The organism is Bradyrhizobium sp. CCGB01, from assembly GCF_024199795.1.
Classification (GTDB): Bacteria; Pseudomonadota; Alphaproteobacteria; order Rhizobiales; family Xanthobacteraceae; genus Bradyrhizobium.
The window spans coordinates 6,339,449-6,569,165 of the sequence record NZ_JANADK010000001.1 but is presented as its reverse complement, the minus strand read 5'-3'; the positions used below and the strand labels follow the sequence as shown (position 1 = coordinate 6,569,165).

205 protein-coding genes and 3 pseudogenes (2 of these 208 cut by a window edge) are annotated in these 229,717 nt (G+C 64.5%); 119 read left to right on the top strand and 89 right to left on the bottom strand.

What is annotated here, in order from left to right; genetic code table 11:
• The 6 genes from NLM25_RS30720 to NLM25_RS30695 all read left to right on the top strand — a co-directional run.
• Positions 1-613 carry the 3' portion of a glycosyltransferase gene (locus NLM25_RS30720; RefSeq protein WP_254139486.1) on the top strand. Its footprint begins 476 nt before the window's first position, so 613 of the gene's 1,089 nt are visible here — the last part of the coding sequence; the start codon falls outside the window, past its left edge; its stop codon occupies positions 611-613.
• 299 nt (positions 614-912) lie between these two features.
• Entirely contained in the window at positions 913-1,413 is a 501-nt protein-coding gene (locus tag NLM25_RS30715) for a DapH/DapD/GlmU-related protein (protein ID WP_254139485.1), read from the top strand.
• On the top strand, positions 1,403-2,254 hold the full coding sequence (locus tag NLM25_RS30710) for a class I SAM-dependent methyltransferase (protein WP_254139484.1): 852 nt from the start codon (positions 1,403-1,405) through the stop codon (positions 2,252-2,254). The genes NLM25_RS30715 and NLM25_RS30710 overlap by 11 nt, the downstream gene beginning before the upstream one ends.
• Positions 2,255-2,256: 2 nt before the next feature.
• Positions 2,257-3,183: an NAD(P)-dependent oxidoreductase gene (locus NLM25_RS30705; protein ID WP_254139483.1), complete on the top strand. Its 927-nt coding sequence runs from the start codon at positions 2,257-2,259 to the stop codon at positions 3,181-3,183.
• On the top strand, positions 3,180-4,376 hold the full coding sequence (locus tag NLM25_RS30700; RefSeq protein WP_254139482.1) for a glycosyltransferase family 1 protein: 1,197 nt from the start codon (positions 3,180-3,182) through the stop codon (positions 4,374-4,376). Before NLM25_RS30705 ends, NLM25_RS30700 begins: the two co-directional genes overlap by 4 nt.
• Positions 4,373-5,305, top strand: a complete 933-nt coding sequence (locus NLM25_RS30695) for an NAD-dependent epimerase/dehydratase family protein (RefSeq protein ID WP_254139481.1) — start codon at positions 4,373-4,375, stop codon at positions 5,303-5,305. Before NLM25_RS30700 ends, NLM25_RS30695 begins: the two co-directional genes overlap by 4 nt.
• 67 nt (positions 5,306-5,372) lie before the next feature.
• Here the strand turns inward: NLM25_RS30695 and NLM25_RS30690 are convergent, their stop codons facing one another.
• Both NLM25_RS30690 and NLM25_RS30685 read right to left on the bottom strand, forming a co-directional pair.
• The gene (locus NLM25_RS30690) at positions 5,373-6,590 is read right to left on the bottom strand and encodes a glycosyltransferase family 4 protein (protein ID WP_254139480.1); all 1,218 of its coding nucleotides are present in this window, start codon (positions 6,588-6,590) and stop codon (positions 5,373-5,375) included.
• A gap of 2 nt (positions 6,591-6,592) precedes the next feature.
• Positions 6,593-8,506 (bottom strand): nucleoside-diphosphate sugar epimerase/dehydratase, encoded by a 1,914-nt coding sequence (locus NLM25_RS30685; RefSeq protein ID WP_254139479.1) that lies wholly within the window; start codon positions 8,504-8,506, stop codon positions 6,593-6,595.
• Positions 8,507-9,054: 548 nt separating this feature from the next.
• Here NLM25_RS30685 and gmd point away from each other — a divergent pair.
• The 3 genes from gmd to NLM25_RS30670 all read left to right on the top strand — a co-directional run bounded on the left by gmd (position 9,055) and on the right by NLM25_RS30670 (position 12,241).
• Entirely contained in the window at positions 9,055-10,125 is a 1,071-nt protein-coding gene (gmd, locus tag NLM25_RS30680; protein ID WP_254139478.1) for a GDP-mannose 4,6-dehydratase, read from the top strand.
• On the top strand, positions 10,106-11,086 hold the full coding sequence (locus NLM25_RS30675; protein ID WP_309143621.1) for a GDP-L-fucose synthase: 981 nt from the start codon (positions 10,106-10,108) through the stop codon (positions 11,084-11,086). The genes gmd and NLM25_RS30675 overlap by 20 nt, the downstream gene beginning before the upstream one ends.
• Before the next feature lie 651 nt (positions 11,087-11,737).
• Positions 11,738-12,241, top strand: coding sequence for an HAD-IIIA family hydrolase (locus tag NLM25_RS30670; RefSeq protein ID WP_254139477.1), 504 nt, complete (start codon positions 11,738-11,740; stop codon positions 12,239-12,241).
• Positions 12,242-12,583: 342 nt separating this feature from the next.
• Here NLM25_RS30670 and NLM25_RS30665 read toward each other — a convergent pair whose 3' ends face one another.
• From NLM25_RS30665 to NLM25_RS30630, 8 genes are all read right to left on the bottom strand, one after another.
• Positions 12,584-12,862: a hypothetical protein gene (locus NLM25_RS30665; protein ID WP_254139476.1), complete on the bottom strand. Its 279-nt coding sequence runs from the start codon at positions 12,860-12,862 to the stop codon at positions 12,584-12,586.
• A gap of 442 nt (positions 12,863-13,304) precedes the next feature.
• On the bottom strand, positions 13,305-13,499 hold the full coding sequence (locus NLM25_RS30660) for a hypothetical protein (RefSeq protein WP_254139475.1): 195 nt from the start codon (positions 13,497-13,499) through the stop codon (positions 13,305-13,307).
• 257 nt (positions 13,500-13,756) lie between these two features.
• Positions 13,757-14,107 carry a hypothetical protein gene (locus NLM25_RS30655; RefSeq protein WP_254139474.1) on the bottom strand — a complete coding sequence of 117 codons (351 nt, stop codon included), beginning with the start codon at positions 14,105-14,107 and terminating at the stop codon, positions 13,757-13,759.
• A 1,013-nt stretch (positions 14,108-15,120) separates the two neighbouring features.
• On the bottom strand, positions 15,121-15,810 hold the full coding sequence (locus NLM25_RS30650; RefSeq protein ID WP_254139473.1) for a methyltransferase domain-containing protein: 690 nt from the start codon (positions 15,808-15,810) through the stop codon (positions 15,121-15,123).
• 760 nt (positions 15,811-16,570) lie between these two features.
• Positions 16,571-17,770, bottom strand: coding sequence for an acyltransferase (locus tag NLM25_RS30645; protein ID WP_254139472.1), 1,200 nt, complete (start codon positions 17,768-17,770; stop codon positions 16,571-16,573).
• 437 nt (positions 17,771-18,207) lie between these two features.
• Positions 18,208-18,786 (bottom strand): hypothetical protein, encoded by a 579-nt coding sequence (locus NLM25_RS30640; RefSeq protein WP_254139471.1) that lies wholly within the window; start codon positions 18,784-18,786, stop codon positions 18,208-18,210.
• A complete protein-coding gene (locus NLM25_RS30635) occupies positions 18,783-19,955 on the bottom strand; it encodes an ERF family protein (protein WP_254139470.1) in 1,173 nt (390 codons plus the stop codon). The genes NLM25_RS30640 and NLM25_RS30635 overlap by 4 nt, the downstream gene beginning before the upstream one ends.
• Complete coding sequence (locus NLM25_RS30630; protein WP_254139469.1) at positions 19,939-20,799, bottom strand: YqaJ viral recombinase family protein; 861 nt, start codon at positions 20,797-20,799, stop codon at positions 19,939-19,941. The genes NLM25_RS30635 and NLM25_RS30630 overlap by 17 nt, the downstream gene beginning before the upstream one ends.
• 243 nt (positions 20,800-21,042) lie before the next feature.
• Between NLM25_RS30630 and NLM25_RS30625 the strand changes: the two genes are divergently transcribed.
• On the top strand, positions 21,043-21,438 hold the full coding sequence (locus NLM25_RS30625) for a hypothetical protein (RefSeq protein WP_254139468.1): 396 nt from the start codon (positions 21,043-21,045) through the stop codon (positions 21,436-21,438).
• An 86-nt stretch (positions 21,439-21,524) separates the two neighbouring features.
• On the opposite strand, the gene NLM25_RS30620 is transcribed toward NLM25_RS30625, so the two are convergent.
• Positions 21,525-21,830 carry a helix-turn-helix transcriptional regulator gene (locus tag NLM25_RS30620; protein ID WP_309143620.1) on the bottom strand — a complete coding sequence of 102 codons (306 nt, stop codon included), beginning with the start codon at positions 21,828-21,830 and terminating at the stop codon, positions 21,525-21,527.
• Positions 21,831-21,912: 82 nt separating this feature from the next.
• Between NLM25_RS30620 and NLM25_RS30615 the strand changes: the two genes are divergently transcribed.
• The gene (locus NLM25_RS30615) at positions 21,913-22,305 is read left to right on the top strand and encodes a hypothetical protein (RefSeq protein ID WP_254139467.1); all 393 of its coding nucleotides are present in this window, start codon (positions 21,913-21,915) and stop codon (positions 22,303-22,305) included.
• Between the two features lie 149 nt (positions 22,306-22,454).
• Complete coding sequence (locus NLM25_RS30610; RefSeq protein ID WP_254139466.1) at positions 22,455-22,841, top strand: restriction endonuclease; 387 nt, start codon at positions 22,455-22,457, stop codon at positions 22,839-22,841.
• Positions 22,842-22,850: 9 nt separating this feature from the next.
• Here NLM25_RS30610 and terL read toward each other — a convergent pair whose 3' ends face one another.
• Genes terL through NLM25_RS30595 form a run of 3 tightly spaced genes read right to left on the bottom strand, consistent with a single transcriptional unit; the run spans position 22,851 to position 25,974 of the window.
• Positions 22,851-24,215 (bottom strand): phage terminase large subunit, encoded by a 1,365-nt coding sequence (terL, locus tag NLM25_RS30605; protein WP_309143619.1) that lies wholly within the window; start codon positions 24,213-24,215, stop codon positions 22,851-22,853.
• A 32-nt stretch (positions 24,216-24,247) separates the two neighbouring features.
• Positions 24,248-24,682 (bottom strand): DUF5681 domain-containing protein, encoded by a 435-nt coding sequence (locus NLM25_RS30600; protein WP_254139464.1) that lies wholly within the window; start codon positions 24,680-24,682, stop codon positions 24,248-24,250.
• The gene (locus NLM25_RS30595) at positions 24,679-25,974 is read right to left on the bottom strand and encodes a DNA methyltransferase (RefSeq protein WP_254139463.1); all 1,296 of its coding nucleotides are present in this window, start codon (positions 25,972-25,974) and stop codon (positions 24,679-24,681) included. The genes NLM25_RS30600 and NLM25_RS30595 overlap by 4 nt, the downstream gene beginning before the upstream one ends.
• 151 nt (positions 25,975-26,125) lie before the next feature.
• Here NLM25_RS30595 and NLM25_RS30590 point away from each other — a divergent pair, with 151 nt between their 5' ends.
• Entirely contained in the window at positions 26,126-26,299 is a 174-nt protein-coding gene (locus NLM25_RS30590) for a hypothetical protein (protein WP_254139462.1), read from the top strand.
• Here the strand turns inward: NLM25_RS30590 and NLM25_RS30585 are convergent.
• Together NLM25_RS30585 and NLM25_RS30580 are read right to left on the bottom strand one after the other, a co-directional pair.
• Positions 26,273-26,908 (bottom strand): hypothetical protein, encoded by a 636-nt coding sequence (locus tag NLM25_RS30585; RefSeq protein ID WP_254139461.1) that lies wholly within the window; start codon positions 26,906-26,908, stop codon positions 26,273-26,275. The genes NLM25_RS30590 and NLM25_RS30585 overlap by 27 nt on opposite strands.
• 456 nt (positions 26,909-27,364) lie before the next feature.
• Positions 27,365-28,588, bottom strand: a complete 1,224-nt coding sequence (locus NLM25_RS30580) for a phenylacetate--CoA ligase family protein (protein ID WP_254139460.1) — start codon at positions 28,586-28,588, stop codon at positions 27,365-27,367.
• 86 nt (positions 28,589-28,674) lie between these two features.
• Between NLM25_RS30580 and NLM25_RS30575 the strand changes: the two genes are divergently transcribed.
• A complete protein-coding gene (locus NLM25_RS30575) occupies positions 28,675-29,817 on the top strand; it encodes an AGE family epimerase/isomerase (protein WP_254139459.1) in 1,143 nt (380 codons plus the stop codon).
• Here NLM25_RS30575 and NLM25_RS30570 read toward each other — a convergent pair.
• The 6 genes from NLM25_RS30570 to NLM25_RS30545 form a co-directional block, all read right to left on the bottom strand.
• Positions 29,814-30,653 (bottom strand): ABC transporter ATP-binding protein, encoded by an 840-nt coding sequence (locus tag NLM25_RS30570; RefSeq protein WP_254121410.1) that lies wholly within the window; start codon positions 30,651-30,653, stop codon positions 29,814-29,816. The two genes, NLM25_RS30575 and NLM25_RS30570, sit on opposite strands and share 4 nt — an antisense overlap.
• Positions 30,654-30,784: 131 nt before the next feature.
• On the bottom strand, positions 30,785-32,068 hold the full coding sequence (locus tag NLM25_RS30565; RefSeq protein WP_254121409.1) for an ABC transporter substrate-binding protein: 1,284 nt from the start codon (positions 32,066-32,068) through the stop codon (positions 30,785-30,787).
• A 46-nt stretch (positions 32,069-32,114) separates the two neighbouring features.
• Positions 32,115-33,188 (bottom strand): branched-chain amino acid ABC transporter permease, encoded by a 1,074-nt coding sequence (locus NLM25_RS30560; RefSeq protein ID WP_254139458.1) that lies wholly within the window; start codon positions 33,186-33,188, stop codon positions 32,115-32,117.
• Between the two features lie 3 nt (positions 33,189-33,191).
• Positions 33,192-34,085: a branched-chain amino acid ABC transporter permease gene (locus tag NLM25_RS30555; RefSeq protein WP_014493866.1), complete on the bottom strand. Its 894-nt coding sequence runs from the start codon at positions 34,083-34,085 to the stop codon at positions 33,192-33,194.
• Positions 34,086-34,182: 97 nt separating this feature from the next.
• Positions 34,183-36,114, bottom strand: coding sequence for a long-chain fatty acid--CoA ligase (locus NLM25_RS30550; protein WP_254139457.1), 1,932 nt, complete (start codon positions 36,112-36,114; stop codon positions 34,183-34,185).
• Positions 36,111-36,932 carry an ABC transporter ATP-binding protein gene (locus NLM25_RS30545; RefSeq protein WP_254121405.1) on the bottom strand — a complete coding sequence of 274 codons (822 nt, stop codon included), beginning with the start codon at positions 36,930-36,932 and terminating at the stop codon, positions 36,111-36,113. Before NLM25_RS30545 ends, NLM25_RS30550 begins: the two co-directional genes overlap by 4 nt.
• Positions 36,933-37,269: 337 nt before the next feature.
• Here NLM25_RS30545 and NLM25_RS30540 point away from each other — a divergent pair, with 337 nt between their 5' ends.
• The gene (locus tag NLM25_RS30540; RefSeq protein ID WP_254121404.1) at positions 37,270-37,944 is read left to right on the top strand and encodes a Crp/Fnr family transcriptional regulator; all 675 of its coding nucleotides are present in this window, start codon (positions 37,270-37,272) and stop codon (positions 37,942-37,944) included.
• A 4-nt stretch (positions 37,945-37,948) separates the two neighbouring features.
• Here NLM25_RS30540 and NLM25_RS30535 read toward each other — a convergent pair whose 3' ends face one another.
• On the bottom strand, positions 37,949-39,211 hold the full coding sequence (locus tag NLM25_RS30535; RefSeq protein WP_254139456.1) for an MFS transporter: 1,263 nt from the start codon (positions 39,209-39,211) through the stop codon (positions 37,949-37,951).
• Between the two features lie 302 nt (positions 39,212-39,513).
• On the opposite strand from NLM25_RS30535, the gene NLM25_RS30530 reads away from it, so the two are divergent.
• The 3 genes from NLM25_RS30530 to NLM25_RS30520 all read left to right on the top strand — a co-directional run bounded on the left by NLM25_RS30530 (position 39,514) and on the right by NLM25_RS30520 (position 45,153).
• Entirely contained in the window at positions 39,514-42,837 is a 3,324-nt protein-coding gene (locus NLM25_RS30530) for an adenylate/guanylate cyclase domain-containing protein (protein ID WP_254139455.1), read from the top strand.
• A 21-nt stretch (positions 42,838-42,858) separates the two neighbouring features.
• A complete protein-coding gene (locus tag NLM25_RS30525; RefSeq protein WP_254139454.1) occupies positions 42,859-43,539 on the top strand; it encodes a redoxin domain-containing protein in 681 nt (226 codons plus the stop codon).
• Between the two features lie 168 nt (positions 43,540-43,707).
• Positions 43,708-45,153: an adenylate/guanylate cyclase domain-containing protein gene (locus NLM25_RS30520; RefSeq protein WP_254139453.1), complete on the top strand. Its 1,446-nt coding sequence runs from the start codon at positions 43,708-43,710 to the stop codon at positions 45,151-45,153.
• 33 nt (positions 45,154-45,186) lie between these two features.
• Here NLM25_RS30520 and NLM25_RS30515 read toward each other — a convergent pair whose 3' ends face one another.
• Entirely contained in the window at positions 45,187-46,029 is an 843-nt protein-coding gene (locus tag NLM25_RS30515; protein WP_254121399.1) for a uroporphyrinogen-III synthase, read from the bottom strand.
• Positions 46,030-46,171: 142 nt separating this feature from the next.
• Between NLM25_RS30515 and purU the strand changes: the two genes are divergently transcribed.
• The gene (gene purU, locus NLM25_RS30510; RefSeq protein WP_254139452.1) at positions 46,172-47,035 is read left to right on the top strand and encodes a formyltetrahydrofolate deformylase; all 864 of its coding nucleotides are present in this window, start codon (positions 46,172-46,174) and stop codon (positions 47,033-47,035) included.
• 96 nt (positions 47,036-47,131) lie between these two features.
• Here the strand turns inward: purU and NLM25_RS30505 are convergent, their stop codons facing one another.
• A complete protein-coding gene (locus NLM25_RS30505; RefSeq protein WP_254121397.1) occupies positions 47,132-47,407 on the bottom strand; it encodes a hypothetical protein in 276 nt (91 codons plus the stop codon).
• Between the two features lie 523 nt (positions 47,408-47,930).
• Here NLM25_RS30505 and NLM25_RS30500 point away from each other — a divergent pair.
• The 6 genes from NLM25_RS30500 to NLM25_RS30475 all read left to right on the top strand — a co-directional run bounded on the left by NLM25_RS30500 (position 47,931) and on the right by NLM25_RS30475 (position 53,761).
• Complete coding sequence (locus tag NLM25_RS30500; protein ID WP_254121396.1) at positions 47,931-49,121, top strand: ABC transporter substrate-binding protein; 1,191 nt, start codon at positions 47,931-47,933, stop codon at positions 49,119-49,121.
• A 134-nt stretch (positions 49,122-49,255) separates the two neighbouring features.
• Entirely contained in the window at positions 49,256-50,125 is an 870-nt protein-coding gene (locus NLM25_RS30495) for a branched-chain amino acid ABC transporter permease (protein ID WP_254139451.1), read from the top strand.
• A gap of 8 nt (positions 50,126-50,133) precedes the next feature.
• Positions 50,134-51,162, top strand: a complete 1,029-nt coding sequence (locus NLM25_RS30490) for a branched-chain amino acid ABC transporter permease (RefSeq protein ID WP_254139450.1) — start codon at positions 50,134-50,136, stop codon at positions 51,160-51,162.
• Positions 51,159-51,914: an ABC transporter ATP-binding protein gene (locus NLM25_RS30485; protein WP_254121394.1), complete on the top strand. Its 756-nt coding sequence runs from the start codon at positions 51,159-51,161 to the stop codon at positions 51,912-51,914. Before NLM25_RS30490 ends, NLM25_RS30485 begins: the two co-directional genes overlap by 4 nt.
• Positions 51,907-52,623, top strand: a complete 717-nt coding sequence (locus NLM25_RS30480; protein WP_254139449.1) for an ABC transporter ATP-binding protein — start codon at positions 51,907-51,909, stop codon at positions 52,621-52,623. The genes NLM25_RS30485 and NLM25_RS30480 overlap by 8 nt, the downstream gene beginning before the upstream one ends.
• Positions 52,624-52,642: 19 nt before the next feature.
• Positions 52,643-53,761 carry a cobalamin-independent methionine synthase II family protein gene (locus NLM25_RS30475; protein ID WP_254139448.1) on the top strand — a complete coding sequence of 373 codons (1,119 nt, stop codon included), beginning with the start codon at positions 52,643-52,645 and terminating at the stop codon, positions 53,759-53,761.
• A gap of 266 nt (positions 53,762-54,027) precedes the next feature.
• Here NLM25_RS30475 and NLM25_RS30470 read toward each other — a convergent pair whose 3' ends face one another.
• Positions 54,028-55,734, bottom strand: coding sequence for a caspase family protein (locus NLM25_RS30470; protein ID WP_254139447.1), 1,707 nt, complete (start codon positions 55,732-55,734; stop codon positions 54,028-54,030).
• A gap of 159 nt (positions 55,735-55,893) precedes the next feature.
• Between NLM25_RS30470 and NLM25_RS30465 the strand changes: the two genes are divergently transcribed.
• The 5 genes from NLM25_RS30465 (at position 55,894) to NLM25_RS30445 (ending at position 62,157) form a co-directional block, all read left to right on the top strand.
• Positions 55,894-57,249, top strand: coding sequence for a hypothetical protein (locus NLM25_RS30465; RefSeq protein WP_254141292.1), 1,356 nt, complete (start codon positions 55,894-55,896; stop codon positions 57,247-57,249).
• Between the two features lie 62 nt (positions 57,250-57,311).
• Complete coding sequence (gene metK / locus NLM25_RS30460; RefSeq protein ID WP_014493886.1) at positions 57,312-58,508, top strand: methionine adenosyltransferase; 1,197 nt, start codon at positions 57,312-57,314, stop codon at positions 58,506-58,508.
• 126 nt (positions 58,509-58,634) lie between these two features.
• A complete protein-coding gene (gene ahcY, locus NLM25_RS30455) occupies positions 58,635-60,056 on the top strand; it encodes an adenosylhomocysteinase (protein ID WP_254121390.1) in 1,422 nt (473 codons plus the stop codon).
• 164 nt (positions 60,057-60,220) lie between these two features.
• On the top strand, positions 60,221-60,640 hold the full coding sequence (locus tag NLM25_RS30450) for a nuclear transport factor 2 family protein (RefSeq protein ID WP_254121389.1): 420 nt from the start codon (positions 60,221-60,223) through the stop codon (positions 60,638-60,640).
• A gap of 50 nt (positions 60,641-60,690) precedes the next feature.
• The gene (locus NLM25_RS30445) at positions 60,691-62,157 is read left to right on the top strand and encodes an NAD(P)/FAD-dependent oxidoreductase (protein WP_254139446.1); all 1,467 of its coding nucleotides are present in this window, start codon (positions 60,691-60,693) and stop codon (positions 62,155-62,157) included.
• Between the two features lie 21 nt (positions 62,158-62,178).
• Here the strand turns inward: NLM25_RS30445 and NLM25_RS30440 are convergent, their stop codons facing one another.
• From NLM25_RS30440 to NLM25_RS30430, 3 genes are read right to left on the bottom strand one after another with little or no spacing between them, the layout of a single operon-like run.
• Positions 62,179-63,408, bottom strand: a complete 1,230-nt coding sequence (locus NLM25_RS30440; RefSeq protein ID WP_254139445.1) for a YbfB/YjiJ family MFS transporter — start codon at positions 63,406-63,408, stop codon at positions 62,179-62,181.
• Positions 63,409-63,430: 22 nt separating this feature from the next.
• On the bottom strand, positions 63,431-63,667 hold the full coding sequence (locus tag NLM25_RS30435; protein ID WP_254139444.1) for a 4-oxalocrotonate tautomerase family protein: 237 nt from the start codon (positions 63,665-63,667) through the stop codon (positions 63,431-63,433).
• Between the two features lie 15 nt (positions 63,668-63,682).
• On the bottom strand, positions 63,683-64,393 hold the full coding sequence (locus NLM25_RS30430; protein WP_254139443.1) for an SDR family NAD(P)-dependent oxidoreductase: 711 nt from the start codon (positions 64,391-64,393) through the stop codon (positions 63,683-63,685).
• Positions 64,394-64,599: 206 nt separating this feature from the next.
• Between NLM25_RS30430 and NLM25_RS30425 the strand changes: the two genes are divergently transcribed.
• The 3 genes from NLM25_RS30425 (at position 64,600) to NLM25_RS30415 (ending at position 66,902) form a co-directional block, all read left to right on the top strand.
• On the top strand, positions 64,600-65,523 hold the full coding sequence (locus tag NLM25_RS30425) for a LysR family transcriptional regulator (protein WP_254139442.1): 924 nt from the start codon (positions 64,600-64,602) through the stop codon (positions 65,521-65,523).
• Positions 65,524-65,676: 153 nt separating this feature from the next.
• Positions 65,677-65,832 carry a hypothetical protein gene (locus NLM25_RS30420; RefSeq protein WP_198034869.1) on the top strand — a complete coding sequence of 52 codons (156 nt, stop codon included), beginning with the start codon at positions 65,677-65,679 and terminating at the stop codon, positions 65,830-65,832.
• A 140-nt stretch (positions 65,833-65,972) separates the two neighbouring features.
• Positions 65,973-66,902 carry an aspartyl/asparaginyl beta-hydroxylase domain-containing protein gene (locus NLM25_RS30415; RefSeq protein ID WP_254139441.1) on the top strand — a complete coding sequence of 310 codons (930 nt, stop codon included), beginning with the start codon at positions 65,973-65,975 and terminating at the stop codon, positions 66,900-66,902.
• A 47-nt stretch (positions 66,903-66,949) separates the two neighbouring features.
• Here NLM25_RS30415 and NLM25_RS30410 read toward each other — a convergent pair whose 3' ends face one another.
• A complete protein-coding gene (locus NLM25_RS30410) occupies positions 66,950-67,675 on the bottom strand; it encodes a sulfite exporter TauE/SafE family protein (RefSeq protein ID WP_254139440.1) in 726 nt (241 codons plus the stop codon).
• A gap of 3 nt (positions 67,676-67,678) precedes the next feature.
• A complete protein-coding gene (locus NLM25_RS30405) occupies positions 67,679-68,221 on the bottom strand; it encodes a Spy/CpxP family protein refolding chaperone (RefSeq protein WP_254121381.1) in 543 nt (180 codons plus the stop codon).
• Positions 68,222-68,351: 130 nt separating this feature from the next.
• Here NLM25_RS30405 and NLM25_RS30400 point away from each other — a divergent pair, with 130 nt between their 5' ends.
• Positions 68,352-68,810 carry a nuclear transport factor 2 family protein gene (locus NLM25_RS30400; RefSeq protein ID WP_254141291.1) on the top strand — a complete coding sequence of 153 codons (459 nt, stop codon included), beginning with the start codon at positions 68,352-68,354 and terminating at the stop codon, positions 68,808-68,810.
• Positions 68,811-68,895: 85 nt separating this feature from the next.
• On the opposite strand, the gene NLM25_RS30395 is transcribed toward NLM25_RS30400, so the two are convergent.
• The 3 genes from NLM25_RS30395 to galE all read right to left on the bottom strand — a co-directional run bounded on the left by NLM25_RS30395 (position 68,896) and on the right by galE (position 72,567).
• Entirely contained in the window at positions 68,896-69,597 is a 702-nt protein-coding gene (locus NLM25_RS30395; RefSeq protein WP_254139439.1) for a fumarylacetoacetate hydrolase family protein, read from the bottom strand.
• 35 nt (positions 69,598-69,632) lie between these two features.
• Positions 69,633-71,435 (bottom strand): ABC transporter ATP-binding protein, encoded by a 1,803-nt coding sequence (locus NLM25_RS30390; protein WP_254139438.1) that lies wholly within the window; start codon positions 71,433-71,435, stop codon positions 69,633-69,635.
• Positions 71,436-71,553: 118 nt separating this feature from the next.
• Positions 71,554-72,567 carry a UDP-glucose 4-epimerase GalE gene (gene galE, locus NLM25_RS30385; protein ID WP_254121377.1) on the bottom strand — a complete coding sequence of 338 codons (1,014 nt, stop codon included), beginning with the start codon at positions 72,565-72,567 and terminating at the stop codon, positions 71,554-71,556.
• A gap of 126 nt (positions 72,568-72,693) precedes the next feature.
• On the opposite strand from galE, the gene NLM25_RS30380 reads away from it, so the two are divergent.
• Positions 72,694-73,731 (top strand): glycosyltransferase family 4 protein, encoded by a 1,038-nt coding sequence (locus NLM25_RS30380; RefSeq protein ID WP_254139437.1) that lies wholly within the window; start codon positions 72,694-72,696, stop codon positions 73,729-73,731.
• 191 nt (positions 73,732-73,922) lie between these two features.
• On the opposite strand, the gene NLM25_RS30375 is transcribed toward NLM25_RS30380, so the two are convergent.
• The 3 genes from NLM25_RS30375 to waaF all read right to left on the bottom strand — a co-directional run bounded on the left by NLM25_RS30375 (position 73,923) and on the right by waaF (position 76,375).
• Complete coding sequence (locus tag NLM25_RS30375) at positions 73,923-74,321, bottom strand: hypothetical protein (RefSeq protein ID WP_254121375.1); 399 nt, start codon at positions 74,319-74,321, stop codon at positions 73,923-73,925.
• A 388-nt stretch (positions 74,322-74,709) separates the two neighbouring features.
• Positions 74,710-75,009, bottom strand: coding sequence for a hypothetical protein (locus NLM25_RS30370; protein ID WP_254139436.1), 300 nt, complete (start codon positions 75,007-75,009; stop codon positions 74,710-74,712).
• A gap of 298 nt (positions 75,010-75,307) precedes the next feature.
• Complete coding sequence (gene waaF / locus NLM25_RS30365) at positions 75,308-76,375, bottom strand: lipopolysaccharide heptosyltransferase II (protein ID WP_254139435.1); 1,068 nt, start codon at positions 76,373-76,375, stop codon at positions 75,308-75,310.
• A gap of 159 nt (positions 76,376-76,534) precedes the next feature.
• Between waaF and rfaD the strand changes: the two genes are divergently transcribed.
• The 6 genes and pseudogenes from rfaD (at position 76,535) to NLM25_RS30330 (ending at position 84,456) form a co-directional block, all read left to right on the top strand.
• Entirely contained in the window at positions 76,535-77,515 is a 981-nt protein-coding gene (gene rfaD, locus NLM25_RS30360; RefSeq protein ID WP_254139434.1) for an ADP-glyceromanno-heptose 6-epimerase, read from the top strand.
• A 12-nt stretch (positions 77,516-77,527) separates the two neighbouring features.
• The gene (gene rfaE1, locus NLM25_RS30355) at positions 77,528-79,012 is read left to right on the top strand and encodes a D-glycero-beta-D-manno-heptose-7-phosphate kinase (protein ID WP_254139433.1); all 1,485 of its coding nucleotides are present in this window, start codon (positions 77,528-77,530) and stop codon (positions 79,010-79,012) included.
• The gene (locus tag NLM25_RS30350; protein ID WP_254139432.1) at positions 79,009-80,292 is read left to right on the top strand and encodes an O-antigen ligase; all 1,284 of its coding nucleotides are present in this window, start codon (positions 79,009-79,011) and stop codon (positions 80,290-80,292) included. Before rfaE1 ends, NLM25_RS30350 begins: the two co-directional genes overlap by 4 nt.
• Positions 80,293-80,376: 84 nt before the next feature.
• Entirely contained in the window at positions 80,377-82,290 is a 1,914-nt protein-coding gene (locus NLM25_RS30345) for a nucleoside-diphosphate sugar epimerase/dehydratase (protein ID WP_254139431.1), read from the top strand.
• 2 nt (positions 82,291-82,292) lie between these two features.
• A complete protein-coding gene (locus tag NLM25_RS30340; RefSeq protein ID WP_254139430.1) occupies positions 82,293-83,513 on the top strand; it encodes a glycosyltransferase family 4 protein in 1,221 nt (406 codons plus the stop codon).
• A pseudogene (locus NLM25_RS30330) lies at positions 83,510-84,456 on the top strand (NAD-dependent epimerase/dehydratase family protein). The gene NLM25_RS30340 and the pseudogene NLM25_RS30330 overlap by 4 nt, the downstream one beginning before the upstream one ends.
• Here NLM25_RS30330 and NLM25_RS30325 read toward each other — a convergent pair.
• Complete coding sequence (locus tag NLM25_RS30325; RefSeq protein ID WP_254139428.1) at positions 84,444-85,463, bottom strand: glycosyltransferase family 4 protein; 1,020 nt, start codon at positions 85,461-85,463, stop codon at positions 84,444-84,446. The pseudogene NLM25_RS30330 and the gene NLM25_RS30325 overlap by 13 nt on opposite strands.
• Positions 85,460-86,419, bottom strand: coding sequence for a lysylphosphatidylglycerol synthase transmembrane domain-containing protein (locus NLM25_RS30320; RefSeq protein ID WP_254121366.1), 960 nt, complete (start codon positions 86,417-86,419; stop codon positions 85,460-85,462). Before NLM25_RS30320 ends, NLM25_RS30325 begins: the two co-directional genes overlap by 4 nt.
• A 178-nt stretch (positions 86,420-86,597) precedes the next feature.
• Between NLM25_RS30320 and NLM25_RS30315 the strand changes: the two genes are divergently transcribed.
• From NLM25_RS30315 to NLM25_RS30270, 10 genes are all read left to right on the top strand, one after another.
• Positions 86,598-87,587: an SDR family NAD(P)-dependent oxidoreductase gene (locus NLM25_RS30315; protein WP_254139427.1), complete on the top strand. Its 990-nt coding sequence runs from the start codon at positions 86,598-86,600 to the stop codon at positions 87,585-87,587.
• A gap of 7 nt (positions 87,588-87,594) precedes the next feature.
• A complete protein-coding gene (locus tag NLM25_RS30310; protein WP_254139426.1) occupies positions 87,595-89,007 on the top strand; it encodes a mannose-1-phosphate guanylyltransferase/mannose-6-phosphate isomerase in 1,413 nt (470 codons plus the stop codon).
• A gap of 182 nt (positions 89,008-89,189) precedes the next feature.
• Complete coding sequence (locus tag NLM25_RS30305; protein ID WP_254139425.1) at positions 89,190-90,194, top strand: Gfo/Idh/MocA family protein; 1,005 nt, start codon at positions 89,190-89,192, stop codon at positions 90,192-90,194.
• A gap of 51 nt (positions 90,195-90,245) precedes the next feature.
• Entirely contained in the window at positions 90,246-91,397 is a 1,152-nt protein-coding gene (locus tag NLM25_RS30300; protein WP_254139424.1) for a DegT/DnrJ/EryC1/StrS aminotransferase family protein, read from the top strand.
• Between the two features lie 152 nt (positions 91,398-91,549).
• Positions 91,550-93,076, top strand: a complete 1,527-nt coding sequence (gene murJ / locus NLM25_RS30295; protein ID WP_254139423.1) for a murein biosynthesis integral membrane protein MurJ — start codon at positions 91,550-91,552, stop codon at positions 93,074-93,076.
• Between the two features lie 266 nt (positions 93,077-93,342).
• Positions 93,343-93,618, top strand: coding sequence for a DUF1127 domain-containing protein (locus NLM25_RS30290; RefSeq protein ID WP_254139422.1), 276 nt, complete (start codon positions 93,343-93,345; stop codon positions 93,616-93,618).
• A 58-nt stretch (positions 93,619-93,676) separates the two neighbouring features.
• Entirely contained in the window at positions 93,677-94,201 is a 525-nt protein-coding gene (locus NLM25_RS30285) for a GNAT family N-acetyltransferase (protein ID WP_254139421.1), read from the top strand.
• A gap of 239 nt (positions 94,202-94,440) precedes the next feature.
• Complete coding sequence (locus tag NLM25_RS30280) at positions 94,441-96,750, top strand: xanthine dehydrogenase family protein molybdopterin-binding subunit (protein WP_254139420.1); 2,310 nt, start codon at positions 94,441-94,443, stop codon at positions 96,748-96,750.
• A 182-nt stretch (positions 96,751-96,932) separates the two neighbouring features.
• Positions 96,933-97,379, top strand: coding sequence for a cytochrome c (locus NLM25_RS30275; RefSeq protein ID WP_254121357.1), 447 nt, complete (start codon positions 96,933-96,935; stop codon positions 97,377-97,379).
• Positions 97,380-97,775: 396 nt separating this feature from the next.
• On the top strand, positions 97,776-99,059 hold the full coding sequence (locus NLM25_RS30270; protein WP_254121356.1) for a cystathionine gamma-synthase family protein: 1,284 nt from the start codon (positions 97,776-97,778) through the stop codon (positions 99,057-99,059).
• Positions 99,060-99,147: 88 nt separating this feature from the next.
• Here the strand turns inward: NLM25_RS30270 and NLM25_RS30265 are convergent, their stop codons facing one another.
• Positions 99,148-99,459 (bottom strand): DUF1127 domain-containing protein, encoded by a 312-nt coding sequence (locus NLM25_RS30265; protein WP_254139419.1) that lies wholly within the window; start codon positions 99,457-99,459, stop codon positions 99,148-99,150.
• Between the two features lie 166 nt (positions 99,460-99,625).
• Between NLM25_RS30265 and NLM25_RS30260 the strand changes: the two genes are divergently transcribed.
• Positions 99,626-101,194: a winged helix-turn-helix domain-containing protein gene (locus tag NLM25_RS30260; RefSeq protein ID WP_254139418.1), complete on the top strand. Its 1,569-nt coding sequence runs from the start codon at positions 99,626-99,628 to the stop codon at positions 101,192-101,194.
• A gap of 91 nt (positions 101,195-101,285) precedes the next feature.
• On the opposite strand, the gene NLM25_RS30255 is transcribed toward NLM25_RS30260, so the two are convergent.
• Positions 101,286-101,702 carry a CHRD domain-containing protein gene (locus tag NLM25_RS30255; protein ID WP_254139417.1) on the bottom strand — a complete coding sequence of 139 codons (417 nt, stop codon included), beginning with the start codon at positions 101,700-101,702 and terminating at the stop codon, positions 101,286-101,288.
• Between the two features lie 153 nt (positions 101,703-101,855).
• Here NLM25_RS30255 and NLM25_RS30250 point away from each other — a divergent pair, with 153 nt between their 5' ends.
• On the top strand, positions 101,856-102,785 hold the full coding sequence (locus NLM25_RS30250) for a cytochrome c (RefSeq protein ID WP_254139416.1): 930 nt from the start codon (positions 101,856-101,858) through the stop codon (positions 102,783-102,785).
• 47 nt (positions 102,786-102,832) lie between these two features.
• On the opposite strand, the gene NLM25_RS30245 is transcribed toward NLM25_RS30250, so the two are convergent.
• A complete protein-coding gene (locus tag NLM25_RS30245; RefSeq protein WP_014493934.1) occupies positions 102,833-103,078 on the bottom strand; it encodes an Lrp/AsnC family transcriptional regulator in 246 nt (81 codons plus the stop codon).
• 129 nt (positions 103,079-103,207) lie between these two features.
• Between NLM25_RS30245 and thiD the strand changes: the two genes are divergently transcribed.
• From thiD to NLM25_RS30225, 4 genes are all read left to right on the top strand, one after another.
• The gene (thiD, locus tag NLM25_RS30240) at positions 103,208-104,008 is read left to right on the top strand and encodes a bifunctional hydroxymethylpyrimidine kinase/phosphomethylpyrimidine kinase (protein WP_254139415.1); all 801 of its coding nucleotides are present in this window, start codon (positions 103,208-103,210) and stop codon (positions 104,006-104,008) included.
• Positions 104,009-104,237: 229 nt separating this feature from the next.
• Positions 104,238-105,050 carry a UDP-2,3-diacylglucosamine diphosphatase gene (locus NLM25_RS30235; RefSeq protein ID WP_254121349.1) on the top strand — a complete coding sequence of 271 codons (813 nt, stop codon included), beginning with the start codon at positions 104,238-104,240 and terminating at the stop codon, positions 105,048-105,050.
• Between the two features lie 13 nt (positions 105,051-105,063).
• On the top strand, positions 105,064-106,107 hold the full coding sequence (locus NLM25_RS30230) for a glycosyltransferase family 1 protein (RefSeq protein ID WP_254121348.1): 1,044 nt from the start codon (positions 105,064-105,066) through the stop codon (positions 106,105-106,107).
• Positions 106,108-106,169: 62 nt separating this feature from the next.
• Positions 106,170-107,153, top strand: a complete 984-nt coding sequence (locus tag NLM25_RS30225) for a threonine/serine dehydratase (RefSeq protein WP_254121347.1) — start codon at positions 106,170-106,172, stop codon at positions 107,151-107,153.
• 73 nt (positions 107,154-107,226) lie between these two features.
• On the opposite strand, the gene NLM25_RS30220 is transcribed toward NLM25_RS30225, so the two are convergent.
• A complete protein-coding gene (locus NLM25_RS30220) occupies positions 107,227-109,044 on the bottom strand; it encodes a caspase family protein (protein ID WP_254139414.1) in 1,818 nt (605 codons plus the stop codon).
• A gap of 203 nt (positions 109,045-109,247) precedes the next feature.
• On the opposite strand from NLM25_RS30220, the pseudogene NLM25_RS30215 reads away from it, so the two are divergent.
• Positions 109,248-109,687, top strand: a pseudogene (locus NLM25_RS30215) (RbsD/FucU family protein).
• 60 nt (positions 109,688-109,747) lie between these two features.
• Here NLM25_RS30215 and NLM25_RS30210 read toward each other — a convergent pair.
• On the bottom strand, positions 109,748-111,436 hold the full coding sequence (locus NLM25_RS30210) for a Na/Pi cotransporter family protein (RefSeq protein ID WP_254139412.1): 1,689 nt from the start codon (positions 111,434-111,436) through the stop codon (positions 109,748-109,750).
• Positions 111,437-111,557: 121 nt separating this feature from the next.
• Complete coding sequence (locus NLM25_RS30205; protein ID WP_254139411.1) at positions 111,558-111,941, bottom strand: VOC family protein; 384 nt, start codon at positions 111,939-111,941, stop codon at positions 111,558-111,560.
• A 232-nt stretch (positions 111,942-112,173) separates the two neighbouring features.
• On the opposite strand from NLM25_RS30205, the gene NLM25_RS30200 reads away from it, so the two are divergent.
• Both NLM25_RS30200 and NLM25_RS30195 read left to right on the top strand, forming a co-directional pair.
• Positions 112,174-112,437 carry a PepSY domain-containing protein gene (locus NLM25_RS30200; protein WP_254139410.1) on the top strand — a complete coding sequence of 88 codons (264 nt, stop codon included), beginning with the start codon at positions 112,174-112,176 and terminating at the stop codon, positions 112,435-112,437.
• Positions 112,438-112,659: 222 nt separating this feature from the next.
• On the top strand, positions 112,660-113,019 hold the full coding sequence (locus NLM25_RS30195) for a hypothetical protein (RefSeq protein WP_254121341.1): 360 nt from the start codon (positions 112,660-112,662) through the stop codon (positions 113,017-113,019).
• A gap of 179 nt (positions 113,020-113,198) precedes the next feature.
• Here NLM25_RS30195 and NLM25_RS30190 read toward each other — a convergent pair whose 3' ends face one another.
• Positions 113,199-114,584, bottom strand: a complete 1,386-nt coding sequence (locus NLM25_RS30190) for a hypothetical protein (protein ID WP_254139409.1) — start codon at positions 114,582-114,584, stop codon at positions 113,199-113,201.
• Positions 114,585-114,659: 75 nt separating this feature from the next.
• Here NLM25_RS30190 and NLM25_RS30185 point away from each other — a divergent pair.
• Positions 114,660-115,854 (top strand): annotated as a pseudogene (locus NLM25_RS30185) (MFS transporter).
• Here the strand turns inward: NLM25_RS30185 and dgcA are convergent.
• Positions 115,824-116,819: an N-acetyl-D-Glu racemase DgcA gene (gene dgcA, locus NLM25_RS30180; RefSeq protein WP_254139408.1), complete on the bottom strand. Its 996-nt coding sequence runs from the start codon at positions 116,817-116,819 to the stop codon at positions 115,824-115,826. The pseudogene NLM25_RS30185 and the gene dgcA sit on opposite strands and share 31 nt — an antisense overlap.
• A 134-nt stretch (positions 116,820-116,953) precedes the next feature.
• Between dgcA and NLM25_RS30175 the strand changes: the two genes are divergently transcribed.
• The 7 genes from NLM25_RS30175 (at position 116,954) to NLM25_RS30145 (ending at position 126,015) form a co-directional block, all read left to right on the top strand.
• A complete protein-coding gene (locus tag NLM25_RS30175) occupies positions 116,954-118,087 on the top strand; it encodes an ABC transporter permease (protein ID WP_254139407.1) in 1,134 nt (377 codons plus the stop codon).
• Between the two features lie 2 nt (positions 118,088-118,089).
• Positions 118,090-118,860, top strand: a complete 771-nt coding sequence (locus tag NLM25_RS30170) for an ABC transporter ATP-binding protein (protein WP_254121336.1) — start codon at positions 118,090-118,092, stop codon at positions 118,858-118,860.
• Between the two features lie 16 nt (positions 118,861-118,876).
• Complete coding sequence (locus NLM25_RS30165) at positions 118,877-119,755, top strand: MlaD family protein (RefSeq protein WP_254139406.1); 879 nt, start codon at positions 118,877-118,879, stop codon at positions 119,753-119,755.
• Between the two features lie 296 nt (positions 119,756-120,051).
• Positions 120,052-120,189, top strand: a complete 138-nt coding sequence (locus tag NLM25_RS30160; RefSeq protein WP_254124483.1) for a DUF3311 domain-containing protein — start codon at positions 120,052-120,054, stop codon at positions 120,187-120,189.
• A complete protein-coding gene (mctP, locus tag NLM25_RS30155) occupies positions 120,179-121,669 on the top strand; it encodes a monocarboxylate uptake permease MctP (RefSeq protein WP_254139405.1) in 1,491 nt (496 codons plus the stop codon). The genes NLM25_RS30160 and mctP overlap by 11 nt, the downstream gene beginning before the upstream one ends.
• Before the next feature lie 147 nt (positions 121,670-121,816).
• Positions 121,817-125,365: a PAS domain-containing hybrid sensor histidine kinase/response regulator gene (locus NLM25_RS30150; protein ID WP_254139404.1), complete on the top strand. Its 3,549-nt coding sequence runs from the start codon at positions 121,817-121,819 to the stop codon at positions 125,363-125,365.
• Positions 125,362-126,015 carry a response regulator transcription factor gene (locus tag NLM25_RS30145; RefSeq protein WP_254141290.1) on the top strand — a complete coding sequence of 218 codons (654 nt, stop codon included), beginning with the start codon at positions 125,362-125,364 and terminating at the stop codon, positions 126,013-126,015. Before NLM25_RS30150 ends, NLM25_RS30145 begins: the two co-directional genes overlap by 4 nt.
• Before the next feature lie 72 nt (positions 126,016-126,087).
• Here NLM25_RS30145 and NLM25_RS30140 read toward each other — a convergent pair whose 3' ends face one another.
• Positions 126,088-131,796 carry a negative regulator of septation ring formation gene (locus tag NLM25_RS30140; protein WP_254139403.1) on the bottom strand — a complete coding sequence of 1,903 codons (5,709 nt, stop codon included), beginning with the start codon at positions 131,794-131,796 and terminating at the stop codon, positions 126,088-126,090.
• A gap of 397 nt (positions 131,797-132,193) precedes the next feature.
• Between NLM25_RS30140 and NLM25_RS30135 the strand changes: the two genes are divergently transcribed.
• Positions 132,194-132,568 carry an Hpt domain-containing protein gene (locus tag NLM25_RS30135; RefSeq protein ID WP_254139402.1) on the top strand — a complete coding sequence of 125 codons (375 nt, stop codon included), beginning with the start codon at positions 132,194-132,196 and terminating at the stop codon, positions 132,566-132,568.
• A gap of 165 nt (positions 132,569-132,733) precedes the next feature.
• Positions 132,734-133,054, top strand: coding sequence for a 2Fe-2S iron-sulfur cluster-binding protein (locus NLM25_RS30130; protein WP_254121330.1), 321 nt, complete (start codon positions 132,734-132,736; stop codon positions 133,052-133,054).
• A gap of 15 nt (positions 133,055-133,069) precedes the next feature.
• Here NLM25_RS30130 and NLM25_RS30125 read toward each other — a convergent pair whose 3' ends face one another.
• Positions 133,070-133,537 carry a thioesterase family protein gene (locus NLM25_RS30125; RefSeq protein ID WP_254139401.1) on the bottom strand — a complete coding sequence of 156 codons (468 nt, stop codon included), beginning with the start codon at positions 133,535-133,537 and terminating at the stop codon, positions 133,070-133,072.
• A gap of 181 nt (positions 133,538-133,718) precedes the next feature.
• On the opposite strand from NLM25_RS30125, the gene NLM25_RS30120 reads away from it, so the two are divergent.
• Together NLM25_RS30120 and NLM25_RS30115 are read left to right on the top strand one after the other, a co-directional pair.
• Positions 133,719-134,747 (top strand): NAD(P)/FAD-dependent oxidoreductase, encoded by a 1,029-nt coding sequence (locus tag NLM25_RS30120; protein ID WP_254139400.1) that lies wholly within the window; start codon positions 133,719-133,721, stop codon positions 134,745-134,747.
• Between the two features lie 108 nt (positions 134,748-134,855).
• Positions 134,856-135,461, top strand: coding sequence for a DUF2147 domain-containing protein (locus NLM25_RS30115; RefSeq protein WP_254139399.1), 606 nt, complete (start codon positions 134,856-134,858; stop codon positions 135,459-135,461).
• 92 nt (positions 135,462-135,553) lie between these two features.
• On the opposite strand, the gene NLM25_RS30110 is transcribed toward NLM25_RS30115, so the two are convergent.
• Complete coding sequence (locus tag NLM25_RS30110) at positions 135,554-136,648, bottom strand: hypothetical protein (protein WP_254139398.1); 1,095 nt, start codon at positions 136,646-136,648, stop codon at positions 135,554-135,556.
• 394 nt (positions 136,649-137,042) lie between these two features.
• On the opposite strand from NLM25_RS30110, the gene NLM25_RS30105 reads away from it, so the two are divergent.
• Positions 137,043-137,399 carry a hypothetical protein gene (locus tag NLM25_RS30105; protein WP_254139397.1) on the top strand — a complete coding sequence of 119 codons (357 nt, stop codon included), beginning with the start codon at positions 137,043-137,045 and terminating at the stop codon, positions 137,397-137,399.
• Between the two features lie 8 nt (positions 137,400-137,407).
• Here the strand turns inward: NLM25_RS30105 and NLM25_RS30100 are convergent, their stop codons facing one another.
• From NLM25_RS30100 to NLM25_RS30085, 4 genes are all read right to left on the bottom strand, one after another.
• Positions 137,408-137,569 carry a TonB-dependent receptor gene (locus NLM25_RS30100; protein ID WP_254139396.1) on the bottom strand — a complete coding sequence of 54 codons (162 nt, stop codon included), beginning with the start codon at positions 137,567-137,569 and terminating at the stop codon, positions 137,408-137,410.
• A gap of 156 nt (positions 137,570-137,725) precedes the next feature.
• Complete coding sequence (locus NLM25_RS30095; RefSeq protein ID WP_254121323.1) at positions 137,726-137,995, bottom strand: hypothetical protein; 270 nt, start codon at positions 137,993-137,995, stop codon at positions 137,726-137,728.
• 192 nt (positions 137,996-138,187) lie between these two features.
• The gene (locus NLM25_RS30090) at positions 138,188-139,552 is read right to left on the bottom strand and encodes a cell wall metabolism sensor histidine kinase WalK (protein ID WP_254139395.1); all 1,365 of its coding nucleotides are present in this window, start codon (positions 139,550-139,552) and stop codon (positions 138,188-138,190) included.
• Positions 139,549-140,229: a response regulator transcription factor gene (locus NLM25_RS30085; protein WP_254139394.1), complete on the bottom strand. Its 681-nt coding sequence runs from the start codon at positions 140,227-140,229 to the stop codon at positions 139,549-139,551. Before NLM25_RS30085 ends, NLM25_RS30090 begins: the two co-directional genes overlap by 4 nt.
• Positions 140,230-140,567: 338 nt before the next feature.
• On the opposite strand from NLM25_RS30085, the gene NLM25_RS30080 reads away from it, so the two are divergent.
• Entirely contained in the window at positions 140,568-141,461 is an 894-nt protein-coding gene (locus NLM25_RS30080; protein WP_254139393.1) for a MipA/OmpV family protein, read from the top strand.
• 4 nt (positions 141,462-141,465) lie between these two features.
• A complete protein-coding gene (locus NLM25_RS30075; protein ID WP_254139392.1) occupies positions 141,466-142,206 on the top strand; it encodes a hypothetical protein in 741 nt (246 codons plus the stop codon).
• Positions 142,207-142,224: 18 nt separating this feature from the next.
• On the opposite strand, the gene garD is transcribed toward NLM25_RS30075, so the two are convergent.
• The 8 genes from garD to NLM25_RS30035 form a co-directional block, all read right to left on the bottom strand.
• Positions 142,225-143,766, bottom strand: coding sequence for a galactarate dehydratase (garD, locus tag NLM25_RS30070; protein ID WP_254139391.1), 1,542 nt, complete (start codon positions 143,764-143,766; stop codon positions 142,225-142,227).
• 129 nt (positions 143,767-143,895) lie between these two features.
• The gene (locus NLM25_RS30065; RefSeq protein WP_254121317.1) at positions 143,896-145,344 is read right to left on the bottom strand and encodes an aldehyde dehydrogenase family protein; all 1,449 of its coding nucleotides are present in this window, start codon (positions 145,342-145,344) and stop codon (positions 143,896-143,898) included.
• A gap of 25 nt (positions 145,345-145,369) precedes the next feature.
• Entirely contained in the window at positions 145,370-146,722 is a 1,353-nt protein-coding gene (gene gudD / locus NLM25_RS30060) for a glucarate dehydratase (RefSeq protein WP_254139390.1), read from the bottom strand.
• 24 nt (positions 146,723-146,746) lie between these two features.
• On the bottom strand, positions 146,747-147,691 hold the full coding sequence (kdgD, locus tag NLM25_RS30055) for a 5-dehydro-4-deoxyglucarate dehydratase (RefSeq protein WP_254121315.1): 945 nt from the start codon (positions 147,689-147,691) through the stop codon (positions 146,747-146,749).
• 130 nt (positions 147,692-147,821) lie between these two features.
• On the bottom strand, positions 147,822-148,727 hold the full coding sequence (locus NLM25_RS30050; protein WP_254139389.1) for a LysR substrate-binding domain-containing protein: 906 nt from the start codon (positions 148,725-148,727) through the stop codon (positions 147,822-147,824).
• A gap of 126 nt (positions 148,728-148,853) precedes the next feature.
• Positions 148,854-150,194: an MFS transporter gene (locus NLM25_RS30045; protein ID WP_254121313.1), complete on the bottom strand. Its 1,341-nt coding sequence runs from the start codon at positions 150,192-150,194 to the stop codon at positions 148,854-148,856.
• A gap of 318 nt (positions 150,195-150,512) precedes the next feature.
• Entirely contained in the window at positions 150,513-152,468 is a 1,956-nt protein-coding gene (locus NLM25_RS30040; RefSeq protein WP_254139388.1) for a hypothetical protein, read from the bottom strand.
• Between the two features lie 80 nt (positions 152,469-152,548).
• Positions 152,549-153,631, bottom strand: a complete 1,083-nt coding sequence (locus tag NLM25_RS30035; RefSeq protein WP_254121311.1) for a YbhN family protein — start codon at positions 153,629-153,631, stop codon at positions 152,549-152,551.
• Between the two features lie 425 nt (positions 153,632-154,056).
• Here NLM25_RS30035 and NLM25_RS30030 point away from each other — a divergent pair, with 425 nt between their 5' ends.
• From NLM25_RS30030 to NLM25_RS30020, 3 genes are all read left to right on the top strand, one after another.
• Positions 154,057-154,563, top strand: coding sequence for a ferritin-like domain-containing protein (locus tag NLM25_RS30030; RefSeq protein ID WP_254139387.1), 507 nt, complete (start codon positions 154,057-154,059; stop codon positions 154,561-154,563).
• A 183-nt stretch (positions 154,564-154,746) separates the two neighbouring features.
• Positions 154,747-156,159, top strand: coding sequence for an MFS transporter (locus tag NLM25_RS30025; RefSeq protein WP_254139386.1), 1,413 nt, complete (start codon positions 154,747-154,749; stop codon positions 156,157-156,159).
• A gap of 119 nt (positions 156,160-156,278) precedes the next feature.
• Positions 156,279-158,678, top strand: a complete 2,400-nt coding sequence (locus NLM25_RS30020) for an EAL domain-containing protein (protein ID WP_254139385.1) — start codon at positions 156,279-156,281, stop codon at positions 158,676-158,678.
• 3 nt (positions 158,679-158,681) lie between these two features.
• Here NLM25_RS30020 and NLM25_RS30015 read toward each other — a convergent pair whose 3' ends face one another.
• Complete coding sequence (locus NLM25_RS30015; RefSeq protein ID WP_254121307.1) at positions 158,682-159,116, bottom strand: hypothetical protein; 435 nt, start codon at positions 159,114-159,116, stop codon at positions 158,682-158,684.
• 80 nt (positions 159,117-159,196) lie between these two features.
• On the opposite strand from NLM25_RS30015, the gene NLM25_RS30010 reads away from it, so the two are divergent.
• Both NLM25_RS30010 and NLM25_RS30005 read left to right on the top strand, forming a co-directional pair.
• A complete protein-coding gene (locus NLM25_RS30010; RefSeq protein WP_254139384.1) occupies positions 159,197-159,784 on the top strand; it encodes a hypothetical protein in 588 nt (195 codons plus the stop codon).
• Positions 159,785-159,846: 62 nt separating this feature from the next.
• Complete coding sequence (locus NLM25_RS30005) at positions 159,847-160,446, top strand: YdcF family protein (protein ID WP_254139383.1); 600 nt, start codon at positions 159,847-159,849, stop codon at positions 160,444-160,446.
• 13 nt (positions 160,447-160,459) lie between these two features.
• Here NLM25_RS30005 and NLM25_RS30000 read toward each other — a convergent pair whose 3' ends face one another.
• A complete protein-coding gene (locus tag NLM25_RS30000) occupies positions 160,460-161,803 on the bottom strand; it encodes a PLP-dependent aminotransferase family protein (protein WP_254121304.1) in 1,344 nt (447 codons plus the stop codon).
• Between the two features lie 186 nt (positions 161,804-161,989).
• Between NLM25_RS30000 and NLM25_RS29995 the strand changes: the two genes are divergently transcribed.
• On the top strand, positions 161,990-162,226 hold the full coding sequence (locus NLM25_RS29995; protein WP_254121303.1) for a DUF1127 domain-containing protein: 237 nt from the start codon (positions 161,990-161,992) through the stop codon (positions 162,224-162,226).
• 204 nt (positions 162,227-162,430) lie between these two features.
• On the opposite strand, the gene NLM25_RS29990 is transcribed toward NLM25_RS29995, so the two are convergent.
• The 3 genes from NLM25_RS29990 to NLM25_RS29980 form a co-directional block, all read right to left on the bottom strand.
• Positions 162,431-162,892, bottom strand: coding sequence for a hypothetical protein (locus tag NLM25_RS29990; RefSeq protein ID WP_254139382.1), 462 nt, complete (start codon positions 162,890-162,892; stop codon positions 162,431-162,433).
• A 141-nt stretch (positions 162,893-163,033) separates the two neighbouring features.
• Positions 163,034-163,459, bottom strand: coding sequence for a universal stress protein (locus tag NLM25_RS29985; protein ID WP_254121301.1), 426 nt, complete (start codon positions 163,457-163,459; stop codon positions 163,034-163,036).
• Between the two features lie 75 nt (positions 163,460-163,534).
• Positions 163,535-164,071, bottom strand: a complete 537-nt coding sequence (locus NLM25_RS29980) for a histidine phosphatase family protein (RefSeq protein WP_254121300.1) — start codon at positions 164,069-164,071, stop codon at positions 163,535-163,537.
• 195 nt (positions 164,072-164,266) lie between these two features.
• Here NLM25_RS29980 and NLM25_RS29975 point away from each other — a divergent pair, with 195 nt between their 5' ends.
• The 9 genes from NLM25_RS29975 (at position 164,267) to NLM25_RS29935 (ending at position 177,826) form a co-directional block, all read left to right on the top strand.
• Positions 164,267-165,724 carry an FAD-binding oxidoreductase gene (locus tag NLM25_RS29975; protein ID WP_254139381.1) on the top strand — a complete coding sequence of 486 codons (1,458 nt, stop codon included), beginning with the start codon at positions 164,267-164,269 and terminating at the stop codon, positions 165,722-165,724.
• An 87-nt stretch (positions 165,725-165,811) separates the two neighbouring features.
• Positions 165,812-166,324 carry a peptide-methionine (R)-S-oxide reductase MsrB gene (gene msrB / locus NLM25_RS29970; protein WP_254121298.1) on the top strand — a complete coding sequence of 171 codons (513 nt, stop codon included), beginning with the start codon at positions 165,812-165,814 and terminating at the stop codon, positions 166,322-166,324.
• A 177-nt stretch (positions 166,325-166,501) separates the two neighbouring features.
• Entirely contained in the window at positions 166,502-168,778 is a 2,277-nt protein-coding gene (locus NLM25_RS29965; RefSeq protein ID WP_254139380.1) for a flagellar hook-basal body complex protein, read from the top strand.
• Between the two features lie 36 nt (positions 168,779-168,814).
• Positions 168,815-170,698, top strand: a complete 1,884-nt coding sequence (gene flgK, locus NLM25_RS29960) for a flagellar hook-associated protein FlgK (protein ID WP_254139379.1) — start codon at positions 168,815-168,817, stop codon at positions 170,696-170,698.
• A gap of 20 nt (positions 170,699-170,718) precedes the next feature.
• Positions 170,719-172,602, top strand: a complete 1,884-nt coding sequence (locus NLM25_RS29955; protein WP_254139378.1) for a flagellar protein — start codon at positions 170,719-170,721, stop codon at positions 172,600-172,602.
• Positions 172,603-172,677: 75 nt separating this feature from the next.
• Positions 172,678-173,460 carry a hypothetical protein gene (locus NLM25_RS29950; RefSeq protein WP_254139377.1) on the top strand — a complete coding sequence of 261 codons (783 nt, stop codon included), beginning with the start codon at positions 172,678-172,680 and terminating at the stop codon, positions 173,458-173,460.
• Complete coding sequence (locus NLM25_RS29945) at positions 173,450-175,093, top strand: hypothetical protein (RefSeq protein WP_254139376.1); 1,644 nt, start codon at positions 173,450-173,452, stop codon at positions 175,091-175,093. Before NLM25_RS29950 ends, NLM25_RS29945 begins: the two co-directional genes overlap by 11 nt.
• 1 nt (position 175,094) lies before the next feature.
• Complete coding sequence (locus NLM25_RS29940) at positions 175,095-176,330, top strand: RimK family alpha-L-glutamate ligase (protein WP_254139375.1); 1,236 nt, start codon at positions 175,095-175,097, stop codon at positions 176,328-176,330.
• Positions 176,327-177,826 carry an aspartate aminotransferase family protein gene (locus NLM25_RS29935; RefSeq protein WP_254139374.1) on the top strand — a complete coding sequence of 500 codons (1,500 nt, stop codon included), beginning with the start codon at positions 176,327-176,329 and terminating at the stop codon, positions 177,824-177,826. The genes NLM25_RS29940 and NLM25_RS29935 overlap by 4 nt, the downstream gene beginning before the upstream one ends.
• A 70-nt stretch (positions 177,827-177,896) precedes the next feature.
• On the opposite strand, the gene flbT is transcribed toward NLM25_RS29935, so the two are convergent.
• A complete protein-coding gene (flbT, locus tag NLM25_RS29930; RefSeq protein WP_254121290.1) occupies positions 177,897-178,334 on the bottom strand; it encodes a flagellar biosynthesis repressor FlbT in 438 nt (145 codons plus the stop codon).
• A 316-nt stretch (positions 178,335-178,650) separates the two neighbouring features.
• On the opposite strand from flbT, the gene NLM25_RS29925 reads away from it, so the two are divergent.
• The 5 genes from NLM25_RS29925 (at position 178,651) to flaF (ending at position 189,345) form a co-directional block, all read left to right on the top strand.
• Positions 178,651-180,930, top strand: coding sequence for a DUF1522 domain-containing protein (locus NLM25_RS29925; protein WP_254139373.1), 2,280 nt, complete (start codon positions 178,651-178,653; stop codon positions 180,928-180,930).
• Positions 180,931-181,290: 360 nt separating this feature from the next.
• Positions 181,291-183,570 carry a DUF1522 domain-containing protein gene (locus tag NLM25_RS29920; RefSeq protein ID WP_254139372.1) on the top strand — a complete coding sequence of 760 codons (2,280 nt, stop codon included), beginning with the start codon at positions 181,291-181,293 and terminating at the stop codon, positions 183,568-183,570.
• Between the two features lie 323 nt (positions 183,571-183,893).
• On the top strand, positions 183,894-186,173 hold the full coding sequence (locus NLM25_RS29915) for a DUF1522 domain-containing protein (RefSeq protein WP_254139371.1): 2,280 nt from the start codon (positions 183,894-183,896) through the stop codon (positions 186,171-186,173).
• Between the two features lie 231 nt (positions 186,174-186,404).
• Positions 186,405-188,687 carry a DUF1522 domain-containing protein gene (locus tag NLM25_RS29910; protein WP_254121286.1) on the top strand — a complete coding sequence of 761 codons (2,283 nt, stop codon included), beginning with the start codon at positions 186,405-186,407 and terminating at the stop codon, positions 188,685-188,687.
• Between the two features lie 289 nt (positions 188,688-188,976).
• The gene (gene flaF, locus NLM25_RS29905; protein WP_254121285.1) at positions 188,977-189,345 is read left to right on the top strand and encodes a flagellar biosynthesis regulator FlaF; all 369 of its coding nucleotides are present in this window, start codon (positions 188,977-188,979) and stop codon (positions 189,343-189,345) included.
• Positions 189,346-189,490: 145 nt separating this feature from the next.
• Here the strand turns inward: flaF and NLM25_RS29900 are convergent, their stop codons facing one another.
• The 4 genes from NLM25_RS29900 to NLM25_RS29885 form a co-directional block, all read right to left on the bottom strand.
• On the bottom strand, positions 189,491-189,850 hold the full coding sequence (locus NLM25_RS29900) for a hypothetical protein (protein ID WP_254121284.1): 360 nt from the start codon (positions 189,848-189,850) through the stop codon (positions 189,491-189,493).
• Between the two features lie 159 nt (positions 189,851-190,009).
• Positions 190,010-190,507 carry a hypothetical protein gene (locus NLM25_RS29895; protein ID WP_254139370.1) on the bottom strand — a complete coding sequence of 166 codons (498 nt, stop codon included), beginning with the start codon at positions 190,505-190,507 and terminating at the stop codon, positions 190,010-190,012.
• Positions 190,508-190,518: 11 nt separating this feature from the next.
• Positions 190,519-190,887: a flagellar assembly peptidoglycan hydrolase FlgJ gene (gene flgJ / locus NLM25_RS29890; RefSeq protein ID WP_254139369.1), complete on the bottom strand. Its 369-nt coding sequence runs from the start codon at positions 190,885-190,887 to the stop codon at positions 190,519-190,521.
• A complete protein-coding gene (locus NLM25_RS29885) occupies positions 190,887-192,011 on the bottom strand; it encodes a flagellar basal body P-ring protein FlgI (RefSeq protein WP_254139368.1) in 1,125 nt (374 codons plus the stop codon). The genes flgJ and NLM25_RS29885 overlap by 1 nt, the downstream gene beginning before the upstream one ends.
• A 270-nt stretch (positions 192,012-192,281) precedes the next feature.
• Here NLM25_RS29885 and NLM25_RS29880 point away from each other — a divergent pair, with 270 nt between their 5' ends.
• Positions 192,282-192,695, top strand: a complete 414-nt coding sequence (locus tag NLM25_RS29880; RefSeq protein WP_254124480.1) for a flagellar assembly protein FliX — start codon at positions 192,282-192,284, stop codon at positions 192,693-192,695.
• Between the two features lie 3 nt (positions 192,696-192,698).
• Here the strand turns inward: NLM25_RS29880 and NLM25_RS29875 are convergent, their stop codons facing one another.
• Complete coding sequence (locus tag NLM25_RS29875; RefSeq protein ID WP_254121279.1) at positions 192,699-193,070, bottom strand: helix-turn-helix domain-containing protein; 372 nt, start codon at positions 193,068-193,070, stop codon at positions 192,699-192,701.
• Between the two features lie 163 nt (positions 193,071-193,233).
• Between NLM25_RS29875 and NLM25_RS29870 the strand changes: the two genes are divergently transcribed.
• Positions 193,234-193,845, top strand: a complete 612-nt coding sequence (locus NLM25_RS29870; protein ID WP_254139367.1) for an NAD(P)-dependent oxidoreductase — start codon at positions 193,234-193,236, stop codon at positions 193,843-193,845.
• Positions 193,846-194,060: 215 nt separating this feature from the next.
• Positions 194,061-194,426 (top strand): RNA polymerase-binding protein DksA, encoded by a 366-nt coding sequence (gene dksA / locus NLM25_RS29865; protein WP_008554760.1) that lies wholly within the window; start codon positions 194,061-194,063, stop codon positions 194,424-194,426.
• 281 nt (positions 194,427-194,707) lie between these two features.
• Here the strand turns inward: dksA and NLM25_RS29860 are convergent, their stop codons facing one another.
• Positions 194,708-195,106, bottom strand: a complete 399-nt coding sequence (locus NLM25_RS29860) for a helix-turn-helix domain-containing protein (protein ID WP_254121275.1) — start codon at positions 195,104-195,106, stop codon at positions 194,708-194,710.
• Positions 195,107-195,199: 93 nt separating this feature from the next.
• On the opposite strand from NLM25_RS29860, the gene NLM25_RS29855 reads away from it, so the two are divergent.
• Together NLM25_RS29855 and NLM25_RS29850 are read left to right on the top strand one after the other, a co-directional pair.
• Complete coding sequence (locus NLM25_RS29855) at positions 195,200-196,228, top strand: aldehyde reductase (protein ID WP_254139366.1); 1,029 nt, start codon at positions 195,200-195,202, stop codon at positions 196,226-196,228.
• Between the two features lie 95 nt (positions 196,229-196,323).
• The gene (locus NLM25_RS29850) at positions 196,324-197,103 is read left to right on the top strand and encodes a 2-keto-4-pentenoate hydratase (protein ID WP_254139365.1); all 780 of its coding nucleotides are present in this window, start codon (positions 196,324-196,326) and stop codon (positions 197,101-197,103) included.
• A 161-nt stretch (positions 197,104-197,264) separates the two neighbouring features.
• On the opposite strand, the gene flgH is transcribed toward NLM25_RS29850, so the two are convergent.
• From flgH to flgF, 4 genes are read right to left on the bottom strand one after another with little or no spacing between them, the layout of a single operon-like run.
• The gene (gene flgH / locus NLM25_RS29845; protein ID WP_254139364.1) at positions 197,265-198,026 is read right to left on the bottom strand and encodes a flagellar basal body L-ring protein FlgH; all 762 of its coding nucleotides are present in this window, start codon (positions 198,024-198,026) and stop codon (positions 197,265-197,267) included.
• Between the two features lie 3 nt (positions 198,027-198,029).
• The gene (flgA, locus tag NLM25_RS29840; protein ID WP_254139363.1) at positions 198,030-199,199 is read right to left on the bottom strand and encodes a flagellar basal body P-ring formation chaperone FlgA; all 1,170 of its coding nucleotides are present in this window, start codon (positions 199,197-199,199) and stop codon (positions 198,030-198,032) included.
• A 10-nt stretch (positions 199,200-199,209) separates the two neighbouring features.
• The gene (gene flgG, locus NLM25_RS29835) at positions 199,210-199,998 is read right to left on the bottom strand and encodes a flagellar basal-body rod protein FlgG (RefSeq protein ID WP_018642817.1); all 789 of its coding nucleotides are present in this window, start codon (positions 199,996-199,998) and stop codon (positions 199,210-199,212) included.
• 16 nt (positions 199,999-200,014) lie between these two features.
• A complete protein-coding gene (gene flgF / locus NLM25_RS29830; protein WP_254139362.1) occupies positions 200,015-200,776 on the bottom strand; it encodes a flagellar basal-body rod protein FlgF in 762 nt (253 codons plus the stop codon).
• Between the two features lie 381 nt (positions 200,777-201,157).
• Here flgF and fliL point away from each other — a divergent pair, with 381 nt between their 5' ends.
• The 6 genes from fliL to NLM25_RS29800 all read left to right on the top strand — a co-directional run bounded on the left by fliL (position 201,158) and on the right by NLM25_RS29800 (position 208,224).
• On the top strand, positions 201,158-201,658 hold the full coding sequence (gene fliL / locus NLM25_RS29825; protein WP_254121258.1) for a flagellar basal body-associated protein FliL: 501 nt from the start codon (positions 201,158-201,160) through the stop codon (positions 201,656-201,658).
• 19 nt (positions 201,659-201,677) lie between these two features.
• The gene (fliM, locus tag NLM25_RS29820; RefSeq protein WP_254121257.1) at positions 201,678-202,880 is read left to right on the top strand and encodes a flagellar motor switch protein FliM; all 1,203 of its coding nucleotides are present in this window, start codon (positions 201,678-201,680) and stop codon (positions 202,878-202,880) included.
• On the top strand, positions 202,877-203,323 hold the full coding sequence (locus NLM25_RS29815) for a DUF6468 domain-containing protein (protein WP_254121256.1): 447 nt from the start codon (positions 202,877-202,879) through the stop codon (positions 203,321-203,323). Before fliM ends, NLM25_RS29815 begins: the two co-directional genes overlap by 4 nt.
• Positions 203,324-203,332: 9 nt before the next feature.
• Positions 203,333-204,094, top strand: a complete 762-nt coding sequence (locus NLM25_RS29810) for a MotE family protein (protein WP_254121254.1) — start codon at positions 203,333-203,335, stop codon at positions 204,092-204,094.
• A 102-nt stretch (positions 204,095-204,196) separates the two neighbouring features.
• Positions 204,197-207,907, top strand: a complete 3,711-nt coding sequence (locus tag NLM25_RS29805; protein ID WP_254141289.1) for a tetratricopeptide repeat protein — start codon at positions 204,197-204,199, stop codon at positions 207,905-207,907.
• A gap of 80 nt (positions 207,908-207,987) precedes the next feature.
• Entirely contained in the window at positions 207,988-208,224 is a 237-nt protein-coding gene (locus NLM25_RS29800; RefSeq protein WP_254139361.1) for a hypothetical protein, read from the top strand.
• A gap of 203 nt (positions 208,225-208,427) precedes the next feature.
• On the opposite strand, the gene fliP is transcribed toward NLM25_RS29800, so the two are convergent.
• Together fliP and NLM25_RS29790 are read right to left on the bottom strand one after the other, a co-directional pair.
• Positions 208,428-209,189, bottom strand: coding sequence for a flagellar type III secretion system pore protein FliP (fliP, locus tag NLM25_RS29795; RefSeq protein ID WP_254121248.1), 762 nt, complete (start codon positions 209,187-209,189; stop codon positions 208,428-208,430).
• Positions 209,186-210,166 carry a flagellar biosynthetic protein FliO gene (locus NLM25_RS29790; protein ID WP_254139360.1) on the bottom strand — a complete coding sequence of 327 codons (981 nt, stop codon included), beginning with the start codon at positions 210,164-210,166 and terminating at the stop codon, positions 209,186-209,188. The genes fliP and NLM25_RS29790 overlap by 4 nt, the downstream gene beginning before the upstream one ends.
• A gap of 350 nt (positions 210,167-210,516) precedes the next feature.
• On the opposite strand from NLM25_RS29790, the gene flgB reads away from it, so the two are divergent.
• The 10 genes from flgB to NLM25_RS29740 all read left to right on the top strand — a co-directional run bounded on the left by flgB (position 210,517) and on the right by NLM25_RS29740 (position 219,688).
• Positions 210,517-210,921 (top strand): flagellar basal body rod protein FlgB, encoded by a 405-nt coding sequence (flgB, locus tag NLM25_RS29785; protein ID WP_166342601.1) that lies wholly within the window; start codon positions 210,517-210,519, stop codon positions 210,919-210,921.
• An 18-nt stretch (positions 210,922-210,939) separates the two neighbouring features.
• Positions 210,940-211,365, top strand: a complete 426-nt coding sequence (flgC, locus tag NLM25_RS29780) for a flagellar basal body rod protein FlgC (protein ID WP_007602149.1) — start codon at positions 210,940-210,942, stop codon at positions 211,363-211,365.
• Positions 211,366-211,381: 16 nt separating this feature from the next.
• Positions 211,382-211,690, top strand: coding sequence for a flagellar hook-basal body complex protein FliE (fliE, locus tag NLM25_RS29775; RefSeq protein ID WP_254121244.1), 309 nt, complete (start codon positions 211,382-211,384; stop codon positions 211,688-211,690).
• A gap of 116 nt (positions 211,691-211,806) precedes the next feature.
• A complete protein-coding gene (gene fliQ, locus NLM25_RS29770; protein WP_063697870.1) occupies positions 211,807-212,070 on the top strand; it encodes a flagellar biosynthesis protein FliQ in 264 nt (87 codons plus the stop codon).
• A 17-nt stretch (positions 212,071-212,087) separates the two neighbouring features.
• The gene (gene fliR / locus NLM25_RS29765; RefSeq protein ID WP_254139359.1) at positions 212,088-212,858 is read left to right on the top strand and encodes a flagellar biosynthetic protein FliR; all 771 of its coding nucleotides are present in this window, start codon (positions 212,088-212,090) and stop codon (positions 212,856-212,858) included.
• Positions 212,859-212,865: 7 nt separating this feature from the next.
• On the top strand, positions 212,866-213,942 hold the full coding sequence (gene flhB / locus NLM25_RS29760; RefSeq protein WP_254121240.1) for a flagellar biosynthesis protein FlhB: 1,077 nt from the start codon (positions 212,866-212,868) through the stop codon (positions 213,940-213,942).
• Between the two features lie 157 nt (positions 213,943-214,099).
• Positions 214,100-216,682 (top strand): cell cycle histidine kinase CckA, encoded by a 2,583-nt coding sequence (gene cckA / locus NLM25_RS29755; protein WP_254139358.1) that lies wholly within the window; start codon positions 214,100-214,102, stop codon positions 216,680-216,682.
• Positions 216,683-216,925: 243 nt separating this feature from the next.
• Positions 216,926-217,945, top strand: a complete 1,020-nt coding sequence (locus tag NLM25_RS29750) for a Tim44 domain-containing protein (protein WP_254121231.1) — start codon at positions 216,926-216,928, stop codon at positions 217,943-217,945.
• 146 nt (positions 217,946-218,091) lie between these two features.
• The gene (locus NLM25_RS29745) at positions 218,092-218,787 is read left to right on the top strand and encodes a lectin (protein WP_254139357.1); all 696 of its coding nucleotides are present in this window, start codon (positions 218,092-218,094) and stop codon (positions 218,785-218,787) included.
• Between the two features lie 193 nt (positions 218,788-218,980).
• Positions 218,981-219,688, top strand: coding sequence for a glutathione S-transferase (locus tag NLM25_RS29740; RefSeq protein ID WP_254139356.1), 708 nt, complete (start codon positions 218,981-218,983; stop codon positions 219,686-219,688).
• Between the two features lie 361 nt (positions 219,689-220,049).
• Here the strand turns inward: NLM25_RS29740 and NLM25_RS29735 are convergent, their stop codons facing one another.
• The 3 genes from NLM25_RS29735 to NLM25_RS29725 all read right to left on the bottom strand — a co-directional run bounded on the left by NLM25_RS29735 (position 220,050) and on the right by NLM25_RS29725 (position 221,754).
• Complete coding sequence (locus NLM25_RS29735) at positions 220,050-220,724, bottom strand: isoprenylcysteine carboxylmethyltransferase family protein (protein ID WP_254139355.1); 675 nt, start codon at positions 220,722-220,724, stop codon at positions 220,050-220,052.
• A 116-nt stretch (positions 220,725-220,840) separates the two neighbouring features.
• Complete coding sequence (locus tag NLM25_RS29730; protein WP_167358184.1) at positions 220,841-221,014, bottom strand: hypothetical protein; 174 nt, start codon at positions 221,012-221,014, stop codon at positions 220,841-220,843.
• Positions 221,015-221,280: 266 nt separating this feature from the next.
• Positions 221,281-221,754, bottom strand: a complete 474-nt coding sequence (locus NLM25_RS29725) for a hypothetical protein (protein ID WP_254121223.1) — start codon at positions 221,752-221,754, stop codon at positions 221,281-221,283.
• A 211-nt stretch (positions 221,755-221,965) separates the two neighbouring features.
• Between NLM25_RS29725 and NLM25_RS29720 the strand changes: the two genes are divergently transcribed.
• Both NLM25_RS29720 and NLM25_RS29715 read left to right on the top strand, forming a co-directional pair.
• Complete coding sequence (locus tag NLM25_RS29720; RefSeq protein WP_254139354.1) at positions 221,966-223,621, top strand: fumarate hydratase; 1,656 nt, start codon at positions 221,966-221,968, stop codon at positions 223,619-223,621.
• Between the two features lie 176 nt (positions 223,622-223,797).
• Positions 223,798-224,592, top strand: a complete 795-nt coding sequence (locus NLM25_RS29715; RefSeq protein ID WP_254139353.1) for a hypothetical protein — start codon at positions 223,798-223,800, stop codon at positions 224,590-224,592.
• A 63-nt stretch (positions 224,593-224,655) separates the two neighbouring features.
• On the opposite strand, the gene NLM25_RS29710 is transcribed toward NLM25_RS29715, so the two are convergent.
• From NLM25_RS29710 to NLM25_RS29685, 6 genes are all read right to left on the bottom strand, one after another.
• The gene (locus NLM25_RS29710) at positions 224,656-225,576 is read right to left on the bottom strand and encodes an SH3 domain-containing protein (RefSeq protein ID WP_309143618.1); all 921 of its coding nucleotides are present in this window, start codon (positions 225,574-225,576) and stop codon (positions 224,656-224,658) included.
• 16 nt (positions 225,577-225,592) lie between these two features.
• On the bottom strand, positions 225,593-225,889 hold the full coding sequence (locus tag NLM25_RS29705) for a hypothetical protein (RefSeq protein ID WP_254139351.1): 297 nt from the start codon (positions 225,887-225,889) through the stop codon (positions 225,593-225,595).
• A 103-nt stretch (positions 225,890-225,992) separates the two neighbouring features.
• Positions 225,993-226,547, bottom strand: a complete 555-nt coding sequence (locus tag NLM25_RS29700) for an inner membrane-spanning protein YciB (protein ID WP_254121213.1) — start codon at positions 226,545-226,547, stop codon at positions 225,993-225,995.
• A 14-nt stretch (positions 226,548-226,561) separates the two neighbouring features.
• Positions 226,562-227,137: a hypothetical protein gene (locus NLM25_RS29695; protein WP_254139350.1), complete on the bottom strand. Its 576-nt coding sequence runs from the start codon at positions 227,135-227,137 to the stop codon at positions 226,562-226,564.
• A 77-nt stretch (positions 227,138-227,214) separates the two neighbouring features.
• A complete protein-coding gene (locus tag NLM25_RS29690) occupies positions 227,215-227,478 on the bottom strand; it encodes a hypothetical protein (RefSeq protein ID WP_254139349.1) in 264 nt (87 codons plus the stop codon).
• A gap of 93 nt (positions 227,479-227,571) precedes the next feature.
• Positions 227,572-228,969 (bottom strand): carotenoid oxygenase family protein, encoded by a 1,398-nt coding sequence (locus NLM25_RS29685; protein ID WP_254139348.1) that lies wholly within the window; start codon positions 228,967-228,969, stop codon positions 227,572-227,574.
• A 107-nt stretch (positions 228,970-229,076) separates the two neighbouring features.
• Here NLM25_RS29685 and NLM25_RS29680 point away from each other — a divergent pair, with 107 nt between their 5' ends.
• Positions 229,077-229,717, top strand: partial view of a TetR/AcrR family transcriptional regulator gene (locus NLM25_RS29680; RefSeq protein WP_254139347.1) — the 5' portion only. Its footprint extends 97 nt past the window's final position; 641 of the gene's 738 nt are visible here — the first part of the coding sequence; it begins with the start codon at positions 229,077-229,079; the stop codon falls past the right edge of the window.

Sequence of the window (229,717 nt, the reverse complement as noted above, 5' to 3'; positions counted from 1 at the left end):
TTTCTTTCCTGCGCTCGACCCACTGATGGAGAGTTATGGTCATGGCGATCGGCCGATCGACGTGCTTTTTGTCGGAGGGTATTCGCGGCATCATACCGCGCGGGCAAAGACACTCGAGCAGGTGGCAAGTTTGGCCGATAGCCGCCGGATCGTCTATTGCCTTGACTCGTCGCGGCTGACATGGCTTGCGGAAAGCGCGCTCGGCAGCTTGCTGCCGTTAAGAAAGCATCAGCGACCCCAGGCCATTGCCAGCATCGCGCAACCGCCGGTATTCGGGAAATCGTTTTACGAACTTCTCGGTTCGTCAAAGATCGTGCTGAATGGCGCCGTCGATATGGCCGGCACCGACCGCGGTAATATGCGCTGCTTTGAGGCCATGGGGTGCGGCGCGCTCCTTTTGTCCGACGCCGGCAGCTATCCGGACGGAATAGAAGCGGGGCTGACCATGGAGATTTATGCTAGTCCCGAGCAGGCGACTGAAATCGCTTCAAAGTGTCTGGAACGCTGGCCGGAATCGGCCGTGATGGCCGGCCGAGGACGAAGTCGGATCTCGGCGGCCTATGGCAAGGCTGCGCAATGGAAGCAGTTTGTCGATCTCGTCGTGAGGATCTAGTTGCCCCGAGAGTCCGCCGATCAGAGGATTTGGGCCTTGATCTTGCGCACAAATGATGAGTTCGCGGGCGGAACAACTGGAAGTTCATGACCTCGTACGCTATAAAAGCGGTGCCTTCCGACCGTGACAAGAGATTGTAAAGTATTGTGGCCACTGAGAATATTCCAACGAGCGAACTCAACGGGCTACTCAGGACAATAACGCGTCCGATTCTCAAAATGCGGAAGCGGATAAATCTCCATCTCTTTGGCCAGCGGTTAATTGGACGCGCTACTTGTCGCATTGGGCAGGGTACCGTTTTGACGAGCGTCGCAAGAATAAAAAATGCCAGCGGAGACAGTGAAAAAATAAATATAGGCGCCAATACACATGTGTTGGGTGAATTGTTTGTCTTTGCGCATGGCGGACAAATTAACATTGGCGAATGGTGTTATGTGGGCGAGGGAACGCGAATATGGTCAGCGGCATCCGTCACGGTTGGCAATCGCGTACTAATTTCGCATTCCGTCAACATTTTAGATAGCCTGACTCACCCGATGCGGGCCGTGGATCGCCATGAACAGACTAAGCAAATCTACCAGATCGGCCATCCACAAAAGCTTTCTCTCGGCGAACGTCCGGTCAGAATTTGCGATGACGCGTGGATCGGTGCCGGTGCATTTGTGTTACGCGGCGTCACTGTTGAAGAGGGGGCCATCGTCGCTGCGGGCGCCGTCGTTACCAAAGATGTCCCGCCATATACAATTGTGGGGGGCAACCCCGCTGTTATCATAAGAGAACTTTCTTTCGATGAACGCTGATTCCGAAAGGCCGACGTGGGAGGATGCGGTCGTCTGGCTACGTGATCAGCCTAACCAGCGGCAACTCGTGTTGGACGCTTACTATGACGACCCTTTAATCGCCGCGGCGGAACGTTATTTCGCCAGCGACGAGTGGCAGGCGGTTTCAAAGTTGCTGCGGGGCCGTAGCGGCCGGGCGCTTGACGTAGGCGCCGGGCGCGGCATTGCCAGCTACGCCCTCGCACGCGAGGGCTTTGCAGTCATCGCGCTCGAGCCGGACCCCAGCGCCATCGTCGGAGCGGTGGCGATCCGGACGCTGGCCGCCGAGGCCAAGCTGCCCATCGAAGTCGTCGAGGAGTTTTCCGAGCGCCTGCCATTCGACGATAGCGCGTTCGATGTCGTATTCGCCCGCGCTGTGCTGCACCACACCCGCGACCTCGACGGCGCCTGCCGTGAAATGTTTCGCGTACTTCGTCCAGGCGGAATTTTCATCGCAGCGCGCGAGCACGTGATCAGCAAGGAAGCCGATCTCGGGCAGTTCCTCGATCAGCATCCCCTGCATCACCTCTATGGGGGCGAGCATGCGTTTCTTCTCGATCGCTATACAGGTGCACTTCGCGCAGCCGGGTTTGAGCGGGTAGAGATTCTCGCGCCGTTGCAGAGCCCGATCAATCTGTTTCCCTATACGATTGACACCCTACGAGCCGCTGTTGTGGAAAAGCTGTCGCGGAAAATTCCCGCCGGTCCATTGTGGCGCGCTGTGTTGGGTTCCAAGGCCGTGTTCACGTCGCTGCTGTCGGTGGCGGGACCTTTCGATAATCGTCCGGGCCGGCTTTATTCATTTGTCTGCCACAAGGCGTAAACATGACGACGTGGATCACGGGCGCCAACGGCTTCATCGGTCGACACCTGGTGCGCGTGTTGGCTGACCAGGGCCATGCCGTACATGGCATTGGTCATGGCGCCATCAATGAACCCGAACGGCAGCTCATCGGTCTGGGGCAGTGGCTGAACGGGGAAATCGATTCGGCCAATCTCAACACGCTGGCCGGCCAATCCGGGCTGCCGTCCACGATTTTCCACCTGGCCGGCGGATCTTCGGTCGGATTGTCGATCGCGCAGCCACTTGAGGATTTTTCGCGCACCGTCGCGAGCACGGCTCGATTGCTGGAATGGCTTCGCGGCTTGGCGCCCGAGTGCCGGTTGATTGTCGCGTCCAGTGCGGCGGTCTATGGCGCCCATCATGCTGGCGCGATCTCAGAGGAGGCCGAAACGCAGCCGATGTCGCCATATGGCCATCACAAGCTAATTATGGAGCAGCTCTGCCGCAGTTACGCGATCTCGTTCGGCATTCGCGCGACCATCATCCGGTTATTCTCAGTGTACGGTCCCTCACTCCGCAAGCAGTTGCTCTGGGACCTCTGTTCGCGTCTAGCGCAAGGCCAGCGCGAGCTCGTCTTGGGTGGCACCGGCAACGAAGCGCGTGACTGGATCGATGTACGGGACGTCGTGCGACTGCTTGCGGGGCTCGCACGGACTGACGGGATGCCCCTGAAGGTGCTGAATGGCGGCAGCGGTATCCCTACCAGCGTTGCCGAGATCGCCGATATGGTGACAAAAGCCTGGGGTGGCGATATCGCAGTTCGATTTTCGGGCCTGGTCCGTGCGGGCGATCCCTTCAGCCTAGTCGCCGACGCGGGGGAGCTTTCCGCCATTCCGTTCAGTTGGCACATCCCGGTCCGGGACGGTATTACTCAGTATGTAAGCTGGTTCAAGGGGCAGGACTATTGAGCGACGCTCGCCCCATCCGGCTCGCCTTCACCTTGATTTCTCGCAAGGCTTGGGCGGGCGGCTACAACTATCAACTGAACCTGTTCCACGCGCTTGCGAAATACTGCCCGGGCGCTATCACGCCCGTGGTGTTTGCGAGCGAAGCTCACGATGCTGGCGAGCTCGCGCCTATCCGAAAGGTGCCGGGGGCCGAAACTGTTTGCTCGGTGCACTTCGATCGGCCTGCGCTGACCTCGTTGCTGCCGACCATGTTCGCTCAGGATCGCCGTGCGATTGCCAGCTTTCGCCACCACAAGATCGATGCGGTCTGGGAGAACGCCCGCTTCTTCGGATGGAAGTCTCCCTATCCGACGGTGGCTTGGATTCCTGATTTCCAACATCGGCAGCTGCCGCATCTGTTCCCTAACAATGCGAGACGACGGCGTGAATTGGGTTTTCAGCTGCAGGTCCTGTCTGGCCGCACCATCATTCTGAGTAGCCGCAGCGCCGAGCGCGATTGCTTTTCTTACTATCCCCGGACGAAGGGCCGAACCGCCGTCGTGAGGTTCGCCAGCGAGCCTTCGGCCGAATTGCTCAAGCTGGATCCGGTAGAAGTGCTCCAGAAGTACGATCTGCCGAGAACGTACTTCTATGTCCCCAACCAGTTCTGGCGCCACAAGAACCACAGGATTGTCCTAGACGCGCTTTCATTGCTTGCTCAGCGAGGCGTTCATCCGGTTGTCGCTGCATCGGGCGGCGGTGATCCGAATGATCCGGTATATCTCGATCAAATCGTGCATGAAGCGGCAGGCCGCGGCCTGGCACAGCAGTTCCGCTACCTCGGCATGATTCCGCTCGCCGAAGTCTATGCCCTTCTGCGTTCCAGTGCAGCGCTGATTAATCCATCTCGCTTCGAGGGCTGGAGCACCACGGTCGAGGAAGCAAAATCGTTCAGCGTGCCGATGATGCTATCAGATATCGACGTGCACCGTGAGCAGGCTGGAGAGCGCGCCCGCTATTTTGGCGCCGACGATGCCACAGCGCTGGCCGCCCATTTGCAGGATTTCACGCACCCTGCGTTTGTGGTGCGCGAGATGAACGATCAGTTGGGCGGGCGGGTGCGGGAGTTCGCCGAGAGCTTCTCCTCGACCATTAAACGGGTCGTTCGAGCGCATCGATATGGACTGGGTCTGCTGGAGCGCGCACCGCCATGAATCAACCGGTCGTCCTCGTCACCGGCGCAACCGGATTTGTCGGACGCAATCTCGTCCCGTTGCTTGAGAGCCGCGGCTATCGGGTACGCCGGGCGCTACGGGCCGGCCGGGCCGGAGAGAACGATGTCGTGGTCGGTTCGATAGGGGCAACTACCAGTTGGGACGCAGCTCTTGTGGGAGTGGACGCGGTAGTCCATCTGGCCGCCCGGGTACACCACCCTAATGAGGAGCACGCGGCTGAGCTGTACGACACAGTGAATACACAAGGTACGCTGCAACTGGCCCAAGCCGCCGCGCGGGCTGGGGTGTCCAGGTTCGTGTTTCTGAGCACAATCCTGGTCAACGGAAGCTCGACGGATGGGCGAGGGCCGTTCATGCCGGATGACGCAGTGGTGCCACGCGGCGTTTACGGACGGTCCAAGGCTGCGGCTGAGGCTGCCCTGCAGCGCCTGGCGTCACAATCCAAGATGCGGGTAGCTGTGGTGCGCCCGCCATTGGTGTATGGACGCGAAGCGCTCGGTAATTTCCGTCACCTCGTTAGCGCGATCAGACGGCGGATCCCGCTTCCGCTTGGCCTCGTCGATAACAAGCGGGCGTTCGTCAGCGTGCAGAATCTCGCGTCCTTTGTCGCACATCTGATGGCCCTGCCGGTGGCGCGTCCTTACCAGATTTTTCTGATCGCGGATGACGAGCAGATTTCGACGACTGCTTTCGTTCGTCGGATCGGGCAGGCGATGAACCGGACCGCTATCCTGTTGCCGGTGCCCTCGGTGGTTCTGACGCTCGCCCTCCAAGCGATAAGGCCGGAGCTGGGCCACAGCTTGGTAGGATCTATGGAGATTGACACTTCCGCCGCGCTGTCGACCGGCTGGACGCCGCCGCTCAGCATGACCCATGGATTGCGGCTGGCGGTGGGGTCCTCGTCCTAAACACCCTTGCGGTCGAGTCCGGCAACTACTCAGTCGATACCGGTATAATATCGTCGTGCGTTGCTCATCATTGCTCCGAAAGCTCGGGGTTGCGCAACAATTCGTCGACCAGGGCGGCGTAGGCATTCATCGCGGTGGCGCGATCGAACTTCGATGCTGCCTTCACCGCGCTCTCCGCCATCGCATTCTCGTCGCAACGGGATGCCGCGCGGATTGCGTCGGCGAGCTGATCGGCGCGGCCCGGCGTCACGACCCAGCCAAGCCCGTTCTCCACCACCGTCAACGCAGCCTCGGCTTCCGGCTCGGAGACCAGCGCCACGGGACGGCCGACCGCCAGCAGATTGTAGAACCGGCTTGGCACAGACACCCCCGCCACGTCCTTCCGGTACGGAATGATCCAGAGATTGGCAGCCGCCAGGAACGCCTCGAGCTCGGCATCCGCGACCCGCGCCACGAAGGACACATTGGGCAAGTTCGCGTCAGTCTGCAACTGCTTCAGCCGCTCGAAGCCGATGCCCCAGCCGGACAACAGGAAGTGGATGTCCGGCTCGTCTGTCAAAAGGCGTGCCGCCTCGAACACGATCTCCGGATCATGGGTGAAGCCGAGATTGCCCGACAGGCCGACAATGAATCGCGCGGACAGCGCTTTACGGAACGGATTGTCCGGCGCCAGGGGACGTGCCGCGGGTACGAGCGTCGCCCAGTTCGGGATGAAGCGGATCTTGTTCCGCGTCATGCCGGAATAGCTCAATAGCGGCCGCTCCGCATCGCGGCCAATGGTGATGACGGCATTGAGCGCGCGGAACATCAGGCTGTTGGCCGCGCGCATCGTCCGCGTCACGAACGAGCCGGGCTTCAGGATTTCCGCCATCACGAGAACATCGGGGAAGAGGTCGTGCATGATCAGTGCCGAGCGCGCGCCCTTGCATCTTGCCGCTGCCGCGACCGCGTAAGGCAGCATGAACGGCGCGGTCACGGTGAGCACGACGTCCCCTGACTTGAGCTCCCGGATCAGCGCGAAGAAGGTGCGCGTCGCGAACAGCAGTTCGGAGGCGCCACGCCGCACCAGCGCGGTCTTTCCCGCCATCCGGTTCTTGATGGCAATCACGCGCGGCTTGCCCGGGCCGGTTTGCGAGGCCGGCAATTCGCCGGGCGAACCCGACAGCACGATGACCTCGTGGTCGACGGCGACGCGGCAGGCGATCTCTGCCATGATCGCGGCGGTCGTGCTCGGATCAGGCGGATAGTGCTGGCTCGCGACGACGATCTTGCCTTGAGACTGCATGGTCAGGCCGCGGTCGACCCGAATTCCGGGACAGCATCCTTCAGGATCGTCTTGATCGTGGCCCGATCGTCCCGCGCGATCGCCTGCTCCAGCGCCGCGATCCATTTGCGCAGCGTCTGCATCGGCGGCTCGTTCGGCTGCGCGGCCATGATGCCGGCGACACCGATCTCGCGGGTCGGCTCCTCGGAGGCGAACAGGATTTCGTGCAGGCGCTCGCCCGACCGCATGCCCGTGAACACGATCTCGATATCGTAGCCGGGCTGGAGGCCCGAGAGGCGGATCATCCGCTCGGCGAGATCGACGATCTTCACGGGCTGGCCCATGTTGAGCACGTAGACCGAGACATCGGGACGCTGCGTTCCGAGCGCATGCGTTGCCGCCGTGATGACGAGATCGCAGGCCTCGCGGATGGTCATGAAGTAGCGGACCATGTCGGGATGGGTCACCGTCACGGGGCCGCCAGCCTCGATCTGGGCCTTGAACTTCGGCACCACCGAGCCGTTCGACGCCAGCACGTTGCCGAACCGTACGGAGATCAGCCGCATCGGCGGCCTCGCACCGCCGCTCCCCGCGACAAGATCGTGGTCGAGCGCCTGGCAGTACATCTCGGCGAAGCGCTTGGTGAGACCGAGCATCGACACCGGCTCGATCGCCTTGTCGGTCGAGATCATCACCATGGCTTCGGCGCCGGCGCTGTGCGCCGCATCGGCAACGTTGATCGAGCCGAAGATGTTGGTCTTGACGCCCTCGCTCCAGTCGCGCTCCAGGATCGGCACGTGCTTGAGCGCGGCGGCGTGGAACACGATGTGCGGCTTGAACTCCGCCATCAGGCGCATGATCCGCTCGCGGTCGCGGATGTCGGCGATCCGTCCTTCGATCTCGGCAGCCGTGCCGTGCGCAGCGAGCGTTTCCGTGACCGCGTAGAGCGCCGGCTCGGAATTTTCCACGATCAAGAGGCGCGCGGCGCCGAAGGCGACGACGCGCTCGCAGATCTCGGAGCCGATCGAGCCACCGCCGCCGGTGACGATCACCGCCTTGCCCTTGATCAGGGCTTCGAGGCGCGCATAGTCGATTGTCTCGCTCGGCCGCAGCAGGAGGTCCTCGACCGCGACCGCCGTGAGTCGCGGCGTATCGCCGCTCTCCAGCGAGGGCATGCGGTTGACGATCACACCCAGCTTGCGCGCCCGCATCAGGATCGATTCCGGATGCGCTTCGGGCTCGAATGCCGACGGCGTCATGACCACGCGCGCAATCGCCTTGTTGCGCTTGGCGAAATCGGCGAAGACGTCCTCGATGTCGTCGATACTGCCCAGCACCGGCACGTTGCGGATCAACTGGCCGCTATCTGCACTCGACGGCGACAAGACGCCGACCGGCCAGATGCGCTTGATCGCGCCGCTCTCAATGCCGCGCAGCAGCACCTCGGCATCCGCGGCGCGGCCGATCAGCAGTGTCGGCGCGGCATTCTGGCCCTTGGCACGACGCCGCACGCGCGTATAGCGGAAGTGCCGGTAAGCTATGCGCAACGCGGTGAGGAACGTTATCTCGAGGAACCAGTAGAGGACGATGGTCACCTTGCCGAGGAAGAAGGCGCCGCGGACGTTGGGGGCGACGAAGATGTAGTCGAGCGCCAGGAGGGCAACCGTCAGCACGGTCGCGACGCGGATGATGTTCAGCGCGTCAGGCAGCGAGATGAAGCGCCATTTCGTCGTGGTCAGGTTGAAGAGGAAGAACACGACCATGCTGAAGGCGAGGAAGTAGGGCAGGATCTGGAATAGCAACGGCAGGCGGTCGAAGAAGCCGTGGCCACCCTCGAAACGCAGGTAGACCGCTGCGAACAGCGCCGCCGTGGTCGCCAGCAGGTCGTGGAGCGCGATCAGGAAATTGCGCAAGGTGAGATGCGAAAGACGTGTCATTAATTCGCTCATCTCGGACTTCGTTATTTACCGGTGTTTCAGTTCCAGCACGAGAGAGAGTCAGCCCGTGTCCAATGTTCCACGGGCGAAAAGCCCGCAGGGCAAAATCACATTCAGAGATCGCTACGCGGAGAACCGTTGATTCCCAACCGCGTAGCTGCTGGCGTCCGAGAGTTTCCTTGAGACAATTTAAGCGGCACGGCAGCTTAATTTTCCTGGCACGCTTGCTAGGCGGGCGGTTGTGTAACGGCGTCTTAGCGGCCCGACTCCGGCGAGTCACGAAATACTTTTGGCGAGCTATTAGCTAGTTTGGGAACATGTTGCAATTGATTGCCTTGGATATACTTATAAGTGTATCACAATCTTAACGCACCTTTTGCGCGATGGGGCCATCAAGCGTTTCGGCCTTGTTCGTTCGCTCTTCCGGAACTCGTGTTTCTTGTCGCGGTGACCCGAGCTTGACGAGGCGGCCGCAATGTTCAAATGGTATCAGCGGCACTTTATGATTGATCGCAACGCGCTCGCTCCAATTTGGGGACAAGGATAGTATGACGAAGCGGGTGGCTTTAATCACCGGCGTGACCGGTCAGGACGGCGCCTATCTCGCCGAATATCTGCTGTCGCTCGGCTATGTCGTGCACGGCATCAAGCGGCGCTCGTCCTCGTTCAACACCGCGCGGGTCGACCATCTCTACCAGGACCCGCATGTCGGCAACGTGCCGTTCCTGATGCACTATGGCGACATGACGGACTCGACCAATTTGATCCGCCTGGTGCAGCAGATCCGGCCGACCGAGATCTACAATCTCGCAGCTCAAAGCCACGTCGCCGTCAGCTTCGAGAGCCCGGAATATACCGCCAACGCCGACGCCATCGGCGTGCTGCGCCTCTTGGAAGCGATCCGCATCCTCGGCATGGAGAAGGAGACGCGGTTCTACCAGGCCTCGACCTCCGAGCTCTACGGCCTGGTGCAGGAGATCCCGCAGAAGGAGACGACGCCGTTCTATCCGCGTTCGCCCTACGGCGTTGCCAAACTCTACGGCTACTGGATCACGGTGAACTACCGCGAAGCCTACGGCATGTTCGCGTCGAACGGCATCCTGTTCAACCATGAGAGCCCGATCCGCGGCGAGACCTTTGTGACCCGCAAGATCACCCGCGGCGTCGCGCGTATCGAGGTCGGGCTGGAACAGACGCTCTATCTCGGCAATCTCTCGGCCAAGCGCGACTGGGGCCATGCCCGGGACTATGTCGAGGGCATGCACAGGATCCTGCAGGCCGACAAGCCCGACGATTTCGTGCTCGCCACCGGCGAGATGCGCTCGGTGCGCGAGATGGTCGAGCTGTCGTTTGCCCATGTCGGCCGCCGCATCGCCTGGCGGGGCAAGGGCGTCGAGGAGACCGGCGTCGATGAGACGAGCGGCAAGATTGTGGTGAAGATCGATCCGACCTATTTCCGTCCGACCGAGGTCGATCTCCTCGTCGGCGACGCCAGCAAGGCGCGCGAGGTGCTCGGCTGGATGCCGAAGCGCAGCTTCGCCCAGCTCGTCGAGGAGATGATGGCAAGCGATCTGGCCGAGGCAAAACGGGACGCTGGCAGTGGCAAACGCACCGTTTGAGCTGAGGGGCAAGAGCGTCTATGTCGCCGGCCATCGCGGCATGGTCGGCGCCGCGCTGGTGCGCCGGCTGGCGCGGGAGGACGTTCGGCTCGTCACGGTCGACCGGCGCGAGGTCGATCTCCGCAACCAGGCCGCCGTGTTCGACTGGTTCGCGAAGACGCGGCCGCAAGTGATCTTCCTCGCCGCGGCCAAGGTCGGCGGCATCGTCGCCAACGACACGCTGCGCGCCGAGTTCATCTACGACAACATCGCGATTGCGGCGAACGTGATCCAGGCCGCGCATCAGAACGGCGCCGAGAAGCTGATGTTTCTGGGCTCGTCCTGCATCTATCCGAAGCTGGCGCCGCAGCCGCTGCGCGAGGATTCGGTGCTAACAGGCCCGCTGGAGCCGACCAACGAGCCCTATGCGATCGCCAAGATCGCCGGCATCAAGATGGCGGAGGCCTATCGCAGCCAGTATGGCAGCGACTTCATCAGCGTGATGCCGACCAATCTGTACGGCCCCGGTGACAATTATCACCCCGAGCTGAGCCACGTCGTCGCCGCTTTGATCCGCCGCTTCCATGAGGCAAAAGTCGCAGGCGCAAAGAGCGTCATCGTGTGGGGCACCGGCACGCCGCGGCGCGAGTTCCTCTATGTCGACGACATGGCGGATGCCTGCGTGCACCTGATGAAGACCTATTCGAGCGCGGAGCTGGTCAACATCGGCACCGGCGAGGATATCACCATCGCCGAGTTCGCGCGGGTCGTGGCCGCCATCGTCGGCTACGGCGGCGAGATCGGTTTCGACACTTCGCGCCCCGACGGCACGCCGCGCAAGCTACTGGACGTCAGTCGGCTCGCAAAGCTCGGCTGGTGCGCCACGACCTCGCTCGAGGATGGAGTCCGCCGCGCTTACGAGTCCTATTTGTCCAAAACGTCTTCACCGGTGCTTTCTGCGCTCAAGTACTTCGAAAGCTGAGCAGTTCGGATCAGCTGCTCTTACCTGTAGTCCGCACAAGCGATCGGGGATAATTACACTTCCGAGCTGATCGACTGACTGTCAGACTAAGAAGGCATTGAGCAGATACTCGTTTTGCAAGCAGCGCAGAATTGGGGGCTATCCTTCTTGATAATCGTAGCAATCCGAACCAGCATGCATGCGGCATCGTAGAGTCGTTTAACCTCGTAGACGAGTTGCTCGATATCCATTGAGACCCGTGGCCTCCAGCCGGGCCTGCGATGAAGCATCATAATTGGCCGTGCTTGGCTTGGCGGGATCATGAACGGGACTAACAACCGCTCCCGTAGGTCAGCAGATTGCTGAGGCTCAAGGACCGCCGGTCGATTTAACAGCGCCTTGCCCGGCTTCCCCTTGGGGCTCGGAGCCACTTGCGACCCGGCGGCGCCGGGAGGTCCGGCGATTACATCGGGGTAGGAAAATGCAAGAAGCACTTGAAAGCTCGGGTGTTGTACTCATTTCCGAAAACGGTGGAGGAGCTGGAGTTCGTTTGCGCAACCCTGGAGTCGGGCGAGCTACTAGCTATTCCAAGCGGGCTTTTCGGGACGCTTTTTCGATGCGAGCAGTTATCCAGCCGACTTCATCGCAGCATACTTTGTAAGAGTACTCAAAATGAAGCCCGCCGTGTTTTTTGACCGCGATGGCGTTCTAAATGAGGACGTAGGCTATCTCCATGACACAGCTAAATTCAGGTGGATGCGAGGCGCGCGGGAAGCTGTGAAGGCCGTTAATGACGCCGGATATTTTGCCTTCGTAGTCACGAACCAGTCAGGAGTTGCTAGGGGATTGTACAAGGAAGCCGATATCAGAGCTCTTCATATCTGGATGTCAGAGGAGCTGGCAAAAATTGGCGCTCACATAGATGCGTTCGAGTATTGTCCACATCATCCTGATGCAAGCGTTGAGCTTTATCGCACTTCGTGCACCTGCCGAAAGCCCAAGCCCGGCATGATCACGAAGATCATGAATCGCTTTCCGGTTGATTCTGCACGCAGCTTTCTCATAGGCGACAAGTTCACTGACATCGAAGCGGCGAACGGAGCGGGGATACGCGGCTACCTTTTCGAGGCCGGGAATCTTCAGCGGTTCGTCCGTCGCCATTTGCCCGCCAGATAAACAAGCCAATCAGGAGAGACGAACCAATCACGAGACGCGGCGAACGTCTTCTGACGCACAGTCGTGCAGTTGCCTCGTAAGGCCCTTATGTCGGTAGGGCCGCCACTTTGGTCATGATTGCTCGCAAGACGTCCTCAATTGTAGGGCAACGATAGACTGCAAATTGGGGCCGCGTCTTCGCCGTAAGATTAATTCGTTCCTTGGCCGTTTAGCTCAGCGGCAATAGGAAATAGTCCATCACCTCTCTGTTTATTGCTGGATCCAGCCTCAGCGCCAAAATGAACTCTCTGTCGATGTATCAGCCATGGGGCGCGTGTTGCGGCGCGATGTAGTAGCGAGCCATTAGGCGTCACCGTCCCAAACGGCCGCAGCGCCAAATACTCGAATGCGCGGGGCAAGCTTCGATGCCTCCTGCCGCAGTTCAGCATCAGATTGTCGGCGCGGGTCAAGATAATCGAAATCGCGATCTGAGTTCACATAGCCGCCCCGGGCGGAAGGCTTCCCGCCGGCTGCCGAACGATATGCATAAAGAGGCGGGCTCGGCACGCCGTCCGTCGTCGCCATTATCGAGATGCTCAACTTGCAATTTGCTGCGAGCTCGTCTCGCAGCTTTTTCAACAATTGCTCATCCGAAGCCTGACATACTGCTCTTTCAGAAGCTCTTGAGCCTTGAGAAAAATACTTTTGTCAACGATTGCCCGTAGAGACCAGTTGCTCTGATCCATAATTCGGGTGGGTTCTTTTTCATCACCTGCCTGCGCCGTAACGACTTGCAGCTATCTAGCTCACCGCAACTGAGCAGATGACCGGTGCCAACCCGGCCCAACGCCAGGATCGCCCCGCGCTGCACTGACAGATCTCAGATATAGAAATGCGCCGAGGATGATGCCGTAATTGCGTCTGAAGTCGCCATCGGACCGGCGCTGTAAGCCTTGAGCCGCTTTTCAGGCTAGGCCAGCACAACGTCCGCTTTGGACGGGGCTGGCGGCAAGCTTCCAATCACTCAGCTCAGGTCAACTAGTCGCCTCGCTGCGCGCCCCGCGATTGTCAGCGATCACAGCGGTCACGCCATCAATGAAAGCTTGACACTCAGCGTGGGTCTTGAACGTGCCCTGTACTTCCCGAATAGGAAGACGGTTCGGCCGTAACCCTTTCCGAAGAAGTATTGACCGACGTGTCTGCCGCCTTCGTCTTTGAGCTCAAAGCTACCAAGGCTTTGCACTGACTTGAGGTCTGTCTCGGGCAGCTTGATCTGCACATCAGTCTCCGCGATTGAGGCCGGCTCCGAAATCCCTATCATGAACTGCGTGGACGCCACAACTTAGCGGCACAACGGTGGTCGCCTCTTACGAGGGAATTAGAGGGCCGGTTTGAACGTCTGCGAACCGGCCGTCGTTACCTTCGAGAACTTAGCACTTCCTGACGAACGATTGCGTAGGTCTGTTTGCGGCCACAGCATAAACCCGAGGGTCTAACCAGATCAGGGCTTCGCCGCGTTACCAGCCAATTCGATTGCTAGATCCAGAGCTGCAACTCCAGTTTGATCTGAAGAATTAGGTTTTCCACCTCTGCTGGCGGCGTCACGACCATGTACTCGCAGGTCGGCAGTACGAGTGCGACCCGGACGACGGCCCTATCCCCGGCAGCGGCGGCACCGCGTCGCGCATGCAAACCAATCAAGGGGAGCAATTCACTGCGGCTGCGCTTCGCCGCGCTGGTGAGGATGCAAACCGGGCCACTCCGGAGGTCATGGATCAGGCATTCAACCGGATCGGGGGCAACTTCGATCGGCTGGCAGCGAACAACACGCTGCACATGGATAATTAGATCGTCACGGATCTTGTGGATACGGCGCGCGATTATCACGCAATGGTGCCGCCGGCCATGCGGTCCCCGATCATCGAGGATGTGGTCAGGGATATTGGCAGGACGCAGGCGAGCAATAACGGCCAGATCTCCGGGAAGCCTACCAGGCGCTTACGTCAAGGCTCGAACGGGCGGCACGGGGTACGGCTGATCCGCAGTTGAAGGAAGCGCTGCGGGGCGTCCGCGGCTCTCTCGACGACGCCATGGAGCGGTCGATCGCGGCTCATAATCCGGCCGATGCCGGCGCTTGGCGCGAGGCAAGGAGCGAATACCGCAATTTGCTCGTCTTGGAGGAGGCAGCCACAGCGGCCGGCTCCAATGCTGCGGAGGGTATCATCTCTCCCTCCAGCCTTCGCAATGCGACGATCAAAACCCGGGGGCGCCGAAACTACGCTCGAGGCAATGGTGATTTCGCCGAGCTCGCACGGGCTGGCGAGGCCACGATGAAGCCGCTCCCGAATTCCGGGACGGCGCCCCGGCAATACATGCAGCACCTGATAACGGCTCTGGGAAGTGGTGTCGGCGGGACCATCGCGAGCATCCCCGGAATGGTGCAGGAGCTGCTGCGCTGTTACTATCCGCCGCGTCTTAATGAACGCCTTCGTGCAGCGCTATCTTTCAAATCAGGCCGTCTTGCCCACGCAGGGAGCGGGGGCGGGACGGCAGGCCCTCGCCAGAGCTTTGCTAGGCGCCGACCCTAATCTACAACGCCATGCACGCAACGGGAGCGCCGTACTGACTACCTCTTCATTGTGATTGGGTATTGCTTTCGCTCCTCCGCTGAAGCGGCTCGAAATTCCCAAGTGTTGTGTTCCGCGTTCCAACGCCTCATCACAACGCCTTGGATAACGCCCCCGTCGATCGATCGAACAGGGGCTAGCATTTGGATGGCCGTCCAGTCATCTGGCGACGGTGTGTCCCTGAATATAAAGAACGTAGTTACGAGCACAACGATGGCAGCGATTGCGTAAGCTTTCATGGCGTCGTCGTACCACTACGCCCCCCAATCCGATTCAGCGGAGACAGCGGCCCTTAAACACGGCAAAGGCGAATTCATTGCATTGTTTTGGGGCCAGAAGTGATAACAGTCGTGAAAACGGCTCTATGGTATGTGCGATGGCTCTCAACGCCCAGCCGCTCGACTTGGCCAAGCGTTGAATCGGAATGCGCATCTCGTAGAAAAACCTAGTGTCTGGATGGGTTGGTGTAGAAAAACTGGCAATGGTCTTTATGATCTCTCGTTCTGTCCATCGATAGATGTAATTCGGCGTTCCCGTGTCAGCGACGCCGCCTCTGCCATTCTCGATGGAATCAAATTCATAATCTTGGGTAAAGCCAAGCCTTACAGCTATTCGCATCAAAAGGCTGTCTCTGGCCTCAAACGCTAGGGCGCATTTTCGCGCAACTCGATACATTTCGAGCAACGCGCGATGCGGTGAGTAACAGTGATGAAGGCCCGCGTGAACAACTACAACGTCAAACTGGCCATTCTCATAGGTGAGGTTCTCCACATCTTGGCGATGGTTGGCCATGCCGTCGTCAAGATTAGTCACCGTTACATCAGTGAAGCCCACAGCGGATAGAACCTTGGCGTCTAATGGGCCGCCGCAAACAACAAGAATGCTATCCGAAACGGAAATGTCGCCAGACGCGATCAGGCGCTCGAGCACATTAATATAGAAGCCAGTAACTACGTCGCGCATTCCAAAACTCCAAATTGAAGCGCGCATAGGACAATACAACCCCTAGCAGAGTCAACCCACGGTAGATCTGCTCCACAGCCGCCTCCGGGCGGATTTTTCTATGGAAAAACAATGGTAGACCTCAACGCCTTGACTGCGGCGAAGCGAAGCGCTGGGCGCAGGCCAAGCTGACCCGCGAAGCCGAATTCACCCGTCCCGCAAAGGTGGCCGTCGCCAACAAGGGCCGCTATCTCGCGATTGCGAAGGCGGCGGGAATGCCTGACATCGCGTGGGTCTTTATCGCGGTCAGCCATTATAGCGAGTCGTTCCAAGACTTTAGTCGCAGTCTCGCGCAAGGTGATCTGTGGAACAAGGTTTCCAGCATGTGCCAGGGGGCAGGGGGGCAGGGGACCGTTCCAGTCGTTCGAGGATGCCGCAGTCGATGCGCTGGTGAAGTGCTCGCCCTATGCAGCGAAGCTGAAGGATTGGTCGATCGGCGGAATGCTGACGAACCTGGAGAGGTTCAGTGGCATTGGCTACGCGGCGCGCGGGGTGCCGTCTGCCTACGTCTGGAGCGGCACCGATCAGTACGTTTCAGGCAAATATGTGCGAGACGGCGTTTATGATCCGGACAAGGTAACCACCGGCACGAGATATCGAATCGTTCTCACCAGGCAAGGCAGCGCTGTTCTCGGTTACGTGAACGGGAAGGACGAATACTCAGCGACCATTTCAGGGACCCAAACCCTTCAGGAATTTGCGGTCGGTAACACCAAGGGCGTTACTGATGCGGCGAGTCAACCGTTTGGGACAATTCGAAAGGCCGTTCTTGTTTCTGCCAAGCTCTATGACACGGACTTTTCGTCGTAGAGTACGAGAAGCTCTTTCCCAGCTTTTGCGCTGGACGCTCAACGATCCAGTACAAGGCCGCGCAAAAAGCGAAGGTCGAGAGCAGCGCCAAAAACAGGAGCAACCCGTCCGTCCAGGAGCGGAATGACTCAGGGTGCCCGGCTGCAATGAAGAAGATGCCTTTAAACGGCGTGTGGAATAGATAAAGCGAGTATGAAATCGCGCCGACACCGATCATTGCCGGAGATCGAAGCCACGAAGTGGCAACGGTCCCGGAGCGAGTTAGAATGTTGAGAAGCGTGAGACTGTATAGGACAGTCAAATAGCTATGGCCGAAATGATAGAGTACCTGATGCGCGATTTCAGAATGAAGGAACCAAGTATAAAATGGAGCAATGCCTAGCAATACAATCATTGCTATTAGTAGCAGTGACTTGCGAGATTCAATGGTAGGCCACTTTGGACTACGGTACGCGATGGCGATTAGTCCTCCGGCGCTAAGTCCGTCGAGCCGTAGCGGCGTCAGGACGTAAGGCGCGTAGACATTTTCTGGGTAAAGGGCAAAGCAAATAGAGCGGGCGGCTATAGACATCAGTCCGACCGCGATTAAGGCTGGCCAAAGAAAACGCCTGGGCAGGAAGAAAATTATAGCTGGCGCGACTAAGTAGAACTGCTCCTCAATGGTTAGTGACCATGTTGCGCTGATGCTGGCCGGGCCGAAATCGCGTATGTATGACATTACCCAGTTTTGGGAGAAGGTCAGCAGAGACCAAAGCGGCAGGTCTCCTCCTAGATAGTACGTCCGGCCAAAGATAGCGCTGGCGATTGCGAATGAAAACACAAGTAGCAGGTATGGGGGGAGAATGCGCAGGGCGCGCCTGGCATAAAACGTTCTGAATAGAGTCGGACTGGTACGATTATCGACGACAATTCCCACTATCAGAAAGCCGGACAGGACAAAGAACAGATCGACGCCGCTCTGTCCGAAGATGCCAAATCGCCAAATGATCTCTTGGACCGCGCCGTCTGAAGGGTTCATCAACATGCCGGTGAAATGCCAACCCAAGACGAGCAGGATGGCAATCCCACGCAGCCCATCTAGTTCAGGAATTCGAGCGTCTGCTTTCCCCATATCGGGGGCATACCACCGCAACTGCTAATCGGGCAACCCGGTCTGTCGGGGAGCGCGCTGGTGTGGCTTCTTCGCGTTCGGGTTAAACACCCTGAACAGCCGCCCATTCGTATTCGGGTCGGTGTTGTCACTGGTCGAAAAGATGATCGGAGCTGCAGTTCGGGGGAGGGACTCGGGCCGATCCTTTCGCGCAATGTTGGATCGCTTGCGGGCCGGCAATCGGCGAAAGCGAGAGGGCTCTAGCCGGGGTTTTGGTGCAGCGCCCGGCGACGGTCCCGGTCAGATAGAGCACGTAGTAGCGGCGTGACGGTGCAGACGGCGATAGCGAGCTGATTGACGCCGTCGGCTACGCCCCCGATAGCGTGGTTCTGCCACACGCACCGCAGGGGCAAAGCGGACGTAGCCCTCGTCGCATCGGCTGTTTTAAGGGTACACCCTCAGACGCGCGGTCGGCGCATCAGTCCACTTGCGAGGCGCTGATTCCTTATCTCGCGAAGGAGTAACATCCGTTTGGTCTGTGCGGCGTTCAGAAGACCCTCGAACAGGACCAAGATGTCGCGTGCCTGAACGTAGACTTCCGTGTTGATGGTGTGCGCATCGCAGCCATAGGACGCCAGCCGCGCGTTGATTTCGGTCGCAGCGACGTGATCAATCCGCCAGCTCAGGGCATTTTGCCGCGTGTAGTACTCGGCTTGCTCTTCGAAGTCGGGATCGACTCCAACCATGTCAATGCGCCGGAGCGCCGCCTCAATCGCCTTTTGGCGATAGGTCTCAAGAAGCTTGTGCCGCAACATGCGGTAACGTTGGACGTCCCAGGACAGCTCGGCGACATCGATCGCGAGCAGCCACTCGATGGCGGACCGTGGCGCGAGGTCCGCAAAGATAGCCTGCCGGAGCCCCTGGTAATCGGAGAGGTGTTCGCCGGGAAGCAGCAGGGGCGGCGGGGCCAAGGCCTCAAACTCGTCCGGCAGCGTCGTGACGGTCACTTCGCGCGTGGTTTGGAACAGACCGGTCATCGGGCGGCCTCCGAGCGCAGGTTGGCGGCAAGCGGCGCGGTCTTGACGGCCCCCTCGGCCGCAGCCTGGACCGGGCTCGTCGCCCACAGGTCCTGCGCCACCGGCAATGGCGCGATCTGCAGGTTCGCCCACCAGGCCCGCTCGTTGCCATGCCGATGCAGTTCTTGGTGATGGGCGCGGCACAGGGGGACGGTGAACTCGTCGCTGACCTTGCGGCCGAGCGCTCGGGATTGAGCGAATTTGAGATGATGGGCATCGCACGGGGTTTGCTGACACACCAGGCAGGGGTGCTCCCGAACAAATAGCAGGTGCGCCTTGCTGCGCTTTCGGGGCGGCTCCTTGGGATGAGCGAGCCCAGCTTCGGCAGCAGGCAGCGATGGCCGCAGGGCGGCTTCGGTGTCGACGACGGAGTGCGGCGCCGCTGGCAGTCTTGGCTCGCAATCGCGGACGGCCGATTGGTCGGCGGCTGCGGGACGCGCGGCGTCCTCAAGCTTGGCCTGATAGGCGGTCTCGACGACCCGAGCGTCGGCTTCTAGCAGGGTGTTTTTGCGCGGCAGGCAGGCCTTCGCCCAGGCGAGCAGGTCCTCGCTCTCGATCAGAGATGCGAGCTGGCTCAAGAGCTGCTCGCGGAGCTCAGCGGACTGCGGCAACCCCAGCACTGGCGCGCGGTTGAGAATGCCTTTCACGGGCTTCGCTGTCGCGCCTGAAGGCGCTTGCCGTCCTGCGGCCGCCGGACTGGCCACCGCATCTGGGGCGTCCAGATCATCCTCGCCGGCCATCCCGACCAGCGCGAACAGGGCATAGCGTCGTGCGTAGGTGAGGGCCGCGCCCATCCGATGCGGCGCCTCGACGTCCCTCGTGGCGCAGACCGGCCAGTCCGAGGAAATCCACTCGCCGGAGGAGTGGGCGAGCAGGGTGGTGAGATGGATGTGGCCGGTGGTTGCCTCGACACGGGTGGTCTGGATGGTGGCGATCTCCTGCTGGCTGAGGGTCTTGCGCACGATGTCGAGGCCGCTCGCCAACGAGGCGTAGCGGAAGGTCCGGTCGTCATCGCGCAGAAACGGCGAGCGGATCATCGCGGTCAGGGTCTTTTCCGGGTTGGTCAGCTCGGCCTGCGCGCGGGCCAAGGCGGCTGCGATCGCCCCGATATGCTCACTGGCCTGGTGCATGAGCGCTCTCCATCTCAACCGGATCAAAACTGATCGCGCCGGCTTTGGAGCGCTTGGCGCGAACGCCGTGGCCGATCGCTTCCTTGGCGTCCTCGGGCATGAGCTTCTTGAGCTCGGCCTTGACCAATTCGTGCTCGCCATGCGCCGCGCGGGTGCGCAGGTAGGTCACCGCGCACTCCGCCCACAGATTGGACGAGGTCATGTCGACGATTTTGACGGCGGCGAGCCGCGGGCGTGGGGTCTCGATGCCGAACAGGAGCGGCGGCTCGCCGTTCTGCACGCAGCGCCAGAACTTCTTCTCCGCGGTCAGCAGCAGGTGCTGGTAAAGCGGATCGGCGTGAATGGTGATCTCGATCCATTTGCCGCCGCCAGTGATGATCGAGAGAACGGCCGCGCGTGCCGCGACCACCCACATGTTGTGCTGCAGCTGCGCCATGTGCTTGTCGGCTGCCAGCTCTTCGGTAAAGGCCCATGGCAGCATGAACTTGGCCTCGAATACCGCCCCGGTCGGTTCGACGATGCCATCGAGGGTGGCCGCCATCCAGCTGTGGACCGGATGCCGCACCCGCTTCTGAATGTCGGTGATGGCCTGTCCGGTGCAGCGCTCATACCATATGCGATTGAGGTCTTCGGTGGCAGTGCCGAGCTGGACGATCAGGTTGTGCGCAAAATCCTCCGGCGCGACCTCGCCGCGCTTTTCGCGCCAGAGGCGCGTGAGCGCGTCCTGGTCATCGCCCATGATGATGCGCGCGTCCGAGCCGCCGATGAAGGCACGTCGGTCGTGGCGGTCGAACACAATGACGGAGTGGGGCGCCTCAGCGCCGTCGGCTGAAATCGTGGTCACCGGTATCTCCTTGGTTCGGCAAACGCGGCTTGCCGCCGCACCACCAAAAGCCCCGCGCCTGCGAGGAGAGATACCGGGGCCAACCGCCAAGGCCCGGTGGATGCAGTAACGCTCCTTTTGCCTGGGAATGCCAGTCCTTTCTGCGGCAGATTGCTGTTTTTTGTTCCGAAAAACCCTTGATATGTCAGGATGTTGGAGCGAGCTTTCCAGCTCGGACAGGAGCCCTAGCCGGGGAGCTCGGACATGGCGTCAATTCGACAAATCGAAGCCAATCGCAGCAATGCCCGGCGCAGCACCGGCCCGAAAACAGCAGGTGGAAAGGCGAGATCCAGCCAAAATGCGCTGCGCCATGGGCTGGCGCGGAGCGCTATCACTGATGCCGCCGAGGCCGAGAATTTTGCCGTCGCTATTGCCTCGGGACTTGGGCATCAGGTCACACCGGCTTCGGCGATGGCGCTCGCACGGTCCAAGCTCGCGCTGCTGCGGCTCCGCAGTTTGCGGCAGGCGATGTTGTCCGCGCTTTTGGCCGACCCAACTCCGACAGATCTAAAGCGCTTTCAACGGCTCGAACGCTACGAACGGGCCGCTTTGGTGCAACAGAGGCGGACGCTTCGTTTGCTAGCTCCCGACGACGGTTGACGCCCGCTCACTTGGCTTCGTTCTGGAAATTGGCCGTGCCACAGCGCTGAGCAAAGCTCCTCAAGCTGACCGACGACCAACTGGGCTTAGCGCGGGGACTGCTTGGGCACTGAACGGCGAACTTTCGCTGACAGAAACTCCCGGAACAGCTTCACGGGATCAACGCCCAGCGCCTCGGCAATCGCGACAAATTCCACGATGTCAATCCGCCGTTCGCCGCCCTCATATTTGGCGATGAACGATTGCGGCCGTCCGAGCCTCTCGGCCAAAGCATGCTGTCGGATGCCGGCCTTCTGCCGCTCTGCGACAAGAAGTTCGATCAGGCGGGCATGTTCCGCGGATCTTAGGGATTTCTGCATTGACCGCCGGGCCAGGGAATCGGCGGCGCGCAATCTGATCCTGAAAATGGATTATCCCAAAACTGGATAATTTGGACCGCTCGAGCTAAAAGTGGCGGCGGCCACGGGGCAGCTTATGAAGGTTTCAGCGAAGACGGTCCGGTATATCAAGCTCGGCGCTGGCGGCCGATGGGAGAACAGCCTGGACCGTGACGAGCTGCACTTTGGGTATGGTTCGGTGAGCCATGAACTTGCCCTTGAAGGCAATCGGGAGAGGATCATCGCGCACCTGGTTGCGCTCGGCCGATCGCCGCAGGCCGCGTCGCGCGACGCGCAAGAGGTTGCCGACTTCTACGCCCTGGACGAAACCTGCCTTTGGATCACGATCGCGCGGGATCATTTGTGGTGGACGTTTGCGGAGCCAGAGGTCACCTGGGTCAAAACTGATCCGGGGCGTGCAGGTGAGCGCTTCAGGAAGCGATCGGCAGGTGGCGCAACACCGACATCAACGGGACGCCGCTCAAAGTAAGTTCGCTCAGCACCAAGCTGACCAAGGTCGCAAGTTATCGGCGAACCATCTGTGCCGTCAAAGCGCAGGACTATCTGTTACGGCGCATCAATGGCATCGAGGAGCCAATTGTCGCCAAGGCCAGCCAAATCCGGACCGCGCTGCTCGAGGTGACGATCGAGGCCCTGCAGTTGCTGCACTGGGCCGATTTCGAAACCCTCGTTGACATCATCTTTGCCCGCAGTGGCTGGAATCGCGTCTCCGTGCTCGGGGGCACCAAAAAGCTGGTCGATCTAGAGTTGGAGCATCCTGTGACCAACGAGCGGGCCGCAGTCCAGGTCAAGTCTGCCGCCAGCCAAAAGACGCTCAACGCCTATATCCGCCGGATGGACGCCACTGAACAGTTCGACCGCTTCTTTTTCATTTGCCATTCGCCGAAGGGTGCGCTGAGCGCCCCCGACGACCGCGCGGATATTCACGTCTGGACCGGTCGCGAGCTCGGTTCGACCATCATGGGGCTCGGGCTGCACGATTGGGTGATGGAGAGGCTCGCCTAGCGGCCACTGTCAGAGCCAACTCAGCGTGTAATCGTAGCCATTGTCCTCATAGCCAAGCGCCTGGCTGATGCTGTCGACCTGATCGTCGTGACGGCCTTGCGGGAAGGTCAATAGCTCCATCTCGAGCTCGGCCAGGAACGGCGCGTTCCTCGGAAACCACACTCGTCCAGCGCAAAATTTGCCCTCTTGGACGTAGAGACGACCTATCTTATCGTGGTCGATCTTGATGGGATTGACAAAGCAATTGGCTTCATCGCGGAGCTCCTGGGCCAACGCAATTCCGGTGGAGGCGTCTTCGATCAGGATCTCGTGCGGCTTGAAGCGCCTGGCGAGCTCGAGCGCGGTATCGCGGAGGATGGGATATTCGAACCGACCGCGAACAAGATCCAGCAGGTAATAATTCCCGTCAGCGACCAACCACGTCGTACACACCGACCAGTCATTCTGTGCGCCATTCTTGGCCGCGGTATCCCAGCTCTGGATGATCCTGCTGCCAGCCTCAAGCGGCGGCGCTATGTCGTAATACCGTAGCCAATCGCGCTTGATCATGGCGCCGCCGGCCGGAACAGGAGCCTGCTGATATTGCGCGGCGAACACGTCGGACCCAAGCGTCTGCTGCAGCTTGCGCAACGTCTCAATCGATTCATGGGTCGAATGCAGCGCGTCACCTGCCTTCCGGAAATGGAATTGATTGCGACCGATCGGAACCGCGGCGTCGGTCTCGGCGATCGCGGGCAGGCTAAGCACCTCCCACTCATCGGAGGAGCTGGCCAGAAAGCCGGATAGATCGTCTAGATGAACGCGCTGCATCACCAGGATCACCGCGCTGGTCTGCTTGTTGTCGAGCCGCGACATCAACGTATTCGTCACCCATTGGTTGATGCTGGTCCTGCGCGCCTCCGATTGCGCATCAATCGGCTTTTGCGGATCATCAATCAGGATCAGATCGCCGCCGAGCCCTGTCAGCGTGCCGGAAACCGATGTCGTCTTGCGCGAGCCGCGTCGGGTCGTGATCAGCTCGGATTCGGTGCTGCGCGCGATGCGCATGTCCGGAAACGCGCGGCGGTACCACTCGGCATGCACGATGGATCGAAAGTCGCTGGCATGTTTGGCCGAGAGCTCATCGCCGTAGCTGATGGAAATGATGCGGCGGCCCGGCGCGAGCCCAAGCAGGAAGGCGGAAAATGCCACCGAAACCGTGATCGATTTGAGGTAGCGCGGTGGCATGTTGATAATCAAACGCGTCAGCTCGCCGCGGCGCACGCGCTCGAGCTGATAGGCAATTGCCTGAATGTGCCAATTGGGGAGGAATTTAGCACCGGGGTTGAGGTGGAGAAAGCAGCGATAGACAAAGCTCAGGAAGTCGGTGCGCAAGATGGCGCTGAACAACGCAAAATCGCGGGTGGTCATTCGGATTCTCCGTCCTTCTTGAATTGCGCGGAAAGCTGTGCGGCGTAAAATTCCAAAATCTTGCGATCGTCCTCCTCGAGCAGCGGCGTTGCAGGCTGTTCGCTGGGCTCGACCAATTGCTTGCGATTGAGAAGGAAAGCGGCCGATTTGTCCTTGCCCTTTAGCGCGTCGTTCGCAAATCGGGTCAGGATGCCTTCGAGCACGGTGATCCTGCGCAGTCGTCCGTTTTCACGCATGTCGATTTTGCGGTTGAGAAGCTCGTTGATGATTGTGGCCTCGTTTTTGGATCCCTTTGGTCGGCCGCTCTTGTTCCCGGATTGCCCCGGCTTGAACTGGTGCCCGCGGGGTGGACGGCCGTAACCAACACGGTCATCATGATTTTGCTCTGCCCTGCGAGTGCGGCGCGGGCCTGATTGCTTGCGCCGGCTCATCTGCCGCTCTCCGGTGTTGTGCCGGAACGCTCAGCGGCGACCTCGTCGAATGTCTGTCCGGTGGCGACGAGAACTGCATCGCGCCTGGTGACGTCCTGCCACCGGCGGATTGCGGCATCGACATATAATGGATCGATTTCCAGCCCATAGGCTTTGCGACCGACGCGCTCCGCCGCCAGCAGCGTGGTGCCCGACCCGAGGAAGGGGTCAACGACTAGATCGCCCCGCCGCGTGCAATCCTTGATCGCATCCGCGATCAAGGCGACCGGTTTGACCGTGGGATGCACTGTGAGATCGTCGAGACGATCCGTGCGGAAGGTATTGACGCCGGCATACGTCCAGACGTTGGAGCGGTTGCGGCCATGGCGGCCCAGATCAACATTGTTGAGATGCGGCGCATCGCCGTTCTTGTAGACGAATATCAGTTCGTGTTGGGAGCGGTAGAAGCTGCCTTGGCCGCCGTTGGTTTTGTTCCAGACCACCAGATTCTGCAGCTGGCCGAACACAGTGTGCCCGGCCCCGTGCATCTCGCCCAGGTGTCGCCAATCCATGAAGATGTAATGCAATGACCCGTCGCACGAGAATTGGACGGCCAGGCGCATCGCGCTCGTAAGAAAATCGGTGAACTCGGCCGGCGACTTTTCCCCGGAGGCAACTTGAAATTCCCGGTGCTTGATCTTGCCACGGCCGAGCGTCGTGCCGATGCGGAGGTTGTAGGGGGGATCTGCGATTACCATGGCCGCGAGATCCTGCCCCACGAGCACCGCCCAATCCGCTTGATCGCAGGCATCGCCACACAGCACGCGATGACCGCCGGCCTGCCACAACTCGCCCCGGCGGCTGGTGGGTTGCTCCGCAAGTCTGCAGGCGGGATCGCCGACATCGTGGTCACCAAAATCGACCATCAGCCCGTCGATTTCGGCCGGCTCAAACCCGGTGATGTCGAGGCTAAGATTACATTCGGGAAGTAAAGAGGCGAGCTCACCAAGTTCTTCTGCGAGCAGCTTGCGATCCCAGCCTGCGTTTGCCGGAATCTTGTTGTCGGCGAGCGCCAGTGCGCGCTTTGCAGCGTCGCTCAGGTCCCGCATCACCAGGACGGGAACCTGCTTCAATCCAAGCTGCTGGGCCGCCTCCCTGCGGGCGTGCCCGGCGATGACCTGCAGATCCTCGTCCGCCAAAATGGGATAGGTCCAACCGAACTGCAGGATCGAGTTTGCGATTTGCTTAATTTGCTTCTTGGAGTGGATCCGCGCGTTCTTCTTCGCCGCCTTAAGAGATTGCGGCGGCAGCATTCGTACGTTCGGTTGACCAACATGTGGCAAACGAGAGCTTGTCTTCGCAACCTGCAGACGGGTTTTGCCCGCGCGTTGGACTTGCTCAGTTGGCGTTAAGCAATGGGGAACGGCAGTGTGTTTGTCGGATGCTTTGGGGGCGGCCCTTGTCATGTTGAAGCTCCTCGTGGTTGAAGGAGCTAACTATCTTCATCATTTTTCGGACGCCTGCATCAAGCGTGATGCAAGTCGAATTGTGGCAACAAAACGCATCAAATGGCAGCGGCCGATCCGGGGCGTCGCGTTCGACGCGGTCTGGCTACAGCATGCCGAACTTGCGCAGTGAGTCGGCCACCTTTTGCCTGGACAAGCTTTTAAGCGCAGGCTCTTGCTTCGCAATGTACCGCAATATCTCCTTTCGCGGCGGAACCTTCCCCTTGAGGCCGGGCAGTTTGCTGCAATCGAGTGCTTGGCTGGGTTGACCAAATGGGGCCGGGTAAGTGTAGCACTCTTGCTCAGCTTTCATCAGGGCGATGGTGCCATGCAGAATGCTCCATTCGAGCTCGGTCACCGTAGTGGGCAGCGGAGCGGGGATGACGTCGGCCGCCCGAAGCCTCGTGCCATCCACAAGCTCGACATTGCCGAAGCCATCGACGGTCGCTCCGTCGAGTCGAAAGATGTCGAATATCTCGATTTCCTGCCTGTCGTGACGTCGAGCTCGAAATTGCTTGGCGCTAGGCAGCGTGACGATGAAAGTTGTCTCCGCCACATCGTTCTCGGCAAAGACGGCGACCAGGCCGACAACGTCTTGTGAGGGGAGCTTTAAGCCGCCGACCCGGATTTTCCCAGTCCACGCGCCTTGGGGATGCAGAAGGTCGATGGCGTCCGCAATCGAGCGTCGGTTCTTGCGGTCGTGGGGTTTCAACCATTCGTAAGCGGGCATGTTGTCGCTCAAGATGCTAATGCGGCCCCCAGGATGCTAATTTTGAGGCACAAGCGCTTAACGTTTCAACCCGTAACTCTACGGTCGTGCCGAAACCGGTATAGTCACGGCGGAAGGGTCGTCCCGATTTTTTGTGAGCCAACAGGAAGGACAGCGATCCGTAGGCCCATTGGCGAGACGGACTCAAGACCCTAATCGCCGATGCCGAAACCGGAGCCGCCGGACTTCGAGTACGTCCCTGAGTTTGAGCTCGCAACGCTTACCCGGCAAACGGAGGTTTTCCCTGATCGGGGCGCGCCCCCTCCCTGATCCTATCCGAAAATTTCCCTGTTCTAGTTTTTGTCGCTGCAGTCCCAAAATGGCTTATTTTCATGGCACTTCTTGGCGGTGTTTCACGCTGATCGCCGGCTGGAGCGATGTGTTTTCCCTGTAGAATTCCCTGTTACCAGGGAGTTGGGGTTTGAGCGCTTACCGCTCGTCCGCGATCACCTTGCCGTCGTTCGGAAGCGCACCCGGGCTGACCAGCTCGACATTGCCGCCGAGCTTCGTCACCGCACGCAAGGTGCCCGCAATTTCCTCGCGCAGGGCGTCGTTCGCGTCCGCAGTTTCGGCTCGCAGCGTCATCGCATCGGCCTCGCCCTGGCGCATGACGACGAGGCGCAATCGTCCCAGTGCGGCATGGCGCTTGCCGATCTCGGCGACCTGCTCGGGTCGGACGAACATGCCCTTGACCTTGGTGGTCTGGTCGGCGCGGCCCATCCAGCCCTTGATGCGCATGTTGGTGCGCCCGCATTTGCTTGGGCCCGGCAGCGCCGCGGTGAGGTCGCCGAGCGCAAGCCGAATCCAGGGATGGTGCGGATCGAGCGAGGTCACCACGATCTCGCCGACGTCGCCCGGCGCGACGGGATCGCCGGTGCCGGGCTTGACGATCTCCATGATCAAATCCTCGTTCACGACCATGCCGTCGCGCGCCTCGGTCTCGAAGGCGATGAGGCCGAGGTCGGCGGTGCCGAAGGCCTGGTAGGCATCGATGCCGCGCGCCTTGATCTCGGCCTGGAGCGAGGGCGGGAACGCGGCACCCGAGACCAGCGCCCGCTTGATCGATGAGACGTCGCGGCCGGCGGTTGCTGCGGCATCGAGCAATATCTTCAGAAAGTCCGGCGTGCCGCTGTAGCCGACCGGACGGTAGGCCTCGATGAGCTCGAACTGCTGCTCGGTGTTGCCCGGCCCGGCCGGGATCACCGCGCAGCCGAGGGCGCGCGCCGAGGCGTCGAAGATGAAGCCGCCGGGGGTGAGGTGGTAGCTGAAGGTGTTGAGCACGATGTCATCGGGACGGAACCCGGCCGCGAACAGCGCCCGCGCCCCGCGCCAGGGATCGGCCTGCCGCCCCTCCGGCTCGAAGATCGGCCCGGGGGAGGTGAAGAGGCGGGCGAACGATCCCGGGGCTGCCGCCACGAAGCCTCCGAAGGGCGTAGAGGCCTTGTGCAGGGCCGGCAGCTCCGACTTGCGCAGCACCGGCAGGTCCGCCAGCGCCGCCCGGGAGGTCACCGCGGCCGGGTCAACGCCCTTCAGCCGCTCGGCATAGGCGGGCGCGGCCATCGCGCCGCGCAGCACGTCCGGCAGGCGGGAGAACAGCTCCGCCTCGCGCACGGCCTGTTCGCGCGTCTCGCGGGCGTCGTAATGGGCGGTCATGGCTGGTCTTTCCGGGTTGGCATCCGTTGCACGCCGCCGCCGGCATGGGTATCAGACGGCCCTGGGCGAGGTTTGAAGAGGACGCGATGGCGGACGAAGGAATGATTGCGGCGGATGTCGTCGCGCGCCTGAAGCGCCGTATGATCGACGAGGCGCTGCCGCTGTGGTCGACCGTCGGCTGGGACCAGACCGCGGGCGGCTTCATCGACCGGCTGCATCGGGATGGCACGGCTGATACGGCCGCGCCGCGGCGTGTGTTCGTGCAGGCCCGGCAGATCTGGTGCTACGCCAAGGCGGCGCAGATGGGCTGGTACCCCGAGGGGCGCGCCATCGCGCTGAAGGGGCTGGAGCATCTGCTGGCACGCGCGAAGGCGTCGGACGGCCGGCCGGGCTATGTGCACCGGCTGACGCCGGAGGGCGCCGTGCTGGACGGCCGGCGCGATGCCTACGACCACGCCTTCATCCTGTTTGCGCTCGCCGCCGTCTACGCGCTCGACCGGGACGCGCAAATTCGCGCCGAGATCGACGCTCTGCTCGCCTTCCTCGACGGCCATCTGCGCTCGCCGCATGGCGGCGTGCACGAGAGCCTGCCGGTCTCGCTGCCGCGGCGGCAGAACCCCCACATGCATCTGTTCGAGGCGATGATCGCGTGCTTCGACGTGACCCACGATCTGTCGTTTCAGAACCGTGCCGGCGAATTCTTCGCGCTGTTCCTCGCCAATCTCTACGACAAGCAGAAGCGGATCCTGACGGAGTATTTCGAGGAGGACTGGTCGAAGATCGAACCGGTCAGCGTCGAGCCCGGCCACCAGGCGGAGTGGGTCTGGCTGCTGAAGGGGTTTGAACGCATCACGGGTTGCCCGACCGGGCAGCGGCGCGCGGAGCTGCTGGCGACTGCGCTGCGCTATCGTGACGACGCCACCGGCTGTCTCCCCGACGAGGGCGATGCCAGCGGCAACGTCCGCCGCGGCACGCGGCGGCTGTGGCCGCAGACCGAGATGGCGAAGGCGTGGATCGCGCAGGCCGAGTCCGGCGAGGCCGGCGCGGCGGATGAGGCGCGCGCGGCGCTGGTGCGGCTCGAACGGCATTATCTCAGCCATCCCGTGAAGGGCGGCTGGTACGACCAGTTCGATCGCGACGGCAAATCGCTGGTCGACACCATTCCTGCGTCGTCGTTCTATCATGTTCTCTGCGCAGTCACGGAAGCGGAGCAGGTGCTGGAAGGTTAGAGCCACCGTTTGCGCCGCTTGAAGCTCTTGAGGTTCTTGAAACTCTTGCGCTGGTCGCCGGCGCCGCCGAGGTAGAACTCCTTGACGTCCTCGTTGTCGCGCAGCTCGTCCGCAGTGCCGTCGAGCACGACCTTGCCCTGCTCCATGATGTAGCCGTGGCTCGCCACCGAAAGCGCGGCGCGGGCGTTCTGCTCGACCAGCAGGATGGTGACGCCGAGGTCACGGTTGATCTTCTGGATGATGGAGAACACCTCTTTCACCAGCAGCGGCGACAGGCCCATCGACGGCTCGTCCATCAAGATCATCTTCGGGCGCGCCATCAGCGCGCGGCCGATCGCAAGCATCTGCTGCTCGCCGCCGGAGAGGTAGCCGGCAAGGCCGGTGCGCTCCTTCAGGCGCGGGAAATAGTTGAAGACCATGTCGAGATCGGCATCGACCTCGCGATCCCTGCGGGTGAAGGCGCCCAGCTTGAGGTTTTCGAGCGACGTCATGTCGGCGACGATGCGCCGGCCCTCCATCACCTGGAAGATGCCGCGGCGGACGATCTTGTCGGGATCGATGCCGGCGATAGCGGAGCCCTCGAACAGGATCTCGCCGCGCGTGACCTCGCCGTCTTCGGTCTTGAGCAGCCCCGAGATCGCCTTCAGCGTCGTCGACTTGCCGGCGCCGTTGGCCCCCAGCAGCGCCACGATCGCGCCCTTGGGCACGTCGAGGCTGAGGCCGCGCAGCACCAGGATGACGTCGTCATAGACCACCTCGATGTTGCGCACGCTGAGGAGGGCGGCGGGCGCCACGGCGGTGGGGGGCGGGCGATCGATTTGAGCCGTTTCACTCATGGTCAGTCACTCTCGCGGTGTCGTCGCAACTTCTCGCCGTCATTCCGGGGCGGTCCGCAGGACCGAACCCGGAATCTCGAGGTTCCGGGTTCGATGCTTCGCATCGCCCCGGAACGACGAACAGATAGAACTCACCAACCCAGCAATTCCGGCTTGCGGGGCAGCTCGATGGTCTTGACCTTCTCGAGCTTGATCGTGCCCTTGGCCATGAGGTCGTTGAGGTCGCCGTCGGTCGCGCCCGCGATCTTGGTGCGATAGAGGTCGACTTTCAGCGTGCCGCGGTGGTCCTTGTCAGTCCAGGTCGAGGGATTGCAGACGCCCTCCATGCCTGCCGGCACCCAGTCCTTCTTCTGGTAGAAGCCCTTCACGACGTTGTCGCCGGTGGCGCCGCCGTTCTTGGCGGCCCAGTCGAGCGCTTCCTTCATGTAGAGCGCCGAGCAGACGGCGGCGATGTAATGCACGGGACGGTAGACCTTGCCGCTGGGGTCGGACATCTTCGAGATCTCCATCACCGTCTTCATGCCGGGTGCATCGCCGCCCCAGCTCACTGCGGTGCGTAAGGGGAAGATCACGCCGTTGGCGGCATCGCCCGCGGTCTTGGCGGCGTTCTCGTCCATGCCCCAGACATTGCCGAGGAACTGGATCTCGACGCCGGCGGTCTTGCAGGCCTTCATCACCGAGATGTTGGAAGCGGCGGTGTTGCCGAGATAGGCATAGTTGGCGCCCGAGGATTTCAGGCTCAGGCACTGCGCGCTGTAGTCACCCGGCGCCAGCGCGAACACCAGCGGCGGCAGCACCTCGAAGCCGAGCTCCTGCGCCATGGCTTCGCCTGCGGCCTTCGGCGCGTTCGGATAGGGGTGGTTGGCGCCCATGTGCACGAATTTCGGCTTGCCGGACTTGCCCTTGGCCTTCCAGTCCTCGGCCGCCCACATCAGCATCGCGCGCAGCGAGTCCGAGTAGCTCGGACCATAGAAGAAATTGTAGGGCGCGGGCTTGGCTTTGCCGCTGACGCCTTCGGGATCGGTGAGCGCGGCAGCATAGGAGCCGGAGAGGTCGGGGATCTTGTCCTGGGCGAGGAAGCCGGTCAGCGCTTCGGTGTCCGCGGTGCCCCAGCCCATGATCGCGGCGACCTTCGAGTCCGGCGCCGACCATTTCTTGTAGAGCGCGATCGCGCGCGGCACCTGGTAGCCGTAGTCGTTGGTATCGACGTTGAGCTGCTTGCCGCCGACGCCGCCGTTCTTGTTGACCCAGGCGAAGGTGTCGGCGACGGCCTGGCCGTAGGGCGTGCCGACGTCGGAGGTGCCGCCGGAATAATCGGCGAGATGGCCGATCGCGATCTGCGCCTGCGCGCCCGCCGAGAATGCGGCGATCGCCAGCGCGAGCGATGCGGTGCTCAAAAGGGATTTTGTCTTCATTGGTTGCCTCCTCCTGTTTATTTGTTGGTTCGAGAGTTGCCCGCGCTCAGTGCGAGAACGGGTAGAGTTTCCAGTACGCCTTGATCTGCCGCCAGCGATGGGCGAGCCCGTCCGGCTCGAACATCAGGAACGCGATGATGATCACTCCGATCGCGATCTCGCGCAGGAAGGTGATGTTGGTGTTGAGGGACAGCGCCTTGTCGATCGCGCCGCCCTTCAGGTGGAGGCTGATGAATTCCATCGTCTCGGGCAGCAGCACCACGAAGGCGGTGCCCATCAGCGTGCCCATGATCGAGCCGGTGCCGCCGATGATGATCATGGCGAGGAACAGGATCGAGCGCTCGATGCCGAAGCCTTCCTGCGAGACCACCAGCTGGTAGTGCGCATAGAGCGCGCCGGCGATCCCGGCGAAGAAGGCGGCGAGGCCGAACGACAGCGTGCGGTATTTGGTGAGGTTGATGCCCATGATCTCGGCGGAGAGATAATGGTCGCGGATCGCCACCAGCGCGCGGCCGTCGCGCGTGCGCATCAGATTGGTGACGAGGATGTAGCTCGCGACCACATAGGCCAGAACGACGTAGAAATATTGCCTGTCGCCGCGCAGGGTGAAGCCGAAGATCGAGAACGGGTTGGCGCTGGCCGGCACCGAGCCGCCGGTGAACCACTCCGCGCGGGAGAAGAAGTCGAGCAGGATGTATTGCGCCGCCAGGGTTGCGATGACGAGGTAGAGGCCCTTCAACCGCGCCGCCGGGATGCCGAAGATCAGCCCGACCAGCGCGGTGACGACGCCCGCGAGCGGGATCGCGAAGAACACCGGGATCGGGGCGTTGTTGGAGATGTAGGCCGAGGTGAAGGCACCCAGCAGGAAGAAGGCGGCGTGGCCGATCGAGATCTGGCCGGTGAAGCCGACCAGGATGTTGAGGCCGAGCGCCGCGATCGAGAAGATGCCGATCTGGATCAGGATGCTGAGCCAGTACCCGCCGAGGAATTGCGGCACGAGGCAGAGCAGCAGCACGCCGATGATCGCAAAGTTGCGGCTGGTCGTGGTCGGGAAGATCGTGGTGTCCGCTGCGTAAGAGGTGCGGAAATCACCAGCGGGGATGAGGGCAGGGCCGGCCATGGGTCAGATCCGCTCGATGTCGTGGGTGCCGAACAGGCCGTAGGGCTTGATCATGAGCACGATGATGAGGACGTAGAACGGCGCGATCTCGTAGAGATTGCCCCAGTGCAGATACTCGCTGTCGACATATTGCGCGATGTTCTCGAGCAGGCCGATGATGATGCCGCCGAGCACCGCGCCGCCGACGGAATCGAGCCCGCCGAGGATCGCCGCCGGGAACACCTTGATGCCGTAGGCGGCAAGGCCAGACGACACGCCGTTCACGACGGCGACCACGACACCCGCGACCGCCGACACCGTCGCCGAGATCGCCCAGGCCATCGCGAACACGCTTTTCACGGAAATGCCGAGCGATTGCGCGACCTGCTGGTTGAACGCGGTGGCGCGCATCGCAAGGCCGTATTTCGAGGCGCGGAAGAACCAGGCCATGCCGATCATCATCGCGACCGAGACCACGAGGCTCATGACATAGACGGTCTGGATCTGGAGGCCGAGCAGGCTGACCGACTGGCTCTCGAACACGCGCGGGAACGGCTGCGGGTTGACGCCGAACATCCATTTCAGCGTGGCCTGGAGCACGGTCGAGAGGCCGATCGTCACCATGATCACCGAGATGATGGGTTCGCCGATCATCGGCCGCAGGATCAGTACCTGGATCGCGATGCCGAATACGAACATGAATACCAGCGTCATCGGCATGCCGATCCAGAACGGCACCTGGTATTTCGCAAGCAGCGCCCAGCACACCCAGGCGCCGACCAGCAGCAGCTCGCCTTGCGCGAAGTTGACGACCTGCGTCGCCTTGTAGATCAGCACGAACGACATCGCGACCACGCCATAAAGCGTGCCGACCACGAGGCCGTTGACCAGGAGCTGGATGAGGAAGGCGGTGTTCATGCAGTTGTGCTCGCTGACAAATCCGGCGCGCTCTTCCCCTCTCCCAGAAGGGGAGAGGGCACAGCAACGCGCATCGCGCTCGTGGCTGACTGAAAGTTCACTCCGCAGCCTCCGCCATGTGGCCGTGTCCGCCGAGATCCACCACGCGCAGCGTCGTTCGTACGCGCTGCGTGGTGCCGTCCTGGAAGCGGATCACGGTGTCGACGGGGATGTCGGCATCGCCGCGGTAGATCGCGTCGATGATGCCTTCGTATTTCTCGTTGATGACGCCGCGGCGTACCTTTCGGGTGCGGGTGAGCTCGCCGTCGTCGGCGTCGAGCTCCTTGTAGAGCAGCAGGAAGCGCGAGATGCGCTGGGCCGGCGGCAGCGTGGCGTTGACGATCTCGACCTCCTTCTGGAGCAGCGTGTAGACCTCCGGCCGCGAGGCGAGGTCGCTGTAGGTCGTGAACGAGAGCCGGCTCTTCTCCGCCCATTTCGAGATGATGGAGTAGCGGATGCAGATCATCGCCGCGAGCGCGTCGCGGCCGGCGCCCAGCACCACGGCCTCGGCGATATACGGCGAGAATTTCAGCTTGTTCTCGATGAACTGCGGCGAGAAGCGCTCGCCGCGCGAGGTCTCGGCGAGATCCTTGATGCGGTCGATGACGACGAGTTGCCTGTTGTCGTTGAAGTAGCCGGCGTCGCCCGACAGCATCCAGCCGTCCTTGATGTCGGCAACGCTTGCCTCGGGGTTCTTGTAGTAGCCGAGGAACATGTTGGGATGCCGCACCACGATCTCCCCGACGCCATGGACGTCGGCATTGTCGATGCGGATCTCGACGCTGTCGGCCATCGGCACGCCTGTCGTGTCGGGGTCGACCTTGCCCTCGGGATGCAGCGTGTAGGCTCCGAGCAATTCCGTCTGGCCGTAGAGCGTGCGCAGCGGCACGCCCATGGCCTGGAAGAACTTGAAGGTCTCGGGGCCGAGTGCCGCGCCGCCGGTCGCGGCCGAACGCAGGCGGGTAAAGCCGAGACGGTCGCGCAGCGCGCGGAACAGGATCGCGTCGGCAAAGCCCGAACGTTTGCCGTCTGCAAGCGCGGCGAGGCCACTTTTCATGCCGATGTCGAACAGGCGCTGCTTGAAGGGCGTTGCGTCCATCACCTTGGCGCGGACGTCGGCGGCGATGGATTCCCAGACGCGCGGCGCGAACAGCACGAACGTCGGCGCGATTTCGCGCAGATCGTTCATCATCGTATCGGGCTCTTCGACGAAGTTGATCTTCATCCGGCACAGCAGGCCTTTGCCGAGCACATAGACCTGCTCCATGATCCACGGCAGCGGCAGCACGGAGACGTATTCGTCGTCCGGCCCCTTCGGATCGAAGGCGAGATAGGTCGCGCAATGGCCGAGCACGCGGCCCGCGGCGAGCATGGCAAGCTTCGGGTGCGAGGTGGTGCCCGACGTGGTGCAGAGAATCGCGACATCCTCGCCCCTGGTCGCGTCCACCAGCCGATCGTAAAGGTCCGGCTCCCGCGCAGCACGGGCCCGGCCAAGCTCGGCAAACTTTTCTGCCGACATCAGCCGCGGGTCGTCATATTTCCGCATCCCGCGCGGATCGGAATAGATGATGTGCTTCAGCCGCGGCACCCGCTCGGCAAGCGCCAGCAGCTTGTCGACCTGCTCTTCGTCCTCGGCGAAAACGAGCTGCGCCTCGCCATAGTTGAGGAGGTAGGAGGCTTCCTCGTCCAGCACATCGCGATATAGCCCGAGGCTGAGGCCGCCGATGGCGTGGGTCGCCACTTCCGCCGCGACCCAGTCCGGCCGGTTGTCGCCGATGATGCCGATGACGTCCTCGCGCCCCAGGCCCAATTCGATCAGGCCGAGCGCAAAGTCGCGTACGCGGGTGTGGTAATCATTCCAGGTGAAGACGCGCCAGAGCCCGAGATCCTTCTCGCGCAGCGCGATCTCGTTGCCGTGCTCCCTGGCGTTGAGCCGGAGCATCTTCGGATAGGTGTCGGCCTGCGCGACGCGGCCTGCATAATCCATCATGCCGCGCTCTCCTGCGCTGGCGGAGCATCGTCCGGATCGACCAGCACCTCGTCTTCCTCGCCGAGATAGGCGCGCCTGACGTGGGGATCGGCGAGCACGGCGGCCGGATCGCCCTCGGCGATCTTGCGGCCGAAATCGAGCACCATGACGCGGTGGGAGATGTCCATCACCACGCCCATGTCGTGCTCGATCATCACCACCGTCATCCCGAACTCCTCGTTGAGGTCGACGATGTAGCGGGCCATGTCTTCCTTCTCCTCGAAGTTCATGCCGGCCATCGGCTCGTCGAGGAGAATGAGGCGGGGCTCCAGCGCCATGGCGCGGGCGAGCTCGACGCGTTTGCGCAGGCCGTAGGAGAGGGTGCCGGCTTGCGCCTTTCGCACCGACTGGAGATCGAGGAAGTCGATGATCTCCTCGACCTTGCGGCGGTGGTCGAGCTCTTCCTTGCGCGCGCCGGTGAGCCAGTACAGGGATCCCGTGAGGAAGTTGTTCTTCAGGAGGTGATGGCGCCCGACCATGATGTTGTCGAGCACGCTCATGTGGTGGAACAACGCCAGATTCTGGAAGGTGCGGCCGATGCCGAGCGTGGGGCGCGCGTTCGGCGTCAGCCCCGTGATGTCGCGGCCCTGGTAGAACAGCTGGCCTTCGGTCGGCTTGTAACGGCCGGAGATGCAATTCACGATCGAGGTCTTGCCCGCGCCGTTGGGGCCGATGATCGAGAACAGCTCGCCCGCATTGATGGCAAAGCTGACATCGGTCAGCGCACGGACGCCGCCGAATCGCAAGGACACGCCGCGCACTTCGAGACTGGTAGCCACCAAACAAATCCCTCCCGGTGATGGCGCATTCAGCGGCGCTCTTCGTCCGTTCCTCTCGGGCAATCCTAGTACGGCCGTGCCGGTGAGGCCATGCAGCAGATGGTCTCCACCGGAGCCGCGCCGCTCTTGCTCCCGATCGGGATCAAAAGCCGCATCGCCCAAGGTGGCCCTCAATAGGGGAAAGCGCTATTTTGAAATGTCTCCGGCCTGACAATTCTGCGACAAAGTTTTTCGGGCGGGAGCGGCCTTCATCTTTCGTCGGATGGTGGCCGAAGCGATCTTGTTGCAGTGCAACAGAGAGATTGGGTGGCGGAACGGTGCGGCTGGCTTCGGGATCATGATTTCAGAGGATCAACTGAAGCGCGTCGCCGCATGGTCGCGCGAGCTCACGGAAGCGGAGATCGAGGTCGCTCGTGCCGGGATCACGGAACGGTCTTACGGCACCGGCGAGACGGTGTTTATGCGCGGCGATATGTTCGGCTATTGGGCGGGCATGGTGAGCGGCTTGGCGCGGATGGGCGGGGTCTCGCGTGACGGCAAGGAGACGAGCCTTGCGGGGCTCACGGCCGGGGCCTGGTTCGGCGAGGGCAGCGTGCTCAAGAACGAGCCGCGCCGCTACGACGTGGTCGCGCTGCGCAACAGCCGCATCGCGCTGATGGAGCGGAGCGCCTTCATGTGGCTGTTCGAGAACAGCGTCGGCTTCAACCGCTTCCTGGTGCGCCAGCTCAACGAGCGGCTCGGCCAGTTCATCGGCATGCTCGAGGTCAACCGCACGCTGGATGCCACCGCGCGCCTCGCGCGCAGCATCGCCTCGCTGTTCAACCCGATCCTCTATCCGGAATCGACCGCGCACCTGGAAATCACCCAGGAGGAGATCGGGGCGCTCTCCGGCATGTCCCGCCAGAACGCCAACCGCGCGCTGAACCGGCTGGAGAAGGAGGGGCTGCTGCGGCTCGAATATGGCGGCGTCACCATCCTCGATGTCGAGCGGCTGCGCGGGTACGGGGACTAAACACCTAGCGCGCGTTGGCGGGCGCGTGCACCGGCCAGAGGTCGGCGCGCCAGCGGATCGCGATCGCCAGCATCGCGATGAAGCCGGCGGCGGCGTAGAGCGAGCCCGTCGCGGAATAGCCGATGATGTCGATCAGGCTGCCGGCCGCCAGCAATCCGATCGGCAGGCCGTAGATCACCATCATGCGGACGCCCATGACGCGGCCGCGCAGATGCGCGCTCGCCGTCCGCATCAGGATCACGGCCGCCGAGATCATCGACATGCTCTGGGCGATGCCGGCGAGAACGAGGCAGGCCATTGCCACGGGCATGGTCCTGATCTCGACGAACACCAGCAGCATGGCGTACCAGGCCAGCGTCGCGCCGATGAGAAGCCGGGCAATGCGCAGTCCGCTGACCAGGCTGAGCGTGATCGAGCCGATCAGCGAGCCGACGGCGAAGCTCGCCGAGAGATAACCGAGGCCGGTCTGGTCGGTCTGGAAGATCTCCCGCGCGATGTAGGGCAATAATCCGCCGGTGAAGGGGAAGGCGGTGAGATTGGCCAGGAAGGCGACGCACAACGCCGCGCGCATTCCCGGGCCGTTCCAGGCGTAGACGATCCCTTCCTTCAGATCGCCCAGCAGTCTCGAAACGGCGTGGCTGTTGGCCGGAAGATCGCTCGTGATGACGGACCGTTTCGGCCGGGTCAGGCAGAGCATGAGCAGCGCGGCCACGAAGTAGAGGCAGGCGATCGCCACATAAACGAGGCCGATGCCGAGAACGGCGAACAGCCCGGCGCCCGTCAATGCTCCGGCGATGCGCGCGCTGTCCTGGGTCGTGCGCGCAACGCTGATGGCGCCTACCAGTTGCTCGGCCGGCATGATCTCGGCGAGCAACGCGCCCCGGACGCCGAGATCCGAGGGGCGGATCAGGCCCATGATTGCGACGATGATCATGACGCTCAGCGGCGACAAATGACCGCTCAGTGCCAGAACCATGATGGTCGACGAGAGCACCGTATAGGCAAGACGCATCACGACCAGGAGATCGCGATGACCCATGCGGTCGCCGATCATGCCGAACACCGGCGCGACCAGCGTCCCGACGAACTGGAGCGAGGCAAGCACGGTGAGCAGCAGCACAGAGCCGGTCTCGACCATGATGTACCAGCCGAGCACCAGCGTCTCGACCTCGAACGCCCAGGAGGTAAGCAGATCGGACGGCCACTGGAAGCGATAGTTGCGGATGCGGAATGGCGCGAGCGCCGAAGGCCGCGCGGCTGCGCTCACGACGCGATGACGCGTGTCACTGCGATTCCCTGCTCTTCTTATTTGTCATTTCTGTTCGGCAGCGTAGTACCGGAGATGCGCGTGTCAATTGACGCCATCGCATGCCGCCATGCTCGCCCGCGGCGTGCCAATGCGCCAGTGCATCCGCAGCATTGCCCAGTTGCTCGACCCGTTGCGGGGAGGGGTAGACCGGTCGCGCGCTTGCTCTTCTGGCTCGCCGAGGCCATTCTGGCCCACATCCTGGGCCCATTCGGTATGGCCCAGCAGATCGCGCCATCGCGGCTTCCGCGAGGTCTTGAGCCATGCAGTGCTCGGGTTGCGGTTTCGAGGTCCAGAGCGGCTTTGCCTTCTGCCCGAAGTGCGGCACGAAGCAACCGAACGCGTGCCCCGGCTGCGGCTTTCCATGCGCGCCGGATTTCGCCTATTGCCCGAAATGCGGCGTCCTCGTCTGTGAGGTCCCCGCAGCCAGCGGGCAGGGATCGGCGCGGACGAGCCCGACGGCGATTCCGATCCGGTCCTCCTCTCCGCCGCTCGTGCCGGCGGCCGAGGTCGAAGCCGCATTTCGACCTCGGTCGGATAAGATCGACAGCGAGGCGAACCGCCGCACCATCACCGTGCTGTTTGCCGACCTCAGCGGCTTCACTGCGATGAGCGAGCGGCTCGACCCCGAGGTCATGCAGGCGCTTCAAAACGAATTGTTCGAGGAGTTGACGGAAGCGGTGCAAGGCTTCGGCGGCTTCGTGGACAAGTTCATCGGTGATGCGCTGCTTGCTCTGTTTGGTGCGCCGGCGGCGCACGAGGACGATCCGGAGCGGGCGGTCCGCGCTGCCCTCGACATGATCGGCCGGACGGCGCGCCTCAGCGAGCGCGCGAAGGCGTATGCCGGCTCACCGCTGCTGCTCCATGTCGGCATCAACACCGGGCACGTCGTCGCGGGCGGGCTCGGTGTGGGCGCCGCCAAATCTTATTCGGTGACCGGCGACACGGTGAATACCGCCCAGCGACTGCAGTCGATGGCGGCTCCGGGCGAGGTGCTGGTCGGGCCGTTGACCCACCGTCTGACGCGGCATGCGTTCTCCTACGACTCGCTTGGCGAGGTCTCACTCAAGGGCAAGATGGGCAGCGTAGTGGTCCACCGTCTGAAGGAGCCGCTCGACACGCCCCGTGCGGCACGAGGCCTCGACACGCTGGGCCTCAATGCGCCGCTGATCGGGCGCGACGCCGAGCTTGCGCGCATGATCGGCAACCTTGATCGCGCGTGCGGCGGCGCGGCCCAACTGGTGCGACTGGTCGGTGAAGCCGGCATCGGGAAAACGCGCCTAGTCGGCGAATTCGCCACCCGCATCCGCGACGAGGATCGCTTCGCAGGCGTGGCAATCCGGCACGTGGCCTGCTCGCCGCTCGGCGAACAATCCTACGGCACGCTCGCCGCCGTGCTGCGTAGCGCCTATGGCATCGGGCAGAAGGCCGGTGCCCCAGAGGCGGAGACAAAGGTCGCCGAAGCGCTGTCGGAGCTCGGCCTCGCGACGGACGAGGCCGACCGCCTGATGCCGCTCTATCTGCACGTACTCGGCCTCGGCGACCCCAACGCCGCGCTCAGGCATGTCGAGCCCGAACAGCTCCGCCGTCAGATATTCTTCGCGATTCGCACCGTCTTCGAACGCCGCCTGGCGCTGTCACCGCTGCTGATCATCGTCGAGGATCTGCATTGGGCCGATGCGGTCTCTCTTGAAGCGTTGCGGTTCCTGATGGACCGACTGGAGCGGACGCGGCTGATGCTGCTGTTTACGCATCGGCCGATGCTGGAGCTGGACCAGTTCGGTTCGGCCAGGATCAGTCACACGACCCTTCGGCTGCCCCCGCTTGGCGAGGCTGACGGACAAGGGCTGCTTGCGGCCTATTTCGGTCACGGTTGGCGTGAACCGCCGGGACGTCTGTTCAGCCGGATCCTCGATCGCGCCGGCGGCAATCCGCTTTTCCTCGAGGAGATCATACGTGGCCTCATCGAAGCCGGCGCCCTGGAGCGCGACGGCGCGCAGTGGCGGATGAAGTCGGAGGAAGCCGCCGCCGATATCCCGGCAAGCATTCAGGCGTTGTTGCTGGCGCGCCTCGACCGGTTGCCGCATCAGGTGCGCCGCCTGGCACAGGAGGCCGCGGTGATCGGCCCGCGTTTTGATGCGGCCGTGCTCGGTGCGGCGGCGACCGAGCCGGCAAGGGTCGATGCCGGGCTCGAACTTCTGTGCGACGCGGAGATCGTCGAGGAGATCGCGGGCTCGAACTCGATTTCGCTGCGGACCTACCGCTTCACGCAAACCATGCTTCAGGACGTGATCTACCAAAATCTGCTTCTGCAGCGCCGGATCGAGCTTCATGGACGGATTGGTGCCGCGCTGGAGCGGCTCTATGGCAATGAGCCCGAGCGCCTCGAAGATCTCATACTGCTCGGACATCACTTCAGTCTGAGCGCGAGCAAGCCGAAAGGCGCGCGCTGTCTGCGCGCTGCCGGCGATCGCGCACGGGCCAGCTACGCCAATGACGATGCCCTTCGCTTCTACCAGCAGTCTCTCGCGGTGCTGTCGACCGGCAGCGGGCAGGAGCCGGAGCGCCTCGTCCTGTACGAGCGCATTGCCGACCTCTGTCGCGTAGCTGGCCGCCGAAGCACGGCCGAGGAGCACTATCAATGCGCGCTGGAGGGATACCGCACGGCGGCGGATCGCATCGGCGAAGCGCGAATTCTTCGCAAGCTCGGTCAATTGTTTTGGGACGCCGGCAAACGCATCAGGGCAGAGACGCACTATGCCGACGCGGCTGAGCTGCTTGGCGGGACCGACGCGCCGATCGAATGGGCGCACCTCTTGCAAGAGCGCGGTCGTCTCGCCTTTCGCGTGGGTGATCACGTCGCCGCCGCAAGATGGGCAGACGAGGCGCTCGGCTTTGCACGGTCCGTACCGCCGGACGCGGACGAGCGGGCCAGGATCGAGGCGGCCCGTGCCATTGCGGAGGCCCTCAACACCAAGGGGGTTGCGTTGGCGCGGCTGGGGCGACACCAGGAGGCGGTGTGCGAGGTGGAGCAGAGTGTCGCGGCGGCCGAAGCCGCCGGCCTCCTCAACGTCGTGTGTCGCGGCTACACCAACCTCGGCGTGCTCTACACGATCGTCGATCCGGCGCGCGCCATCGAGGTTTGCCGGCGCGGGCTCGATGTCGCGCATCGTATCGGCGATCTCGGCTTCATGGCGCGCCTCCTTGCCAATTTCGCCGTCGCCTGTTGCACATTCACGGACCGATGTACCGACGAGGGCGTGCCGGCTGCCGAAAAGGCGATCGAGATCGACCGCGCGCTCGACCAGCGCGAGCATCTCCCGGTACCCTTGATCGTGCTCGGGCAGATCCATCAATGCCATTTCCGGCCCGACCTGGCCGCGCGCTGCTACAACGAGGCGATCGAGGTGGCGAGCGAGACCGGGGAACCGCAGCAGCTCTTTCCGTGCTATGATGGTCTTGCGACCTTGAACCTTGATCGAGGCGACATGCCGGAGGCCGAGCGGTATTTCGCGCTGGCCCATGAAGTCTGTGACCGGCACGGGCTCGATCCCGCAGGGCTGATCGTACTGCCGTTTCTTGACTAGCCAATGTGAGGGAGTTCAACCATGTCAGAGCGTCATGTCGATGGACCGCTTCAACCGGGCGATCGTGCACCGAACGTCGTGCTGGATGCGATCACACGCGATGGAAAGATCGCGCTTCAGGATTTTCGCGGGCATAGTCCGATATTGATCGGCTTGTATCGCGGCCTGCACTGCCCGTTCTGCCGCCGCCATATCGCGGCGCAGGCGCAACTCGACGCGGCTCTGCGCGACAAGGGCGTCGAAAGTCTCACGGTGGTGAATACGCCGATCGAGCGCGCGCGGCTCTACTTCCGTTATCACCCTTTGCCCAATCTGCTCGCCGCGTCAGATCCCGAGCGGGTCTCGCACCGTGCGTTCGGCTTGCCCAATCTCGAGTTCACGGAGAAGGAAACCGACTGGCCGCGCAAGGTGGGCATGGATGTGGTCATGAGCATGCAAGTGGACATTCCCGGAGAATTGTCCGGGCCGATGAATCGTTTGGCGGCTGCCGAGCAGCTCAACAACAAGGATGGCTACGAGATGATGGAGGCCGATCAGCGCATGGCGGCAACCGGCCAGGGCCAGCTGTTCGGCCAGTTCCTGCTCGATCGGGAAGGGGTCGTACGCTGGACCTTTACCGAGGTTCCGGAAGGCGGCCAGCGCATGTTCGGGGCGCCGAGTCCTCAGGAGGTGATGTCGGCCGCCTCGCAGATGGCAAGCTAGGCATCGCCGCCTGGCTGGCGTGCAAATGCTGCGCCCAACGTGCCGCAATCTGCGGCTTCCTCTCCGCCGGCGTTGTCGCTGTTGCGGATATCGGTGGCCGCGTGAACTGCGCGTCAGTCTGAGGCGCAGCCATTCCTGTTCACGACGTTGCACTGACGGAGGCGCACAATGACCAACATCCAGGAGCGGCTCCTGGAAAGCAAGATGACCGAGATTGAGCAGGCCCGATCCTGGAGCCCACGCGTGATCTCGAAATTTGAGACGCTCATCAGGAGCGGTGACGATCTGTCCCTCTACCGGATCAATCCCCTGACGTTCGCGCGTGATCGCGGCATTGCCGAGGCGGATAGCATCGATCTGTTTTTGCATGCCACAAGAAACGGGTTGTTCGAGATGAGCTGGGACGTTGTTTGTCCCCAATCCGGCATGGTGCTCGACAGCTTTGGCGCTCTGCGCACCCTGAAGACCCATTACGTGTGCGGCCTGTGCGACGTCAGCGGTGACACCGACCTCGACGATTTCATTGAGGTTACGTTTACGGTCTCGCCGCAGCTCCGGCGGCTTCCATTTCACGATCCTCATTCCCTCTCGGTCGAGGATTTCCACTGGAAACTTCGTTTCTCGGGCGACGCGCGCATGCCCGGCCAGCCCATTCGATTTCTCGATTTCCTGCATGGATTGGTTCGCGGACTTGCGTTCTTGCCACCGGGCTCGACCACCACTCTTCGCGCCGATCTCGGTCCCGGTGCTCTGGCCGGCGTCAACATTCAAACGCAGGCTGCGTTCGCGGTCTCGGTCGCAGGCGAACCCGCAACCGCGCCGACCGTCTTGCGAGTTGGATATGATGGACGGCGCTTTTCGCCGTCGCTGTCCGTCGTTCCGCCTGGCCCGATTGTGATCGACGTGGAGAACTCCGGCGCAGTGCGTGGGTCATTACTCCTGATCAATTGGCCGCCCGAAGTTCTGGCTCAGACGACCAAGCCCGCGCTCGAGTTCGAACCGTATATGTCCGGCGGCATGTTACTCGCGCGGCAAACCTTCCGCCGCCTGTTCCGCTCGGAACGCGTCGATGAGCGGGAAGGGCTCGGCATCCGGCAGGTGACCTTGTTGTTCACGGATCTCAAGGGGTCGACCGCGATGTACGAGCGTCTCGGCGATCTGAACGCCTATGCCCTGGTCCGCGAGCATTTTGCCTTGCTGGGCGCGACCGTCCAGGAGCATTCCGGCGCCATCGTCAAGACGATCGGGGACGCCGTGATGGCGGTCTTCTCCCGTCCGACCGACGCGGTCTCGGCGGCGTTGCATATGCTCCGGGAAACAGAACGCTACAATGGCGAGCATGGTGAGCCGAGCATCATCCTGAAGATTGGAGCGCATTGTGGTCCGTCGATTGCCGTGACCCTCAACGAGAATCTGGACTACTTCGGGCAGACCGTGAATGTTGCGGCGCGCGTGCAATCGTTGGCCGATGCCGGCGAAATCTGTCTCTCGGAAGCGCTTTATTCCGCGCCGGGCGTCAGCGGTCTCCTCGCCGGTCACGCCATCGTTGAGTTTGATGCACCTCTCCGCGGCGTCGAAGGAAATGCATGCGTGTATCGTGTCGTGCGTAGATAGAATCCTGCTCCGGCATGCCCCTGCCGGAGACCTTCACTTCACCGGCACTTTCGGCTTCTTCTCCTCCAGCGCCAGGGCCATCGCCGAGATCAGCGGGCGCATGAAATAGTGATCTTCCGCCGGCGAGACGTCCGTGCGCAGGCCGTGCGCGGCGAGCTCTCCCGAGACTGCAGGGCCCACCGACGCGATCAGCGTCCGCTCCAGCCCTGCGCGCAACTTCGTCTCGCTGCCATGCGCCTTCGCAGCCTCGATCAGCCGGCGGACCTGGCCAAGATTGGTCAGCGCGATGGAATCGATCCGTCCCTCGGCCATGTCGTCGATGGCGGCGACGATGTTGGCATCCGCAGCCTTGGAATCGTAGGCATAAGGCAGCACGGTATCGACATCGGCGCCTTGCGCGGCAAGCGCGCCGGTCAGCGCGCTGTGATCCTTGTCCGGATATAGCTGAAGGCCGAGGCGTCGCCCCTTCAGGTCGAGCTTGCCCAGCATCTCGACCACGCCCTCGGTGGTCGGCTTCTCCGTGGTCTGCTGTGCCTCGAGGCCGACCTCGCGCAACGCCTTTCCGGGCTTCGGACCACGGGTGAATTTTCGCGCCTGGGCGAGAGCTGCCACGAGAGCCGCGTCGAGCCCGCGGGCGCGCGCGAGCTTCATGATCCGCCGCAGGCCTTCACCGGTCATCAGCACCAGATCGTCGAGGGGCTCGTCGATGGCGCGGCGGATCCAGGCCTCGACCGGGGCTGGGTCCGGCGCATCCTCGATGGTGAACATCGGGCATTGCACGACCTCGGCACCTTGCTCGGCCAAAAGCTTCGAGAACTGCGCCTCCTCGCGCGTTTCCAGGATCAGGATGCGGGTGCCGTTCAAGCGGTCGGCCATGGGTATGCTCCGGTGGTAAAACGCAATGCTCCGTTCATCCTGACTCCGCTGTCGGGATTGGCGCAAGGGCGGGGTCGGTGATAGAGCAGGGCGCAAATCGCGGGTCGTTCCGCAGTCGCTGCACAAACCTTCATCAAGAGCCATGCCCGATCATCAATATGTGCTGACCCTGTCCTGCCCGGATCGCCCCGGCATCGTTTCGGCGGTGTCGACCTTCCTGGCCCACAACGGACAGAACATTCTCGACGCCCAGCAGTTCGACGACGTCGAGACCAAGAAGTTCTTCATGCGCGTGGTGTTCACCGCCGCCGATCTGGCCGTGGAACTGTCGGCGCTCCAGACCGGCTTTGCCGCGATCGCCGAGCGTTTCGGCATGGAGTGGCAGATGCGCGACCGCGCCGCGCATCGCAAGGTGATGCTGCTGGTGTCGAAGTCCGACCACTGCCTGGTCGACATCCTCTACCGCTGGCGCACCGGCGAATTGCCGATGAATTTGGCCGCGATCGTCTCCAACCATCCGCGCGAGGTCTATGCCGGGCTCGATTTCGGCGGCATCCCGTTCCACTATCTGCCGGTCACCAAGGAGACCAAGAGCGAGCAGGAGGCGCAAATCCTCGATCTCGTCGCCAAGACCGGGACCGATCTCGTGGTGCTCGCCCGCTATATGCAGATCCTGTCGGATGACCTCTCGGCCAAGCTCTCCGGCCGCTGCATCAACATCCACCACTCGTTCCTGCCGGGCTTCAAGGGCGCAAAGCCCTATCACCAGGCTCATGAGCGCGGCGTCAAGCTGATCGGCGCGACCGCCCATTACGTCACGCGCGACCTCGACGAAGGCCCGATCATCGACCAGGACGTCGAGCGCATTAGCCACCGCGACACGCCGGAAGATCTCGTCCGCAAGGGCCGCGACATCGAGCGCCGCGTGCTGGCGCGCGCGATCCGCTACCATCTCAACGACCGCGTCATCCTCAACGGCCGCAAGACCGTGGTGTTCGTGGATTAGGGCGCCGTCATTCCGGGGCGCCTCGAAGAGGCGAACCCGGAATCTCGAGATTCCGGGTCTGGTCCTTCGGACCATCCCGGAATGACGATCGCTCTCTTACCGCACCGCGCCGCCCGACGTCGCGCCCTTCTGCGCCTGCTGTTCCTTCTCGCGATCCGCCGCCGGCTGCAGCCGCTTCTGCTCCCGTTCCTTCATCCATGCGTCGTATTGCGGCGTGCCGGGCCGCGGCGGTGCGTCGGCAGGCAGGCCGCCGGCCCATTGCGGGACATAGTCGCCCATGCCGGCGGAGAGCTTTTCGTTGACGGTGCCGCAGCCGCACAGCCCCGCGGCGAGCGCAACGAGGGTGAGGACGGAGCGGAAGGACTTGAGCATTGTGCGCGCGCGAATTCAGTCGGGTTGGACGCCAGGTCAGCCCGGCATCGGAAGAGTAGCCTTCAACAAGGTAAAATAGACTTATTCGAGATAGGTAACTAGATACCTATCCCTGCTGGGCCGCAAACTGTGCGGTGTCTGAATTCTGCAAAGAAAGACGAAATCCTCCATCCACGCGGCCGGTCGCGCTTCTAGACTGCGGCAACGGGCTCGCGACAAACTGCCTTGGTCGGCGGAGGGGGTTTTTCGTTGACAGGTCCATTTTATTTGTACAATCGTACAAATAGGAGCGGCCAAGATCGGGGGCCTCGGGTTACCCCGACGTAACCACGGCACCGCTTCCCGCCGTCGGCAATCGGAACGCGCGGCTTGCGCCGAATGGTCGCCAAACGTCCGATTGACAATGAGGGCGCGAAAGACGCCATGTGACGCGACATCGCGCACGCGTGAGCTAAGGTTGAGCCAAGGACCGGGCACTCGGTCCGGCGCACAAGAGGTCAGGAATGAAGGGGAGGGACATCTGATGTTCGAACGCAAGATTTTTTCTCGTAAGGTCTCTTGGACCGCAGCAGCGGCCGCCATCGCCGGCCTCGCGGCCGTCGCGCCGGTCAAGGCCGAGGACACGGTCAAGGTCGGCCTGATCCTGCCGATGACCGGCGGCCAGGCCTCGACCGGCAAGCAGATCGAGAACGCGATCAAGCTCTACATGCAGCAGAAGGGCGACACCGTCGCCGGCAAGAAGGTCGAGATCATCCTCAAGGACGACGGCGCGGTGCCGGACAAAACCAAGACGGCCGCGCAGGAGCTGATCGTCAACGACAAGGTCAATTTCATCGCCGGCTTCGGTGTCACGCCGGCCGCGCTGGCCGCGGCGCCGCTCGCGACGCAGGCCAAGATCCCGGAAGTCGTGATGGCGGCCGGCACCTCCATCATCACCGAGCGCTCGCCCTATATCGTGCGCACCAGCTTCACGCTGGCGCAGTCCTCCACTATCATCGCCGACTGGGCGGTGAAGAACGGCATCAAGAAGGTGGCGACGCTCACCTCCGACTACGCGCCCGGCAATGACGCGCTGAACTTCTTCAAGCAGAATTTCACCGCCGGCGGCGGTGAGGTGGTGGAAGAGGTCAAGACGCCGCTCGCAAATCCGGATTTCGCGCCGTTCCTCCAGCGCATGAAGGACGCGAAGCCCGACGCGATCTTCGTGTTCGTGCCGGCCGGCCAGGGCGGCAACTTCATGAAGCAATATGCCGAGCGTGGCCTCGACAAGGCCGGCATCAAGGTGATCGGACCCGGCGACGTCACCGACGACGACCTTCTCAACAACATGGGCGACGCCGTGCTCGGCACGGTCACCGCGCATCTGTATTCCGCGGCGCATCCTTCGCAGATGAACAAGGATTTCGTCGCGGCCTACAAGAAGGCCTTCGGCAACCGTCCGGGCTTCATGGCCGTGAGCGGCTATGACGGCATCCACCTCATCTACGAGGCGCTGAAGAAGACCAATGGCGACACCGACGGCACCAAGCTGATCGAAGCCATGAAGGGCCAGAAGTGGGAAAGCCCGCGTGGTCCGATCTCGATCGACCCCGAGACGCGCGACATCGTGCAGAACATCTACATCCGCAAGGTCGAGAAGGTCGACGGCGAGCTCTACAATGTCGAGTTCGCGACCTTCGAAGCCGTCAAGGATCTCGGCAAGACGAAGAAGTGACGCGCAAAAGCGCGTCATCCCGGGGCGCGCATTAGCGCGAACCCGGGATCTCGAAATTGTTGAAACGAGATTCCGGGTTCAGCGCGTGCGCTGCCCCGGAATGACCGGCGATTACCAGGGTTCAGCCGCTACCGATGACCGCAATCCTCACCAACCTGTTCGATGGCGTTGCCTACGGCATGCTGCTGTTCGTGCTTGCCTGCGGGCTCGCGGTCACGCTCGGCCTGATGAACTTCGTCAACCTCGCCCACGGCGCCTTCGCCATGGCCGGCGGCTATGTCTGCATGGTGCTGGTCAACCGGATGGGCTGGCCGTTTTTCGCCGCGCTGCCGCTCGCTTTCGTTTCCTCCGCCGCGATCGGCATCGCGCTCGAGCGCACGCTCTATCGCCATCTCTATACGCGCAGCCATCTCGACCAGGTGCTGTTCACGATCGGCCTCACGTTCATGTCGGTCGCCGCCGTCGACTACATCCAGGGCTCGTCGCGAGTCTTCATCAACCTCCCGGCGGCGCTCCAGGGCCAGTTCGACGTGTTCGGCGTCGGCATCGGCCGCTACCGGCTGATGATCATCGTGATCTGCGGCCTGCTCACCATCGCTCTCCAGATGGTGCTGGCCAAGACCCGTTTCGGCAGCCGGCTGCGCGCCGCGGTCGATGATCCCCGCGCCGCCAGCGGCCTCGGCATCAATGTCCCACAGGTGTTCGCCTTCACCTTTGCCTTCGGTTGCGGGCTTGCCGGTCTCGGCGGCGCGCTGAGCGCCGAGATCCTCGGCCTCGATCCGTATTTCCCGCTGAAGTTCATGATCTACTTCCTGATCGTGGTCACCGTCGGCGGCTCTTCCTCCATTACCGGGCCGTTCCTGGCCTCGCTCCTGCTCGGCATCGGCGACGTCGCCGGCAAATATTACGTGCCGAAGATGGGACCCTTCGTGATCTACACCATGATGATCGTGATCCTGATCTGGCGCCCGAACGGCCTGTTCGGCCGCACGGCCGCGCGTTGAGTTTGCCGATGAACGCTTCCTCCGACGTCGGTTATCACGCCCAGCGCCAGGCGCGCTGGCATTACGGCGAAGTCGCCTTCTGGCTCATCGTGCTGGCCTGCGGCTTTGTATTTCCCACGCGCTATCTGATCATGACCGACATCCTGCGGCTGGCGCTGTTCGCGATGTCGCTCGATCTCATCCTCGGCTATGCCGGCATCGTCTCACTCGGGCATGCCGCCTTCTTCGGCGTCGGCGCCTATGCCGCGGGGCTTCTTGCACTGCATGGGATTATCAACGAGCCCGTGCTCGCGCTGATCGTCGCAGGGCTTGCCGCGATGGTGCTGGGTTTTGCCACCAGCTTCCTGGTGATCCGCGGCGTCGACCTGACCCGGCTGATGGTCACGCTTGGCATCGCGCTGCTGCTCGAGGCGCTTGCCGAACGTTTTTCTAACATCACCGGCGGCACCGACGGCCTTCAGGGCATCGAGATGCAGCCGATCTTCGGCGAGATCCCGTTCGACATGTTCGGCAAGACCGGCTTCTTCTACTCGCTGGCCGTGCTGTTCCTGTTGTTCCTGTTTGCCCGCCGCGTCGTGCACTCGCCGTTTGGTCTGTCGCTGCGCGCGATCAAGAACAATCCGTTGCGCGCGGCCGCGATCGGCATCCCCGTCAACCGCCGCCTGATCGCGATCTACACGCTCGCGGCGTTCTATGCCGGCATCGCGGGCGCGCTGTTCACCCAGACCACGGCGATCGCTTCCCTCGACGTGTTCGCCTTCGAGCGTTCGGCCGATCTGATGCTGGTGCTCGTCATCGGCGGCACCGGCTATCTCTATGGCGGGCTGGTCGGCGCAGTGATCTTCCGCATGCTCCAGGAAGTCTTTTCGACGATCACTCCGCAATACTGGCAGTTCTGGATCGGCCTCGTGCTGGTCGTGATCGTGCTGGTCGGCCGCCAGCGCCTGCATCGCTGGGTGTTGTACGTGCCGAACCTCGTGATCAAACAGGTTGCCGGACGCAAGGCCGTCGTCGCCGTGCCGGAGAGCGACGCATGACCATCGCGCTCGAAACCCAGAATCTCGAAAAAACCTTCGGCGGCCTGCGCGTCACGCGCGACCTGTCGCTCAAGATCGAGCAGGGCGCTCGCCATGCGCTGATCGGCCCCAACGGCGCCGGCAAGACCACGGTGATCAACCAACTCACCGGCGTGCTGAAGCCGAATTCCGGCCGCATCCTGCTCGAAGGCCAGGACATCACGGATCTGCCCGTGCACAAGCGTGTGCTGCGCGGCCTGTCGCGCACCTTCCAGATCAATCAGCTCTATCCCGACCTGACCCCGCTCGAGACCATCGGTCTTGCGGTCTCCGAGCGCCTTGGCCACGGCGGCGACTGGTGGCGGCGAATGGGGACGCGCAGCGACGTCAACGGCGAGATTGCGGACCTGCTGACCCGCTTCCATCTGCTCGACGTCATGAACGAACAGACCGTGACGCTGCCCTACGGCAAGCAACGCCTGCTCGAGATCGCGGTCGCGATCGCCGCCAAGCCGCGCGTGCTGCTGCTCGATGAGCCCGCCGCCGGCGTGCCCGAGAGCGAACGCCACGACATTCTCGCCGTCGTAGGTAGCCTGCCGCGCGACGTCACGGTGCTCCTGATCGAGCACGACATGGATCTCGTCTTTTCCTTCGCCGACCGCATCTCCGTGCTGGTCTCGGGTGCGCTGCTTACCGAAGGCCCGCCCGACCAGGTGGCACGCGACCCGCAGGTCAAGGCCGTCTATCTCGGCGAGGAGGCGGTCAATGTCTGACCTGCTCGCAATCGACGCCCTTCGCGCCGGCTATGGCGAGGCGGTGGTGCTGCCCAACATGTCGCTGCGCCTCGCCGAGGGGCAGGTGCTGGCGCTGTTGGGTCGCAACGGCACCGGCAAGACCACGCTGATCAACTCCATCGTCGGCGTCACCCGCCGCTTCTCCGGCTCGGTCGCGCTCGCCGGCACGGATGTCACTTCGCTTCGGCCCGACCAGCGGGCACGCGCCGGCATTGGCTGGGTGCCGCAGGAGCGCAACATCTTCCGCTCGCTCACAGTCGAAGAAAACATGACCGCGGTGGCGCAGCCCGGCGCTTGGACTGTCGAGAAGGTCTACGAGATGTTCCCGCGGCTGAAAGAACGGCGGACCAATTTCGGCAACCAGCTCTCCGGGGGCGAGCAGCAGATGCTGGCGATCGGCCGCGCGCTGACCCTCAATCCGAAAGTCCTGCTGCTGGACGAGCCGACCGAGGGCCTTGCCCCCATCATCGTCGAGGAGCTTCTGAAGGCGATCGGGGCCATCACCCGGGCCGGCGGCATCTGCTCGATCATCGTCGAGCAGAATGCCCAAAAGATTCTGGGGCTCGCCGACCGCGTTGTGATATTGGAGCGCGGAACGATCGTCCACGACGCCCCGAGCGCCGCGCTGAAGGCCGACCCCTCGGTCCTGGAGCGCCACCTCGGTGTCGCAGGGGCGGCGGCCCACTAAAATATCTTGGGAGTCGAAAATGCAGCGAACCAAAGCCCCCTTCCGCGCCGACGAGGTCGGCAGCCTTCTGCGCCCCGCCAAGATCAAGGAAGCCCGCGCAAAGCTCGAGAAGGGTGAGATCTCGGCCGACGATCTGCGCAAGATCGAGGACATGGAGATCGAGAAGGTCGTGCACAAGCAGGCCTCGGTCGGCTTGAAGCTCGCGACCGACGGCGAATTCCGCCGCTCCTGGTGGCATTTCGACTTCCTGGCCAAGCTCACCGGCTGCGAAATGTTTCACCCGGACACGGGCATCCAGTTCGCAGGCGTCGAGACGCGGCATGACGCGGTCCGCGTGATCGGCAAGCTCGATTTCCCCGACGACCATCCGATGCTGGATCACTTCCGCTTCCTGAAGAAGTGTGCGGACCAGGCCCACGTCACCGCCAAGATGACGATCCCGTCGCCCGCGGTGCTGCACTTCCGCGGCGGCCGCAAGGCGATCTCCAAGGACGTCTATCCCGATCTGGACGCGTTCTACGAGGATCTCGGCAAGACCTACCGCAAGGCGGTGAAGGCGTTCTATGACGCCGGCTGCCGCTATCTCCAGTTCGACGACACCGTCTGGGCCTATCTTTGCTCGCAGGAAGAGCTCCAGAAGGCGCGCGAGCGCGGCGACAATCCCGACGGTCTCCAGCAGATCTACGCCCGCGTCATCAACTACGCGCTGGCGGAGAAGCCCGCCGACATGGTGGTGACGACGCATGTCTGCCGCGGCAATTTCCGCTCGACCTGGATTTCTTCGGGCGGCTACGAGCCGGTGGCCGAGACCATGCTCGCCGGCACCAATTACGACGGCTACTTCCTCGAATACGACAGCGACCGCGCCGGCGGCTTCGAGCCGCTGCGCTTCCTGCCCAAGGGCAACAAGGTCGTCGTGGTCGGCGTCATCACCTCGAAGTTCGGCGAGCTCGAGAAGAAGGACGACATCAAGCGTCGTCTCGAAGAGGCCGCCAAATTCGCGCCGCTGGAGCAACTTGCGCTGTCCCCGCAGTGCGGCTTTGCCTCGACCGAAGAAGGCAACATCCTCTCCGAGGAAGAGCAGTGGGCCAAGCTGAGCCTCGCGGTGGAGATCGCGAAGGAAGTGTGGGGTAACTGAGCCTCGCATTGTCCGTCACGTGAGTGGCGGCGAGGTCTCTCCACACTCTCACTGTCATTCCCCGCGAAAGCGGGGAATCCAGTACGCCGCGGCTTCTCCGCACCTCTCGCTGTCTCTGGAATACTGGATCGCCCGGTCGAGCCGGGCGATGACAGTTGAGTGTTGGGCGAGGTCGTAGCCCGCGTGAGCGAAGCGGCATGCGGGATCGGTCGAACCCCGGATATCGCTTCGCTCATCCGGGCTACGGCGTCCTGGATGGGACGCCCTCACTTCGCCGCCAGATACACCTCGCCGAGCAGCGACGAGTTCGACCACGGCACCTGCTTGTTTTTCGTGCTCGAGACCACCTCGGCCCGCACCCGCGTCAGCATCTGCTGCACCTCCAGCCCCGGCGTTCCGAGATGGCGGGAGAGGGCGGCGGAGAACGGCGAGTTGACGCGTTCGCCGTCGAGCGCGACCTGGCCCGGCGCGGTGGCGAACGCGATCAGCGTGCCCGCGCCTAACGTTGCACCGGCGCCGAGGCTCGTTGGAGCTGCGAGGCCCGAGGCGCCTTCGATGGCACGACTGCTGCCGGTGGACGCCACCTGTTGTGCCATCGGGTTGTTGCGGCAGGCATCGAAGATCAGAATGTTGGTGCGGACCTGGTCGTCGAGGCCGGCCATGATCGTGTCCATGTCGATCATCGCCTCCGTCATGCTGCTGCCAGCCTTCAGCTCGACGTCGATGGGAATGAGATAATTGCGGCCGTCGACCTGCACGCCGTGGCCGGCATAGTAGACCACGGCGACTTGCGCCCGCGCCGCCTCGCGCAGGAAATCGCGCGTCACCTTCTGCATCGCGGCGCGGTCGAGATCGACGCCTTCAGACACCGTGAAGCCGATGTCGCGCAAACTCTTCGCGACGGCGCGCGCGTCGTTGGCGGGATTGGGCAGTGCCTTGACGTGCGCATAGGCGCCGTTGCCGATCACCAGTGCCAGGCGCTTGCCGAGCACGACCGGGGCAGGCGAGGGCGCCGGCGCCGCGCCCGTCTGCTGCGGGGCCGGTTGCGGCGCCGGTGACGGCGCATCGCGCGGGATGGGTGCGAGCGCATCCGTCACCAGCGACAACCGCACTTTTGCGGTCGCCTGATTGGCCTTGCTGCCGGCATCGGAAGCCACGATCGCCAGCGTCGCCTTGTAGTCGTCGCGCGCATTGGCGTAGTCGCCCTTGGCCTCGTAGGCCAGCGCGCGATGGATATAACCGGAGATCAGCACGCTGTTCGGCGGCGTCATGATGTTGACGGGCCGCTTCTCTTTCGCGAGCCGGATCGCCTCGCTGCCGTCGGCAATGGCGCGATCAAGATCGCCCCTGACGCGCCAGATCGCGGTGCGGTTGATCAGCGGCTGCGGCAACGCCGGGTCGAGCCGGATCGCCTGGTTGATGTCCGACAGCGCGCCGTCGAGGTCGCCGAGCGCTTCCTTCGCGATGCCGCGGTTCTGGAAGGAGAACGTCGATTTCGGCTCGAGCTTGATCGTAACATCGTAGTCGGCGATCGCCTTGGCGTAGTCGCCCTTGCCGCGCCAGGCATTGCCGCGATTGTGGAAGATGGTGCCGCTGGGCGGGCCGAGCTTCAGCGCATCGTCGAAATCGGCGATCGCGATGTCGTAGTCGCCCTTGTCGTAATAGGCCGATCCCCTGAGATTGTAGACCGCCTGGCTCGGCTGGAGCCGGATCGCCTCGGTGGCATCGGTGATGACCTTCGAATAGTCGCCCTTCTTGTTCCAGCCGACCGCGCGCCAGAAATAGATGGTCGCGAGCTGCTCACCTCTAAACACCTTCAGCGCGACGATCTTGTTGCAGGCGTCGATCATCTGGTCCGCCGGCGTGGTGTCGGTGGTGCAGAGCGGCCCGAGCTGGCTGCGCGCCTGCGCGAAGGCGGGCGTGGCCCACAGGGTTGCGGCGAGCAGGCAGAACGCGACGAGCGGGCGGCGCATGACGGTGGTCCCTTGAGGAGAAGCGCTTGTTTGTTGCCCGGCAGTGCGCCGGGGTTCACGCTCGCGTCATCGGCGAGGCGTAAAGCAGGGTATTCCCTCAGTGGGCAGATTTTGCTAGGGAAACCTAGCCCAACGTTTCTGCCCACCGCATTCCCACCGATGAAAAACGACGAAATCCTGAGCCAAATCACCGAGTTCTGCCGCAAGGCGGACATGGCGGAATCGACGTTCGGCCGGCGCGCGGTGAACGATGGGAAGCTGGTGCATCGGCTGCGCGAGGGAAAGCGCATCACCATCGATACGCTGGAGCGGATCCAGGCCTATATCGCCGCGTCGACGACCGGCGGCCTGCCGCCGCCGCGGGGCCTTCAGGTGCCCCCCGAGAAGCGCGATCCGCGCGGCAATTTCCGCTTCTTTGAGAACCGGCAGAAATACCTGCTGTTCGTCCATACCTGCAGCGAGAAGCGGGTGGTCGCCGAGCGCGTCGCGCTCGAGCTCTCCAGCATCCATCCGCGCCCGCCGGCGCTGCGCATATTCGACGCCGGCGTCGGCGACGGCACGGTGCTGGCGCGGGTGCTGCGCGCGACCCACCAGCGCTACCCGCACATGCCGTTCTATGTGGCCGGCAAGGAGCTCAGTCTCGAGGATCTGCGCCTGACGCTGGAGAAGGTGCCGGACCGCATTTTCGAGCATCCGGCGTCGGTGTTCGTCTTCACCAACATGTTCTATTCAGAGGCGCCCTGGCTTACGCCGGCGTCGCCTGCGGCGGCGGCTGCGACCGTCTGGCACGAGGTTCCGCTACGGGGCGCCTCGTCGGGAGAATTCGAGCAGCAGATCGCCGAGTTGCGGCCGTTCCTGGAGCAGAACTGGCGCGCCGCGATCAGCCCACGCACGGCTATGCCGCTGTACGAGCGGCCCGTCGTCCTCGTGCTCTATCGCGAGGACCACCGGTTCCTGCTGGATTCGACCATCCCGCGGCCGGGCCAGACCGAGGCCAATTTCGACCTGGTCATTGCATCCCAGCCCTATCGCGCCCTGTCCTCGGTCAATTTCCGGGCCAAGCGGATCATCGCGCCCCTGGCGCGGGCGCTTCGGCCGGGCGGGCGGCTGATCGGAATCCACTCCCACGGCCAGGATCCGGGCATGGAAATGATCCAGGCGATCTGGCCGGGAGAAAATCCTTTCTCGGTCAGCCGGCATGAGCTATTGCGCGCGGTGAAGTATGAACTTGGGTCGTTGGGCCGGGACCTAAATTTTAATGCTTACGCGGATAACCGTTCGATCTTCAGGTATGATATGGAAGCGCTGCCCAACGAGGTCACAGGTACCATCGGAACCTCGACGGCCTTTGCAGCGTGGAATGCGGCGGTGTATGTCGCTCAGATCGAGGACGATCGTTTGACGGAAATGACTCAAAACGGCCGCACTCTGGATGCCGCCAGGGATGTGCTGCGAAAGTACAACGGGCTCTGGTTTCTCGACGAATCCTACGTCATCTCGCGACGGCGTGATTGACATCATCCGAAGGTAAACATCGCAAACGCCCGCCAGCTTAGCGGCGGAACAAGGGGTTACTGATGCGCGCGTCCTATCTCTTCACCAGCGAATCCGTGTCCGAGGGCCATCCCGACAAGGTCTGCGACCGGATTTCCGATGAAATCGTCGATCTGTTCTACCGCGAAGGGCCCAAGGCCGGCATCGATCCGTGGCAGATCCGCGCCGCCTGCGAGACGCTCGCGACCACCAACAAGGTCGTGATCGCCGGCGAGACCCGCGGGCCGAAGTCTGTGACCAACGAGCAGATCGAGAGCGTCGTGCGCGCCGCGATCAAGGACATCGGTTACGAGCAGGACGGCTTCCACTGGGAGAAGGCCGACATCGAGATCCTGCTGCACCCGCAGTCGGCCGACATCGCGCAGGGCGTCGACGCGCTGCAGCCGGGCGAGGTCAAGGAAGAGGGCGCGGGCGACCAGGGCATCATGTTCGGTTACGCCACCAACGAGACGCCCGACCTGATGCCGGCGCCGATCTTCTACGCCCACAAGATCCTGCGCCTCATCTCCGAAGCGCGCCACTCGGGCCGCGAGAAGGTGCTGGGTCCGGACTCCAAGAGCCAGGTCACCGTGCAGTACGAGAACGGCAAGCCGGTCGGCGTGCGCGAGATCGTGGTGTCGCACCAACATCTGGTCGAGGACATCTCCTCCAAGCAGATCCGCGACATCGTCGAGCCCTATGTGCGCGAGGCGCTGCCGAAGGACTGGATCACGCCGAAGACCATCTGGCACATCAACCCGACCGGCAAGTTCTACATCGGCGGTCCCGACGGCGATTCCGGCCTGACCGGCCGCAAGATCATCGTCGACACCTACGGCGGCGCGGCCCCACACGGCGGCGGCGCGTTCTCCGGCAAGGATCCGACCAAGGTCGATCGCTCCGCGGCTTACGCGGCGCGCTATGTCGCCAAGAACATCGTCGCGGCCGGTCTCGCCGATCGCTGCACCCTCCAACTCGCCTACGCCATCGGCGTGGCGCGTCCGCTGTCGATCTACATCGACACCCACGGCACCGGTAAGGTGTCGGAGGACCAGCTCGAGAAGGCCGCCGCCAAGGCGATGGATCTCACCCCGCGCGGCATCCGCAGCCATCTCGACCTCAACCGCCCGATCTACGCGCGGACCTCGGCCTACGGCCATTTCGGCCGCACCCCCGACAACGAGGGCGGCTTCTCCTGGGAGAAGACCGATCTCGTCGAAGCGCTCAAGCGCGCGGTCTAACTGCCAAAATCATTTCGGGGCGCCGCGAGAGCGGCGACCCCGGGATCCCTGATCCATCATGTCGAGATTCCGGGTTCGCCTCGTCGAGGCGCCCGGAATGACCAATTCAACAACAGGACCTCCGCTATGAATGCGAAGCCCGGCTTCACCGACTACATCGTCAAGGACATTTCGCTCGCCGATTTCGGCCGCAAGGAGCTCTCGCTCGCCGAGACCGAGATGCCCGGCCTGATGGCCACCCGCGAAGAGTTTGGCCCGAAGCAGCCGCTGAAGGGCGCGCGCATCGCAGGCTCGCTGCACATGACGATTCAGACCGGCGTGCTGATCGAGACGCTGGCAGCTCTCGGCGCCGACATTCGCTGGGTCTCCTGCAACATCTATTCGACGCAGGATCACGCTGCGGCGGCGATCGCCGCCGCCGGCATTCCGGTGTTCGCGGTCAAGGGCGAGAGCCTGACCGAATACTGGGACTACACCGCCAAGCTGTTCGACTGGCACGGTGGCGGTCACCCGAACATGATCCTCGATGACGGCGGCGACGCCACCATGTACGTCCATCTCGGTCTGCGCGCCGAGAACGGCGACGCCGCTTTCCTCGACAAGCCCGGCTCCGAGGAAGAGGAAGTCTTCTTCGCGCTCCTGAAGAAGCAGCTCAAGGAGAAGCCGAAGGGCTACTTCGCCGAGATCGCCAAGAGCATCAAGGGCGTCTCCGAAGAGACCACCACGGGCGTGCATCGTCTCTATGACATGCAGAAGGCCGGCACGCTGCTGTGGCCGGCGATCAACGTCAACGACAGCGTCACCAAGTCGAAGTTCGACAACCTCTATGGCTGCCGAGAATCGCTGGTCGACGGCATCCGCCGCGGCACCGACGTGATGATGTCGGGCAAGGTCGCGATGGTCGCGGGCTTCGGCGATGTCGGCAAGGGCTCGGCCGCCTCGCTGCGCCAAGCCGGCTGCCGCGTGATGGTGTCGGAAGTCGATCCGATCTGCGCGCTCCAGGCCGCGATGGAAGGCTACGAGGTCGTGACCATGGAAGACGCCGCCCCGCGCGCCGACATCTTCGTCACCGCGACCGGCAACAAGGACATCATCACGATCGAGCACATGCGCGCGATGAAGGATCGCGCCATCGTCTGCAACATCGGCCACTTCGACAACGAGATCCAGATCGCGGGTCTGCGTAACCTGAAGTGGACCAACATCAAGCCGCAGGTCGACGAGATCGAATTCCCCGACAAGCACCGCATCATCATGCTGTCGGAGGGCCGCCTCGTGAACCTCGGCAACGCGATGGGCCATCCGTCCTTCGTGATGTCGGCCTCCTTCACCAACCAGACGCTGGCGCAGATCGAGCTTTTCGCCAACAACAAGGACGGCAAGTACAAGAAGGAAGTCTACGTGCTGCCGAAGTCGCTCGACGAGAAGGTCGCGCGCCTGCACCTCGCCAAGATCGGCGTCAAGCTGACCGAACTGCGCAAGGACCAGGCCGACTATATCGGCGTGAAGCAGGAAGGCCCGTACAAGTCGGACCATTACCGGTACTGAGATCGCTTACAGTTGCGACACAAAGGCCCCGGAGCGATCCGGGGCTTTTTTTGTTGGTTCCCTCCGTGGTACGCTCGGAGGTAGAGCCAGAACAAGCCCGCCACTTCTGAAGCGGGTGGCCGCGTTTCCCACGTTCATTGTCAAATGCATATGGAGGGAATGCGATGTCCAGCGAAGCCAACGTTCAGTTGCTCAAGGAAGCCTATCGTCGGTGGAACGACAGCAAGGGCGGCAGCGTCGACTATTGGTTCGACAGCGTCATCGGCCCGCAGATCAAATTTGACTCGCTTCCGCAGGGGGCTCCGGCGGTGCCCTTTGCCAAGTGTTATGACGACCGCGTCCAGCTGCGTGGCTATTTCGAGGGTCTGCTGGCTGACTGGAGCATGCTGCACTACACCATCAATGAATACGTCGCGCAGGGCGACGCTGTTTTCGCGCGCGGCTCAACTGCCTGGACCAATAAGAGGACCGGGAAGGTCGCTGAGACCCCGAAGGTCGATTTCTGGCGCTTCAAGGACGGCAAGGCAGTCGAATTCTACGAGTATTTCGACACCGCCCTTGTCTACGGCGCTGCCACCGCCTGACGGTTGCAATTCGGCACGGCGTCGCCCATCCTGTGGCGGGGAGAAACGCTATGGCCGAAGCCAAAGAACATTTCGACGTGCTGATCGTCGGTGCCGGCCTGTCCGGCATCGGCGCGGGCTATCATCTGCAGAGCAAGTGCCCGGGCAAGAGCTACGTCATCCTGGAGGGACGCGACTGCATCGGCGGCACCTGGGACCTGTTTCGCTATCCCGGCATCCGCTCCGACAGCGACATGTTCACGCTCGGCTATTCGTTCAAGCCGTGGACCGACCCGAAGGCGATCGCGGACGGGCCGCAGATCCTGAATTATGTGCGCGAGACCGCCACCGAGAACGGCATCGAGAAGCACATCCGCTTCCGCCATCGCGTCAAGCGCGCGGCGTGGTCGACGCCGGATGCACGCTGGACCGTCGAGGTCGAACGCATCTCGGGTGAGCGCGCGACTGAGGTCGTGCGCTTCACCTGCAATTTCCTGTTCATGTGCTCGGGCTATTACAAATACGAGGCGGGCTACACGCCGGAATTTTCGGGCGTTGCGGATTTCGCCGGCCGCATCGTGCATCCGCAGAAATGGACCGAGGACATCGACTATGTGGGAAAACGCGTCGTCGTGATCGGCTCGGGCGCAACCGCGGTGACGCTGGTACCGGAGCTTGCCAAGAAGGCGGCGCAGGTCACCATGCTCCAGCGTTCGCCGACCTACGTGGTGTCGCGTCCGGCGCAGGATCCCGTCGCCAACAAGCTGCGCCGCAATCTGCCGACGCGGCTTGCCTATCATGTCATCCGCTGGCGCAATGTGATGTGGGGGATGTTCTTCTTCCAGCTCAGCCGCCGCCGTCCTGCGAAGGTGAAGGAGCTGGTGCTCAAGGGCGTGCAGATGGCGCTCGGCCCCGACTACGACGTCGCGACCCATTTCACGCCGCGCTACAATCCCTGGGACCAGCGGCTGTGCCTCGTGCCTGACGGCGATCTGTTCAAGGCGATCCGCGAGCAGCGTGCGTCCGTCGTCACCAGCGAGATCGACACCTTTACCCGCGACGGCATCCGCCTGAAGGACGGTAGCGAGCTTGCGGCCGACATCATCGTGACGGCGACGGGCCTTGTGCTCCAGGTCGTCGGCGGTCTCGACGTCAGCGTCGACGGCCGCGCCGTCGACTTTGCCAACACGCTGACCTACAAGGGCATGATGTATGCGGACGTGCCGAACATGGCGTCGGCCTTCGGCTACACCAACGCGTCGTGGACGCTGAAATGCGATCTCACCTGCGAATATGTCTGCCGGCTCATCAACTACATGGACCGGCACAATTTCCGTCAGTGCATGCCGCACAATGACGACCCTGAAATCACCGCGCAGCCGTCGCTCGATTTCACCTCGGGCTATGTCCAGCGCTCGGTCGCCAAGATGCCGAAGCAGGGCTCGAAGCAGCCGTGGCGGCTGTACCAGAACTACGCGCTCGACATTGTCTCCTTGCGCTTCGGCCGGATCGACGACGGCGTGATGCGGTATTCCTGACCGCGCCGCCGCCGCCCGCTTCTATGCCTTGCGCGTGGTGAGCGCGAGGCCAAGATCGATTGCAAGCGCGAGCACCACGGCGCCGCCGCCAAGTCCGAACAGGACCAGATAATCGCCGCCGGTCTGCGCGTAGATCCAGGAGAAGCCGTAAGCCGCGGCCGCCTGGAATAGCGCGAAGCTGGTCGTGGCGTGGCTCCATGTGGCGCGTTGCTGCTCGGTCGAATGCGGCACGAGCTCGTGAATGCGTCCGAGCACCAGCGGCACGATGCCGGGCGTGAAGCCGCCGACCACGACACTCGATACGATCAGCGAGAGCGGTGCCGTGCTGACAGTGGGCAACAGCACCGCGGCCGCCTCGATCAGGAACGCCGCGCGCAGCGCAGGGCCGAAACCCGAACGATCGCCGAGATGACCGGTCACGAGCGGCCCGACGATCGCGCCGAGGCCGTACAGCACCCAGTAGCGCGATCCCGCGGCAATGCCCTGGCCGAGACCGCGCGCGACGAAATCGACGATGAAGACCATGTGCGGCACCAGGGCCACCGCGTTGAGGCCGTACTGGACCAGCAGGGCGCGAACGGCGGGCGAAGCACGGCGGTGCTTCGCGTGATCCGCATGCGCGGCACCATCCTTGGTGTCCGCGGGCCAGTTCCACCAGTTCGCGAGCGTGAGCACCGCGGAGAGCACGCCGAGGCCATACCAGCTCTGCTGCAAGCCCTGTTGAAGGAGCAGCGGCACCAGCGTGCCCGATGCGGCGACGCCGAGGCCGACGCCGGCAAAGATTACGCCGCCGACGATGCCGCGCCTCGCGGCTGAGACGTGCGGCAGGATGACGGAGGCCGCCAGCACCATGATGATTCCGCCGGTGAGGCCCGACAGAAAGCGCCAGGCGAAAAACCAGGTGAATGACACCGGGGTGGAACTCGCGAAGAACGAGAGGGTGGCGAGCAGCATCATCGCGCGCAACGCGTGAACCGCGCCGATACGGGTGGCCAAGGCGCGTGCCGCGAGCGCGCCGGCGAGGTAACCCGCGAGGTTGGCCGCGCCGAGATAAACGGCGTCGGATGCGCTGAACCATTTTGCGGCGATCAGCGCCGGGATCAGCGGCGTGTAGGAAAAGCGGGCGAGGCCAAGTCCGACCAGTGATGCGGACAATCCCGCCACGGCGTATCGCCAGGTGGTTCGCGACGTCGATTCCGGCTGCGGGTGCAGCCGGGTCTCCATATGTTGCTTCGTATTTGCGTTGGTCATCTCATCCTCCTGCGCGCGCGGATCATCCTGTCTTTGCGGCGCGGCGGTGCCGGAACTCCTGCACGGGCAGGCCGCCCCAGCCCCAATTGTCGGTGTCGACTTCCTCGATCACGACGAAAGTGGAATCGAGCGGCTTGCCGAGAACGTCGAACAGCAGCTGGCTCGATCCCCTGATCAGCGCGGCCTTCTCGTCCGCGGTGAGCGACGCCGCTCCCGGCGCCGTTCCCTCGCGGGTCACTTGAATGGTCACGATGGGCATCGTGCGTCTCCGCGCTCAGTGACCGGCGCTCTGGCCGCCGTCGACATGCAGGATCTCGCCGGTGACGAAGGAGGCGCCCTCGAGATAGAGCACGGCATCGACGATGTCGGACATCTCGCCCATGTGGCCGACCGGGTGCAGCGCACCGTACTGGGCGTGCGTCGCGACCGCGTGCATCGGCGACTTGATGATGCCCGGCGAGACCGCGTTCACGCGGATGCCGCGCCTCGCATATTCGATCGCAAGCGACTTGGTCGCGGCGTTCAGCCCGCCCTTGCTCAGCGAGGCCAGCACCGACGGCACGTTCGAATTGGCCTGATCGGCCAGGGTGGTCGTGATCTGGACGACGTGACCCGAACCCTGCTTCTCCATCTCGGCGATGGCGAGCTGCGTGATGTGGAAGAAGCCCGCGACGTTGGTGCCCATCACCGCGGCATAGTCCTCGGCGGTGTACTGGGTGAACGGCTTGGCGACGAAGATGCCGGCATTGTTGACCAGCGTGTCGACGCGGCCGAAGCGGGCGACGGCTTGCGAGACCACGCGCTCCGCCGTGCTGCGGTCGGCGATGTCGCCGGGAATGGCGAGGACATCGTCGTCGCCCGAGGGCTTGATGGAGCGCGCCGTTGCGACGACGCGGTAGTTGCGATCGCGAAAACCCCGGACCAGGGCGGCGCCGATGCCCTGCGAAGCACCGGTGACGATGGCGACCTTCTGCTCGATACCCATGATGGGCTCCTGTTGTTGGCTTGTGCCGGCCGATGGCTGGCTTGCGTGATCAGATACGCCGCGGGCCCCTGGCCGCGAATACGCGCCGTCCGGCAGACACTCTTTCGCGGCGCGAACGAATGCCGGATCGGCCTCTGGCGGCGGTTGTCGCGGCGGTGGCAAACGCCTAGCTTGCCACCACAATTTCATGGGGCGACGGGACGCGCATGGATCGTCTGGATGCGATGAAGGTGTTCGTCCTTGCGGTGGACGAGGGCAGCTTGGCTGCCGCAGGACGCAGGCTCGGCCGTTCGCCGGCGGCGGTCAGCCGCGCCATCGCCTTCCTCGAGGAGCGGATCGGCGCCGAGCTGCTGCACCGGACGACGCGATCGATCAAGCTGAGCGAAGAAGGCGAGCGCTATGTCGCGATCTGCCGCCGCGTGCTCACCGAGTTGGAGGAGGCCGACGACATCGTGGCCGGACCGCGCACGGCACCCCGCGGCCTGCTGACGGTGACCGCCCCCGTGGTGTCGGGCGAGATGGTGCTGCGGCCGATCCTCGATGCGTTTCTCGATGCCTATCCGACCGTGTCGGCAAAGCTCCTGCTGTTCGACCGCTCGGTGAATCTGATCGAGGAGGGCGTCGACATCGCGCTTCGCATCGGCCCTCTCGCGGATTCGGCGATGGTCGCGATGCGGGTCGGCGAGATCAGCCGCGTCGTGGTGGCTGCGCCGCGCTATCTGAAGCAGCACCCGCGCATCGCCGAGCCCGGCGATCTCGCCAAGCACCAGATCGTGGCGATGGCGCACCTTCCCAATTCCTGGACCTTTGCGCCGCAGGCCGGCGCATCGGCAGCGCGGACGGTGCAGTTCACGCCGCGCCTCGTTGTCAACAGCACCTATGCGGCGGTGGCATCGGCGGTTGCCGGGCGCGGGGTGGTGCGGATGTATTCGTACCAGGTGGCCGAACAGGTCGCGCGCGGCGAGCTCGAGATCGTGCTGGCCGGCGACGAGGATCCGGAGATGCCCGCGCATTTGATTTGCCCGCAGGGCCGGCTCTCGGTGCCCAAGGTGCGGGCGTTCACCGACTTTGCCGTGCCGCGGCTGAAGAAGCACTTTGCACTGCTGAAGAAGAGCATCGGTGCGCGCTGAGCATCGCTGCTGCGTCGCGACTGCCAATGCGTTGTTTTGCGTATTCGAGCACCGGGGTGAATCGGCCATGCTGCCCAAACGGTTAACGCCGGATTAACCGCGGAGTCCTAGCCTGTCTCGGCCGGGGTTACTCGCAAGGCCGAGGTGAGCCCAATGGAAGCCCAGAGAATTGCGGTCGACGCCGTCGTCGCGCTGACCGATTGCGACCGCGACGCCGTCATCGCCTTCATCCGCCGGCTCTATCTCGCCGGCGTCACCGACCCCAAGCGCCTCACTTTCAAGGGCCTCCAGGCGCTGTCGCGGGGGTGAACCGGCTTGGCCGGCTTCCCGCGCCGGTTCCGCCCCCCGCGCTCTCCCCAGTGTGATTGCAACCCACCCGTGAATATCTTGCCGCTTCGGCCGGGGCGGGATAAATGACGCCCCGGCTGGGTCACCGGGGGAACGGGGAAATGTTGAAACAGCTTTTTGCGCCGCAACTCGTCATTTTGTATGTGCTTGCGGCCTCGACGATTTATGTTCACTTCCGCGGCAAGCAGCGGTTGCGCTTCGCGCGCCAGCTCGGCGATCACTCGACCTATCTCGCGCCCTACAACGTGCTGATGTATGCGGGCTCGGCCGTGCCGAACAGGCCGGTGATCCCGGTCGAGCAGTTTCCCGAGCTGAAACCGCTGAGTGAGAACTGGGAGACCATCCGCGATGAGGCGGTGCGCCTGTTCGACGAGGGCTTCATCCGCGCCGCTGCCAAGAACAACGACTGGGGCTTCTACTCGTTCTTCAAGAGCGGCTGGAAGCGCTTTTACCTGAAATGGTACGACGACTTCCTGCCTTCGGCGAACACGCTGTGCCCGAAGACGGTGGAGCTGCTCAAGTCGATCCCGAGCGTGCATGGCGCGATGTTCGCGATGCTGCCGCCCGGCGGCAAGCTCGGCGCGCACCGCGATCCCTTCGCGGGCTCGCTGCGTTATCACCTCGGCCTGGTCACGCCGAATTCGAACAAGTGCCGGATCCTCGTCGACGGCGTCGAATGCGTCTGGCGCGACGGCGAGGCCTTCATGTTCGACGAGACCTTCATCCACAGCGCGGAGAATGCCACCGACGTCAACCGCATCATCCTGTTTTGCGACGTCGAGCGCCCGATGAAATATGGCTTCATGACCGCGATCAACCGCTGGGTCAGCCATCACATCGTCAAGGCCTCGGCGACCCAGAACGTCGAAGGCGAGAATGTCGGCGTGCTCAACAAGGTGTTCGGCAAGCTCTATGAGATCCATCTCGGCAGCCGCAAGGTCAAGGAGTGGAACCGCAACGTGTACTACACGCTGAAATACTCGCTGACGGCGCTGGTGCTCGGCCTCATCGTGTTTTCGGCGTTGAAGTGAATGTGTAGGGCGGACAAGTCGTTAATCCGCCCTGCGATCCCAAGATTTCATCTGGCCGCGAACGCTACGAGTTGAACGCCGGCAGAGCCGAGGACGGCGGCAAGAATGTAACGCGTTGCCGCTTGTGAGAACCATCGCAAACCAATCGTGGTGCCGACCATCGCGCCGGCGAGTGCACCCAGGGCATATAGCCAAGTCTGGCTCGACGGTACTTGTCCCACGTAGAGCGTGCCAATCAATCCAACTGCAGAGTTACCCAAGATGAATGGCGCGGAAAGCGCCGCGGTCTGCCTGGGTGATGCCCAGCGCATCCCGACCAGAATGGGCGCGAGGAAAACACCGCCACCAACGCCAGTGAGACCGGAGATGAAGCCGACACCGGCGCCCATAGATATCGCGGCCCAGGGCGGAGTAACGCGATCCGGCGCATCGCGACTGCTCCGCCCAACTATCAGGACGACAGCGGCGACGAGGAGCACGAGCCCCGTCACCGCGTGGTAGATGTCTTCGGCCAGCACAATGGATGCGCCGAACAGGGTGGTTGGCAGGGACGCAATCAGCAGCGGCTTGAGTTTTGCCCAGTCGATATGGCTGCCGCGATCGAAGAGCCACGTGGAATAGGTCGCCGCGACGATATTCAGTAACAGAGCCGTTGGCCGCATCTCGTTTGGCGGAAACGAGGCAAAGGCCATCAAGGCAAGAAATGCCGTTCCTCCAGCCTGACCTACTGTTGCGTAGAGAAGCGAGACAATAGCGAAGCCTGCGGTCAGCATTTTCTAGTGATGGTGCTTGTGTCCTTCTGGATCGTCGGCGCGCTGGTAACCTCGTAACTCCGCGTATCGCTGCATTTGACGCTGGTCGAGCAAGGCGGCGGTCGACAGATGATATTTGAGGTGGCTTTCACGCAGCTTTGCCTGGGTTTCGGAAATGGCAACGATGGCCGTCTTGAGCGATTCCGACGTCACGACGCGGGCAGAGAAAAGGTGGTCCAACTCCCTCTCTTGCTCGACAAGCTTGTTGCCCAGCGGGACCGCCTCTTGCTTCATGTCGTCAAAGAGACGCTGAACCTGGACGCGTTGATCCACTGTCAAGTCAAGGCGATCACCGAGCTCAAGCACATGGCTCGGGCCGGGATATCCATTGAGTTCAGCGGCAAGCGCCAGGCCCATGCCGCGACCGGTCTGGAGATCGTTGATCTGCTGGCGCGAGAGTGCCTTGATGGGGCGCTGCTCAAGGCCAGCATACGGCTGGCTGGACTGCGCGTTCGCAGTGTTGCAGGTTACGACAAGCGCGGCCGCAAGCAGCAGAATGCGTCTCATAAGTCTGCCTCCATGAGATCAGCCCGGCTCGTTGATCGATCTCCACCGGTGCTCTCCAGATATCTTGCTGGACGGTTCGCCCCATGGCAACAAGATTGCCTTGATCGAGACGCCAAACATGGAGCAGGCAATGGCCCCGTTGCCAGTTGCGAATACCGAGATAGTGCAATTCTTCCGTACGTGGCTGGCGACCTTCTCAGGGTATGTCCGCGAGGTCGACTATGCTTCGGCGCGGCCGCTCTTCCATCCGGATGTGCTCGCCTTCGGCACGCATAACGATGTCATCCCCGGCCTCGATCAATGGGTCTCATCGCAATGGGACAACGTTTGGCCGAAGACGACCGACTTTCGATTTGTCATCGAGCAGACATCCATTCTGGCGTCTCCCGACGGCACGATGGCGACCGTGATCGCGCCGTGGACGAGCACGGGCTATCATCCCGATGGCAGCGCGTTTCCGCGTCCCGGCCGGGCGACGATGGTGTTTTCGAGAGTCGGCGATGGCTGGCTGTGTGTGCATTCCCACATGTCGCTCAATCGCGGTGTGCCGCAGGCAAGCCACGCCAGTCGGCCGGTGAAGGCCTGGTAGATCGAAGACGTCCGCGATCGCGCGCTCGACATGCAAAAGGCCCCGGACAGGTCCGGGGCCTTTCGATATCGAGATGTTGCGCGGCTTACTCGGGCTGGCCGATCGAGACCTTCAGCGAGCCGACGCCGTCGACGCCGCATTCGAGCTTGTCGCCGGGCTGGAGCTGCGACACGCCGGCCGGCGTGCCCGTCATGATGATGTCGCCTGCGGCGAGCTTCACCTGCTGCGAGAGCTGCCAGATCGTCTCCGGCACGTTCCAGATCATCTGCTCGAGGTCGCCGGTCTGGGCTTCCTTGCCGTTGACCGTGAGCCAGATCTTGCCCTTGGAGGGATGGCCGATCTTCGAGGCCGGCTGCAGCGCGGAAGCGGGTGCGGAGCCGTCGAACGACTTGCCGATCTCCCACGGACGCTCCTTCTTGCGCGAGGCGATCTGGAGGTCGCGGCGGGTGAGGTCGATGCCGACGGCATAGCCGTAGACGTGGTCGAGCGCCTTCTCGGCGGGGATGTTCAGCCCACCGCTCTTCATCGCGACGATCAGCTCGACCTCGTGGTGCAAATCCTTGGTCAGCGGCGGATAGGGAATGGTGGCGCCGTCGGGCACCAGCATGTCGGCATGCTTGGCGAAGAAGAACGGCGGCGCACGCTCGTCGTTGCCCATTTCGCGGATGTGCTCGAGATAGTTGCGGCCGACGCACCAGATGCGGCGCACGGGGTAGCGGCCGCTTTCCCCGACGACGGGAAGCGAAGCCTGGGGCGGAAGCGGGATGACGTAGGAGGCGGCGTTCATGAAGCGGTCTCGCTGCTCTTGAGGTGAAACGAACTCTATGCGGTTGCGCTGATCGGCGCCAGAGCGCCGGCGTCGTGATGTTGCAGACGGAAGAACGAGGCGTAGCGGCCGCCGCGGCGGAGCAGCTCGTCGTGCCGGCCCTGCTCGACGATCTCGCCGCCCTCGACCACCAGGATCGCATCCGCGTGCATGATGGTGTGCAGGCGGTGCGCGATCACGATGGTGGTGCGGTTCTGGCAGAGATGCTCGATCGCCTCCTGCACCTGGCGCTCGGACTCCGAATCGAGCGCGGCAGTGGCCTCGTCCAAGAGGATGATCGGCGCGTTCTTGATCAGCGCGCGTGCAACGGCGATGCGCTGCCGCTGGCCGCCCGAGAGCTGTGTGCCGTGCTCGCCGACCGGCGTGTCGTAGCCGAGCGGGAAGCTCATGATGAAATCATGCGCGCAGGCCGCTTTCGCAGCATCGATGATCTGCTCTTCGCTCGCGCCGGGCTTGCCGAAGGCGATGTTGCTGCGGATGGTGTCGCGGAACAGATAGACGTCCTGGCCGACATAGGCGGTCTGGGCGCGGAGCGATTTGCGCGACACCGCGCCGATCGACTGGCCATCGATCACGATGTCGCCTTGCGTCACCTCGTAGAAGCGCAGCAGCAGCCCCAGCACGGTCGACTTGCCGCCGCCGGAGGGACCGACCAGCGCGGTGACCTTGCCGGGCTCGGCGACGAAGCTCATGCGGTTGAGCACGGTCTCGCTGGCGCGATAGGAGAAGCTGACGTCGCGCAGCTCGATCCGCGCGTCAGAGAGCTTGAGCGACGGCTTGTCGTCGTCGGAATGCTCGCTCGCCGGGCTGTCGACGACTTCGAGCAGCATGCGGGCGCCGACGAGCTGGCTGTTGAGGTCGATGTTGAGCCGCGCCAGCCGCTTGGCCGGCTCGGTGGCCATCAGGAAGGCGGTCATGAAGGAGAAGAACGCGCCGGGCGTGGCGTTGAGCGCGACCACGCTGTAGCCGCCGTAGAGCAGGCAGCCGGCGACCGCGAAGCCGCCGAGCATCTCCATCAGCGGATTGGAGCGGTTGGCCACGCGGGCCATCTTGTTGGCGTTGCGCTCGACGATCGCGATGTTCTCGTCGATACGCTTCTGCATGGTCTCTTCGAGCGTGAACGCCTTGACGGTGCGGATGCCTTGCAGCGATTCCTGCATCGTCTCCATGATGTCGGCGGTGCCGGTGAACTGGTTGTAGGCGAGGCCCTTGATGCGCTTGACCAGCTTGCGCAGCACCAGCATCGCCGGCGGCACCACGACGAGGCCGATGAACGACATCACCGGATCCTGCCACACCATCACGCCGATCATGGCGAGCAGCATCATGAGGTCGCGCCCGACGGCGTTGACCAGCATGTTGAGGACGTCGGTGATGGATTTGGCGCCGGCCGTCAGCCGCGCCAGGAATTCAGACGAATGCCGCTCGGAGAAGAAGCCGACGCTTTCGCGCATCAGCTTGGCAAAGAGCTGGCGCTGGTTGGTGGCGAGGATGGCGTTGGAGATCTTGGTCAGGATCACCATGTGGCCGTAGGTCGCCACGCCCTTGATGAAGAGCAGGATCACCGTGATGCCCGAGAACATCGCGATGCCCGGGATGTTCTTGTCGACATAGGCCTGGTTGATGACCTGGCCGAGCACGTAGGTCGCGCCCGCGGTCGATCCGGCGGCAAGCGCCATCAGCGCGAAGGCGACGAGGTAGCGCCGCCAGTAGATCATCCCCTGTTCCGTGACCAGGCGGCGAATCAGGACCGCTGCCGCATAGGGATCGTCGGTGATTTTCTTTGGAAACTGGGCCATCCGGTGTCCATTGACGGAGCAAGGAAAAGCCTGCTCGCGCGTCAGGGATCGAAGGGCCTCTGTGCCCGCTAAAGCCGGGCTTTTCAAGCCCAATTAAGGGCTTGCGCCGGGATGGAATCTAGGCCGAGGCGGCGTGGCGGAGCTCGCCATGGCGCTCGCGGAACAACTTGTCCTCCCAGGCCAACGCGTGGGCCGCGATGGTCTCGAGGTCGTCGTATTGCGGCTTCCAGTCGAGCAGGCCGCGGATGCGGCTGGTGTCGGCGACCATGGTCATGATGTCGCCGGGCCGGCGCGGGGCGTATTGCACGGCAAAGCTGCGTCCCGAAACCCGGCGCACCGCGTCGATGGTTTCCAGCACCGAATAGCCGCGGCCATAGCCGCAATTCAGCGTCGTCGAGGCGCCGCCATTGCGGAGGTAAGCCAGTGCCGAGCGATGCGCCTGCGAGAGGTCCGTGACGTGGATGAAGTCGCGGATGCAGCTGCCGTCCTGGGTCGGATAGTCGGTGCCGAACACGTCGATCTTGGCGCGCTGGCCGGTCGCGGCTTCCACCGCGATCTTGAGCAGGTGCGTGGCGCCGACGGTGGCTAGCCCAATGCGGGCCTGCGGGTCGGCACCCGCAACGTTGAAATAGCGCAAGGTCACGTATTGCATGCCGTAGGCGGCGGCGACGTCGTGCAGCATGATCTCGCTCATCAGCTTCGACGAGCCGTAGGGCGACAGCGGCCGCGTCGGCGCGTGCTCGGGCACCGGCACCTGGTCCGGATTGCCGTAGACGGCGGCGGTCGAGGAGAAGATGAAGCGGCCGATGCCGCGCTTGACTGCGACGTTGAGCAGATTGCGCGCGGTCATGAAGTTGTTGCGGTAGTAGCCGAGCGGGTCGCGCATCGAATCCGGCACGACGACCGAGCCGGCGAAATGGATGATGCTCTCGATGTTGTGCTGGGCGATCACGCCTTCGAGCAAATTCTCGTCGCCGGCATCGCCAATGAACAGCGGCACGCCTTCGGGCAGATAGGCGGAGAAACCGGTCGAGAGATCGTCGATCACGACGACGTCCTCGCCGGCTTCCGCCAGCGCCAGGACCGTGTGACTTCCGATATAGCCGGCACCGCCGGTGACTAGCACAGTCATGATCTCACCCGTCTCCGATCAACGCGCCAAGTTAACGTTTGCGCGGTGAAGAGGGGGTTTCGGTGCGGCTGAACTGGTCACTATGCTTAATGTTGCGTATAGGGGGCCTGCTCAACGGAGTGTGACGTGACGAAATCCCCCGGCGATCTCGATGTGATCGTGCCAAATCTGCACAGGCGCTATTCCGGGGTCACCGCGACCAACCGGATGGTGGCGCCGCGGCTGGCAAGGCTGTTTCGCGCCGGCTGGCTCGGCTCCGATGCACCGGAGGGAATTGTGCGGCTGAGCACTGCGGATTTCCTGAAATTATGGGGCCGCAAGGCGCCGCTGATCTGGCACGCCCGGCGCAACAACGAGATGATCGCGGGCGTCGCGTTGCGTGCGCTCGGCTGGCCATTGAAACTCGTGTTCACGTCGGCAGCGCAGCGGCATCACAGCTGGATCACGCGCTGGCTGATCCGGCGCATGGACGCGATCATCGCGACATCAGATATCTCGGCCTCGTTCCTCAAGGTGAAATCGACGGTGATCCCGCACGGCGTCGACACCGATGTCTATGCGCCGCCGCTCGATCGCGCCGCTGCGTTCGCGGAAGCCGCGCTGCCGGGCCGCTACGCGATCGGCTGCTTTGGTCGCGTGCGCGCGCAGAAGGGCACGGATGTGTTCGTCGATGCGATGTGCCGTCTGCTGCCGCACTATCCGGATTTCACCGCCGTCATCGTCGGTCAGGTGACGCCCGAGCAAACTGTTTTTGCGAACGACCTGAAGAAGCGCATCGAGGCCGCCGGCCTGCAAACGCGCATCGTCATCACCGGCGAGCTGCCGATCGAAGCGGTGCAGCGCTGGTACCAGCGGTTGACGATCTACGCCTTCACCTCGCGCAACGAGGGCTTTGGCCTGACGCTGATCGAGGCGATGGCGGCCGGCAGCGCGCTGGTCGCTGCGCGTGCCGGGGCTGCCGAGCTCGTCGTCGAGGATGGCGTCACCGGCGTGCTGATCCCGACAGGTGATGCCGGCGCGCTCACGGTGGCGCTCGAGCCGCTGATGCGCGACGTGGCTACCGCAACGGTGATGGGTGAGCGCGGCCGGGCGCGCGTGCTCGAGAAGTTCAGCCTCGATGCCGAAGCGGCGCGGATCGGCGAGGTATATCGTCCGCTGCTCTGAGGCGTCGTTTCCAGGGCAGCAAGGCAAAAAACCGCGAAAACAACCCCATGCACAGTAGCCGGGGCCAGCAGAATCAATGACTTGCGGCCGGTGACGATTGATTCTGATTTTACGAAATAGATTTGACTCGTCGGGCAAAGCACCGGCATGATGTCATCATCGGCACAGCCTCGACGCCGTCGTGGTCGACTTCACATTGGGCAGCGCACATACGGCATTTGCACCGGCACCGGCTCCTTGGAGCTGAGCGTGATGTTATTCTCGCCGGAGAATGTCAGATCGAATGTCACGTCTGAAATCGCGACGCCGTCCGAGCACGACGCGATCAGTCGCATGTTCGGCCCGTCGTCGCGCAATGATTTGACGGTGCATTTTTCAAATGTGCCGGTGATTTGCTTTCCCTGGACGATCAGGCCGCCCGCGTGGAGATCAGCATCTTTCTTGAAGGCAAGCCTGTTGTTCTCTTTGGTGAACATTTGGCCACAGGCCGAGGCGTCGATTGACCAGGCTCCGTTCAAATCCGCAGCCTGTATCGAGGCCGATTGCGTCACGAGAAGCAATGCCGTCACCAAGGGATTGAAGGTCCTCATGAAACTCTCCGACTAAAGGGGCAATGTCGCTGAATCAGCCTCTTCGATGCCGAGAAGGCGCAGTAAGCACTAAGATGTGGTCCTTCGTATCGGTCTTGCGTCGCATTTGGGTGCGACGAACTGGCGAAACTGTTGTTGATCTAGGTCAAAGGACCTGCAGAACGCCCGTCTGCTTGCGGCAGGGCGCAGCGTAACGCGATGGGTCGCCCGGCTTGTCAGAATTCAGACAGGCCACCGAACATGTCCCGCGGCCTCCGCGCTTGCCGCGGTTGGGGGAGCGGCGCCCGACTGAGGCGCGATGAGATCAGGATGAACCGTCGTCGCGCCTCAGGTTATCGTTGGAGCATGATCTTCCCGGAAAACCGCTTCGCGCTTTCCGGATCATGCTTCAGAGATCGATGCTGACGGCGATGTTGCGGCCCTGAAGCTCGGCAATCTTCATTCCATCAGCCTGCACTTGCGCGAACTCCGGGTCATGTGCCACGGCTTCCTGCACTTTGCCGTAAACTTCCCAATTGGCGTAGCGCGTCGCAACCAGCAACTCTCCTGCCCACGCGCCAGTATGGAAGCGGGAGAGCCGGAGAAATTCGGCGCCATGCTTCTCAAAGATCTTCTTTGCCTGTCTGACGATCTTGACCATTTCCTCGGGTTTGTCGGTCTTGAATCGGGTGAATTGAACGATCGGCATGGGTTACCTCCATCGTTGTGTAAACTGTTCAAGAGGCATGTATCGAGCGACGTTGAGGAGCTAAACCTCTGTTCGCGTCTCGATGAGGATTCGTCTCGGCCGACGTGATCCTGGTTCACCCTTGGCAAGTGGCACCCGCGCTGCCCTTTTTCTGCGCCGTGCGCTTGAATGTCTTTACGCTTGGGTGTGTTCACGACTGTTGACCGGGCGTCGGACCGGCAGGCTCAATGGTCGCCTTTCGGGTGTCGAGCGGTCCCGACTAAAGCGCGATGAGATCAGGATGGATCGTCATCGCGCTTTAGGTTGTCGCTTGAGCGTGATCCCCGAGCACCCGCTGCGCAATTCCCACCACCTCGCTCGCCGCGATATCCCGCATGCAGCGGTGGTCGTTCATCTTGCAGATCGTGCTCTGGCAGGGCTGACAGGACAGCACGCTCTTGTCCTGGACCACGGTTGCAGCAAGGCCGTTCAACGGCGCCCAGAGGTAGGGGCTGGTCGGGCCGAAGATGCCCATGGTGGGCGTGCCCAGGGCGGCTGCGATGTGCATCAGGCCGGAATCGTTGGAGATGGCGACGCCTGCCGCGGCCATTGCCAGCACGCCGTTGCGCAAATCGTTGCCGGTGAGGTCCCGCACGCCCGGGCCGCCGGCCGCGACGATCTCCTGGGCGAGGCCTTTTTCCGCGGGGCCGCCGACCACCCAGACCTCCAGCCCACGTTCGGCCAGCAAGCGGGCAGCCTCCGGATAGTAGGTCCAGCGCTTTGAGACGCCGACCGAGCCGGGGGCCAGCGCCACGGCGGCACGGGCGCTCAGCCCGTTGGCCTGCCGCCAGCGGGCGATGTCGTCAGCCGGGACCCGCAATTGCGGGACCGGCCATTCTGGCGGCAAAGGCGCGCCGTCGGGCTGGGCGAGGGCGGCGTTCTTGTCGATGAAGCGGGGCAGCTTCTTCTCGCCCCAGCGCCAGCGGTTGAGCAGGCCGAACCGGAACTCGCCGACGAAGCCGACCCTTTCAGGGATGCCGGCCAGCGCGGGCGCGATGGCGGCCTTCCAGGTCCGGGGCAGCACCAGGGCGGTGCCATAGTTCCGCTCACGCAGCAGCTTCGCCAGGCCGAACTGGCGCCCCACGGCCAGCCGGCTGCGCGGCAGGTCCCAGACGATCCCCTGACGCACGCCGGGCATGTACTCGACCAGCGGGGCGCATAGGGAGGTGGTGAGGAGATCGACCGGCCGATTCGGCCAGCGCTCGTTCAGGATCCGGACAACGGTATGATTCCGGACGAAATCGCCAATCCACATGTAGGGGATGATCAGGATCGGGCGGGTGTCGCTCCGATCTGCATCTCGGCTAAATTGCGAATCTTGATTCATTCGTTAATAGGACCGGAAGGCGCGTGATGTGGCGGTTCGGTTACCCGCTCCGGGCCGGCAGGTAAAGCCGGGACGGAGCTGACCCAAAACCGCTTACACTTTGGTGGATCATGCGCTAGGGCAGGACCGGGCCATAAAACATCGGGCAGGGTAGGTGGAATGTTGCTGGTGACCGGCGGGGCCGGTTTTATCGGATCGAATGTCGTCGCCGCGTTGAATGACGCGGGCCGCAGCGACGTCGTCGTCTGCGACCTGCTCGGCAATGACGGCAAATGGCGCAACCTCGCCAAGCGCCAGCTTGTGGATATCGTTCCGCCGGCCGAGCTGCTCGATTGGCTGAAAGGCCGCAAGCTCGACGCGGTGATCCATCTCGGGGCGATTTCCGCGACCACCGCGACCGACGGCGACCTCGTATTCGAGACCAACTTCCGCATGTCGATGCGTCTTCTGGACTGGTGCACGGCCGGCGTCGTGCCGTTCATCTACGCCTCGTCCGCGGCGACCTATGGCGACGGCGAGGCAGGCTTTGACGACGACGCCTCGGTCCCCGCGCTGAAGAAATTGCGGCCGATGAATCTCTACGGCTGGAGCAAGCACCTGTTCGATCTCGCCGTTGCCGAACGCGCAGCGAAGGGCGATCGGCTGCCGCCGCAATGGGCCGGGCTGAAATTCTTCAACGTGTTCGGCCCGAACGAGTACCACAAGGGCTCGATGATGAGCGTGCTGGCGCGCCGGTTCGACGACGTCAAAGCGGGCCGTGTTGTGCAGCTCTTCAAATCGCATCGCGAGGGCATCGCCGACGGCGATCAGCGCCGCGATTTCATCTATGTCGACGACGTCGTGCGCGTCGTCATGTGGCTACTGGCGACGCCATCGGTGTCCGGTCTCTTCAACGTCGGAACCGGCAAGGCGCGCAGCTTCAAGGACCTGATGCTAGCTGCCTATGCCGCGCTCGGCAGCAAGCCGAACATCGAATATGTCGACATGCCCGAGCAGATCCGTGGCAGCTATCAATACTTCACCCAGAGCGAGGTCGATCGCCTGCAGCGCGCCGGCTATAACGGCGGCTTCACGACGCTCGAGGATGCGGTGAAGGCCTATGTCGGGGATTATCTCGACCGGCCCGACCGTTTCCGCTGAGGCTCCAGGACCATGCCGACGCCCATTCTCGATTTCGACGCCCTCGCGCAAGCCATCTCAGGCCGCACGGTCCTGTGCGTCGGCGACATCATGCTGGACGAATTCGTCTATGGCGAGGTGTCGCGAATCTCGCCGGAAGCGCCGGCGCCGGTGATTGCCGCGCAGCGCAGCGAGATCCATATCGGCGGCGCCGGCAACGTCGCGCGCAACATCGCTTCGCTCGGCGCGCGCTGCATCTTCGTCGGCCTCGTCGGCGAGGACGATGCCGGTGCACGGCTCAAGGCCGCGCTCGCTGAGCACGACGGCATCGAAAGCGTGCTGGTGTGCGATCCGTCGCGGCCGACCACGCGCAAGGTCCGCTTCGTCTCCGAGCATTTTTCCACGCATATGCTGCGCGCCGATTGGGAGCATGCGGCGCCTGCCTCCGACGACATCGAGACCGGGCTGATCGAAGCAATCCTGCCGCAGATCGCGCGCGCCGACATCGTGCTGCTGTCCGACTATGCCAAGGGCGTGCTGACCGCGCGCGTGATCCGCCACGCGATCGACGCCGCGCGAAAGCTCGGCAAGCCCGTGATCGTCGATCCCAAGAGCCTGAACTGGGCGATCTATCGCGGCGCCACGCTGCTCACGCCCAATCGCAAGGAGTTTTCAGAGGCGACACGGAGCCGCGCCGATACGCCGCAGAGCATCGTCGACGCCAGTGAGGACGTGATGCGGCTCGCCGATTGCGAGGCGATCCTGGTCACGCAAGGCGAGCACGGCATGACGCTGGTGCCGCGCAACGGCGAGGCCGTTCATGTTCCCGCCGTCCCCGTGAAGGTGCGCGACGTCTCCGGCGCGGGTGACACGGTCGCAGCGGCCCTCGCGGTCTCGCTCGCCGCAGGCGCGGACTGGGACACGGCCCTGCGCATGGCCAATGCCGCCGCTGCCGTCGCCGTCGGCAAGCAGGGCACGGCCAGCGTGAGCGCGGCCGAGTTGCGCCGAAAGATCCTGCCGCATGCCTATCTCGCTGCGGAGGAGAAGATCTTGCTCGAGCCTGATGCGCTTGAGGCGCATCTCGCCGAGTGGAAGAGGCAGGGCCTGCGCGTCGGCTTCACCAACGGTTGCTTCGACATCCTGCATCCCGGCCACGTCAAGGTGCTGACCGCGGCGCGCGCCGCCTGCGACCGCCTGATCGTGGGCCTCAACAGCGATGCCTCGGTGCGGCGGCTGAAGGGCGCCGATCGCCCCGTTCAGGACGAGCGGGCGCGTGCGGAGGTGCTCGCGGCGCTCGAAGCCGTCGATCTCGTCGTCATATTCGAGGAGGACACGCCGATCGACCTGATCACCCGGATCAAGCCGAGCGCGCTGGTCAAGGGCGGCGATTACACCCGCGAGCAGGTGGTCGGCCATGAAGTCGTCGAAGCCGCCGGCGGAACGGTCGTGCTGGTCGACATCCTCCACGGTTTCAGCACGACCGCACTGGTTCATCGCGCGCGGGGAGGGGGCAAGTGACGACGCTTGTCCGGGAGACGACCTTCCAGATGCTGGCGCGGCGCCTGCGCAGCCCGGCGGCGTGGTGCGAGACGGCCGACCTGTTCGCGATCCTGACCGTGGCGTCGCTGCCCTGGTCGACCTCGCTCGCTGCGATCTTCAACGCCGCGTTCCTGGTCTGCATGGTGCCGTTTCTCGACATCCGCGCATTCCTACAATCGCTGAAGCGCCCGATCGCAGCGGCGCCGATCGCGCTGGTCCTGCTCGCGCTGGTGGGCACGTTGTGGTCGGATGCGGCCTGGGGCGCGCGCATCTATGCGCTCAGCCCGACCGTCAAGCTGCTCGTGCTACCGGTCTTCCTCTATCATTTCGAGCGCTCGCCGCGCGGCCAATGGATCTTCATCGCCTTCCTGGTGTCCTGCGCGCTGCTGTCGGTGATGTCGTGGCTGGTCGCTTTCTATCCTGGCCTGACGCTGAAGTCCGACCACCTCGAGCGCGGGATCTTCGTCAAGAACTACATCAACCAAAGCCAGGAATTCACGCTGTGCGCGGTCGCGCTCGCTTATCCGATCGTGATGCTGCTGCGTGAGAAGCGATACTGGCTTGCCGGACTCCTGACGGCGCTGGCGCTGAGCTTCTTCGTCAACATGGCCTTCGTGGTGGTATCGCGCACCGCGCTCGTCACTGTTCCGATCATGGCCGCCGTGTTCGCGGTGCTTCATTTGAGGTGGCGCAGCATCGCCATCCTCTGCGTTGCGCTGATCGCCGGGACCGCCGTCGCCTGGCAGGCCTCACCGCAACTCCGCAAGACCGCAGACACGTTTTCGAGCGACTACCGGCTCTACATGGAGGAGAACGTCCCAACGTCCATGGGCGAACGCCTCGAATATTGGCGGCATTCGGCGCGGTTCTTCGTGCAGGCTCCGCTTGCGGGGCATGGTACCGGCTCCTCGCAGGGATTGTTCGAGCGAGCTTCCAAGCAGCCCTCCTGGGTTCCGGGCGTGAGGGTCTTTCCGAATCCGCATAACCAGACGCTGCATGTCGCCGTGCAATGGGGCGCCATCGGCATCGTCGTTCTCTACGCGATCTGGATCTCTCACTTCCTGCTGTTTCGCGGCGACGGGTTCGCCAGATGGATCGGGCTGCTGGTCGTTGTCCAGAACGTCTTCACCTCGCTGCTCAACTCCCATCTGTTCGACTTCCACGAGGGGTGGATGTACGTCATCGGCGTCGGCGTTGCCGGCGGCATGGTGATCCGGGCACAACAGGGCGAGGTGAAGGTGGGGGAAGCGGGTTCCTGAACGGCCGCGCGGCTGGCAACTCTTGTCGAGATGGGCTATCAGCGCGGTCAGGTTGCACCCAACGGGATTTTCATCGGTCGGCGGATGACGCGTCTCTCGCATCTCACTTTGCGCAATTTCATGATCGCGCTCCACGACGTGCTGGCGACGACGGCGGCGCTGTTCGCAGCTTTCTATCTGCGTTTCGAGGGCGGCGACGGCTTCTACGACCGCCTGCCGCTGCTGTTCCAGATCCTGCCTTACTTCCTCGCCTTCAGCGTGGTCGTGTTCTTCCTGTTCAACCTGACCACGACGAAATGGCGCTTCATCTCGCTGCCGGACGCGTTGAACATCATCCGTGTCGCAACCGTGCTGACGGTTGCCCTGCTCGCGCTCGACTACATCTTCGTCGCTCCCAATGTCCGCGGCGCCTTCTTCCTCGGCAAGGTGACGATCGTCCTCTATTGGTTCCTCGAGATCGCCTCCCTCAGCGCGCTGCGCATGGCCTATCGTTACTTCCGCTATACGCGGGTGCGGCGTCATGCCCGTACCGAGAATGCTGCGCCGATGCTGCTGATCGGCCGCGCCGCGGATGCCGAGGTGCTGCTGCGCGGTATTGAGAGCGGGGCGATCAAGCGCATCTGGCCGGTCGGCGTGCTGTCGCCGTCGAGCTCGGATCGCGGCCAGCTCATCCGCAACGTGCCGGTGCTGGGCGGCGTTGACGACATCGAGGACGTGATCGCCGACTTCGCCAATCGCAACAAGGCCATCGCGCGCATCGTGATGACGCCGTCGGCGTTCGAGCCCGAAGCGCATCCGGAATCGATCCTGATGCGGGCGCGCAAGCTGGGTGTGATCGTCAACCGCATGCCCTCGCTGGAGAGCGGCGATACGCCGCGACTCACGGCAGTCGCGGTCGAGGACCTCCTGCTGCGGCCGAGCGAGACAATCGACTATGCGCGCCTCGAAGCCCTCATCAAGGGCAAGGCGGTGATCGTCACCGGCGGCGGCGGCTCGATCGGCTCCGAGATCTGCGAGCGCGTCGTCGCCTTCGGCGCCGCGCGCCTCTTGATCGTGGAAAATTCCGAGCCGGCGCTCTACGCGGTTACGGAGGCGCTCGCTGCGAACGGCACGGCTGCCGAGATCGAAGGACGGATCGCCGACATCCGCGACCGCGAGCGGATCATGCGCCTGATGGCGGAGTTCAAGCCGCACATCGTGTTCCACGCCGCCGCGCTCAAGCACGTGCCGATCCTGGAGCGCGACTGGAGCGAGGGCGTCAAGACCAACATCTTCGGCTCGATCAACGTTGCCGATGCGGCGCACAGCGCCGGCGCCGAAGCCATGGTGATGATCTCGACCGACAAGGCGATCGAGCCGGTGTCGATGCTCGGTCTCACCAAGCGCTTCGCCGAGATGTACTGCCAGGCGCTCGACCACGATCTTGTCGCGGGGAGCGGCGGTGCGAGGCCGCCGATGCGGCTGATCTCCGTACGGTTCGGCAACGTGCTGGCGTCGAACGGCTCGGTGGTGCCGAAGTTCAAGGCCCAGATCGAGGCTGGCGGCCCCGTGACGGTGACCCATCCCGACATGGTCCGCTACTTCATGACCATCCGCGAGGCCTGCGATCTCGTCATCACGGCGGCAACGCATGCGCTCGGAACGCAGCGTCCCGATGTCTCGGTCTACGTGCTCAACATGGGCCAGCCCGTGAAGATCGTCGATCTCGCCGAGCGCATGATCCGCCTCTCGGGCCTCCAGCCCGGCTACGATATCGAGATCGTGTTCACCGGCATGCGGCCGGGTGAGCGCCTGCACGAGATCCTGTTCGCCTCCGAGGAGCCGACCCGCGAGATCGGCGTCGCCGGAATCATGGCCGCGCAGCCGAACGAGCCGCCGATGCAGACGCTGCGCAAATGGATCGCTGCGCTGGAGCAGGCGATCGCGCGGGACGATAGGGCCACGATCAAGACCATCCTGAAGGATGCGGTTCCGGAATTCGGATCGACCGCGGCCTGACCATGCAGTCTCAAGGCAAGATCGTCGTCGCGAGCCAGCATTATCCGCCTGATCCGAGCACGACGGCGGCGATCATGGCCGAAATCGCCTGCCGCATCGCTGGGGATCACGACGTCGTGGTGCTGTCGGGCTCATCGGGCGCATTGCCTGATTCGCAGGTCGGCCCGGGCAAGCCGCACGTCGTTGTCGTCAAGAACAAGATGGCGGGAAAGGCCGCATTGGTCCGGCGCGGCTTGTCCGAGCTGCTGTTCGCGGCGCGGACGTTCTTCGTGTTGACCCGGGCGCTGCGGCGAGGGGACGTCGTGCTCACCGTCACCGCGCCGTTCATGCTGCCTTATGCCGTTGCCGCAGCAGCGAAGGTCAAGGGCGCGCGCTCGGCGCTGATCATGCACGACCTCTTCCCCGACGTGCTGGTGATGGCCGGCCTCCTGAAGCCCGGTTCGATCGTGACGCGGGCGATGCGCGCCGCCAACAGCCTGATGTTCCGCGCGCTCAATGCCGTCATCACCATCGGCCGCGATGCCGAGCGGCCGCTGCTGAGCTATTCCGGGATGACGCGGAACAAGATCCGCTTCATTCCGAACTGGGCGACGCTCGTGCCCGGGGCGCGTCCGATCACGTTGGATAATCCGTTCCGCAAGGCAATCTCGGCGCGTTTCATCGTCGGCCTCTCGGGCAATCTCGGCTTCACCCATGATCCGGAGATCGTTTTCGAGGCGGCGCGCCTCCTGAAGGACGAGCCGGGCATTCACTTCCTGTTCTCGGGCTGGGGCATCGGCTTCGAGCGGCTGAAGCAGTTGCAGACTGAGGCGAACCTTGCCAATGTCAGCTTCGTGCCGCGCGTCGAGGATGCCGAGCTCGAGGCGTTCCTGGCGGCCGCCAATCTCTGGATCATTCCGTACCGGAAAGACGTTGCAGGGGTGTCGGTGCCGAGCCGGTTCTACAACCTGCTGGCAGTCGGCCGTCCGGTCGCGCTGATCTCCGAGCCGGAGGCCGAGGCCGCTTTGACCGTGGTGGAGAATGGGCTCGGCTGGGTGGTGTCGCCGGGCCGCGCCGATCAGCTCGCCGACGCGATCCGCGCGGCGTCCCGTTCCGAGGATGCCGCCATGGCCGAGCGCGCGGTCAAGGCGGCAGCGAGATTCGACCGGACGATTGCGATGAACGCCTATGCCGGCCTGATCGACGAATTGTTGCGCAATCCTGTTCTGGCGGAGCAACGATGAGCGAGCGGAAACCAGTCGTGCTGATCACGGGAGCCAGCGGCTTCGTCGGCCGTCACGTCGCGCCCGCGCTGGCGCGCGAGGGATGGTCGGTCCGGCGTGCGGTGCGCAGCCCGGAAGGGATCGACGACGAGGTCGTGATCGAATCGATCGGTCCCGAAACCGATTGGCAGGCCACGCTCGACGGCGTCGACGCGGTGGTTCACCTCGCCGCGCGCGTGCATCACAAGCACGAGAGCACGCGGTCCAGCTCTACCGCAACGTCAACATCGCCGGCACGCTGCACCTGGCGCGCTCCGCGGCGAGCGCGGGCGTGCGCCAGTTCATCTTCGTCAGCACCGTTCTCGTGCACGGCCGCAGCAATGAAGGCCGTGCGCCGTTCAGCGAGGACGACATCCTCACGCCGCGCGGCCTCTACGGCATGTCCAAGGCCGCGGCCGAGGCCGGCCTGAAGACGCTGGCGCGCGACAGCGCCATGAAGATTTCGGTGATCCGGCCGCCGCTGGTCTATGGCGCGGGTGCCAAGGGCAATTTCGCGCTGCTGACACGCGCGGTGAATCTGGGACTGCCGCTGCCCTTTGCGGCGATCCGCAATCATCGCGCGTTCCTGGCCGTGCAGAACCTGTCGTCGTTCATCCTGCGCCGGCTCGCGCACCCGGATCCTGCGAGCAATTTCGAGATCTTCCTGGTCGCCGACAGGGAGCAGGTCTCGACGCCCGAATTCATCGAGCGGCTGGCGAAGGCCGCCGGCAAGAACACGCGGATGTTCGGCATGCCGCCGGACCTGCTTTCAACGCTGCTCAGCGTGATGGGCCGGCAGGACACGCATGACAGCCTGATCGGCTCGCTCGAGCTCAACCTCTCCAAGGCGATCGCAACCGGCTGGCAGCCGCAAGTCACCCTCGACGAGGGCCTGCGGCTCGCGCTGTCCGCTCAGGAGAATTGAGGGCGGGAGAACCGCCGAAGTACGAAAGCGATCGCGACGGCGCCTGCGACAAGCGCGGGCAATGTGACCGCCATCGAGCCGGCGCGAACGGTGGCGATGGCAAGCACGGCCAGCGCGAGGTTGAGCGCGAAGACCTCGCCGACCACCCGCGGGACCGCAAAACCATTGTCGGTCGCTCGCTGATAGAAGTGCGAGCGATGCGCCGACCAGAACTGCTCGCGGCGCGCGATGCGCCGAATCAGCGTGATGGTGGAATCCGCGAGATAATAGGCTGGCAGCAGCAGCGCCGCGGCGGGTTGCCCGTGCCAGGCGAGCTCCAGCAGGCACCATCCGAGCAGAAGGCCGATCGGCAGGCTGCCGACGTCGCCCAAAAATACTCTTGCGACAGGCTTGTTGAACGGCGCAAAGCCGAGCATGGCACCGCACAGCGCCGTGGCGATCAGCACGCTGGGCCATGAGAGGTCACCGAGCCATCCGAGCAGCAGCAGCGCCGCGGTCACCGGCACCACTTCCGCCACCGTCATCAGGTCGAGCCCGTCCATGAAGTTGACGAGGTTCACGAACCAGACACCGGCGAGCAGGATCAGGCCGCGCTCCAGCGCGAGCGGCAGCGCCGGGACGATCCGCGCGGTCTCGGGCGCGGTGAACACGACCGCGCCGACGCAGGCTGCTTGCAGCACCAGCCGCACCAGCACCGGAAGCGACACGATATCGTCGGCGAACCCGACCAGCGCGATCACGATCGTCGCAATGACGAGCGCGGGGGGGATCGGAACGTTCGCCCAGACCGCCCACGCCGACGTGACGACGAGCGTCGCGGCGATCACCGCGATGCCCGCGCCTTGCGGCGTCGGAATGCGGTGCGAGGAGCGCGCATTCGGCCGCGCCAGCGCGTAGCGCTGGAGCAGGGGACGGCTGGCCCAGGTGATGAAGGCCGATATCAGTGCGGCAATCGCGAGGGCAAGCAGCGAAGGCGCGGCGGCAACGGCATCAGTGACCGGGCTCACTCCGGTACCCCGAGCTGCGCCGACCCCTGCGCCGCCTTTTCCGCGCTCAGGATCCAGACCAAGCCGCCGATCGCGCCGACGATGAACAACACCGCGCCGAACAACAGCGAAATGTTGACGCCTTCGTTGGACGACAGCCCGGCGAAGCCGAAGGCCAGCCCCATGGTCGCCTCGCGCACGCCCCAGCCGGCGATCGAGATCGGCATCAGGGTGATCAGCATGATCGGCGGGATGAGCAGGAAGGTCTGGCCGAAGCTGACCGGTGCGGCGATCGACTGCACCACGCACCAGGCAATGACGACGGCGAGCACGTGAACGAGCAACGACAGGACCGCGATGATCGGCCCGCGCGTCGGGCTGAAGATCACGCGGTTGGCGATCACGGCGCAGGCGTGGATGTGGTGCGTAGCCCACCAGGTCTTGAGCCAGGGCCACTTCAGCGCGCCGAAGATCAGGAAGCCGATGCCCCCCGCGAGTGCGGCGAGGTCGACGAGCAGCAGCGCAGAGCGCCCGTGCGGATCGGTGATCAGATCGTAGCTCCAGGGCAGGCTTGCGACGACGACGATCGCGAGCGCGACGAGGCCGATCGCGCGATCGACGAAGATGGAATAGGTGGCCGCGCGCCATCCGGCGCCGGCGCGCGCCACCAGCCAAAGCCGGACCGCATCGCCGCCGATCGCCGACGGCAGCGTCTGGTTGAAGAACGCGCCGATCACGTTGTAGCGCATGGCGCGGGCGAGCTCGAGCGGCGCGCCGCATGCGGCGCTGACCTCGCGCCAGCGCAGCACGCCGACGAAGATTTGCAGGAACGTCACCGCGATCGCCGCGCCGATCCAGAACAGGCTGGTCGCGGTGAAGCGCGAAAACAGCTCGGTCAGATCGACCTTGCGCAGCGCCAGATAGAGCAGCGCTCCGGAAATCAGGATTTTGGCCGTCGAAAGCAGGATTCGGCGCATCTCGCCCGCATGAACAGGGTTTGCGAAGATTTGAGGCAACCCGACGCAGGGCGCCGAATTCGGCCGCTTTGGTATGGTCTTGGCGCCGATCTTGCAATAGCTGTCTCTCGGGCTATTGCGACCCCCTCGCTGGCGCGGCTAAAGAGGGGCTGCGGGCGAGAGATCCCTTGGGAACAGGATGACGGATCAGGCGATTTTGGTCACCGGTGCCGCCGGGTTCATCGGCTTTCACGTCGCCCGGCAGCTTCTGGCTGAAGGCCGGCCCGTGGTCGGGCTCGACAATCTCAACAGCTATTACGATCCGGCGCTGAAACAGGCGCGCCTGGCGCTGTTGCGGAGCGATTCCCGCTTTTCCTTCGTCGAGGCCGATCTTGCCGACCGCGACACCATCGCGGCACTGTTTGCGCGACACCGATTTGCCAAAGTCGTGCATCTCGCGGCCCAGGCCGGCGTGCGCTACTCGATCGAGCGACCGCAAACTTACGCCGATTCCAATCTGTCGGGCTTCCTCAACGTGCTCGAGGGCTGCCGCAACAACTCTTGTCGTCATCTCGTCTACGCCTCGTCATCCTCCGTTTATGGCGCCAACACTAAACTGCCATTTGCCGTGCAGGACCGCACCGACCATCCCGTGAGCTTCTATGCCGCGACCAAGAAGGCGAACGAGATGATGGCGCAGTCCTACAGCCATCTCTACCGGCTGCCGGTCACGGGCCTGCGCTTCTTCACCATCTACGGTCCGTGGGGACGGCCGGACATGGCTATGTTTCTGTTCGTGAACGCCATCATGGCGGACAAGCCGATCCGGCTCTTTAACCATGGCAAAATGCGCCGCGACTTCACCTATATTGACGACGTCACCCGCGTAGTGTCCAAGCTCATCGATCGGGTGCCCGCGGATGACCCGGCTGCCGCAAATGCGCCGTCTAAGGTCTACAATGTCGGCAACCACCATCCGGAAGAGCTGATGCATGTCGTCGGACTTCTGGAGCAGGAGCTGGGTCGGACGGCGATCAAAGAATTGCTGCCGATGCAGCCGGGAGACGTTTTGGAAACGTTCGCGGATGTCGAGGACCTGATGCGCGATACCGGCTTTGCACCGTCAACGCCGATCGCGCACGGGGTTCGTAATTTTGTCACCTGGTATCGGGACTACTTCAAGGTTTGAAATGACGATGGACAAACGCATTATCCCCCTGATCATGTGCGGCGGTGCCGGCACGCGGCTGTGGCCGGCCTCGCGCGAGGTGCGCCCCAAGCAGTTCCTGCCGTTGTTCGGCACGCGCTCGACCTTCCAGGACACGCTGCTGCGCGTGTCCGATGCCTCGCTGTTCGATCGTCCGATCGTCATCACCAATGCGTCCTATCGCTTCATGGTGCTGGAGCAACTCGCCGAGATCGGCATCGAGGCCGACGTGATCCTCGAGCCGATGCGGCGCGATTCCGGCCCCGCGATCGCCGCGGGCGCGGTGTTCGCGCAGAACCGCTCCGGTGAAGCGATCGTGCTCGCGCTCGCCGCCGACCACGTGGTGCAGGACAATGCGGCTTTCGTCGCGGCGTGCCGCGAAGGCCTCACCGCCGCGAGCGCCGGGCGCATCGTCACCTTCGGCGTCAAGCCGGAGCGGCCGGCGACCGAATACGGCTATATCAGCCCGGGCGAGGTGATCTCCGGCGAGGTGCACGCCGTCGCGCGCTTCGTCGAAAAGCCTGATGCCGTGAAGGCGGCCGACTACGTCAGCTCGGGCTATCTCTGGAACAGCGGCAACTTCATGTTCCCGGCCACCGTCCTGCTCGACGAATATCGCAGGGTCGACGCGGCAAGCGTCGAGGCGATCTCCAATGCCGTCGCCAATGCGGGCCGCGATCTCGGCTTCGTGACGCTGGAGCCCGAGGCGTTCGGCGCGGCGAAGGCGATCTCGATCGACTATGCGGTGATGGAGAAGACCTCGCGCGCTGCGGTCGTGCCCGTGTCCTGCGGCTGGTCCGACGTCGGCTCCTGGCACGCGGTGTGGGAATTGTCGGACAAGGACGCGCAAGGCAACGCGTCGCACGGCACTGCCGTGTTCGAGGACTCGCGCAACTGCAACGTCACCACCGACCAGGCGCTGGTCGCGCTCGAAGGCGTCGACGATCTCGTCGTGGTCGCCACCGCGGATGCGGTGCTGGTCTCGCGCCAGAAGGACGCCAACGGCCTGAAGCGGCTCGTCACCAAGCTCAAGACGGTCGCGCCGAAGGTCACCGAGGAGCATCTCAAAGTGCACCGGCCCTGGGGCAGCTATCAGTCCGTCGACAACGGCGAGCGTCACCAGGTCAAGCGCATCGTGGTGAAGCCGGGCGGGCGGCTGTCGCTGCAGAAGCATCATCATCGCGCCGAGCACTGGATCGTCGTGCGCGGCGCCGCCCGGGTCACCGTCAACGAGACCGTGAAGACGGTGCATGAGAACGAGTCGATCTACATCCCGATGGGCGCGGTGCACCGGATGGAGAACCCCGGTAAAATCATGCTGGAACTCATCGAGGTCCAGACCGGAAGCTATCTCGGGGAAGACGACATCATCCGGATTGAAGACGACTATCAAAGGTCGTAACCAGCAAACTCCGAATCACGCGACCCGGGCCGAAAAGGCGGTCTCTTTTCGGCCTAAGGCCCGGGTAACGTGTAATTTTTTGAATCAAATCGTGTCCGGATCGCTAGGCCGGCATTCGCCACAAATGTGGCGCCCGTGCTAGAAGCGGCCCGGGGATTTGTGTTGAATCGGGGTTTACTCAGATGAGTTCCAAAGGCTCTGCACCGGCAAAGGCCGGCTTGCGCGTCGGCGTCATTGGCGCGGGCGTGATGGGCAGCAACCATGCGCGCGTGCTCAGCGGGCTTCCCGGCGTCAGCCTGGTCGGCATCGTCGATCCTTCGCCGACGCACCGCACGCGCACCACCGAGCTTGCCAGCTGCCGGGGCTTCGAGACCCTCGACCAGCTCTTCGCCGAAGGCGTCGATGCCGTCACCATCGCGGCGCCGACCCATCTGCATCACGAGGTCGCGCTCGCCTGCATCGCCAAGAACATCCACGTGCTGGTCGAGAAGCCGATCGCCTCCACGGTCGAAGAGGGCCGCGAGATCGTCGCGGCCGCGCAGAAGGCCGGCGTGACGCTGATGATCGGCCACGTCGAGCGCTTCAATCCCGCCGTCGCCGCCGTCAAGCAGGCGATCGCGGGCGAGGATATCCTCTCCATCGCGATCACCCGCGTCGGTCCGTTCCCGCCGCGCATGTCCAATGTCGGCGTCGTCATCGACCTCGCCGTGCACGACATCGATTTGATCCGCTGGTTCACCGAATCCGACATCGTCGAGGTGCAACCGCAGCTGTCGAGCGCGGTCGCCGAGCGCGAGGACATCGCGCTGCTGCAGTTCCGCACCGCCAATGGCGTGCTCGCGCACATCAACACCAACTGGCTGACGCCGTTCAAGGCGCGCAGCGTCACGGTCGCGACCCGCGGCAAATACGTGATGGGCGATCTGTTGACGCGCCAGGTCACCGAATGCTTCGGCTTCCAGCCGGACGGCAGCTATTCGATGCGGCATCTGCCGGTCGGCCACGACGAGCCGCTCCGCGCCGAGCTGATCGCGTTCCTCAAGGCCGTGCGCGACGGCGAGACGCCGGCGGTCACGGGCGACGAAGGCGTCGCGAGCCTCGAGATCGCGACGCAGTGCCTGGAAACGCCGTCGCGGCCCGCGGCCAAGGCACCCGCCCGCACAGGCCCGCGCCGCGTCGCCGGCTGAACCCTTTCCATGTCGACTTCTCAAACTTCGCAAGAAAATCAGCAAGGCGCCATGAACCAGCATCTGCGTTCCGAACCCATCCCCTTCATCGACGTCGCCTCACAGCGCCGCCGGCTCGGCGACGCGCTCGATGCCGCCGTCAAGCGCGTGCTCGACCATTGCCAGTTCGTCAACGGCCCTGAAGTCGCCGAGCTCGAGAAGCAGCTTGCGGCCTATAGCGGCGCCAAGCATGTGATCGGTTGCGCCAGCGGCACCGACGCGATCCTGATGGTGATGATGGCGAAGAATGTCGGGCCCGGCGATGCCGTGTTCTGTCCGTCCTTCACCTTCATCGCGACCGCTTCGCCGGTGGCGCGGACCGGCGCGACGCCGGTCTATGTGGATGTGGATGAGACCACCTTCAACATGAGCCCTGAGTCGCTGAAGCGCGGCATCGCGACCGCTCGCAAGGCCGGCCTGAAGCCCGTTGCAGTGATTCCGGTTGATTTGTTCGGCCAGCCCGCCGATCACGATGCCATCGCCGAGATCGCGAAGGCCGAAGGCCTGTTCGTGCTCGATGACGCAGCCCAGGGCTTTGGCGCGAGCTACAAGGGCCGTAAGCTCGGCACCTTCGGGCTCGCCACTGCGACCAGCTTCTTCCCCGCAAAGCCGCTCGGCTGTTTTGGTGACGGTGGTGCGATCTTCACCGATGACGACGAACTCGCGGCAACGCTGCGCAGCATCCGCGTGCACGGGCAGGGTGTCGACAAATACGACAACGTCCGCCTCGGCCTGACCGGCCGGATCGACACCATGCAGGCCGCGATCCTGATCGAGAAGCTGAAGATCTTTGACGACGAGATCGCCGCCCGGAACAAGGTTGCCGAACGCTACGCGCGCGGCCTGAGCAACGTGGTCGCCGTGCCGCGTCTGGCGCCGGGCAATACCTCGGTCTGGGCGCAGTACACGATTCGCCTGCCTCAAGGTACCGACCGCGACGGTTTCGCTGCCGCGCTAAAAGCCCAGGGCGTGCCGACCGCGATCTATTACGGCAAGTCGATGCACCAGCAGACCGCCTACAAGCAGTATCCGGTCGCCGAGGGCGGGTTGCCGGCCTGCGAGAGCCTGTCGCAGGACGTCATCAGCCTGCCGATGCACGCCTACCTGACCGAAGCCGATCAGGAGCGAATCATCGCCGCCGTGCGCGGCGCGCTTGCGGCCTGATTTCGCCGTTTTTGCTGTTCTTGCCCTCTCCCACGAGGGGAGAGGGCGCAACAACGCGCATCGCAGGGCGTCATCCGACTTCAACCGTCTTTTTTGATCACATCAGACGTCGAAGTCTTATCGATCGACCGATTCGTCTCTAAAACAGACGCATGCTCGGACGCATCTTCACGGTCGGTGGTTACACGCTGCTCTCGCGGCTGACGGGATTTGCCCGCGACATCATGCTCGCGGCGATCCTCGGCGCCGGCCCCGTGGCCGACGCCTTTTTTGTGGCGCTGCGGCTGCCCAACCATTTCCGCGCGATCTTCGCGGAAGGCGCCTTCAACGCCGCCTGGGTGCCGGCCTATGCGCATGTCCATGGCGAGCGCGGGGAGGGGGCGGCAAAACTGTTCGCCGACCGTATCTTCACGCTGCTGCTGGCCTCGCAAATCGTGCTGCTGATCGTCGCCTGGCTGTTCATGCCGCAAGCCATGAGCATTCTTGCGCCGGGCTTTTCCGAGGATGCCGAGCAGCGCAAGCTCGCGATCGAACTGACCCGGATCACGTTTCCCTATCTGTTGCTGATCACGCTGGTGACGCTCTACGGCGGCATGCTCAACGTGATGCAGCGCTTTGCGAGCGCAGCCGCCGCGTCGATCTTCCTCAACGTCGCGATGATGATGACGCTGGCGCTCGCCGCCTGGTTTCCGACCGCGGGCCATGCCGCGGCATGGGGCGTGCTGATCTCGGGCTTCCTGCAATATTTCCTGCTCGCGGGCGACCTCGCGCGCCATGGCGGCCTGCCGCGCTTTGCGCCGCTGAAGCTCGACGAAGACGTCCGCGGCTTCTTCAAGGCGTTGGGCCCCGCGACGCTGGGCTCGATGGGCACGCAGGTGGCGATGTTCGCCGATACCATCATCGCGACGTTCCTGCCCGCCGGCGCGTTGTCGGCGCTCTATTACGCGGACCGGTTGTATCAGCTGCCGATCGGCGTGATCGGCATTGCGATCGGCACCGTGCTGCTGCCGGAGATGTCGCGCCGGTTGACGGCCAACGATCATGACGGTGCGATGAAGGCGCAGCGCCGCGCCTTCGATTACACGCTGCTGTTTTCGATACCGTTCGTGGCCGCCTTCATCACCGTGCCCGATGCGATCATGCGGGCTCTGTTTGCTCACGGTGCTTTCTCCAAGGCGGATGCGGCTGCCGCTGGGGCAACACTGGCGGCCTATGCGATTGCCCTGATTCCGGCCGTGCTGATCCGCAGTGCGGTCGCCACCTTCTATGCGCGCAAGGATACAGCGACGCCGGTCCGCGCTTCGCTGACGGGCATTGCCGTCAACGTCGCGCTGAAGTTCGCATTGATGGGAACGCTTGCGCAGATCGGCCTTGCGCTTGCGACCGCCGTCGGCATCTGGACCAATCTGCTGCTGGTGCTGTTCTTCGCCGTGCGGCGGGGGTTTTTCGTGCTGGACCGCGCCTGGCTGGTGTCGCTCGCCAAATTCCTGCTGAGCGGCATCATCGTCGCTGCCGCCCTCTGGCTGATCGCGCGCTTCGGCGGCGCCTATCTGGCCTCGACGCGCTTCCACGACGAATTGACGCTGCTCCTGCTGGCCGTCGGGGGCACGATCGTCTACGCGCTCGCGATCCTCGTGCTGTTCGGCCGCCGCTGGCTGGTTTCGCTGGTGCGCGGCTAATGCGTCGGAGCGACGTGCTCGCCTCCAGGATGCAACGGATCGCGGCGCATCTCTTGATTTTGCACGATTGCCGTGCTATGAGCCGCCCATGATCAAATGCTCGCGCAACGTCAACTTCTCGAACATGACCCGCTTCGGCTGGGCCGTGGAAGGAGTCGTGCGCTAGGATTTCGACGACGACATCTTTTCCACCAGGCCCCGCCGGCATCGGACGGGGCCTTTTCATTTGGCCACGCTCCCTGCCGGCACAACAGCAGGAGCATGCGATGCCACCACAACAAACGAACATCACATCCGAGACGGAGCGCGATGCCGCAGGGCTTCGCTTCGACCTCTCCATCGTCTTGAGTTCGCTCAAGCGATCCTGGCGTGCGTTTCAGGCGCGGCGCCCGCGCTCGCGGGTCACCTTGCAGGACCTCAGTGACAGGGAGCTGTTGGATGTCGGCCTGACGCGCGGCGAGATCGACTACATCACGCCTGAACGAGCTATCGACAGGCTTAGGGATAGCGCGATGCAGATATGGGGCCGAGGTGTGATGTGAGCGATCATCCATTCCTGCCGATACCGTCCTGCGCTATGACAATGGAAGGACGCCGATCATGACGTCACATTCGGCCATCGCACCGTCGGAGGTGGAAATCCGACGATTGATTGTCGACGATCTGGATATCTTTCGCGAGATTCGCGCGGAGGCACTTCAGACGCACCCGCAAACGTTTGGATCGCCCGAAGAGGAGGAAGGCGGCGACGCCATGGTAGCGGCTTATCGCCATTGGCTCAGCGGCACTATCCTTGGTGCATTTGGATGCGGGAACTTGATCGGCATCGCGGGCTTTTATGTCTCAGCAGACAAGCGATCACAGCACCGAGGCCACATCTTCACGGTCTACGTAAAGGAAAAAGGTCGAGGTAACGGTGTCGGGGATCGGCTCATCAAAGAGCTTCTTGCCCGTGCCGAGGCACGTGTCGAACAGGTGCATCTTGCCGTGGTGTCGACAGCGACCGCTGCAATCAAGACCTACAAGCGCAACGGGTTCGAGATCTACGGCACCGATCCTTGTGTCGTTCGCATAGGTGAGGCCATGTATGACAATTACCTTATGATAAAGAGATTCAGCCGTTAACGTCGGCCTGGCGCGGCCCATTGGGGCAAGTTGGCAGGGACCGGGCGCGTTGAGAAGGTCCGTGGAATATCGGCCGTCTCAGGGAAACGAGCGAACTCCGGCCTTTCGCTCGATCCCGCCATGACGGGCAAGCCGTGCCTTCCCCGTCCTGCGACCAATGCGCCTTGCTAAACCCGTTTGCCTTGCCACTTTTTCCACGGCAATATGCCGGCAAAACAACCATAGGACGGGATAAGAACATGGCGGCTCCCATCAAGTTCGGCGTTGGCCAAAGCGTGCTGCGCAAGGAGGATGACGCGCTCATCCGCGGCAAGGGCCGCTATACCGACGATTACGCGCCGCAGGCCGCTTTGCGCTGCCTGATGCTGCGTTCGCCGCATGCGCATGCCAAATACACCATCGATGCCAGCCGCGCCCGTACGCTGCCCGGCGTTACGCTGATCCTGACCGCCGACGATGTTGGCGATCTCGGCAATCTGCCCTGCCTGTTCAATCTCGAGACCGATCCGTTCACCGGCCCGCCTTACCCGATCCTCGCCAAGGACGAGGTGCGCCATGTCGGTGATTCCATCGCCTTCGTGGTCGCCGAGACCATCGACCAGGCCCGCGACGCGATCGAGGCGATCGACGTCAAGTGGAGTCCGCTGCCGGCTGTGACCGGCGTCGTCAACGCCATCAAGAAGGGCGCGCCGCAGGTCTGGCCCGACAAGGCCGGCAACGTGCTGTTCGACGTCTCGATCGGCGACAAGGCTGCGACCGAAGCCGCCTTTGCGAAGGCGCATGCGGTGGCCGAAATCTCCATCGTCAATCCGCGCGTGGTCGCGAGCTTCATGGAGACGCGCGCCGCGGTCTGCGAATACGATGCCAAGAACGATCATTTGACTCTGACGATCGGCAGCCAGGGCAGCCACCGGCTGCGCGACATCCTCTGCCAGAACGTGCTGAACATCCCGACCGACAAGATGCGGGTGATCTGCCCCGACGTCGGCGGCGGCTTTGGCACGAAGCTGTTTCCGTACCGCGAATACGCCTTGATGGCAGTCGCCGCGCGAAAACTGAAGAAGGCGGTGAAATGGGCGGCCGATCGCACCGAGCATTTCATGGGCGATGCGCAGGGCCGCGACAACGTCACCACCGCCAAGATGGCGATGGCCGAGGACGGCAAATTCCTCGCCATGGATTGCGACCTGATGGGCGACATGGGCGCCTATCTGTCGACCTTCGGGCCCTACATTCCGCATGGCGGCGCCGGCATGCTGCCGGGTCTCTACGACATCCAGGCCTTCCACTGCCGGGTGCGCACCATCTTCACCCACAGCGTGCCGGTTGATGCCTATCGTGGTGCGGGACGGCCCGAAGCGGCGTATGTGATCGAACGCCTCGTCGACGCCTGCGCGCGAAAGCTCGACATGACGCCGGATGCCATCCGCCGCAAGAATTTCATCCAGCCGAAGGCGCTGCCGTACAAGACGGCCACGGGCAAGGTCTACGATTCCGGCGACTTCGCCGCGCATCTGAAGCGCGCGATGGAGATCGGCGAGTGGAAGGAATTTGGGAAGCGCGCCAAGGCGGCCAAGAAGAACGGCCTGATCCGCGGCATCGGCCTTGCGAGCTATGTCGAGATTTGCGGCGTGATGGGTGAGGAGACGGCCAACGTCCGCCTCGATCCCAGTGGCGACGTCACCGTCCTGATCGGCACGCAATCGAGCGGGCAGGGTCATCAGACCGCGTATGCGCAGATCGTCGCCGAACAGTTCGGCCTGCCGCCGGAGCGTGTGCATATCCGCCAGGGCGACACCGGCGAGATCGCGACGGGCCTCGGCACCGGTGGCTCGGCCTCGATTCCCACGGGCGGCGTCTGCGTCGAGCGGGCTACGGGCGAGCTGGGCAAGAAGCTGAGGGAGTTCGCAGCCCAGGCGCTGGAAGCGAGCGCGGGCGACCTCGAGATCACCGACGGTGTGATCCGGATCGCCGGCACCGACCGCTCGATCTCATTCGCAGACCTCGCCAAGCGGCCCGGCGCCGATCCGTCGAAGCTGAACGGCAGCGCGACCTTCGCCAGCGCCGACGGCACCTATCCCAACGGCACGCATCTGGCGGAAGTCGAGATCGACCCGGCGACCGGCATCATCAAGATCGTCAACTACGTGATCGTCGACGATTTCGGCAAGACGCTCAATCCGCTGCTTCTGGCGGGCCAGGTGCATGGCGGCGCCATGCAGGGCATCGGCCAGGCGCTGATGGAGCAGGTGGTCTATGGCGCAGGCGACGGCCAGCTCATCACGGCGACCTTCATGGACTATGCGCTGCCGCGCGCGGCTGATGGTCCGGCCTTCGTGTTCGAGACCGCCAATGTTCCCTGCAAGACCAATCCGCTGGGCGTGAAGGGGGCGGGCGAGGCCGGCGCGATCGGCTCCTGTCCGGCCGTCGTCAACGCCATCGTCGACGGGCTCTGGCGCGAATACAAGATCGACCACATCGACATGCCGGCCACACCGGAGCGGGTGTGGATCGCCATCAACGAGCACCATCGCCGTCACAGCCTGTGATCCCAAGCAAACGCGGAACGCGTTTTGCGGGGGCAAACGCGGAACGCGTTTGCGCGGCCAACCAAATCGTCCAAAGCGCGACAATTTAGCGTCGCGCCCTGGATGGAATGAAACCTGCCAAGCGGTGTTGGCCCCATTGAGGGGTCAGCACGATCCTGCATCATGGGAAAGGGATTTTGCGAATGAAGCGAGTTTTGGTTGTCGGGAGCGTGCTGCTGCTCGGCATGGGCGCCGTCTGGGCGGAGCAGGCCTCCGTCAAGGAAGTTCAGACCCTCATGAAGGGCAACGGCAAGAACGCCGGCGCGGTGGCGGCGATTGTCAAGGGCGAGAAGCCCTACGACCAGGCCACGGTGGACAGCGCGCTGGCCCAGTTCGAGGATACCGCCAAGAAGCTGCCGAACCTGTTTCCGGCCAGCGCCAAGGGCATGAAGCCCGAGGGCGACTACAGCGCCTCGCCGAAGGTCTGGGAAGACAAGGCCGGCTTCGATGCCAAGATCGCAAGCTTCGCCAAGGTCGTCGGCGAGGCCAAGGGCAAGATCAAGGACATCGATTCGCTCAAGGCGAATTTTCCGGCGGTCGGCAAGGAATGCGGCGGCTGCCACGAGACCTTCCGTGTGAAGAACAGCTGAGGGGTTCGTAACCCGGATTACGCTTGCGCGCCATCCGGGCTACAGGACCGATAGAAACGAAAAGGCGGCCTGCGAAAGCGGCCGCCTTTTTTGTTGCCTCGGCGTCCAGTCTCGTAGCCCGGATGAGCGAAGCGAAATCCGGGACAGCTGTACGCGTTGCGAAACCTATCCCGGATGTCGCTTCGTTCATCCGGGCTACGGACCTCGTGACCAGCAATGAGTCGGTGCGCAGGAAATTCTGTTCGCAAGCCCTGACGGATCGCTGCTGGAGCAGCTATCTTTACGCCAACTGCGGCGACGTTGATGTGAGCTGTCGGAACGCATCCGATTCTGATTGCTCCATCATCGCGAAAGCTCCAGCGCCGCGAGCACTGAATCAAAACAGCGAGACAGGCCATGGCAAAACCGTTCCCGTCGAAGACGCACATCGGCAACCACATGCTGCATCCCGAGACGCTGATGCTGACCTATGGCTATGATCCGCAACTGTCGGAAGGCGCCATCAAGCCTCCGGTGTTCCTGACCTCGACCTTCGTGTTCAAGACCGCGGACGACGGGCAGGACTTTTTCGATTTCGTCGCCGGCCGGCGCGAGCCGCCGGAAGGGATGGGCGCGGGCCTGGTCTATTCGCGCTTCAATCATCCCAACAGCGAAATCGTCGAGGACAGGCTCGCGATCTACGAGCGCACCGAGAGCTGTGCGCTGTTCTCGTCCGGCATGGCGGCCATCGCAACCACGATCCTGGCCTTCGTCCGCCCTGGCGATGTCATTCTGCACTCCCAGCCGCTCTATGGCGGGACGGAAACCCTGCTGACGAACACCCTTGCGCGTCTGTCGATCGGCGCGGTCGGCTTTGCCGACGGCGTCGATGAAGCCCTGGTCAGGCAGGCCTCGGAGGAGGCCGTGGGCAAGGGGCGGGTTTCGATGATTCTGATCGAAACCCCGGCCAACCCGACCAACGGCCTCGTCGATATCGCGATGATCCGCCGTGTCGCCGAGGCCATCGGGAAGACCCAGGGACACGTTCCGATCATCGCCTGCGACAATACGCTGCTCGGACCGGTGTTTCAGCGGCCGATCGAGCATGGCGCGGATATTTCCCTGTACTCGCTCACCAAATATGTCGGCGGTCATTCCGACCTGATCGCGGGCGCCGCGCTCGGCTCGAAGGCGCTGATGAAAGGCATCAAGGCGCTGAGGGGCGCCATCGGCACCCAGCTCGATCCGCATTCCTGCTGGATGATCAACCGGTCGCTCGAGACGCTGAGCCTGCGCATGGAAAAGGCCGATGCGAACGCGCGCCTCGTGGCGGATTATTTGCGCGATCACCCCAAGGTGGCCAAGGTTCACTATCTCGGTCATCACGAGGAGGCTTCGCCGGCCGGACTTGTGTTCGCGCGGCAATGCCTCGGGGCGGGATCCACGTTCTCGTTCGACATCGCCGGTGGCAAGGAAGCGGCCGTGAAATTCCTCAACGCGCTGCAAATCCTCAAGCTGGCGGTGAGCCTCGGTGGAACGGAATCGCTCGCGAGCCTGCCTGCAACGATGACCCATTCCGGCGTTCCCGCCGACATCCGCCGGAAAATCGGCGTCCTCGATTCCACGATCCGGTTGTCGATCGGCATCGAAAACCCGTCGGACCTGATCGCGGACCTCGCGCAGGCGCTGAACGCGGCTTGAGGGGGCAGGCCGGAAACTGCCGAAGCGCGCCCATCAATGCCCTGTACCTGGCTCTGACGTGCCGTCTTTGGCGCGACGAGCCACAGCGCTAAACGGTTGGTCCGGCGGGGACCGATTGATCGGTGATGGATCTCGTTTGGCTCCGCACTTGCGCCCCTCGCGAATAGTTCACGATGTCTCGCGGATCGACATCGGGGTTCGAGGCAACGTAGTCGATCTCGCCGCGGGTGGTGCCGATGTCCATCAGCTCCCGGTCATTCAAATCTGACAACGTGGCGCGCAATCGCCGGCGCTCGCGACGTGCCTGAAAGGCATCCCAGTATTGACGGATCAGGCTGGGGACGTGTCGTGTTGATGTCGACCTCCGTTCCAGCCACATTGTACCGTGGATCATGGTCATTTCGGTGCCTCCGGAAGGTGCTTTCCACCTTACAAAGGTGCCCCAAGACCGACGGGCGCGCTTGACCGGCAGCTTACATTTTCCCTACCGGCGGCTTATTCTTGCATGTCCAACAGGCCGAACGTCCACCCGGTCGCCGGGGGGACCTACCCAAGGGATTCGCACCTTGCGCTATCTCTTTGAGGAGTATGCATTCGACGCCGGTCGGCGAGAGCTGCATCGCGGAGCGGATCGGATCTCCGTTGCGCCACAGGCGTTCGATCTCCTCGATTACCTGATCCGCAACCGGGAGCGCGTCGTAGGCAAGGACGAACTTATCGATGCCATTTGGCAGGGGCGCTGCGTGTCCGACGCCGCGCTGACGACCCGCCTCAACAGTGCGCGCTGCGCGATCGGGGATTCCGGCGAAGAGCAGCGGCTGATAAGAACTCTGCCCCGCAGAGGCTTCCGCTTCGTCGGTCAGGTCCGTGAAACGCTTACCGCCGACGGCGGAGCAGTCGCCGACGGCGGGGCCGAGACGCCGAAACCTGCGCTCTCGCTTCCCGACAAACCCTCGATCGCGGTCCTTCCATTCGCCAACCTGTGCTCCGATCCGGAGCAGGACTATTTTGCCGATGGCATGGTTGAGGACATCATTTTGGGCCTATCGCGTTCGAAGTCTCTTTTCGTCATCGCGAGACATTCGACTCTGGCCTACAAGGGCAGGGCGATCGACGTCAAACAGATCGGTCAGGAGCTGGGCGTTCGCTACGTGCTCGAAGGCAGTGTGCGCAAGGCCGGCAATCGAGTCCGAATAGCCGGTCAGTTGATCGACGCGGCGACCGGCCTGCATCTCTGGACGGACCGGTTTGACAGTGAGATCGAAGATATTTTCGACCTGCAGGATCGGCTGACGAGCAGCGTCATCGGCGCAATCTCCCCGCGACTGGAGCGCGCCGAAATCGAGCGCGCCCAGCGCAAACCCACCGACAACCTGCAGGCCTACGATTATTATCTCAGGGCGTTCGCCGCCTTCTTCAAATTTACCGAGGAGGCAAGCATCGAGGCTATCGAGCTCGCAAAGACTGCACGCGAGATCGATCCCGAATTCGCGCGCGCATACGCGCTCGGCGCCCGTTGCTACATCCTGAGGAACGTTTTCGACTGGGTCACTGATGCGGCCCGCGAATGCAGTGAAGCCCAGCGGCTGGCGAGGCGAGCGGTCGAGCTAGACCCGAATGATCCGTCGGTGCTTGCGATGGCCGGACACGCGCTCTCCCAGATGGCAGGCGAGGTCGAGGAAGGCGATGCCCTTCTCGTGCGCGCGATAAAGCTGGATCCCAATCTCGTTATCGCAAGACATTGGAACGGTTGGAGCCAACTTTGGCTTGGTCGTGGTGACGCCGCAATCGAGCAATTCAGCATTGCATTGCGTTTGAACCCGCTTCATCCCCACGGGAGCGCCAACGCCCAGACGGGCTTGGCTTTTGGTCATTTTCTTGCTGACCGCAACGAAGACGCCTTGGCTTGCGCGGAAGCCGCCATCAGGCTGATACCGATCTTTCCGCCTGCGCAATTCATTCTGGCGGCATGTCACGCCGCATCAGGCCACGTCGAGGAAGCGCGGCGGACTTGCGCCGACACGATGAAGCTATGTCCCAACAAGCGTATCAATGCGTACACGTGGCGATACACCCGACGGGAAGATGCCGAAAAGCTGACGCAAGCGCTCCGGGTTGCCGGCATGCCGGAATGAGCGTGTGCGGGCCACCTGGCGGCGTGCGGAATCGAAAAGGCCGGACGCTCCCTCCAGCGCCCAGCCTTCGCGTCCGCCTCAGCCTTGGAGCCTACTTCGTCACCTGGCCGCGGATCTCGCCGCCCGGATGGGCCGCGGTGTGGATGTTGACGTAGAGCTTGCCCGCGAGCAGATCGGCGGCCTGTGCGTCGGTCAGCGTCGCCGAGCCCTCGACCGGGCTGGACGTCGCATTCGGGATCGCGACCGCGACGCCGGCGTTCTTGCCGGCCTCGGCGGGCCCGTGGAAATGGGCGGCCGTTGCCGGGCCGGACAGACCGGAATAGCTGAGCTTCCAGGACAGCTTCTTGCTGGCGGCATCATAGTCCAGATCGGCGGTTCCGGTGCCACTGGTGGTGGTTGCGGGCACCTCGGACTTGCCGTCGAGCGTTGCTTTCAGCTTTTCGGCGCCGGCGGGGGCTGCAAAAGCTGCGGCGCCGAGCGCGACCATGGCGATGACGGTCTTCTTCATGACATTCTCCCTGAGGCCTCGCTGGCCTGCCAAACTTCCAACAGTGGCCGTTTCAGTTTATTCCCGTTTCCGCCCCGCGCAGGCTAAATTCTTCGTGGCTGGAGCTGCGTGGACATCGGTCATAAGTTCGCGGCAAGCAATGAATGGATCTGCATGTTGCAACGAACAATTCTCGTCGCGCTGCTTGCCGCGGTCATCGCTGCCGGCGCCTATTGGTGGCTCAGTGCACCGGTGGTGGCGGCCGCCGGCACCGCGCCTGCTCACGTCCCGAACCTCGCCAATGGCGAAGTGATCTTCAATGCCGGCGGCTGCGCCTCGTGCCATGCCACTCCCGACCAACCCGACCGTACCAGGCTCGGCGGCGGCGTCGCGATCAAGTCCCCGTTCGGAACGTTCTATGCGCCGAACATCTCCTCCGATCCGACCTACGGCATCGGCAAATGGACCGACGCCGATTTCGTCAACGCGGTCATGCATGGGGTCTCGCCGGACGGAGAGCATTACTTTCCGGCCTTTCCCTACACGTCCTATCAGCACGCCAAGAGAGAGGACGTGCTCGATCTCTTTGCCTATCTGAAAACGCTGCCGCCCATCGCAGGCAAGGTGCGTGACCACGACGTGCGCTTTCCGTTCGACATCCGGCGCAACATCGGCATCTGGAAATTCCTGTTTCTTGACGGAAAGCCGTTCGTTGCCGACGGGACGAAGTCGCCGCAATGGAATCGCGGCGCCTATCTCGTCAACAGCTTTGGCCATTGCGCCGAATGCCACAGCCCGCGCAATGCGCTTGGCGGCATCATCTCCGGCGAACGCTTTGCCGGCGGGCCCAATCCGGAAGGCGAGGGCTGGGTGCCCAACATCACGCAGAAGCGTCTCGGCGAGTGGAGCGCGAAGGACATCGCCTATTTCCTGAAGACCGGCGAATTGCCCGATGGCGACAGCGTCGGCGGCGCGATGACGCGCGTGATCAAGAACATCTCGCATTTGCCGGACGAGGATCTCGCGGCGATGGCGGACTACATCAAGTCGCTGCCGCCGGTGGACGGGCCGGCACGGCCGAAGCGCAAGGAAAGCGGCACGTGATTGGCGATCCGCCTCGCAAACCTGCGAGGCACGTCAATTGCGGGCAGTCAGCTCGCGCCAAAGGCCTTGAAGGTGATGATGGTGAGGGTGTCCTGGATGCCCGGCAGCACCTGCACCTTCTCGTTGATGAAGTGGCCGATGTCGGTGTCCTTGTCGACGTAGAACTTCACCAGCAAGTCGTAATGGCCGGCCGTGGAGTAGATTTCGGAGGCGATCTCGGCTTCGGCAAGCGCATTGGCGACCGTATAGGACTGGCCGAGCTTGCATTTGATCTGGACGAAAAAAGGAACCATTGCAGTCACTCCGAAGGCGTATCTGGCGGCTAATAGGCCAAAACCGGCCGGAATTAGCAAGCGAACTTGCGAGCCGGCGGGGTGCGCGCTAGGACGGGCCATGGTCCCCAGGAAGCGGAAAATCACCCCATGACGACGCCCGTGGCGCTCACCATCGCCGGCTCCGATTCGAGCGGCGGCGCCGGCATCCAGGCCGACCTCAAGACCTTTGCCGCGCTCGGCGTCTATGGCGCGTCCGCCATCACGGCGCTGACCGCGCAGAACACGCGCGGCGTCACCGGCATCCACGCGGTGCCGGCCGAGTTCGTCACCGCGCAGATCGACGCGGTGTTCTCCGATCTCGAGGTCGGCGCGGTGAAGATCGGCATGGTGGCCCAAGTCGCCAGCATCGATGCGATCGCCGCCGCTCTGTCGCGCTGGAAGCCGCGGCATATCGTGCTCGATCCCGTGATGGTCGCAACCTCCGGCGATCGCCTACTCGCGGCCGAGGCCGTCGAGGCGCTGCGCACAAGACTGATGCCGCTGGCGTCGGTGATCACGCCCAATCTGCCCGAGGCCGCCGCTCTTCTCGACGAGCCCGTCGCGGCGAGCGAGGCCGAGATCGAAGCTCAGGGACGACGCCTGCTGGCGCTCGGCTGCGGCGCGGTGCTCATCAAGGGCGGGCACGGCGAGGGCGCCGAGAGCACCGACTATCTCGTGGATTCGGGAAAAGCGATCGCACTAGCGGCGCCGCGCATCGCTACCCGCAACACCCATGGCACGGGGTGCTCGCTGTCCTCGGCCGTCGCCGCCGGGCTTGCCAGGGGCAAGGATCTCGAGCGCGCCGTGCGCAACGCCAAGGCCTGGATCAGCGCGGCCATCGCGGCCGCCGACCGTTTCAGCGTCGGTCATGGCCACGGGCCAGTCCACCATTTCCACAAGTTTTACTGACGCCGGCCACGAACGCTCCGTCAGCGGTGCGCGGGAGCGCCGCCGTTAACCCATTCAGCCGACAGTTCCGTCCTTCTTGCGGAGGCCGCTGCGGCGCCATGTCGCCTGATTGTCGCATGCGACTGATATTCGCGGGGAGGGCGAGGCAAGGTCTGATTCGTATCTGAGGGTGCCTCAAAGGTTCAATCTGTCATCCCCCTGTCACGGGACATTTGTTACAGGCTGGCGCATGGGAAGTTACGATGCGAGTGACGAGAGCCCGGAACGGCGCTTTCGCACGTTGTTCATCTCCGACGTTCATCTCGGAGCCCGCGGTTCTCAAGCCGACCTATTGCTGGACTTCCTGCGCTACCACGACGCCGACACGATCTATCTCGTCGGCGACATCGTGGATGGCTGGGCGCTGAAATCGAGCTGGCACTGGCCGCAATCGCATAACGACCTCGTCCAGAAGCTGCTGCGCAAGGCGCGCAAGGGCGCCAAGGTCATCTACATCCCCGGCAATCACGACGAGTTCCTGCGCAACTATTACGGCACGCATTTCGGCGGCATCGACGTCGTCGAGAACACCGTCCACACCGGCGTGGACGGCAAGCGCTATCTCGTCATCCACGGCGACATCTTCGACCTCGTGGTGCAGAACGCGCGCTGGCTCGCCCATCTCGGCGACAAGGCCTACGACTTCGCGATCCAGATGAATCGCTTCGTCAACTTCTTCCGGCGCATGTTCGGCGTACCCTATTGGTCGCTGTCGCAATGGGCCAAGCAGAAGGTCAAGAATGCGGTCAACTATATCGGCGCGTTCGAGCAGGCGCTCGCCGCCGAGGCGCGGCGCCACGACGCCGACGGCGTGATCTGCGGCCACATCCACTACGCCGTGATCCGCGACGAGGGCGGCATCCGCTACATGAATTGCGGCGACTGGGTCGAGAGCTGCACGGCGCTGGTCGAGCACGACGACGGCCATTTCGAGATCATCACCTGGGCGGATCACGCGCAGAAGCCGGCGCAGGTCCCGCAGGTCGCAGCCAAGGCTGCATAACAAGGGCAGCTTGATGCGCATCCTGGTCGCGACCGACGCCTGGCACCCGCAAGTCAACGGTGTGGTTCGGACGCTGACCAAGCTCGCTGACGCGGCCAAGGGGCTCGGTGTCGAGTTCACGTTCCTGACGCCGCAATCGTTCCGCACCTTTGCGATGCCGAGCTACCGCGACGTGCGGCTCGCCATGCCGCGTCCGGCGCGAATCGCGAGGCTGATCGAGGAGGCGCGCCCCGACAGCATTCATATCGCGACGGAAGGGCCGATCGGCCTGATGGTCCGCCGCTACTGCCGCCAGCGCAAGCTGCCGTTCACGACCAGCTTCCACACCCGCTTTCCCGAATATGTCCGCGCCCGTGTGCCGGTTCCGGGCTCGCTGATCTGGCGGGCGCTGCGCCGTTTCCACAGCCCCAGCCGCGCCGTGATGGCGGCGACGCCTGCGCTGGCCCGCGAGCTTGGCGAGCGCGGCTTTGACAATGTCGTGCTGTGGCCGCGCGGCGTCGACACCGAGCTGTTCCATCCCCGCGCCATCGACCTCTGCCTGCCGGCGCCGGTATTCCTTTCGGTCGGCCGCGTCGCGGTGGAGAAGAATCTCGAGGCGTTCCTCGACCTCGATCTGCCCGGCACCAAGGTGATCGTCGGCGACGGCCCGGCGCGCGCCGGGCTCGAACAGGCCTATCCCGACGCGATCTTCCTCGGCGAGAAGCACGGCGAGGCGCTGGCGGAGATCTATGCAGCTGCCGACGTGTTCGTATTCCCCAGCAAGACCGACACGTTCGGCCTGGTTCTGCTGGAGGCGCTCGCCAGCGGCCTGCCGGTCGCGGCCTTCCCGGTGAAGGGACCCCGTGACGTGATCGGCGATGCGCCGGTCGGCGCGCTCGATCACGATCTGCGCAATGCCTGCTTTGCGGCGCTCGGCGTCTCCCGGCAGGACTGCGTCGAATTCGCCGCCAGCTACACCTGGGAGGCCTCGGCCCGGGTATTTGTGGACAGCATTGAGGCGGTCGGCGCGGTGCTGCCGGGCCGGAATGGGGCGGAACAGCCACGCTTCGTCGCGTAAAGGGGAAATCCTCTCGCGGAGGTGTCTTGCCCGCGCCGAGGCTGCCGCGATAAAGTTCTGATATGACCGAACAGCTCCTCCCGATCGGCCCTGCCGACATCGATGCCGCAGCGCGCGTGATCGCGCCCTTCGCCATCCGCACCCCGCTGTTGTCCTTTCCCGTGCTCAACGAGCGCGTCGGTGCCAAAGTGTTCCTGAAGCCGGAGATGCTCCAGCGCACCGGCTCCTTCAAGTTCCGCGGCGCCTTCAACAAGGTGTTCTCGATCCCGCAGGACAAGCGCGCCGGCGGCGTCGTCGCATTCTCCTCCGGCAACCACGCCCAGGGCGTGGCGGCGGCGGCAAAGATCCTCGACATGCAGGCGACCATCGTGATGCCCGCGGATGCGCCGCTGTCGAAGCGCGAGCGCACCAAATCCTACGGCGCCGAGGTCGTGCTGTACGACCGCGACCGCGACGACCGCGAGGCGATCTCGCGCGGCATCGCCGAGAAGCGCGGCGCGACGCTGGTCAGGCCCTATGACGATCCCTTCGTGATCGCGGGGCAGGGCACGGCCGGCCGCGAGATCGCCGAGGACATGGCGACGCTCGGGCTCGCCCCCGACATCGTGGTGGCGCCGGCCTCCGGCGGCGGCCTGATCGCCGGCGTCGCGACCGCCGTGAAGGCGCGCTACCCGCAGGCCGAGATCGTGGTGGCCGAGCCCGAAGCGTTCGACGACCACGGCATTTCGCTGACCGCGGGGCATCGCGAGCCGCATGGGCCGGCGGGCCGCACCATCTGCGACGCGCTGATGGCCCTGATCCCCGGCGAGATGACGTTTGCGATCAACAGCAAGCTGCTGGCGCGGGGCGTCACTGCGTCGGACAAGGAAGTCGGCGCGGCCGTGGCGTTTGCCTATCGCGAGCTGAAGCTCGTGGTCGAGCCCGGCGGCGCAGTGGGCCTTGCCGCGCTGCTCGCGGGGCGTCTCGACGTTGCCGGCAAGAACGTCGTCATCGTGCTCTCCGGCGGCAATGTCGATGCGGATCTGTTCGCCGAGCTGGTGGCCTGAGTTCCTGATGTTCTGACATGAAGAAGGGGCAGAGCGTTTTCGCTCTGCCCCTTCTTCGTTTCGCTTGCCGCGATCAGCGCATGAAGCCGCGATGATTGTTGCCGCCGTTATTGCCTTGCGCCTGGTTCATCGACTGGCGGAAATTGTTGTTGCCGCCATTGTTGACGATCCGGTTGGCCGTGTTGAACTGCGGGCGCGTGTTCTGCTGGTTGTTCTGCACCTGCACCTTGTTCACCGGGGTGTTGACGATCTTCACGCCGTTGTTGACACGGATCGGGTGGTTCTGGGTCTGAACGACCGGCTTCGCATCGACGTTCGAGCCGCCCTTGCCGACATTCACCGGCACGCTCACGATCTTGCCCGGCTTGCCATTGTTCGTGCCGGCATTGTTGCTGCCGCCATTCTGGTTGGTGTTGGTCGCGGGCAGCGTCACGATCTTGCCGATGCCGCCATTGTTGCTGGTCGTGTTGGTCGGCGCGGGCAGGGTGACGATCTTGCCCGGGGTCTGCGACGGCGTTCCGTTTGGCTGGGTCGGCTGGTTGTTGCCCGCCGGCAGGTTGACGATCTGGCCGCCATTGCCGAGCTTGCCGATCACGTTACCGTCCACCGGCTTCTGCCCGATCGGCAAGTTACCATTGATCTGCGACCCGCCATTGCCCTGCTGCAGCGGCATGTATTTGGGCTGGCCGAGATTGCCGATCTTGAAGGTCGGGTTGATGTTCTGCGGAGCCAGGAACTTGGTTGCCTGCATCAGGGGGATCAGCTTCGGCTGGACCTGCAACTTCAGCGCTGACTGCGCATAGGGGCTGTTGCCGTAGCTGTCGTAGAAGGTCTTGTAACCGAGCGGCGAGTTCGCGAGCACAGCCTTGTGCCAGGCCTGCGAGATCAGGAGATTGGAGAGCAGCCAGCGGATGTGGTCGCACAGCGGGTCGTGCGGGTACATCGTGATGAACTCCTGATAGTACTCCGGCCGTCCCTCGGACACGACGTAGTCGTAGGCCTGGCGCGTCGAGCGGCTCGGCAGGTTGGAGGCCATCTGCACCACCGGCGTGTTGACCGGCGCGCGGTTGGCGGCAACGGCGGTGTCGCCGAAGAAGGTGAAGTCAGAGGTCAGCGACGAGCTCTCCCACGGGATCTGCGCGCCGCTGGTGGTCTGGTTCACCTCGAGACGCACACGCTTGAACAGCTGCTCGATCGGCACGTTGGGCTCGCGCGCGACGTTCAGGAAGGCTTGCGTATAGGGGCTGTGGCCGCCGGCGCCATCCTGCGCTTCCGCGCCCGGGGCGGTCGAGTAGCCGACGATCGAGCCGTTCGGGGCGTCGACGATGGCGAGGCCGCGGCCGGCGTCGTTGACGGTGGGGAATGGATTGTTGCGGCAGGCATCGAGGATCACGATGCGCATGCGGCTCGGGATCGTCTCCAGCGTCGACATCACGTCGACGAGGCGCACCGAATTGCTCACGAGCTCGGTGGGGTTCGAAACCTTCGCGTCGACCGGAACGAGATAGTTCTCGCCGGCGAGCTGCACGCCGTGACCGGCGTAATAGACCATCGCCACGGTGTTGGGGCCGCGCGAAGCGACCTTGGCCGAAAAGTCCTGGACGACGCGGAGCATGTCGTTCTGGGTCAGGTCGGTCGCGGCAACCACCTCGAAGCCGGCGGAGTTCAGGAACTGCGACATCGACTGCGCGTCGTTGTCGGGGTTCGCGAGCTGCGGCGCGTTCTGGTAGTTCGAATTGCCGATCACCAGCGCGACCCGCTGCTCAGGCCCCTGCAGCGCCGTAGGAGCCGGCTGGACCGGGGCGACTTGCGCCGAAACAGGGCCGCAGGCGAAGCCGAACAGGCTTCCCACGAGGCTGGCGGTCATCAGGAAAGGCTTTAGGCGGAACATGGTGTGCTCCTCTGGCACTGATCTCGATACGAGATTGGTTGCGAGCAAGCCTGGCCGCGTTCGAGCCCTTGGGTCCGTGATCGCGATCACCATGGTAGGCTGCGTGATCTGAATCACGCTCGGAACCTGCTATGGTGAATGGCCGCTTGCCGGCCGGACCGGTTTTCCGGCGCAGGACATGCTTATTGGGGAAGTTCCGTCACATGCTGAAATCGATCGATCCGATCCTCACGCCCGACCTGCTCTGGCTCCTGGCCTCGATGGGCCATGGCGATGACCTCGTTTTCGTCGACGCCAATCATCCCGCGGCCCGCATTGCGCAGAGCACCACGTCGCAGCGCCTGATCCAGCTGCCGGGCATGAGCATGGAGGTGGCCGTCCGCGCCATCATGTCGGTCTACCCGCTCGACGATTTCGATCCTGATCCGGTGCGCGTGATGGCGCCGGTCGACGATCCCGACCGCGTGCCCGACGTGCAGCGCGCCGTGCTGTCGGAGATCGAGCGCGCCGTTGGCCACACCGTCGCGCCCGGCAAGCTCGCGCGGCCGGATTTCTATCGCGCGGCCGCGGCGGGCTTTGGTGTCGTGCAGGTCGGGGCAGCAGGGGCTATGGATGCTTCCTGATCAGGAAGGGCGTGATCTAGAGCGCGATGAGATCTGGATGCATCGTCATCGCGCTTTTGTTGCTTGAGCATGATCATGCTCTAGCCGCGACCGATGAGATGGATCGCCGAACGCCATGCGTGCTGCGACAACGCCTCGAAGTTTCGAACCGCCTCGACGCGAAGGAGGGCAGTCTCGGCGGTCAGTGTTCCATTGGCCACCGCACCGAGCGTCGCGCTGCGGTGGGCGCGCAGCATTTCACGGAGTTGTGTCGTACAACGCTCGAACTCGGCGATGGCCTCGTCGGGCGGGTCCGCGCGCGGACCAGCCAAGATGTCGCCGGCATGCGAGGCGGACGCGAAGTGCGTCGATCCATCGACGCGGGGCGGCGCCGCGACGCCGCGCGCAATTGCGGCGGCGCACCGCATGACCTCGGCACATAGCTCTCCGGCGCGGATGTCCTCCGGTCCGCCTGCCACCGAGCCGAAATTGTTTGCTCCATTTGCGAGGTCCGTCAGTCGAGCAGCGTGGTCCAGTGCGTGCAGCGTGCTCGTGAGACGGCGTTGCTCGTCGTCGGTATCGGGTGGTCCGGCCACATCCGACAGGAATATTTGCGCCTTGCGCACGGCATCGGCCGCTTCCGGCACGGAGACGGCGTCCTTTCCCAGGCGTATCGGTCCGGCGCGGGCCGCCAGTTTCCCCTCGACCGAGCCGCACACCGTCAGGACCACGCGCGCGATCGTGCGCCGTACCGCCTCCACCGCCACAATCGGGGTCTCGAGCGCCGAAGGATCGAGACATCGCGTCAGCGGCGAGCCGCGCTCGGGCAAAATTCGTTCGACCAGCCGCGTGAACGGGTTGATCAGCGGGAGCAGGACCGCGACGCCGACGACGTTGAAGGCCGTGTGGTATCCGGCGAGCAGCGTGACGCCGTCGATCGTGTCCGAGGCGCGCTGCAGCAAGGGCGTGACGATGGGAAAAGCTATCAGCGCGATGAGTGCGGCGATCAGCTTGAAAAGGACGTAGGCGATGGCCAACCGCTTCGCGGTGGCGCTCGCGCCGATCGCGGCGAGCGCGGAACTCGTCGCCGTTCCGATGTTCTGGCCGATGATCAACGCGCAGGCCTGGTCCAACCCGACTGCGCCCGCGAAATAGCCGGACAAGGTGACTGCGATGGCGGCCGTCGACGATTGCATCAGCGCTGTCATGACCAATCCGATCACCACCAGCGCCAGTACGCCGAGCAGGCCCGACCACCATGACGTCCCGGGACTGCCGAGGACCGCGGGCAGGTCCGCCGGGTGCAAACGTTCCGCCAGCCCGCCCATGCCCTGCTGCAGGGTCGTCAGCCCGAACAGCACGAGTCCAAATCCTGCGAGCGCGGCACCGGCGCCGGAAACTCGCCCTCGGCCGAGAAGCTTGGTCAACGCGCCGACGAAGATCATCGGCAACGCCGCGGCCGTGAGCGAGACACGGACGCCGATCAGCGCGACCAACCAGCCGGTCCCCGTGGTGCCGATATTCGCGCCGAAGACCAGGCTCAACCCTTGCTGGAACGTCAGCAGGCCGGCGCTGACAAGACCGATCGTCGTCATCGTCGTTGCGCTGGAGGACTGCACCAGCAGCGTGACGATGGCTCCCCAAATTGAGCCAAGCAGCGGCGTCGACGCCGCCTTGCCGAGCACCCCGCGCAGCGCGGAACCGGCCAGCGTCTTCAGGCCCTCCGTCATCACGGTCATGCCGAGCAGGAAGAGACCTACCCCGCCGAGCGTCGAGATCGCCGTGGACATGCATGCTCCTCGCGACAATGCACCACGAATAGCGAAGCAGACAGTACAGCAACAAAGCCCCGATGGGTCGGATCAATTGTTACGCGATCGTCTGACATCACCCCACTCGGGAGGGGCATCGTCAGCCGCGCGAGGTCATCAGATCGGAAGGCCAGCCGATCCGGACGAGAAGACCGTCCGGTCCATTGATCCCGACCTCGTAGAGACCCCATTCGCGGTGGCGCAGCACGCCGCCCGGCCGGATGATCAGATCGTCGACGCGCGCGGCGATGGCCTCGACGTCGGGCGTGCGAATGAAGACGCCGAAGGGATTGTGCTCGGGCACTTGCCACGGGCCGTCGCCGGCTTGCGTGAGATGCACCTCGCATCCCCAACCCCTCATGATGACGTAGTTGGCGTCACCGCCTGCGCGCGTGAAGCCAAGACGCTCCCAGAACGGTATGGCAGCGGCAAGGTCGTTGCTCGGAATGATGGCGAAGGCGCCGACCGGCGGAGTTTGGGGCATTCGCTCGCTCCGGAATAAGCGGTTGTCCGCGCAGCATTTCGCGGTTACGGGCCTGGCATCGTACAGCCTAACGCGATTGCCCCTATTTGAGCCATCGGAAGCTGGAATGAGTTAGCCGAGGTTCGGTCAATCGGCTCCCACTTGCCCGCCCATCCGGCTTGCGGCAGAAATTGTCCTCCACGGAACGTTCTCGCGCACCTACGGTTTAGCCCTCATGGAAGGGAGCTTGCCCATGAAGAACGCGGCGGTACTTGTACTTCTCGGATCGTTGATGACGACACCGGTGAGCATGGCCAGGGCCGATCAGCCTGGGCCAGACTGGATGCCGATGGAGCAGGTCAAGTCGAAACTCCTGCAATCGGGCTACACTCAAGTCACCAAGCTTGAGGCTGACGACGGTCATTGGGAAGGAGAGGGGATCAAAAACGGCCAGAAGATGGAGTTTCACGCAGACCCGAAAACGGGCGTAGTGATCTCTGAAAAACACGACGATTAGTCCGGCGGTCGATGACTGGCTGCGCCGGGTTTCCCGGCCCGGTCCTCGCAATGATGCCTGTGGGCGACGACGCAGGGGACCGGGACGGCGTCAGGCGTGATCGAAGGGACCGAGCTCTCGGATCACCTTGCAGATCTGCAAGAAGCCGCTGGCATCGGTTGCGATGAACTCTGCACTCGAATTTGAATGGTCATCTTGCAACCGACTGTCTATGGTTGGTGCATGTCGCGAGTCCTGTGTCTATCTGTTGCTATCATCCTGTCGCTGCTGCCGGCCACCGCGCCGGCGGAGTCCATCAAGAAACGGCCAGCGTCCGTCTGGCGCGGTTACGGCTTCCTGCCGGGCTATCGCCAGCCGCTCAGCAACAGCATTCCGCTCTACAAGCAGAAAGAGGCGATGCGCCGCCTGTCGCGCGCCGACCGGCGCCATTGGTACATCGACCCCGTTCCGCAATATTACGGCTGGGACGGCGAATGGCGCTATTTCGGCAGGCCCGGCTTCGGCGGCGGCCGCTACAATGGCGGCAGTTTTGGTCCGTGCTGGACGCGCACGCCGATCGGCGCGGTCTGGAATTGCGGGTGATCGGGCGAGCGCGCCGCGACTAATCCGTCATTGCGAGCGCAGCGAAGCAATCCAGACTTTCTCCGCGGAAAGATTCTGGATTGCTTCGCTGCGCTCGCAATGACGATGTGGAGAGAGCGTGCTCGACATCTCGCTCTCGCTTGTCCCGGACACGAGAGTGAGCGGCGTGAGACTGCACCTTACGAGAAGAACGCGATCTTCTCGGCCTGGGTCATGCGGCGGATCGGTGCGAGTGGGTCGTTCGCGGCCGCGCGTGGCTTTTGCAAGATGCCGCTGGCGAGGATGGTAGCGCCGAGCGAGGGCTCGGGCACGGAGGCGGGCAGCGGCGAGGGCATGGGGAGTGTCGCGGTCGGTGCTGCGCCGAATGGTGCCGCGGCCGCCATCGCCGGGGCCGGTTGCTCCATCACTTCGGCGGCGGCTTCCGCAATCGCGTTGGTGAGGCGCGCCAGCGACTCCATCGCGATCGGGGCTTCCTCTGCGGGCTCCTCCACGATCGGTGCAGTGGCCGGCGCGGCTGCGACCGGCTCCGGAATTTCGGCGGCAATCGGGGCTGCGACCTCCGCGGCCATCGGCTCGGGAATGGCCGCTGCCATCGCGACCGGCTCGACGATCTCGTCGAACTCCGGATCGGGTGCGGCCATCTCCAGCGCGATGGCCTCGAGTATGGCCTCGTCCTCGGCTTCCGCGGCGGCGGCATCGCGGGAGACCTCGTCCGTCACCTCCGCGAACGCGGCTGTCTCGGCGATCTCCTCTTCGGGCGCGACGCGATTGTCGGCGACAACCTCCGGCGCGACGGCGACGTCCATTGCCGGTTCGGCAACGGCCAGTGCTTCGGTGCCGCTCGCGGTCTCAACGGCGGCTTCGGGAGCTGCTGCGATGTCCTGCGGCGCCTCCGTAAACGCCACGGGGGCTTCGCTCGCCATCGCGGCAGGCGCGGTCTCGGCAGGCGCAACTTCGGCGACGGACGGCGATGCTTCCTGCACCGGCGCCGGCGCCAGACGGGTCTCCGCGTGCGGCGCTGTGTCGCCGTCACCATCGAGCTGCTCGACGCGATCCCTGAGCAAATCGAATGCGGCCTTGAGCTCAACGCGGGGGTCGATGGTCGATAATTGTCCGCAAGCGGCCTCGATCGAGGCGAGCTGCGAATCAATGAGATCGCAGATTCGCCCGTCGGCGCCGATCTCGCGCCAGCGCCAGGAGATCTCCTTGATGATGCGCACGCCGCGCGGAATCGGCGCGAGGCTCGCCTCGATCGCCGCGGGATCGAAGGCCGCGATCGCGATCGTCTCGGCCTCGCGGATGGCGCGGCGAATCTCGACCAGCGCCTCGGGCAGGCGATCCTCGACGAGCGGTTGTCGCTGTGCCGCAAGGGTTTCTTCGATTTTCGCGACCGCATCGAGCACCATGCGGGTATCCGCATTGCGGTTGCGTTTCGCATATTCGCCGAGGAACCAGCGGCCTCGCGCGGTCTCCATGAAGGCTTCGCGGATCGCGTCGTAATCCTGCTCGTTCGGCTCGGCCGCGCGGGCAGACATGGGCGAGAGGGCGAATGCTTCGTTGGCCATATCAATCTCGTCGCGCAAATCACCGCGCGTTACTGTAACGATCACCACGATATCGACCGAATCGCAATTGGTTTGATGCCACCCGAATCACAAATCCCCACGCCAGCCACCGTGAAGCGGCGATTCGCCGTGAGGCTGGCGCTGTTCTATTCGGCGATCTTCGCGGTCGCGGGCACGCATCTGCCGTTCTTTCCGCTCTGGCTGAAGGCGATCGGCATCGACGCGGCGTGGATCGGCATCATCAACGCGCTGCCGGCGATCACGCGCTTCACCACGCTGCCGCAAATCACCGCCCTTGCCGAGAAGCGACACGCCATTCGCGCGGCCATGATGGTGTCGGTGCTGGCGACGGCGATCGGGTTCACGGCGGTCGGCCTGCAGCAGCAGCCGCTGGCACTGTTCCTGATCTATGCGCTGACCTGCATGATGTGGACGCCGACGACCCCGCTGACCGATGCCTATGCGCTGCGCGGCGTCGCCCGCTACGGGCTTGATTACGGACCGTTACGGCTGTGGGGCTCGGCGGCTTTCGCTGCCGGCTCGCTCGCCTGCGGCTATCTCGTCGACAGCATCGCGGCGCGCGACCTGATCTGGATCATCGTCGCATGGGCCGTCGTTGCGGTCGCCGCCAGCCTGCTGCTTCAGCCGCTCGACGATGTCAGGCGAAGGACGACGGAGACGCATGCGGGCAAGGCCCTGCTGCGCGATGGCGGGTTCTGGGCCGTGATCGCGGCGGCGGCGCTGATCCAGGGCAGCCACGTCGCCTACTACACGTTCTCGGCCATCAACTGGCAGCTCCACGGCTTCGGCGGGCTGACGATCGCAGGGCTGTGGACGCTGGGCGTGATCGCAGAGATCGTGGTGTTCGCGCTCTCGCCGCGCTTCTCGCTGCATCCGTCCACGCTGATCGCAATCGGCGGATTAAGCGCCGTGGTGCGCTGGATCGTCACCGCGCACCAGCCGCCGCTGGCGCTGCTCGCGATCGTGCAGCTCGGCCACGGCCTCACCTTCGGCATGACGATCGTCGGCACCATGAATCTTCTGGTGCAGCGCGCCATCGCATCAGATCGCGCGGGGGCAGGGCTATTATGCCGCGTGCAACGGGCTGCTGGGGGCGGCGACCTCGATCGCGTCAGGCGCGATCTACGCCCGCATCGGCGATGGCCTCTATTACGTCATGGCGGCGATGGCCGCGGCCGGCGCGCTCGTGATCTGGTCGGCGCGGCACCGGCTGATCGCTCAGCCCCAGAGCGAGGAGTCCGGCGGATAGACCAGGCTGTCGTCATAACGCAGGGCGTGATCGCGGTCGCGCGCGAGCAGCAGCGGGCCGTCGAGATCGACAAAGCGCGCCTGCGGCGTCACCAGCATCGCCGGCGCCATCGACAGCGAGGTCGCGACCATGCAGCCGATCATGATCTCGAAACCGAGCGCCTGCGCCGCATCGGCCATGGCGAGGGCCTCGGTGAGGCCGCCGGTCTTGTCGAGCTTGATGTTGACGGCGTCGTAGCGCTCGCGCAGCGGCGCGAGCGATGAGCGGTCATGCACGCTCTCGTCGGCGCAGACCACGAGCGGCCGCTTGATCCGCGCCAGCGCGTCGTCCTTGCCTGATGGCAGCGGTTGCTCGACCAGGGTGACGCCGGCGGCGTCGCAGGCGGCGAGATTGTGCTCCAGATTGGCCTCGGTCCAGGCCTCGTTGGCATCCACGATCAGCTCGGATTCGGGGGCGGCCTTGCGCACCGCCGTGATCCGCTCCGGATCGCCGTCGCCGCCGAGCTTGATCTTGAGCAGGGGCCGGTGCGCGGCCTTGGCGGTCGCTGCCGCCATCGCCGCGGGGGTCCCTAACGAAATCGTGTAGGCGGTGGTGCGCTCGCCCGGGACCGGGCGGTCGAGGAGGCTCCAGGCCCGCAGGCCGGCCGCCTTGGCCTCGAGGTCGATCAGGGCGCAGTCCAGCGCGTTGCGGGCCGCACCGGGCGGCATGGCGGCTTGCAGGGCCTCTCGCGAGAGGCCACCCGCAATGGCCGCCTGCATGGCCTGGATGGCGGCCAAAGTCGCCTCGGGCGTCTCGCCATAGCGGGGATAGGGCACGCACTCGCCGCGGCCGGTCAGGCCGTTTTGGCTCACTTCGGCCACGACCGTCACGGCCTCGGTCTTGGCGCCCCGGCTGATGGTAAAACTGCCGGCGATGGGGAAGCGCTCGATTCGTGCGACGAGGGCCGGAACTTTGCTGGAAGTCATTTTGAACTCTGGCGAAATCTGAACCTGCTAGTTACCTCTAGCAACTAACATTAACCAGTTGGGGATACCTTCTTCGGGTAAGGGCGCGTGCGCAACCATGTGATTTTCTCCGCCCTGATACGGGAGCGGACATCTTGAACGGCGATCCGAAGCTGGAACGGATTGCCAAGGGCAACGCGCTGGCACTCTGCGCCACCGGAACCTGGACCGCGAGCTTCGCGCCGGTCCTGGAGCGGATGGTGGCTGACGCCGAGAAGCTCGCCGGCGGTTCGCAAAGCATCTTCATCGACGTCTCCGAAGTCGCCAAGCTCGACACCTTCGGCGCCTGGCTGATCGAGCGGCTGCGCCGCAGCCTGACGCAAGGGCCTGTCGAAGCGCAGATCGCAGGGCTGTCCGCCAATTATTCCAGCCTCGTCGACGAGGTTCGGCGGGTCAGGGCGACGCCGGTCGTCGACAGCAGCACGGTCACCATCACCGGCATGCTGGAGCAGATCGGCCGGACCGTGGCAGGCGTCGCCGGCACGGTTGCGGGCCTCGTCGACATGCTCGGCGCGGTGCTCGCGGCGGGTTTTCGCGTCTTGATCCACCCGCGCTCGTTCCGCTTGACCTCGACCGTGCATCACATGGAGCAGGTCTGCTGGCGCGCGGTGCCGATCATCGTGCTGATCACGTTCCTGATCGGCTGCATCATCGCGCAGCAGGGCATTTTTCATTTCCGCAGGTTCGGCGCCGACATCTTCGTCGTCGACATGCTCGGCGTGCTGGTGCTGCGCGAGATCGGCGTGTTGCTGGTCGCCATCATGGTCGCGGGCCGCTCGGGCAGCGCCTATACCGCCGAGCTCGGCTCGATGAAGATGCGCGAGGAGATCGACGCGCTGCGCACCATGGGTTTCGACCCGATCGAGGTCCTGGTGCTGCCGCGCATGCTGGCGCTGGTGCTGGCGCTGCCGATCCTGGCCTTCCTCGGCGCCATGGCCGCGCTCTACGGCGGCGGTCTCGTCGCCTGGCTCTATGGCGGCGTCGATCCCGAAGCCTTCCTGTTGCGCCTGCGCGACGCCATCTCGATCGACCATTTCATCGTCGGCATCGTAAAGGCACCCGTCATGGCCGCGGTGATCGGCATCGTCGCCTGCGTCGAGGGGCTCGCCGTGCAGGGCAGCGCGGAATCGCTCGGGCAGCACACCACGGCATCCGTGGTGAAGGGCATCTTCTTCGTCATCGTCATGGACGGCGTGTTCGCCATCTTCTTCGCCTCGATCGGGATGTGACGATGGCTGGCGAGATTCAAGATCCGATCATCCGCGTCCGCGACATCACGGTGCAGTTCGGCGCGACGCGCGTGCTCGACGGCCTCAACCTCGACGTCAAGCGCGGCGAGATTTTGGGATTTGTCGGCCCATCGGGCGCGGGCAAGTCGGTGTTGACGCGCACCATCATCGGCCTCGTGCCGAAGGTCGCGGGCTCCATCGAGGTGTTCGGCGTCGACCTCGATTCCTCCAGCACCTCGCAGCGCCGCAACGTCGAGCGCCGCTGGGGCGTGCTGTTTCAGCAGGGCGCGTTGTTCTCCTCACTGACCGTGCGGCAGAACATCCAGTTTCCGATGCGCGAATATCTGCGCGTGTCGCAGCGGCTGATGGACGAGATCACCCTGGCCAAGCTCACCATGGTCGGGCTCAAGCCGGAAGTCGCCGATCGCTTCCCTTCCGAACTGTCGGGCGGCATGATCAAGCGCGTGGCGCTGGCGCGCGCGCTCTCGCTCGATCCCGATCTCGTGTTCCTCGACGAGCCGACCTCGGGCCTGGACCCGATCGGCGCCGGCGATTTCGACGAACTGGTCAGGACGCTCCAGCGTACTTTGGGCCTGACCGTTTTCATGGTAACCCACGACCTCGACAGCCTTTACACGGCTTGTGACCGCATCGCCGTTTTAGGGAACGGTAAGATCATTGCGGCAGGGTCGATTGCCGACATGCAGGCCTCGCAGCATCCCTGGCTGAGGCAGTATTTCCATGGCAAGCGCGCCCGCGCGGTCATGGGCTGAGGTGCCGGAGTAGCTGATGGAAACGCGGGCGAATTACGTATTGATTGGATCGTTCACGCTGGCGGTGATCGCCGCGGCGATCGGCTTCGTGCTGTGGTTCCAGTCACTGCACACCACCAAGCAGCGCAGCCCCCTGCGCGTCGTGTTCGAAGGCCCGGCGGCGGGCCTGCGCAACGGCGGCAGCGTCAACTTCAACGGTATCAGGGTAGGTGAGGTGGTCTCGGTGAAGCTGGACAACCCGCGGCGGGTTGTCGCACTCGCCATGGTCGAGAACAACGCTCCGATCCGCAAGGACACCCTGGTTGGCCTCGAATTCCAGGGCCTGACCGGCGTTGCCGCGATTTCGCTCAAGGGCGGCGAGGAGGCCGCGCCCCCGCCGGCGCTCGACGAGGACGGCATCCCGACGCTGACCGCCGATCCAAACAAGCTGCAGGACGTCACCGAGGCGATCCGCGGCACGCTCCAGAACATCAACAAGATCGTGGCCGACAATCAGGAGTCGGTGAAGAACTCGCTGAAGAATCTCGAGACCTTCACCAACTCGCTCGCGCGCAATTCCGAGAAGATCGACGGCGTGATGGCCAAGGTCGACGGCGTGATGCTCAAGGCCGACAGCCTCATGCTCGGCCTCAACACGCTCGCCGGCGGCAAGGACGGCGGCGAGCTGTTCCAGGCGGTGAAGTCGATCCGAGAACTGGCCGACGATTTCGACAAGCGCTCCGGCGCATTGATGACCGATGGCCGCCGTACGCTGGGCGACATCAGCCGCGCCGTGAACAATTTCGACCGCAACCCGACCCGCGTGCTGTTCGGCGCCAGCAACAGCAGTGCGCAACCGGCTCCGGCGCCCGAGCCGCCGAAGCCTGCGCCTTCGAACGAGCGCCGCCGGCAGTAGGCGCCGCCACCGGTCTCACCCCTGTCATTGCGCGCGTAGCGAAGCAATCCAGATTGTCTCCGTCGAGGCAGTCCGGATTGCTTCGTCGCTTTGCTCCTCGCAAATGACAGCGTGCGCCGCGCGCTGCGGCGATACGAAAGTATGGGGGTCTGGCCGAGCCAAGGTAGGGGGAGGGGCTGGCCCTGCTTGTCAGCTATATCGCGCTCAAGTCGCGCTCACGAAAAAGCGCGTCGACTTCACTCACAGGGGAGGAGAGCGTGATACGTCTGTTGCTGCTGTTGCCGTTCATCGGCCTGATGATCGTGCCGTTCTACAATGTCCGGGAGCCCTATCTGTTCGGCTTCCCGTTCTTCTACTGGTATCAGCTCGCCTGGGTGCCGCTGACCTCGCTCCTCACCTACATCGTCTACAGGAGCGTGCGCCATGTTGACTAACGTCGATAGCGCGGCGTTCGCCGTATTCCTCGCCTTGTTCATCCTCGTCACCGGCATGGGCTTCGTCGCCTCGCGGTGGCGCAAGCCGGAGACGCTCGCCCATCTCGACGAGTGGGGCCTCGGCGGCCGCAAGTTCGGGACCTGGATCACCTGGTTCCTGGTCGGCGGCGATTTCTACACTGCCTATACGGTGATCGCCGTTCCTGCGCTGGTCTATGCGGTCGGCGCCTACGGATTCTTCGCGCTTCCCTACACCATCATCGTCTACCCCTTCGTGTTCGCGGTGATGCCGGTGCTGTGGAAGGTCGCCAAGGAACGCGGCTATGTCACCGCGGGTGACGTGGTACGCGGCGCCTACGGATCGCGCGGTCTCGAGCTCGCGGTCGCGGCCACCGGCGTGCTGGCGACGATGCCCTACATCGCGCTCCAGCTGATCGGCATGGAGGTCGCGATCAAGGCGCTCGGCCTTCACGGCGAAGTGCCGCTCGTTCTCGCCTTCCTGGTGCTCGCGCTCTACACCTATTCGTCGGGCCTGCGCGCACCGGCGCTGATCGCCTTCGTCAAGGACATCATGATCTACATCGTGGTGATCGCCGCGATCGCGATCGTGCCGTCCAGGCTTGGCGGCTACGGCGCGATCTTCACCGCGGCGGATGCGGCATTCGCCGCAAAGGGTTCTGGCGGGATCCTGCTGTCGCCGGCGCAGATCGTGCCCTATGCCTCGCTGGCGTTGGGCTCGGCGCTCGCCGCCTTCATGTACCCGCACACGCTGACCGGCATCTTCGCGTCCTCGGGTGGCAACACCATTCGCAAGAATGCGATGCTGCTGCCGGCCTACACGCTGCTGCTCGGTCTGCTCGCGCTGCTTGGCTACATGGGCCATGCGGCGGGGTTGAAGCTCGCGAGCAACAACGACGTCGTGCCCGAGCTGTTCAAGATGCTGTTCCCGAGCTGGTTCGCGGGCTTCGCCTTCGCCGCGATCGCGATCGGCGCGCTGGTGCCCGCCGCCGTCATGAGCATCGGCGCGGCCAACTTGTTCACCCGCAACTTCTGGAAGGTGTGGGTCGACCCGAAGGTGACGCCGGCGGGTGAGGCGAAGGTCGCCAAGATCACCTCCATGCTGGTGAAGGTCGGCGCACTGCTCGCCATCCTGCTGATGCCGACGCAGTTCGCGCTCGACCTGCAGCTGCTCGGAGGACTCTGGATCCTCCAGACCCTGCCGGCGCTGGTGTTCGGCCTCTATCTGAACTGGTTCTCGAGCACAGCGCTGCTGGCCGGCTGGGCCGTCGGCCTTGCAGGCGGATCGTGGCTCGCCTGGTCGGACGGGCTGAAGCCGCTGCACAGCGTCGACTACGGCATGGGCCCGGTTGCCATCTACACCGGCCTGCTGGCGCTCGCGCTCAACATCGTGGTTGCCGTCGCGGTCAACCTGGTGCTCAAGCGCATGCCCCAGGAACGGCTGTCCCGCGAGGCGGCCTGAGATGATGCGCCACCGGCGGCCGGAGATCCGGCCGCCGGTCTTCTCCGCAATGAATAGCCTTCCATGCGATTGAAAACGTTCTAGTATCCGCCCGCGCTCCGGAGCCGCTCGTCGCGGGCGGATCGGACGGTTTCGGGTGAGGATGTCTTGCAGGCGTGGTTCGTTCTCGCGGTCGCAGCCGGCTATGTGACCACGCTGTTCCTGGTCGCCTGGTGGGGCGATCGACGGAGCGCCGGTGGCCCGCTGGTCTCGCCAAATTCCTGGGCGGCCGCGATCAGCTATTGCCTGACGCTTGCGGTCTACAACACCTCGTGGAGCTTCTACGGATCGGTCGGGCGGGCCGCCACCAGCGGACTGGACTTCGCCACGATCTATATCGGCCCGACCCTGGTCCTGCTGTTCGGCCAGCCGCTCCTCTCCAAGGTGATCGCGATCGCGAAGGCGCAGAACGTCACCTCGATTTCGGACTTCATCGCCGCGCGCTACGGCAAGAGTCAGGTGCTCGCCGCCTTCGTGACGCTCGCATCGCTGCTTGGCGTGCTGCCCTACATCGCGCTTCAGCTCAAGGCGGTCGGCAAGAGCTTCGACTATCTGATCCTCCAGCCCGAGCGTGCCGGAGGCGAGGCATTGCGGTTCTGGCAGGATTCGGCGTTCGGCGTCGCGGCATCGATGGCGCTGTTCGCGATCGTGTTCGGCGTCCGGCATGTCCATGCCAGCGAGCATCATCGCGGCCTGATGCTCGCGATCGCCTTCGAGAGCGTCGTCAAGCTGGTCGCATTCCTGATCGTTGCGCTGTTCGTGCTGTTCGGCCTCTCGCGCGGGCCGGCCGCCCTGCTGTCGCAGTTCCAATCGGATCCGCAATTGGCCGGCATTCTCGCCTTCGATCCGACGCAGCCGGTTTGGCCCTCGACGATCATCATCTCGGCGATCGCCTTCCTCTGCCTGCCGCAGGCATTTCACGTCGCCGTCGTCGAGAACGAGAGCCCGAGCCACACGCGCACCGCAGCGTGGCTCTATCCTGCGTATCTTGCGCTGTTCAGCCTGCTGATCCTGCCGATCGCCGCGGCCGGTCTCGACCGGTTCGGCGCGATGATGGACCCCGACACCTACGTCATCTCGCTGCCGATCGCGGCGGACGCGAGCACCGTCAGCCTGATCGCCTTCCTGGGCGGGCTGTCGGCCGCTACCGGCATGGTGATCATGACCTCCGTCGCGCTCAGCACCATGCTCTGCAACGACGTCATCATGCCGCTGCTGCTGCGGTCGCGCTTCTTCGGCCTGCGTGCGCAGAGCCGGCCGATGACGTCGGTGTTGGTGGCCGTGCGGCGGCTCTCGATACTCGGCATCCTGCTGCTCGCCTATCTGATGCACCGCCTGGTCAACCAGTCCTATCCGCTCACCGTGATCGGACTTCTATCGTTCGTCGCGGTCGCGCAATTCGGTCCGGCGTTCGTCGGAGGGCTGTTCTGGCCGCGCGCCAACAAGACCGGCGCCTCGATCGGGATCGCAGTCGGGTTTTTCGTCTGGGCTTATACGCTGCTGCTGCCCTCGGCGGCGCCACTCTGGCCCGCGATCGAGGAGATCGTTCGCCAAGGCCCGTGGCAGCTCGCCTGGCTCAGGCCGAACGCGCTGCTCGGCCTCGGAGGGATCGATCCGATCTCGCACGCCACGCTCTGGAGCCTCGGCGCCAACCTCGTCTGTTTCCTCATGTTCTCGGCGCTGGGGCGGCAATCCACCGTCGAGCGCAACCAGGCCGCGGCTTTTGCCGATGGTGTGGTCCGCGAGTCCATTCCGAAACTGTCCTCCCGCGTGGTGGTCCGGCTCGACGATCTCCGCGCGCTGGCGCTGCGGTTTGTCGGCGCGGAGCGCGGCGTGGCGGCCTTCGACGGCTATCTCGCGGCTCGCATCGCCGGCACCGGGCCGCGACTCGATCCGTCGGGGCTCGTCGATCTCGACTCGATCCGGTTCACCGAGAACCTGCTTGCCGGCGCGATCGGTGCGGCATCGGCGCGCGTGGTGATCGCGGCGTCGCTGGAAGGGCACTCGCTGTCGCGGCGGGCGGCGATGGCGATGCTCGATGAAGCCTCGGAGGCGTTGCGCTTCAACCGCAGCCTCCTGCAGAGCACGCTGGAGAGCGTGCCGCAGGGCATTTGCGCATTCGATGCGGATTTCAACATCACGGCATGGAACGGCCGGTTCATCGCGCTCCTGGACCTGCCGCCGGATTTCGTTCGCGTGGGGCTTCCACTGGCGGAGCTCATCGCCTTCAACGTCGAGCGCGGTGAATATGCCGCGTCCGAATTCGCCGCGCTCCTGGTCAATCGTGACGTCGCCACGCAGCGCTGGCCCTATCTGTACGAGCGCAAGCGGCCGGACGGCACGGTGCTCGAGATCGTCTACGACCGCGTTGCCGAGGGCGGCTACGTCTCGACCTACACCGACGTCACCGAGCGTCACCGTGCCGCGGAAGCCCTGCGGCGCGCCAATGAGGGGCTCGAGCTGCGTGTCCGCGAGCGGACCGAGGCGCTCGAGCAGGCGAAGGCGGAGGCCGAGCAGGCCAATCTCGGCAAGACCCGCTTCCTGGCGGCGGCCAGCCACGATCTGCTGCAACCGCTGAACGCGGCCCGTCTGTTTCTGTCCGCGCTCGACGAGAGCCTGCTGCAGGCCTCGTCGCGAGCCGGCGATGCCGACAAGGAGCGCACCTTGGCGAGCAGCGCGATTGCGGCGCTACGCTCGACCGAGCACGTGCTGGACAGGCTGCTCGACATCTCCTCCTACGATGCCGGCGCCGTTCGCGCCGAGGCCTTCGACTTTCCGATCGCCGATCTGCTCGTGCAGCTGAACGTCGAGTTCTCGGCGATGGCGCACGAGCGCGGGCTCGTCCTCCGCGTCGTCGATTGCCGCCTCGCCGTGCGCAGCGATCCGCATTTGCTGCGCCGCATCTTGCAGAACCTGCTGTCCAACGCGCTCCGCTACACGCCCGAGGGACGCATCCTGCTCGGCTGCCGGCGGCGCGGCGACGAGCTGCGCATCGAGGTCTGGGATACCGGCGTCGGGATCGCGGCGGGGGACCAGTCACGCATATTCGAAGAGTTCCAGCGTCTCACGCCCGGGTCGGAGAAGGGATTGGGCCTGGGGCTCGCCATCGTCGATCGTGTGTCGCGGCTGCTGGACCATCCCGTCGACGTCCGTTCGCGCCCTGGGCACGGGTCGTGCTTTGCCGTCACGGTGCCGCTTGCGCGCGGGCCGGGCAGGCCGCTTCAGCGCAATCGCGCGACTGCAGCGCCCGCGGCGGCGGAACGGCCGTTGACGATCCTGTGTCTCGACAATGATGCAACGATCCTCAAGGGCCTGACGGCGCTGCTCGGCGGCTGGGGGCATCGCGTGCTGGTCGCGGCAAATACCGCCGAGGCGATGGCTGCAGCCACGGCCAGTCCGCCCGACGTCGTGTTGCTCGACTACCATCTCGATGGCGGCCGCAGCGGCTTGGACTTTCTCGACGATCTCAGGCAGAAGTCAGGTCGCGCCGTCCGCGCGCTGGTCGTCACCGGCGATCGCAGCGAGACGGTGCGCAAGGAGGCGAGGGCGCGCGGCTGCGAGATCCTGTCGAAGCCGGTCAAGCCGGCAGCTCTGCGGCGCTTCCTCGGCGGCGAAGCCCTGAGCCGGCAGTTCGGGACTAAACTGGAGGCTCCCTGACGATGCGCATCCTGATCGGCGACGATCATCCGCTGGTACAGGCCGCGTTGCGGAGCGCGTTGTCGAGCGTGCTGCCAGATCTCGACATCGTCGCCTGCCAGTCGCTGGACGAGGCCATCGCCGTCCTGACGGCCCAGTCCGACGAGATCGACCTGATCCTCTGGGATCTGACCATGCCGGGCATCCAGGGGTTCGCCGCGCTGTTCATCCTGTCGGCGCAATTCCCGACGGTGCCGGTGGCGATCATCTCCGCGCGGCAGGACGCCGCCACGATCCGCCGCGCCGTCGCCTACGGCGCATCCGGCTACATCCCGAAATCGCTCGGCCTGTCCGAGATGGCGGATGCGATCATGAAAATCCTCGCCGGCGAGATCTGGATGCCGCCCAATGTCGGCGGCCGCGGCTCGATTCAGAGCGCCGATGTCGAGCTCGCGGGGCGAATGGCCTCGCTGTCCGCGCAGCAGCTGCGCATTCTCGCAATGATCGTCGACGGCAAGCTCAACAAGCAGATCGCGGGCGAGCTCGACATCGCCGAGCAGACCGTGAAGGGCCATGTCTCGACGATTCTGCGCAAGCTTGGCGTCGGTTCGCGCACCCAGGCCGCGGTCCTGGCCGAGCGGCTGGCATTCGGCCAACCCGGCGGGGCGTGAGCTCCTGCCGCGAAAACAAAACGGAGGCCGCGAGGCCTCCGTTTTCACTGTGCTGTTTGCGAGCCTTGCCGCTTAGCCGAGCCGTCCGGCCGCATGCGCGAGCAGCGTGTAGACCAGACCCGTCTCCGAGGTCAGGTGGTTGCGCAGCTCCTGCGGACCGCGGCCGTCGCGGGCGACTTCGTCGAGCAGGCGTTCGAACTCGGCGACGTAGCGGTCGACGGTGCCTTTGAAGTTGCGGTCGGCGCGGTACTTGCGGGCGACCTCGTCAAAGGCCTTCTGGCCGGCGGGCGTGTACAGGCGCTTGGTGAACGCCTTGTTCTCGCCGCGCTGGTAGCGGTCCCACATCTCGGCCGCGAGGTTGCGGTCCATCAGCCGGCCGATGTCGAGCGACAGCGATTCCAGCGGATTGCTGCTGGCCTGTGGGGCCTGCGGCTGCGGCTGCTGCGCGGGTGTGGCGCGGCCACGGGGAGCCTCACGACCGGTCGGCGCACCCTGGTTGGCGTCCGTGCGGTTGAGGAGGTCCGACAGCCAGCCGTCGCGGCCCTGGTCGTTGCCCGCCGGCGCGACCGGCGGCGCTTCGGTGCGGCGCGAGGCGGCCGGCAGGCCGAGGTCCGGCGGCGGCAGCGTCGAGGCGCTGCCGTTGTCGCGCACGCGCGTCTCGGCGTTGCGCGTGCCGACGGCCGCCAGCATCGGCTCTTCCTGGCGCTGTGCGCCGGCGCGGCCCGCCGTGGAGACGTCGAGGCCGCGGCCGTGCTGGGCCACGATGCGGTTGAGCTCGGCGAGGGCCTCGATCTGGTCGACGATCACCTTGCGCATCTGCGCAGTGCTCTCGGCGGCCTCCTGGGGCATCTCGAGCACGCCGCGGCGCAGCTCGTTGCGGGTGGCTTCGAGCTCGTTGTGCATCTCGAACGCCATCTGCTTCATGCTGGAGACGAGGTTGGTGAACTTCTCGGTCGACTGCTTGAACATCGTATCCGCCTCGTCCGTGGTCTGGCGGTAGATGTCGTGCATGGCCTCGATGGTCTGGCGGTGCTCCTCCTCGGACGCCGCGCGCACCGCCTCGAACTGGCGGGTGATCGCGGCCGAACCTGCGCCGGCGGTCTCCGCGACGACGCGGGCGATGTCGCGGGCGCGCTCCTCGGCGGCCGCCAGCGATTCATCGAGCAGGCCGGTGAAGCGCGACAGGCGCTGGTCGAGGTCGGTCGTACGCAGGTCGATGGTGGTGACGAGCGATTCCAGCGCCTGCTTGCGTTCGGCGAGGGAAGCGGTGGTGTTCTTGTTGCTCAGCTCGACAACCTGCGCGGCCTCGACGAGGGCCTTGCCGTGCGCGTCGAACTGGGTCGACAGCTCGCCGAGATCCTGCAGCGCCCGCGTGGTCTTCGTATTGAAGACGTTGAGCTGGTCTTCCAGGTTCTGCGTCGCCGCGCCGTTGCGCGAGGTGACGTCGTTCATTGCCGAGACGAAGTCGGCGACGCGCGTCACCAGCGCCCGCTCGAGCGAGTTGAGGTTGTCGTGCGCACCGGTCAGCACCTCCTGGAGGAGGATGTTGCCTTCGCGCAGACGCTCGAACAGGGCCACCGTGTCGGTGCGCAGGATCTTGCTGGTCTCCTGCATCTCGGTGACGGCCGCGATCGAGACCTGGCGCGACTGGTCGATCGCCGTGCGCGAGGCCTGTTCGAGGTCCTTGAGCGACTTGCCGACCGCGCCGGTGGCAATCTCGCTCGCCGCGTTGATGGTGCGGGCGACTTCGGAGCCGTTGCCCATCATCGTCTGCGAGAACGCGTGGCCGCGCGTCTCGATCGACTTCAGCGCGTCCGAGGTGACGCGGTCGATGTCGAGCGTGAGCTGGCTGGTCTTCGAGCCGATCGCGTCGACGAGCGCGCCGCGCTTGGCGTCGATCATGTTCGACAGACGGTCGGCCTGCTGCTGCACATAGGTGACGATCTCGTCGGTCTTGCCGGTCATGGCTTGGCCGAAGCTGCTGCTGGCGGCGAGCACCGAACGCTCGACGTCGGCCGAGCTCGACTTGACGCGCGAGCTTGCCTCGTTGGAGGCGTTGATCAGCGCGTTCTGGGCGTTGAGCGCGCTGGTCTGGATGTCGTTGGTGGCGTTGGTCGTGGCCGTGCTCAATGCGCGCTCGATCTCGGTCGAGATCGTGCGGATCTGGCTGGCGGCATCCGCCGACGTCGAGGTCAGCGAGGTCTGCGCCTCACGCGCGCTGTTGAGGATGGTCGAGGCGGTGTCGGCGCCGACCGAGGTCAGCGTGCGCTCGATGTCCGTGGTCAGCGACTTGATCTGGCTTGCCGCATCCGTCGAGGCGGAGATCAGCGTGCCCTGGGCCTCGCGCACGCCGCTGGTCAGCGCCTCGATGGTGGCGCCGCCGGCGGTCGCCAGCGCGCGCTGCATCTCGGCCGCGAGCGAGCGGACCTGGCCGGTCTGTTCGGCCGAGACGGAGAGCAGGGTGCTCTGGGCGTCGCGGGCGCTGGTCGTGATCGTCTCGGCGGTCGACTGGCCGACCTGCGAGAGCGACCGATGCACTTCGGCCGCGAGCGACTTGACCTGGCTCGCCGCATCCGAGGACGCGTTGAGGAGCGTGCTCTGGGCTTCGCGGGCGCCGGTCATGATGGTCTCGGCGGTCGAGGTGCCGGCCATCGAGAGCGAGCGCTGCACGTCCGAGGACAGCGCCTTGATCTGGTTGGCGGTCTCGGTCGAGGCCGCGATCAGCGCGCTCTGCGCATCGCGGGCGCCGGCGGTGATCGATTCCGCCGTGGTGGAGCCGGCCAGCGACAGCGAACGCTGCACGTCGGCGGTGAGCGTCTTGACGTGGGTGGCCGCGTCCGAGGACGCCGTGACGAGCGTGGTCTGCACCTCGCGGGCGCCGGCCAGGATCGAGGCTGCGGTGGCGGAGCCGGCCGCCGACAGCGTGCGTTCGACGTCGACCGACAGCGACTTGATCTGGTTGGAGGCATCGCCGGAGGCCGCGACCAGGGTCGACTGCGCCTCGCGGGCGCTGGTCAGGATCGAGTTCGCAGCACCGGTGCCGACCGCGGTCAGCGCGCGCTCGACCTCGGAGGAGGTCATCTTGAGCTGGGCGTTGACGTCGGAGGAGACCGTCATCAGCGACTGCTGGGCGGTACGCGCACCGGTCTGGATCGTCTCGCTGGTGTTGACCACGAGGTTGGTGAGCGAGCGCTCGGCGTCCTCGACATGCGAGCGGATCGCGGTCGAGATCATCTCGGCGCGGGACATCATGTCTTCGCTGGCCTGACGGCCGCTGCTTTCGATGCGGCCGGCGACGGCTTCGACACGCGAGCCGAGCAGGTCCTCGAACTGCGCCACGCGCACGTCGATGTCGTTGGCGACCGAGCCGACCTTGGTCTCGATGGCCTGGTGGATGTCCTGGAAGCGCGCCGTGACCGTGTCGGTCAGATGCGTGCTGCGGCCGTCGATGAGATCGGCGACGCCGGTGATGCGGCGATCTACCGCCTCGATCGCCTGCGCGGTGCCGTCCGTGAGCGTCGAGGTCAGGAGGGTGAGGCGGGTGTCGATCGACTGCACGGCCTGCGAGGCGCCGTTCGTCACCGCGCTCGTCAGGTAGGTGAGGCGAGAGTCGATGGATTCGAGCGCCTGCGAGGCGCCGCCCGTGAGCGTCGTCGTGAGGTGCGTCAGCCGCGTATCGATCGACTGGATGGTCTGCGATGCGCCATCGGTGAGCGAGCTCGTGAGATGGTTGAGGCGCGTATCGATCGTCTCGATGGCCTGCGATGCACCGTCGGTGAGCGACGTCGTGAGGTGGGTGAGGCGGGAGTCGATCGACTGGATCGCCTGCGCGGCACCGTCGGTCAGCGACGAGGCGAGCACGTTGAGGCGCCCGTCGATGGTTTCCGTCACGGACTTGGCGCGGGTGTCGAACGACTGTTCGAGCGCCGCGACGCGGCCGACAAGCTGGTCGTCGAAGGTCCTGATGTGGCCTTCGATCGTGCCGTCGAGGCTGGCGATCTTGCCGCTCAGCGAGGAGTCGAGGTTGTTGACGCGTTCGCCGACCGTGGTCTCGAACTGCACCAGGCGCTGGTCGAGCACGGCCGTGATCGCCCCGCCGTTCGAGGTGAAGCGGGTGTCGAAATTGTCGACATAGGTCTTCAGCGACTCGTGGATGTCCTGGGTACGCTGGCCCATGCGATCGACGATCTCGCCGCCGAACGTCTTCACGGTGCGGTCGAACTCGGAGATGTGGCGGGTGATCAGCGCGCCGAGCGTGCCGGAGTCGCGGGCGAACTTCTCGACCAGCTCGGTGCCCTGGTTCTTCACCAGCTCGTCGAACGCGCTCATCTGGAGCGACAGCGAGTCGTGCGCGGTCTCGGTCTGGCTGACGACCTTGGCGACGAGCGTGTTGACGGTGGCGTCGAGCGCCTCGCTCGCCTTGTCGCCGGAGGTCATGATGTGGCCGGCGAGGCGGTTGCCGGCGTCGTCGATCTTGGCGGAGAGGTCGTTGGAGCGCAGCTCGAGCTCGAGCAGCAGCGAGTCCGACGAATTCTTCAGCGAGTCGTGCACCAGCTCGGTGCGCTCGGAGATGCCGTCGACGATCGCGGCGGAGCGCTGCTCGAACTCGCCGGTGATGCGGTCGATACGCTCGTTCAGCATCTCGTGGACGCGGTCGGCGAGGTCGACGAACTCGTCGTGGACGTGGCCGGTCTTGAAGTTGAGGCTGGTGGTCAGCCGCTCGCTGGCGTCGAGCACGGCGCGCGTGGTCTCGTTGCTGGCCTCCTCGAGGCGGTCGAGCAGGTCGCCGCCGCGCTCGCCGAGCGCGAGGATCATATTGTCGCCGGCGTTGCTCAGTGCACCCGTGATGTGGGCGCCGCGCTCTTCCAGCGCGCCGGTGATGGACTTGGCGACCTCGTCGACGCGCGAGGCGATCGCGTCCGAGATTAGCGCGATGTCGTGGCGCAAATCGATCTGCACGCCGGAGATGGCGCTGCGGACCTGCTCGGCCTGGCCGACCAGATTGTCACGCTGATGCGCGATGTCCTGGAGCAGGGCGCGGATGCGCACTTCGTTGTCGGAATAGGCGCGTTCGAGCGCCGCAACCTCGTTGGCGACCAGCGTCTCGAGCTCGCCGGCGCGCGCGATGGCGCGCTCGATGCCGTCGCCCATCGCCGCGACCTCGCGGCGGATGGCCTGGCCGACGGTGACCATGGAATCGGACGCCGAGCCTTCCGGCTCGGAGAAGCGGATCGCGACCTGTGCCATCGCCTGCGCGATCATGCGCATTTCCTGGCCGCGCCAGACCAGGCTCGCCAGGAAGTAGAACAGCATGATCGGCGCGAAGAACATCGCGATCAGGCCGGCAATGACGAGCACGCCGCCGCTCTGGCCCATGGCGGCCTGGATCGAGGGCAGGAAGCCGACGGTGAGCGCGGCGCACGCCGCGAGCCAGACGCCGGCGAAGATGGTGGCGAAGGTGTAGACGCTACGGGCAGGGCGGCCCTTCTGAAGCGCCTGGAGCAACTGGCCGATGGTCTCGCGGTCGTCATTGGCGGCGCGGCGCGAGGTGCGCGGCTCCTCGATCGGATCGAACACCGCCCGTTCGTTGGCGGCAGGACGTGGCTCGAAGCTCGGCTCGTCGAAGATCGGGGGCGGCGGGGGCACCGGCGGCGACGTTTCGTTGCGCATCGAGGCGTTGCGGCTGGTGTCCGCGGCCGTGTCGCTGATGTTCAGGGCTTCCTGGATCGCAGAAAGCGCAACTTCTGTGGGGTCTTTGACCTTCTTCGGAGTGTTCGCCATGTTCAGTCCGAGCCCTTGTTACTTGTACGCGTCCCCCCGCGAGCTCTGCGCGCTTGCGCAAGCCCACAGACCGGATCATGCCGCTTGCGCGGATTTCCGAGCCGTCCCCACCCGGACGGCTTGTCCGCCAATTTCCGCAACATCCTATTGGCAGAGCGTCGCGAATGAAATGCCCGCGATTAAGACAATCTTAATCATCGTTAACAGGATCGCGGCGTAACGCCTTAGCAATAAATGCAATTCTCCACCGGACTCGCCGGATTGCGGCAACTTTTCGTCAATAAACGGGCGGATTTGTGTAAAACAGCCCAAACACTTCGTTAACCATTTCCATGCTTCCGTGGAGGGAACCTGACCGCCGGACCGGCGGACACCGCGCGATGCCGGGGCCTGCGCCATGACGCCTGAACTGCAACGGATGGACTGGATGCCTTCGCCCCCGCTTGCACCCATCGACAGCCCGCTCGACCTCGATCACCTCTCGCGCATGACGCTCGGCGACCCTGAACTGGAACAGGAAGTGCTCGCGATGTTCGCCGAGCAGGCGGTCCGCCTGGTCGCGGCGATGGCAGCCCTGCCGACGGATGCCGGCGCGCTCGCCCACAAGCTCAAGGGCTCGGCGCGCGGAATCGGCGCCTTCGCGGTGGCGGATGCCGCAGCCAGCCTGGAGACCGCGATCCAGACCGGCCATGGCAGGCCCCACGCCTTCGCCGCGCTGAAAGAGGCGGTGACCGAGGCCCGTGCCGCCATCGCGGCGATTCTGAAGCCCTAGGGCGACAGGGTCAGAACCGTGCTCTAGTCTTTTGTTTTGACGCGTTTTCTTCCCGCAAAGCGGGATTCACGTCGCATCAAAACGCTATGGCGCCGGGCGGATCGACCCGTTATAGGACAGCCCGGACCCTCCTTCATTCGCAACATCGCGGCAGCACGAGCACACATGGCCAAGATTAACTTTGTCGACCACAAGGGCGAAACCCGTACGGTGGAAGTCGAGAACGGCGCGACCGTGATGGAAGCCGCCATCCGCAACAGCATTCCCGGCATCGAAGCCGAATGCGGCGGCGCCTGTGCTTGCGCAACCTGCCATGTCTATGTCGACGAAGTCTGGCGCGAGAAGGTCGGCAGCCCGACGCCGATGGAAGAGGACATGCTCGACTTCGGTTTCGACGTGCGCCCGAACTCGCGGCTGTCCTGCCAGATCAAGGTCTCCGACGAGCTCGACGGGCTCATCGTGGGGACGCCGGAACGGCAGGCCTGATCGTCCCTCGATGGACTAGATGCGCGGCGGCGCGACCTCGATGCCGCGCTTGTGCCAGGGTCTGAGCTTCCCGATGATCTCAGCGGTGAGCGGTGCCGGCCGCCGCGTCGCCTCGTCGAGCATAACGCCGACCGACATCGCCGAGGCGATGCACTTTCCCTGCGAAAACACGACCTGCTCGAAGGTCACTGACGTCCGTCCCAGTTTCACGACGCCGAGGCCGAGCTCGATCGTGTTCGGCCAGTGCAGCTCGGCGCGGAAATGGATGTCGAGCCGCACCATGATCCAGGCGAGTCCCGGCGGGGTCAGGCCGTATTCCGGGCTCTTCATCAGCGTGACACGGCCGGTCTCGAAATAGGTGGCGTAGACCGCGTTGTTGACGTGCTGGTTCGGATCGAGGTCGCCGAAGCGGACGTTGTCGCCGAGGCGATAGGGATAGTCCTCCAGGCGCGGCGTCGTATCGAGGCGGCTTGGTGCGTTCACCGATTGATCTCCGTCATATCGCATCCCGTTACAGCCCAGTTATCCTGGCCCGGCAAGTGGGCGCGGCTGCGGGGCGCTACCGCTTTTATGCCTTCCCTGATCCATCCCCGTTGGCTAGACAGGCAGGGTCACCTCTGCCCCCGGGCGCCGTCCAACCGATAACGATCGATAAAGAGACGACATGAGCGACGTGATCAAAACCGATGTGCTGATTATTGGCGCCGGCCCCTGCGGTCTGTTCGCCGCCTTCGAGCTTGGCCTTCTCGACATGAAGGCGCATTTCATCGACATCCTCGACAAGGTCGGCGGCCAGTGCGCCGAGCTCTATCCGGAAAAGCCGATCTACGATATTCCCGGCATTCCGCAGGTGTCGGGCCAGGGCCTCACCGACGCGCTGATGGAACAGATCAAGCCGTTCCATCCGACCTTCCATCTCGGCGAGATGGTGGAGACGGTGGAGAAGATCGGCGATCCCTTGTTTCGCTGCACCACCGACGCCGGCAAGGTGTTCGAGTGCAAGGTGGTGGTGATCGCGGCCGGCGGCGGCTCGTTCCAGCCCAAGCGTCCGCCGGTGCCGGGCATCGAAGCCTATGAAGGCACCTCGGTGCACTACGCCGTGCGCAAGATGGAGACGTTCCGCGACAAGAGCGTGCTGATCGTCGGCGGCGGCGATTCCGCGCTCGACTGGACGCTCAACCTGCATCCGCTCGCCAAGCGCATCACGCTGCTGCACCGGCGCGACGATTTTCGCGCCGCGCCCCACAGCGTCGAGCAGATGCGCGCGCTGGTGGCCGACGGCAAGATGGATCTGCGGCTCGGGCAGGTCACTGCGCTCTCCGGCGCCGAGGGCCAGCTGACCGGCGCCACCGTCAAGGGCAACGACAACAGCGTGAGCGACATTTCCTGCGACACGATGCTGCCGTTCTTCGGGTTGACGATGAAGCTCGGTCCCGTCGCGAACTGGGGCATTGCGCTGGAGAACAATCTGGTGCCGGTCGAGACGTCCGCGTTCGAGACCAACGTCCCCGGTATCTTCGCGATCGGCGACATCAACACCTATCCCGGCAAGATCAAGCTGATCCTGTGCGGCTTCCACGAGGGCGCGCTGATGTCGCAAAAAGCCCATCGTTACGTCTATCCGGAGAAGCGGCTCGTGTTCCAGTACACGACCTCGTCCTCCAGCCTGCAAAAGAAGCTCGGTGTCAACTGACGGCACCGGGTGCGGGCAGGCGAAGCCCCATGTTCCTGGTGCTGGAACCGTTCGCGAAATCGCCGTAGTCTGCGGCCATTGCAGTGGCGGCTTAGCAAGGTGATCATAATGCGGAATCTTTTTTCCAGCTTTCGGCTGTTCTCGCTCCTCGCGCTCGGTCTCGCACTGACGCTTGGCGCGGCGAGGCCGGCTGCCGCGCAGGCGCAACAGCCAACCGCCGCGGGTCTCTGGCAGAAGGTCGAAGACGGCAAGACCGTGGGGTGGTTTCTCTTCGTCGACCACAACGGCATCTTCGAAGGCGTGATCGCAAAGACCTTCCCGCGCCCCGGCGACGATCCGAACGAGGTCTGCGCGAAATGCACGGACGATCGCAAGAACCAGCCGGTGCTCGGGCTCTCCTTCATCCGCGACATGAAGCGCGAGGGCTTGAAGTATGACGGCGGCAACGTGGTCAATCCGCGCGACGGCAACATCTGGAAGGCCAAGATGTCGGTGAGCCCCGATGGCCAGACCCTGACCATGCGCGGCTTCCTCGGCATTTCCCTGTTCGGCAAGGACGAGACCTGGACGCGTCTGCCCGACGCGAACATCGCCCAGGTCGATCCCGCGATCGTCGCGAAGTATCTGCCCGCGCAGGCGACCGCGGCGACGAAGCCCGCGCCCGCGCCGGCGAAAAGGGGCGGCGCGATGATGGCGCCGGCCCCGAAGCAATAGGCCGTTCCCGCGTGCTCTTGTAGCCCGCATAAGCGAAGCGATATGCGGGGCCTTTCCCGGGTGTTGCTGCGCTCACCCGGGCTACGGAACCGTCAATACGTCCGCGCTTTCTTGCAGGGCGCGTAGAACGTGCCGTTGCCGGCGACGACCCGCTCGAGGCATTGCCGGGGATCGGTGATCTCGCCGTCGACCTGGAAATAATAGGCCTGCGATCCCAGGCTCAGGACGTAATGTCCCGGTGCAAGCTCAAGCCCTGAATCGCCGGTGTGAAGCTCGTACATTTCGTTCTTGCCCGGAATCGGCGACACCCGGAACGGATAGGCGAAGTTGCGGATGACACCGACGTCGTCGCCGCCGGCCAGCGCCTTGCCCGCGGCATCGGTCGAGAACTCTCTGGCGATTTTCGCCACGACCCGAACCTCGACGCGCTCCGGAATCGAATTCGCGGCGTCGCGACGGAATACGATGAACTTGACGCGGCCGTTCGGCAGATGCGGCCGGTCGGGCTTCTTGAACTCCGGTGAAATCGCGATCCGCATGTCCGGCGCCATGACGCCGGTCGCGTTCAACTCCGCCAGCGACTTGTCGTCGATCAAGGCGTAGATGCCGTAGTCGGTTGGGAGCACGCGCGTTGGGGCAGGCGCGGCGGGCGTCACCATTTCCGGCTTGGCGACCGTGATCGTCGTCTCCGGCTTGGGCACGACCTGCGCGATCTCCGGCGTCTGGGACGAGATCTGCCGGCGCAGCGCGGCGATGTTGTCTCGCTGCGAGACGATCAGAACGACTGCGCCAACGGCGAGCAGGATGGCCGCTGTCCGCTTGATCACCGGTAGAAGCGGGCCCGAGATCGCGGGCAGCTTGCTGCGGGGTCTCCCGATCGCCGATTGCAGAACGGTGGTGTCGCCGGACACCAGAAGGCCGCCTGTCTCCATTGGCGATGTGACTTGCTGCGACGGCAAACGCTCCAGCGGCGCCTCGTCACGCGAGAATTTTTCGACCTCCTCGATGGCGATCTCGAGCGCCCGCTTCATCTGGTCGATGTTCCTGGCGTCGGCGTAGGTGAACTGCTCCTGGAGCTTGTAGCGGGCAAGGTCGTAGACCATCTGCCGCCTGGCTTCCGCGTCGTCCTTCACCGTCTCGAGCATGCGCGAAATCACGAGCGCGAATTGCACCTGGTTTGCGGGCAAATCGGCCGGGTCCTGCTGACCAGGGAGCAATTCTCTCGAACTCATAGCGCTGACGGTCCAATGCCAGTCACGCCAACACCCGATTTCTCTAATTGAAACAGTTGAATAAACGATGCGGCTCGCGTCCGCGGCCGTTTCGTACACGTCCTCGCGGAACAAGGAAAGCCTCCAGAAGAGCCGCGGCAAATCGCCGGTGCGTCAGACAGGCGGGGCTTGCGCGCCGGTCGAGGGCAGCGCTTGCGGCAGTAGTTCTCCGGAATGCGTGCTGGCGCCGGATTTGCATAGCTGTCGCAAAGCAGCTGGGGAAACGAGTCGCCGACGCCGCGCCTGTCTCATTGCGCGGAGCGAGGGCGGCATTGTTCGTCCCCAGCGACGATGACTCTGCGGAGACGACATGAGATTTGTAGGATCAAGTGCGGCAGCGTTGCTCGGCCTGGCGGCGCTTCTAACGACATCGGCGCTGGCGCGGGACGACGGGCGTTACGCCAACTCGCCGCTAAAGCCCTGGTTCGAGAGCCTGCACAGCGAATACGGGCAATGCTGCTCGGATGCCGACGGCTACGTGGTCGCCGATGTGGATTGGGAATCCGACAATGGCCGATACCGTGTGCATCTCGACGACGAGTGGGTCGTCGTGCCTGACGGTGCCGTCATCACCGAGCCGAACAAGATCGGCCGCACCATGGTGTGGAAGCACTATGTCGACGGCCATCCGCGCGTGCGCTGCTTCATGCCGGGCAGCATGACGTAGGGGCGTTCCTAAAATCTGTACGTCACACTGCCGAGCACCGTGCGGCCGATACCGAGGAAGCAGTCGCCGCGCGCCAGGCACGTGGTCAGGTGGCGCTTGTCGAAGAGATTGCTGGCATTGACCTGAAGCCGCCAGGGGCCGTTATCGTAGCGAACCATCGCATCGAACAAGCGCGATCCGGGGCTTGAAATGCGGGAGGGACGTAATGGTCCCTCAATCATCAGATTTGGAATTTAGTATTCATATAAATCGAGCGCGCGCCGATTGAGATCGGCGCGCGGATGCGTGAAGGAGAGAATGACGTGGTGCGCCTTGCGCAGCGCCGATCAACGCTGCTCGCTCGCGGCGTTGGCGCTCGCGAGCCGCTTGACGCGCGGCGACAGCACCGAAATCTGTGCGGGGGAAGCGGGCATGCCGGCGACGATCATCGTGGGCGCAGTCGACTGCTCCTCGACGCCGGCACCGCCGAGCACCTGAACCTGCGTCGCCGAGATCGGCAACGACTTCACTTCGTAGGAAGGAAGCTCGCCGGCGAATGCACCGGCCGAGCTCGCAATCATGGCGCCGGCAACGGCCATCATGGAAAGAACGCGCATTGGAAAATCTCCGTTGAAGATATCAATCGGAGGTTTGGTCGCGGCGATGCCGAGACAGGTTCGCTCGTGTGCGAACATTCGATTGGCCGTCGGCGAATAAATTGGTTGCTTGATGCGAAAGGACGAAACGAGGACGAAGTTTTTCGCGCCAATGTTTCGGGACGGTTTCGCGGGAGGGCTCGAAACGCCGCGTTAATGCGCCTGCAGATCGGGCTGCGGAGCTTTGGTTGTCGCGGTGGCCTCCGGAAAGCGCAAGCTCATCGTCGTGCCGCGGCCGGGTACGGAGGAGATGATGAGCTCGCCGCCATGGGCGGCCATGATCTCGCGGACGATCGAGAGGCCAAGACCGGCGCCGTCGCCCGCGCTGTTGCCGGTCTGGAAAGGTTCGAGCAGCCTGTGCTCGGCGCCGCCCGGCAGGCCCGCGCCGTCATCGTCAATCGAGATGCTGCTGTGCCTGAGCGTGGCGACGATGCGTCGTGCGCCACGGGCGTGGATGATGGCGTTCCCGACGAGATTGGCGAGCGCACTGCGGACGGCGGCGTCGACGCCCTGCACCAGGAGCGGACCTTCCTCGGCGCGTTCGAGCGCAAGCTCGATACCAGCGTCGAGCGCCGAGGGACTGAAATCGGCGAGCACGTCCAGCGTGACCTGGGCAAGATCGATCGGCCGCTTCTCGATCGCATGATTTTGCAATCGCGCCAGGTCGAGCATGGCGGAGACCAGCGACGTCAGGCGGCGGACGTCGCGCACCAATTCGGCCCTCAGGGCCCGTTCGGGCACGTCCTCGATCTTTGCGCGCAGAAGCGTCAACGGTGTGCGAAGCTGGTGTGCGGCATTGCCGAGAAAGCGGCGTTGCATCCTGATGTAGGCGTCGATCTCGCCGAAGGCGCGGTTCAGCGCCGCGACCAGCGGCTTCAGCTCGGTGGGAACTTCGGACAGGGATATCAGGCCCTGCGGGGCCGATGGGTCGATCGCGAGCGCGCGACGCGCGACCCTTTCGATGCCGCGCGAGACAAAACGTGCGGCCAGCATTGAGCCGATGGCGACCGTTGCCGCAAAGGCCAGCGCCAGCGTGATGATCGCGAAAATGCTGCGGACGAGGAAGTTCCTTGCAATCCGGCCGAAGCGGACCTTGGGTTCACCGACCATCATCGTAAGCTGCAACGAGCCCCGTTGCATGACGGCGAGACAGAAGGTGCTCTTCTGGTCGAGTGTGCTGAAGACGGACGAGCCGATCGGCCCGTTATAAGGAAACGCGAAGGGGAGGGGGGGACGGCGTTCGCTACCGTATTCGCTGATCAGATCGCCCGCTGACACGACGTACCAGAGGTTCGGGCTGTCCGCTTTGAGCTCCTGGAGGGCGGGAGTCGGGCGTACCGTCAGATTCTGCCCTTCGATAACGGTGGCGCGATCGAGAACGGCGACCACAACGCGGCAAGCCCTGAACTCGCGTTCTTCCATCGGATACCGCCAGATGAAGATGCCGAGCATGATCAGGAAAATGGTCGTTGCGGCGATGCCAAGCGACAGCGCGAACGTTCGGGCGATCGACGTCATCTCGGTGTGGCCAGCCGCAGGATGTAACCGATGCCTCGCATGCTGCGGATCTCGACATCGCCACCGAGCTCGGCCAGCTTCTTCCTCAAACGCGAGACCTGCGCTTCGAGCGTGTTGGATTCGATCTCGTCGTCGAAGCCGTAGATCTCCTCGATCAGCGCAGCGCGGGTGATGACGCGGTCGCGCCGCATCAACAGCGCCGCGAGGATCAGCGCCTCGCGCCGCCGCAGCAGGATCCTGGTGTCGGCGACCACGGCCTCGTTGCTGCCGAGATGCAGCTCGACATTGCCGAGCGACAGCACCGAGGGCGCGAGCAGCCTGGGCCGCCGCAACACCGCGCGCACCCGCGCGATCAACTCCTGCGGCTCGAACGGCTTTCCGAGATAGTCGTCGGCGCCGGCGTTGAGGCCATCGACCACATCCTCCTTGGCGTCCTTGGATGTCAGCATGATGATGGCGGGGCGTTCCGGCGATTGGCTCAGCGCCGTCACCACCTGGAGCGCATCTCCGTCGGGCAGCATGCGGTCGACGATCGCGAGATCGTATTTGAAATTGTCCAGCGCCTGGCGGGCATCGGCGATCGAGCCGACGACATCGACGACACCGTGCAATTGCCCGAGCAGCCGGCTGACATAGGCGCCGATCTGCGGTTCGTCTTCGATCACGAGGGAGCGCACGCGGGTCGTCCTTGACTCTGCCGGGGCAACAAAACCCTGAGCGTGACGCTCCCTGGCCGAAGTCTGGTATTTCGGCTCGCGCAGGGTTCCCATTAAGTCACCGAGCTTGGCGAATAAAAGGCAGGAACGGCGGCGCTGAAAGGCGCCGGCGATCGAAATTTCGGAGCGAGAGCGCGGCCCGGCAATGTTCGGGCAATGTTGGTCGGGTGGCGCGTGCCGGGAATGGATTGGGGTGGCGCTCGCGCCTTGCAATCTTGGGGCAATTTTGCCGGATCACATGCTGGGGCACCAACCACACGAGTCGACCAGGCCAGCAAGGCCGGTCCGGGGCCCCGTAAATGAAGCATTTTGACGAAGCTGCTCTCGATCCTGCGGCGAGAGCGCAGCAGACCTTGTTGATGACCTTCCTCGCCGCGTTCGGCGCGATCCTGGCGATCCCTCACTCGGCATCGGCGCAGACCGCGTTCACGCTGCCGGCCCCGCCATTCGACGTGCCGATGCTGCCTTCGCCCTCCGGCAACTGGACCGTCATGGTCGGCATCGGCGGCGAGTACACGCCGGATTTCGTCGGATCGAAGAACGGCAAGTTTCTCCCGATCCCGATCTTCACCATCCGCCGCGCCGGGTCGGTCGACCAGTTTCGCGGGCCCCGCGACAGCGCCAGCATTGCGCTGTTCGACGTCGGCTATTTTCGCGCCGGGCCTGCGTTCAAATACGTCGCGTCGCGCAAGAGCGACAAATATGCCGAGCTGACCGGCCTCGGCGACGTCAAGGCCGCCTACGAGCTTGGCGGGTTCGTCGAATACTTTCCGGTCGACTGGCTTCGCCTGCGCAGTGAATTGCGCCAGGGCTTGGGCGGGCATACCGGTACGGTGGCCGACGTCTCCGCCGACGTCATCGTGCCGCTGATCCAAAGGCTCACGATCTCGGCCGGCCCGCGTTTCACCTGGAAAAGCACCAAGGCGACCGCACCGTATTTCGGCGTCGATGCCGCGCAGTCCCTGGCGTCCGGGCTGTCGGTGTACGATGCCAAGGGCGGCGCGCACTCGGTCGGCTTCGGCAGCCAGATCTCCTACCGCATCAATCCGCAGTGGGAGGTCCATGCCTATGTCGAGTACGAGAAGCTGCTCGGCAATGCTGCCGACAGCCCGCTGGTGAAGCTGCGGGGATCGTCGAACCAGACGACTGTCGGCCTCGGTGCGTCCTATTCGTTCGACTTCAGGATTCGATAGGGCCATGCGTCGCAGGGTTATTCTATGTGTCGTCTGCGCGATCGCTTGTGTCGTCCTCGGTGCTGCCGCGGCGTTCGAGACGCGCACGACGCGGCTCCAGGCGATCAAGACCGTCGGTATCGTCTCGGCCATCGGCGAGGAGATGAGCCTGACGCAAGCCGGCCTGGTCGCGCTCGGCAATGCCGGGCAAAGTGTCTCGATCAGCGCATGGGGGCTGGACGAGCTGATCGTCCAGCAGGCGACGAAGCTGCTCGGCGGGCGCTTTCGCGTGCAGGCGGTGAGCTACAGGCGCGCCGCGTTCGCGGCGATCAGGGATTCTGCGGTTGCGCCCGTCAATCTCCTGCGCAGTGATCCCTTCAAGGAGCTGGTCCGCAGCGACGTCACCCCGCAGGGGTTGGACGCCTACATCGTCATCACCCGCGCGAGATCGAAGCTAGGTAACGGCCGTATCGTCGAGGGCGTCGGGCTCGCCCAATATCGGACGCTGCTTGCAGACTACGGCCTGATCCACGCGCTCTATGAGGTCCGCGTGATCGAGGGCAAGTCGTTCGATGTGATCGAGAAGCGGGCGGCCGCACCGCTCGACAACACCGGGACCATGCGGCTGGCCGGCCCGAGCGGGACGGCCGACGCGACGTTTGACGGTCCGGCTTCGAGCGAACGGCTGCGCGCGGCGATTGCCGATCTCATCACGCGCAGCCTGCCGGTCACGCTGGGCGACATGCATCTGATCGACGGTCAGTGACCGGCTGGCTTGCCGCCGTCAGGTGACGGGCGCCGGATTGAACAGCGTGAGGTCGTTGTGGATGCCCCAGCGATCCGACCAGGGCTTGGTACGGCCGCTGGCGACGTCGAGGATCAGGCGGAACAAATCCCAGCCGGTTTCCTCGATGGTCTTCTCGCCGGTGGCGATGCTGCCGGCGTCGAAGTCGATCAGGTCCTTCCAGCGACGGGCAAGCTCGGTGCGGGTCGCGACCTTGATCACGGGTGCAGCGGCAAGGCCGTAAGGCGTGCCGCGGCCGGTGGTGAATACCTGCAGCGTCATGCCGGAGGCGAGCTGGAGCGTGCCGCAGATGAAGTCGGACGCAGGGGTCGCCGCGAACAGCATGCCCTTCTGCGTCGCCTTCTCGCCGGGCGAGAGCACGCCGGTGATGGCGCTTGATCCGGACTTGACGATCGAGCCCAATGACTTCTCGACGATGTTGGCGAGGCCGCCCTTCTTGTTGCCGGGCGTGGTGTTGGCGCTGCGGTCCGCGCCGCCGCGGGCGAGATAAGAATCGTACCAGGCCATCTCGCGCACCAGGGCGCGGCCGACGTCCTCGTTGATGGCGCGGCGGGTGAGGAGCTGGATCGCGTCGCGCACCTCGGTGACTTCGGAGAACATCACGGTGGCGCCGGCGCGCACCAGCAGGTCCGCGGCGAAGCCGACCGCGGGATTTGCGGTGACGCCGGAGAAGGCATCGCTGCCGCCGCATTGCAGGCCGATCACGAGGTCGGAGGCCGGGCAGGTCTCGCGGGTGCGTTTGTTGAGGATTTTCAGGCGGGCTTCCGCCTGGGTCATGATCGCATCGACGATGGCGCCAAAACCGTCAAAGGCTTCGTCCTGCATCCGCACGATGGCATCGCTGACGCCCTCCGGCACCAGCCGTTCGGGCGCGAGTTTTTCGCAGCCGAGGCCGACGACGAGGATCTCGCCACCGAAATTCGGGTTCTGCGCGATGTTTTGCAGCGTGCGGATCGGCACGACAGCATCCGGCGCGGTGATGGCGACGCCGCAGCCATAGGCATGCGTCAGCGGCACGACGTCGTCGACATTCGGGTATTTCGGCAGCAGTTCGGCGCGGATGCGCTTCACGGCGTATTCCATCGTGCCCTTGACGCATTGCACGGAGGAGGAGATGCCCAGAATGTTTTTCGTGCCGACCGAGCCGTCGGGATTGCGGAAGCCCTCGAAGGTGAAGCCTTCGAGCGGCGGCAGCGGCGCGGGGACGGCGGTCGAGATCTCGAGCTTGTCGAGGGCCGGGGCCTCCGGCATGCGGATGCGCGCTTCGTCCACCCATTCGCCGGCCAGGATCGGCGAAAGCGCGGTGCCGATCACCTCGCCATAGCGGACGATCGGCGCGCCTTCCGCGATGTCGACCAGTGCCGTCTTGTGCCCTTGCGGCACGAAGGCGCGGAGCGTCAGCCCGCAGGAAAAGCGCGAACCGGCGGGAAGCCCGAAATCATTGACCACGATCGCGACATTGTCGCGCTCGTTGAGCTTGATGTAGCGGGGCTGCTCTTTCGCTGCGACGTCCTGGTCCATCTGCTTTACCTCAGAAGCTGAAGTCGTAGGGTGGGCAAAGGCGCAACGCGCCGTGCCCACCATGCTTCATACCGAACGTAAGCGGTGGGCACGCTTCGCTTTGCCCACCCTACGATACCTTCCCCGTGGTTAGCCGGGGAAGGTATAGGCGGTCTTCACGGTCGTGTAGAACTCGCGCGCATAGGAGCCCTGCTCGCGGGCGCCGTAGCTCGAGCCCTTCCGACCGCCGAACGGCACGTGATAGTCGACGCCGGCTGTCGGCAGATTGACCATCACCATGCCGGACTCGCTGTTGCGCTTGTAGTGCGAGGCGTATTTCAGGCTGGAGGTGCAGATGCCGGAGGCGAGGCCGAACTCGGTGTCATTGGAGATCGCCAGCGCTTCCTCGTAGTTCTTGGCGCGGATGACGGCGGCGACGGGGCCAAAAATCTCCTCACGCGCGATGCGCATGTTGTTGTTGGCTTCGGTGAACAGCGCCGGCTGGAGGTAGTGGCCGGGCGTCTCGCGCTTGAGCAGCTCGCCGCCGAAGGCGAGCTTGGCGCCCTCGTCCTGGCCGATCTTGATGTAGCGCAGGTCCTGGTCGAGCTGGCTCTGGTCGACCACGGGACCGATATGCACGCCGGCCTTGAGCGCGTCGTCGACCGAGAGGCCGTTCAGGCGCTCGGCCATCGCGGCGACGAAGCGATCGTGGATGCCTTCGGTCACGATCAGGCGGGAGGAGGCGGTGCAGCGCTGGCCGGTCGAGAAATAGGCGCCGTTGACGGCGACCTCGACAGCGGTCTTGAGGTCGGCGTCGTCGAGTACGACCAGCGGATTCTTACCGCCCATCTCGAGCTGGAACTTCTTCATCGGGTTCGACAGCACGCAGGCCTGCGCGATCTTGCGGCCGGTCTGCACCGAGCCGGTGAAGGAGATCGCGGCAACATCGGGGTGATCGAGCAGGGTCTGGCCGACCACGGAGCCGGAGCCGACCACGAGGTTGAACACGCCGGCGGGAATGCCGGAGCGGGTGATGATCTCGGACAGCGCATGCGCCGAGCCCGGCACCAGCTCAGCCGGCTTGAACACCACGGTGTTGCCGTAGCAGAGCGCCGGCGCGATCTTCCAGGCGGGGATCGCGATCGGGAAATTCCAGGGCGTGATCATGCCGATGACACCGACCGGCTCGCGGGTGAGCTCGACGTCGAGGCCGGGGCGCACCGAGGCACCCTTCTCGCCGATCAGCCGCAGCGCCTCGCCGGCGAAGAATGCAAAGATCTGGCCGGCGCGGGCGACCTCGCCGATGCCTTCCGGCAGGGTCTTACCTTCCTCGCGCGCCAGCAGGCGGCCGAGCTCTTCCTTGCGGGCGAGGATTTCGAGGGAAATCTTGTTCAGCGCGTCATAGCGCGCCTGCGGGGTCGACTGCGCCCAGGCGGGGAAAGCGGCCTTGGCTGCCGCGATCGCCTTCTCGGTCTGCGCCTTGTCGGCCTTGGCGTATTCGCCGACGAGGTCGTTGGTGTTGGAGGGGTTGATGTTCTTGGTGACGCCGGAGCCGTCGACCCATTCGCCGCCGATGAAGTTTTTCAGGATCGCAGTCATCGTTTTTTCCTCCAAGGAAGGTTTCTTAACGCACGAGGCACGGACGCTTGTCGTCGAAGGTCCAGCCGGGGATCAGGTCCTGCATGGCCATAGCGTCATCACGGGCGCCAAGTCCATGCTGCTTGTAGAGCTCATGCGCCGCTTCGACGGCGGCGCGGTCGATCTCGATGCCGAGGCCCGGACGCTCCGGCACGGCGATCTTGCCGCCCCTGATCTGGAGCGGCTCCCTGGTGAGCGCCTGGCCGTCCTGCCAGATCCAGTGGGTGTCGATCGCGGTGACCTTGCCGGGGGCCGCGGCGCCGACATGGGTGAACATCGCGAGCGAGATGTCGAAGTGGTTGTTGGAGTGCGAGCCCCAGGTCAGGCCGTTGTCGCGGCAGGTCTGGGCAACGCGCACCGAGCCTTGCATGGTCCAGAAGTGGGGATCGGCCAGCGGAATGTCCACCGCCCCGAGGCGCAGCGCATGGGAGAGCTGGCGCCAGTCGGTGGCGATCATGTTGGTCGCGGTCGGCAGCCCCGTGGCGCGGCGGAACTCGGCCATGATCTCGCGGCCGGAAAAGCCGCCTTCCGCGCCGCAGGGGTCCTCGGCATAGGCGAGGATGCCGTGCATATCCTTGCAGAGGCTGACAGCTTCGTCGAGCGACCAGGCGCCGTTGGGGTCGAGCGTGACGCGTGCGTTGGGGAAGCGTTTGGCGATGGCCGTGACGGCCTCGATCTCCTGCTCGCCGCGGAGCACGCCGCCCTTGAGCTTGAAGTCGGCGAAGCCGTAATGATCGTGGGTGGCTTCGGCGAGCCGCACCACCGTCTCGGGCGTCATCGCCTCCTGATGGCGGAGGTTGAACCAATCCGGCTTGCCGGTCTCGCCGCTGACGTAAGCGAGCTTCGATTTGCGGCGGTCGCCGACGAAGAAGAGGTAGCCCAGCGTCTCGACGCTCTTGCGCTGCTGGCCTTCGCCGAGCAGCGCTGCAACCGGAAGATCGAGATGCTGGCCGAGCAGATCGAGCAGCGCGGATTCGATCGCCGTGACCGCATGGATCATGACGCGCAGGTCGAACGTCTGCTTGCCGCGGCCGCCGGCATCGCGGTCGGCGAAGGCGGTGCTGATATCGGCGAGGATGTTGTTCATCGCGCCGACGGTCTTGCCGATCACGAGATCACGGGCATCCTGCAGCGTCTGCCAGATCTTTTGCCCGCCCGGCACCTCACCAACGCCGGTGTGACCGGCATTGTCGGTGAGAATGACGATGTTGCGGGTGAAGAACGGCGCATGCGCGCCGCTCAAATTGAGGAGCATGCTGTCGCGACCCGCGACCGGGATCACCTGCATCGATGTGACGACCGGCGCGCCGGCGACTGGCGCGCCTGAAACTACGACCATCAGCTGCTCCTCCCGTGTTGCCTGTTATTCTGCCGCCTGTTGTGTCGATCGTGCGGCGGACAGATTTTGCACGAGCGCGGTCAGTTCCGCCATCTCCTGCTCGGTCAGATCGGTGAGCGGCGGGCGGACCGGACCGGAATCGCGGCCGATCACCTTCATGCCGGCCTTGATGATCGAGACCGCATAACCCTTCTTGCGGTTGCGGATTGCGATCAGCGGCAGGATGAAGTTCTTCAAGCCGGCATTGATCGTCTCGTGGTCGCGCTTGCGCACCGCGGCGTAGAACTTGGTGGCGAATTCCGGCACGAAGTTGAACACGGCCGAGGAATAGGTCGTCACGCCCATGTCGAGATAGGGCAGCGCGAAGGTCTCGGCCGTCGGCAGGCCGCCGACATAGGTGAGGCGATCGCCGAGCTTGGTGTAGACGCGGGTCATCAGCTCGATGTCGCCGATGCCGTCCTTGTAGCCGACGAGGTTCGGGCAGCGCTCGGCGAGGCGGGCCAGCGTGTCGGGCTGGAGGATGGCGTTGTCGCGGTTGTAGACGATCACGCCGATCTTGACGGATTTGCAGACCGCCTCGACATGGGCGGCGAGGCCGTCCTGCTCGGAATGGGTGAGATAGGGCGGCAGCAGCAAGAGGCCATCGGCGCCGGCCTTCTCGGCACCAACAGCGATCTCGCGCGCGGTGGCGGTGCCGTAGCCGGTGCCGGCGAGCACGGGCACGCGGCCCTTGGTCTCGTCAACGGCGATCTTGACGACCTGCGGAACCTCGCTCGGCGTCAGCGAGAAGAACTCGCCGGTGCCGCCGGCGGCGAACAGGCCGGCGACGTCATAGCCGCACAGCCAGTCCATGTTGGCGCGGTAGGTCGCCTCGTCGAAGGAATAGTCCGCCTTGAAGGGCGTGACGGGGAAGGACAGGAGGCCCGATCCGATCTTCTGGGCCATTTCCTGCGGGGTCATCTTGCTCATGGGCGCTGCTCCCTGATTGCGTGTTGTGGAGGACGCGGGCCGAAAGCCTGCGCGTCCATGCGCCGTTATTTAGGAGACGGTTCGATGCGCGTCCAAGCCAAAGCCTATATCGACCGATGCGGATTGAGCATCAATCCTCCGCCACCTCCGCGGAGGACAATTCGCCGGCGATTTTGACCAGCGCCGACAGCAGCGGATTCTCGTCGTCGCGGCGCCAGACCATGAACAGTTCGACTGGCACGCGGTTGCGCAGCTTCAGCGGCCGTAGGCGGACATCGGAGATCTTCAGGCCGGCGGCGGCGGCCGGCACGATGGCAAGACCGAGGCCGGCGCGCACCATTGCGAGGATCGAATGGATCTGGCTGAGGTGCTGGACATAGCGGGGCAGCACGTCGGAACGCGTGAATTGCGCCACCAGGAGATCGTGGAAATAGCGGCTCTCATAGGGCGAATACATCACGAAGGGCTGGTCGTCGAAGTCCTTGATGGTGATGCTCTCGGCATTCGCCAGCGGATGCTTCTTCGGGATCGCGGCGAGCAGGGGCTCGGCGACGACGCGGCGGCTGGTGAGCTCGGGGCGTGCGATCGGCGGCCGCAGCAGGCCGGCGTCGATCTGGCCCGAGGTCAGCGCCTCGAACTGATCGCCGGAGACCATCTCCTTCAGCGAGAAGTCGACCTCGGGCAGCTTGGCGCGGCAGGCCGCGACGAGCTCGGGAAGGAAGCCGTAGGCGGCGGCCGCGGTGAAGCCGATCTTCAGCGAGCCGGTCTTGCCGAGCGCGATGCGGCGGGCGACCTGCGAGGCGCTCTCCGCAAGCTTCAGGATCCGCCGTGCCTCGGGCAGGAAGCTGCGGCCCGCAGGCGTCAGGCGCACCGAGCGGCTGGTGCGCTCGAGCAGCGGCGCATCGATGATGTGCTCGAGCACCTGGATCTGCCGCGACAGCGGCGGCTGGGTCATGTTCAGCCGCGCGGCGGCGCGGCCGAAATGCAATTCCTCCGCAACTGTCACGAAGCAGCGGAGCTGGTTGAGGTCGAACATCGATACATGCCTTAGATGGATAAGGCGTTTCCCCGGCACTTCTAGCATCGATCACCCCCAAAACAAAGACGGCGGCTGAAGAAGCCGCCGTTGAGTTGCCTGTCCCACTCCGATCACTCGGAGCGCTCAGGAGGAACGTTTGAGCACCACCCGCTCGATCTTGCCGACGATCACGAGATAGGCGAATGCGGCTACCAGCGCGTTGGCACCGACGAACACCAGCGCGCCGTTGAAGGAGCCGGTGGCCGCCAGGATGTAGCCGATCACGATCGGGGTAGAGATCGAGGAGAGGTTGCCGAAGGTGTTGAAAAGGCCGCCGGAGACGCCGCCGGCTTCCTTGGGCGAGGTGTCGGAGACGACCGCCCAGCCGAGTGCGCCGATGCCCTTGCCGAAGAAGGCGAGCGCCATGAAGCCGACCACCAGCGCCTGTCCGTCGACATAGTTGCAGGCGATGATCGACATCGACAGCAGCATACCGCCGACGATCGGGATCTTGCGCGCCATGGTCAGCGAGCCGGTCTTGCGCAGGATGGCGTCGGAGATGACGCCGCCGAGCACGCCGCCGATGAAGCCGCACAGCGCCGGCAGCGTCGCGACGAAGCCGGCTTGCAGGATCGACAGGCCGCGCTCCTTGACGAGGTAGACCGGAAACCAGGTCAGGAAGAAATAGGTCAGCGTGTTGATGCAGTACTGGCCGAGATAGACGCCGAGCATCATGCGATTGGAGAGCAGCTGGCGGATGTGGTCCCATCTCGGGCCGGAGTCCGGCGCGCGCTCGTCCTTGGGCGCGTCGAGGTCGACCAGCGCGCCGCCTTCCTTGATGTAGTCGAACTCGGCCTCGTTGATGCCGGGGTGCTCCTTCGGACCATAGACGGTCTTGATCCAGACGAGGCCCATGACGACGCCGAGCGCGCCCATCACGAAGAACACGTAGCGCCAGCCGTAATCGTGCGCGATCCAGCCCATCAGCGGCGCGAAGATCACGGTCGCGAAATACTGCCCCGAATTGAAGAACGCCGAGGCCGTGCCGCGCTCATTGCCGGGAAACCAGGCCGCGACGATGCGGGCGTTGGCGGGAAAGGAAGGTGCTTCAGCGACGCCGACAAGGAGGCGAAGCGCGAACAGCACGGTGATGGCAGCGCCGGCGCTGAGGAAGCCGACCCAGCCCTGCATCAGCGTGAACAGCGACCAGATGATAATGCTGAAGGCATAGACGAGGCGCGAGCCGTAACGGTCGAGCAGCCAGCCGCCCGGCACCTGCGCCACGACATAGGACCAGCCGAAAGCCGAGAAGATCCAACCCATGGCGACGGGATCGAGATGCAGCTCCTTGGAGAGCGCGGGGCCCGCGATCGACAGCGTGGCGCGGTCGGCATAATTGACGGTGGTGACCAGGAACAACATGGTCACGATGAACAGCCTGACGCGAGACCTTCTCACGTCCGCTGCGGACACCACTGCGCTCATCACGCGCCTCCTTAGAACTCGAAATGTTTCCTCACGGCGACTCCTAGAGGCGCGCGCGGCAAAGTGTCCAAGTTCAAGGCAGTATCGATCGATGCCGTTTTTGGATTGATGGAACGGCAGGTGGAGGGAACGATAGTGCGGTGACGCGAATGTGCGATGGTGATGCGCGAGATTGTGCCAAGCGCTCCACTGTCATTCCCCGCGAAAGCGGGGAATCCAGTACGCCGCGGCCTCTCGATTCAATCATCGCCGTCACGGCGTACTGGATCGCCCGATCAAGTCGGGCGATGACACCGAATGTGTGGGAGCAGCGTCGTGCTACTGCTGCGCGCCCGGCAACAGCGGCGCGAGAAGACTGCGCGTGACGCCCGGCGGCACCGCGTCCAATCCGAGCACGCTGCTCGCAGCCGGCAGAGTGGCATCCGCCATCGCGGCGTGACCCTCCGCGCTCGGATGCACGGCGCCGCCATAGACGGCGGAGAGCACGCCCCAGGTGGCATCGTGGATGTCGGTTGGCTGGCTCGCCGCCGGCAGGCCTTGCGGATAGGTCATCGCGGCGAAATAGCTGTCATTCGCATCGCGGATCCAGCGTGCGCGCGGCAGGTAGGCGCGATACTCCGATGCACCGCGGCCGCACAGCATCGGCTGGCTCGCCGCGCTCACGATATCGGGATTGAAGCTCTGGCCGTTCTCGGCGAAGCAGGTGCGATCGAATTCGGGATCGTTCCCCGAATGCGCGCAAAAACCGTGGTCGGCGAACGCTGCCTGGTGCGAGTCCACGAAGGTCATGCGGTCGGCTTCGGGATCGCGGCACAGCGCGCCCCGCGTGCAGGTGGCGAGCCCCTTCAGTTGCGGCAGGAATTCGGTGTCGACGAAGGTCGAGACGCGGGCGAGGCGCTGCGGATCGGCGTTGAAGGACGGATGGATGTCGAACCCGGCGCGGCCGCCGCGGCAGGGCACGCCGCCATCGGCGAGCGCGGGATTGGCGTAGGACACGTAGACCACGTGCGAGAGGTCGCCTCCGACCAGCGGCTTCAGCGCCTCGCGCAACTTGACGAAATTCTGCGGCAGCTCGCGTGCCAGCGCATCGCGGGAATCGTCGACGCTCGCCATCACGCCGGAGCGGCGGAACAGCGCGCGCTCGGTCGCGGTGTCGACGATGACGTCGGCGACGAGGCCGGAGAAGTAGACGTCGTTGGCGCCGACCGAGAGCAGCACGAGGTCGAGCGTGCGGTCGGGCTGCCGCTTCCTGGCGGCGGTGAGCGCCTCGCGCAGCTCGGCGACCTGGGCGTTCACGCTGGTGTTGCAGACGCCGGTCTTGCCGGGCGGGCATTCGCGGGCGCGCTGCGAGCCCAGGAGGCCGTCGCCGATGCTGGCGCCGGTGCAGGCGAGCGGCAGAAAGGTCACCGCGATGTGGGTGTAGCGCACCGCGAGCGCCAGCGCGGTGCGGGCCTGGTAGCTGTAGAGCGAACGATGGCAGGGCGAATTGAACCAGAGCGCGCTGTAGCGCTGCCAGTTGGCGAGCGTATCCGGCGCCTCGCAGGCGCGGCCGCCTTTATAGCCGGCCCGGCTCGGCCGGTAATATTGGCCGCCGGCGGCAGTACCGAGATAGGAGCGGAAGCAGAATCCTTCGTCCGACAACGGCAGCGGCCGGTCCGGATTGCCTTCGCCGGAGGCGATGCTGTCCCCGAGGCCCGCAACGAAGATGTCGCGGACCTGGATCTCGGTCTGGACGCGCTGGGTCGGGTCGGAACCGGAGGAGACGTCGACGCTCGCGACCGTCTGCTTGCCGTAGCGAACCCGCAGATTGATCGGCTCGGCGCAATCGAAAGTCGAGGTCTGCGGCCCGTCGCCGTCGTCGAACGACCAGGCGCAGGTGGCGCCGACCGGCACCGCGCCGGCCAGGCGCACGGTCACCGGGTGATCGGTCGGGGTGAGGTAGTTCTCTTTGACGTTGTCGCGGGTGCAGGGCTGGTTGACGCGGCCCTGGAGGTCAATGCAGAGCCGGTTGACCATGTTGCGGGCCCAGCCGCGGCCCTCGCTCTGGAGCTCCAGCGACTGCTCGGCGGCGAGGATGCTGCGGTTACGTGCGTTCTCGACGTGGAGCAGGAAGTCGCGCTCCTCGCGGAACAGGCGGAAGCGGTTGCGCACCTCCCAGGATATTTGCATCGCGCCGGCGTCCTGCGCGGCGGCGCGCTCGGGCGGCAAAGACGTCAGAATGCCGGCAAGCAGCACGAGGCCTGCGGCGAAGGTACGAAAGGAAAAAGGGATCATGGCCCGCGTGTTCAACGGCAAAGTTGAGGCGGAAATAAGAGAGGATCGCTGCCCCGTCCGCAACCTTAGTCTGACCCGCTTTAACGCTTGCTGGCCTGCCGCAATGATCGCTCGCGCTCCATCGCTGCCACCTGCTTGGGCAGGTTGGCCTGGGCGCAGGCCTCGGCCAGCCGCCGCCGTTCCTGCCAGGGCTGGACCACGTTCATCCACAGCTCGCGCGCGCCCATGATGGAGATGGCGAGGCCGAACGGGATCACGAAATAGAGGATGCGGAAGACCAGCAGGGTCGCCAGAAGCTGCTCGCGGCCGAATTCGGGCAGCGCGACCAGCATGGCGACATCGAACACGCCGATCGAGCCGGGCGCGTGGCTGGCAAAACCGATCAGCGTCGCCAGGATGAACACCACCGCCAGCGACATGAAATCGATCGGCGGATTGGCTGGCATCAGCAGGTACATCGCCGTTGCGCAGAAGCCGAGATCGACCACGCCGATCAGGATCTGGACCAGCGTCAGCGGCGCCGAGGGCAGCACGACCTTCCAGCCCTTCTGGCCGAGTTCGCGGCGCTTCTCGCCCATGCAGAGCCAGACCAGATAGGCGCCGATCGAGGCGAGGCCGCCGAGCCCGATCAGCCGGTTGATCGACGACGGCAGTTGATCCATCGACGAGGCGGCATCCGGATGGATGACCATGCCGATCGAGAGCACGAAGATGTTACCGAGCCAGAAGGTCAGGCCGGACAGGAAGCAGATTTTCGCGACGTCGATCGCGTTCAGCCCGTAGTCCGAATAGATCCGGAAACGGATCGCGCCGCCGGTAAAGACGGTGGCGCCGATGTTGTGGCCGATCGAATAGGACGTGAAGCTGGAGAGTGCTGCGATGCGATAGGGCACATGCTTCTTGCCGATCGTTCGCAGTGCAAAATAATCGTAAAAGGTCAGCGTACAGAACGCGAAGACGACGCAGATCGCCGCCAGCCCGATATTGCCGCGGGGAATCTCGGTCAACGCGGTCAGGATGACGCCGGTATCGATGTCCTTGAGAGTGCGCACAAGCGTCGTGATCGCGAAGGCGATGATGAAGACGCTCGCAGCAACGCCGAGCCGTCGCCAGCCGATCCATCTCTTGAAGCCGCGTTTCAGCGCGGGCAGCAGTCCGTGCATTCATCCTCCCGGCGGGGGGCAAGACCGACCAGGCCAGACATTGGCCGGTCGGGCGCGATCACTGCCCGAAATGGGCTTCGATCGCTAGGCATGATGTAGCTCATTTAAGGCAAAAACAGCGACTTGTGCAGCCCTTGACAAGGATAGGTTCTGCGTCGGACCGGCCGCTTTTGTCATATCTGGTTCATATCGGCCGCGCGTTAAGCATATGAGTCGAGGCACCTGCCCGGATCGCGCGTCCGTGTGTTGACATGGTTTCGTATCCGATCGCGATCGGCATTGTTCCAACGCAAGCAATACGGGTTTTTTGGAACGTCGGTGCAATGCGCTGGTTAGCGCTCCATCAGCAATCGAACATGGCGGAATAATCGGCTTTTCGTGCAAGCCGACGCCTCCGTGTTCCCGAAACCGAGAGGATCGGAACGATGGGACTGTTCACAAAAGACATCAAGACCATGAACGACCTGTTCGTGCATCAGCTTCAGGACATCTATTATGCCGAGCAGCAGCTCACCAAGGCGCTGCCGAAAATGGCAGATAAGGCCACCGATCCGCAGTTGAAGCAGGGCTTTTTGACGCACCTCGAGGAAACCAAGCAGCACGTCGCGCGCCTCGAGGAAGTGTTCAGGATGCACGGCGCGCAGGTGAAGGCGGTCGACTGCCCGGCCATCGACGGCATCATCGAGGAAGCCGACGAGACCGCCGGCGAAGTCGCCGACAAGGCGGTGCTGGACGCCGCGCTGATCAACGCGGCGCAGGCCGCGGAGCATTACGAGATCGTGCGCTACGGCAGCCTGATCGCCTGGGCCAAGCAACTCGGCCGCAACGACTGCGCCACCGTGCTCGCCAAGACGCTGGAAGAAGAGAAGGCGACCGACAAGAAGCTGACCACGCTCGCCGAGAGCAAGGTGAACCTGCGCGCGGCAAGCTAGCGGGCGCAGCCGGGAAGGTACGCGCAGGACTTCTGTTCCTGCAGCATCGCCCACCTGCGCGGGCGATGACACCGCGGATGTGGTGAGACCGGCAAACGCACATCCATCATTCGGTCATTGTCGAAGCATGATGGCGGGCTGAAGGCGTATGTTTCGCATGGGGCTGCAAACCGAGGTGGCAGCATGCGAGCGAGTACCATCAAATATGAAACGCTAGCCGGCGCGCCGCGTGCCGGCTCGCGCCTTGCGACCTCCCTCACGCTTGCCGCGATGAGCCTCGGCTATGGCGTGGTGCAACTCGACGTCACCATCGTCAACACCGCGCTGGATGCGATGGGCAAAACGCTCGGCGGCGGCGTCGCCGAGCTGCAATGGGTGGTCAGCGCCTACACCATCGCCTTTGCCGCTTTCATTCTGACCGCCGGTGCGCTCGGCGACCGCATCGGCGCCAAGCGCATCTTCATGGCGGGGTTCGCCATCTTCACCGCGGCCTCGCTCGCCTGCGCATTGTCCCCCGATGCGGCCGTGCTGATCGCAGCGCGGCTGGTCCAGGGGCTGGCGGCGGCAATCCTGGTGCCGAATTCGCTGGCGCTGCTCAATCATGCCTATGCCGACGACCGCGAGCGCGGCCGCGCCGTGGCGGTCTGGGCCGCCGGCGCGAGCCTGGCACTTACGGCCGGTCCCTTCGTCGGCGGCGCGCTGATCACGCTGGTTAGCTGGCGCGCGATCTTCCTGGTCAATCTGCCGATCGGTCTTGCCGGCCTGTGGCTGAGCTGGCGCTACGCCAGCGAGACCACGCGGGCACGCTCGCGCGAGATCGATCTGCCCGGCCAGATCGCTGCGATCGGTGCGCTGGGCGCGCTCGCCGGCGCGATCATCGAGGGTGGCTCGCTCGGCTGGAGTCATCCAGCCGTGATCGCGGCCTTCGTTGCCTCAGCCGCGTTGGCGGTGCTCTTCGTCTGGCGCGAGAGCCGCACCGCGCAGCCGATGCTGCCGCTGTCGCTGTTCAGTCACCGCCTGTTTACCCTGACCACGATCGTCGGTCTCCTCGTCAACGTCGCGATCTACGGCCTGATCTTCGTGCTGAGCCTGTATTTCCAGAGGATCAACGGGCTGTCGGCATGGTGGACCGGGCTCGCCTTCGTGCCAATGATGGGTGCGGTGCTGCCGGTCAATTTGCTGGCGCCGCGTCTGGCCGAACGCATCGGCTCGTGCCCGACCATCGTGGTCGGCGCCTGCATCTCGGCGCTCGGTTGTCTCGGCCTGCTCTGGATCGAAGCCGGGACCAGCTACTTCGCGATCTTTGCGCAGATGATCGCGATCAGCGGTGGACTTGGCCTGCTGGTGCCGCCGCTGACCTCCACCTTGCTCGGCAGCGTCGACAAGGCGCGCTCCGGCATCGCCGCCGGCGTCCTGAACGCGACGCGGCAGACCGGCAGCGTGCTCGGCGTCGCGCTGTTCGGCTCGCTGGTGGCCTCGGACAGTGCCTTCATGATGGGCCTTCACCAGTCGCTAATCATATCGGCGGCCGTCCTGCTGCTCGCCGCCGCCGTGATCGGCCTCGGCTCATATGCAGCTGATGACGCGAAGGCGTGAGGGGACTCAATGTGAGCGATCCCACACATTCCCTGTTCACCATTACTGGAACCGGTACATAGCCGGTTACCGACTGTCCATCTCTGCCGGTTCTAGTGCGGTTGGAATAGGGGCCGGCAATGCATCAAGTTCTTTACTGCCTGACGGATCAGCATGATTGGCGTCTGGTCGCACTCGGCGGAGCGGTGTGTCTGCTCGCCAGCGCAGCGGCGATCAGCCTGTTCCACCGCGCGCGTGCGGCGAACGGGGGAGCCCGCGTATCGTGGGTCGCGCTCGATGCCGTTGTCGCCGGCGGCGGCATCTGGGCAACCCATTTCATCGCGATGCAGGCTTACGGGCCTGGAGCGGGTGGCGCATACAATATTCCGTTGACGATCCTGTCGCTGATCTTCGCGATCGCGGTCACCTTCATCGGGCTGAGCATCTCGGTGTCGGTGACGCGGGGGATCCTGGTTGCGCTTGGTGGCGCCGTCGTCGGTGCCGGCGTTGCCGCCATGCATTACACCGGCATGATGGCGCTCGAGATTCCCGCGCGCATCGGCTGGACGACCGGCACAGTGACGGTCTCGATCGTCCTCGGCATCGTCCTTGGATCGCTTGCCATGGTCGTTGCAGGGCGACGCGACAGCCTTGCTAGCGCGCTCGGCGCGACGGTGCTGCTGACGCTGGCCATCGTCTCACATCATTTCACTGCCATGGGCGCCGTGGAGCTGACGCCGGATCCTGCGGTCGTCATCAGCGGCCTGTCGATCCCGCCGGCTTCATTGTCCATCCTCACCGCCAGCGCCGCCGCCGCGATCATCGCGATCGCGCTCGCGGCGGCTGTGCTCGACCGCCGCGCCAAGGGCGAACTGGGACGCCAGCAGGTCGTGCTGGACACTGCACTCGAGAACATGTCGCAGGGGCTGTGCATGTTCGATGCCGAGGGCAAGATCCAGCTCTTCAACGAGCGCTACGCCGCGATGCTCGGCCGTACCGACATTCTGCTCACCGGCCGCCTGCTCGTCGACGTGCTACGGGAGGAGCAGGCCAAGGGCCAGTGGCAGGGGGATGCGGGCGAATTCTTCGCGCGCCTCGTCGCCGACGCGCGCGAGGGCCGCACGACCAGCCAGGTTGTGACCCGGTTCGGCCGCTCCATCCGCGTCGTCAACCAGCCGATGCAGGGCGGCGGCTGGGTCGCGACCTTCGAGGACATCACCGAATGGCTGGAGGCGCAGGCCAAGATCTCGCACATGGCGCGCCATGACGCGCTGACCAGTCTGCCGAACCGCGTGCTGTTCCACGAGCAGCTCCAGCAGGGCCTGCGCCGGGTGAAGTCGGGCGATCAGATCGCGGTGCTCTGTCTCGATCTCGATCACTTCAAGGACATCAACGACTCGCTCGGCCACCCCATCGGCGATGCGCTGCTCAAAGAGGTCGGCCGCAGGCTGAAGGCCACCGTCGGCGAGAGCGACACCGTGGCGCGGCTCGGAGGCGACGAGTTCGCCGTGGTCCAGATCGGACGGTCGGAGGAAACCGCGGCAAGGTCCCTTGCCGGCCGCCTGGTCGAGGTCATCTCTGCGCCTTACGAGATCGAGGACCACCAGATCGTCATTGGCGTCTCGATCGGCATCTCGCTGTCGCCGCAGGACGGCAGCAATCCCGACGAGCTGTTGAAAAACGCCGACCTCGCGCTGTACCGCGCCAAGGCGGACGGCCGCGGCACCTACCGATTCTTCGAGACCGGCATGGATGCGCGCGCGCAGGCGCGGCGGCTGCTGGAGATGGACCTGCGGGCGGCGGTGCAGCGCGACGAGTTCGAGGCGTACTATCAGCCGATCCGCGACGTCGCCAGCGGTCGCGTCGTCGCCTTCGAGGCGCTGCTGCGCTGGAACCATCCGCAGCGCGGCCTGATCGCCCCCATCAACTTCATTCCGCTGGCCGAGGAGACCGGCCTCATCGTCCAGCTCGGCGAGTTCGTGCTGCGCAGCGCCTGCAGTGACGCCGCCACCTGGCCGGACGATGTCGATGTCGCCGTCAACCTGTCGCCGATGCAGTTCAAGAGCCCGAACCTGATCGCATCCGTGACCGATGCGCTGACAGCCTCCGGGCTCGCGGCACGACGCCTCGAGCTCGAGATCACCGAATCGGTGCTGCTCCAGAACAGCGAGGCCACGCTGACCACCCTGCACGAGCTGCGCGCCATGGGCGTGCGGATCTCGCTCGACGATTTCGGCACCGGCTATTCGTCGCTGAGCTATCTGCGCAGCTTCCCGTTCGACAAGATCAAGATCGACCGCTCCTTCGTGTCGGAGCTTGCGACGCGCGAGGATTCCATGGCGATCATCCGCGCGGTGACCGGCCTCGGGCGCAGCCTCGGCATCGTCACCACGGCGGAAGGCGTCGAGAACGACGCGCAGCTCGAGCTGCTGCGGCGCGAGGGCTGCACCCAGGCGCAGGGCTATTTTTTCAGCAAGCCGCGGCCCGCATCCGATGTCGCGTTGATGCTGGACCGGCCGCGGCTGCGCGCCTCGGCTTGATGTCTAGCCGCGGCGCAGCGCGAAATGCGCGCCGCAGAACGCCATCACGGCGCCAAGGCATAGCGCGGCGAGCCCGGCGAGCACGCCCGAAACGGTCGGGATCGGGCTCGGCGCCGAGGCCGCCTGGCCCGCGCCCGCCAGCAACAGCACGCCGACCGCTATCAGGAACTGCCGCATCCGCTGCGGGATCTGCCCGGAGACGGCGCTCTGCATCAGCGTTGCCGTGAAATAGCCGCCCGAGAAGCCGACCGTGGCAATCAGCCACCACGCGATCGCCGCGCCCGCCGGTATGAATTCATGCGTGTCGGAGTGCCAGAGCCCGCCGAGGTCGAGCCCGTAGCGCGCGCCCAGCATGTGCACCGCGAGCGCAAGCAGCACGCCGGAGATCACGGCGGCGCCGAGAATCAGGCGGCGTGGAAAAAAGGTCGTCTCAGCCATGCCCAACTTGTAGGATGGGCGAGGGCGATCGCGCAAGCCGATCGCAGGCGGGATTGCGCGGACGGGAATTGATTGTCGAGATGCAGGTTTCGGAAGCGCAAGGCCCGTCGGTCACGAGCTACGCCTACAAGGCGTCGCTGATCGGCTCGGCGCATCGTTTCGAGCTGACGGACGAGGGCCTGTCCTGGCACATCGCCGGCCGCTCCGGCCTGTGGCGCTATGACGAGATCTCGGCGATCCGGCTGTCGTTTCGCCCGGTATCGATGCAGCAGCACCGCTTTCGCGCCGATCTCAGCCACACCAAGGGCGGCCGTATCGCGATCCTGTCGACGAGCTGGCAGACCGCGGCGCTGATGGCGCCGCAGGATAACGGTTTTCGCGCGTTCATTCTCGAACTGCATGCACGGATGGCGCAAGCCGGCAGCCGCGCCGAATTGACCGCCGGCCTCGGCCGCAAGACCTATGCGGGGGTGCTGGCGTTTTTGGCGGTGCTGACGGTGGCCATGGCCGGGCTGTTGATCCGCGCGCTCCTGATCGGCGAATTCGCAGGTGCGCTGTTCATCATCGGCTTTGCCGCGCTGTTCGCCTGGCAGGTCGGCGGCTTCGTGCGGCGCAACCAGCCGCAGAGCTACGGTTTTGACCGCGTGCCCAAGGCCTTGCTGCCGTAGGTGCAATCGGCCGCAATCAAACGTGACTTCGCAGCCTTGCGCCGGTGCCGCATCGTGCTGCCATGCCAAGCATGGATTGCAGCACCCGCCGGCTTGCGGCGGATGAGATCGCCGAGATCAACCGCACGCATCTGGTCGATACGCCACTGCGGCCGGCCGATCTGTTGTTCATGTTCGGTACCCGCGAGGACGTCGCACTGCGCGTCGACGTCGCCGCGAAGCTGTGGCGCGAGGGCTTCTTCCGCTGGTCGATTGTCAGTGGCGGCGTGACGCCGGGCTCGGAGCAATCCGAGTGCACCATCATTAAGGCAGCGATGGTTGCCGCGGGCATTCCGCAGGATCTTGTCCTCGAGGAACATCACGCGATGAACACCGGCGAGAACGTGATCTTCTCGCTGCCGATCATTGATGCGGCGCTTGGACTGCAAAACATCCGGAGCGTGATCTGCCTTGGCAACACCTGGACGGCGCGCCGCTACCCGATGACGCTGCACCGGCACTGGCCTCAAGTCGAGAAGATGCTGCTCACCGTCGACAGCTTTGCGATACCGCGCGCGCTCTGGCACACGGATGTCGAGTTTCGCCGCCGGGTCCTGCACGAATGGGACAAGATCGAGCCGTACAAGGCGAGGGGCTTCATCGCGGAATGGCCGGAGGCCTGAGAGGTTCCGCACGTTACTCGGTCGAGTCGAAATCCTCTTCCTTGGTGCCGAGCAGCGACACGAGCGTGCGCAGGCCGGAATCGAGCTGCTCGGGCGAGGGCGGGGCGAGTGCGAGCCGAACCGCGTTCGGTGCATGTCCATGCGCAATCGCAAACGTCGAGGACGGCGTCAGCGCGATGCCGCGCCGTGCTGCTGCGGCGACGAAGGTTTGCGAGCGCCAGTGCGGCGGCAGCGTCAGCCAGAGATGATAGGAGCGCGGGTCGGCCGAGAGCTGGTAGCCCGAGAGCAGCCTTGCCGCGGTCTGCTGCCGGCGTCCGGCGTCGGTCCGCTTCAGCCGCGTCAGCTCGGCGACGGTGCCGTCGGCCATCAGCCGCTGACCGGACGCCAGCGCGTGGCCCGAGGCAATCCAGCCGCCAGTGCGGACCGCGCTCATCACGCTCTCGCGCAGATGCGGCGGCGTGACGAGGATGCCGAGTGCGAGGCCCGGCGCCACCTTCTTGGACAGGCTGTCGATCACGATGCAGCGGTCGGGGCCGAGCGCCGCCAGCGGCGTGTCGTCGGCGAGGAAGCCGTAGACGGCGTCCTCGATGATGGTGAGATCGAGCTTTTCGGCAACGCGCATGATGTCGGCGCGCCGCGTCGCGTTCATGGTGACGCCGAGCGGGTTCTGGATGATGGGCTGGAGGTACAGCGCCGACAGATGCGCCTCGCGATGCGCCTTCTGGATCGCGTCGGGCCGCGCGCCGAATTCATCCATCGGAATTGGCACCAGCGTCACGCCGAGCCGCGCCGCGATGCTCTTGACGTAAGGGTAGGTCAGCGCCTCGACGCCGCAGCGCCCGCCGGTGGGAACGAGAGCGGCGAGCGCGGCTGCGAGCGACTGCTTGCCGTTGGCGGTGAAGACGATCTGCTCGGCCTGCGGCGTAAAATCCTTGCGCGCGAGATAGGCGGCGGCAGCATTGCGGGCGCTCTTGGTGCCGGTGCTGGCCGAGACGCGCAGCGCGGATTCGAGCGCGTCGACGCGCTCCAGTCCCGCAAGACTCTTGGCGATCATCGCCCATTGCTGCGGCAGGAGGGGATAATTGACCTCGAAATCGATGCGCGCGTCGCGCGGCTCGCTCAACGCCTCGACTTCGCGTTTGATGTCGCCGGAGATGAAGGTGCCGCGGCCGACCTCGCCGACCACGAGGCCGCGGCGGAGCAGCTCCGTATAAACCCGGCTCGCGGTCGAGACCGCAATGCCACGGTCGTAGGCAAAATTGCGCTGTGGCGGCAGTCGGTCGCCGGGCCTTAACGTGCCTTTAGTGATATCGGCCGCAATGGCATCGGCAAGCTTCACGTACTCGAACTTGGACATTATTGCACCGAGAGCAATGTTTTACTTGCTCCGAGTAGTGTACTGGAGCATTTAAGTTCCATCAAGTTCCGCGATTGAGCCGAGGTGAGCGAGAGCAATCCGATGGCAAATGAGGTACAGGCGCTGACAGCGTCTGCGCCAACGGCACCTGCTTCGCCGCGCGGAACAGCACGCCGGAGAAGAAGAATGACCACGATCTCGCAAACTGCCGGGCGGAGTTTACGCCCATCCTCATCGGGCGGATTTTTCAGCACGCTCGCCACCGCCGCCCATGCGCTGTTCGACCGCCTGGAGCGCCGCTCCGCCGTCAAGACGCTGAACGAGCTCGACGACCGCGCCTTGCGCGACATCGGGATCACGCGCAGTCAGATCGAGGACGCCGTCTACGGCCAGTTCAAGGCCGAGCTGACGCGATATCTGTGAGTTTGCTCTGTTGCCACGCCCGGCAGATCCGGGCGTGGTGACGTACCGCGCCTCCGCATAATCATTGCAGACACACACCCACGGTGTTTTGCCCGCCGGGCAATGCAACATCTCGTAGCCCGGATGAGCGAAGCGACATCCGGGATTGGTGCGAGTGTGGTCCCGGGTATCGCTTCGCTCACCCGGGCTACGTTGCCGTGATGATCAGGCCAGTGCGACCTGGTCCCAGACGCTGCCATAAGCGCGATCGTCCTCGGACCGGACGGGCTTGCGGCGGGGCCTTGCTGGCGCGCCGCGCTGGCGCCGATGCCGAACGTCCAGGCGTCGCACATGCGCGACGGTGCTGCCGACGAGCAGGGCGATGCGTGCCGCGGTCTGCCTGACGACGAACAGGATCGTCGTGACGCGGCTCAGCACGCCGAGCAGGAACAGCGCCGAGAAGATGTCGATATAGGCGAGGAAGTCGCCGACCAGCATCAGCTCCGGCGGAATCGGGATCCTGTGGTAGTAAGCGAGTACGATGATGGCGACAGGGATGGTGGCGACGATCTTCCGCACCGTCAGCCTGTCCAGCAACGCCGCCAGTTGGACGACCAGCAATTCCCACAACGCATCACCGATCGCGAGCGGGACCTCGTAGGTCCATCGCCGCCACCATTGCTTCATGACATTGCTCCGAGCTTAAAGTGCGATGAGATTGGGCTGCGGCTGCTTCCGCATCGTCATTGCGAGCGCAGCGAAGCAATCCAGAATCTTTCCGCGTCGGCAGTCTGGATTGCTTCGCTGCGCCCGCAATGACGGCAGCACTCAGTGCCTGACCACCAGCACCGAGCACTTGGCGTAGCGCACGACGTGTCCGGCGTTGGAGCCGAGGAAATAGGTGCGCATCGCCGGCCGGTGCGAGGTCATCACGATCAGATCGGCCTTCATGTGCACGGCCTCCTCCAGGATCTCGTGATAGATGCCGCCCTGGCGCACCACGCTGGAGATGCGAGGAGCCTCGATGCCCGATTCGCGCGCGACGATGGCGAGCGCTTCTTCCGAGGTCTGGCGCTGCTGTTCGTCGAAATCGGCCGGGACGTATTCGGCCAGCATCACCGGCGTCATCGGCAGCACGTTGAGCAGGCGCACGGTGCCGCTCCAGGTCTGCGACAGCGTTGCCGCGGTCGCGATCGCCGGCTTTGCCAGATCGGTGTCGGCGAGGTCGATGGGCACGAGGATGGACTTGAACATCTGCGCCTCCAGTCTTCCAGTCAGGAAGTCTTGTGACCAGGCTGGATCAACCGTTCGAGACGGCGCCCGCGCGTCTCAACCCGATCGAAGCAGCTTGGGGCTGACGAACAGCACCAGTTTGCCGCGGCGGTAGGCCACGTCATCCCAATCCTTGACGTCAAAGTCGAAGATCGCAAGCCCCGACGTGGGCAGGTTGTGGGCGAGCGCCTTGGCGCCGGCCGGATCGCCGCCGCCCATCAGCATCAGGGCGGCCTCGTGCATGCCGGGATTATGGGCAACCAGCAGCAACTGCTTCGGGTCGGACGGGGCGGTTGCGGTGCGAATGGATTCCAGGATCTGCGCGGGATCGGCGCCGTAGAGTTCCGGCAGGACCTCGACCTGCGGCGCCGGGACGCGGTCCTTCATCGTCGCCCAGGCGATGTCCCAAGTCTGCCGGGTCCGGACGGCATGCGACACCAGCACGGTTTCGGGGAAGGGGGGATGGGCGGCGATCCAGTCCCCGATCTGCGCGGCATCCTTGTGGCCGCGGTCGTCGAGGCGGCGATCCTGGTCACGGCCGCTCGGCGCGTCCGTCTCGGTCTTGGCGTGACGCAGCAGCATCAAACGGCGCATGGCATTCCCGAATCGTTACATGTCCAGAATAATCTACAGGCGGCGGCTGAGGACAAGGTGACAAGCGCCCGATCGGTCCTTTAAAGCGCGATGAAATCAGAGCGAATCGTCATCGCGCTTTAGGTTGTGAGTTTGAGCACGATCTGTTCGGAAAACCGCTGCACACGTTTCCGGATCATGCTCTAAGAAAACGACATGAGCGAGACTTTCACAAGCGTGTCCCAGGAAGAAGCCGGCTTTCGCGACCGCACGCGGCTGTCGTTCGACCTCGACGCCGACATCTGCGTCATCGGGGCCGGGCTGGCCGGGCTCTCCATCGCGCTGGAGGCAGCCCGGTTAGGGGCCAGCGTCGCAGTGCTCGAGGGCCGCCATGTCGGCTGGAACGCCTCCGGCAACCAGCTCGGCACCGTGATGCCGGGCTTTGCGCTGCCGCTCACCGCGCTGATCGAGCGCATCGGCTTCGAGGACGCGCGCGAATTGTGGACGCTGTCGAAGGAGGGCGCCGAGTTCGTCCGGACCAACGCCACCGAGGCGAACATGCCGGGGATTGCTCCGAGCGATGGCGTGCTGGAGGTCTCCAACGTCGATGGCGGCGACCGGCTGATCAGCCGCCTGCAGATGCTGAACGAGGATTTCGACACGGAGGTCGAGGGCTGGCAGGCCGATCGCGTCCGCGAGGTGCTCAAGACCGACCGTTACTTCCACGGCGTCTACTATCCCCGGGCGTTCCAGGTCGACGGCCGCAAATATGTGCACGGCCTTGCGGCGCTGGCGCGGCGGGCGGGAGCGCGCATCTTCGAGGATACGCCGGTCGTCAGCATCGATCATTCCGGCATCCGCAAGCGCATCGTCACGCCCTCGGCGCGGCTGCGCGCCACCCACATCGTGCTCGCCGGCAACATCCATCTCGGCGCGCCCTTGAGGCGCTTGTCGGAGACGCTGCTGCCGGTCTGGCGCTATGCAGGCATCACCGTGCCGCTCGGCGAGCGCGTGCATGAGATCATCGCCTTCAAGGGATCGGTGATGGATTCCGACGGGGTCGACCATTTCCGTGTCGTCGATGGCGACCGCCTGATGTGGGAAAGCCCCGAGACCACCTGGGCCGCGCGTCCGCAGCGCTTTGCGGGTGCGGTCAGGCGGCGGATCAGATCGATCTTCCCTGAGCTCGGCAATGTCGAGATCACCGACATGTTCGGCGGCGCCACCGGCCAGACCGTGCACGGCATGCCGCAGATCGGCCAGTTGCGCAAAGGCCTGTGGGTGGCGAGCGGGTTCGGCCGCCAGGGCATGAACACCTCGGCCATGGCCGGACAGTTGATCGCGCGCAGCATCCTGTGGGGCGACGAGCGCTGGAAACTGTTCTCGCCGTTCGAGCTGGTCTGGGCCGGGGGCGCCACGGGACGTGTCGCGGGTCAATTGGTGGGAGTCTGGGGCAGGGCAAGTTCCGCCGCCGCAGGCTCGCTCGCCCGCTATCGCGAGCGTGCCCGGATCAAGGACCGGGAACGCGAGGCGCGGCTGGCCGAAGCCAACCGGGCGGCCGGCACCGGTCCGCGCCGTCCGCCGCCCAGTGTCCGGCCGCGGCCGGCCCCTCCGCCGAAACCTGCGGCTGAGGAGCTGGAACCGGCCTCGCAGGGCGACCCTGTCTCGCAATAAGCCCGAGAAAAATTCCGCCCGGAAGTGTAACGTCGGCCGTTAGAGCCCGTATCTCAGGGCGTGGACTCCCCGCGCACGGAGAATGAGATGTTTGACCGCCGCATCCTGTTGACGACTGTCGCCGGCCTGTTCGGCCTTTCGGCCTTCCGCTGGCTGAGAGGAACGCCGGCCGAGGCTGGAGAGAAGGCCGCGGAAAAGTTCGAGATCCAGAAGACGGAGGCCGAGTGGCGCGCCCAGCTCACGCCGCAGCAGTATGAGATCCTGCGCAACCACGGTACCGAGCGGCCCGGCTCCAGCCCGCTGCTCAAGGAGCATCGCAAGGGCACCTTCGCCTGCGCCGGCTGCGACCTGCCGCTGTTTGCGTCCGACACCAAGTTCGAGAGCGGCACGGGTTGGCCGAGCTTCTACCAGCCGATCGAGGGCAATGTCGGCAAGACCGAGGATCGCACCTACGGCATGCTGCGCACCGAAGTGCATTGTCGGCGTTGCGGCGGCCATCTCGGCCATGTCTTCGACGACGGCCCGAAGCCGACCGGATTGCGCTACTGCATCGACGGTTTCGGGCTGGTCTTCCACCCCGCAGCTGCATCGGCAACTTGAGGTTTGGTCCCGGCAATTGTTGCCGGTCCCGGCAATTGTGCCCCGGTCATCGGACCGGGGCTTTTTCATTAAGTCATTGATTTCGTGAGAATACCGGCATTGGCATAGCCCTTGCGACTGTCTCCCCGACTGCGGCCATGCGTTGGCGCCGCCGAGATCGGATCTGGAGACAAAGTTATGGGTATCTTCGATGCAATGAACACCTCGGTGGGTGGCCTGCAGGCGCAGTCCTACGCGCTGCAGAACATTTCCGGCAACATCGCGAACTCATCCACCACCGGTTACAAGGGCATCGGCACCAGCTTCGTCGATCTCATTCCCGACTCCTCGGTGCCGAGCAAGCAGGTCGCCGGCGGCGTGACGGCCAACGCCAAGGCCACGATCACGACGCAGGGCACGATCTCGGGCTCCACCGTCGCCACCAACATGGCGATCACCGGCGACGGCTTCTTCTCGATCCAGAAGGCGACGGGCGTCGTCGACAACGTTCCGGTGTTCAGCGGCGTCACCTACTACACCCGCCGCGGCGACTTCCAGCTCAATGCCAACGGCAATCTGGTCAACGGCGCCGGCTATTATCTGATGGGCACCACGGTCGACCCCAAGACCGGCAACCCGACCGGCAACGTCTCCACCGTCCTGAAATTCCAGAACAACTTCATCCCGGCACAGGCGACCACCTCGATCCAGTACGCCGCGAACCTGCCGTCCCAGCCGAACACGGCGGCGAGCTCGACTGCGGTGAGCGGCTCGCTGCTGGCGGCCGGCGGCCTGAACCCGTCCGATTTCGCCGCCAACCCGCTGATCGTCGGCACGCCGCCGCCGCCCTATACGAATGCGACGATCTCCGGCGCAGCGGCCACCGGCAATCTGCGCTCGGCCTATACGGCAACGACCGCGACTGGTTCGGTGGCGCTGATGGACAGCGCTTCGGCGGTGGCGACTGGCAGCACGTCTCTCGATGCCGCCGTGTCCCCGCATCTCAATACCAGCCTGCTCACCAACCTCGCCGGCAAGTCGTTGACGGTCAACGGCCAAACAATCAACTTCGACAATACCGTCTCGGGCGTTTCGACGGCTGCGGGCCCTCCGGTGGTCACCACGATTGGTCTGCAGTCGCCTACCAGCGCAAAGATGTCGGACGTCCTCAACGCGATCGCGTCTGGAGCCGGCGTTCCCGCCTCCAGCGTGACTCTGACCGCCAGCGGTAACATCCAGATCACAACCAGCACCACAGCCGACGTGACGATCGGCGGCACTGCGGCAAGCTTCCTCGGCATCAGCAGCGTGACGCGCGGCGGTAACGTGCTGTCCACCCCCGCGATTACGAGTGGTACGCAGCTCGGCGGCACCGCGACGCCTGGCGGGCCGGAAGTCCTCTCGACGCCCTTCGTGGTCGGCAACACGATCCAGGTCAACGGCACGGGGCCCGCAAATACGATAACCTTCGTGGCCTCCGGTGCGACCCCTCCGAACCAGATCAACATCACCGACTCCATCGCGACTCTGCTCAACCAGATCGACCAACTCAGCGGCGCGAGCGGTTCTTCGATCAGCAACGGCGTGATCAGCCTGAATACCGGCATCGCCAATCCCACCTTGACGGTGACCAGCAACAACAGCAGCGCCTTCGCGGCGCTCGGCTTCACGTCGTCCATCTCCAAGGACCGCGGCGGTGGCGGCACTGCCGGCACCGGCGGCGTGATCGGCAACGACATCGCCACGTTCACCAAGGAATCGATCAGCGGCGGCGCGGTCACCGCCTACAACGCCGCGGGCACGCCGGTGAACCTGCAGCTGCGTTGGGCCAAGACCGACAGCGCCTCGCTGGGTACCGGCCATTCCGACACCTGGAACCTGTTCTACCAGACCGATCCGAATGCGACGGGCACGACGGTCGGCTGGGTCAATACCGGCCAGGCCTTCACTTTCGCGGCCGACGGCTCGCTGACCTCGCCGAGCGGCTCGGGCATCACGATCAACAATGTCAGCGTCAGCGGCCAGTCGCTCGGCTCGGTCGCCTTCAACATCTCCTCGGGCGGGCTGACGCAATATGCCAGCACCAGCGGCGCGGTGACCATCAACACCATCACGCAGAATGGCTACGCTGCCGGTCAGCTCCGCTCGGTGTCCGTCAACAACAGCGGCCTCGTGGTCGGCACCTTCTCCAATGGCCAGAATCTCAACCTCGCCCAGGTGACGCTGTCGCACTTCAACGGGACCAACTATTTGAAGGCGATGGACGGCGGTGCCTACGCCGCGACCGAACAGTCGGGCACTGCGATCGACGGCGCTTCCGGCAGCATCAGTGGCTCGTCGCTGGAAGGCTCGAACACCGACATCGCCGACGAGTTCACCAAGCTGATCGTGACCCAGCAGGCCTATTCGGCCAACACCAAGGTGATCACGACGGCGAATTCGATGGTGCAGGACCTCCTGAACGTGTTGCGCTGATCGGCGCGTGACGTAACCAAAGGCGGGTAAGTACACATGGGTTTGAGTTCAGCCCTTGCCAGTGCGATGAGCGGTCTGCGTGCCAACCAGGCCGCGCTCTCGATCGTCTCCTCGAACGTCGCGAATTCGCAGACGCCGGGTTACGTCGTCCAGACGGCGAACCAGATCGAGGTTACCACCGGCGACTTCGGCTCGACCGCGATGACGACCGGCGTCAGCCGGGAGCTCGACACCTATGTGCTGAACCAGCTGCGCACCGAGACCGGCGGCAGCGGCTACGCCGACCAGATGGCCAACATCCTGAAGCAGCTTCAGAATGTCTATGGCACGCCCGGCAACGACGGCACGCTCGAAACCGCGCTGAACAATTTCACCTCCGCGCTCCAGGCACTGTCGACCAGCGCAGGCTCGTCGTCGGCGCAGACGGTCGCCCTCGGTGCGGCGCAGGCGCTGGCGCAGCAGCTCAACGTCACCACCAAGGGCATCCAGTCGTTGCGCTCCAACGTCGAGCAGGATCTCGGCACCTCGGCGCAAGCGGCCAACGCGGCGATGAAGCAGGTCGCCGACATCAACACCAAACTTCAGGGACTGTCGGCCAACGACCCCTCGGCCGCGACGCTGATGGACCAGCGCGACCAGGCCATCAACACGCTGTCGAAATATGTCGACGTCCGTGTCACCACCGACGGTTCGAACCAGGCCAACATCTACACCACCACCGGCATCCAGCTGGTCGGCGCCGGCCTTGCCTCGCAGTTCTCCTTCTCGTCGGCCGGCGCGCTGTCGGCGACCTCGCAGTACAATGTCGATCCGGCCAAGTCCGGTGTCGGCGCGTTCAACATCATTCTGCCGAACGGCTCGAAGGTCGATGTCGTCGCCAACAACGTCGTTTCTTCCGGCCAGATCGCGGCCGATTTGAAGCTGCGCGACCAGACGCTGGTGCAGGCGCAGACCCAGATCGACCAGCTCGCCGCCGCGATGTCGAGCGCGCTCTCGGACAAGACCACGGCCGGCAGCACGGTCTCCGGCCCGCCGGCCGGTTTCGACATCGACCTTGCCGGTGCGCAACCGGGCAACACGGTCAACATCACCTACACCGACACGGCCACCAACACCCAGCGCCAGATCACGCTCGTCAACGTGACGGATCCGGCCGCGCTGCCGCTGCAGAACGCCACCAACGCCAACCCGATGAAGATCGGCGTGAACTTCTCCGGGGGCATGGGCGCGATCGCGTCGGCGCTCAACACCGCGCTGTCAGGCGCGCACCTGTCGTTCTCCGCCGCCCCGTCGCCGGCGACGGCGACGACGCTGCGCGTCACCGACGACAACTCCGGCCTTGCCAAGGTCAATTCGTCATCGAGCACCAAGACGATCTCGTCGCTGACCTCGGGCAATCCGCAGCTGCCGCTGTTCACCGACGGCGGGCAGGCGCTCTACACCGGCGCGATCACGGCATCGGGCTCGCAGATGACGGGCCTTGCCGGGCGCATCGCGGTGAATACGCAGCTGGCCAGCGATCCGACCAGGATGTCGGTCTACAACACCTCGCCGGTGACGCCCGCGGGCGACACCACGCGTTCGGACTTTCTCTACTCGCAGCTCACCACGGCGGTGTTCTCCTATACGCCGCAGAGCGGCCTCGGCTCCGCCAGCCAGCCCTTCACCGGGAGCGTCTCGAACTACCTCCAGCAGTTCCTGAGCGTCCAGAGCAATGCCGCGACGCAGGCGACCCAGCTTCAGCAGGGCCAGAGTGTGGTGGTCTCGACGCTTCAGGCCAAGTTCAACTCGACCTCCAGCGTCAATCTGGACTCGGAGATGTCGAACCTGATCCAGCTTCAGAATGCCTACGCCGCCAACGCCCACGTCATGTCGGTGGTGCAGAGCATGATGAACACGTTGATCCAGGCTCAAGTGTAACCAGTACAGGGCTCTGAAACATGTCGATCAGCAGCATCAACTATTCTTCGTCGATTCTCGGCGCGCAGATCCGCAACATCAACCAGCAGCTCACCGACCTGTCGACGCAGCTCTCGACCGGGAAGCTGTCGCAGAACTATTCCGGGATGGGCGCCAACGAGGGCTTCGCGATCGCCGGGCGCGCGCAACTCTCCAACATCGCCGCCTATACCGACACGATCACGAACGTGAACGTCAGCATCAACCTCGCCAACACCGCGCTCCAGTCGCTCACGACGATCCGCAACACGGTGCAGACCGGCTCCGCAAGCACTGCGCAGGATCTCAACGTCAACGGCCAGACCGTCGCGCAGAACACCGCCGCCGCACAGTTCGGCTCGATGGTCGGTGTCCTCAACACGCAGTCGGGCAACCGCTATCTGTTCTCGGGGACGGCGTTCAACACGCAGTCGGTCGCCAATGCCGGCGACATCATCAACGGGACGACCACGCAGGCGGGCTTCAAGACCGTCATGGCGGAGCGCCAGGCCGCCGATCTCGGCGCCAACGGCATGGGGCGTCTGGTGCAGACGTCATTGCCGTCGGGCGCGGTGCAGGTGTCCGAGGACGTTGCCGGATCGCCATTCGGGCTCAAGATCGCGGCGGTCTCCTCGACGCTGACCGGCGCGACGGTCACCGGCCCGAGCGGCTCGCCGGTGTCATTCTCGGTGAATCTCAACGGCACCAATCCGAACAATGGCGACAAGCTCAGCGTCCAGTTCACGCTGCCGGACGGTTCGACCGAGCAGATCGACCTGACCGCGTCGACGGCGACGCCGACGCCGGTCGGGAGCTTTGCGATCGATGCGAGCGTCCCGGTCAACCCGGCCAACACCCAGACCAATCTCAACACCGCGCTGAACACCGCGATCACGAAGCTCGCCAACACCTCGCTGGTGGCGGCTTCCGCGGTCACGGCCGGCGACAATTTCTTCAACACCGCAAGCTCTGCGATCGGCACCCCCGTCAGCAACCAGGCGGCGCCGCCTGTGCCCGTGACCGGCGCGACGGCGCTGTCCGGCACGAACCCCTCGGATTCGATCTCGCCGGGCTTCGCCGCCGGTGACACCATCACCGTCAACGGCACCACGCTGACCTTCGTCAGTTCGGGCGCGACCGGCAACCAGCTCAACGTCGGCGACAGCATCCAGACGCTGATGAGCAAGATCGACCAGATCACGGGAACGTCGAAGCCTTCGACCGTGCATGGCGGTTCGATCACGATCAACACGGACGATGCGGCGAGCCTCAACATCACGACCTCGAACACGGGCGCACTCGGCGCGCTCGGTTTCGGCTCGACGCCGGTCACCGCCACGCAGCCGCCGCTGCGCGTCGGCTCTTCGCCGGCGAGTTCGGCGACGACCCTGGTCAACGGCTCGGCCACTACCGTGAAATGGTACACCGGCAATGACGGGCCCGGCTCGGCGCGCTCGACTGCAGTGGCGCGGGTCGACGATTCGGTCACGGTGCAATATGGCGCGCAGGCCGACGAGGACGCGATCCGCCAGCAGTTGCAGGCGATCGCGGTGTTCGGGACGTTCTCGACCTCGCCGACCGGACAGTATGCGGGCGGGCAGGTCGCCGCGCTGAGCCTGCGCACGACCCAGGCGCTGACCAAGCAGCCGGGCGAGCAGCGCATCGAGGATATCCAGACCGACCTCGCGATGGCTCAGAACACGATGAAGGGCGCAAGCACGCGCCAGACCCAGGCCAAGGCGCAGCTCCAGTCCATCATCGACCAGGCCGAGTCGGCCTCGCCGGACCAGGTCGCCAGCGAGATCCTCGCACTCCAGAACGCGCTTCAGGCGTCCTACCAGACTACCTCGAACCTCGCGCAGCTCTCGCTCGTCAAGTTCCTGTAAGGGGGAGCATTAAGGCGCCGTTAACCATGCCTCTTTACCTCTTGGTGAGGATTTAAGCGGGGGCGGGGGCCGTCAATGTCGGACAAGATGCAGCTGGTGGTGGCCACGCCGTGCTTCGGCGGGCAGGTCTCGAGCATCTATGCGAGCTCGATCTTCGCGCTCCAGCGCGCCGTGCACGGCATGTCCAATCTCGAGCTCAAGGTGCTCCTTCGCGACGGGGACGCGCTGATCACGCGCGCGCGGGCCAATCTGGCCGCGATGTTCCTGGACGACCCAAAGGCGACCCACTTCCTGTTCATCGATGCCGACATCGGCTTCAAGCCCGAGCAGGTGTTCCGCCTGATCGAGTGCGGCGCGGACGTCGTTGCGGGCTGCTATCCGATCAAGCGGGTCAATTGGGACAAGGCGAAGCGGGCCATTGAGACCGGCCGTGCCGACGTCCCGGCGGCCTCGCTCGACTACGTGCTCGAGATCGAGGACCCCGACCGCATCGTGGTGGTCAACGGCTTTACCCGCGTGCGCTACGCCGGCACCGGTTTCCTGATGATCCGTCGCCACGTGCTGGAGGCGATGTGCCGTCACCCGGACTATGCCAATCTGCAGTTCTTCCGCGAGCATTCGCACGACACGCTGGCGGCCAGCCAGAACCGCTTCGCGCTGTTCGAATGCATGATCGATCCCGCGACCGGCACCTATCTCTCCGAGGATTTCGCCTTCTGCAAGCGCTGGACCGATATCGGCGGCGAGATCTGGGCCGATATCCAGAGTTCGCTGGATCACGTCGGGCCGTCGGTGTTCCACGGCGACATCGCCTCGCAATTCGCCGCCGCGCCCCCGGCGGCGGCCGATGCGGCGTGAGCTTGCCGGGATGAGCGCCGGCGCATCCCGACTGTCAGACCCCGAGCGCATGTCTGAAGGCGGCTCGCGCTACCGCCTGCGCGATCTCTTCACGCCACTGGACACGCTGCTCGTCTCCGGCGGAGATCCGCGGCTGGCGCTCGACGCCAGGGATCGCGTCAACGCCTATGGCTGTGCGGCTTCGCCGGAGCCGGAAATCTGGAACTTCGGCTCCTCGACCGCGTCCACGATCTCGCAATTGGCCTATGACCGCGCCGCGCTGGCGCGCGAGGAACTGGTGCACAAATGCCTGTTCGACGAGGTCGAGATCGCCTTCGATGCGCGCTGCGAGGCCATGCGCGAGGAGTTGCGCAGCCATCTCCAGCTCTCGCCGCGCGTCGACGTCGTGTTCTCGCCTTCGGGCACGGACTCCCAGCTCCACGCCCTGTTCCTGGCGCGCGCGGTGCTCGGCGCCTCGCCGGTGACGATCGTGGTCGGCGCCGACCAGACCGGAAGCGGGACAGTCCATACCGCGCGCGGACACCATTTCAGCTCGATGACGGCGAGCGGCTTTACGGTCCGTAAGGACGGCGCGGTCACGGGCCTTGCCGGCGACAGCATCGCGGTGCCGCTGCTCGATGCCGCGTCCGGCATCGCGCTGCGCGCCGATGCGGATGCCGCGGTCATGCGCGCAGTCGAGGACAGCCTCGCGCAAGGCCGACGCGTTCTGTTGCACATCATGGATTCGTCAAAACTCGGCTGGCGCGCGCCGAGTGCTGCCTGCCTCGATGAGATCGCGCGGCGCTGGCCGCGCAAGGTTCAGGTCGTCGTCGATGCCTGTCAGGCGCGGCTCGGCCGTCGCCGGCTGCGTTCCTATCTCGACCGCGGCTACATGGTGCTGATGACCGGCTCGAAATTCTTCGGCGGCCCCGCCTTCAGCGGCGCGCTGCTGGTGCCGAAAGGGCTGTCGCGGTCGCTCGACCGGATCGAGGGGATCGCGCCGGGCTTGTTCGACTATGCCGGCCGCTGCGATTGGCCGATGGCCTGGACCGCGCTGCGCTCGCGCTTCGAGCGCCGGCCGAATTTCGGACAATGGCTGCGCTGGGAGGCGGCGCTCGCGGAGATCGGCACCTACTATGCCGTGCCCGGGGCTTTCCGCAGCAAGGTGCTTGCCGAGCTTTCCGCCGGTATCGCCAGCATGATCGCGCTGTCGCCGTCGCTTCGCGCCGTTCCGGGGGCAATCGAGGAGAGCGCGGCCGACGACGAGGAGTTCGCGCAACGAACCATCTTTCCGTTCACGCTGCTGCGCCATGGCAAGCCGGTCTCGATCGCAGAGACCGGCGCCGTTCATAGGGCGTTGGCACGTGACATGAACGAGGAGATCGGCGGCAGCGCGGCGGACCGGCAGGTCGCCGCGCAGCGCTGCCTGATCGGCCAGCCGGTCCGGCTGGAGCGGCCGAACGAGGCGCCGCAGGCCGTGCTGCGGCTCTGCGTCGGCGCCCGGCTCGTGACCGAGGCCTGGTCGCCGGATATGGCGCAGGCCCAACGCAATGTGCAGCACATCCTCGATCGCATCGCCCATGTCGTGGTGAAAATCGAGCTGCTGCTTGACCGCGGCGCGGCTGCGCCGGGGAAGTTTGTGCTCGAGGTCTAAGATGCTGCATCCTGTTTCCACGCCGAACTATTCCGACCGCATCGGCTTTGCCCAATTAACGCGCCGGGCCTTCGAGGGCGGCGATCTCCATCCGTTGCGCGAGCGCCTCCTGGCGCGGATCGCGGAGGGGACGGCGGAGGCCGGCGAGGGTCTCGATCTGTCGCTGATTGCCCAGCTCCTCGGCGAGAAGGAGGCTGGGCTCGTGATCCAGACCGAGGTGCTGTCCTTTCACCAATTGTTTCGTACGCCTTGCGCGCTCCCGAAACCCCGCCTGCGCGTACTCGCGCTCGCGGCCGATATCGACATGGGCGGCAATACCCCGATCGAGTTCCTGCTCGAAGGCTCCGACATCGAGCTCCTGACACTCTATGTGACCAAGCGGACGGGCCTGCCGGAAACGCTGCCCGATCACGACGTTGCCATCGTGGTCGCCTCCGATTCCGAGGAGTGCCGCGAAGCGCTTGCGCTGATCGAGCGGGCCGCGCCGAACTGGCCGCGGCCGCTGCTCAATCGCCCCGAGTTGATCGGCAATCTCGATCGCGACAAGCTGTATCGGTTGCTGGCAGACATTCCCGGTCTCGACATTCCCGTGACTGCCCACGCGACGCGGACGCAATTGTCGGATCTCGTGCAGGGGCGGATGGCCTGCGCCGACATCACGGGCGAATTGCGTTTTCCGATGATCGTGCGGCCGCGCGGCACGCATGCCGGCGTCGGGCTTGCGAAGATCGACGATGCGCCTGCGCTCGAAGCCTATCTCGCCGAGCGGCAAGAGCAGGACTTCTTCGTCGCGCGCTTCGTCGACTATGCGAACCCCGACGGACTTTACCGCAAATATCGTCTCACCATGGTCGACGGCAAGCCTTACGCCTGCCATATGGCGATCGCCGATCGCTGGGACATCTGGTACCTCAACGCCTATATGGCGTTCAGCGAAGAGAAGCGGGCTGAAGAAGCCACCTTCATGGTCGACTTCGACAACGCTTTCGCCGCGCGTCATCGCAACGCGCTCGACGAGATGAGCAAGCGCGTCGGCCTCGACTATTTCATCGTCGACTGCGCCGAGAACCGGGACGGCGAACTGCTGGTGTTCGAGGCCGACAACACCGCCGTCGTCCACAACATGGATCCGCCTGCCGTGTTTCCCTACAAGCCGCCGCAGATGCGCAAGATCTTTGCCGCGTTCACCGCGATGCTGTCGCGGCACGCAAGAGCGGGCGAGGGGAGTGCAGCATGAACGAGATCATCCGCAACACGCAAAGCTCCGTCACGCAGACCTCGCTCGATCCGCAGGACTGGAGCGAGTTTCGCGCGCTTGCCCATCGCATGCTGGACGAGTCGATCGACAGCATCGCCAACGTTCGTGCGCGTCCGGTGTGGCAGCCGATCCCCGACAGTGCCCGTTCGACAATGAAAGCCGACGTGCCGCGCGAGGCGAGCGATCTTGCCGATGTCTATCGCGAGTTCGCAGAACATGTCGCGCCCTATGCGACCGGCAATGTTCATCCCGGCTTCATGGGCTGGGTGCATGGCGGCGGCACCGCGGTTGGCATGCTCGCGGAAATGCTCGCGGCGGGTCTCAATGCCAATCTCGGCGGACGCGATCACATGCCGATCGAGGTCGAGCGCCAGATCGTTGCATGGATGCGCGACCTGTTCGCTTTCCCTGCGAGTGCAAGCGGGATCTTCGTCACGGGAACGTCGATGGCCAACCTGATGGCCGTGCTGGTGGCGCGCACCGCTGCGCTCGGCACGCTGGCGCGGCAGCACGGCATCGGCAATGACGGCGCGCTGCTGACGGCCTACACGTCGAAGGCCGCGCATGGCTGCGTCTCGCGGGCGATGGACATTGCCGGGCTCGGCACCGATGCGCTGCGCAAGATCGGTGTCGATGCCGATCATCGCATCGACGTTGCGGCGCTGCGCGCGCAAATCGCGATCGATCGCGAGGTCGGCTTCAAGCCGTTCCTGGTGGTGGCATCTGCCGGCACGGTCGATATCGGCGCGATCGACGATCTCAAGGCGATCGCGCAGCTGTGCCGCGAGGAGGGAATCTGGTTTCACGTCGACGGCGCCTTCGGTGCGCTCGCGATCCTCTCGCCCGAGCTCGCGCCAATGCTCGGCGGCATCGAGCTTGCCGATTCCATCGCGCTCGACTTCCACAAATGGGGACAGGTGCCCTACGACGCCGGCTTCCTGCTGGTGCGTGACGGCGAGCAGCACCGGCAGGCCTTTGCGCAGCCGGCAGCTTATCTGAGCCGCGAGGCGAGGGGACTTGCGGCCGGCGCGGTCTGGCCGTGCGATCTCGGTCCCGATCTGTCGCGCGGCTTCCGCGCGCTGAAGACCTGGTTTACGCTGAAGACGTTTGGCACCGACCGGCTGGGCGCGGTGATCGCGCGAAGCTGCGCGCTCGCCAAATATCTGGAGGCGCGCGTGCTGGCCGAGCCGCGGCTGGAATTACTGGCGCCGGTCAATCTCAATATCGTCTGCTTCCGCCACCGTGCTGATGATGCGGTCAATCGCGAAATCGTGGCCGATGTCCAGGAGTCCGGCATCGCGGCGCCGTCGAGCACGACGCTGGACGGCAAGTTCGCGATCCGCGCAGCCATCGTCAATCACCGTACCGATGAGACTGATATCGACGCGCTCGTGGCTGCGGTGCTCGAGTTCGGCGCGCGGCGGAGCGGCAACGGCGTAATCGAAGTCGAGGCACCGCCGCTCGCGACGCAGTGATATCCAAGACCTCAAAACAAAACGCCCCGGACCAGGTCCGGGGCGTTTTCGTTTGAGATGTGCGAAGCGCTCAGGCGGCCGAGCTGACGTCTTCCTTGACGTCCGCCTTGGGATGGGTGGCCTCGAACTGCTCACGCAGCTTGTCTTCATAGGCGATCAGCTTGCGGGCATCCTTCAGCGCCCGGTAGAGGTCGCCGCTCATGATGTGGTTGTTGATGCTCTCGATGATCGGCCAGGCACTCGGCACCGCGGTGACGATGTCGCGCACCAGGTTGAAGTAGGTGCCGTGCTGGCTCTGCGGATCCGGCGAGATATACATCAGCTGGACCGCCAGATAGACGAGCTTGGCCGGCGTATCGGCGGTCTCCGGCGTGAGGATGTCGCGCTCGCGCAGGATCGGCACGTTGTCGCCGTCGATCAGAAGGCGGGCGCGCTGGTCGGTGTTGGTTATCACGCAGTTACCGACGATGATGCGTTCGTGCGGTCTGAGCTCGACCTTGAGGGCCATGCCTGTTCTCCATCAACGCTTTCGTAACCGAGCGTGTGTTGCGGCGGATCAGGGCGCAATACTCCATCAAGACTAGTTAACGAGTTGTGAATCTCGGGCGGTCACGCGGAAAATCTCAATCTTTTCAACGATAAAATTCCACGGCGGTGCAGCGACGATCGCGCCGCAGTGCCCCGAATCGCGCCGCGACTCAGACAAAGCGCCGTTTTCATTTCATGCTTCGTTAGATTCTCGGAGCCACGGTCCGCTGGTCGCCGGGTCAATCAGGACCCGAGCAGACGCGTCACAGTAGCGTTTACCAGAAAGGTAACAGCGTATGTCCGGTATCGTTCTCTCCGCATCGGTTCGTCAGAACCTCCTCTCCCTCCAGTCCACTGCTGATCTTCTCGCCACCACGCAGAACCGTCTGTCGACCGGCAAGAGCGTCAACTCGGCCCTGGACAATCCCACCAACTTCTTCACCGCCCAGTCGCTCGACAACCGCGCCAGCGACATCAACAACCTGCTCGATGGCATCGCCAACGGCGTGCAGGTGCTGCAGGCCGCCAACACCGGCATCACCTCGCTGCAGAAGCTGATCGACAGCGCCAAGTCGATCGCCAACCAGGCGCTGCAGACCACCGTCGGCTACTCCACCAAGTCCAACGTCTCCACCACGATCTCCGGTGCGACCGCGTCTGACCTGCGTGGCACCACGTCCTATGCGAGCGCGACCGCGAGCAGCAACGTGCTCTATGACGGCACCGCCGGCGGCACGCATGCGGCAAGCGGCACCACGACGCTCGGCGCCACCATCGGCACCGTGACCGGTGCGGCGGCAACGGCCGGCGACGGCACCACCGCGCTGACCGGTGCGATCACCCTGATCGCGAACGGTGCGGCAACGGCGACCGGCCTGGTCGGCAACGCCCAGCCCGCCGACGGCGACACGCTCACCGTCAACGGCAAGACCATCACCTTCCGCGCGGGCTCCGCCCCGGCGAGCACGGGTGTTCCGTCCGGTTCGGGCGTCAGCGGTAACCTCGTCACCGACGGCAGCGGCAACACCACCGTCTATCTCGGCACCACGACCACGCCGACCGCGACGGTCAACGATCTCTTGACCGCGGTCGATCTGGCCAGCGGCGTCAAGACGGCCTCGATCACCTCGGGTGCTGCGACGATCGCGACCAGCGTCAGCCAGACCGCCTCGAGCGTTGCTGCGGGCGCCGTCACGCTGAAGAGCTCGACGGGTGCTGACCTCGCCGTCACCGGCCGGGCCGACCTGCTCAAGGCTCTCGGTCTGTCCTCGGCGGTCGGCGGCGGCAATGCCACCGTCAACGTCAACCGCACCACCAGCGCAACTTCGCTCGGCGCGACGATCACCGACGGTTCGACGCTGAACGTCAACGGCAAGGTCATTACCTTCAAGAACGCGCCGACCCCGGGCTCGACCGGTGCTCCGGCCGTTGCCAGCGGCTCCGGCGCGAGCGGTGCGGTCGTCACCGACGGCAGTGGCAACTCGACCGTGTATCTGCAGGCCGGCACTGTTGCCGACGTGCTGAACGCGATCGACCTCGCCACCGGCGTCCAGACCGCAACCATCGCAGCCAACGGCACCGCGACGTTTGCGGCTGCCTCCGGCCAGTCGAAGTCGTCGATCAACACCTCCGGCCAGCTCAAGATCTCGACCGGCGTTAACGCCGATCTGTCGATCACCGGCACCGGCAACGCGCTGAACGCGCTCGGCTTCGCCGGCAACACCGGTACGTCGTCCGCCTTCACCGCAGCTCGCACCTCCGGCATCGGCGGCATCAGCGGCAAGACCTTGACCTTCTCCTCCTTCAACGGTGGAACGGCGGTCGACGTCACCTTCGGCGACGGCACCAACGGCACGGTCAAGACGCTCGATCAGCTCAATACCAAGCTGCAGGCGAACAACCTGTCCGCCACGATCGACGCCAACGGCTTGCTGACGATCTCGACCACCAACGACTACGCGTCCTCGACCATCGGTTCGAGCGCCGCGGGTGGCTCGATCGGCGGCACGCTGACGACGTCGCTGACGTTCTCGACGGCCTCCGCTCCGGTCGCCGACACCGTCGCTCAGACGGCGCGTGCCAATCTGGTCTCTCAGTACAACAACATCCTGAACCAGATCGACACGACTGCGCAGGACTCCTCGTTCAACGGTGTGAACCTCCTGAACGGCGACCAGCTCAAGCTCGTGTTCGACGAAACCGGCAAGTCGAACCTGAGCATCACCGGCGTGACCTACAACTCCAAGGGTCTGGGCCTCGCCGCGCTGACGAACGGTGTCGACTTCATCGACAACTCCGCGACCAACAAGGTGTTGTCGAACCTGAACGCCGCCTCGAGCACGCTGCGTTCGGAAGCGTCGAGCCTCGGTTCGAACCTCTCGGTGGTGCAGGTTCGTCAGGACTTCAACAAGAGCCTGATCAACGTGCTGCAGACCGGTTCGTCCAACCTGACCCTGGCCGACACCAATACCGAAGCGGCCAACAGCCAGGCACTGTCGACCCGTCAGTCGATCGCGGTCTCCGCGCTCTCGCTGGCCAACCAGTCGCAGCAGAGCGTGCTGCAGCTGCTCCGCTAATCAGCGGACGACATCGCAACAAGATAGAGCGGCGGGGCTTCGGCCCCGCCGCTTTTCATTTGTGCGGTGTGTGAAGACGTCGTGCCTTCGAGACGAAGACGATGCATTCGAATGCAGCCAATTGCTCACTCTGAGTTATGGTTGACAAGTGGCAAACGCGTCTCGGCTGCCCGAAAAAACATCATCCTATCATGGCGATACACGAGGGCGTGATCCGGCGCCGATCGCCGCTATGGTGAATCCTGGCAAGGACTGACGCGACACGCTTCATGCTTTGTTAGCCCCAAACGTTCACCGTCCCGCACATCGATTAATCCTAATCGAAGTTTGTTGCGTTGCGTACCAGAAGGGTAACAGCTTATGTCCGGTATCGTTCTCTCCTCGTCGGTTCGTCAGAACCTCCTCTCCCTCCAGTCCACTGCTGATCTTCTCGCCACCACCCAGAGCCGCCTTTCGACCGGTAAGAGCGTCAACTCGGCCCTGGACAATCCGACCAACTTCTTCACCGCACAGTCGCTCGACAACCGCGCCAGCGACATCAACAACCTGCTCGATGGTATCGCCAACGGCGTCCAGGTGCTGCAGGCTGCCAACACCGGCATCACCTCGCTGCAGAAGCTGATCGACAGCGCCAAGTCGATCGCCAACCAGGCGCTGCAGACCACCGTCGGCTACTCCACCAAGTCCAACGTCTCCACCACGATCTCCGGTGCGACCGCGTCTGACCTGCGTGGCACCACGTCCTATGCGAGCGCGACCGCGAGCAGCAACGTGCTCTATGACGGCACCGCCGGCGGCACGCATGCGGCAAGCGGCACCACGACGCTCGGCGCCACCATCGGCACCGTGACCGGTGCGGCGGCAACGGCCGGCGACGGCACCACCGCGCTGACCGGTGCGATCACCCTGATCGCGAACGGTGCGGCAACGGCGACCGGCCTGGTCGGCAACGCCCAGCCCGCCGACGGCGACACGCTCACCGTCAACGGCAAGACCATCACCTTCCGCGCGGGCTCCGCCCCGGCGAGCACGGGTGTTCCGTCCGGTTCGGGCGTCAGCGGTAACCTCGTCACCGACGGCAGCGGCAACACCACCGTCTATCTCGGCACCACGACCACGCCGACCGCGACGGTCAACGATCTCTTGACCGCGGTCGATCTGGCCAGCGGCGTCAAGACGGCCTCGATCACCTCGGGTGCTGCGACGATCGCGACCAGCGTCAGCCAGACCGCCTCGAGCGTTGCTGCGGGCGCCGTCACGCTGAAGAGCTCGACGGGCGCTGATCTCGCCGTCACCGGCAAGGCCGACCTGCTCAAGGCTCTCGGTCTGTCCTCGGCGGTCGGCGGCGGCAATGCCACCGTCAACGTCAACCGCACCACCAGCGCGACTTCGCTCGGTGCGACGATCGCCGACGGCTCGACGCTGAACGTCAACGGTAAGGTCATCACCTTCAAGAACGCGCCGACCCCGGGCTCGACCGGTGCTCCGGCCGTTGCCAGCGGCTCCGGCGCGAGCGGTGCGCTCGTGACCGACGGCAGCGGCAACTCGACCGTGTATCTGCAGGCCGGCACGGTTGCCGACGTGCTGAACGCGATCGACCTCGCCACCGGCGTCCAGACCGCGACTGTCGCCGCCAACGGCACCGCGACGCTTGCGGCCGCCACCGGCCAGACCAAATCGTCGGTCAACGCCTCGGGTCAGCTCAAGGTCTCGACCGGCATCAACGCCGACCTGTCGATCACTGGCACCGGCAATGCGCTGAACGCACTCGGCTTCGCCGGCAACACCGGCACCTCGACCGCGTTCAACGCGGCCCGGACTTCGGGCCTGGGCGGCATCGCCGGCAAGACCTTGACCTTCTCCGCGTTCAACGCTGGAACGGCGGTCGACGTCACCTTCGGCGACGGCACCAACGGCACGGTCAAGACGCTCGATCAGCTCAACTCGAAGCTGCAGGCGAACAACCTGTCCGCCACGATCGACGCCAATGGCCTGCTGACGATCTCGACCACCAACGACTACGCGTCCTCGACCATCGGTTCGAGCACCGCGGGTGGCTCGATCGGCGGAACGCTGACCACGGCGCTGACGTTCTCGACGGCTTCCAGCCCCGTCCAGGATACTGTTGCGCAGACGTCCCGTGCCAACCTGGTCAACCAGTACAACAACATCCTGCAGCAGATCGACTCGACTGCGCAGGACTCTTCGTTCAACGGCGTCAACCTGCTGAACGGCGACCAGCTCAAGCTGGTGTTCGACGAAACTGCCAAGTCGAGCCTCAGCATCACCGGCGTGACCTACAACTCGAAGGGTCTGGGCCTCGCCGCGCTGACCAGCGGTGTCGACTTCATCGACAACGCTGCCACCAACAAGGTGCTGACCAACCTGAACACTGCGTCGAGCACGCTGCGTTCGGAAGCGTCGGCTCTGGGTTCGAACCTCACGATCGTGCAGGTGCGTCAGGACTTCAACAAGAACCTGATCAACGTGCTGCAGACCGGCTCGTCGAACCTGACCCTGGCCGACACCAACGTCGAAGCGGCCAACAGCCAGGCGCTGTCGACCCGTCAGTCGATCGCGGTCTCCGCGCTCTCGCTGGCCAACCAGTCGCAGCAGAGCGTGCTGCAGCTGCTCCGCTAATCAGCGGACGACATCGCAACAAGATAGAGCGGCGGGGCTTCGGCCCCGCCGTTTTTGTTTGTCCGGAGAGAGGAGCGGGAGGCTTACCCGTCGTTCGGAAAAGTAACCAGCGGTTATGGTTAATGGAGCGTAAGCGCGGAGAAACGCCAGCAATTTCAGCTTGATTGCCCGCCATGCCAACGTCGTTCGCCGCGTTATGGTGAACCGGTGCTTATGCAGGCGAGGTTCGTTTCACCCTTTGTTAGCCATGTCGCGGCACGCTGTCCCCGTCACTCGATCCGAAGCGATCGAACGAAGACGCGTAAACCAGAAGGGTAAGAGTTATGTCCGGTATTGTTCTCTCTGCGTCGGTTCGCCAGAACCTCCTCTCTCTCCAGTCCACCGCCGACCTCCTCGCCACCACCCAGAACCGTCTGTCGACGGGCAGGAGCGTCAACTCGGCCCTGGACAATCCGACCAACTTCTTCACCGCCCAGTCGCTCGACAACCGCGCCAGCGACATCAACAATCTGCTCGATGGTATCGCCAACGGCGTCCAGGTGCTGCAGGCTGCCAACACCGGCCTGACCTCGCTGCAGAAGCTGATCGACAGCGCGAAGTCGATCGCCAACCAGGCGCTGCAGACCACCGTCGGCTACTCCACCAAGTCGAACGTCTCCACCACGATCTCCGGTGCGACCGCGGCCGACCTGCGCGGCACCACGAGCTTCGCCAGCGCGACCGCGAGCAGCAACGTGCTCTATGACGGCACCGCCGGCGGGACGCATGCGGCAAGCGGCACCACCACGCTCGGCGCGACCATCGGCACCGTGACCGGTGCGGCGGCAACGGCCGGCGACGGCACCACCGCGCTGACCGGTGCGATCACCCTGATCGCGAACGGTGCGGCAACGGCGACCGGCCTGGTCGGCAATGCCCAGCCCGCTGATGGCGACACGCTGACCGTCAACGGCAAGACCATTACCTTCCGCGCGGGTTCTGCCCCGGCGAGCACTGCTGTTCCGTCCGGCTCGGGCGTCAGCGGCAACCTCGTCACCGACGGTAACGGCAACACCACCGTCTATCTCGGCACCACGACGACGCCGGCTGCGACGGTCAACGATCTCTTGACCGCGGTCGACCTCGCCAGCGGTGTGAAGACCGTCGCGATCTCGGCGGGCGCTGCGACGATTGCCACCAGCGTCAGCCAGACCGCCTCGAGCGTTGCTGCGGGCGCCGTCACGCTGAAGAGCTCGACGGGTGCTGACCTCGCCGTCACCGGCCGGGCCGACCTGCTCAAGGCTCTCGGTCTGTCCTCGGCGGTCGGCGGCGGCAATGCCACCGTCAACGTAAACCGCGCGACCAGCGCAACTTCGCTCGGCGCGACGCTCACCGACGGTTCGACGCTGAACGTCAACGGCAAGGTCATCACCTTCAAGAACGCGCCGACACCGGGCTCGACCGGTGCTCCGGCCGTTGCCAGCGGCTACGGTGCGAGCGGTGCGGTCGTCACTGACGGCGATGGCAACTCGACCGTGTATCTGCAGGCCGGCACTGTTGCCGACGTGCTGAACGCGATCGACCTTGCCACCGGCGTCCAGACCGCGACGATCGCAGCCAACGGCACCGCGACGTTTGCGCCCGCCACCGGCCAGTCGAAATCGTCGATCAACACCTCCGGCCAGCTCAAGATCGCGACCGGCATCAACGCCGACCTGTCGATCACCGGCACCGGCAACGCGCTGAACGTGTTCGGACTCGCCGGCAACACCGGCAATGCGAACGCCTTCGCCGCGGCCCGGACTTCGGGCCTGGGCGGCATCGCCGGCAAGACCTTGACCTTCTCCTCCTTCAACGGTGGAACGGCGGTCGACGTCACCTTCGGCGACGGCACCAACGGTACGGTCAAGACGCTCGATCAGCTCAACTCGAAGCTCCAGGCGAACAATCTGTCCGCCACGATCGATGCGAACGGCACGCTGACGATCACTGCGTCCAACGACTATGCCTCCTCGACGCTGGGTTCGACCACGGCGGGTGGCTCGATCGGCGGTACGCTGACCACGGCGCTGACGTTCTCGACGGCATCGACGCCGGTCCAGGATGCAGTTGCGCAGACGGCGCGCGCCAATCTGGTGTCTCAGTACAACAACATCCTGAACCAGATCGACACGACTGCGCAGGACTCCTCGTTCAACGGTGTGAACCTCTTGAACGGCGACCAGCTCAAGCTGGTGTTCGACGAGACTGCCAAGTCGAGCCTCAGCATCACCGGCGTGACCTACAACTCCAAGGGTCTGGGCCTTGCGGCGCTGACCGTCGGTGTCGACTTCATCGACAACGCCGCGGCCAACCGGGTGCTCACCAACCTGAACGCCGCCTCGAGCACGCTGCGGTCGGAAGCCTCGGCGCTCGGTTCGAATCTCTCGGTCGTGCAGATCCGTCAGGACTTCAACAAGAACCTGATCAACGTGCTGCAGACCGGCTCGTCCAACCTGACCCTGGCCGACACCAACGTCGAGGCGGCGAACAGCCAGGCGCTGTCGACCCGCCAGTCGATCGCGGTCTCGGCACTGTCGCTGGCCAATACGTCGCAGCAGAGCGTGCTTCAGCTGCTCCGCTAATAACCAGCTGAAATTACGAGATAAAATCCGGCGGCGGGGCTTCGGCCCCGCCGCTTTTTTGTTGCCGAAGAGCCCGTGCGAAACCGGAGGAGGGGGCGCTAACCGCCCATTAACCGTATCCCTTAAGTGGCCGTTAACCATACTTTAAAGGACAGGTCCTAAAACTGGACAAACGCCCGCTTCCAGACCCGCGCGGCCGATTCGTATCCGGTTCAAGAGGAAGACCTGCCAATGTCCAACATCGTTCTCTCGGCGTCAGTTCGCCAGAACCTGTTGTCGCTGCAGTCGACGGCCGATCTCCTGGCCACGACGCAGGAGCGGCTGTCGACCGGCAAGAAGGTCAACACGGCCCTCGACAATCCCACCAACTTCTTCACGGCGCAGGGGTTGGATAACCGGGCGAGCGACATCAGCAACCTGCTCGACGGCATCAACAACGGTGTCCAGGTGCTGCAGGCGGCCAACACCGGCATCACCTCGCTGCAGAAGCTGATCGACAGCGCGAAATCGATCGCCAACCAGGCGCTGCAGACCACGGTCGGCTACTCCACCAAGTCCAACGTCTCGACCACGATTCCCGGCGCGACGCCGGCCGATTTGCGCGGCACGACCTCCTATGCGAGCGCGACCGCCAACAGCAACGTGCTCTATACCGGTGCGCCCGGTGGCGTGACCCCGGTGACGGCCAGCGCCGCACTCGGCGCTGCGCTCGGCGCCAACGCCGGCACGCTGGCTGGCTCCGCCGCCACGGCCGCCGACGGTACGACGGCGCTGGCCGGCACCAACACGCTGATCGGTGCGACGGCTGCGACCACCTTCGGTGCGTCTCCGGCAGACGGCGACTCGATTGCCGTCAACGGCAAGACCGTGACGTTCCGCACCGGCGCTGCGCCTTCCGCGCAGCCCACCGGCTGGGGTCTCGATGCCAGCGGCCATATCGCCACCGACGGCAATGGCAACTCGATCGTCTATATGGGCACGACCGGCACACCGACCGGTACGGTCAGCGACCTCCTGACCGCGATCGATCTGGCGAGCGGCGTCAAGAGCGCAACCATCAGCGCCGGCGCTGCGACGATTGCGACGAGCGGTGCGACCGTTGGTACGGTTCAGACGCCATCGTCCATCGCGGCGGGTGTCGTCACGCTGAAGAGCTCGACCGGCGCGGATCTGAACGTGACGGGCAAAGCCGACTTCCTCAAGGCGCTTGGGCTGACCGCGGCCACCGGTGCGGGCAATGCCAGCGTCAGCGCGAACCGTTCGACGACCACGGGCTCGCTGGGGTCGCTGGTCCAGGACGGCTCGACGCTCAACATCGACGGCCACACGATCACGTTCAAGAACGCGCAGACGCCCCAGTCGGCAGCAAGCGTGACCTCGGGCGGTGTCAACGGCAACGTCGTCACCGACGGCAACGGCAACTCGACCGTCTATCTCCAGAGCGCGACGCTGACCGACCTGCTCAACTCGATCGACCTCGCCACCGGCGTGAAGACCGCGAGCATCTTCAATGGGGCAGCGACGCTCTCGACGACCGCCGGCCAGATCCCGTCGTCGGTGAATTCCAGCGGTCAGCTGGCGCTCTCGACCGGCATCAACGCCGATCTTTCGATCACCGGCACCGGCAACGCGCTCAACGCGTTCGGTCTCAGCGGCAATACGGGAACGGCGACCGCGTTCAGCGCGGCGCGCACCTCCGGCGTCGGCGGCGTCAGCGGCAAGACGCTGACCTTCACCTCCTTCAATGGCGGTACGCCCGTCAACGTCACCTTCGGTGACGGCACCAACGGCACGGTCAAGACGCTGGACCAGCTCAATGCGCAGCTCCAGGCCAACCATCTGACGGCGACCATCGACGCCAACGGCGTGCTCACGGTGACCACCGTCAACGAGTACGCGTCCTCGACGCTCGGCTCGACGGTCGCTGGCGGCGCGGTCGGCGGCACGCTCACTGGCATCCTGGCGTTCACCACGGCCCAGCCGCCGGTGCAGGATCCCGTCGCGCAGACCGCGCGCTCGAACCTGGTCAACCAGTTCAACAACATCCTCGCGCAGATCGACACGACCTCGCAGGACTCCTCGTTCAATGGCGTCAACCTGCTCAACGGCGATACGCTGAAGCTCGTCTTCAACGAAACCGGCAGCTCGACGCTCAGCATCAACGGCGTGGTGTTCAACGCAGCCGGCCTCGGTCTGTCCAACCTCGTCAACGGTGTCGACTTCATCGACAACGGCGCCACCAACAAGGTGCTGGCGAGCCTGAATGCGGCCTCGAGCACGCTGCGCTCGGAAGGCTCCGCGCTCGGTTCGAACCTCTCGATCGTGCAGGTGCGTCAGGACTTCTCGAAGAACCTGATCAACGTGCTGCAGACCGGCTCGTCCAACCTGACGCTCGCCGACACCAACGAGGAAGCGGCCAACAGCCAGGCGCTGTCGACCCGCCAGTCGATCGCGGTGTCCGCGCTGTCGCTCGCCAACCAGTCGCAGCAGAGCGTGCTGCAGCTGCTCCGCTAAGCTCGCAGCGCAGGATCGCAATACGAGATATCGCGGCGGGGCTAATGCTCCGCCGCTCTTTTTACGGAGATCGCTAAGGCCGGATTAGCTGAGATTGATGCGCATCATGCGAGGCGGTTTACAGCGTGCATGTGCGCATCTAGCTTTGCGAGGAAGTACTCTGCGACCCGTAATAATCCGGAGTGCTTCCAAGCACACACGTAAGCAAATCTTAAGCGGTGCTGCCTAGGGTTGGGAAAGAAATCCTTAAGCGCGTTCAACGGGCTAGGTAACCTCCAGGGTGTGATTGATGTCGAATTCTGCTGCCTCGGCCTACGCGCGCGTTGCAACGACCACCGCATCTCCTCGCGACGTTGAGGCGCAAACCCTGCTCAAGGCCGCAAACAAGCTCCAGGACGCGATCAACAACGCCGACCCGTTCAGCGAGCAGACCACGCAGGCGCTGATGTTCAACCGCAAGCTCTGGACGATCTTCCTGAGCGAGGCGATGCGCGACAACAATCCGCAACCGCTCGACGTGCGGCAGCAGATCGCCAACATCAGCGTGTTCGTGCTGAGCCAGACCGCGGCGCTCCAGATGAGCCCGCAGTTCGATCACTTCCGCCCGCTGATCGAGATCAACCGGAATATCGCCGCCGGTCTGTCCGGCCGTCCGTGATCGCTGTCCGCCACGGGCCACATCCCGTCGACCGTGTACGAAGTTCAAGCTGACCGATATCGGCAAGGCCAAAAACGTCGTCACCGATCCCGCGACCGGTTCGACCTATCTCGACACCGCCGTTACCACGCGCGACACCTGAATGTCAGGCGCTGAGGTCCGTATTGAGCGGACGCGAGGGCTGCGACTTCAGATCCTCTGCATGGAAATAGGCCCGCCGGCGCAGCATCGCTTCATCGGGGAACTGGTTGACCACCGCGTCGGTCTTGTCGTTGACCACCTGAAACACGAAGGATGCAGCCGCCTGGTCGAATACGACCTGGCGCGAGATATTCTCGTTGGTGTGGGGATCCGCGCGTACGGGCGCACTGCTATCGCTTGCAGCGACCGCCTGGCTTACCGGCAAATCGGTTTGCACGGCTTCGTTCGCCGCCGAATTCGACGTCGTTATGATCTGCGCGGGGGCCGGTATCCCCACCGGCCTGATGCTGAAATCTGTACTCATGGCAGCCTCCTGGTTGCCTCACGTGAGTCAAATCCCAACCCCTCTCAATGCGCAACCATGGAACACCAGGATTGAACACCCGGTAAGCAAACGTGCCTAACCGCGCGACGATATCGTCGCGCGGTTTTTCGTAAAATTATCGCTTGTTATGGCGTGCGCTCAGAGCGAGCGGCTGACCGCGAGCGGGGTGATGTGGCGCGGGCCCGGAGTGGCGCGGCGGCCCGCCGCCGTATAGGTGTTCGGCACGTTGCGCTTCTGGATCTCGGCGTTGACGCCGCGCACCACGCTTTCGGAGACCGCGTGTGCGGTCGCGAGCACGGTGAGATTGACCTGGAGCATCGCGCGGAACGCATCGTGGTGCCGATGCAGCGTCGAGAGCAGCTCGGGCGCGGATTTCGCGAGCTGGGCCTGGTTCGCCTTCAGCTCGCTGACGGCGCCGACGTAGTTTCGCGACAGCTCCTGCTTCTTGCTCTCGAGAGTCATCGCCTCGCGGACCTTGCCGGCACGAACCAGCTCGGTCTCGCGCTCGATCAGCCCGAGCAGGGCGCTCATCGCATCCATCAGCTGCTCGGCGACCTTGCGCGCCTCGGCGTTGCCGGGGGCGGTGTTCGGGCGCTGCGCTTGCATCGGCTGACGTGAGGCGTTGAAGTGGTTCATGTCGGTTGACCTTATGCCGTGCGGATCGTTTTCGCCTGCTGCATGATGAGGGTGCGGTAGACTTCGGTGGCGACGCCGACGCCGCCGGCCTTGGCGAAGTTCTTGGAATATTGCTCGGTCAGCATCGAGCGCCACACGCCGGTGCCGGGCGTGTCGCCGAACGGACCTTCGCCCTTCAGGCCCGAAGTCATCTGCGAGAACATGCTGTTGAGGAACATCGCCTCGAAATCGGTGGCGGTCTTCAGCGCCTTGGCCTGCTGCTGCGGCGAGACCTTTTGCAGGGCGCTCGCGAGCTCGAAGTCGGGGCGGCCGTTGCGGCTCTCCACGGAGAAGGCCGAGGAGGCGGCGGCGCGCGGGGTGTTGATCATGCTGGTCTGCATCACATCACCTCGATGTCGGCTTCGATCGCGCCGGCGGCCTTGATCGCCTGGAGGATGCTGATGAGGTCGCGCGGGCCGATGCCGAGGCCGTTGAGGCCGTCGACGAGCTGCTGAAGCGAGACGCCGTCCTTGACGACGGCGAACTTCTTGCCGTCCTCGGTGACGCTGACGCCGGTGCGCGGCGTGACCACGGTGCGCCCCCGCGACAGCGGGTTGGGCTGGCTGACCTGCGGGCTCTCGGAGATGGTGACGGTGAGGTTGCCTTGCGCCACCGCGACGGTGGCGACACGGACGTCGCGGCCCATCACGATGATGCCGCTTCGTTCGTCGATGACGATCTTGGCGGCAAGATCGGGATCGACCTGGAGCTGCTCGATCTCGGTGAGGAAGGCGACGACGTTGCCCTTGAACTCCGGCGGGATCGAGAGCTGCACTGTCGAGGGATCGATCGGTTCGGCGGTCTTGACGCCGAGATAGTCGTTGATCGCGGCCGCGATCCGCTTGGCCGTGGTGAAGTCGGCGTTGCGCAGCGCAAGCCGCACGTTCGGCAGCCGATTGAGCGCGAACTCGATCTCGCGCTCGATGATGGCGCCATTGGCGATGCGACCGACGGTCGGAACGCCGCGCACGATCTTCGCCGCTTCGCCCTCGGCCTGGAATCCGGAGATGGCAAGCGAGCCCTGTCCGACCGCGTAGACGTTGCCGTCGGCGCCGAGCAGCGGCGTGACCAGCAGGGTGCCGCCGCGCAGATCCTTGGCGTCGCCCAGCGCGGAGACGGTGACGTCCATGCGCGTGCCCTGGGTGGCGAAGGCCGGCAGATTGCCCGTGACCATCACGGCGGCGACGTTGCCGGTGCGGATGGTGGCGCCGCGGATGTTGACGCCCATGCGCTCGAGCATCGCCTGCAGCGACTGCTTGGTGAAGGGAATGTTGTTGAGCGTGTCGCCGGTGCCGTTGAGGCCGACGACGAGGCCGTAGCCGATGAGCTGGTTCTGCCGCACGCCCTCGATGTTGGCGAGGTCCTTGATGCGCGAAGTCGCGCTTGCAGACGTGACCGAGAGCGCCAGCGCTGACAGCGCGGCGCAGGCCACCCCAACAATCCTCTCCCAACGAACGCCTGACATCCTCTGCTCCCCGAGGCTCCTCAAATCCCGGACCAACCCCGACACTCCCATGACGAGCTGGTCCGACGCTTTCCTTGCGAGCGCTGTGCCAACGCGGGGCAGAGGGGGTACGCGGTTGAATAGGTTGAATAAATCTGTTTCGACCGGTGTCAGCGAGCGTTCTCCGTGAGGAGCGAAACTGCCGCCTGTCGGCAGATTTTGCCGGGCTGTTTACGTGCCGTTAACCATAAGACGGCGAAGGTGACGGCATCGATCACCCGGATTGCTGCGATGCGCATCTACGGACCGAACGGCACCACGCTTGGAGCGCCGGCCAGCCAGGCCAGGCGGACGAGCTCCGGCACCTTCGTACTGCCCGATACCTCGTCGGCTCAGGAGACGCGGGGTGCTGCCGCACCGAAGGCCGCCGCGAACATCGACGGGCTGCTCGCACTGCAAGGCATCGAGGAAGATCCGGTCGAACGCCGCAAGCGCTCGGTCGCCCGTGGCAAGACCGCGCTCGACGTGCTCGACGATCTCAAGATGGGACTTCTGTCCGGCAATCTCGACGCGTCGACCGTGATGCGGCTGCGCGATGCCGCGGCGAACCTGAAATCGTCCTCGGGCGATCCCGGTCTTGATTCCGTGCTGTCCGAGATCGAGCTGCGCGTCGAGGTCGAGCTCGCCAAGGCCGGGCAGGCTTAGCGCTTACGCCGCTTCATCCTTCTGCTGCGCGTCGTAGCGGCGCTGTGCGGCGAGCACGTCTTTCAGATTCTGTTCCGCCCAATCGCGCAGGGGATCGACGGCGCCGGCGAGCGTTACGCCGAGCTGCGTGATCGAATATTCCACCGTCACCGGCACGGTTGCGATGGCGTGACGCTTGATCAGGCCGTCGCGTTCGAGCGACTTGAGAACCTGGCTCAACATCTTCTGAGAAATGCCTTCAATCGTGCGGCGCAACTGATTGAAGCGCATCGGCTCCTCGCGCAACAGCAGCAGGATCAGCACCGCCCATTTGTCGCCGACGCGATCGAGGATCTGGCGCGTGGGGCAGTTCGCTGCATAGACGTCTGGCTTCATCGTCGGGTCCTCTGGATCCGTTGAGTTGCTTGCCGGCTCGCGCGGTGGTGACGCGTACCGGTTACTCGAGCGTAATCAGGTAAGCACAAAGTGCTCTCTTAACACCAGCAGTCTTTGCGATATCTAGTCACCATTAGTTACTAGAGAAGCAAAGGAGCCTTCCATGAAAATCGCAGTCGCCGGCGCCTCGGGCCGGGCCGGGTCGGAGATCACCAAGGAACTGTCGCGCCGAGGCCACGCGGTCACGGCCATCGCCCGGAACCCGGAGAAGATCGCGATCCTGCCGAACGTCACGCCCACCAAGGGCGACGTGCGCGACCAGGCCGGCCTCGCCAAGCTGTGGGCCGGGCACGATGTCGCCGTGAGTTCCGTGCACTTCCTGGCCAGCGACCCGCTCAAGCTGATCGGCGCGGCAAAGGACTCCAAGGTGGGTCGCTACCTCGTTGTCGGCGGAGCCGGCAGCCTGGAGGTCGCTCCCGGCGTCAAACTGGTCACAACCCCTGGTTTTCCGGCTCAATACAAGGCCGAGGCCGAAAAAGGCGGGGACTTCCTCGACCTGCTGCGGCAGGAAAAGGACCTGAACTGGACCTTCATCTCGCCATCGGCGCTGTTCATCGAGGGGGAACGGACGGCCAAGTTCCGGCTCGGCACCGATCAGCTTCTCGCAGATGCGAACGGGAAAAGCTGGATCACCTTCGCCGACTACGCCATTGCGCTCGCCGACGAGATCGAGCGGCCCGCCCATTTGAGGCAGCGTTTCACGGTCGGCTACTGAGTTCTCGGCCGCCCCCGGGCTTTTCCGGATAAACCTTCCTGTGCAAGGGTTTGGGGGCGGTAACCGAGGGATTAAGGAAATATTGTCTGTCACAGGAGGCCGCTATATAAGGCCCCGCTCAACGGACCTCGTTCCGTTAGCGAGTCGTTGATTAGACAGATAGGCCGCCCTTGGAAAAGTTGAAAAACTACCGACCGACCGAAAAAGAGCCTTTCATGAACGACCGGCAGAAGGAGTACTTCCGTTTGAAGCTCCTCGCCTGGAAGGATGAGATCCTCAAAGAGTCCAAGCTCACCCTGCAAGCCCTGCAGGAGGAGAACGTGAACCACCCCGATCTCGCCGATCGGGCATCGTCCGAAACCGACCGCGCTATCGAACTCCGCGCCCGCGACCGCCAGCGCAAGTTGATCGCCAAGATCGACGCCGCGCTCCAGCGGATCGAGGACAACACCTACGGCTATTGCGAGGACACCGGCGAGCCGATCTCATTGAAGCGGCTCGAAGCCCGGCCCATCGCGACGCTCTCGGTGGAAGCGCAGGAGCGCCACGAGAAACGCGAGAAGGTCTACCGCGACGAATAGAGTCCGAGCCGGAGAGATGCGGCTCTTTGTTTGTGGACGCAGGGCGCCGTTTCGCGCCGTGATCGGCATTTTGCCTGTCTGCTACCGCCGCGCGCCCAGCGCGTGAGCGCAATCGCGAAAAGTGAATCGCGATCAATGGGCTAGACTCCATTCCTCCGAGCTCACGCAAGTTCGGATGAGAAACAGCCTTCACTTCAGGTGCGGGGGATTTTGCGAGTCGCATCAACGAGATCGACCCGAACGTTGAGACGCGGATCCGGCGGCATCAAGCATCGCTGCAATCAGGCCTCATGCGACGCCGCAAGGCGTGCATCGCCATAGAGCCTGGACCAGCTCAATATTTCCTTAAACGCCGGCAACAGCCCGTAAGCCGCATCCGTCAGCTCGTACTCCACCCGCAATGGCTTCTCCGCGAAGGCGGTTCGCGACACCAATCCGTCCTGTTCGAGCTCGCGCAGTTGCGTGGTCAGCATGTGCTGGGTGATGCCGCCGATCGATCGCCGCAATGCGCCGAACCGGACTGCGCCGTTCATCAGCGCGAACAGGATCTCGAGTTTCCACTTGCCGCCGAGCGCATGGATCGCCCGCTTGAAGTCGGCGAGCAGGGCAGGGTCGGGGCTGCAATCGCAGTCGCCATCGCAAACGCTGGTCAGGTTTTCCATACCGGTCTCGAAATCCATTCTACTTGTTCCCCTGGCAGATAGTGACCAGATGCGGCCCTGGGCAGGGTGGCGGAACCAATTCGCCGGCTCGCGCAATGAGGGAATTCGGCAATGAGCACTGTTCTGGTCACCGGCGGGTCCGGCTTCGTCGGCATCCATGTGGTCCTGCATCTGATGGCGGCCGGCTACGAGGTGCGAACGACGGTGCGCCGGCCGGACCGGCGGGACGAAGTGCTGGCGATGCTGCGCGAGGGCGGGGCGGCTTCGCCCGAGAGCCTGTCCTTCTTCACCGCCGATCTCACCGCGGACGACGGCTGGCGCGAGGCGGTTGAGGGCTGCGACTACGTGCTCCATGTCGCCTCGCCATTGTCGACCAGTGTTCCCAGGGACGAGAACGACATGATCATCCCGGCCCGCGACGGCACGCTGCGGGTGCTGCGTGCTGCGCGCGAGGCCGGCGTCAAGCGGGTCGTCGTCACCTCGTCGCTGGGCGCGATCGGCTATGGCCATCCATCGCGCGAAAAGCCGTTCGACGAGACCGACTGGACCAATCTCGACGGCGCCGACGTGCAGCCCTACATCAAATCCAAGACGCTCGCCGAGCGCGCGGCCTGGGATTTCGTCGCACGCGAGGGCGGCGGGCTTGAGCTGTCGGTCGTCAATCCCGCCGGCATCTTTGGTCCCGTGCTGGGGCCGGACTTCTCGGGCTCGATCGAGATCGTCAAATCGCTGCTCGACGGCGCGATGCCGGCGGTGCCGCGGGTTTATTTCGGCGTGGTCGACGTGCGCGACGTGGCTGATCTGCATCTGCGGGCGATGACGGCGCCCGAGGCGAAAGGCGAGCGCTTCATCGCGGTCTCCGGCGAGACGATGTCGATCCTCGATATCGGCAAGGTGCTGCGGCGGGAACTGGGGCCCAGGGCGCGACGGGTTCCGCGGCTCCGGGCCCCGGACTGGCTGGTACGGCTGGCTGCGAACCGGATCCCGCTGCTGCGTGCGGTCGTGCCGATGCTTGGAAGGGTGCGGCATTCCACCAGCGCCAAGGCGAGGTCGCTGCTCGGCTGGCAGGCCCGTTCCAACGATGAGGCGATCCTCTCGACGGCCGAGAGCCTGATCCGGCTCGGCCTCGTCAAGGGCTGAGGCCGCCCTGGGGCCTCCTTCGGCCCGCGCTTGTCACGCCCCCGCGGGGATGCTGAAGTGCCGACCTCGATTGCGTAGCGTGGGAGGCGGCGCCGATGGACAATATGCTCAAAGCCGCAAAGGCGATCGCGCTGGCGCGCCGCAACCATGCGCCGCTCGCGGCGCTGGACCGCCCGCCCGCCGACGAAGCCGAGGGCTATAAGGTCCAGCGTGCGCTGCACGATCTCCTGCTGCCGAATGTCGGGCCGCTTGTTGGTTACAAGATCGGCTGCACCAGTCAGGTGATGCAGGACTATATCGGCATCCCGCATCCCTGCGGCGGCGGCGTGTTCCAGAAGGGCGTGTACGAGAGCGGGGCCAAGCTCGCGGCCGCCGATTATGTCCGTGTCGGCGTCGAGTGCGAGATCGCGGTGCGATTGCAGCGTGACCTCGCCGCCGGCGAGGCGCCGTTCACGGCCGAATGGGTCGGCGAGGCCGTCGAGGCCTATCATCCCGCGATCGAGATCGTCGACGACCGCTATGTGAAGTGGGAAGAGATGGGCGCGCCGACGTTGATCGCCGACGATTTCTTCGCCGCCGGCTGCGTGCTGGGTGAGGCGGTGCCGCGCTCGTCCGTGCCGGATCTGAAAGCGGTCAAGGGCCGCGCCATCGTCAATGGCGAAGAGGTCAGCCACGGCACCGGCGCCGACGTGCTCGGCCATCCCCACAACGCACTCGCCTGGCTCGCCAACCATCTCGCCGCCGAGGGCAAGGGCTTGCACGCCGGGCAGCTCGTTCTCACCGGCAGCCTGGTCAAGACGCTGTGGCTGAAGGCCGGCGACAAGGTGCGGATGGAACTGGACGGGCTGGGGACGGTGGAGGCGGAGTTCACCTGATCTCTCCACGCCGTCACTGCGAGGAGCTCGCAATGACGGAATCTGGAGCGTCGCCGCCACAAAATACATGCGGCCCTCGCCAGGGGAGCTAGCGAGGGCCGCGTAGTACATCGTCGTTCGCGCCTAGGTTCGCGAACACGATGTGGGAGCTCGGGAGAAGCTTAGAAGGGCAGCAGCACGTCCATGACTTGCTGGCCGTAACGCGGCTGCTGCACGTCCATGATCTGGCCGCGGCCGCCGTAGGCGATGCGGGCCTGCGCGATCTTGGTGGAATCGATGGTGTTGTCGCTCTGGATGTCTTCGGGGCGGACGATGCCGGCGACGATGAGCTCGCGGATCTCGTAGTTGACGCGGATCTCCTGCTTGCCCTCGACCACGAGGTTGCCGTTCGGCAGCACCTGGGTGACGACCGCGGCGACGTTGGTCTGCAAGGCTTCCGTGCGGTTGACAGAGCCCTTGCCGTCGCTGGAGGCGGTGGAATCGGCGGTGAGGATGCGGCCGGGCAGGATCTTGTTGGCCTGAGTGATCGTCTGGGCGCCGATGAAGTCGGTGATACCCGAATTTTCCGAATTGGTGCGGCTGCGCTGGGTCTCGTTGGCGATGTTGGCCTTGTCGGTGATGTTCACGGTCACGGTCAGGAGGTCGCCGATCTGGCGGGCGCGCTGGTCCTTGAAGAAGGCGCGGCTGCCGTTGCGCCACAATGAGTTCGGGTTGTAGGAGGCGACTTCCGGCTTCGGCATCGGCATCTGTACCGGCTTGTAGCCGGGCTGCGTCGTCGGATTGTCGATCGCCGACAATTTCGGTTGCTCGCCGATCTGCGACAGGCGGTCGATCGAGGAGCAGCCGCCCAGCGCGCAAGAGGCCAGCAGCAGGGCAGAGATCGCAATGCGACGAAGACGGGAAGCCGAACTGAACGAGGACATGACTTACTCTGACTTGGCTGGAGCTTGCGAGACGCGAACTTGCGGGATCTGGGCTTGGGCGATTTGAGCTTGAGCGGCTTGCGCCTGAGCGGCCTGGGCCTGAGACGCTGGGGCCTGGATCAGGCTCCGGGCGAGGGCCGCGGCGGCGGTGGGAGCAGGCGCTTCGTCGCGCTTGAGCGAGGAGGTCTGCTCGACCGCAGCCGCCATCGGCGCGGACTGGCTGGCGCCCTGGACCGTCACCTGGCCGCGGCCGGTGACGACACCGGTCAGCGTGCGCTTGGTCTGGAGGTTGAGGACACTCACCGTGTCGCCCTCCGCGCCGCTCTCGATCGCCTTGCCGCGGGTGGTGAGGTAGATCCCGGGAACCTGGTAGATGACGGTGACGCTCTGGTCGCGCGATACGAAGTCGGGCTTGACGATGTCGGCGACGCGGATCGGCGTGCCCGAGCGCATCGGCCGGCGGAGCTGCATGCCGATGCTGCGGTCGCGCGAGGCGGGCTCGCCGGTGACCTCGGCCTTCGGCCGGCGCTCCAGCGTGATGTCGGAGGACTTCAGGAGATCGGCGCGGTCGATGTCGCGCGTCAGCACGGCCACTTCCACCGTCTCGATCGCGGTGCCGGTGAAGCGCAGCTTGGTCGGCGTCGGATTGGTGTCGTTGCTGATCTCGAAGGCGATGTCGAAACGGCCGCTGCGGGCGTCATAGCGGGTCGCGATCGGCTGGAGCGCACCGGTGTTGGAGGCATCGAGCCGCATGTCGGCGACGCCGCGGTCGAACGTGACGGCGATGTTGGCGGCGTCCCCAAGGCCGAAGCGCCGCTCGAGCGCCGAGGCCACCGCGGTTTCGAGGTCCTTGTTGGCGAGCGTGCGCGCGAGGCGGGTGACCTGGACTTCCTTGATGTCGCCGGTCATCACGCCGATCACCTGTTTGGCGCGCAGCACCGACAGCACTTGCGCGACCGGCAGCGCGCCGGTGGTGCCGAGATCGGGCGAGCGGTAGACCGGGACCAGCGCGGCCGATCCGGCGTTGTCGATGAGATCGCCGACCCGCACCACGTCCGAGGTGACGGTGATGCTGGCGCGCAGCGTCGGCGTTGCGATGACATCGTCGCCGGCCTCGGCCGGCAGAGCCAGCGCGAGCAGGGTGGAGATGGTGGCAAGGGTGGTGCGGATCATCGTCATCACCTCAGCGGAACAGCGCCGTGGTCGATTGCATCATCTGGTCGGCGGCGCTGATCACCTTGGCGTTCATCTCGTAGGCGCGCTGGGCGGCGATCAGGTCGCTCATCTCCGAGACGACGTCGACATTGGCCTGCTCCAGGCTGCCCTGCGTGATCTTGCCGTAGCCTTCGGCGTTCGCGGTGCCGTCCTGCGGCGGGCCGGAGGAGGGTGTTTCGGTGAACTGGTTGCTGCCGACGGGCTGCAAACCCGCCTTGTTGATGAACCGGGTCACGCCGATCTGGCCGATGATCGAGGAGGTCGACGAGCCCGGCAGCGTCACCGAGACCTGGCCCTGCTCGCTCACGGAGATGCCGGACGCGTTGTTCGGGATGGTGATGGTCGGCTGCACCGGGTTGCCCTGCGCCGTGACGACGCGGCCCTGATTGTCCATCTGGAAGGTGCCGTCGCGGGTGTATTGATAGGTCCCGTCGGGCATCAGGATCTTGAAGAAGCCTTCGCCCGACATCGCGAGGTCGAGATCGTTGCCGGTCTGCGACAGCGTGCCCTGCGTCATGCTGCGCGGCGTGCCGACGGTCTTGACGCCGCCGCCGATGTCGACGCCGACAGGCAGGATGGTGCCCTGGTCCGAGGCCTGCGCGCCGACGCGGCGGACGTGCTCGTAGATCAGGTCCTGGAACGCCGCGGTCTGCTTCTTGAAACCAGTGGTGCGCAGGTTGGCGATGTTGTTGGAGATGACCTGGACGTTGAGTTCCTGGGCCGCCATTCCGGTCGCAGCGGTGTGGAGCGCTTGCATGTCAGTGATCCCCTAATCAGGCCGGAACGTCGGCGAGCTTCTCGATCGCCGATTTGTGGAGGTCGCTCTGCTGCTGGAGCAGATTGGCGATGGCGGTGTAGCTGCGCATGACCTCGACCATGCGGCTCATCTCGCCGACCGAGTTCACGTTCGACTTCTCGATATAGCCCTGCTGCACGGTCGACTTGGTGGCGGCCTGCTGGTTGGCGGAGCCGGTGTCATAGAGATTGGCGCCGAGCTTGGTCAGCCTGGTCGGATCGTCGAACGACACAATGCGGATCTTGCCGCGGATCGAATCGGTCCTGGCCGTGCCCTCGAGCACCGTGATGGTGCCGTCCGGGGCGACGTTGATGTCGTGGTCGGTCGGCTGGAAGGTGATCGGGCCGCCGGTGCCGAGCACGAGGTTGCCGTCGGAGGTGACGAGCTGGCCGGTGCTGTTGAGCGAGAATTTGCCGTCGCGGGTGTAGCGCTCGCCGCCATTGGCCTGCACCGCGAAATAGGCGTCGCCGGTGATCGCCATGTCGAGCGGGTTCTTGGTCATCTCCATCGGCCCCTGGCCGACGTCGCGGAAGGTGCCGCGGTCCTGCACATAGGAGACCCGGCGGTCGGACGCGATGAAATTGTCCTCACGCGCGTTCGAGTTGAGGTACTCCTCGAACAGCGAATGGTCGGCCTTGAAGCCGTTGGTGTTGGCATTGGCGACGTTGTTGGCGATGACATCCATCTGCCGTTCCAACGTCATCTGCCGTGACAAGCCGATCAGAAGCGCGTTCTGCATCGGAAATCTCCCCTGAGTGAGCCTGCCACCTCGCTCTCCCAAGCGCCGTGGCAGACCCGTGAACGAGGCCGTCAGGTTCTCCCAAACCGTCCGGTCTCGGTCCTCTCTCAGCGAAAGCCGTGCCAACTCAGAAAGTTATGTAATCTCAATGCTTTGTCGATTTTCGAGGGGCCCGGGGAGGCGGCAGAAAGGTTCTGTTAGCCATGTTTGCCCGGCAGATTTTTCCTAGTGGAGGCCCAATCGAAAGATTCCGTTAACCATTATTACCGTAGCGTTTGCATGTAAGAGGAGCGCACTGCGCTGGGGCATTTGTATCGCGTCACTGTCTGCCAGGAGGCTTCGCTCTTTCGATTCCTTATGAGATGAGCGAGCCGATCGACCATGGCAGACAATGAAGCGGAAGGCGGCGCAGCCGCCGAAGGCGCGGAAGCCGCTCCGCCGAAGAACAAGCTCAAGCTCATCATCATGGCTGTCGGCCTGCTCGCCGTCCTCGGCGGCGGTGCCGCAACCTGGTTCTTCTTCTTCCGTCATGGCGACGACGAGCATCATGCCGAGGCGGCGCCGCCGCCGAAGCCGCCGGCCTTCGTCGACGTGCCCGACATCATGGTCAACCTCGCCGGCGCGCCCGGCGAGCGCGTGCAATATCTGAAGCTCAAGATCGTGCTGGAGCTGAAGGAAGAGAAGCAGATCGAGGCGATCAAGCCGACCATGCCGCGCATCACCGACATCTTCCAGACCTATGTGCGCGAGCTGCGCTCCTCCGACCTCAACGGATCCGCCGGCGTCTTCCGCCTCAGGGAAGAGCTGACCAAGCGCGTCAACGCGGCGGTTTCCCCGATCCAGGTCAGCGCGGTGCTGTTCAAGGAAGTCGTGATCCAGTGAGCATGATGGTCTAGGGATCATGGCGGGCAACGAACAAGTCGACCAGGATGCAATTGCCGCCCAATGGGAGGCCTCGCTTGATTCCGAGGATCCCGCGGAGGCCGCGAAGGCTGCTGCCGAAAACGAGCTATCCGAGACCATGGCCCTGCAATGGGCGGCCATGGTCGAGGACGGCAGCCGCGATCTCGGCACCGGCAAGAACTCCGGCGAGCGGGTGCTGTCGCAGGAGGAGATCGACAACCTCCTCGGCTTCACCGTCGGCGACGTCACCCTCGACGACCATTCCGGCATTCGCGCCATCATCGATTCGGCGATGGTCTCCTACGAGCGTCTGCCGATGCTCGAAATCGTCTTCGACCGCCTGGTGCGGTTGCTGACGACCTCCTTGCGCAATTTTACCTCCGACAACGTCGAAGTCTCGCTCGACCGCATCACCTCGGTGCGCTTCGGCGACTACATGAACTCGATCCCGCTGCCGGCCGTGCTCTCGGTGTTCAAGGCCGAGGAGTGGGAAAACTTCGGCATGGCGACGGTCGATTCCAGCCTGATCTACTCGATGATCGACGTGCTGCTCGGCGGCCGCCGCGGCTCGAGCCAGCTCCGCATCGAGGGCCGGCCCTACACCACGATCGAGACCGAGCTGGTCAAACGGCTGGTCGAGGTGGTGCTGGCCGATGCCGAGCAGGCGTTCCGGCCGCTGTCGCCGGTGACCTTCACGATCGACCGGCTCGAGACCAACCCGCGTTTCGCCGCGATCAGCCGGCCCGCCAATGCGGCGATCCTGGTGCGCCTGCGCATCGACATGGAAGACCGCGGCGGCAACATCGAGCTGTTGCTGCCCTATGCGACCATCGAACCGATCCGGGGCGTGCTGCTCCAGATGTTCATGGGCGAGAAGTTCGGCCGCGACCAGATCTGGGAGGGCCATTTCGCCACCGAGATCGTGCAGGCCGAGATCGCCGTCGATGCCGTGCTCTACGAGGCCGACATCCCGCTCAAGCAGCTGATGCGGCTCAAGGTCGGCGACACGCTGCCGCTCGAGATGCGCGCGGATGCCGCCGTGACCGTGCGCTGCGGCGACGTCACCCTGACCGAGGGGCGGATGGGCCGGGTCGGCGACCGCGTCGCCATCCGCGTGACGAAACCCTTGCGCAAGCCAAGTACGACACTTGCGATGTTCGAGAAGGTCGACGAGCAGAACAAGATGATGGAGGCCCCATGAACCACTCCCTGGGAATGGCGATCGAGACGTTGGTGGCTATCCTGCTGATGCTGACGATCGTCTACTGCGTCATGCTCAACAAGCGGCTGACGCGGCTGAAGGCGGACGAGCATTCGCTGAAGGCGGTCATCGGCGAGCTGATCACCGCCACCGAGATCGCCGAACGCGCGATCGGCGGGCTGAAACTCGCCGTCCGCGACGTCAACGAGAACCTCGGCAGCCAGCTTGCGGCGGCGACGCAGATGTCGGACCAGCTCTACAAGCAGCTCGGCGAAGCCGACAACGTGGTGCGGCGCCTGTCCAAGATCGCAATCGCCGCGCGCCCCGTGACGAGCCCGGAAACGGTTGCGACGCCGACCGCCAAGCCCTCGTCGGCGAAGGCGGTGGCGGCTGCGGCCGAAGCCTTCTCCGAGCGCCGACGATCCAACGGTCTTGCCGCATAAAGTCAGGGTATGAAGTCCTTCCGTAACATCCGCGTCATTCCGGTCGTTCTGGTCGCCGTCGCAGGGCTTGCCACGCTCAAGGTCGTGGGCCTCGTGATCAATGGCGGCTATGTGTTCGACTACCAGCCGAGCCAGGTGAAAAAGTCCTGGGCGCAGGAGAATCTGAACTTCCCAACCGGCCGCGAGGACCCCGACATCACGGGATCGACCCATGGCGCGCCGAAGGAGGCGCCGAAGCCCGCCGCACCCGAGACCAAGCCCGAGGGCACCGTGGTCAAGATGGACGAGGCCCAGCCGCAGGTCTCGGCCTCCGAGCGCGCGATCCTGGAACGCTTGCAGTCGCGCCGCCAGGAGATCGAGGCCCGCCAGCGCGAGATCGACATCCGCGAGAGCCTGCTCAAGTCGGCCGAGAAGCGCATCGAGAACAAGGTCGAGGAGATGAAGGCGGTGGAATCCCGCATCTCCGCGACCCAGGCCGAGCAGAAGGCCGCCGAAGCCCAGCGCATGAAGGGCCTCGTGACCATGTATGAGGGCATGAAGCCCAAGGACGCTGCGCGGGTGTTCGACCGGCTCGAGATGAGCGTGCTGATCGAGATCGCCTCCCAGATCGCGCCGCGAAAGATGTCGGACATCATGGGAGTGATGTCGCCGGAGGCCGCCGAGCGGCTGACGGTCGAGATGGCCCGCCGGGCCAATGGCGGCGGCGATCAATCGGCCTCGGCCGGCGACCTCCCCAAGATCGACGGCAAGCCGACGCAAAAGCCGAATTGAGGGCTCATACTTAAGAAGTCCTTAATTGGCAAAACCTACATTCGAGGGCAGGGGCCGGCACCAGTGCCGGTGCGAGCCGTCGAACCGGAAGACATGCCGCCAATGGCGCAGAAGGCTGCCGATGGATTGTGGTCGCGAGCCCGCGCTTTGGCGCGGGGGCTGTCGCGTCATGTCCGCAAGGCGCCGGTGCTGGCGGCCTGCCTTCTGATCGGCTTCAGTGCCCCCGCCCGTTCCGCCGATGCGATCCGGGGCGAGGCGACTTTCTCGGCCGGCGGTGGTTTTGCCCGCCTCGTGATCAAGCTCGGCGAGGACGTTCCCTCCGAGGTGACGACGGCCGGCTCCATCCTCATCATTCGCTTCGACCGGGCGGTCGACGTTCCCGTCGACCGCGTTCCGGAAGGTGCGCCCGACTACGTCAATTCTGCCCGCCGCGATCCCGACGGCGGCGCCATCCGCCTGTCGCTGGCGCGGCGCGTCACCGTCAACACCATGAATGCCGGCGAGCGCACCTTCATCGACCTCTTGCCGGAAGGCTGGAAGGGGCCGCCGCCAAGCCTGCCCATGGATGTGGTCAAGGAACTGGCCGAGCGTGCGCGTGTCGCCGAACGTGCCTTGCGCGCCCAGCGCGCCGCGGCCGAGACCAAGAAGCGTCCGCAGATCCGCGTCCGTGCCTCGGTGCAGCCGACCTTCGTCCGCTTCGTGTTCGAGATGCCCGACGGCGTCGGCGTGTCCTCCGTGCTCAATGAGCAGAAGCTGACGCTCGCGTTCAACGCCAATCTCAATTTCGATCTGGCGGACGCCGTCGTCGCCGCGCCGCCGAACGTCGCCTCGATCAAGCAGAAGGCCGACATCGACCAGACCAGTGTCGAGATCGCCCTGATCGGCGATTCCGACGTGCATTCCTTCCGCGACGACAAGAACTACGTCGTCGATATCTCGTTCCAGCCTGACAAGGGCAAGACCGCCGCAACGGCCGAGTCCATCATCGCGCAGGCCAAGCCTGCCGCCGGTCATGGACCCGCGCCTGAAAAGCCGGCGGCCGAGAAGCCGAAGGACGCTCATCGCGAGGTTACGCCGCCGACGTCGGAGACGATCGCGCGCGAAGCCAAAATCGATGTCAAACCCGAGGTGAAGCCGGAAGCTCTGGCGGCGATGCCGACCGTTGAAGCGCCGAAGCCGGCGCCGGCTCCTGCGGCCGACGCTGCGGAGGCGCCCAAGGAAGCGTCGAAGCCTGCACCTTCAGCAACGGAAGCTGCGGTCGCGCCCGTCAAGCCCGCGGCGGCCGAAGCGCCCAAGGAGGTCGTAAAGGAGCCGGTCAAGGAAAGCGTCAAGGCTGCGCCTGCGGAGGCTCCGGCCGCGCCGCAGCCCGCTGTCGCCAGCGTCGATGTGCGCCGCGACAGCGACGGCTTGCGCGTGATCTTCCCGCTTCAGGTCGCAACGCCTGCGGCGGCGTTCCGCCGCGGCGATACGGTGTGGCTGGTATTCGATACGCCGAAGCCGATTGACGTCGAGGCGATCCGCAGCAGGGGCGGCGCGATGATCGGCGAGGTCAGCCGCATGCCGCTCGACAAGGGGCAGGCGGTGCGCATCCGTCTCACCCGGCCGCTGGTCTACTCGCTGACGAGCGAGGAGGTCGGCAAGGAGACCAACTGGCTGCTGACCCTCGCCGACAAGATCCAGGCGACGCCGCTGCCGCTGATGATGTCGCGCAACATCACCGACCCCGCGCTCGCCAATATCGCGATCCCCTTCGCCAATCCGGGCCAGTTGCACAAGCTGACCGACCCCGACGCCGGCGACACGCTCTATGTCGTCACCGGGCAGCGGCCGGTGCGCGGCTTCATCAAGCGGCAGGACCTCGTCGATCTCTCGCTGCTCGAATCCGCGCACGGCATCGCGATCCGGCCGAACTCCGACGAGGTCGGCATCGAGGTCGGATCCGACAAGATCATTCTCGGCAAGAAGGGCGGACTGACGCTGTCGCCGGTCGATATCTCCGCCGAACGGGCGCCGACCGCGGTGCGGCCGGTCTTCAGTCCGGAAGGCTGGCGCAAGGGCCAGTCGGAGGATTTCTGGACGCGCCAGGGCAGCCTGATCACGGCGATCTCGGCCGTCGAGCCGGCGCAGCGCTCGCTGCCCCGGCTCGATCTCGCGCAGTTCTACATGTCGCGCGCCATGTACCACGAAGCCAAGTCGGTGACCGACCTGATGCTGAGCGATCCCCTCAACAAGGAGGAAAGCGGCGCGCTGATCATGCATGCGATCGCGAGCATCCTGATCGGCCGTCCCGCGCAGGGGCTGAAGGATCTCGCCAATCCCGTGATCGGCAACAGCCACGATTCCCAGCTCTGGAAGGCGCTCGCCTATGCGCGCCAGGGCAAATGGGCGGATGCCCGCGAAAAGTTCAAGAACGTCGAATTCGCCATCGCCTCGCTGCCGATCGACATCCAGCGCATCGTGACGATGGAGGCGATGCGCGCCTCGCTCGAGGTGAAGGACTACGCCGGCGCCTCCAAGCGCCGCAGCGAGATCGAGGTGGTCGGCATATCGCCTGAGGCGGCGCCCGGTTTCGCCGTGCTGCGCGGCCGGCTTGCCGAGGCGCTCGGGCACGACAAGGACGCGCTCGACGACTACAGGTTCGCGGTCGCCTCGAACGATCGTCAGGCGGCGGCCGAGGCCAAGCAGCTCGAAGTGGCGCTGCGGCAGAAACGCGACGAGATCACCAAGGAAGACGCGCTGCGCGAGCTCGAGACGCTGTCGATGACCTGGCGGGGCGACTCGATCGAGGTCAAGACGCTGCAGATGCTGTCGCAGATCTATGCCGAGAACGGGCGCTACCGGGACGCGCTCAGGGCGGCGCGCACCGCGACAAAGCTCCAGCCGAACGCCGAGGCCTCGCGTCAGGCGCAGGACCTTGCCTCCGACCTGTTCACGCAGATCTTCCTGGGGCCCAAGGGCGACGAGCTGCCGCCGGTCGAGGCGCTCGGGATGTTCTACGAGTTCCGCGAGCTGACGCCGATCGGCCGCCGCGGCGACGAGCTGATCCGCCGCCTGGCCGACCGTCTCGCCTCGATCGACCTGCTCGACCAGGCCGCCGAGCTGCTGCAATACCAGGTGGATCACCGCCTCGAAGGCGCTGCCCGCGCCCAGGTCGCCGCGCGCCTGTCCATGATCTACCTCGCCAATCGCAAGCCCGACATGGCGATCTCGGCGCTGCGCGCGAGCCGCATCAGCGATCTCTCCGGCGAGCTGCGGCAGCAGCGGCTGCTGCTGGAGGCGCGTGCGCAAAGCGACGTCGGCCGCCACGATCTCGCGCTCGACATCGTCTCCAACGTCTCCGGGCGCGAGGTGCTCCGCCTGCGCTCCGACATCTTCTGGGCGGCGCGACGCTGGCGTGAATCCGCCGAGCAGATCGAGCTCTATTACGGCGACCGTTTCCGCGACTTCAAGCCGCTCAACGCGGTGGAGAAGAGCGACATCATCCGCGCCGCCGTCGGTTATGCGCTCGCCGACGACTCGATCGGCCTGTCGCGCTTCCGCGAGAAATATGCGCCGCTGATGAGCGAGAGCGCGGACCGCGTCGCCTTCGACATCGCGAGCAAGCCGGCCGCGTCCTCCAGCGCCGAGTTCGCCGAGATCGCCAAGCTCGCTGCCAGCGTCGACACGCTCGACGGCTTCCTGCGCGAGATGAAGCAGCGCTTCCCCGACGCCACCGCCCGCGCACCGTCCTCGCCGCAGGCCAAGGACGAGGCCGATCACACCGGCTCGCTGCCCACGATCCCCGTCGTGCGGCAGATCAAGATGACGCGGTAGGAACCCTGCTACCTCTGGGCCTCTCGACAGGTGCCGCGCGAGGCGGCAACCTAGCATCTTCATGCCGGGAGAGCGTTGAAATGAGCAAGCCTGCCGAGACCGAAGCCGAACTCATCGCCATGGCGCGAGCCGAATTGAAGGCCCATGTCGATGGCCCGGACGACCTCGCCATCTCGATCGTCCGCGACGGCGACAGCTGGGAGTTCCGCGCCGATGCCGACCAGGCCACGCGGGACCGGGCAGGCTTCCCGGAGAGCGTCGCCATGCTGGTGCAGATCGGCGATCACCTCAGCAAGCAGTATGACGTGACAGGGTAGGGGCGGGCATAACCGCGCGCAGCGCGGCCCGACAGATCGCCCCAACCTCCGTCATTGCGAGCGCAGCGAAGCAATCCAGAATCTCTCCGTGGAGGCGGTCTGGATTGCTTCGTCGCAAGAGCTCCTCGCAATGACGGGGAGGGGCCGGGGGCCATCGCCGGGGCGGAGAGGATGCGTCGTTGACGGCTCCCGCAAAGCCGCAGCTATCCCCCGTAACTCTGCACCAAGCTCCCGGCCACCAGCGACCAGCCGTCGACCAGCACGAAGAAGATCAGCTTGAACGGCAGCGAGATCGTTGCGGGCGGCAGCATCATCATGCCCATCGACATCAGCACGGAGGCGACGACGAGGTCGATGATCAGGAAGGGCAGGAACAGCAGGAAGCCGATCTCGAAGGCGCGCTTCAGTTCGGAGATCATGAAGGCAGGGACGAGAATGCGCAGCGCGAGGTCGTCGGGCGTTGCCGGCGGCGGCTCGCCGGAGAGATCCAGGAACAGCTTGAGGTCCTTCTCGCGCACGTTCTTCTGCATGAAGCCGCGCAAAGGGACGGAAGCCCGCTGGAGTCCGTCCTCGACGCCAAGCTGGTTGGCGACGAGCGGGCGGATGCCCTCGTCGTAGGATTTTTGCAGGACGGGGCCCATCACGAAGAAGGTGAGGAACATTGCGAGCGCGATGATCACCGAATTCGGCGGCGCAGTCGCCGTGCCCATCGCGGTGCGCAGCAGCGACAACACGACCACGATGCGCGTGAACGACGTCATCATGATCAGGATCGACGGCGCGATCGACAGCACCGTGAGCAGCGCGATGAGCTGGATCGCGCGCTCGGTGACGCCGCCACCGCCAGCACCGCCGCCGCCGAGATTGATGCTGATGTCCTGCGCATGCGCAGGCATCGCGAGCGAAGCCGCGGCGATCAGGACAGAAAGAAAAACAACTCTACGCGGGAGGGCCGGCAGCCTCACGAAGACGGCTTCGGACGGCCGAGCAATGAGGCCATCTCGTCTTCGAGATTTTCAAAGCTGGTCTTCTCCGCGGCCGGCTTTGCCGGCGGCGCCGGTGGTGCCGGCGGTTCGCTCCGTGCGGCGCGCGGCGGTGGCGGAGCGGGCGGCTCCGGCGCAACCGGAGGTGCGACGGTGTCGCCGGCCGGGCGGCGAAGCGCGGCTTCGAGCCGCTGCGCCATCTCGGCGAGATTCTGCTCGGCGTTCGAGGGCGCGGCTGGAGCGGGGGCCGGCGGCGGAACAGGCGGAGCCTGCGGTACCGGCGGCGGAGGCGCGGCCGCACGCTCGGCGCGCACCGGCGGAACCTTCACCGGCTCGCTCTGGCGCGGCGGACGCGGCATCAGCGGCGGCTCGTTGCGGGCAACGCGCGGCGGCATCGGTTCGGGGCGTGGCTCGCGCTCGGGGCGCGGCGGCACCAGCGGCTCCGGGTTGAAGCCGGCCAGTGGCGGCTCGTTGCGGCGCTCGGCCAGCGCGGGAGCGGGCCGGCGCACTTCGTCGGCGAAAGAGGGACGTGCGGGCCGCGGCGGCGGCTCGGGCATTTGCGGCTCGGGATGATCGAGCAATTCGGGCCGCGGCGGCGCTTCGTCGGCCCAGCCGCTGGTATCCGGCATCGGCGCAAGGCGCGGCGGCTCGGCGGCATTGGGACGCTGCGGAAGCTGGTCGCGGCCGGACGCGGCGCGCACGATGTTCGGCTCGACGACGATGTCGGTGGGGCCGCCGATCATCAGGAGATGCTCGACATTGTCACGCCGGACCAGCACCAGGCGACGCCGACCATCGACCGCAGCGGCATCGATCACGGCGAGCCGGGGCATCCTGCCGCGCTGGGTGTTGGCACCGAGCCGGCTGGTGGCGAATCGGCGAACCAGCCATGCAGCGACGCCGATCAACGCCAGAACGACGATGAACGCGACGATGAAGGTGATAGGGCTGCCTTGCATACTTGTCCCCGACAAATGGCGCTTTTCTCGAGCCCATGGTCGGACGCGCCAACCATCGGCGTGGGATGCCCCAAAACTGCGATTTCTTAACGTCCCACGGCAAGTTTTGCCGTCCCCAACTCTTAATAACCCATGAATCGCCCGATCCAAAACGACTTCTTGGCCTGTAGATGGCCCGCCAAACGGTTGGGTTAATGCCGCTTTTGGATGCGTAGAATCACGGGGTGGCAAAGTCGTGTCCCGCCCAGGGACATCCACCGATGCCATCTTTAACCACCTGTTAACCATACACGCGGCAAATTCTGCCTAGCTTCGGGCCTTTGGTCCGAGAGGCGGAAGGAGCCGCAACGATGTCCATCAACGACCTCCCGGTGCTGTCGGCGCTGCGCACCAAGATGCAGTGGCACCAGGAACGCCAGCGCGTCCTGTCCGAGAACGTCTCCAATTCCGACACACCCAAATTCCGGCCGCGCGACCTGGTCGAGCCTAAGCTCGACAAATCAGGCGCCGTCACGGGCTCGATGGGCCCCCTGGCGCTCACCCGCACCAGCGGCTCCCACATGACACCGTCGGGCGCTGCCTCGAGCTTCGACCAGAACAGGAATGCAGGTTTCGAGACCCGCCCCGCGGGCAACGCCGTCAATCTCGAAGAGGAGATGATGAAGGCCGCCAGCAACCAGATGGACTACGCGGCGGCCACCTCGCTCTATTCGAAGAGCCTGCATCTGCTCAAGACCGCGATCGGCAAGGGCTAGAGCTGAAGGAAGCGCATCATGGCGAATGACAGCAGCGACTTTGCCCGCTCTATGGCGATCGCGACCTCCGGCCTGCGCGCGCAGGCCGGGCGCATGCGGGTGATCTCGGAGAACATCGCAAACGCGGATTCGACCTCGCAGACCGCAGGCGGCGATCCTTACCGGCGCAAGGTGCCGACTTTCTCCTCCGCGCTCGATCGCACACTGGACGCACAGGTCGTCACCCTCGGCCGGATCAAGCCCGACCAGTCCAACTTCCGCACCAAATACGAGCCGAACAATCCGGCGGCGGATGCGACCGGCAACGTGAAATATCCCAACGTGAACTCGGTGGTCGAGATGACCGACATGCGCGATGCGCAGCGGTCCTACGAGGCCAATCTCAACATCATCAGTGCGACGCGCCGGATGATCCAGCGCACGCTCGACATCCTCAAGAGCTGAACAGGACAATTAAGCCATGGCATCACCGACAATCGCCGCCAACGCTTATGCCAGCCTCGCCCGCGTGCTGGAGAACAGCGGTGCCGGCAAGGGCAGCGAGGCGAGCGGCCAATCCTTCGCTTCGCTGCTGAAAGACGCTGTCGGCAGCGTCATGGAGTCCGGCCGCAAGTCCGACGCGCAGACGGTGGCGATGGCCGCCGGCAAGGCCAACGTGATGGACGTGGTGACGGCGGTCGCCGACACCGACGTTGCGGTGTCCACGCTGGTCTCGGTCCGCGACCGCGTGATCGCGGCCTACGAAGACATCATGAAGATGCCGATCTGATTTTAGGCACGTCATTCCGGGGCGGTGCGAAGCACCGAACCCGGAATCTCGAGATTCCGGGTTCTCGCTTCGCGAACCCCGGAATGACGAAAGTTACTGAAAGTGAGAAATCGACAATGACCGGCCCTGAAACCCTCGACGTCGCGCGTGACGCGATCTGGACCATCGTGATCGTGTCGTCGCCGTTGATGGTGGTCGGCCTCGTGGTCGGCGTCGTCGTGTCGCTGTTCCAGGCCCTGACGCAGATCCAGGAGCAGACGCTGATCTACGTGCCGAAGATTTTGGCCATCTTCGCCACCATGCTGCTGGCGCTGCCGTTCATGGCCGACGCACTCCATGCCCACATGCTGCGGATCTCGTCGCGAATCATCGGCGGCTGAGGCACAATGCGCCCGTCATGCGCATCGACGTCTCGCTGCTGCCGGCGCTTGCCGCTTCCTTCATGCTCGCCTTCGCCCGGGTCGGCGCGATGGTGATGCTGCTGCCGGGGCTGGGCGAGACGAATATCCCGACGCGGGTGAAGCTGGCGATCGCGCTGATGCTCACGATGATCATCCTGCCGCTGCATCGCAACGCCTACCATGTCGACATGGGCTCGATCGCGCCGCTCCTGGTCCTGATGCTGCATGAGATCGTGATCGGCATCGTGCTGGGGGCGACCGCGCGCGTGACGTTGTCGGCGCTTCAGGTCGCGGGCTCCGTGATTGCGCAGCAGATGGGGCTCGGCTTCGTCACTTCGGTCGATCCGACACAGGGACAGCAGGGCGTGCTGGTCGGCAATTTCCTGACCATGCTCGGAGTGACGCTGCTGTTTGCCACCGACAGCCATCATCTGGTCATCGCGGCGCTGAACGACAGCTACACGATCTTCGCGCCCGGCGAGACCGTATCGAGCGGCGATGTCGCCTCGCTTGCCACGCGCGCCTTTTCGGCTGCATTCCTGCTCGGCCTGCAGCTTTCCGGGCCGTTCCTGGTGTTTGGCCTCGTCTTCAACATCGGCCTCGGCGTGCTGGCGCGGCTGATGCCGCAGATGCAGGTCTATTTCGTCGGCGTGCCGCTGTCGATCTTCGCGGGCTTCCTGGTGCTCGCCGTGGTGCTCACGGCGATGATGGGCACGTATCTCGATTACTTCATCGGTGTCATGCACCAGATGATGCCGTTGAAATAGGTGATCGATGGCGGAAGACAACGATCCCGAGAGTCAAACAGAAGACCCGACGCAAAAACGTCTCGAAGAGGCGCTCGAACGCGGCGACGTCGCCAAGAGCCAGGAGATCAACACCTGGTTCATGATCGCGGGCGGAACGCTCGTGGTCTCGACCTTCTCGGGCTCGGTCGGCACCGGGCTGATGGCGCCGATGCGCAACCTGCTTGCCAATTCCTGGATGATCAAGACCGACGGCAGGGCTCTGCTCGCGCTGATGCAGCAGATCGAAGTCGCCGTGCTCGCGGCGGTCGGCGTGCCCCTGCTGATGCTGGTGCTGGCGGCGATCGCCGGCAACATGCTCCAGCATCGCCTGGTCTGGTCGGCCGAATCCCTGAAACCCAAATTCAGCAAGCTGTCGCCGGCCGAGGGCCTCAAGCGCATCTTCGGCAAGCAGGCGGCCGCGAACTTCCTCAAGGGGCTGGGCAAGCTGGTCGTGCTCGGCGCGGTCATGACCATGGTCCTGTGGCCGGAGCGGCATCGCATGGAGGCGATGGTCAAGCTCGATCCGATCGCCATGCTGGGCGCCACCACCAGCATGACCATCCATCTGCTCGGCGCGGTGGTCGCGGCGCTCGCGATCATCGCCATTGGCGACTATTTCTTCCAATATCGCAGCTGGTTCCAGCGGCAGAAGATGTCGCTCCAGGAGATCAAGGAAGAGTTCAAGCAGTCCGAAGGCGACCCGCACATCAAGGGCAAACTCAGGCAATTGCGCCAGCAGCGCTCCAAGAAGCGCATGATGGCGGCGGTTCCCAAGGCCTCCGTGATCATCACCAACCCGACCCACTATTCGGTGGCGCTGTCCTACGAGCGCGGCATGTCGGCGCCGATCTGCGTCGCCAAGGGCGTCGACAATCTCGCCTTCAAGATCAGGGAGATCGCGCGCGAGCACGATATCCCGATCGTCGAGAACGTGCCGCTGGCCCGGGCGCTCTACGCCACCGTCGAAATCGACCAGGAAATCCCGACCGAGCATTACCATGCGGTCGCCGAAGTCATCGGCTACGTCATGCGGCTGAAGCGCGGATTCGGCGCCGGGCGGTGATAAAACACCCGAAAATCACCGGAAATGGCCGTAATCTGGGAATCAGAGTACCTTTCAACCGTGCTGCCCTTGCGCCTGCGGGTCCTGATGAGGCAGGGAAGGCCCCGCGCGCGCCGCAGCGCGTTGATTCTGTGCCAACAGGCTGCGCCAGCTTGAGATGACTGCTGAGACCGACCACGACCTCACACGCGAGCCCGTTGCGGCGCACGAGCCGTCGCCGCGCTCGGGCAGCATTGCGCTGGTGCTGCTGGTGGCCGCCGGCCTCGTCGCCGTCGCCATCGGGCTGATGACGCTCGGGCGTGCGCAGGCGCAGCCCTATATCCTCGGCATCCTCGCCGTGCTGGCGATGGTCGGCCTGTTCAACCTGTTTGCCTTCGCCGCCGGCATCATCCGCTTCGCCGACCGCAATCTCGATGATCCCATCATCGGCCGCATCTCCGATCACTCCTTCGATGGCCTGGCGGTGACCGATCCGCGCGGCCATGTGGTCTATTCCAATGCGGCCTACCTGACGCTGACCGGCGCTACCGGCCCGCAGGAGGTGCGCCCCGTCGAGCGCGTCTTCATCGGCAACCCCGATGTCTCCGAAGCCGTGTTCCGCCTGCTGAAAGCGGCGCGCGAAGGCAAGCGGCAGCAGGAAGAGGTGCGCATTTCCGGTCAGGACGGCAGCCAGGGCCGCTGGCTGCGCATGCGCGTGCGTCCTCTCGGCAGCGGAAAGCGCGAGGCGAAATATGCGGTGTGGTCGATTGCCGACATCACCCGCGACCGCGAGCGCCAGGAGGACGTGTTCCAGGAGCTCCAGCACGCGATCGAATATCTTGACCACGCGCCCTGCGGGTTCTTCTCGGTCAATCCGGCGGGCGAACTCGCCTATGTCAACGCGACGCTGGCGAACTGGCTCGACTACGACCTCGCCGAGATCGGCTCCGGCGGCCTGAAGCTGGCCGACATCGTGTCCGGCGACGGCGCTTCGCTGCTGAGCTCGATCGTGGCCGTGCCGGGCGAGGTGAAGACCGAGGTCTTCGACATCGACCTGCGTATGCGCACCGGCAAGACCATGCCGGTGCGGCTCTATCACAAGCTCGCCTTCGGCGCCGATGGCGCGCCGGGGCCGTCGCGCACGCTCGTCATCAGCCGCGCCCGTGACGAGCGCAGCGATCCCGACCGCGCCGCCGAAGTGCGCTTCATGCGCTTCTTCGATCATACGCCGATGACGATCGCGACCGTCGACCGCGGCGGCAACGTCGTGCGGGCGAATGCGCGCTACGCCAAGCTCGTGCAGGGCCTCGGGCTCGACAGCGCCAGCAAGTCGATCTTCCGCGCGGTCAATGCGCGCGACCGGAACCTGCTGATCGCGGCGATCAACCAGGCCGCCGAAGGCCAGGCCGACATCGCGCCGGTCGAGGTGGCGCTGGAGGGGACCAAGGACCGCTGGGGCCAGTTCTTCGTCACGCCGGTCGACGCGGCCGAGAACGACGCGGAAGCCGCCATCGTGCACATGCTCGAGACCACCGAGCGGCGCGCGCTGGAGAACCAGATCAACCAGTCGCAGAAGATGGAGACGGTCGGCCAGCTCGCCGGCGGCATCGCCCACGACTTCAACAACGTGCTCTCCGCCATCATGATGGCGAACGATTTCCTGCTGAACGCGCACAAGCCGACCGATCCGTCGTTCCAGGACATCATGCAGATCAAGCAGAACGCGACGCGCGCCGCGACGCTGGTGCGGCAGTTGCTGGCGTTCTCGCGGCGGCAGACGCTGCGGCCGCAGGTGCTCGACCTCGGCGACGCGCTGTCCGATCTCGCCATGCTGCTGCGCCGGCTGATCGGCGAGAAGGTCAAGCACGAGACCATCCACGGCCGCGATCTCTGGCCGGTGAAGGTCGACGTCTCGCAGTTCGAGCAGGTGATCGTCAACCTCGCGGTCAACGCGCGCGACGCCATGCCCGACGGCGGCAAGCTTATCATCCGCACCGCCAACGTCACCGCGGAAGAAGCCGCCAAGCTCGCCTACAAGGGGATGCCGGCGGCGGAGTATGTGCGGATCGAGGTCGCCGACACCGGCACCGGCATCCCCGCCGACATCCGCGACAAGATCTTTGAGCCGTTCTTCTCGACCAAGGAAGTCGGCAAGGGCACTGGCCTTGGTCTTTCGACGGTCTATGGCATCGTCAAGCAGACCGGCGGTTTCATTTACGTCGACTCCGAGCCGGGGCAGGGCACCTCGTTCCATATCTTCCTGCCGCGCCATCACGCCGAGCCGGAGGTGCAGGAGCAGCCCGCAGCAGTGGTCAGCGCGACCAATGGCGCCGCGAAGGAGACCGCACCTGCGGCGGCGGAGGCCAAGCCGCGCACCGATCTCACCGGGCAGGGCACCATCCTTCTCGTCGAGGACGAAGAGGGCCTGCGCGCGCTGAACGCACGCGGCCTGCGCTCGCGCGGCTACACGGTGGTCGAGGCCGAGAACGGCGTCGAGGCCATGGACGTGCTGGAGGAGCAGAGCGGCGCCATCGATCTCGTCGTCTCCGACGTCGTGATGCCGGAGATGGACGGCCCGACCTTGCTCAAGGCGATGCGCGAGAAGAACCCCGACATCAAGTTCATCTTCGTCTCCGGCTACGCCGAGGACGCCTTCGAGAAGAGCCTGCCCGAGGGGCAGCAGTTCGACTTCCTGCCAAAGCCGTTCACGCTGAGCCAGCTCGTGGCGGCCGTGAAGGAGACGATGGCAAAGGCGGGGTGAGGCGCAAGAGCTCCTCGCGATGACGGGGAGAGAGCCGCACCCTCAACGACAATGACGAGGAAAAAGCGGAATTTCCGCCCCGAATCCGCCGGTACCCCGCGACCGCAGTTCCCCCCGCGCATCCGGCCAAACCCCCGCCAAATATGGGCTTTTGCCACATCCCCGCGACTGAGGGCCGCAGCCATAGGTTCCGAAACCGGCTTCACTTTTCGGGAAGTCTGCCCATGTTAGGGGCACGTCCCCATGCCGGGGATTTGGGAAACGCACATGACTTTCTCGCAACGCTCCCGCACTCTCTTCAAGACCATCGCCGTCGTGCTGGCGCTTGCGCTGCCGACTGCGCTGGCGATCTCGTCCGCTGACGCGCGCGTCGGTGGCGGCATGTCGTCAGGTTCGCGCGGCTCGCGCACCTATTCGGCGCCGCCGTCGACCACGACCGCGCCGGGCTCGACGTCGCAGTTCAACCGCACCTACACCCAGCCGGGTGCAGGCATGAATTCAGCCGCAGCTGCGCCCGCGCGCGGCGGCCTGTTCGGCCGCGCCGGTGGCTTCATGGGCGGCCTTGCGGCCGGCTTCCTCGGCGCAGGCCTGCTCGGCATGCTGTTCGGCGGCGGCCTGTTCGGTGGCCTCGGCGGCCTGTCGTCGATCATTGGCCTGATCATCCAGATCGCGCTCGTGGTGCTGGTGGTCCGCCTTGCGATGTCGTGGTGGCAGCGCCGCCACACGCCGCAGACGGCCTATGCCAATGCTGACGCCGGCGCCGGTCCGGGACCGCAGCCGAACTCGAACTATCGCAGCGGCCTCGGTGGCGGACTTGGCGGCGGCCTCGGCGGCTTCGGCTTCGGCGCCAACAACGCGCCGCTCGAGATCAAGCCTGATGACTACGAGGCGTTCGAACGCCTGCTCGGCGACGTCCAGACCGCTTGGTCGAACGAGGACGTGGCCAAGCTGCATACGCTCGCGACGCCGGAGATGGTCTCCTATCTCGAGCAGGACCTTAACCAGAACCGCGCGCGCAACGTCGTCAACAAGACCAGCAACGTGAAGCTGCTGCAGGGCGACCTCGCGGAAGCCTGGCGCGAAGGCGAGACCGAATACGCCACGGTGGCGCTGCGCTTCGCGCTTACCGACAAGACGCTCGACCGCAACACCGGCGCGGTTGTCGCCGGCAGCGAGCAGCCCGGCGAGGCCACCGAGGTCTGGACCTTTGCCCGCCGTCCCGGCAGCGGCTGGGAACTGTCGGCGATCCAGCAGACCAACTGATCGCGTCCGACATGAGAACCCAAGGCGTCGTGCTTCCAGCACGGCGCCTTTTTCTTTTGGACGTTTCGCATCGCGGCGTCGGAATAAGCGGGCGCGCGTCGGGTTGAATTCAGACGGCCAACGACAAACACAATTGGGAGGACAAGATGATCCGTATCGAGAGATCCGTGACGATTTCAAGCCTCGCGCTTGCCAAGTCTGTACTTGTGATGGCGTTGTTTGCGGCGCCGTCGGCGCAAGCGCAGTCGGCCGACATGACGTTTTTCGTGACCTCGAATGGCCCTGGCAAGGGCGCCGATCTCGGCGGCCTGGAGGGGGCTGATGCGCAATGCCAGAAGCTTGCACAGGCCGGCGGTGCCGGCGCCAAGACTTGGCGCGCGTACCTCTCGACGCAGGCCGCCGACGGCAAGCCGGCCGTCAACGCCCGCGACCGCATCGGCAAGGGACCGTGGCAGAACGCCAAGGGGGCGGTGATTGCCAAGGACGTGGCCGACCTGCACGGCGCGGCCAACAACCTCACCAAGCAGACCGCGCTCAGCGAGAAGGGCGAGGGGATCAACGGCGTTGGCGACCAGCCGAACCGGCATGACATCCTCACGGGATCGCAACCGGACGGCACCGCGTTTGCCGGTCCGGACGATCGCACCTGCAAGAACTGGACGTCGAGCACGCAGGGCGCCGCGATGGTCGGCCATCTCGATCGCCGGGGCCTGCGCGACGACGAGCCGTCAAAGTCCTGGAACAGCTCTCACCCCTCGCGCGGTCCTGACGGCGGCTGCTCGCAGGCCGATCTGAAGAGCACCGGCGGCGACGGCCTGATGTATTGCTTCGCGTCGAATTGAGGCTCTGAGCTCTCGCCTCCGGCATTGCGAGCGAAGCGAAGCAATCCAGAGTCGCTCCGCGGCGGCAGTCTGGATTGCTTCGCTGCGCTCGCAATGACGGAGTATGCAGAACCGCCGGCCCGTCTCGCACTGACGGAACCTTAGGCTGCATGTTACATTGGCTCCGTTGCTGCCACGCTCACGGACCCTGCCCATGAAGTACGAGCTCTACTACTGGCCCGAGATCCAGGGCCGCGGCGAATATGTGCGGCTGGCGCTGGAGGAGGCGGGGGCCGCTTATGTCGACGTCGCGCGCGGCCCGCGCGGCACCAGTGCGATGATGACGATCATGGATTCGCACAAGGGCACGCCGCCCTTTGCGCCGCCGTTCCTGAAAGCTGGCAAGCTCGTCATCGGCCAGACTGCCAACATCCTGCTCTATCTCGGCGCCCGTCACGGCCTCGCACCGAAGACGGAAGCCGGCAAGCTCTGGGTGCACGAGCTCCAGCTCACCATCACCGACCTCGTGGTCGAGATCCACGACACCCATCATCCGCTCGGGCCTTCGATGTACTATGAAGACCAGAAGTCGGCGGCGAAGAAGCGCACCGCCGATTTCTGGAGCGAGCGCTTGCCGAAATATCTCGGCTATTTCGAAGGGCTTCTCGCGGGCAATGGCGGCGCCTATGTCACCGGTCGCCGCCTGACTTACGTCGATCTCTCGCTGTTCCAGATCGTCGATGGGCTGCGCTACTCCTTTCCCAAGCGCATGAAGGCATTCGAGGGAGATATCCCGGGCCTCGTCGGCCTGCACGATCGCGTCGCCGCGAGGCCGAATATCAAGGCTTATCTGGCGAGCGAACGCCGGATTGCCTTCAACGAGCAAGGCATCTTTCGTTGCTACAAGGAACTCGATTGCTAAAGCGCTTTCGCGCGAGATGGATACCGGTTCGCGTGAAGAAAACGCGTCAAGAAGGACTCTAGCCGGTCCGGAGGGAGACTGGCGGCAGCCCCCGTTCCGGACCGGCCGTTTCGGGCGCGATCAATCGCCCGAAGTCGTCATGGCTTGCGAACGCTTGTGAAGGCTTTGGGGCAAGTCGCTCGTTTGAAGCATCGGGAACGGGAGACTGATCATGCTCGTCGGGGCAGGGCGGCTTGCAGAACATCGTCGCGTCTCCGGTGTGGGTGCGGGTTCCCTCTAACGAGGTTCGCTTGCGGCGACGTCAGTCGATCGGAGGAGAGCATGTGCTTTTCCGCGCCGTGCACGCGAGAGTGATGCGCTCTCACCACACGCCGGGCAGCAGGCGATAGCGCACGCGCGCGACATAGTCGGTATAGCCCGGCAGGCCCTCGCGCAGTGTGCGCTCCTCGATGCCGATGCGGATCGCAAACAAAACGAGGATGAGCGGCACCATCACAAGGCCCCACCACGAGCCCAGCAGCAGCGGCACGCCGGCGAAGAACAGGATCATGCCGCTGTACATGGGATGGCGCACATGTGCGTAGGGCCCGGTCGAGATCACGCGCTGTGCGCGTTCGGCCTGCAGCTTCACCACGGGCGCGGCGAACGAGTTCGCGCGGAACACCCAGAGGATGAACAGGGTCGAGAGTACGAACAGAGCAAGGCCGAGCACCTGGAACGCAAGCGGCATGTCGGAGGATTGCGCGCGCCGGTCGAGCCCCATCGCGACCAGCCACGCCAGCATCGCGACGACGAAGACGGCCATGAACACCTTGTCGGCGGCGGGCTGGTCCTTTTGCAGGACCGGTCGCAGACGTTCGGCGAGCAGCGCCGGATCGACCCGATAAAGCCACCAGCCGCAGAGCGGGCCGAGCAGGGCGCAGGTGGCGAGGAAGACCCAGGCCGAAGGCCAGTGCAAAGTCCCGGCGCAAGCGAACAGCAGCGCGCCCATCGCGACGGTGGTGATCGTGTTCTGCAACAGCAGTTTTGCGATCATGCGCAGGTTCCGCAGTAATCGCGCACGATGTTGGGCCTGCTATCCGGCGAAGATGCGGCCGGACACGCGAAAAGCCCGATCGACCGGATCGGGCATTTCATCTTCGGCAAGGCTGATCAGGCGAGCTGATCGATCCGCGTGCCCTGACCCGGCGGCAGCGGCGCGGGCGGCGGCGGCTTGTAGGTCGGGTCGTTGTCCTTGGTCTTGGTCTGGTCGTCCTGCTGCTTGGTCGTATCGTAGCTCGGCACCACGATCGCGATCGGCGGCGGCGCAACGGTAGAAACGCTCATCCACAAATCCTCACACATGGAAACAATTGAGCGTGCCCTGCCAGGAGCGAAGTTTCCTTCAAGCCAATCGTTAAAATGTGAGGGAATTGGTGTGGTGGGATGCGCTGTTTGCAGGCGACCTCGCGCTGTATCGAGGGGGGAGCGAACCTCTCCTCGTCATTGCGAGGAGCTCTTGCGACGAAGCAATCCAGTCTGCCTTCGCGGAAACAGTCTGGATTGCTTCGCTGCGCTCGCAATGACGGAATGTATGGAAAGAGCGAGGCCGTCTATTCGTCCTTGCCGCGCGTGATCGCGATGGATGCGTCCGTCTTGGTGCGCGTGCATTCCATGTTGAGCCGGCGGTAGCGCATGACGACCTTGTCGCCGCGGAGCAGTCCCATCCGCTTCAGGCAGCGTGTCGCGCCCGTCGTGGTGTCGTCCTTCGTCACGGTGAAGACGATCGCCGCCATCGACCCCACCAGCGCAAAGAACTCCGGCGTCGGCTTGCGGTCGCCCTTGGCATAGAGCTCGATCGAATATTTGTCGCCGCGGCACCCCACGGACAGCTCCTTGGCCGCCGGGTGCGTCAGGTACACGATATTGGCGGCGCGAAAGTTCACCTTGAGGCGATCGACCTGGTTCGCCAGCTCCTTGGCGCTGTCGTCGCAGCGGTCGGCCCGCGCGGGCGAAGCCAGGGTCACAAGACCGGTGATGGCGGCGGCGACCAGGATCGCGCCGCGGACGTTCAAGTTCAATGTCATGATAAAAAGCCCCTTGGGAGGCGCATTCAAGCGTCGGTGAACGCGAAGCGCAAGGGCGGGAACGGGCCTTTCCACGTGCCGTGCCAATGCCCTGCCGAGCCCGCGCCGATCTCTCCCATGCGCGCCGCTCCCTTTCTTTTCCGCCCAAAATGCGCTTAGAACGCTTCTATGCTAGGCCCGCGCAGGGCTCCAAAACCCCGAGATTTGCCCCATGAACGCTCCCACCGCCTTCCCCGATCCGTCAAAGCCCGTTCCGCCCTACAAGCACACCCCGCTGTTCCCGCTGGGCAAGGACGAGACGCCTTACAAGAAGATCACGGCCGAGGGCGTCCGGGTCGAGAAGGTCCTGGGGAAGGACATGCTGGTGGTGTCGCGCGAGGCGCTGCGGGCGCTGTCGGAGGCGGCTTTCGGCGACATCAACCATTACCTGCGGCCCGGCCACCTGAAGCAGCTCCGCGCGATCCTGGAGGACGGCGAGGCCAGCCCGAACGACAAGTTCGTCGCGCTGGACTTTTTGAAGAACGCCAACATCGCCGCCGGGGGCGTGCTGCCGATGTGCCAGGACACTGGCACCGCGATCATCATGGGCAAGAAGGGCTGCAACGTCATCACCGACGGTGACGACGAGGCGGCGCTGTCGGAGGGCGCGCGCGATGCTTACCTGCGCCGCAATCTGCGCTACTCGCAGGTCGCGCCCTTGTCGATGTACGAGGAGAAGAACACCGCCAACAACATGCCGGCGCAGTGCGAGATCTACGCCGAGGGCGATGATGCCTACAAGTTCATGTTCATGGCCAAGGGCGGCGGCTCCGCCAACAAGAGCTTTCTGTTCCAGGCCACGCCTTCGGTGCTGACCAAGGACCGGCTGCTCGCCTTCCTGAAGGAGAAGATCCTCACGCTGGGCACCGCCGCCTGTCCCCCTTACCACCTCGCCATCGTGATCGGCGGCACCTCGGCCGAGCTCTGCATGAAGACGGTGAAGCTTGCCTCCGCCCGCTATCTCGACGCGCTGCCGACGCACGGCTCGCCTGACGGCAACGCCTTCCGCGACGTCGAGATGGAGCAGGAAATCCACAAGATGACGCAGTCGCTCGGCGTCGGCGCGCAGTTCGGCGGCAAGTATTTCTGCCACGACGTGCGCGTGATCCGCATGCCGCGCCACGGCGCCTCGCTGCCGATCGGGCTCGGCGTGTCGTGCTCGGCCGACCGCCAGGTGCTCGGGAAGATCACGAAGGACGGCGTCTATCTCGAGGAGCTCGAGCACAATCCGGCGCAGTACCTGCCGCAGGTCGAGGAGTCGCTTGGCGGCGAGGTCGTCAAGATCGACCTCAACCAGCCGATGAAGGATATTTTGGCGACGTTCTCGAAGTACCCGACCAAGACGCGGGTCTCGATGACCGGCACCATGATCGTCGCGCGCGATTCCGCGCATGCCAAGCTGCGCGAGCGGCTCGACAAGGGCGAGCCGTTGCCGGACTACTTCAAGAACCATCCGGTCTACTACGCCGGCCCGGCCAAGACGCCCGAGGGCTACGCTTCCGGCGCATTCGGTCCGACCACCGCGGGCCGCATGGATTCCTTCGTCGACCAGTTCCAGGCCGCCGGCGGTTCGATGGTGATGGTCGCGAAAGGCAACCGGGCGCCTGCCGTGCGCGAGGCCTGCAAGAAGTATGGCGGCTTCTATCTCGGCTCGATCGGCGGTGCGGCGGCGAACCTTGCCGAGCACTGCATCAAGAAGGTCGAGGTGCTCGAATATCCCGAGCTTGGCATGGAAGCGATCTGGCGCATCGAAGTCGTCGACTTCCCGGCGTTCATCATCATCGATGACAAGGGGAACGACTTCTTCAAGGAACTGAACCTGGGCTAGCCTTCGTCTGTCCCTCGATGCGGCAACCGTGGTCTGGCCGGCGCATCCTGGCGCCGGCTGGGACGTTGTGACGCGCGACGGATCGAGCCGATTGCTGCTTGGGGTTGTGCCGGATTCACCGAACGTTAACCAGCCCGGGTGCTCTTTTTTGCATGCAAGCAAAAGTGGAGCAACCGATGCGTGTAGGTGGAGCGGCCCAGATCCAGTCCGAGCTCATTGCGCTCCAGATATTGTCGCGCGCATCGGGTGGCGCTCAGTCGGGTTCAGCGGCCCGCTCGCAGTTCTCGGCTTCCCCCGATGATGGCTTTGCCGGATCGAGCCTGAGCGGCGGTGCGGGCGTTCTACAGACCTATTCGGCATCCGGTGCTCTGGCCGACGGCGGCAACGCGATCGCTGCCATCAAGGCAATGGCGAAATCGAGCGTCTTCCGGAATGCGGCCCAGGGCAATGCGGATGATGAGGTCCGCGCCCTCGTTCGTGATGGCAAGCTCGCCGAGCTTCCCGCACTCGACGAGGCGCAATGGGCGAGCCTCAGCAAGAGCGAGCAGAACATCTACGGCGTGGTTCGCACCCTGCAGGGCCTGTACGACGCAATGCCGAAGTCGATCGAGCAGGCGCTTTCGGATCACGTCAAGATCGTGCTCGACTCCTACCCGGACGCGATCGCGCGCATGCAGGACCAGCTTTCTTCGGTCAGTCCGGCGGAGGCAGACCTCATCAAGCAAAACATTGCCGGATACCAGGGGGCGCTCGAGGCGGCCCAACAAGGTCGCATGCAGATCCATGCGGCCTCGGATTCCAGCCTGGTAACGGCAACCGAGGAGTTCAGCGCCAGCGGCGGCGAATTCGGCTGGAGTGGCAGAGGCGTGACGGTGCACGCCGACATCCCGGCATTGCAGAGCGCCTACGGCACCAAGAACGTCCTGCCCGGCGACAGTCCGTATTTCGGGACCTATGTGATCACCTGGTGAGACGGCCGCTCCATCCGCGGCTGCTCACCGGCTGGTTGAGCGAGCGAGACGGCGCGCACATCGCTAACTGCAGTTCGTGACCTGGTTGGAGCACAGCGAGCGCCACCAGCCGCGGACTCCGTCATGGCTCTCGACGAGGCCCCAATATCCGCTGCAGGCAAGTAGGCGCTTCGGCCCGCCGTCGCCGTCGATCGGGCCGCCGAGCTCGCTCCGGGCCGGCATCCATTTGGCATCGACGGATGGAGCCTGGAATAGCCCGCCCGCGCGTGTGTAGCCATTGGCGTAATTTGCGCCAACCTTGTTGGACGCGACCCAGCCGCGCCCCGCATAGGGTTTTGGCGCGCTGCGCGGATATCTTTTCTCGTCCTCGTAGTCCTTGCCGGGCGGCTTGGCGCCCTCGATCAGAAACCAGCCGTCCTTGAAGCCGATGATGCGGAATTCGGTGAGCCAGCCGCCGTCGGGCGTGTTCTCGGCGCCGCCGAGCTTGAGCCGGTAGGGCGGCGGCAGGGTGCCGAGCACACGCGCCTTCACTGATGGATCGGCGCGCACGTTGAGGCCGTTTGGATCCTTGTCGACGGACCAGGCGCCGAAGTCGCAGGGCTCGGTGCCTTCAGGCAAATTTGCGCGCCTGGCGGCGAGATCGGCGTGCAGCTTTGCGAAGTCGGTATCGTCGTTGTTAGGATCGGGCCCGGTGCGCGGCTGCAACGCGGCTGAGACGGCGCGCGTCGCATCCGCCGTCAGCGTGACCACGAGCGTCTGGCGCGCAGCGAACACGCTTGCCGGCGTCTTCGGATCGTTCGATGCCGCGGGATAGACCGCGAGATATCCGGTCGCACCATCGGTTCGATAGGCGGTGCCAGCTACATAGCCCGCTGGCACCATGGCGAGCGCGCTTGCGCGCCACGCCGGCTCGGTGTCATCCGCGCGCGCCGCTTGTGTCGCGACACACAGGATCGCTGCCGCGATGAGACGGAGCACGCGCACGGTTCGCAACGCGAGCTTACGCCTTCGTGCCCGTGAACGGGAAGCTGCCCATCGGGCCGATCCCCATCTCGCCGCTCATGCTGTTGCCGGAGACGGTGCCGATGAACTCGAGCGTCAACGGCATCGGATTGGTGATGGAGACCTTCCAGTTGACGGCATCGCCGCTGATGGTGCCGTCGAAGATCTCGGCGGAATTGCCATCGGCGCCCTGCGTGCCCGTCAGCGTGCCGCCGGAGCTCAGCAGGGTCAGAGTCGCCTGGCGCTCGCCCATCGGGGTCGTCATGGTCAGATTCCAGTTGCCGTCCACGGCCATTCCCGTCTCCCAATTTTTCCGGCGGCTTGCGACACGCAACGCCTGCCAGAGACGCCTATAGCCTAACTCGCGTGACCTTCCTAACGCTCTCTTTGACGCGGCCTCAAGCGCGCGCGGCAGCGCGCATGCGGCTGCCGACGAGCAGGCGGAAGGCAACGTACTGGATGGCAAACGCGGCGATTTTCGCGCCGATCAGGACTACGGAAATATAGAAGGCCCACAGCTTCATGTCCCCCGTCATGGCGACGGCAACGGTCCCGGCGGCGAGCACGAACATCAGCGCGGCCCATGCATAGCCTGCGACGGTGACGTATTCCGGAATGGTCTCGGTCACGATCGGCGGCAGATAGCGCAGCATCCAGCCGCGCTTGAGCATGATGAGGCCGATCGCGACGTGTCCGATCGCCGGCTTGGCCAGCACGAAGCGCGGATCGTGGGTGAGCAGCGTTGCGCCGCCGAGCACGATGACGAGGCCGAGGCTTGCCCAGGTCATGTAGCCCAAAGTCTGGCCCTTGATCCGCGACCAGGCCACCTGGCCGATGGCGCCGAGGATGGCGACTGCGGTTGCAAGGATGACGTTGTCGGTCGCGAGGTAGATCACCAGGAAGACGATGGTGGAGAGGAAGTCGGAGACGAGCCGGCGGAATACGTCTTTCATCGTCTGTCCTGTCTTCAGTGGGAGTGGGGCAGTGCGCGGGCGGGCGTACCGTACTTGATCTGGCGATACTCGGGATACCACTTTGTGAAGTAGATCGCGCTGTTGCGGGCGGCGAAGGCGACCGCAAGGCTCGACCAGAGCGGCAGGCCGGGGAAGTAGAGCAGGGCGATGTTGGCGGCCGCCATCAGCAGCGCAGCTGCGGTCCAGGCGCCGGTGATGATGTAGTTCGCGGTGAGGAAGCCGGGGATCGCGGCCGTCTCGGCCGGGACCGTTTCAATGGCATATTGCAGCGTGAACGGACGGCGCACCAGCAACGAGCCGAGCGAGATGACGAAGATGCCGATATCGACCGACAGCTTGACGCCGAGCGTACCCAGCGTCGGGTCGACCAGCGTGAGGTAGAGGCCGATTGCGGCGAACACGATCGCCGAACCCGCGGCCAGGATCTTCACCGAGCGGCCGCGCGCGACATCGATCGCGATGGTGGCGAGGCAGATCGCGCAGGCCGCGAACACGCTTGAAGTGGCCGACGTCACCAGCATCAGGAAGGTGTAGGCGCCGTAGGGCGCGAGGATCAGGAAAATTGCCATGTGCCGCCTCGCTCAGGCCAAATCTTTACAATGTCAAGATAAGTAGTTCGGCGGCGCGCCCGGGTCAAGCGAAATCTTTACAGTGTCAAAATCACGTAGGTTGCTTCCAAAAACTGAAGTGCCGCAATGGCTTGGTCGACCGCTTCGTCTGCGAATTCCGCCCAGGGCAGGCGTGACAGGAGGGGTAACGCGCAAACGATCGCAAGGCCGAGGGCGAGCAGGATGCCGCCGTTGAAGATGGCGTGGCTGCTTCGCCGCAGCCGGATCATTCCAAATGCAAGCGCAGTGCAGATCAGGACGAGGACGGCGAGATAGCTCGCGGTGATTGTGGGGACGTGCATGCGAAACTCCTCTTTCGGCGCTGTCGTTCCGGGGCGCGCCACCTGGCGCGGGCCCGGAATCCATTTCGCCTCGCGTAATGCCGCCTGACGGCGCTACGCCGCTCCCACCCAGTTGCCGTGGAAGCCGTCGGGCACGCGGTGGCCGAGCTGCACCAGCGCGACGGGGCCGGCTTCGACGTCGGTCGCGTTGAACACGGCGAGGTCGCTGCGGTTTTCCCGCGCGCGCCAGACCACCGCCAGCAGCCAGCCGTCGCCTTCCGCTGCATCCTTCGAGCGCTCGACGAACACTGGCTCGGAGATGGTATCGCCGGCCGGCAGCAGATAATGGCCGAGCCGTCTGCCGTTGCCGTCGACATGGACGATGCCCGACAGCGCGCCGAACATCGGCAGCCGCGGATTGGCGCAGGCGTACCAGCCGTGATGGCTTTTCAATCCGGCGCGGCGGTCGTCGATGCGGGGGAATTCGCCGGTGAGGTCGTCCAGATAAGTCTGCTGGAAGCGGTCGCTATTCCCCGAGAGATCGAACGTCCAGCGGCAGTGCCGGGCGCGCGATTTTTCCGGATCGGTTGGCCGGCCGTCCGGATGCGGAAACAGCGGCGCTTCCTCGAACTGCATGACGTCGGCGATGATGCGCTCGCCGTCCTCCCAGGCGTTCATGACATGGAAGACGTAGCAGGCCTCGGCACGAAACCAGACGATGTCCTTCGCCGTGCCGCTCCGCTTCATCACGCCGACATAGGCGCCCTTGTCCGGCTCCCAGGCATAGGGCGGACGTCCGCTCATCGCGCGCTCCATGCTGCCCGTGATCGGCAGGATCGGAAACAGCACATGGTTCTTGGTGACGATGAAGTCGTGCACCATGCTGGCATAGGGCGCCTCGAAACGTTCGAAGCGCGTCGCCTTGCCGGACGCGTCGATCGATCCGTAGGAGAGGGCAGGCGTCAGCGGACCCGCGGCGTTGTAGCCGAAGAACACCAGTTCACCCGTGATCGGATCGATCTTGGGATGCGCGGTAAAACTGCCGGCGACGCGGCCCTGGTAATTGTGATAGCCGCGCGTTGCCAGCGTGCCCGGCTCGATCTCGGTCGGCAGATGCGCTTCTTCCAGCGCCAGCAGCTTGCCGGCGTGGAAGATGATGTTGGTGTTGGCGACACCGCCGTCGGTGAGGTCTTGTGGCGCATCCGGCAGCTTGCGGCCGAAGCCGCCGAACAGGGCGCGGCCTGCATCGTGCTCGGCCTGCCATTTCGGCGTGCGGACCCAGCGGTTGCGATAGCTGGCGCGGCCGTTTTCCAGGTGGAAGGCATGCAGCATGCCGTCGCCGACGAACCAGTGCGCGCCGGGCGCCTCGAACTGAGGATTGGGACCGTTGCGGTAGAGCACGCCATTCAGATCGCGCGGCAATTCGCCGACGATCTTGAGGAATGGCGCATCGGCCTCGAACGGAATCGGACCGAGATTATGGCGGCGTTCGGCAACGGCGTCGTGCTGCACGGCGTATCCTTCCCTATCTTTACATCGTAAAGATCAAATAGAGCCGATCGTCGTGCGCGTCAAGTGAAATCTTTACACTGTCAATATTGCGTCATATAGCTTGTCCCATGGCCAAGAGCGACACCAAGAGCGAACCGGCGCGTAGCCCGCGCACTCCGAGAAAGACAGCGTCGGCAGCGAGCGCGCCGTCGCGTCCCGCGCGACGCCCGGCGGCCGCGAAGGCAGAGACGCCCTATCATCACGGCGCGCTGCGGGAGGCGCTGCTTCAGGCCGCCGAGCGGGTGCTGGAGCGCGACGGGTTGTCCGGCCTGACGCTGCGCGCGGTGGCGCGCGAGGCGGGCGTCTCGCATGCCGCGCCGACCCATCATTTCGGCGATCTCACCGGCCTACTCAGCGAGCTCGCGGCCGTCGGCTTCCGCCAGTTCAACGCGGCGATGGCGTCGTCCTGCGATGCCGCCACCACGCCGCTCGCGCGCGCGCTGGCGCGGCCGAAGGCCTATGTCGCCTATGCGCAGGCCCATCCCGGCATGTACGGCATCATGTTCCGCACCGAACGGCTCGACTATTCGCGGCCCTCGCTGCACGAGGCGGCCGAGGCCTCCTTCGCGGGCCTAGCCAATGCCATCGGCATGATGCGGCAGGAGCAGATCAGCGAAGATGCGCTGACGCTGAACCAGGGCGCCGCGATCGCGCGCGCCTGGTCGATGGTGCACGGTTTCACCATGCTGCTGCTCGATGGCCGGCTCGA

Coding starts and splice junctions, on each gene's coding strand:
- NLM25_RS29995 (WP_254121303.1), top strand. CDS start 161,990: ATGACCACGATCTCGCAAACTGCCGGGCGGAGTTTACGCCCATCCTCA.
- NLM25_RS30425 (WP_254139442.1), top strand. CDS start 64,600: ATGGATCGTCTGGATGCGATGAAGGTGTTCGTCCTTGCGGTGGACGAG.
- NLM25_RS30595 (WP_254139463.1), bottom strand. CDS start 25,974: ATGCTGCCGCCGCAATCTCTTAAGGCGGCGAAGAAGAACGCGCGGATC.
- NLM25_RS30560 (WP_254139458.1), bottom strand. CDS start 33,188: ATGGCCGGCCCTGCCCTCATCCCCGCTGGTGATTTCCGCACCTCTTAC.
- thiD (WP_254139415.1), top strand. CDS start 103,208: ATGACGACGCCCGTGGCGCTCACCATCGCCGGCTCCGATTCGAGCGGC.
- NLM25_RS30375 (WP_254121375.1), bottom strand. CDS start 74,321: ATGAGGACCTTCAATCCCTTGGTGACGGCATTGCTTCTCGTGACGCAA.
- purU (WP_254139452.1), top strand. CDS start 46,172: ATGCCCGATCATCAATATGTGCTGACCCTGTCCTGCCCGGATCGCCCC.
- cckA (WP_254139358.1), top strand. CDS start 214,100: ATGACTGCTGAGACCGACCACGACCTCACACGCGAGCCCGTTGCGGCG.
- NLM25_RS29895 (WP_254139370.1), bottom strand. CDS start 190,507: ATGAACCACTTCAACGCCTCACGTCAGCCGATGCAAGCGCAGCGCCCG.
- NLM25_RS30600 (WP_254139464.1), bottom strand. CDS start 24,682: ATGAGCCGGCGCAAGCAATCAGGCCCGCGCCGCACTCGCAGGGCAGAG.
- NLM25_RS29695 (WP_254139350.1), bottom strand. CDS start 227,137: ATGGCAATTTTCCTGATCCTCGCGCCCTACGGCGCCTACACCTTCCTG.
- NLM25_RS30695 (WP_254139481.1), top strand. CDS start 4,373: ATGAATCAACCGGTCGTCCTCGTCACCGGCGCAACCGGATTTGTCGGA.
- NLM25_RS29990 (WP_254139382.1), bottom strand. CDS start 162,892: ATGAAGCAATGGTGGCGGCGATGGACCTACGAGGTCCCGCTCGCGATC.
- NLM25_RS30095 (WP_254121323.1), bottom strand. CDS start 137,995: ATGCGCGTTCTTTCCATGATGGCCGTTGCCGGCGCCATGATTGCGAGC.
- NLM25_RS30195 (WP_254121341.1), top strand. CDS start 112,660: ATGTCGCGAGTCCTGTGTCTATCTGTTGCTATCATCCTGTCGCTGCTG.
- NLM25_RS30485 (WP_254121394.1), top strand. CDS start 51,159: ATGACCATCGCGCTCGAAACCCAGAATCTCGAAAAAACCTTCGGCGGC.
- NLM25_RS30470 (WP_254139447.1), bottom strand. CDS start 55,734: ATGCGCCGCCCGCTCGTCGCGTTCTGCCTGCTCGCCGCAACCCTGTGG.
- NLM25_RS30210 (WP_254139412.1), bottom strand. CDS start 111,436: ATGTCCACGGCGATCTCGACGCTCGGCGGGGTAGGTCTCTTCCTGCTC.
- NLM25_RS30245 (WP_014493934.1), bottom strand. CDS start 103,078: ATGGTTCCTTTTTTCGTCCAGATCAAATGCAAGCTCGGCCAGTCCTAT.
- NLM25_RS30040 (WP_254139388.1), bottom strand. CDS start 152,468: ATGATCCCTTTTTCCTTTCGTACCTTCGCCGCAGGCCTCGTGCTGCTT.
- NLM25_RS30205 (WP_254139411.1), bottom strand. CDS start 111,941: ATGCCCCAAACTCCGCCGGTCGGCGCCTTCGCCATCATTCCGAGCAAC.
- NLM25_RS30315 (WP_254139427.1), top strand. CDS start 86,598: ATGACGGATCAGGCGATTTTGGTCACCGGTGCCGCCGGGTTCATCGGC.
- NLM25_RS29860 (WP_254121275.1), bottom strand. CDS start 195,106: ATGGATTTCGAGACCGGTATGGAAAACCTGACCAGCGTTTGCGATGGC.
- NLM25_RS30415 (WP_254139441.1), top strand. CDS start 65,973: ATGTTGAAACAGCTTTTTGCGCCGCAACTCGTCATTTTGTATGTGCTT.
- flgC (WP_007602149.1), top strand. CDS start 210,940: ATGGCGAATGACAGCAGCGACTTTGCCCGCTCTATGGCGATCGCGACC.
- NLM25_RS29805 (WP_254141289.1), top strand. CDS start 204,197: ATGGCGCAGAAGGCTGCCGATGGATTGTGGTCGCGAGCCCGCGCTTTG.
- NLM25_RS29955 (WP_254139378.1), top strand. CDS start 170,719: ATGTCGATCAGCAGCATCAACTATTCTTCGTCGATTCTCGGCGCGCAG.
- NLM25_RS30685 (WP_254139479.1), bottom strand. CDS start 8,506: ATGACACGTCTTTCGCATCTCACCTTGCGCAATTTCCTGATCGCGCTC.
- NLM25_RS29810 (WP_254121254.1), top strand. CDS start 203,333: ATGAAGTCCTTCCGTAACATCCGCGTCATTCCGGTCGTTCTGGTCGCC.
- NLM25_RS30000 (WP_254121304.1), bottom strand. CDS start 161,803: ATGTCCAAGTTCGAGTACGTGAAGCTTGCCGATGCCATTGCGGCCGAT.
- fliR (WP_254139359.1), top strand. CDS start 212,088: ATGCGCATCGACGTCTCGCTGCTGCCGGCGCTTGCCGCTTCCTTCATG.
- NLM25_RS29730 (WP_167358184.1), bottom strand. CDS start 221,014: ATGAGCGTTTCTACCGTTGCGCCGCCGCCGATCGCGATCGTGGTGCCG.
- NLM25_RS30005 (WP_254139383.1), top strand. CDS start 159,847: ATGCCAAGCATGGATTGCAGCACCCGCCGGCTTGCGGCGGATGAGATC.
- NLM25_RS29935 (WP_254139374.1), top strand. CDS start 176,327: ATGAACGAGATCATCCGCAACACGCAAAGCTCCGTCACGCAGACCTCG.
- rfaE1 (WP_254139433.1), top strand. CDS start 77,528: ATGCCGACGCCCATTCTCGATTTCGACGCCCTCGCGCAAGCCATCTCA.
- garD (WP_254139391.1), bottom strand. CDS start 143,766: ATGGACCAGGACGTCGCAGCGAAAGAGCAGCCCCGCTACATCAAGCTC.
- NLM25_RS30020 (WP_254139385.1), top strand. CDS start 156,279: ATGCATCAAGTTCTTTACTGCCTGACGGATCAGCATGATTGGCGTCTG.
- NLM25_RS30490 (WP_254139450.1), top strand. CDS start 50,134: ATGAACGCTTCCTCCGACGTCGGTTATCACGCCCAGCGCCAGGCGCGC.
- NLM25_RS30635 (WP_254139470.1), bottom strand. CDS start 19,955: ATGCACCAGGCCAGTGAGCATATCGGGGCGATCGCAGCCGCCTTGGCC.
- NLM25_RS30265 (WP_254139419.1), bottom strand. CDS start 99,459: ATGACCATGATCCACGGTACAATGTGGCTGGAACGGAGGTCGACATCA.
- NLM25_RS30160 (WP_254124483.1), top strand. CDS start 120,052: ATGATCGTGCCGTTCTACAATGTCCGGGAGCCCTATCTGTTCGGCTTC.
- metK (WP_014493886.1), top strand. CDS start 57,312: ATGCGCGCGTCCTATCTCTTCACCAGCGAATCCGTGTCCGAGGGCCAT.
- NLM25_RS30165 (WP_254139406.1), top strand. CDS start 118,877: ATGGAAACGCGGGCGAATTACGTATTGATTGGATCGTTCACGCTGGCG.
- flgK (WP_254139379.1), top strand. CDS start 168,815: ATGGGTTTGAGTTCAGCCCTTGCCAGTGCGATGAGCGGTCTGCGTGCC.
- NLM25_RS30575 (WP_254139459.1), top strand. CDS start 28,675: ATGGCGGACGAAGGAATGATTGCGGCGGATGTCGTCGCGCGCCTGAAG.
- flgG (WP_018642817.1), bottom strand. CDS start 199,998: ATGCAAGCGCTCCACACCGCTGCGACCGGAATGGCGGCCCAGGAACTC.
- NLM25_RS30030 (WP_254139387.1), top strand. CDS start 154,057: ATGGGACTGTTCACAAAAGACATCAAGACCATGAACGACCTGTTCGTG.
- NLM25_RS30010 (WP_254139384.1), top strand. CDS start 159,197: ATGCAGGTTTCGGAAGCGCAAGGCCCGTCGGTCACGAGCTACGCCTAC.
- flgB (WP_166342601.1), top strand. CDS start 210,517: ATGTCCATCAACGACCTCCCGGTGCTGTCGGCGCTGCGCACCAAGATG.
- NLM25_RS30290 (WP_254139422.1), top strand. CDS start 93,343: ATGCCACCACAACAAACGAACATCACATCCGAGACGGAGCGCGATGCC.
- NLM25_RS30395 (WP_254139439.1), bottom strand. CDS start 69,597: ATGAACGCCGCCTCCTACGTCATCCCGCTTCCGCCCCAGGCTTCGCTT.
- galE (WP_254121377.1), bottom strand. CDS start 72,567: ATGACTGTGCTAGTCACCGGCGGTGCCGGCTATATCGGAAGTCACACG.
- NLM25_RS30015 (WP_254121307.1), bottom strand. CDS start 159,116: ATGGCTGAGACGACCTTTTTTCCACGCCGCCTGATTCTCGGCGCCGCC.
- NLM25_RS30320 (WP_254121366.1), bottom strand. CDS start 86,419: ATGCGCCGAATCCTGCTTTCGACGGCCAAAATCCTGATTTCCGGAGCG.
- gmd (WP_254139478.1), top strand. CDS start 9,055: ATGACGAAGCGGGTGGCTTTAATCACCGGCGTGACCGGTCAGGACGGC.
- NLM25_RS29885 (WP_254139368.1), bottom strand. CDS start 192,011: ATGTCAGGCGTTCGTTGGGAGAGGATTGTTGGGGTGGCCTGCGCCGCG.
- NLM25_RS30625 (WP_254139468.1), top strand. CDS start 21,043: ATGGCGTCAATTCGACAAATCGAAGCCAATCGCAGCAATGCCCGGCGC.
- NLM25_RS29800 (WP_254139361.1), top strand. CDS start 207,988: ATGAGCAAGCCTGCCGAGACCGAAGCCGAACTCATCGCCATGGCGCGA.
- NLM25_RS30475 (WP_254139448.1), top strand. CDS start 52,643: ATGCAGCGAACCAAAGCCCCCTTCCGCGCCGACGAGGTCGGCAGCCTT.
- NLM25_RS29725 (WP_254121223.1), bottom strand. CDS start 221,754: ATGACATTGAACTTGAACGTCCGCGGCGCGATCCTGGTCGCCGCCGCC.
- NLM25_RS30565 (WP_254121409.1), bottom strand. CDS start 32,068: ATGAAGACAAAATCCCTTTTGAGCACCGCATCGCTCGCGCTGGCGATC.
- ahcY (WP_254121390.1), top strand. CDS start 58,635: ATGAATGCGAAGCCCGGCTTCACCGACTACATCGTCAAGGACATTTCG.
- NLM25_RS30480 (WP_254139449.1), top strand. CDS start 51,907: ATGTCTGACCTGCTCGCAATCGACGCCCTTCGCGCCGGCTATGGCGAG.
- NLM25_RS30430 (WP_254139443.1), bottom strand. CDS start 64,393: ATGGGTATCGAGCAGAAGGTCGCCATCGTCACCGGTGCTTCGCAGGGC.
- NLM25_RS29870 (WP_254139367.1), top strand. CDS start 193,234: ATGAAAATCGCAGTCGCCGGCGCCTCGGGCCGGGCCGGGTCGGAGATC.
- NLM25_RS29940 (WP_254139375.1), top strand. CDS start 175,095: ATGCTGCATCCTGTTTCCACGCCGAACTATTCCGACCGCATCGGCTTT.
- flgA (WP_254139363.1), bottom strand. CDS start 199,199: ATGATCCGCACCACCCTTGCCACCATCTCCACCCTGCTCGCGCTGGCT.
- NLM25_RS29880 (WP_254124480.1), top strand. CDS start 192,282: ATGCGCATCTACGGACCGAACGGCACCACGCTTGGAGCGCCGGCCAGC.
- NLM25_RS30440 (WP_254139445.1), bottom strand. CDS start 63,408: ATGACCAACGCAAATACGAAGCAACATATGGAGACCCGGCTGCACCCG.
- NLM25_RS30710 (WP_254139484.1), top strand. CDS start 1,403: ATGAACGCTGATTCCGAAAGGCCGACGTGGGAGGATGCGGTCGTCTGG.
- NLM25_RS30045 (WP_254121313.1), bottom strand. CDS start 150,194: ATGAGCGCAGTGGTGTCCGCAGCGGACGTGAGAAGGTCTCGCGTCAGG.
- NLM25_RS30580 (WP_254139460.1), bottom strand. CDS start 28,588: ATGACCGCCCATTACGACGCCCGCGAGACGCGCGAACAGGCCGTGCGC.
- NLM25_RS29700 (WP_254121213.1), bottom strand. CDS start 226,547: ATGAAAGACGTATTCCGCCGGCTCGTCTCCGACTTCCTCTCCACCATC.
- NLM25_RS29855 (WP_254139366.1), top strand. CDS start 195,200: ATGAGCACTGTTCTGGTCACCGGCGGGTCCGGCTTCGTCGGCATCCAT.
- NLM25_RS30280 (WP_254139420.1), top strand. CDS start 94,441: ATGGCGGCTCCCATCAAGTTCGGCGTTGGCCAAAGCGTGCTGCGCAAG.
- NLM25_RS30065 (WP_254121317.1), bottom strand. CDS start 145,344: ATGACTGCGATCCTGAAAAACTTCATCGGCGGCGAATGGGTCGACGGC.
- NLM25_RS30075 (WP_254139392.1), top strand. CDS start 141,466: ATGCGTCGCAGGGTTATTCTATGTGTCGTCTGCGCGATCGCTTGTGTC.
- NLM25_RS29985 (WP_254121301.1), bottom strand. CDS start 163,459: ATGTTCAAGTCCATCCTCGTGCCCATCGACCTCGCCGACACCGATCTG.
- NLM25_RS30590 (WP_254139462.1), top strand. CDS start 26,126: ATGTTGAAGCTCCTCGTGGTTGAAGGAGCTAACTATCTTCATCATTTT.
- waaF (WP_254139435.1), bottom strand. CDS start 76,375: ATGAATCAAGATTCGCAATTTAGCCGAGATGCAGATCGGAGCGACACC.
- NLM25_RS30090 (WP_254139395.1), bottom strand. CDS start 139,552: ATGACGTCGATCGCCCGAACGTTCGCGCTGTCGCTTGGCATCGCCGCA.
- NLM25_RS30050 (WP_254139389.1), bottom strand. CDS start 148,727: ATGTTCGACCTCAACCAGCTCCGCTGCTTCGTGACAGTTGCGGAGGAA.
- NLM25_RS30120 (WP_254139400.1), top strand. CDS start 133,719: ATGAGCGACGTGATCAAAACCGATGTGCTGATTATTGGCGCCGGCCCC.
- NLM25_RS30495 (WP_254139451.1), top strand. CDS start 49,256: ATGACCGCAATCCTCACCAACCTGTTCGATGGCGTTGCCTACGGCATG.
- NLM25_RS30525 (WP_254139454.1), top strand. CDS start 42,859: ATGTCAGAGCGTCATGTCGATGGACCGCTTCAACCGGGCGATCGTGCA.
- NLM25_RS30550 (WP_254139457.1), bottom strand. CDS start 36,114: ATGATGGATTATGCAGGCCGCGTCGCGCAGGCCGACACCTATCCGAAG.
- fliQ (WP_063697870.1), top strand. CDS start 211,807: ATGACCGGCCCTGAAACCCTCGACGTCGCGCGTGACGCGATCTGGACC.
- NLM25_RS29750 (WP_254121231.1), top strand. CDS start 216,926: ATGCCGGGGATTTGGGAAACGCACATGACTTTCTCGCAACGCTCCCGC.
- NLM25_RS30400 (WP_254141291.1), top strand. CDS start 68,352: ATGGCCCCGTTGCCAGTTGCGAATACCGAGATAGTGCAATTCTTCCGT.
- NLM25_RS30250 (WP_254139416.1), top strand. CDS start 101,856: ATGTTGCAACGAACAATTCTCGTCGCGCTGCTTGCCGCGGTCATCGCT.
- NLM25_RS29975 (WP_254139381.1), top strand. CDS start 164,267: ATGAGCGAGACTTTCACAAGCGTGTCCCAGGAAGAAGCCGGCTTTCGC.
- flgF (WP_254139362.1), bottom strand. CDS start 200,776: ATGCAGAACGCGCTTCTGATCGGCTTGTCACGGCAGATGACGTTGGAA.
- NLM25_RS30035 (WP_254121311.1), bottom strand. CDS start 153,631: ATGCACGGACTGCTGCCCGCGCTGAAACGCGGCTTCAAGAGATGGATC.
- NLM25_RS30310 (WP_254139426.1), top strand. CDS start 87,595: ATGGACAAACGCATTATCCCCCTGATCATGTGCGGCGGTGCCGGCACG.
- NLM25_RS30255 (WP_254139417.1), bottom strand. CDS start 101,702: ATGAAGAAGACCGTCATCGCCATGGTCGCGCTCGGCGCCGCAGCTTTT.
- NLM25_RS30080 (WP_254139393.1), top strand. CDS start 140,568: ATGAAGCATTTTGACGAAGCTGCTCTCGATCCTGCGGCGAGAGCGCAG.
- NLM25_RS30235 (WP_254121349.1), top strand. CDS start 104,238: ATGGGAAGTTACGATGCGAGTGACGAGAGCCCGGAACGGCGCTTTCGC.
- NLM25_RS30225 (WP_254121347.1), top strand. CDS start 106,170: ATGACCGAACAGCTCCTCCCGATCGGCCCTGCCGACATCGATGCCGCA.
- dksA (WP_008554760.1), top strand. CDS start 194,061: ATGAACGACCGGCAGAAGGAGTACTTCCGTTTGAAGCTCCTCGCCTGG.
- NLM25_RS30670 (WP_254139477.1), top strand. CDS start 11,738: ATGAAGCCCGCCGTGTTTTTTGACCGCGATGGCGTTCTAAATGAGGAC.
- NLM25_RS30190 (WP_254139409.1), bottom strand. CDS start 114,584: ATGGCCAACGAAGCATTCGCCCTCTCGCCCATGTCTGCCCGCGCGGCC.
- NLM25_RS29915 (WP_254139371.1), top strand. CDS start 183,894: ATGTCCGGTATTGTTCTCTCTGCGTCGGTTCGCCAGAACCTCCTCTCT.
- NLM25_RS30410 (WP_254139440.1), bottom strand. CDS start 67,675: ATGCTGACCGCAGGCTTCGCTATTGTCTCGCTTCTCTACGCAACAGTA.
- NLM25_RS30220 (WP_254139414.1), bottom strand. CDS start 109,044: ATGTTCCGCCTAAAGCCTTTCCTGATGACCGCCAGCCTCGTGGGAAGC.
- NLM25_RS29720 (WP_254139354.1), top strand. CDS start 221,966: ATGAACGCTCCCACCGCCTTCCCCGATCCGTCAAAGCCCGTTCCGCCC.
- NLM25_RS30615 (WP_254139467.1), top strand. CDS start 21,913: ATGAAGGTTTCAGCGAAGACGGTCCGGTATATCAAGCTCGGCGCTGGC.
- NLM25_RS30445 (WP_254139446.1), top strand. CDS start 60,691: ATGGCCGAAGCCAAAGAACATTTCGACGTGCTGATCGTCGGTGCCGGC.
- NLM25_RS30515 (WP_254121399.1), bottom strand. CDS start 46,029: ATGGCCGACCGCTTGAACGGCACCCGCATCCTGATCCTGGAAACGCGC.
- fliM (WP_254121257.1), top strand. CDS start 201,678: ATGGCGGGCAACGAACAAGTCGACCAGGATGCAATTGCCGCCCAATGG.
- NLM25_RS30135 (WP_254139402.1), top strand. CDS start 132,194: ATGACGCCTGAACTGCAACGGATGGACTGGATGCCTTCGCCCCCGCTT.
- NLM25_RS30435 (WP_254139444.1), bottom strand. CDS start 63,667: ATGCCCATCGTGACCATTCAAGTGACCCGCGAGGGAACGGCGCCGGGA.
- NLM25_RS30465 (WP_254141292.1), top strand. CDS start 55,894: ATGAAAAACGACGAAATCCTGAGCCAAATCACCGAGTTCTGCCGCAAG.
- NLM25_RS30450 (WP_254121389.1), top strand. CDS start 60,221: ATGTCCAGCGAAGCCAACGTTCAGTTGCTCAAGGAAGCCTATCGTCGG.
- NLM25_RS29690 (WP_254139349.1), bottom strand. CDS start 227,478: ATGCACGTCCCCACAATCACCGCGAGCTATCTCGCCGTCCTCGTCCTG.
- NLM25_RS29850 (WP_254139365.1), top strand. CDS start 196,324: ATGGACAATATGCTCAAAGCCGCAAAGGCGATCGCGCTGGCGCGCCGC.
- msrB (WP_254121298.1), top strand. CDS start 165,812: ATGTTTGACCGCCGCATCCTGTTGACGACTGTCGCCGGCCTGTTCGGC.
- NLM25_RS30115 (WP_254139399.1), top strand. CDS start 134,856: ATGCGGAATCTTTTTTCCAGCTTTCGGCTGTTCTCGCTCCTCGCGCTC.
- NLM25_RS30570 (WP_254121410.1), bottom strand. CDS start 30,653: ATGAGTGAAACGGCTCAAATCGATCGCCCGCCCCCCACCGCCGTGGCG.
- NLM25_RS30405 (WP_254121381.1), bottom strand. CDS start 68,221: ATGAGACGCATTCTGCTGCTTGCGGCCGCGCTTGTCGTAACCTGCAAC.
- NLM25_RS30640 (WP_254139471.1), bottom strand. CDS start 18,786: ATGACCGGTCTGTTCCAAACCACGCGCGAAGTGACCGTCACGACGCTG.
- NLM25_RS29900 (WP_254121284.1), bottom strand. CDS start 189,850: ATGAGTACAGATTTCAGCATCAGGCCGGTGGGGATACCGGCCCCCGCG.
- NLM25_RS30105 (WP_254139397.1), top strand. CDS start 137,043: ATGAGATTTGTAGGATCAAGTGCGGCAGCGTTGCTCGGCCTGGCGGCG.
- NLM25_RS29735 (WP_254139355.1), bottom strand. CDS start 220,724: ATGATCGCAAAACTGCTGTTGCAGAACACGATCACCACCGTCGCGATG.
- NLM25_RS30270 (WP_254121356.1), top strand. CDS start 97,776: ATGGCAAAACCGTTCCCGTCGAAGACGCACATCGGCAACCACATGCTG.
- NLM25_RS29910 (WP_254121286.1), top strand. CDS start 186,405: ATGTCCAACATCGTTCTCTCGGCGTCAGTTCGCCAGAACCTGTTGTCG.
- NLM25_RS30130 (WP_254121330.1), top strand. CDS start 132,734: ATGGCCAAGATTAACTTTGTCGACCACAAGGGCGAAACCCGTACGGTG.
- gudD (WP_254139390.1), bottom strand. CDS start 146,722: ATGGTCGTAGTTTCAGGCGCGCCAGTCGCCGGCGCGCCGGTCGTCACA.
- NLM25_RS30420 (WP_198034869.1), top strand. CDS start 65,677: ATGGAAGCCCAGAGAATTGCGGTCGACGCCGTCGTCGCGCTGACCGAT.
- NLM25_RS29925 (WP_254139373.1), top strand. CDS start 178,651: ATGTCCGGTATCGTTCTCTCCGCATCGGTTCGTCAGAACCTCCTCTCC.
- NLM25_RS30230 (WP_254121348.1), top strand. CDS start 105,064: ATGCGCATCCTGGTCGCGACCGACGCCTGGCACCCGCAAGTCAACGGT.
- NLM25_RS29705 (WP_254139351.1), bottom strand. CDS start 225,889: ATGGCCGTGGACGGCAACTGGAATCTGACCATGACGACCCCGATGGGC.
- flaF (WP_254121285.1), top strand. CDS start 188,977: ATGTCGAATTCTGCTGCCTCGGCCTACGCGCGCGTTGCAACGACCACC.
- flbT (WP_254121290.1), bottom strand. CDS start 178,334: ATGGCCCTCAAGGTCGAGCTCAGACCGCACGAACGCATCATCGTCGGT.
- NLM25_RS29920 (WP_254139372.1), top strand. CDS start 181,291: ATGTCCGGTATCGTTCTCTCCTCGTCGGTTCGTCAGAACCTCCTCTCC.
- NLM25_RS30530 (WP_254139455.1), top strand. CDS start 39,514: ATGCAGTGCTCGGGTTGCGGTTTCGAGGTCCAGAGCGGCTTTGCCTTC.
- NLM25_RS30505 (WP_254121397.1), bottom strand. CDS start 47,407: ATGCTCAAGTCCTTCCGCTCCGTCCTCACCCTCGTTGCGCTCGCCGCG.
- NLM25_RS30025 (WP_254139386.1), top strand. CDS start 154,747: ATGCGAGCGAGTACCATCAAATATGAAACGCTAGCCGGCGCGCCGCGT.
- NLM25_RS30200 (WP_254139410.1), top strand. CDS start 112,174: ATGAAGAACGCGGCGGTACTTGTACTTCTCGGATCGTTGATGACGACA.
- flhB (WP_254121240.1), top strand. CDS start 212,866: ATGGCGGAAGACAACGATCCCGAGAGTCAAACAGAAGACCCGACGCAA.
- NLM25_RS30275 (WP_254121357.1), top strand. CDS start 96,933: ATGAAGCGAGTTTTGGTTGTCGGGAGCGTGCTGCTGCTCGGCATGGGC.
- NLM25_RS29740 (WP_254139356.1), top strand. CDS start 218,981: ATGAAGTACGAGCTCTACTACTGGCCCGAGATCCAGGGCCGCGGCGAA.
- NLM25_RS29965 (WP_254139380.1), top strand. CDS start 166,502: ATGGGTATCTTCGATGCAATGAACACCTCGGTGGGTGGCCTGCAGGCG.
- dgcA (WP_254139408.1), bottom strand. CDS start 116,819: ATGACTTCCAGCAAAGTTCCGGCCCTCGTCGCACGAATCGAGCGCTTC.
- NLM25_RS29945 (WP_254139376.1), top strand. CDS start 173,450: ATGCGGCGTGAGCTTGCCGGGATGAGCGCCGGCGCATCCCGACTGTCA.
- NLM25_RS29790 (WP_254139360.1), bottom strand. CDS start 210,166: ATGCAAGGCAGCCCTATCACCTTCATCGTCGCGTTCATCGTCGTTCTG.
- NLM25_RS30705 (WP_254139483.1), top strand. CDS start 2,257: ATGACGACGTGGATCACGGGCGCCAACGGCTTCATCGGTCGACACCTG.
- flgJ (WP_254139369.1), bottom strand. CDS start 190,887: ATGCAGACCAGCATGATCAACACCCCGCGCGCCGCCGCCTCCTCGGCC.
- NLM25_RS30390 (WP_254139438.1), bottom strand. CDS start 71,435: ATGGCCCAGTTTCCAAAGAAAATCACCGACGATCCCTATGCGGCAGCG.
- NLM25_RS29875 (WP_254121279.1), bottom strand. CDS start 193,070: ATGAAGCCAGACGTCTATGCAGCGAACTGCCCCACGCGCCAGATCCTC.
- NLM25_RS30340 (WP_254139430.1), top strand. CDS start 82,293: ATGCAGTCTCAAGGCAAGATCGTCGTCGCGAGCCAGCATTATCCGCCT.
- flgH (WP_254139364.1), bottom strand. CDS start 198,026: ATGTCCTCGTTCAGTTCGGCTTCCCGTCTTCGTCGCATTGCGATCTCT.
- NLM25_RS30650 (WP_254139473.1), bottom strand. CDS start 15,810: ATGCGCGACGTAGTTACTGGCTTCTATATTAATGTGCTCGAGCGCCTG.
- NLM25_RS30170 (WP_254121336.1), top strand. CDS start 118,090: ATGGCTGGCGAGATTCAAGATCCGATCATCCGCGTCCGCGACATCACG.
- NLM25_RS30285 (WP_254139421.1), top strand. CDS start 93,677: ATGACGTCACATTCGGCCATCGCACCGTCGGAGGTGGAAATCCGACGA.
- NLM25_RS29950 (WP_254139377.1), top strand. CDS start 172,678: ATGTCGGACAAGATGCAGCTGGTGGTGGCCACGCCGTGCTTCGGCGGG.
- NLM25_RS30540 (WP_254121404.1), top strand. CDS start 37,270: ATGATTTCAGAGGATCAACTGAAGCGCGTCGCCGCATGGTCGCGCGAG.
- NLM25_RS30345 (WP_254139431.1), top strand. CDS start 80,377: ATGACGCGTCTCTCGCATCTCACTTTGCGCAATTTCATGATCGCGCTC.
- NLM25_RS30555 (WP_014493866.1), bottom strand. CDS start 34,085: ATGAACACCGCCTTCCTCATCCAGCTCCTGGTCAACGGCCTCGTGGTC.
- rfaD (WP_254139434.1), top strand. CDS start 76,535: ATGTTGCTGGTGACCGGCGGGGCCGGTTTTATCGGATCGAATGTCGTC.
- NLM25_RS30305 (WP_254139425.1), top strand. CDS start 89,190: ATGAGTTCCAAAGGCTCTGCACCGGCAAAGGCCGGCTTGCGCGTCGGC.
- murJ (WP_254139423.1), top strand. CDS start 91,550: ATGCTCGGACGCATCTTCACGGTCGGTGGTTACACGCTGCTCTCGCGG.
- fliL (WP_254121258.1), top strand. CDS start 201,158: ATGGCAGACAATGAAGCGGAAGGCGGCGCAGCCGCCGAAGGCGCGGAA.
- kdgD (WP_254121315.1), bottom strand. CDS start 147,691: ATGAGCAAGATGACCCCGCAGGAAATGGCCCAGAAGATCGGATCGGGC.
- NLM25_RS30645 (WP_254139472.1), bottom strand. CDS start 17,770: ATGGGGAAAGCAGACGCTCGAATTCCTGAACTAGATGGGCTGCGTGGG.
- NLM25_RS29980 (WP_254121300.1), bottom strand. CDS start 164,071: ATGCGCCGTTTGATGCTGCTGCGTCACGCCAAGACCGAGACGGACGCG.
- NLM25_RS30370 (WP_254139436.1), bottom strand. CDS start 75,009: ATGCCGATCGTTCAATTCACCCGATTCAAGACCGACAAACCCGAGGAA.
- NLM25_RS30300 (WP_254139424.1), top strand. CDS start 90,246: ATGAACCAGCATCTGCGTTCCGAACCCATCCCCTTCATCGACGTCGCC.
- NLM25_RS30520 (WP_254139453.1), top strand. CDS start 43,708: ATGACCAACATCCAGGAGCGGCTCCTGGAAAGCAAGATGACCGAGATT.
- NLM25_RS30500 (WP_254121396.1), top strand. CDS start 47,931: ATGTTCGAACGCAAGATTTTTTCTCGTAAGGTCTCTTGGACCGCAGCA.
- NLM25_RS29745 (WP_254139357.1), top strand. CDS start 218,092: ATGATCCGTATCGAGAGATCCGTGACGATTTCAAGCCTCGCGCTTGCC.
- NLM25_RS29815 (WP_254121256.1), top strand. CDS start 202,877: ATGAACCACTCCCTGGGAATGGCGATCGAGACGTTGGTGGCTATCCTG.
- NLM25_RS30690 (WP_254139480.1), bottom strand. CDS start 6,590: ATGCAGTCTCAAGGCAAGATCGTCGTCGCGAGCCAGCACTATCCGCCT.
- fliE (WP_254121244.1), top strand. CDS start 211,382: ATGGCATCACCGACAATCGCCGCCAACGCTTATGCCAGCCTCGCCCGC.
- NLM25_RS29715 (WP_254139353.1), top strand. CDS start 223,798: ATGCGTGTAGGTGGAGCGGCCCAGATCCAGTCCGAGCTCATTGCGCTC.
- mctP (WP_254139405.1), top strand. CDS start 120,179: ATGTTGACTAACGTCGATAGCGCGGCGTTCGCCGTATTCCTCGCCTTG.
- NLM25_RS30140 (WP_254139403.1), bottom strand. CDS start 131,796: ATGGCGAACACTCCGAAGAAGGTCAAAGACCCCACAGAAGTTGCGCTT.